This is a genomic window from Ruegeria sp. AG6, assembly GCF_056541565.1.
Genome location: NZ_JBQFYQ010000008.1, coordinates 1 through 176,555, shown reverse-complemented (window position 1 = coordinate 176,555; position 176,555 = coordinate 1). Strand labels below are relative to the sequence as shown.

The following is a 176,555-nucleotide window of genomic DNA, read 5'->3' as shown; positions in this document are numbered from 1 at the left end:
CGGGCCGTATTCCTTCGGCGCATCGCGCCAGCGCAAACCATTGCGATTAATGAAGACTATCCCGCTCAACACCCGCCGGTCATCGACGCGGGGTTTGCCATGAGACTTTGGCAAGAAGGGCCCAAGACGCGCCATCTGGGCGTCGGTCAGCCAAAACAGATCAGACATGTTCACCGCCCGTTTTTCGAACCGTGAAACACGCAACCCCGCTGAAATCAATGGGTCCTGACCCTAGCTCGAGATCTCGACCCGACATTCGAGACCACCGAGGGTACTGGAAGCGCCCAAAATCAGATGGGTGTCATAAGCTTTCAGCAAATCGACTGCTATCGTCAGTCCTAGCCCGCTGCCGGTGACCGATGTGTCCAAACGACCGCCGGACCGAAGTGCATCGCGGCGGGCGTCTTCCGGAATCCCGGGGCCGTCGTCTTCGATGCTGATTTCGATGCAACCGGGGTTGCGCTTGGCCGTCAAGCGTACACTTTTCCGGCACCACTTGACTGCGTTGTCCAGCAAGTTGCCCAACACCTCTTCAATATCTTGTGCATCCATGCGTACCCAGAGACCGGGGTCACGCACGATCTGCAGAGATTTGCCTTCGCGATCCGCTATTGTTGCAAACAGCCGTTCCAGCCTGTCGATAGCGTTTGTCAAATCCGTTCTCGAATGGGTTAAGTCCGCGGTATGCAAGGCTCTCAATCTGGCGAGAGATCGGCTCAATTGAGCATCGATCCGGTCCAACGCCTCCCGCGCGGTGCCCGTTGCAACTCCTGCACCGGAAAGCGTTTCCAGTTCGTTCCGCAAAATTGTGGCAGGAGTTTTCAAAGCGTGGGCCAAGTCGGCTGCCTGACGGCGAGATCCTGACACGATCTCACGATTCCGACGCAGAAGTTTGTTCAGGTCTTCAACCAGTGGAGCGACCTCTTCCGGATAATCAGCTGGTCTGAGATCTTCATCCTGATCCCAGCGATGCGCGACATCGGAACGCAATCTTCTTAAAGGCCCAAGTATGATAGTCATCAATAGAAGAGATCCGGCCACCCCTATCAGACCGACAAGGGCAAATACGGGCAATAGGCTTTGTTGTGCGGCACGGCGTTCGGCGGCAAGTTGAACCCGACTTTCGGCGACACTTACGCCCCAGACAGAGCCGTCTTCGTACGTGATTTTTTGAAAGGCACTGCGCAGGACCTCACCTTCGGGGCCATTCGTAGTCCACAGTGTTGGCGTATCTGGGTTGCCGGAAGGCTCGGCGATAACTTCGTCAAACAGTGACGCAGACGTAAAGATTTCTCCTTCGTCGTTGCTAACTTGCCAGTATCTACCAGAGTATGGAGAACTGTAAGCCGGATCGAACATCAGATCCCGGAGTGAATCGGGGCTTTGGGTGGTGACGCTCAATCCCACTACAAGCTGTGTGTGGCGGTCCAACAAAGCAGTGTCGAAGCGATCTGATACGCGGTTGTTGATGTAAGAAAAGACGGCAAGTGTACCTAATCCAACAGACACGGCTCCGGATGCAAAGCCTCCTAACAATGCCCGTTGACGCAGTGACAACATCAGGCAGAGTCAATCATGTATCCGCGGCCCCGTACCGTTGTAATCAAGTCGGAGCCAAGTTTTTTGCGCAGACGGGTTATGAAGACTGCAATGGTATTGGAATCCCTGTCGCCGTCGTATTCATAGATATGTTCAGAAAGCTCGGTTCTTGAAATCATGCGCCCGGCATTGAGGGCCAGATAGGTAAACACAGCGATTTCCTGAGCCGTTAGATCGATCGGAACGCCATCAACCGTCACTCGCCCGTTGCGCGTATCCAGAACGACGTTACCCATCTCGATCACCGGGTTCAACTGGCCACTTTGCCGCCGCAAAATGGCGCGGACCCGGGCCGCCAGTTCCGGCATGTGGAACGGTTTGGTCATGTAGTCGTCCGCACCGGCATCAAGCCCATCGACACGCTCACTCCAGCCATCGCGGGCGGTAAGTATCAGAACCGGGGTTTGCACGCCCGAACCACGCCACTCGCGCAGCACCGAGATACCGTCCCGTTCCGGCAGGCCGATATCCAGAATGATCACGTCGTACGGTTCGGTCGCGCCCAGATGTAACGCGTCGAGACCGTTGTTTACCACATCCACTACGCGACCTTCGGCATTCAACAGCTTTTTGATCTGATCGCAGAGGTGCGGTTCATCTTCTGCAAGCAAAACTCTCATGCACCAGCACTATATGCGCGTGTCTCGAAGTTTAAACATCATCTTTTTCCACCGCTGTTTCCCCCGCCATTACCGCCGGAGTTTCCACCACCGTTGCCGCCGCTGTTTCCCCCGCCATTGCCGCCGGAGTTTCCACCACCGTTGCCGCCGCTGTTTCCCCCGCCATTGCCGCCGGAGTTTCCACCACCGTTGCCCCCGCCATTACCGCCGGAGTTTCCGCCACCGTTGCCGCCGCTGTTTCCCCCGCCGTTACCGCCGGAGTTTCCGCCACCGTTACCACCGCTGTTACCGTTGCCGCCACGGTTTCCATTGATGCCATTGTTCGCCGACTTCCCTTGCGATGCAGCAGCAGGATTGCCTGGCGCTGTCTTGGCAGCTTCAGTTACCTGCCGCCCAACACTTGACCGATTGGGTACAACAACACCAGTTTTTGCATTGACGATAACGCTGATTATCTTTCCATTCGGCTTTTTGACCAGAATTCGATAATAGACTTCATCTGTCTGAAAGGCACGCGCATTAACTGGGGTGCCGCCAAAAACTCGCTCTACACCCTTGATAACCTTTTTAAGCCGAATGGCTTGTCCCGAACTTGTCGCCTTGCGTAACTCCGCCTGCTTCAGTTCGCGGGCAGCCGCATCGCTTTCTCCGGGCTGGAGAACCGCGAAAAGGCAGGCAAGGATCAAAAGCTTTTTCATCTTCGGTACTTTTTACGGCGCTGACGCCCGATCAACCTAACGAAGGTTACATGAACCGTTGATGAACGACCAGTTTCCCGTGGGTTCAACATCAATGGGGTTAGATGACAAAAACTAGGACAAGAACCCGGCAAGGACATACGGCCTGTCGGAATCAAGTTTGTAATAGCGCTGACGACAGAAACTCAAAATTGAACAACGAGAAACGCCATGAAAAACACAATGACCGGATTGTTGAAAACCTCAGCTGTTGCCATCGCCCTGATGAGTTCCGCCGCGCTCGTTGGGGCGGTCGCCTTTCCTGATTCTGCCTACGCGAAAGGCGGCAACGGAAAAGGCGGCGGCAACGGCGGAGGAAACAGCGGCGGCAACGGTGGCGGCAACGGAGGTGGTAACGGAGGCGGTAACGGTGGCGGTCACGGCGGAGGGAACTCTGGCGGCAATGGCGGTGGGAACGGAAATGGCCATGGTAGCGGAAATGACGGAGCCGGAAACAGTAGTGGCAAAGGTTTAGGAAAGGGCGCATCCAAAAATGCAGGAAAGTCTGCAACTGGCAAGACAAGTAACAAAGCAACTGGAATCTCAGGATCGCGATCCCAATCTTCAAAAGGGAAAAAATTCTCTTTGAAAGAGATATTTGGTGGCAGGAAGTCCAAGGCCAATAAACCCAAATCCAAAGCAACGAAAACCGCGCGAACAATCACGTCATCGCCTACGGTCACCAGTTCAGTGCGCCCGGAAAAGCGTCCGACAGGACACAAAATGGCTTCGTTACTTGGGGCTCATCCGTCAGAGTTGGGCGCGTTGAACGCAGCAAATGCGAGTGAGACGGCCCTACTGAACGCCGCACCCAACTCACGAGTCGGCCGAATTGCTACTTATCGTGAAACGGTATTGGCTGGCGATGATCTGCGGGCGGCGCTGGAGGAGCAGCAGGAACTTCTGGACGGGATGACGCCGCCAGATCGTTCTGTTTCTGAAATCGAACAGGATCTTGAAGCGGCACAAACTGATGTTCAGGAAAAGCAGGATCGTGTGACCGAACTTGAAGAGGCGCTGGAAGACGCTGGTGGCACCGACCCAGACATCGAGGCAGCGCTTGAGGAAGCAAACAACGATCTACAGGACGCCATCGACACGGCTGAAAGTTTGGAAACCGAGAAACAGGATGCTGTCGAATATGAAGAAGCGGTTGCTGAGGTCGAGGACTTGACTGAGGCTGTTGAAGATCAAGGGCTGACTGAACGCGAAGCACTGGAAAACGCGGCAAACAAGCCCGTTACAGACGAGGTTGAGGCGGCAGTAAAATCACTGCTTGGGTTAGATGGCTAACAGTATTGGCTTGTTATTCTGCAAGCCGATGGTGGCCGGGTCGACCATGTCTTTACCACGAGCATGGCCGGCCCGGCGTCGTGTCGACACCATCTGACTAGATGGATGGAGATACGCTTTTAGCGTCGTGAACGCATTGAGGTTTCTCAATAATAGACCCGCTCCGATACGGAGCGGGCTTTGCAGTATCCTGATTTGGTCGCCGCAACCTGGAAGCGTGATGGCTTGTAATCGTCGTTTCAGGCGTCCTTGTTTGTCTCATCCAGTCGCTTGTTGTTAATGATGTCAGTTAGTGCATTCTCGATAGGAGGGAAGCGATTGGTGCTCGAATTTTCGGCGTTGGAACGCGCGCCGTGAACGGCGACATTTGAGGACTGCATAGTTGCAGGAACACAAGGCTCAACCCCAATGGCAGACTTGATCATTCTTTTCCCCTTCGACAAAGACGGGCTTTTTAAGATAGCCCTGCGGGGAGTAGTATGAGCTAAACACTTTGAACACTCAGAGAATACATTGTTCACGTTCGGTTAATGTTGTCGCCCCGGTGTGAACAAAAGGTTGGGGGTAATCTTGCTGCTTGGAATAACCCGCCAATCAGGCGAACCCATCCAGCAGTGGCATTATTTGAGCAGGACGGTTCAAAGAATGCTGTTGTTTTTAATCGGTATTGCGCTTCTTAGCTGGTACCGTTGTTCTGGATTCATGGAAACCGCCTTGCCAGCGGTGACATGTTTATTCGAGATGCTGCGGTATTTTATGTGGTACTCTTAGATTCAGATTATTAAAAATCTAATAAAAACATAAAATTATGATATTAGTTCGAAGACTCCTCGGTCCGCCACTGGTTTCCTCTCGCCCAACGATTGGCGGCAACTTGCTGCGCCCAAATTCACAAGGCGCTGTTCTGCCTGTTCCTAAGCAAGTCCGGTGGCCAATCTTTGCAGGGCCGTCTCATTTTGATCTTTGTCAAGGTTGAACGCGGGCCGCCGAGATACAGTCACCAATGTATCAGGAGGTCTTGCATGGAAAGACTGGTCGAAATTGGGCGGACATTTGTTCAGGCGATGCGTGATCGCAACGGCTTGGCAAGTGTTGACGAGATGTATGCGGAAAACGCTCAGTCTATAGAAGCGGTTGTGCCTCCGGTGCGGCAATTTCGGATTACAAAGGGTCGCGACGCCATCAAGGCAAAGCGGGAAGATTGGCTGAAAACGCATGAAATCCAAACGCTTACGGCAGATGGCCCTTTTGTTCATCCGCCCAATCGCTTTGGCGTGCGTTTCAATGCCGAGGTCGTGCAGAAAGACACCGGACAACGAATGAACCTTAGCGAGATTGCCATTTATTCCGTTGAAGATGGCAAGATTGTACTGGAAGAGTTCTTTATGTTGCCAAAATAGCGAACGGTGCCTGGCAACACGGGTTCCCAAGCGCTTGCGGCCATTTCAGGAAGCCTCGCCAGGTCCGGCGCTGCAATCAAGTACGTCCAATCAAAATGGGCGGTTGACTGGTCGGTCCGGGGCCTGGTGGGCAGATGGAATTAGGTTTGCAGCATACTAGCACTCTGCCCGGATCGGAGAACCTAGATGACCGAACTCTCACCTGACAAGCTGTCTGCTGAGGTCGGGGTTTGTGCGGCAAATACCGACGAGAATGCCCCGCCACACCCCTATGAGAAACTTGACCGCGCAACGCGCGCGGCCCTTGCCCGTGCCACCGCCGGTGTTTCTCCGCATTCGATAATGGCCACCTGGATGAATTGGGCCCTGCACCTGGGTCGTTCCCCCGGACGCCAGCTTGAACTGACAGAACGCGCGGCACGTGATGCGGCCAAACTCTGGTTCTATGCCAGCGAGATGGCGACCGGCGCGAAGGCCACTCCGCCTTTTCAGCCATGTAAGCAGGATCACCGTTTCAATGCGCCCGGCTGGCAGAAGGCGCCATTTTCCCTATGGCAGCAGGCTTTTCTGAGCGCACAGGATTGGTGGCAGGCCGCAACGGACGAAATGCCCGGCATCGCCCCCCGCGACGCCGAACGCGGGCAATTTCAGGTTCGTCAGGCACTTGATCTTGTCTCTCCTTCGAACTTCCCGTGGTCAAACCCGGAAATCATCAATCGCACCTTTCAGACCGGCGGTCGCAATTTGATAGAGGGCGCCGCTCACTTTCTTGAGGATGTTGCCCATACCATAACGCAACAGCACGAACCTGCCCCTAAGGGTTATGAAATCGGTAAAGACATTGCCGCGACCCCCGGAAGGGTTGTTTATCGCAACGCGCTGTTCGAGCTGATTCAATACACACCAAGCACCAAGCGCGTGCAGGCGGAACCGATCCTTTTCGTGCCTGCATGGATCATGAAATATTATGTGCTCGATCTGTCCCCGGAAAACTCCATGGTGCGGCATCTGGTCGAGCAGGGCTTTACCGTGTTCATGATTTCCTGGGTCAACCCCACGGCTGATCAGGCTGATCTCAGCCTCGAGGATTATCGCCTGAACGGTGTCATGGCCGCGATCGAGGCCGTCGAGAAAATCGTTCCGGGCCAAAAGATCCACGCCAATGGGTATTGCCTTGGCGGCACACTTCTGGCGGTTGCTGCCGCGGTGATGCAACGCGATGGCGATGACAGGCTTGCAAGCGTTACGCTGATGGCGGCGCAGGTTGATTTTGCCGAAGCCGGTGAGCTTTTGCTGTTTATCGATGACAGCCAGGTCGCTTTTGTAGAAGACCTGATGTGGTTGCAGGGCTATCTTGACCGCCCTCAGATGACGCGAACTTTTACGACAATCCGCGCCGAGGATCTGATTTATGCCCGGGCTGTCCGTCGCTATTTTCTGGGTGAAGACGACCTGCCTACGGATCTGACCGTCTGGAACAATGACACGACCCGGATGCCGGCGCGAATGCATTCCGAATATTTGCGCGGTCTGTTCCTGGAAAACCGGCTGAGCGCTGGGCGCTTTTCTGTCGAAGGTCGGGTCGTTGCGCTCAAGGATATACGCGTACCCATGTTTGTGGTCGGAACGGAATCCGACCATATTGCCCCGTGGCGATCAGTGTACAAAATTCGGCTGTTTACCGACGGAGACCTCACCTTCGTGCTGACCAACGGTGGTCACAATGGCGGCATCCTGAGCGAGCCGGGGCACAAGTACCGCCACTATCGGTTGGGCCACAGGCCGGCGGACGCGCTGTATACCTCGCCGGATGAGTGGTTCGAGTCGGCCGAAGAAAAGCAAGGTTCCTGGTGGCCTGCGATGGTGAATTGGATCAAAGAACGTTCATCGGGCGAAACCGCGCCGCCGCCGATGGGCGGAAAGCGAAGGGGGGCTGAAAACCTGCCCAAAGCGCCGGGCAGCTACATTCTTCAGGCCTGAAACCGGCGGCGAAGGTCAGACCCGTCAGTGCCCTGTCGATCTCCTTTGGACATCCTGCGCAAGCCCTTCAGGTGAAGTTGAGATTTTGGTCGCTCGGTTGGATCTGGGACTTTGCGATGGATCAAGCCTTGCTGCGGCGCAGGTGTGTTATCGTGCAGGTCGTCGAAACCCTGTGCCACATTTGCGGGTTAGTCGAAGGCCAAGCCCGCAATATGCAACGAAAAGAGGCAATACACAGATGATTTCGGGCGGATGTATCTGGAGAGTTGGACCATGACACGCGCAATGGTTTTGAACGAGGCCGGCCGCGCGCTGAGACTGGAAGACATGGAACTTCCGACGCCGGGCCCTCATGATATCGAGATCCAGATCGAGGCTTGTGGTGTTTGCCGAACGGATCTTCACATCGTCGATGGTGACCTCGAACATCCTGAACTTCCACTGGTTCCGGGCCACGAAATCGTTGGGCGGATCGTGCGAAAGGGGGATGCCGTTACAGGGCTGGATGCCGGTCAGCGCGTGGGTGTGCCATGGCTTGGATCCACATGTGGGAAATGTCCGTATTGCCATCGCGCACAGGAAAACCTGTGTGACGCGCCGGTGTTCACGGGATACACGCGAAACGGAGGATTTGCCGAAGCCTGCCTTGCGGATGCACGGTATGTCTTTGCCCTGCCAGAGGTTGCCGATCCGGTTGCACTGGCGCCGTTGTTATGTGCCGGGCTTATCGGGTTTCGCTGTCTGCGAATGGCCCAGGATGCCAAGAATATCGGCTTTTATGGCTTCGGAGCTGCCGCGCATATCCTTGCAAAACTGGCCGTCTGGCAGGGCCGGAATGTATATGCGCTGACCCGGTCCGGCGATATCGAGGCACAGGAGTTTGCGCGTGATCTTGGTGCGGTTTGGTCTGGTGGGTCTGACGAGCGACCACCGGTGGAACTGGATGCTGCAATCATATTCGCACCTGTCGGGGCCCTTGTGCCCAAAGCGCTGCAAGCTGTCCGCAAGGGCGGCCGCGTGGTTTGCGGCGGAATTCACATGAGCGACATTCCGTCCTTTCCCTACAGCGATCTTTGGGGGGAACGCCAAATCCTGTCTGTCGCAAACCTGACGCGCCAGGATGGTGAGGCGTTTTTTGCAATGGCCCAAGCCGCTGGCATCCAGACACGGACCCAAAGATATTCACTGAAGGACGCCAACACAGCCCTCGCGGATCTGAGCGCCGGACGATTGCAAGGGGCAGCGGTTTTGGTTCCCTGACCAATGGTCTGTCGTGCCCCGCACCGGCTTGACAAGTCACAGCGGACGTCAGCATCCGAAATTAGGGTGGTGCCTTAGGCAAACGGATCCTGATCGTGGAATGGACGAAACACCGGAACACGAAAGACGGCTCAGCGTACTGGGATGTCGCCCACGCGTGCAGGATATGATCATACCGGCGGACTCGTGGACGATCATGCGCCAACAATCAAACTGGACCGTCAGATGAGCGAAGAGCTTGTTTCCATTCAGCGTGTTGAAAATGCTGGCTTTGTATTGCAAATCGGCTTTTGGTGCCGCAGAGAACGAATATTGGTGTCATGCCTGACAACCGTGTCATTGATATTTACATTTAAATATATGAAAAATATGTATTTAAATTAAATCAAACAAAAAAGTTTTTCAAATGATCTTGGTTTTCGTCAAGACGTTTACAAAATTTTGTTTCAAATCCAGTAATTTGTTGTGAAATTTTCCACCGCCTTTCCATTATTGAAATGCACATAAGTGCGCTTTCGTCTGCTGGAAGAGGAGCCAGACGACGAGAGAAAGGGAAATGGGAGGAATTAATGACCAATAAATCTGTCACACGCCGCGGCGTGTTGAAGTCTGGTGCCGTTGCAGGCACCGGTCTGGCCCTGCCTACGATCTTCACGGCTTCGTCGGCGGCCGCTTACACCAACGAACCAACCGGAGGGTCCGTGACCCTGGGCTTCAATGTTCCCCAGACCGGGCCGTATGCGGAAGAGGGCAATGACGAGCTGCTGGCGCAACAGCTGGCGGTGGAACACCTGAACGGAGAGGGTGACGGCGGTTGCCTGAACACCTTCACGTCGAAGGCGCTGAAGGGCAATGGCATCCTCGGCAAGAAGGTCGAGTTCGTCACAGGTGACACCCAGACCAAGTCAGACGCCGCACGTGCGTCCGCAAAGTCGATGATCGAAAAAGACGGTGCGATCATGATCAACGGCGGGTCGTCCTCGGGCGTGGCCGTTGCGGTTCAGGGCCTGTGTCAAGAAGCGGGTGTGATCTTTATGGCGGGTCTGACCCACGCCAACGACACGACCGGCAAGGACAAGAAGGCCAATGGTTTCCGCCATTTCTTCAACGCCTACATGTCGGGCGCTGCGCTTGCGCCGGTGCTGGCGGCCGAGATGGGCAACGACCGCCGCGCCTATCACCTGACGGCGGACTACAACTGGGGCTGGACCCAAGAAGAGTCGATCGTCGCCTCGACCGAAGCCCTGGGATGGGAAACGGTCAACACCGTCAAAACGCCGCTCGCGTCAACAGACTTCTCGTCCTACATCACTCCGGTTCTGAACTCGGGCGCGGATGTTCTGGTTCTGAACCACTATGGCGGCAATATGGTGAATTCGCTGACCAACGCGATTCAGTTCGGCCTGCTCGACAAAGTTGCCAACGGCAAGGACTTCAAGATCGTCGTGCCGCTGTATTCGGAGCTGATGGCCGCCGGTGCGGGCGAGAACATCAAGGGCGTGCTGGGTTCAATGAACTGGAACTGGCAGTTGCAAGATGAAGGCACAAAAGCCTTCGTGAAATCCTTCGGCGAGAAATACGGCAAGCCGCCGTCCAACTCGGCCCAGACCTGCTATGCCCAGGTTCTGCTGTACGCGGATGCGTGCGAGCGCGCCGGCACCTTCAACCCATGCGGCGTCGTCGAGGCCCTGGAAGGCTTCGAGTTCGACGGGCTGGGCAACGGTCCGACCCTGTACCGCGCCGATGACCACCAGTGCTTCAAAGACGTGCTGGTCGTGCGTGGCAACATGAACCCGACCAACGCCTATGACACGCTGGAGATCGTCGAGATCACCCCACGCGCGCAGGTCGAATACGATCCGGAGCATCCGATGTTTGCCGGTGGCGCACTGGGTGAGTGTAACCCGGGCGCATAAGACCGCGTATCAAAGTCTGGCTGCCAAAATGGTGGCCAGACATCTACAGCAGGGTTGATCCTGTTGTGCCACTCAATTCACACTGACCAACCCTGAGGTGGGCCAATGGACGCCATCCTATTGCAAATTCTGAACGGTCTGGACAAAGGGTCGGCTTATGCGCTGATTGCGCTGGGGCTGACGCTTATTTTTGGGACGCTCGGCGTTGTGAACTTTGCCCATGGGGCCCTGTTCATGATCGGTGCGTTCTGTGCCGTCACTTTGCAAAAGCTCATGAACCTGAGCTTTGTAACCATCGACGAGAGCCAAACCGACTTTCTTGGCAACCCGCTGAAAGTGGAAACCCCTTATGTCGAGGCATGGTTCGGCCCGGAGTTTGGTGCGACGATTATCGACTGGTCCGTTCCATTGGCAATCCTGTTTGCGATCCCGATCATGCTGGCGGTTGGTTATGTGATGGAACGCGGGCTTATCAAGCATTTCTACAAGCGCCCTCACGCGGACCAGATCCTTGTCACGTTCGGCCTGGCGATCGTGTTGCAGGAAATCGTAAAGTACTTCTTCGGTGCCAACCCCATTCAGACGCCGCCGCCCGACGCGCTGAGTGGCTCTATCGACCTTGGCACGATGATCGGGTTTGATCCCAACGCGATCATCTACCCGATCTGGCGCCTGGTCTATTTTGGCTTTGCGGTTGCCATTATCGGTGCCGTCTTCTCATTCCTGCAATTCACCACCTTCGGCATGGTTGTGCGCGCCGGCATGGCGGATCGCGAAACTGTGGGTTTGCTGGGGATCAATATCGACCGGCGTTTTACGATCATGTTCGGTATCGCTGCCGCGGTGGCCGGTTTGGCGGGCGTCATGTACGGGCCGCTCAACCCACCAAACTATCACATGGGGATGGATTTTCTGGTCCTCAGCTTCGTTGTGGTTGTCGTTGGTGGCATGGGGTCTCTTCCCGGCGCGGTGCTGGCTGGCTTTCTGCTGGGCATTCTCGAAAGCTTCGCCTCTACGACCTGGGCCACAACGACGATCCCGGGCATCAACCAAATCATCATCTACCTTGTTGCCATTATTGTGCTGCTCACACGCCCGCGCGGTTTGATGGGACGCAAAGGCGTGATGGAGGAATAATCGATGTTGGGACTGAACAAAAAAGACACCAGCCTGCTGATCATCGTCGGCATCCTGACGATGCTGGCACCCTTCATCCTGAATCCGTTCCCGGAAGGCAGCGCCATGGCGCAGTTCAACGCGGGCTATCCGGATCTGATGCAGCGTTTTGTGATTTTCGGCATCTTTGCCATCGGCTTCAACATCCTGTTCGGCCTTACCGGATACCTGTCATTCGGACACGCGGCCTTTCTGGGCGTTGGATCCTATTCCGCCGTATGGATGTTTAAGCTGCTGAGTTACAACATCATCCCGGCCATCGCACTCAGCGTTGTGGTCGCCGGGGTATTCTCATTGCTGATCGGATTTGTCAGCCTGCGCCGGTCGGGCATCTATTTTTCGATCCTCACGCTGGCCTTCGCCCAGATGAGCTTTGCGTTGGCTTACTCGGTGTTGTCCAACCCCAAGTTCAACTTGACGAACGGGGAAACGGGATTGCAGGTTTACGCGGATGATCCACAGATTCTGCAAGGGGCGAACTCGCCGGACCTGCCGCATCTGTTCGGGTTGCCGATGCGCGCAACCTACACGCTGGACGTGGGCGCATGGAGTTTTGATTTCAACGCGGGATACTATCTGTGTGCGGTGATCATGATGGTGGTATTCTATCTGTCCATCCGAATTTTTCGTTCACCTTTCGGGATGATGCTGCGGGCCGTCAAATCAAACCAGCAGCGGATGAACTACACTGGCCTGAACTCGAAACCGTACACGCTGGCAGCTTTTGTCATCTCGGGCATGTATGCCGGCCTGGCTGGTGGGCTGATGGCCGCAATGGACCCGCTGGCAGGTGCCGAACGCATGCAGTGGACCGCATCGGGCGAGGTCGTTCTGATGACGATCCTGGGCGGCACCGGCACACTGATCGGGCCGGTGCTGGGTGCAGGCTTCATCAAGTACTTCGAAAATATTTTCTCGAAGATCAACGACAACGTGTTGCACAGCTGGTTTGCATTCCTGCCTGACGGGCTGGAGGACGCTGTGGTTTTCTTGATCCATCCGTTCATCGGCAAGGGATGGCATCTGACGCTGGGCATTCTTTTCATGCTTGTCGTTATCTACTTGCCGGGTGGTCTTGTCGAAGGTGGTCAGCGTTTGCTGAACCGGCTCAAGCGCAAGAAATCAAAATCCGACGACGCGACGTCGGGCAAAACGGAACCGGCGGAATAAGGGGCGAGCCATGGCAATTCTAAGAGTCAAAGACGTCAGCAAGCGCTTCGGCGGCCTCAAGGCGCTCACGGATGTGAATCTCAGTGTCGAGGAGAATTCGGTTCACGCAATCATCGGGCCCAATGGTGCGGGCAAGTCGACCTTGCTGAATTGTCTGGTCGGCAAGCTCATGCCAGATACCGGGTCCGTATTGTTCGACAACGCATCGGTCTTGGGGCTTGAACCCTTCCAGATCAACCAGATGGGCATAAGCCGCGTGTTTCAAACACCAGAGATTTTTGGTGAATTGACGGTGATGGAGAACATGTTGATTCCGATCTTCGCCATGCGGGATGGCGCGTTCCGGATGCATGCATACGAGACCATCGCCAACGAAAAAGCTGTTGTTGAACAGGCCGAAGCCATGCTGGAAGAGATGAACATGGCCGACAAGCGTGAGATGCATGCGGCCTCGCTGTCGCGCGGCGACAAGCGCCGGCTCGAGATTGGCATGTGCCTCAGCCAGAATCCGAGGCTGTTGCTGCTGGACGAACCGACGGCGGGGATGGCGAGGGCGGATACCAACAACACGATCGACCTGCTGAAACAGATCAAGGAAGAACGCGACATCACCATCGCGATCATCGAGCATGACATGCATGTTGTCTTCAGCCTTGCCGAACGCATCACTGTTCTGGCCCAGGGGACACCCCTGGTTGAAGATACTCCTGAAAACATCCGCGGAAACCCAAAGGTTCGCGAAGCCTATCTGGGCGAGGCTGCGTAAGGAAACGCTATGAACGAGAAACCTGACTTTTCGAAAAACGCCAATCTGGCCAGCACCGCCCCTGCGTTTCTTTCCGTTTGGGATATGCACTCCTATTACGGAGAAAGCTATATCGTGCAGGGTGTCAGCTTCAATGTGCATGAAGGCGAGATTCTTGCTCTTCTTGGGCGAAACGGTGCGGGCAAAACCTCGACACTGCGCTCGATTGCAAGGGTCGCAGAACCCGAAGTAAGACATGGCGAAATCTGGTTGGACCACAAACCGCTGCACAACATGACAAGCTATGAAGCAGCAGCGGCTGGCCTTGGCCTTGTACCGGAAGACAGGCGCATTATTCCCGGCTTGACAGTCGAAGAAAATCTGCAACTTGCACAGATTGCTCCTCCGATCGGATGGTCCCTTGAACGGCTTTACGAGCTGTTTCCGCGTCTCGGTGAGCGCAGGAAGCAGGAAGGGATTACATTGTCGGGTGGCGAACAGCAGATGCTGTCAATCGCCAGAGCGCTTGCCAGGGACATCAAGGTACTGCTTTTGGATGAGCCGTATGAAGGTTTGGCGCCTGTTATCGTCGACGAAATCGAAAAAACCCTCATACATGTCAAGCAGCAGGGTATGACCACGATCATCGTTGAACAGAACGCCGTGCGCGCTTTGGAGTTGGCGGACCGCGCGATCATTCTTGACACCGGTACCATCGTGTTCGACGGAACGGCAAAAGAAGTGCTTGAGGACACCAGTCTTCGTGAGGAGTATCTGGCGATCTGAGCGTTGTTCTGATTGGCAAACAGACCCGATGGGTATGACCAGTTCGTGGCTCACCATGACCCGCGTTCAGGGCAGATACTGCCCATTCGCGCGATCAAAGGTGTTTCACCCCAAAAAATGATGATCGTCGGCTCAAACCCGAATGCGGGTTTGCGGCATTAGGTTCTGTCGGGCCTGCGCTGAATGCGCGCCTCATGCAACGCGCCCCAAAGGACGAGGGGCAAGTTTGCAATGCTTCGCGACATCCGCCACTGCGCCGACCAGACGATTGCGCCGCGCTGTTTCAGGTTGTTGCGCAATGGATAAGAAAGTCAGGCTCTGCCCTTGGGCTGCCAGTGCCTTCGCCGCAGAGGCTGCAAGGTAAACATTCCCCTAGCCATTCCGGGCAACCGTCGTGATCGTGTGCCCATGGTTTCAATCGGCCTGAAAACGCGCCGACGAAACCTGTGCCCGGAATAGGCCAGTGTGTCCCGCTTTACTTCCGGCTTGTACTATCCGGCTGGCCCATTTCGGCTTCCGGTTCCCAGCACCTTCACTTCCAGCCAGTGGAACATCAGGGCAATAATACCGGCAACGAGAATGTAGAATACGGCCAGCAGGATGAGCGGCTCGTAGATGATGAACGTGTCGGACCGCACCCGCGATGACACGGCATAGATATCAACCACCGTAATCGTGGCGACCAAGGGCGTCGCCTTTAACTGGAGGATGGTTTCACCGCCCAGGGTTGGCAGAACGTTGCGGATTGCCTGCGGTAGCCAGATGCGGCGGAACATTGTCAGCCTGGGCATGCCAAACGCCCTTGCCGCCTCCAGCTGACCTTTGGCGACGCCTTTGAAGGCTCCGCGCATTACCTCACCTTCGTAGCCGGCATAAGAAAGCGTTAGTGCCAGCACCGCATAAGGCCAGGCCTGACGCAGATACGGCCAAAGCTCGGACGATCGTATCCAGGGGAATTGAGGGAACAATGAGCCTAGGCCATAATACAGCAACCAAAGCTGCAAAAGCAGGGGTGTGCCCCGAATGATGGTGCAAAACGCCTTGGCGGGGGCCGCAAGGTACCAGGGTCCAACGGCTTGGGCCAACCCGAGTGGTACGGCCAGCAGAAATCCGAGAACGACGGTGACAACAAGCAGCCAGAGCGTGGTCCAGATTCCCTGCAAGGCAAGCGGGGCGTATTTTGGCAACCAGTCCCATCGCAAAGACATGGCACACCAGATTACGATCCCGGCAAAGATCAGCATCATCACGATGCGATGGGGTTGCATCAAAGACCTGAGATCGATCATCTGCCACCTCCTTTCAGAGAAGGTTGACCGCGACGCGCCCATTTTTCGATCCGCGCGAAGATGGCGCCCGAAAACAGGGTGACCATGAGATAGAGAAAACCCGCCGCCAGAAAGAAGGTGAAATAGGCGCGTGTGCTGCTGGCGGCCTGCCGGGTTTCCAGTGTCAGTTCGTTGAATCCCACGACCGCGAGCAGGGCGGTGTCCTTGGTGGCGATCAGCCACAAGTTGGCCAGGCCGGGTACGGCAAAGCTCATCATGGCGGGGATCGTCACGCGGCGCATGGTCATGAAGGCGGGCATCCCGTAGGATTTGGCGGCCTCGATCTGTCCGGGTGGAACCGCCTGTATGGCTCCGCGCAGGATCTCGGTTGCATATGCGCCCTGTACAACGCCCAGAACCCAAATGCCCGCAGCGACGCCATTGACCTCGACCCGACCTCCACCCATTGCAGCGGAGATTTTGTTGATGATGTCAGATCCCACGTAATACAGGATCAGGATCAGGACCAGTTCCGGCACGGCCCGGATCACGGTCGTGTAGATGGCAAGAAGATCGCGCGTGACCTTCCCGCCATAAAGCTTGCCATAGGCTCCGAACAATCCGATCACGAGGCCGAGCGCATATGCACCAAAAGCGATCTGCAATGAGTGGGACAATCCGCGCAGCAGATTGCCCCCCCAACCCGGTGGCGACAGCGACAGAAGCTCTGCGCTCTGCGCCAATCCAAGCGATTCCAACAGTCCGGTCACGGCAGCCGCTTAGTAGATGCTGGCCGAGAAATAGTTCGAAGTGATCTTCTCGTGCGTTCCATCGGCAAGAATTGCCGCGATGCCCTTGTTCAGCGCTGCAAGCAGGTCATCGTCGCCCTTGCGAACACCCGCACCAACACCCCGGCCCAGGATGGCCGGATCATCTGCGACGGCGCCTTTGATTTCACAGCATACCCCGGCATCCGAGTTCACGAAGTCCGCCATGGCAATACTGTCGGCCTGAGTGGCGTCAATACGACCTGCGAACAGGTCCTGGTTGGCCTCATCCTGAGTTTGATAAACCTTCAGTTCGGAATCCTTGAAATATTCCTGCGCATAAGCCTGGTGGATGGTCGACGCCTGAACGCCGACAACCTTACCGGCCAGCGACTCGGGGGTCGCTTCGATATCCATCGATTTGTCCGCGACGATGACGGCAGGTGTGTTGTAGTAAGGATCGCTGAAATCAATGGTTTTCAGCCGCTCTTCGGTGATCGACATAGATGCCATGATGGCGTCGATCTGCTGTCCGGTCAGCGACGGGATGATACCATCCCAGGCGACCGGCGTGATGACACAGTCAAGTTCCGCAGCGGCGCAGACCGCATTGATGACATCGATTTCCCAGCCGACCCAATTGCCTGAACTGTCCAGCGACGCGAATGGCGGGTAAGGTTCGGCTGCGATGCCGATCTTGACCTCTTCTGCACTGGCGATACCAGCCGAAAGGACAGCGGCGGCAAGGCCGGACGCGAGCAGTTTCTTGACGTTCATTTTGATACTCCCTTTTGGTTCATTTTGTTTTTTAGGTTCAGGCGACCGAGCTGAGGAACTGCTTAAGGCGCTCTGATTTTGGGTTTCCGAAGACTTCGGCAGGTGGGCCCTGCTCTTCGATGCGGCCCTCGAAGAGATAGACAACGTGGTCTGCGACTTCGCGTGCGAATTTCATTTCATGGGTGACAAGCAGCATTGTGCGCCCTTCGGCGGCAAGATCGCGGATCACGGTCAGAACTTCGCCAACAAGCTCGGGATCAAGCGCCGACGTCGGTTCATCGAAAAGCATCACCGAAGGATCGACCGCAAGCGCCCGGGCAATGGCGGCGCGCTGTTGCTGACCACCCGAAAGATAGGCCGGATAGGTGTCAGCCTTGTCGCCAAGGCCCACCCGCGTCAGCAATTCATGCGCCCGTGCGATCGCCTGGGCCTTTGGCACCCTGAGCACATGCACTGGCACTTCGATCACGTTTTCCAGAAGCGTGCGGTGTGTCCACAGATTGAACTGCTGGAAAACCATGGCCAGACGCGTGCGGATACGTTCGATCTGGCGGCGGTTGGAGGGGCTGCCATCGGTGTGCATTTCAACGGGTTCCCCGCCGATGGTTATCTTTCCGGAACTCGGCGTTTCCAGAAAGTTGATGCAGCGCAGCATGGTGGATTTTCCAGAGCCTGACCCCCCGATAATGGCAACAACATCCCCCTTGTTTGCGGTCAGGGATACGCCTTTCAAAACCTCCAGCGTGCCAAAGGATTTGTGCAGATCCTCAACCTTGATCGCTTCGTCGGGCGTGGTTGTTTCGGGTGCGGGTGAAACTGCTTTGGCTGTGTCCATATCCAAGAATCTTCTGATTTCAGCTTGCAGTAAGCCCCGAATCTCGCAATTATGCAAGTGTATAATAACTCCGTGCCATGGATGACACTGACGTGCAGGACGAAAGCCGCAAATTCAAACGTGAGTCTGCCGAGGTTCGCCGCGAGGCGCTGATTCTGGCGACTTTGGACCTGATCGCCGAGATGGGCGTTCGGGGTGCCACGGTGCGCGAGATCGCAGCCCGTGCGAATGTGACCCAAGGTTTGATCCGGCACTATTTCTCATCCAAGGACGAACTGGTTCAGGCGGCATATGAGCACCACATGAATACGCTGACGGACCAGACAGCGGCGTCATCAGGAACCGGAAGCGCGGTTTCTCAGTTGACCAACTTCGTCGACGCGTCACTGCGACAGCCGATCGTCGATCCAAGCGCCGTGGCGTTGTGGGCGGGTTTCCTGAACAAGGTGCAGCATGACCCGAAAATGCAGCGCATTCACCAGCGAACCTATGACTATTTCCGGGATCACCTCGAGAAGCTGATCGTCGCGGCATTGCAGGAAGCCGGGCGTTCGGTTGACGCGTCAGAGGCAATGCAACTGGCCATCGCCTGCAACGCGGTGATCGACGGCCTGTGGCTGGAAGGGGGCGCGCTTCCGGATGCGTTTTCCGAAGGCCAGCTGGCGCGGATCGGTTTGGATTCCGTCAGCGCCATCGTCGGGATTCCATTGACCAAAGGGGTGGAGCAGTCATGAAGACCACATCGGTGACAGAACGGTTGGCGGGCTTGGGTGGCGCCAAATGGGGCGTACATCTGAAAGCCCGCGACCTTATCAAGGCCGGAGCGGACATCGTCGAAATGACGATAGGAGAACCGGACGTTCCGGTGCCGGACGTGCTGGTCGAAGCCACCGTTGCATCATTGCGGGCGCAGCGGACAGGGTACTCCAACGGGCGCGGTGAAGCAGGGCTGCTTGACGCTCTGGCTGCGCGCTATTCTGCCTCTCGCGGGCGGGCTTTCGAGCCCGGGAATTTTCTGTGCTTTCCCGGCACGCAAACCGCCCTTTTCGCAGCCATGGCCGGGGTCGCCGAGGCGGGCGACGAAGTTCTGGTCGGCGATCCGATGTACGCGACCTATGAAGGTGTCATTCGTGCATCCGGGGCCGAGATGGTACCCGTACCGCTGCGGCCCGAGAAAGGGTTTCGCATGCAGGCCGCAGATATCGCGGCCCGCATCACTCCGCGCAGCCGCGCCATTCTTCTGACAACACCGCATAACCCGACTGGCGCGATCCTGACCGCCGCGGACATTGCCGAGATCGGGCAGCTGGCGATTGCGCGTGATTTGTGGATCATCTCGGACGAGGTCTATGAAGAACTGATCTTTGACGGTGCACGATTTGTTTCACCATTGGCAGATCCGGAACTGGCGGATCGTGTCATTGGCGTATCATCCATCTCGAAGTCTCATGCCGCTCCGGGGTTCCGCAGTGGCTGGTGTGTCGGGCCCGCCGCGTTCTGCGAAGCGCTGCTGCCCTATTCCGAGACCATGCTTTTTGGCAATCAGCCGTTCATCGCGGACATGACCGAAAAAGCGATCCGTGACGGGTCCGAGGTTGCCCCCGGGATGGCCGCCCGCTTTTCTGGCCGCGCCACCCTGTTGGCCGATCGTCTTGAAGCTGAAACGGATCTGATTGTTCACCGGCCCGAAGCGGGAATGTTCGCACTCATCAATGTCTCTGCCACCGGGCTGGATGGCGAAGCCTATGCCTGGGATCTGCTACAGGCCGGGGTGGCCGTCATGCCGGGATCCGCCTTTGGTGACAGCCTGAAGGACTGGGTGCGGGTCGCTTTGACTATCAATGACACGGATTTTGGTACTGCGGTTTCCCGTATCATCGATCACGCCAACAGCAAATCACGCGAGGTCGCATGAGCAGTATGACAGTTGGCGAAGCTCTGGTTGCCGGGCTGCGCCAGCGGGATGTGACCTGCGTCTTCGGAATTCCGGGCGTTCACACGGTGGAACTGTACCGAGGGCTTGCGGCTTCGGGCATACGACATGTGACGCCCAGACACGAACAGGGGGCGGGTTTCATGGCCGATGGCTATGCCCGTGTGTCGGGCAAACCGGGTGTTGCCTTTGTGATCACCGGCCCCGGATTGACCAATACGCTGACGCCGATGGCGCAGGCGCGGGCCGATTCAATACCGATGCTGGTGGTGTCCGGCGTCAACAAAACCGGATCGCTTGGCAAGGGCTTGGGGCATCTGCACGAATTGCCGGACCAAATCGGGCTGGCGAAAACGGTTGCGTTGGTGTCCGAACAGGTCACCGGCCCCAGCGCTCTGGCCCCGGTTTTGGACCGCGTTTTTCACGGCCTCAGCAATGGTCGCCGCGGGCCGACGCATATCGAGGTTCCGTTGGATGTCGCAGCGGCGGACTATCAGGAAACAGCAGTCGAGACGCCTGACCCTGATCCTCCGGTCAGCCCGGAATTGATCAGACAGGCTGCAGGGCAATTGGCTGAGGCAAAGAAAGTCGTCATTCTGGCGGGCGGCGGCGCGAAACGTGCCGAGGCGGGATTGCAAGCACTGGCCGAAGCTCTGGGTGCCCCTGTTGTGCAAACCGTCAACGCGCGCGGCCTGATGCACGGACATGCCCTGACCGTTCCGGCCAGCCCCAGCCTGAACGCGGTGCGCGCATTGTTGGAAAGCGCCGATTGCGTTCTGGCCTTGGGAACCGAGCTGGGGCCGACCGATTATGACATGTATGCCACCGGCCAGTTTGCGAAACTGCCAAACCTGATACGGGTTGATCGGTGCAGCGATCAGCTTTCGCGGCACGAGGCAGCGATTGCCATTCAAGGTGACGTAGGCTTGGTTGTGCCAGCGCTGTGTAAGGCCTTGCCGCAGAGGGCACGGCAAAGCGACGGTGCGGACCGTGCCAGAAAAACGCGCGATGCGGCCTGGCAGGAGATTGGTCCGGATTATCGCCAACAGGTGGAGATACTGAATGCGATGCGCTCGGCGTCTCCGGATGCTCTGATGGTCGGGGATTCCACCCAGCCAATTTATGCCGGCAATCTTTACTATGACCACGACCGGGCTGGCGGCTGGTTCAATGCGGCAACGGGCTATGGTGCGCTTGGTTATGGCATACCAGCAGCCATCGGTGCGTCGATTGCCGATCCAACGGCGCGGGTAATATGCATCGTCGGCGATGGCGGGGCGCAGTTTTCTATGCCGGAAGCAATGGCCGCAGTAGACGAAAACCTGCCGGTCACGTTCGTGATCTGGAACAATCGCGGGTACCGGGAAATCGCCACATCGATGCAGGATGCAGGCGTGACGGTCATAGGATGTGACCCCACACCCCCCGATTTTGCAGCAACGGCCAGATCCTTTGGCATTCCACACACCAGGGTTCCCGATAAGCCGCAGTCCATCGCGCAAGCGTTACGCGAAACGGCGTCCATGGGCGGGCCCGCGATGATCGAAGTCACCGCCCGAAAATTCGAACCTCAGAGAGATTAAAGCATGTCAGACCCAACTTTTGAGTTTTCCCGCGCCATCACCCGGCGCCCGGCACCGACCATCGCTGACGGATTGCGCGCAGAAGATATCGGAAACCCGGATTTCGATGGGATGACGGCCGCGCATGGGGCATACGTGGCAGCACTGAAAAGCACCGGGGCCGAGGTGATCGAGCTTGATCCCCTGGATGCGTTCCCTGACGCACAGTTTGTGGAAGATACGGCCCTGTGCCTGCCGCAGGGTGCTGTACTGATGCGGCCGGGCGCGCCTTCGCGAATGGGGGAAGTGGCCGAGATCGCCCCGGCACTGCGGACCTGCTATGAAACGGTCACACAGATCAATGGTCCCGGCCATATCGAGGGTGGAGACATCCTTGTAACCGGCCGCGAAATTCTTGTGGGCCGGTCAGACCGCACTGACGCGGAAGGTGTTGAGGAACTGGCGAAAATCACCTCGGAATGGGGTCACAAACTGCGGGAAGTGTTCACACCCGAGGGCGTTTTGCACTTCAAAACGGATTGTTCGCTGATGGATGCCGAGACGATCCTTGCGACCCGGCGATTGGACGCTTCGGGCTGTTTTGAAGGCTACCGGGTGCTGCATGTAGCTGACGGCGAGGAGGCGGCGGCAAACGCGATTAGGTTCAACAATCTGGTGCTGATGGCCGCTGGGTTTCCGCGCACCGCAGAGATGCTGGACCGCGAAGGCTATGAGGTCGTTGAAATTGACAATACCGATTGTGCAAAGCTTGATGGTGGCATGTCCTGTCTTTCATTAAGGTTCTGAGGGGCAGCTGCAGGGTTCAGACCCCAGTGAGTTCGGCAGGTCGCGTGTTGATGGTTCGAAAGACAGGCGGTGAGCAAGCTTGATTTCTTACGGTTGACCGGCGGGCAGGTGGCACTGTTTGAACCCTGTTTGCCAAAGCCCAATGGCTAGGCCCCGCGGCAAGGGTCGGCGGGCCCTGAGTGGGATTGTCTTCCTTGTTCGCATCGGATCGTGCACCGCCGCTGCCGTTGCTACACACTGCGCGCGCACCGGTGTCTGGCTCACTCTAATGGCCCGAATTCGGAAGCGCCAGAACACTCGTGAGTGTTGCCGTTGTTGCCAGCACCACCAACACCATCAATGCCTCAACCTGGATGGAGCGGGCGAGGCGTTGCGCTGCCTTGACCTCTCCACCTTGCATGGCCGGAACAAATCGGAGCTTGTTTGCGGTGGCAAGAAACAACAGCAGCGCCACAAAAAACACTTTGAGCAACAACGCCTGCCCGTAGCCAGTGAACAGCAGCTCTTGGAGATTGCCGACAAGCAACCAGGCCATCCAAAGGCCCGCCACGATCAACGCCGGCACAAGCCAAGTGGCAGCTTGCCCAAAGACATGACCGAGTTCAGCAGCATCCTTCAGGTGTTCAGGAGCAAGGGCCAGATTCCGCAGCGGGCTGAAGATGCCCACCCAGAAAGCTACACACAACAGGTGCAGCAGGAGCAGGAGCTGGATACCAAAGCTCTCCAGTTCCGGCACGTGCCCGATCTGCGCAAACGACCACAGAGCGATCGTGCCACCCAACAGCGCGATCCACTGACCAAAGCGAGGAACGGACAGCCCCACAAGGATCAACGATGCGCCAGAAAGGCGATAAACAAGTGCGTCGCCCACGGATGTCTGCCACAGCAGGCCAAGCATCTTCGGATCGACCAAGCCGTCAACCCCGCCTGTCAAGGCGGCCCCACGAAGCAAGAAGCCAACTGCTGTCGCGACAAGAGCAAGCCATGCCAAGGCCCTGGCATGGCGCGTCATCGCAAGGTTCACCGGCGCGACAAGGCCGGAATAGAGGCATCCAACAATCACAAGCCCGGCGGAGCCCGCAAAGCCGATGTAGAGCACTAGCTTTGCGAGGATCGCGCCAATCGCCCAGATGTCTGGCATGCTCAATCCACGGTAAAGGAAAACGCGCCCTGCATCGCATGGCCGTCTTCACCCAAACCGCGCCATTCGATGACATAGGTGCCCGTTCCATTGCTCGGCAGTGGGATCGTGAATGCCTGACCAAAATTTGTCTGGTCACCCAAATCCAAGCTTACTGCCGAGTGTTCTTCATGGGCCATCTCTATCCGTGTCAGCCGGATGTTTTTTGAGAAGTTGAGGCCAATTTCAGCAGGCACATCCGTTATCCTGGAGCCGTTGGCAGGGGTTGTTTCTTCGACCTTGGAATGCGCCAGTGCGCCGTTGGCAAGCGCAACCATAAGCGCAAATGTCATGATCTTCTTCATTGGGTTACCCTCAGTTTATTCCGTTGGCACGCTGGATTTCGCGAATGTAGGCGATCACCATGGCAACGTCACCTCGTGTCAGCCCCTCCACGGGCGGCATGTCGCCAAATTGCCAATGGTGGCTTCTTACACCTTGTGAAACCGCCCTCTGAAAGGCTTCATCCGCATGGTGACTGGGTTCGTATATTTTGTGGATCAGGGGCGGCCCCGCACCCTCTACACCGACCGCGTTGGCGCCGTGGCATGACGCGCAGGAGACCTCAAAAACACGCTGGCCGATTGCGGTATTGCCTTCGATGGTCGGCATCCGAATTGCGACCATGGCGTCGCCTATGCGTGTTTCATGCGGTGTGGCTTCTTCGATTCCGCCGGGGCGAAGAGTTATGAAAGCGGCGACCGCAGCGACAGTGCATGCGCCGATTAGAAAGTGACTTTTATTCATGGATTGGTCCTGACATTTTGGAAGCTGGTAACGCTGCGGCACATCGCGAACAGCCGCACGTGCTGGTCGCGTACATCCGCAGGGATTCGTGCTGCTTCAAAGGTCAGGGGGCCTGTAGATTGCGCCCGGTTCACTCAGCTTGACTTGGGTTCCAGCATGGAGCTCCGGGTCAGTATCACGCCGACCCTTGGCATCTTCACTGACTTGGAACGGCAATGCAACGGCTTGGCAGATAAAGGGATTGCACTCTCCGGTTTCGGAACTCTCCGGATCATGATGATGACCTGAAGCCGAGACGTCTTCGCTCGTTGCCAATGCAGAGTGTTCGGAAGGTTGCGTATGGTGCTCACAGTGAAGGCCCACGCAGCCCTTCGACAGCGCGTGCGCAACACCGCCAATGCCGGTCAGGATGACCAGAACGCCAACCAATAGAACAAGTGAATATCGCCGGATGACCATGGTGCAGGACGCTAATGCACGGGAGCGCCCGTGACAACGCCATACAGTTCATCCCCCGGAACAAGATCGCTTACTGGTGGTCTGAGATGCAAAAAAGCAAACCGTGTCTGCGGTGCGGTTTTTTGCGCTGCATTCTCACCTTAGTCTTCATGGCCCAATTCGCAGTATCGAATGGTATCAATCATGCGCTCCCTCTGAGACTCATTGAAAAGGCTGAATTTATCCCACGCGCCTTTGTCCTTGCCAAAGCACTCTTGAGACCCCGGGCATCATTGTGCGTGGTTCATGCCCGACTGTTATTTGTGCTTTTTGTCTGACGTCAGCGCCAATGGGACAGTTTAGGTCGATTTGATAAGAGAGGGTTTCTGGCACATCGTAACCACCAAGGAGTGGAGATGAGACAGAAACCCGGAACCAAGCAAAGCCACGGTGAGAAGGTCGTCAAAGACATCCGTCGCGCCACACGCAAACAGTATTCAGCGGAGGAGAAGATCAGGATCGTGCTGGACGGCCTGAAGGGCGAGGATAGCATTGCTGAGCTGTGCCGCCGCGAAGGCATTGCCCAGAGCCTGTATTACAGTTGGTCCAAGGAATTCCTTGAGGCTGGAAAGAAGCGTCTGGCTGGCGACACGGCCCGTGCAGCTACTTCGACTGCTCGAAAAAGAGCATGATTGCGCCCTCTCGGCAGCATGCTTTGCATGCGCCTGTCAGGTGACAGATGGGGGCGACGACGAATGAGGTACCCCGCATCTGAGAAACTGGAGATCATCCGCCTCGTCGAAGGCTCGCACCTGCCGACAGGGCGCACGTTGGACAAGCTCGGTATTCCTAGAACGACCTTCTATCGCTGGTACGACCGGTATCTGGCCGGTGGCCCCGAAGCGCTTGAGGATCGCGGTCCCAAGCCATCGCGGGTCTGGAACCGCATTCCCGAGCCGGTTCGTGAGAAGGTCAAGGACCTGGCCCTGAAGGAAAGCGATCTGTCGCCACGTGAGCTGGCCGTGCGCTTCACCGACGTGGAAAAGTATTTTGTGTCAGAGGCTTCGGTCTATCGCATCCTCAAGTCCTACGACCTGATCACCAGCCCATCCTATGTGGTTCTGTCCGCCGCTGACAAGTTCCACGACAAGACCACAAGGCCGAACCAGCTCTGGCAAACCGACTTCACCTACCTGAAAGTGATCGGCTGGGGCTGGTTCTACCTATCGACGATCCTCGACGACTACAGCCGTTACATCATCGCGTGGAAGCTCTGCACGACGATGAAGGCCTGCGACGTAACCGACACGTTGGACCTGGCGCTGCAAGCCTCAGGGGGCGATCAGGCGACGGTCCTGCACAAACCAAGGCTGCTCAGTGACAACGGGTCCAGTTACATCTCCAGCGAGTTGGCCGATTGGCTGGAAGATCGGCAGATGGATCATGTTCGAGGTGCCCCGTATCACCCGCAAACTCAGGGGTAGATCGAGCGATGGCATCAGACTTTGAAAAACCGCATCCTGCTGGAAAACTACTACTTGCCCGGTGATCTCCGGCAAAAGATCGATGCCTTCGTCGATCACTATAAAGTGACCGTTGTGAAAGGCAGCTTTGACGGGCCGCATTGCAGCATTACCCAAGCGAATCCAAAGTATGCTATGGGCCGGCCACAGAACTTTGCGGAGCCCGTTAGACGCCCGGCGGATCGGCGTCGCGAGAGTGAGGTAACGATAAACAGTGATCCCCTGACCACATGTGAAGCCATCCAGATGGCAACCTGTGTCGAATTCAGAATTTCACTGTCGCAATTCACCGGCGCCGGTCGGACAAGGGATGTGACTGTTCAACGCCTTCTCCCGGCCCGGATGATCAGGGAGCGAACAAACACGAGCCTACCAGAGATTCCAATGGCGTCTGGCTTCACCTCTCTCGGGTGGAGGTGGGTGGCGAAATCGGTCAGATCGGCATTGCCACGGTGCCCGAGTAGTTGGCTATCGAGAAGGAATTGATTTAACTGATTTCGATCTGCGTCATTCGCTTGCACAATTTGACCGATCGGCGTTGAATTTCACACATTGAGGTGAGTGGATTAAAAGCCTTGTCCTGGTGACTCTTTCGACTCGGGACTGGTCGCATCCGCAGAATACGGCCTCAGTGTTGTCTGGTTCGACGGGAACAGGCCCGATGGATTGTGGGCCGGCGTTTAGTGTGTAGCGATTTGCCACATCGTTAGAGTTCACTAAGCAATCAGGAAACCTTTTCATGAAAACGTCAAGAAGCTGCTCTGGTTCAACTCCGTCGGTTTTGAAATCCGAACAAAACAACAATGCAGTAGGTTTCCCAGACTCCCAGTCGACCGCTACTCCCTCGGAACGCATCAATGCCAACATATCGTTCGCATACGCATAACCGGGCCCGCCTTCTGAAACATCTCGGAATCGTGGATCGTATTGGGGCGGTTCCGATGGAAGAAGCAGTGCAAGTAATCCAGCTACTGAAGACCCCCCATAGAGAAAGAACTTTATAACTTCTTTGACGGCGTCATCTCTAATGTCCTGAAATATTTTGACTATGTACCAAATAAGGCGCTTGAACGGATTGCTCCAACTTGGGGGGGGATCGGGTGCGTGGTCTCCATCCCCGCCACCGTTACCATTGTCGCCACCCCCACCGTCGCCGCCGTGGCTAACTTCGTCTCGATCTCCTGTATCGCCGCTACCGCCTGTTTCACGGTCGGCTAATTTGGGGTTTTGTTCGATCGCATTGGGTTTCGACTTTTTTTCGTCTTCATCAGTCATCGGGAATTCTCTACCGGCAGGAAAAGGATTTCGACTGAACTTCCGCGCTCATTCACAAATACCAGTTGAGGTAGGAATAACTCTTCAACGGTCACATTGCCTTTCAAAAAACTGTTTAAGCTCTCCAAAGCATCCGGGGGAGACGCCACCCACGCACATCGTGCACCGAAAAAAGACAAGTCCGCATCATGGGCGTCTCCAAAGAAGATGGCTTGACCTTCCTTTAACGCAGTCATGCGAATGCAGGCTTCTATACCTTCTTGGGCTTCGCTCGTTAGTAGCTCGTCGTCAGGCGTATCCTCTGGTGATGCGGCAGCCAGCAACAGCGCGATGCTTTTTGCAATGTCTTCGGAGTTCGTTGAACTCCCACTCGAAATAGCGTTTCTAGCTAAATCGAGAGCATTGAATACCTCCGATTGGGGAGGGCTCCCTGCCGTCACACCTTCTACCGAGAAGCGACATATCTTACTGCTGGTATCGACGGCTATAGTCATGGAAAGACTGTCCGGCCATCCGATCCTTGCTTCACTGTCCACAGCATTGCACACGTCTCGGGCGGCATAAGCCTGGTCAAAGAAGATCGTAGAAAAAATAATTGTTAAGAGTCCAAAACAATATCGATACATTTAATCACCCAAAAAACAAAAAATTCTTAATTGCCTGAAATTACCACAAAACTCGGTAATTTGACACTTTCATCAGAGGACACCGTTCGTGACTGGCATCGTTTAAGGTAAACCTTGATAAAAGGAGTCCTGCCGATTCATAACTTGGCACAATAGAGAGGTGCACCCTACAAGATGTAGTGGCGCATTTTACGTTTCAGGGAGGCAGTTATGCACCCGCGCCGGGGAAAGCCCGACAATCCGAAATTCTCAGATTTCCATGGGGACGCGCCTCGGACAGTCCGTGGTCACAGATTCTCCGGGCGCGCAGGTAGAGTGGGCGACGGCCCTAGGTGCCAGAGGGGACGTGAAACAGGTCAGTAGGCACAGGTTGCTGGTTCAAGTCCTGCTCGCCATGGCGGTAGCTTAAGGGGATAGAGCGGTGCTGAATACCTGCCCATGAATTCCACCCCAACTAACTTGTTTGGGGTAGCCCGTCAGCCCTGGTTGGCGGGTTTTACTATTCAAAGCCAACCCTCCGGATTCTTCCCCTAGGTCACTGAGAACTGGCTTTGACTAACACAGTTGCGGGTCGCATGCAGCGCCCGAAAGGTCGCGTTGGCCAGAAAATGGAAGAAACACGCGAGTTAATGGAAGAACTATGGAGAGTTTTTCAAGTGCGGGATGGTGGAGCCTAGGGGAGTCGAACCCCTGACCTCTTGCATGCCATGCAAGCGCTCTCCCAACTGAGCTAAGGCCCCATCTAGGTACCGCTGATGCGGTGGACGGACGTTTAGGAGACAGTGACGACGAGTGCAAGTCCAAAAATGGAATCGAACGCGAATTTCCGCACTAAGCTGTCCGTGGAACGAAAAAGGCGACCCTGTGGTCGCCTTTGACTTGATCAGTTTTCGTCTTCCGAAGACATGTCGGTGATATCATCCAGCGACACGTCATCACTGGTGTCATCATCGTCATCCAGCAGATCGTCATCCAGTTCGACGTCGACAGAGTCGTCGTCATCCAGAACCAGGTCCTCTTCCGACGCGTTTTCACGCGCTTTGACCGAGGCGGCATCTTCTGCATCCGCCGCGATCATGCGGCTTTTGGATGTTTCAAGCTCCACGATCTCGCCAGTGTAGGGGCTGATGATCGGGTCCTTGTTCAGGTCGTAGAATCGCTTACCGGTGGTCGGGCAAACGCGCTTTACGCCCCATTCTTCCTTGGGCATGTCAAATCCCCTTGATATCAGGTGAGTCGTCTAAATCATTCAGCTCACCTGCCACAGGCAGAGAGCACTGTCAAAGTCTTTGCGCAAGAGAGGTCGCGATATGGGAGAGCATGCACTGCCAGGGACACCACCGGTGCCGCTGAGGCTGCGCAAATCCGCCCGGGCGCGGCGCATCAGTTTGCGAATTTCTCAACTGGATGGCAGGGTTACGCTGACCTATCCGGTCGGTGTGCCTGAATCCGAGGCGCTGAGTTTCGCACGTACCAAGGAAGAGTGGATTCGCCAGCATTTGCAGGACAGGCCGGAAACGGCCGTGGTGCAGTTCGGACAGAAGATACCGATTGAAGGCGTTGTCCGGCGAATCGTGCCCGCCAAGGGTCGGCGTGTTCAGTTGATGGCGGATGAGGTCGCAGTGCCCGAAGGGGCCGAGGCACGCAGATTGGCCCGGTTTCTGAAGGAATTGGCGCGGGACCGATTGATTGGCGCGTGTGATGATTACGCGGCAATGCTGGGGCGGTCGTACAGCACGCTCGGCCTGCGCGACACGCGGTCACGTTGGGGATCATGCAGTTCACAGGGTGGATTGATGTTCTCGTGGCGGCTCATTCTCGCGCCGTCCGAGGTGCTGCACTATGTGGCCGCGCATGAAGTGGCGCATCTTGTCGAGATGAACCACTCGCCCGCGTTCTGGGAACAGGTGGAAAGCATTTTCGGCCCCTGCCAGCAACCCCGCCGCTGGTTGCGTGACAATGGGGCAGAGCTGCATCGTTACAGGTTTGACGCAAAGCCGAGTTGACCTTGCACTGTTTTGTGATCACATAAGCGGATGTTGAGCACACGCCCGTCTGACACCCAAACTGCCACTCATGACCGGGTGTACCGAGCCCTGAGGTCTCGAATCATGCATGGTGAGATGGCGCCGGGACAGGCGCTGACCTTGCGTGGCATCGGCAAGGAATTCGGCGTCTCGATGACCCCGGCGCGAGAGGCCGTGCGCCGTCTGGCCGCCGAGGGGGCTTTGTTCCTGTCCAATTCCGGCCGGGTCTCGACACCTGAGTTGACCAACGACCGGATAGAAGAATTGGCGGCGTTGCGCGCGTTGCTGGAAGTCGAGCTGGCCAGCCGGGCTTTGCCCCGGGCGCATATTGCGCTGATCGACCGCTTGCAGACCATCAACATGACCGTTGCCGAGATGGTGACCAAGCGGGACGCGGTTGGGTACATCCGTTCAAATCTGGAATTTCACCGCACCCTTTACCTGCGCGCTCAGGCGCCCGCGATGTTGGCCATTGCCGAAACGGTCTGGCTGCAACTCGGGCCGACGATGAGGGCGCTTTACGGGCGTCTCAGGCGCACTGAGCCACCGCATTATCACAAGCTGATCATTGCGGCCCTCAAGGCCGGTGACGAACCGGGCTTGCGCCTGGCGGTCCGTTCGGACGTGACGCAGGGATTGCGCTTGCTGGTGAGCTGAGCGGCATCCCGCCGACATTCCCGCGCCTACTGCTCAAGGTTTCACCGTTCTGGCCTGTTCAGTCCGACTGGGTTACTCTTGAGGCAAATCACAAACAAGAGCAGACCACAGCCATGATCACTCGACGGACTTTTTCCATTTGCCTTGGATCAACATTGTTGGCCGCCTGCACGGGTGGCGGTGCGCCATCCAGCGCGCCTGCATCGCGTATGCGGGCTGTTCCCAATGCGGGTTGGGATGCCTGGGTTGCCGGGTTCAAGGGCAGGGCGGCATCGCAAGGTATTTCACAATCCACGATTGACCGCGCCTTTCAGGGGGCAGGGTATCTGCCCGATGTGATCGAGCGCGACCGCAATCAGGTAGAGTTCAAACGCTCGCTCGAAGACTACCTGGCCATTGCCGCCTCGGACGAGCGGATCAGCACCGGCCAGAAGATGCTGCGGCAATACAACGGGACGCTGTCGCAGATCGAGGCGCAGTACGGGGTGGACAAGGAAATCGTCGTTGCAGTGTGGGGGCTGGAAAGCCGCTATGGCGCGCGTCGCGGCGATGTGCCCGTTGTGTCAGCCCTGTCGACGCTGGCCTATGACGGGCGGCGTGGTCAGTTCTTTGAAAGCCAGTTGATCGCGGCGCTCAAGATCCTTCAGAATGGTGACACCACGCCAGACAGGATGACCGGCAGCTGGGCCGGTGCGATGGGGCACACGCAGTTCATTCCAACCTCTTACCTGGCCTATGCCGTGGATTTCACCGGCGACGGGCGGCGCGATATCTGGTCGGACGATCCGACGGATTCGCTGGCTTCGACCGCTGCTTACCTGTCGCGCGCAGGCTGGGTGCGGGGGCAGCCTTGGGGGGGCGAGGTCGGAACCGTTTCCGGCACGCCGGTCGCCGTGCTGCAACCGCAGAAACCCGGGCCGCGCATTGCCGTCTTCCGCAATTTTCAGGTCATCAAGCGCTATAACAATTCGGACAGTTACGCGATCGGGGTCGGTCATCTGGCGGACAGAATCGCCGGTGGCGCGCCGTTTCAGGCCTCGTTCGGGCCAGATGCAAACGGTCTGACATTGGACGACCGCAAGGAATTGCAACGGCGGCTGACATCCCAAGGGTATGATACGAAAGGCGCGGATGGGGTGATCGGCAAAAACACGACGTCTGCTATCAGCGCGTATCAAAGCGCCAATGGCCTGGCGGTCACCGGAGAACCCTCGGTTGCGTTGTTGCGCAGGTTGGGCGGCTGACGGTTACGCCGCCAACCCTTTCGAGCCGATATCGAGGAATTTTTGACGGCGGTCCTGTATCAGGGTCGCCGCGTCTTTGCCGTCCAGTTCCGCCAGCATATCGGTGAGAGCCGCGCGTACAGCCTCGACAGCGGCCGGACGATCGCGATGCGCGCCGCCCTTGGGTTCAGGGATGATCCGGTCGCAAACGCCAAGCTTGTGAAGATCCTGAGCGGTCAGACGCAGCGCCTCGGCCGCTTCACGCATCTTTTCTGCATCTTTCCAAAGAATCGATGCGCAACCTTCCGGCGAGATCACCGAATAGACCGAGTGTTCCAGCATTGCCACGCGGTTGGCGGAGGCAAAGGCCACGGCCCCGCCCGAGCCGCCTTCGCCGATGATGACCGACACCAGGGGCACGCCGATCTTCAGACACATCTGGGTCGAGCGGGCAATCGCTTCGGACTGACCGCGTTCCTCGGCGCCTTTGCCGGGATAGGCGCCCGCGGTGTCGATCAGGGTGATCACTGGCAGGCCGAACCGCCCGGCCATCTCCATCAGGCGCACGGCCTTGCGATAGCCTTCGGGACGGGCCATGCCGAAATTTCGTTCGATCCGCGATTTGGTGTCGCTGCCTTTTTCATGGCCGATCACCATGACGGGTTGATCGTTGAAACGTGCAAGCCCGCCGATCACCGCCAGATCATCGGCAAAATTGCGATCTCCGGCCAGAGGGGTGAATTCGGTGAACAGGGCATTGACGTAATCGTTGCAATGCGGGCGTTCCGGGTGTCGGGCGACCTGGCATTTCCGCCATGGGGTCAGGTCGGCATAAAGCTCATCCAGAAGCTTGGCGGCTTTGGCGTCCAGCGCGGCGGCTTCTTCGGTTACGTCCATCTCTTCGTTGGTGCGGGCCAACGCACGCAGTTCTTCAGCCTTGCCTTCAATTTCAGCCAGCGGTTTTTCGAAATCCAGATACTGGGTCATGACGCCTCTCAACGCGAAAGTTCCCTGCTATATGGCCTGACGGTGCTCCGGATGCAACTCGGCAAGATCCGAGTGGTGAAGATGTTCGATTTCAGATGGGTGAATGGAAAACCGGATACTGATGGCCACCGCCAAGAAAGACCCCGCGCTGCGCGCTCTGGCCTGCACCCACGACAAACTTACGCGGCGTCTGACCCTGTACCCACCCGACACCGCGCCCGAGGATGTGCTGGCCGAAACCTGTCTGGGTCAACTGGGCCAGAGAACGGGATAGAGCGAGGCCACAAGCAGCACCGCCATTGTCCAGTTGAACGCAACCAGCCTGCGCGGGTTCGTCAGCACCCGCGACATCTGCTGCCCGAGAAAGGTCCATGTGCTCACCGATGGCAGGTTGACCGCCCCGAAAACCAACGCCACAAGCGCAATCGCATGCAGGGTCTGATTGGGCGTGTAAGCGGTTGTGGCGGTCAGGGCCATGGCCCAGGCTTTGGGGTTCACCCACTGAAAGGCGGCGGCTTGCAAAAACGTCATGGGTGTCCCCGCTGCCAAATCGCCTGCGGCTGGCGCGGCATGCGCGATCTTCCATGCCAGATAAAGCAGATAGATCACCGATACGACCTTCAGCACTGAATAGCTGACCGGGTACTGGTCAAAGACCTGAACCAGCCCTGCACCGACCAGCAGCACCATGAGCGTGAAGCCAAGGCCAATGCCCAGCATATGCGGGATCGAACGCCGAAAGCCGAAATTCGCACCCGATGCCATCAGCATCAGATTGTTCGGCCCGGGCGTAATGGATGTCACGAAGGCAAAAGCGATGAGCGCCAGAAGGATGTCGTAAGTCATGCTGCGAAGTATCGTCTGACCGGCAGCAAATGAAATTGCTTTTTCGTGCGCATTTCCGCTATTTCTGCAACTTATGATGAAGAATGATCGGATAAATCGCCAGATATTGCACGAACTGACCCGTGATGGGCGCATCAGCAATCTGGAGTTGGCCGAACGGGTCGGGCTGTCTCCGTCCGCCTGCCTGCGTCGCGTTCAAGAGCTTGAGAAGGCCGGCGTAATCACAGGCTATCGTGCGGTTCTGAAACCGGCCGCGATGGGTGTCGGCTTTGTCGCCTATATCGGGGTCGGTCTTGGTGAACACACGAAAGCGGCGCAAGAGGGGTTCGAGTGGGCCCTGCAACAAGCCCCCGAAGTGGTCGAATGCCACAACATAACCGGTACAATCGAATACCTGCTGCGTGTCGAATGCGCCGATCTGCCGTCCTACAAGACCTTCCATACCGAGGTGCTGGGAACGCTGCCTCATGTCACGTCGATCACATCCTATGTGGTCATGGGGTCACCCAAGGATCTGCGTGCTTAACCACTGGAAATGTGAAGCCACACTCTCTTGCAGCGCAAATTTTCAGGGCCTAGTGTCATTGTAATGACGTTGCCAGGGGAAACGCCCAGCCAAAACGGTACGCAAACAGGGAGATTACGATGAAACTCGTTCGAACAGTGGCGACCGCAGTTGCCATCTCGGTCATTGCCGGGGCTGCTTTGTCTGCCCCGTTGAAACTGCAACCTGCCAATCCACAGCCATCTCCGAAGGCGGGGTTGAATGTCAAATACTCTGGTACAGGCAATCAACACAAGAAGATCCGGGATCTGAGTCAGGCAAAAAGCATGCTGTCTAAGGCGAAGCCCGGAAAGCCGTTGCGCGGGTTGGACTACAGGGACACCAGCAAGGGTGAGGATGTCTTGACCTTCGACCAAGCCTACAACGTTGCCGCCGAGGTCACAGGCTATATGCGCTTTGACTCACCTGGCGTTTACGAGCTGGAAACCTGGTCGAATGACGGGATAGAGGCTTGGGTTGGCGGTCAGCAGATTGGCCGGGTAAATGGCATTCAGGGCTGTGAAGCCAATCAACGCACCGAAGTGGAAGTGCCCAAGGCGGGCTGGTATCCATTGAAGATCGTCTATTTCCAGAAACTGGGAACCTCTTGCCTGATGATGAAGTCAGGAAAGAAGGGGGAACGCTTCACATGGACGCCCAATGACGTTTTTGGCCGTTGAAGAATTTGAAAGGGGCGCTCGATGGAGCGCCCTTTTTATGGCTTAGCAGCCCGCCGCAATCAGTTCGGCCTGCGCCACGATGACTTCGGCCTGCTTGATTGAGGCGATGTCGACAAGGCGGCCTTTATAGACGGTTGCACCCTCACCGTTGGCTTTGGCCTGTTCCATTGCGGCCAGGATTTCGCGCGCCTCGGAAACGGCCTCATCCGACGGGGTAAAGACCTGATTGGCCAGTGCAATCTGCTTGGGGTGGATCGCCCATTTGCCGACCATGCCCAGCGTGGCCGAGCGTTTCGCCTGAGCGATGTATCCCTCATCATCGCTGAAATCCCCGAATGGCCCATCCACTGGCAGCACCCCATGGGTGCGGCAGGCGGCAACGATGGCGGCTTGGGCCCAGTGCCACGGATCGGACCAGTGTTTTTCACCCTCGCGCAGCATGTAATAGTTTTCCTGTGTGCCGCCGATGCCCGTGGTCTGCATTCCCATCGAGGCCGCAAAATCTGCGGCTCCAAGGCTCATGGCCTGCAAGCGGGGAGAGGAGGCTGCGATCTCTTCCACATGCGCGATACCGGCTGCGGATTCGATAATGACCTCGAAGCTGATCGGTTTGGTCCGGCCCCTGGCGCGTTCAATGGCGGTGACAAGGGCATCCACGGCATAGACATCCGATGCGCAGCCGACTTTGGGAATCATGATCTGGTCCAGACGGTCGCCTGCCTGCTCCAACACGTCGACAACGTCACGATACCAATAGGGGGTATCCAATCCGTTGATGCGAACGGACATGTATTTGTTGCCCCAATCAACAGTGTTCAGGGCTTCGATGACATTGGCGCGGGCTATGTCCTTGTCCGAAGGAGCAACCGAATCCTCAAGGTCAAGGTTGATCACATCCGCAGCAGAAGCTGCCATTTTCGGGAACAGTTTGGTATTCGATCCCGGACCAAACAGTTGGCAGCGATTGGGTCGTGCAGGCGCGGCGGGTTGGATGCGAAAGCTCATCTGGACCTCGTGTGGGTAATGAAATTGCGATATTCTCGCCCAATGAGGTATTAAATTGCGCAACCTGGCGCAAGGGAGATTGTGCATCTGCGGCAATGCGGGTGCAGAATGCTGCGTGTCAGCAGCTGGGAAGTGGTGATTAAAGTTTAATCATTTTAAAAACTTCGAAGAATTTTGCGTCTTTTGTGCCCGTGGCGCAAGAATGTCGCGTACCTGCCGTGTTTGGCGGACCAAAACGCGAAACGCTCGTTTAAACGCTTCTCTAGCTTAGGCCGGAATCAAAGGAGTGACCGCAATGATCGAGACACCGTACCTGCTGTTTTTGGGCGATGCGCCCGACCAATTGGCGGCCAAAGTGGCTGTGGGCATCAAGGATTGGCGCCCGGAAAACGCCGTCGGCCAATATCGTATGGACGGCTGCAAGGCTGATCTGGGTCTGAAGGATATGACCCTGACCGAGGCCAAAGCGGCCGGCGCTAAAACGCTGGTTATCGGTGTCGCCAACCGTGGCGGTGTGATCAGCAACGCCTGGAAAGAAGTTTTGATTGAAGCGCTGGAAATGGGCTTTGATCTGGCTTCGGGCTTGCACAACCTGCTGCGCGATGAAGGTGATCTTGTTGCCGCGGCACAAACGCATGGTTGCACCTTGCATGACGTGCGTGTGCCGACTGTCGGATACCCGATCGCAAATGGCCGAAAGCGCACTGGCAAGCGTTGCCTCGCAGTCGGAACCGATTGCTCGGCCGGCAAGATGTACACGGCGATGTCGATGGATGCCGAGATGCGCAAGCGCGGCATGAAATCCACATTCCGTGCCACAGGCCAGACAGGCATCCTGATCACCGGGCAAGGTGTTCCGCTGGACGCGGTCATTGCAGACTTCATGGCTGGCTCGGTCGAATATCTGACACCGGACAATGACGAGGATCACTGGGACCACATTGAAGGGCAGGGGTCGCTGTTCCATGTCTCTTATTCGGGTGTGACCATGGCGCTGATCCATGGCGGGCAGCCCGACGCACTGATCCTGTGCCACGAACCGACCCGGACCCATATGCGTGGTCTGCCCGAGTATTCCCTGCCGACACTGGCGCAATTGCGTGACACGGCCCTGCCGCTGGCGCGGATTGCAAATCCGGCCTGTCAGGTTGCGGGTGTGTCGGTCAACACGCAGAACCTGAGCGAAGACGACGCCAAGGCTTATCTGGCCAAGGTCGAGGAAGAGCTGGGTCTGCCCGCAACCGACCCGTTCCGCTTCGGTGCCGGTAAGCTGGTGGACGCGCTGGCCGCAATGTGATCTGAACAATGCGCCGGTGGCGGGGGTGTTTCGCCTCCGGCGTGAGTATTCCGGAAAAGATGAAGGAGCGGGTGCGTGCAGATAGAGGTCTCTCGCGATGTGTTTCAGTTGGCGCAGGTGTTTACCATCTCGCGCGGGTCACGGACCGAAGCAAAGGTGCTGACGGTGCAGGTGTCGGACGGAACGCATCAGGGCTGGGGCGAATGCGTCCCTTATGCGCGTTATGACGAAACGCTCGAGTCGGTCGAGGCCGAGATCGCCGGTCTGCCTGCTGAGTTTAGCCGTCGGTCGCTGATGGACCTGCTGCCTGCCGGTGCCGCCCGGAACGCCGTGGATTGTGCTTTGTGGGATCTGGAAAGCAAGCGCGCAGGAAAACGCGCCTGGGATTTGGCGGGCCTGCCGGTGCCCGGACCCGAGATCACGGCCTATACTCTGTCGTTGGATACTCCGGAGGCAATGCAGTCTCAGGCGGCCGAGAACGCGCACCGCCCGCTTCTGAAGATCAAGCTGGGCACGCCAGATGACATGCCCCGGCTCGAGGCCGTGCGCGCAGGTGCTCCGAACGCCAAGATCATCGTGGATGCGAACGAAGGCTGGTCGGCCGAGGTTTACGCCGACCTCGCCCCGCATCTTGTGCGTTTGGGCGTGGCACTGGTCGAGCAGCCATTGCCGGCCGGTGACGACGACGCTTTGATCGGAATGGACCGCCCGGTGCCCGTCTGCGCCGACGAGTCCTGCCATGATCGCGCCAGCCTGCCCGGGCTTAAGGGGAAATACGATGTCATCAACATCAAACTCGACAAGACCGGTGGCCTGACCGAGGCGCTTGAACTGCGCAAAGCCGCAATCGCGGAAGGGTATGACATCATGGTCGGCTGCATGGTTGGCAGTTCGCTTGCCATGGCACCCGCGACACTGTTGGCGCAGGGTGCGGTGGTGACGGACCTTGACGGCCCGCTTCTGTTGGCCGAAGACCGCGACACCCCGCTGATTTTTGACGACGCCGGAGTTCACCCGCCCGAAGCGGCGCTCTGGGGCTGAGGAGACAAACATGACCCGAACCGTTTATGTAAATGGCGAATACCTGCCCGAGACCGAGGCCAAGGTATCCATCTTTGACCGTGGCTTCCTGTTTGCAGACGCGGTTTACGAAGTGACCAGTGTGCTGGATGGCAAGCTGATCGATTTTGAGGGTCACGCGGTGCGCCTGAAGCGGTCTCTGGACGAGCTGGAGATGGCCGAGCCCTGCACCAAGGAAGAGCTGCTGGAAATCCACCGCAAGCTGGTTGATCTGAATGGCATCGAAGAGGGCCTGGTTTACCTTCAGGTTTCGCGCGGCAGTGACGGCGACCGGGATTTTGTCTTCCCTTCGGCCGATACCAAGCCAAGCCTCGTTCTGTTCACCCAGAACAAGCCCGGGCTGGCTGACAGCCCGGCGGCACGGAAAGGTGCCAAGATCATCTCTATCGAGGACATCCGTTGGGGCCGCCGCGACATCAAAACCGTGCAACTGCTTTACCCTTCGATGGGCAAGATGATGGCCAAGAAAGCGGGGTGCGACGATGCATGGCTGGTCGAGGACGGCTTTGTAACCGAGGGCACCAGCAACAACGCCTATTTCATCAAGAACGGCAAGATCGTGACTCGCCCGCTGTCCAACGACATCCTGCACGGGATCACTCGCAAGGCCGTGCTGCGCATGGCAGCCGAAGCACAGATGGAAGTTGAAGAGCGGCTGTTTACCATCGACGAAGCCAAAGAGGCTGATGAGGCCTTCACGACCTCGGCCAGTGCTTTCGTGATGCCGGTGGTTGAAATTGACGGAGTCACGCTGGGTGATGGTACACCCGGTCCGATTGCCAAACGCCTTCGTGAAATTTACCTGGATGAAAGCCGAAAGGCCGCGATCTGAAGAAATACCACGTTGGACGGCGTTGCGGTAAATTGCTGCGGCGCCGTGTCGACATCAGTCGGGTCCAAGGGGCCGTGAATTTCGCTGTAAATCCCGCCAAGCATGAGCAGTTCACATACGGCTTTCGGCCGAAAGGCAGGTCACTTACAAGGTTGAGCCGGAACACTGGTATTATCGTCGGACCAGTTCCTGCTGTGTCACAGGAATATGGTTGAAGGCGGGGTTACCCGACCTTGAAAGGGCTCAGGCTTTCCTGAAACTGTTCGATGAATTCCAGTGTTACCAATGACGGTTGCTTCAAAATTGGACGCACCAACGAGAGGGTATGCGTCAAGGACGGCTTGAACGGCCGATAACTCAATCCCCACGACGTGTATTGGACAGCATCCAGTTCGCTAACGACCGAGACACCAACACCTTCCAGCGCCAATTCACATGCTGCCGTGAACTGCCTGACCTCGATATGCGAGTTCAATTCGACATTGGCATGTTGAAACACTTTTGAAAGCCGCCCGAAAAAGTCGCTGTCGCGTCGGGTGTGGATGATTTTGCTGTGTGCAAGATCCGCCGGAGTAATTTCGGACAGGCCTTCCAACTCGTGCCCAGTGGGGAACACGCACACCGTGCGAACGTCGATGTTCCTGCTTTCTACGGCCGGATGACCGTGAAAGCTGTCAGTGATTCCGAAATCATACTGCTCGCCGATCATCCATTCCAGAATGCGTTCAGGTCTGTCAGGTTCGATCGTCAGGGTGACACCGGGCCGATCCTTCAGGAAACCGGCGACGACTTTGGGCAAATGGCTGGTGGCAAATCCCGGCAGGCACGCGACACGGATGTGCCCTGCTTTGCGTTGCGTGATATCCTGGCTGACATCCGAAATCTGTCTCATCAATTCGAGAACGCGCTCGACACTTGGCAAGAGATAGCGAACCTCCTGCGTTGGCACCAATCGGCCTTCCCGGCGGTCAAAAAGCTGAAACCCAAGCGATTTTTCAAGATCGGACAGCAATCTGCTGACAGCTGGCTGGGTCACGCCCAGATCAGCCGCTGCGGCCGTGACAGACCCGTTGGTGGTCACGGCCATCAGGGCCTCCAACTGCCGAACTCTCAGAATTTGACTCATTGCTGATCCCGATCTGCTGCGCCATTTCATAACACTATGTTATTTTTTCACCAAGTAGATAGGCCTTGAATTATATTTTTGTAACGTTAACGTCGTGAAATCGTCATGTGGGCCGTTTACGCGTTGCGGTCGGTATTCAACGAAGCATCAACCCTGATGCATGGGAGGAATCATGAAAAAGAATCTGCTTGGCGCTCTTGCCATCACCACGGCCTTGTCCCCCTTGGCGGCAATGGCGCAAACCGAAGTCCAGTTCTGGCATGCCTTCACCGGTCGCCTTGGGGAACTTGTCAAAGGACAGGTTGAAGAATTCAACGCCAGTCAGGATGAGTTCGTCGTGGTCGAAAGCCACAAGGGCAACTACTCGGAAACCCTGAATGCCGGGATTGCTGCATTCCGGGCCGGTGAACAACCACATATTCTGATGGTGTTCGAAGTCGGCACAGCGACAATGATGTCAGCCAAAGGGGCGATCAAGCCGGTCTATGAAGTGATGGCCGAAAGCGGCGCGTCTTTTGATCCCGACGCGTATATTGGCGCCGTCAAAGGCTACTACACAACCACTGACGGAGAGATGCTGTCGCTTCCCTTCAACTCCTCGACGCCGGTCCTGTGGGTTAACCGCGATGCCATGCAAGCAGCAGGCGTTGATCCGGACACGGATCTGTCCACTTGGGAAAAAGTCGGCGAAGTGCTCGAGCAGCTGAAGGCAGGTGGCGCGGATTGCCCGCTGGTGACAGCATGGCAAAGCTGGATTCACCTTGAAAACCTTTCAGCCTATCACGATGTTCCCTTTGCCTCACGTGACAACGGATTTGCCGGTCTGGATACCGAGCTGATGCTGAACGGTCCGGTGCAGGTCGCACATCTGACCGCGATGGGTGACTGGGCCAAGGACGGCAAGTTCATCTATACCGGCCGCAGAAACGAAGGTGGTGCGAACTTCCGGTCAGGCGAGTGCGCATTGTTCACCGAAAGTTCGGCCGGATACGCCGGCATCAAGGCAGAGGCCGAGTTCGATTTCGACGTGCGTCCGCTGCCCTATTGGGAATCCGTAACCAGTGAGCCGCAAAACACCATCATCGGTGGCGCGTCTCTTTGGGTAATGGAGGGTCATGAGCCGGAAGAGTACAAGGGCGTCGGAGAGTTCCTGAGCTTCCTGTCATCACCTGATGTACAAGCGGCCTGGCACCAGAACACCGGTTACCTTCCAATCACCACAGAAGCGGGTGAGGTTACGCGTGCCGCTGGTTTTTATAACGAAAACCCGGGCACCGACGTCGCAGTGATTCAGATGACCACGAAAGAGCCGACCGCAAATTCGAAAGGCTTGCGCTTGGGATCGTTCGACCAGATCCGGGGCATCATCGACGAAGAGCTTGAGGCGATCTGGTCCGGTGAGAAGACCGCTCAGGAAGCGATGGACAGCGCGAAGGAGCGCGGCGATGCGTTGCTGCGCCGGTTCGAATCCGCCAATCAATAAGTCGTAACGTCATGCGGGCCCTTTCGGGGCCCGCATTTTCTTTCTTCGGTGGGTTTTCAGGATGGAAAAACGCGTCACCTTTCGCGGCTGGCTGTTGCCATTGGCGTTGATCGCCCCTCAGGTCATCATTTCCGCTGTTTTCTTTTTCTATCCCGCCGGTCAGGCCATCTGGCAGTCGCTGTTCATACCTGACCCGTTCGGGCTGTCGTCCCAGTTCGTGGGGCTCGGCAACTTTGAATTCCTGCTGAGTGACAAGTTTTATCGCGCCTCCTTCGTGACGACGGCGGTGTTTTCCACGCTGGTCACGTTGTGCTCGATGATCCCTGCCTTGTTTCTTGCGGTCATTGCGGACCGATTGATCAAAGGGTCCGGGGTCTATCGGACGTTGCTGATCTGGCCTTACGCTGTTGCCCCTGCGGTTGCGGGCGTTCTGTGGCTGTTCATGTTCAACACGCGCGTCGGCGTCGTGTCATGGTATCTTGGCCAGCTTGGATATGACTGGAACCACGTTCTGAACGGCACCGAAGCCATGGGGCTGGTGGTCGTTGCCTCTGCCTGGGGGCGCATAAGCTATAACTTCCTGTTCTTTTTCGCTGCCCTGCAATCCGTTCCAAGATCCGTGATCGAGGCGGCGGCGATTGACGGCGCGCATTTCTGGCGCCGATTCTTCACGATCGTGCTGCCGCTGCTGTCGCCGACGGCGTTCTTCTTGCTGGTGGTGAACGTCGTTTATGCCTTCTTCGAGACCTTTGGCGTGATCCACACGATCACCGGCGGCGGGCCGCAACAGTCGACGACAATCCTTGTCTACAAGGTATTCTCGGACGGGTTTGTGGGGCAGGACCTCGGCTCGTCTTCGGCGCAATCGGTCATCTTGCTGATCGTCGTCGGCCTGTTGACGGTCATCCAGTTCAAATACGTGGAAAAGAGGGTGCATTACTAATGGCGGCCCAACAGCACGGAATGGTCGAAAAACGCGGCGCGGGCATCTGGTTGTCCCATGCCCTCATGATCCTCGGTGTCCTGATCATATTTTTCCCGATATGGCTTGCCTTCGTGGCTTCGACCGTGACCCAGGCCGAGATCGTCTCGCCACCGATGCCTGTCGTGCCCGGCGATCAGTTCTGGGTGAACTACAAGGCGGCGCTGTTTTCGGGGGTAAATGTGCCCGTTGCCACGATGCTGTTCAACAGTCTGGTGATGGCAATCGGAATTGCAGTCGGCAAAATCATCATCTCACTGCTGTCCGCTTTCGCGATTGTCTATTTCCGCTTTCCCGGACGAACGACGTTCTTCTGGCTGATCTTCCTGACCCTGATGCTGCCGGTCGAAGTCCGCATCGTTCCGACGTTCGAAGTTGTCGCCGGGTTCGGCATGCTCAACAGCTATTACGGGCTGATCTTTCCCCTGATTGCCTCGGCCACGGCAACCTTCCTGTTCCGTCAGTTCTTTCTGACCATCCCCGATGAGCTTGCCGAGGCAGCCCGGGTCGACGGCGCGCGACCGATGCGGTTTTTCATCGATATCGTCGTCCCCATGAGCCGGACCAACATCGCCGCACTGTTCGTGATCCTGTTCATCTATGGGTGGAACCAATATCTTTGGCCGCTGCTGATCACGACCGATCCCGAAATGAATACCATCGTGATGGGTATCAAGCAGATGTTCCCGTCCGGTGACGACTTTGCGCATTGGCCGACGATCATGGCGACGTCCATTCTGGCGATGATCCCACCGGTCATCGTGGTGGTGTCGATGCAAAAGCTCTTTGTCCGTGGCCTTGTCGATAGCGAGAAGTAAGAAATGGCAACAGTTACCCTAGAGAATGTCAAAAAGAGCTTTGGCCCGACGGATGTGATCCACGGCGTTGATGTCGATATCGCCGATGGAGAGTTCATCGTGATCGTCGGCCCGTCAGGCTGCGGCAAGTCCACATTGTTGCGGATGGTGGCGGGGCTGGAAACGGTCACGTCCGGGGAAATCCGGATCGGCGGTGAACGCGCCAATGACAAAGAGCCCATGGATCGCGACATCGCCATGGTGTTCCAGAACTACGCGCTCTATCCACATATGTCCGTGCGTCAGAACATGGGGTATGGCCTGAAGATCGCGGGGCTGCCCAAGGCTCAGATCGATCAAAAGGTGACCCAGGCGGCTAAGCTGTTGCAGCTTGAACCTTTGCTGGATCGCAAGCCCAGGCAATTGTCCGGCGGTCAGCGCCAGAGGGTCGCGATGGGCCGGGCCATTGTCCGCGAGCCCGCTGTTTTCCTGTTTGACGAGCCGCTCTCGAACCTGGATGCCAAGCTTCGTGTTCAGATGCGTCTGGAAATACGCGAACTTCAGGAAAAACTTGGGATCACGTCACTTTACGTCACGCATGACCAGGTCGAAGCAATGACGATGGCGGACAGGATGATCGTGATGAACGGCGGCATCGCCGAACAGATCGGCACGCCGCTCGAGGTCTATGAAACTCCACAAACGCTGTTTGCCGCGCAATTCATCGGCAGCCCGGCAATGAACATATTCGAAGCACGGCGCCAAAACGGGGCGGTCAAGATCGGAGAAATCGAAGTCGGCCCCTCTGGGGGTCCGGACTGCGCCGTGAAGCTTGGCATAAGACCGGAGCACCTGTTGTCGGATGACAACGGCCCGCTTGAAGCCGCGATTCAGATGGCTGAACCGCTTGGGGCCAACACGTTGCTGCACGGTCACCTGTCGGGCTCTGAAAGCGCGATCACGGCAAGCCTTCCCGGTGTCCACCCGATCGAAGGACGCCATCCGATTATGCGGTTCTCGGTGGCACCTGAGAACATGCATTTGTTTGACCACGCGACAGGCAAAAGGCTGGAAGGCTGATGGAGTCTCAACAGGTTGAGGCCTTTCGCGGCGGGGAGAACCTGATCCGGGTCGTGGGGCATCGAGGGGCACGGGGCGTGTTGCCTGAAAACAGCATGATCGGCTTCGACTTTTCACTTTCCATCGGCGTCCCGCTTCTTGAATTTGACGTTGTCCTGACAGCCGATGATGTGCCGGTCATTACGCACAATCATCGTCTGCATTCGGCCAGTTTCCGTGATTGCAATGGCCTGTTTCTGACCGGGGAAGAGCCAAAAGTTTCCTCGCTGACTTACGAACAGATCCGACAATTCGATATTGGGCGTCTGGACGGCCATTCCGCCTATGGCCAACGCTTCCCGGATCAGGCGCAAATAGACGATGTTCGTGTTCCAAGGCTGTTGGATCTGCTCGATTTGGTCAATGACCCGAATTACAGTGATGCCCATTTGATGCTCGAGCTGAAGTCGGACCCCGACGTGGCCCATGATGCGCTTTACCGGGAAAACTTTGTCCGCAGAGTACTTCGGGATGTTCGCGGCAAGGGTTTATCTTCGCGCGCGGTGCTTCACAGTTTTGATTGGAACCTGTTGGCGGAGTGTCAGAGGCAAGCTCCGGAAATACCTTCATCCTACCTAACGCAACTTCCGGATAATGCCGACGATGTTGGCGAGGATTCCTCAAAATCCGTTTGCCCGGACTTTCGTGGCCGTCGCGACGAAATTCCAAACTTGGTAAAGCAGGCTGGCGGTTCGCTTTGGTGCCCGTACTTTGCGGATGTAACACCCGAAAACGTCAAGCGCGCAAAAGAGCTGGGCCTGTGCGTCGTCGTGTGGACAGTCAATGAACACGAAGATATCGGCAGGATGATCGATCTGGGAGTGGACGCAATCGTATCCGACTATCCCGGGCGGGTTCAAAGACAACTGTCGGAGTCAGGCTTCCGTTGGCAGTAGCGTACCGGTGATCCCGGCACCCCGAGGGTGACGTGGATGAATTTCTTGCGCCGATTGAAAATTGCCTCAAACAAAGGCCCTTCAGCCCGTTATCGCTCAGGATCAGTATGTTTTTTCAACATGATTTGATGAGAGCCTTTGCTCAGGACACCGTTCTTGGGCCCGCGGCTGACGGAAATCCGGAACGCTGCCCCCATTTCTCTGAGCGTCACGCTTGCGGTTGTCGGGATAGTGTTCCGTACCTTTGGGCGATGAAGAAAAATTGATACCTGCACATCAGTTCGTTCAATGCCATCAGGTTTTTTTGGTATTGGTTTCGCCCATCGCTGGTCACAACCGTCATCAACGGGCCGGCGCCCCTGACGAACAGCGCCAAAAATTGAGTCACATTAACAACAATCTTGGGTTTGCTACAGTTCTGTCTCTTTTCCGCCGGAATTTGTGCTGATAAGGAAAAAATTGAGTGTTGGGGTGTTGGTAAGTGCGAGTGGGCAGATGAGAGCCGGAACAAACGGTCAAATAGCTATTACTTGGTGTCAGACGGAAATTGATGGGCTAGAAGACGCGCCCCTTTCCTGTATGACGGTCGGAGCAGCATGGTCATGGCGTGGACAAGCAATCGTCATGAGTGAGACTGCCGAGCAAAGCATCGGAAAAATCGGAAATGTCGGGGGCGTTTCCAGCCCGGTGACCAGCCACTTTCCTATTGTCCGTGAGATTTCGGGCGATGTGACCGGAACCCTTACCCTTACCAACGGTGCGCAGAAGTTCTCTGCCAAGCTTGTTGCCGATGGCAACGATACGTCGCGGGCTCTTGTGTTCGAAGGCGCTTGCCCGCCACGGGACGAAGAGTTCTGGATTGTCGATGTGACCGAGCTTGCGATGATCCCAAACCCCGCCGCGAAAAGTGGCGCGACGGTAGTTTCTTTTCCGGCCTCAAACTAGGATTTCTAGGCGCCGCCTGGCGGTTTGGGTGCGGAGTCCGGTCCGCTGGTTGTCTGCCCTGATCGTTTTTCTGAACTTTGCGGGATGTTGTGTTGACTCCGCCAGCATTGCGGATATAAGCGCGGCTTCATTGGTGTTGGTGGCCCCCGCAAGGGGATGCCTGTCATGGGGGAGACCTCAAGAGGACAACGCCCTTCATAGTGGCCCGTCAGGGCTTCGACCTAACGAAGGAGATCAGCCGTGACCAAACGCACGTCTGCCAAGTACAAAATCGACCGCCGGATGGGCGAAAACATCTGGGGTCGTCCGAAATCCCCGGTCAACCGTCGCGAATACGGCCCCGGCCAGCATGGCCAGCGCCGCAAGGGCAAACTGTCTGACTTCGGTCTGCAACTGCGCGCCAAGCAGAAGCTGAAAGGCTACTACGGCGACCTGACTGAGAAGCAGTTCCGCCGCATCTACGCTGAAGCCGAGCGTGTAAAGGGCGACACTGGTGAGAACCTGATCGGCCTGCTGGAACGCCGCCTGGACGCTGTGGTCTACCGCGCCAAGTTTGTCGCAACTGTTTTTGCCGCGCGCCAGTTCGTGAACCACGGCCACGTCAAAGTGAACGGCAAGCGTGTCAACATCCCGTCCTACCGCGTCAAAGAAGGTGACGTGATCGAGGTGCGTGACAAATCCAAACAACTGGCTGTTGTCCTGGAAGCCGTCGCACTGGCCGAGCGTGACGTTCCTGACTACATCGACGCCGATCACTCGAAAATGACCGCGACGTTCGTGCGCGCGCCGGGCCTCAGCGATGTGCCTTACCCGGTCGTCATGGAACCGAACCTGGTCGTCGAATTCTACGCGAAGAACTGATCTTCGCCGAAATCGAATTCCGAAAGGCCGCGCTTTTGCGCGGTCTTTTTTTTGGTTTGCCCATGGCGCAGCCGTCATCGCGACATTGCCTGCGACTCCTTAGGGTGTTTTTGGGCAAATGTAGTGCGTGTCAGATCGGCAGGGGCCTGCCTTCGGCGATCGCTTCCATCGCGAAATACGAGGTCACGCTGTCCAGCTCGACCTTTTCGATCAATCGTTGATAGACCTTGTCATATGACGACATGTCCTGCGTTACGACTTTCAGCTGATAGTCGTAATCCCCTCCGATCCGATGAAAATCCACGACTTCCGGGATTGTCAGAACATGGCTCCGAAACGCCTGAAGCCACTGGGCAGAGTGGTGTCGGGTGCGGAGCATGACGAAGACCACAAGGCTCAACCCCAGTTCTTCTCGTGCGATGCGGGCCGTGGATCCGATCAGCACACCGTTTTCGTTCAGGGCCTTCAAGCGCCGCCAGCAGGCATTCTGGGACAGGCCAACCCGATCCGCCAATTCCCGCTGTGACAGGGTGGCGTCCTTTTGCAGCTCTTTCAGTATGCGTGTATCAATTTGATCTATTTTTGATGCCATAACTGATCATATGACACAAAAATTCAAAAATCCACGCAAAGATATGTGAAGTTTCCTCGGGCCAGAAATATCACATTGGTATGGCAGTAAGGAGCCAATGCCATGACCCTGTCCAAATTCCGTGCGGAACTCTGTTCCACCGCTCACAATTCAAATCTGCGCGATGGGCTGATCGGCGAGAACGTTCTGATCCCGGGTCTGCTTGGAGACGTGCCGCTTGTCTATGCGGATTACGTCGCTTCGGGCCGCGCGTTGCGGCAGGTCGAGGATTTTGTGGCGCAGGACGTTTTGCCGTTTTACGCAAACAGTCACACCGAGGCCTCCTACTGTGGGTCCTACATGACACGTCTGCGCCGCGAAGCGCGGGCGGAAATAGCCCGCATTGTTGGTGCTCGGGAAGAGGACGCGGTGATCTTTACCGGGTCCGGCGCCACTGCGGGGCTCAATCGGTTGGTCAGCCTGCTAGGGGTGGCAGAGGCTGACCAGCCGATTGTCTTGATCGGACCGTATGAACATCACTCAAACATTCTGCCGTGGCGCGAAAGCAAGGCATGTGTCATCGAAATCCCCGAGGCCGAGGGCGGTGGCGTGGACCTGCATGCGCTGAAAGCCGCGCTGGAGGCCCATGTGGATGCCGATTTGGTGGTCGGATCGTTTTCTGCCGCGTCCAACGTAACGGGCATTGTCACCGATCCTGATCCGGTCACGCGGATGCTCAAGGCGTATGGTGCCTTGGCCGTTTGGGACTATGCCGGTGGTGGGCCTTATCTGCCGATGGACATGGGGTCCGAAGGGGCCCGCAAGGATGCGATCGTGGTTTCGCCGCACAAGTTTCCCGGTGGCCCGGGCGCGTCAGGCGTTTTGGTTGTGAACCAATCGGCCGTTAAACGGACCTGCCCCAGCTGGCCCGGCGGTGGAACCGTAAGTTTCGTTTCACCGTGGCGGCATGACTACAGCACCGATCTGTCCACCCGGGAAGAGGCCGGGACGCCCAACGTGATCGGAGACATTCGTGCGGCGTTGGCCTTTATCGTCAAGGATGTCGTCGGAACGGACGAAATCGCCCGGCGTGAGGCGCAGTACAATCAAATGGCGCTGGACGGCTGGAAGAACAACCCGAACCTGACCCTGCTTGGGGTCGAAAAAGCGCACCGTCTGCCGATCTTTTCCTTCCTGGTGCGCGACAATGCGGGCCAGCCCGTGCACCAGCAGCTGTTTACGCGGATGCTCAGCGATATCTACGGCATTCAGGCGCGGGGCGGCTGTGCCTGTGCCGGACCCTACGCCCACCGCTTGCTGGGGATCGATCAGGCAACGTCAGAGGCGCTGCACGCTGCCTTGTCCGCTGGGGAAGAAATGAAAAAACCCGGCTGGGTGCGCCTGAATTTCTCATATCTGATGAGCGAAGAGACGGTTCAGTTCATCATCGACAGCGTCAATGACCTGTCGCACCGGACCGAAGAATTCACGCCTTACTACAACGCTGACCCGGCAACAGCGCGCTTCAAGGCCGCATGAGGGAATTGCCGCTTTTCTCAACCCTTTGAGACAGGTATGAGAGGCCCATTCAACGGAGCCTCTCATGACCAAGATCACCCCACAACCCGGCATTATGGACATCGCGCTGTATCAGGGCGGTCAGTCGCATGTGGCGGGAGTGGAGCATGTGATCAAGCTGAGCTCGAACGAGAACCCGTTTGGACCCAGCCCCAAGGCCATAGAGGCGGTGCGCGACAGCGCGGCCACTCTGCATCGTTATCCCAGCACCGACCACGCGAGCCTGCGCGCGGCCATCGGCGCACGCCATGGGCTGGACCCGGCGCGGATCATCTGCGGTGTCGGCAGCGACGAGGTATTGCAATTCGTCGCCCAGGCCTACGCGGGGCCGGGGGACGAGGTGATCTATACCGAGCACGGGTTTTCCATGTACCCGATCATCGCCCGCATGGCCGGCGCGACGCCGGTCATGGTGGCCGAACGTGACCGCAAGGTGGATGTGGATGCCATTCTCGCCGCGGTGACGGGGCAGACGCGGATCGTGTTTGTCACCAACCCCGGAAATCCAACTTCGACCATGATCCCGAACGACGAACTGGAACGTCTGGCGCTGGGTCTGCCCGACACCTGCCTGATGGTTCTTGATGGCGCTTATGCGGAGTTTGTCGATGGGTTCGATGGCGGGGCGTCGCTGGTTGACGCCCATGAGAATGTAATCATGACGCGCACCTTCTCAAAAGTGTACGGGCTGGGCGGTATGCGTGTCGGATGGGGCTATGCGCACCGCCCGATCATCGACGTGCTGAACCGGGTGCGCCAGCCCTTCAACCTGTCAATGACCGCATTGGCGGCGGCTGAAGCTGCGGTAAACGATGTGGAATTCCTGACCTTCTGTCAGGCCGAAAACGCGCGCCTTCGTGTGTGGCTGGCCGATCAATTGGCCAAGACAGGCGTGCCGTCGGACCCGTCCTGCACCAACTTCATCCTAGCGCGTTTCGCCGATCAGGCCGAGGCCGAGGCCTGCGATGACTACCTGAAAACGCAGGGTTTGATTGTCCGCCGGGTTGCAGGCTACAACCTGCCGAACGCCTTGCGGATCACCGTGGGCGACGAAGAAGTCTGCCGCCGTGTGGTTGCGGCGATCACTGCATTCAAAGAGGGCGCAGCATGAGCCAGATTTACGACCGCGTTGCGCTGATCGGGCTGGGCCTGATTGCTTCGTCCATGTTCTGGGCGATGAAACGTGCAGGGCTGGCCGGGGAAGTGACGGGTTATGCCCGGTCTGAAAAGTCCCGTGAAACCGCGCGCAGGATCGGATTGTGTGACCGTGTTTGCGACACGGCACGCGAGGCGGTTGAAGGCGCCGATCTTGTCGTGCTCTGCGTGCCTGTGGGGGCTATGGGCGCAGTTGCAGAAGAAATTGCACCCGTGCTGAAACCCGGTGCCACCGTTACGGATGTGGGTTCGGTCAAGCGGGGCGTCATTCGGGCGGTACAGCCTCATATCCCCGACGGAGTGCATTTCGTTCCCGCGCATCCCTTGGCAGGGACCGAGCATTCCGGCCCTGAATCCGGGTTTGCCGAACTGTTTGACAATCGCTGGTGCCTGTTGGTCCCGGTCGAGGGTTCGGACCCGGATGCCATTGCCCGTCTGCGCGCGCTCTGGGAGGGCATGGGGTCGAATGTCGATGAGATGGATGCGGATCACCACGATCTGGTCCTCGCCGTAACGTCCCATGCGCCGCACCTGATTGCCTACACGATGGTTGGCGTGGCCGACGATCTGCGACGGGTAACCGACAGCGAAGTCATCAAATATTCGGCCGCCGGCTTCCGCGACTTCACCCGGATTGCCGCGTCCGACCCGATCATGTGGCGGGATGTGTTCCTGTCCAACAAGGATGCGACGCTGGAAATCCTGGGCCGGTTCACCGAAGAGCTTTTTGCCCTGCAACGCGCCATACGCACTGGCGACGGCGATCATTTGTTTGACTACTTCACCCGCACCCGTGCTATTCGTCGCGGCATCATCGATGCCGGGCAGGATACGGATGCGCCGGACTTTGGGCGGGGAAAGGCAAGTTCATGAGACTGCGCTGGGGGCATATTCTGATTGGGGTCGTTGCTTTGAGCGCCGCGCCGGTTCATGCCGCGCCCCTTGACCAGTCTTTGGTGCCCCTCATGCGCCCTTTGACTGTTCAGCAGGCTGTCAGCGCGCCTGCCCCTTCTGACATTGCCAACCTGCGTCCGGTTTCGCGTCCGGTTTCGCCGCAAGTCACGGCTGCGGCGGCGCGCCCGTCGGAGCTGCCACTTCTGGGGCCGGACACATCCTTGATGCCTTATTTGCGACCCGAGTCTGTCGAGCAGCAGGTGTTGTTCAAAAGGCGCAAGCTGCGCAAAGGGTCTGTTTGCGGGGATATTGCCATTCAAGGCAAACCTGTTGGCCGTGTGGGCAGCAAGAATTCAGCCTGTGGTGTCAAGGATGCGGTGCAGATCACCTCGGTTTCGGGTGTGATGCTCAGCCGCCCCTCGACGATGGATTGCGGCACCGCCATTGCGTTGAACAAGTGGGTCGACAAGACCGTCAAACCCACCTTCAAACGCCGCGGGCCCGTGGTCGAGCTGCAAATCGCCGCCCATTATGCCTGCCGAACCCGCAACAACCGCAAAGGTGCGCGGATATCCGAACATGGCAAGGGTCGTGCGATCGATATCTCAGGTTTCAAAATGGCTGACGGTGAGGTGGTGACCGTCCTGAACGGGTGGCGCAAGAACCCGTCTCAGAAACAGCTCAAGAAGATCTGGCGCGGGGCGTGCGGCCCGTTTGGTACCGTGCTGGGGCCGAATTCCGATCGCTATCACAAGGATCATTTCCACCTTGATACGGCCCGCTATCGCAGCGGACCTTACTGCCGTTAACGCAGGATCAGACGCGGGGCAGGGCCCAAAGGCAATGGCCCGAGCGCCACGAAACCATCGCGGAAATTCAGTTGCAGATCCAGCGCGTTGGGGTTTCCGCCCAGCCCTGCCAGAAAGTTCAGCCCTCGGGTGACGGGATCAACGGCCTGATCGGGCAGGGCACCCGCCGCGTTTGCCATTGCGATCATATCCCGCCAGTTTTCGGCTTTGACGGCAATCTCTCCGGTCGGGATACCTTGGGCGTCCACATCCAGATCGCCGGTCGCGAACAGGCGCAGCTCACCCCATTTGATCTCGGCCAGACGCAGATCGATGGCCACGGGCTGCGGACGGCTGTCTTCGAGGGCGGACCGGCTCCAAACCTTGTCGAAAGTGGTGACCATATCCAGTTCCAGCGTCTCAAAGCTCTGCGGTAACGAACTTGCGGAATGCATCAGGGCCCGCAGTTTTTCCCCCGGTGTAAACCCATCCGCGCGGGCCGTGATGGAATAGGTTTCTGAAATTGGCGTTTGTTCCATGATCAGGCTCAGCGTGTCGCCCGAGGCCAGCGTGGTGGAGTTTTCCGTCACCGACCAGGCCTCGGCCGTCAAAGCCATTTTCTCCAGCATGAGCGAGACGCCGGGCTGCAATTGCAGCTCGGCCAGCAATTCGTCGGCCACAATTGTTGATGTCTGGTCGAAATATGACAGGCGTTGCGGTGTGTCCGCAAACCGCAATATCTGACGACCGGGCCAGATGGCTGGGCTTTTGAACTCGATCCAATCCGCGCTCCATGCCGTGCCGTTCACCGGATCCGCCAGTGCCGGATTGTTCAGACGGGTCATGTGGTGGGTCGGATAGCCCGCTGTCGCGACATTCGAGAAATCCGCTTGCCAGCCGCGCGCCTCCTGCTGTTCGAACCAGCCAGTGATCGCAGAGCGCAGGCCATACCCGGCCACGAACCAATAGGCGCTCCATGCCAGGGAAACAAAAATCAACACTCGTATCATACGCATTCGAAAGGCCCTTTTTCCCGCCTTGGAATTGATGTTTATAGGCCGAAACAGGCAAGGACCAGTGCAATGACGATGTGGGTATTCGGATATGGATCGCTGCTGTGGAATCCGGGCTTTCCGGTGGCACGCAGCGAACGCGCGACACTTCATGGTTATTCCCGCTCCTTCTGCATGAGCTCGATCCACCATCGCGGGACCGAAGAAAAACCCGGCCTGGTGCTGGCACTGGACGAACAGGAGAACGCAAGTTGCACCGGTTTGGCCCTTGCGGTCGAGGCGGGTCACGAAGACCGTACGCTGCACGAGCTGCGCGAGCGCGAGCTGATTTCCTCGGCCTATGTTGAACGTATGCTGGATGTGCACCTGGAAAACGGCGAAATCGTCAATGCCGTTACCTATGTGATCGATGCCGACCACGTCCAGTATTGCGGCGGGATGCCGTTGGAGGAACAGGCCCGGATCATCGCTCATGCGGTTGGCGGGCGCGGTCCGAATGACGAATACCTTTACAACACCGTAGAACATCTGGCCGAGATCGGGCTGCGTGACCATGATCTTGAGTGGTTGGCGCAACGGGTGCGCGACATCACCGCATAAACTCTTGGCGTCACGCGCGGAATCCCGCTAGATTCGACGCAAAGCAGGCAAATACCGGGAACCACGCGCATGGCGCAGGCACATCAGGGCGCGAGACCCCATTTCTCGCATCCCATTCGACAAATTCTGTTGATGTTGATGGCGATCGGCTTGTCCGGGCTGGGCGTGTTTCTGGCACTGCCTTACGTATTGCCGGTTTTCTATGCCAATCCGTATCTGAATGGTTTCATTCTGATCGTATTTCTTATCGGCGTCCTCGCTTGTTTTTATCAGGTTACGCAACTGATCGGGTCCGTGCGCTGGATCGAGGCCTTTGTCGGGGGCGTCGTTCGCGAAGATGCGCGCACACCGCAATTGCTGGCGCCTTTGGCTTCGCTGCTGCGGGAGAGAGGCGCGCGCTCACAGATCAGTTCCACCTCAACCCGGTCCATTCTGGACTCCGTGGCCGAGCGTGTCGAAGAAGAACGGGAAATCACGCGTTATATAACCAATGTTCTGATCTATTTGGGTCTGCTGGGTACATTCTTTGGCCTGGCGACAACCGTTCCAGCCATTGTCGACACCATCCGCAGCCTGAACCCGCAGGAAGGCGAAGAGGGGCTGGCCGTCTTCAATCGCCTGATGACCGGACTCGAGGCGCAGTTGCAGGGGATGGGCGTTGCGTTCGGGTCCTCTCTGCTGGGCTTGGCGGGATCGCTGATTGTTGGTCTGCTCGAAGTGTTTGCCGGGCACGGGCAGAACCGTTTCTATCGCGAGCTCGAAGAATGGCTGTCCTCGATCACCCGCGTCGGATTTGCCGGTGGTGAAGAGGGCGGGGCAGAGATCGCCGTACTGACACCTGTGCTGGATGCCATGTCCGAACAGATGGATGCGTTGCAGGATCTGTTTGCCGCTCAGGAAAGCGAGCGGGCTGAGGTTTCGGCCAAGCTGGGGCAACTGGTCGATGTGATTGCCGAGATGAACTATCGCCAGGCCAATACCGAAAGCGTCACTTCGGCTGTGGAGCGTGTTGCGCTGGGGCAGGATGCGTTGCTTGACCACATGCGCGAACACGGTTCAGGCGATGGCATCGATGCCGAAAGCCGGATGCGCCTGCGCTCGATGGACGTGCAGTTGCTGCGCATTCTCGAAGAGATTTCGGCGGGTCGTCAGGAAAGCATGAACGAATTCCGCAAGGATATCGAACTGCTGGTCAAGGCCCTGACCCTGCCGCGGGGCGCGGTGCGCACCACGCCGGAAGGAGAGTAACCCATGGCGCTGTCCCGCCGCACCGGTCAACGCTTCCAGGGCTCGGTCTGGCCCGGATTCGTGGACGCGATGACCGGGCTGCTGATGGTGCTGACATTCGTTTTGACCATCTTCATGGTGATTCAGTTCGTTCTGCGCGAAACCATTTCGGGTCAGGAAGACGAACTGACGACGCTGGCAGACGAGGTTGCTGCGCTTGCGGGCGCGCTGGGTTTGGAAGAGCGTGAAAACAGCCGCTTGCAGGCAAGGCTGGGTGCGTTGAACACGACGCTGTCGCAGGCCGAAGACGATCTGGCGCAAGCGCAGTCGCTGATCGCCTCACTGACCACCGAACGCGACCGTCAGGCCGCCGCGTTGGATCAGGCGCAGACCCGTATCACGAATTTCGAAGCACAGGTTGCGGCGCTGCTTGCCGAGCAGGAACAGGCTTTGGGCGACATCGCAGCGCTTGAGACTGTGCGCGAGCAATTGCTGACGGAACAAGAGGCGCTGAACCTTGCCCTTGCACAAAGTCGCGAGGAAATCGATGCGCAGACGGAAGCTGCCCGATTGGCAGCCGCCCGCCGCGAGGCACTGGAAGCATTGGTTGCGGATCTGGAGCAAAGCGGCGATGAACGCGCGGCGGAAATCGCCACCCTTGAACAGCAACTGAGCGATGAAGAAGCCGCCCGCCTGGCCGAAGCCGCTGCTGCCGAGGCATTGCGAAACCGCCTTCAGGATGCGGATGCCGAGCTGACGGCCATGACGCTCGCGTTGGAGGCACAACGCAAAGAGGCCGAAGATACGCTGACCCTTCTGGCCGCCGCGCAAGCCGCGCGGGCCGAGCTTGAGCGACAATTCGGCGACGTGAATCCTGATGAATTGCGCGCCCAGCTCGAAGCCGCCCTGGAGGCGCAAACGCAAGCGCAGGCGGATGCTGATGAACAACGCACCCTGGCCGAACAAAGGCAGGCTTTGCTGGCTCTGGCAGAATCGACATTGTCGGAAGAGAAAGAAATCTCAGCCGAGGCCCAGCGTGAGGCGGCTCTTCTCAACCAGCAGATTGCCGCGCTGCGCGGGCAGTTGGGGTCCTTGCAGGCCCTGCTGGACGATTTCGAAGAGCGCAACGAGGCCGCCGAGATCCAAATCCAGACTTTGGGTCAGGACCTGAATGCCGCGCTGGCCCGTGCCGCTTCGGAAGAACGCCGGCGCCGCCTGCTGGAAGAAGCCGAGCGCCTGCGTCTCGAGGCCGAGGCCGAAGCACTGGCCGGTCAGAATGAGGAACTGGCAGCGCAGGCGGAAGATCTGCAACGCTATCGTTCGGAATTTTTCGGACGTCTCCGGGATGTCCTTGGCGATCAGGAAGGTGTGCGGATTGAAGGTGACCGCTTTGTCTTTTCATCCGAGGTTTTGTTTCCGACAGGATCAGCCGTGCTGTCCGCGGAAGGGCAGCAGGAGGTTGCGAAAGTTGCCAACATCCTGCGCAGTGTCGCCGCTGAAATTCCGCCCGGTCTGAACTGGGTGATCCGGGTCGACGGCCATACCGACAACGTTCCGCTGGCCGGTTCGGGCCGATACCGGGACAACTGGGAACTCAGCCAGGGTCGCGCGTTGTCTGTTGTGCGCTATATGGTCGACGCGCTGGGCATCCCACCCAATCGTCTGGCGGCAAACGGGTTTGGTGAATTCCAGCCGGTCAATCCGGCTGACACGCCCGAGGCGCGGGCACAGAACCGCCGGATCGAGCTGAAACTCACGGAAAGATAGCAAACCCTTGCCTCTTGCCTGGGTAATCTGCGTGATGGGATCAAACCGATTACCGTCTGCCAAAGCGAAAGCTTTGATCCGGAGTGCCCATGAAGCAGCGGGGTACCACGGGGTAATCCTCGGTCAGAAAATACGCATAGGTTCCTGAAGGGTATTCTGCTGAAACGGTGAAGACGCCGTTGCATTGGTCCAAATTGCCGTGACCCTGAACAAAAACGTAGTCCTCGTTGAAGGTGCCGTCATGCCGCCCGCCCGGCGCAGCGCCACCCGGCCGGTTGCCGGGTTTCAGACGATAGGACGACGTCATTTCGGTCACTTTGCCCCCTACGACGCCAGTGACGGCATATATCGGGAAACCATCTGCGGCATAGCCGATCAAGGGTGAATGCTCGGACGGTGACCATCCCAGCAGCTTGACCAACCCCGTCGGTACACCGTGATAGTGATACTTTCCGTTCGGCTGTACATGCGCATAATTGGCGTCCAATCCCAAGGAAACAGCGCCACCCAGAGCATTGTAGGACCACCCGGACCTGGGGTCGCCATGCCAAAACTCGGCCGCCAGCGGGTCGAACACAACCCCGTTGAGTGACACGCCAAAGTTCCACCCCATTTGCAGCGGCGTGATTGCACCTTTGGTCGTTGGATTTGCAGGCAATTTCAACTTGACCTTCTGCTGTTCGATCTGGTGCGGATTGCCTTGGTTTGGAAACCGGCCAACCAGATGATCAGGAATGCCGTTGCCCGTCACTTTGATTTTTCCGCCTTTTTCTTTCACCGAGGCGCTGCTTTTCCCGGGGTTTTCGGTTGCTGGTACCAACCTCAGCGTTTCTGCGGTCGTTTCGTCGTGATAGCGAAACCTGTGCTGTGCAGTTGCCACAGCGGCAACGGTGGATAGGGCAAAGGCGGCGCCCCAGAGAATTGAAATTTTGCTCACGTGTCGATCCCTGTCTTGCGTTCATCATTGAAGATGACACGCGGCAGAAGTCTTTTTCCGTCGCACTTTATGCTGTCAGCAGAGAAAAAGCCCGGCGATGGGGATCGCCGGGCTTTGAAGGAGTTGTCTGTATTTTGGTCAGTCTGCCGTCAACAGAGGTGGTTTGTCTCCTGAAATGCGCCGTTGGTCCGGGCCAAGAATTTCAAGATCCAGTTCGCCCTTCTTGACCGAGACACGAACCACGCCGCCCTTGGCCAGCTTGCCGAACAACAGCTCTTCGGCCAGCGGCTTCTTAATGTGCTCCTGAATCACGCGACCCAGCGGGCGTGCACCCATCTTGTCGTCATATCCCTTGTCGGCCAGCCACTCGGCAGCTTTTGGGGTCAGGTCGATGGTCACGCCACGATCCAGCAGTTGTGCCTCAAGCTGTAGGACGAATTTCTCGACCACCTGCAAAATGACCTCTTTCGGCAGCGGTGCGAAGGAGATCACGGCATCCAGACGGTTGCGGAATTCCGGTGTGAACATACGCTCGATCGCGGCCGTGTCTTCGCCTTCGCGCCGATCGCGACCGAAGCCGATGGCGGCTTTGGCCTGTTCCTGCGCGCCCGCGTTCGAGGTCATGATCAGCACCACGTTGCGGAAATTCACCGTGCGGCCGTTGTGATCGGTCAACTCGCCATGGTCCATCACCTGCAGCAGGATGTTGAACACGTCCGGGTGGGCCTTTTCGATCTCATCCAGCAGCAACACGCAGTGCGGATGCTGGTCAACACCGTCGGTCAGCAAACCACCCTGATCAAACCCGACATAGCCCGGAGGGGCACCGATCAGGCGGCTGACGGCATGTTTCTCCATGTATTCCGACATGTCGAAACGCAGCAGTTCCACACCCAGGGTATCTGCAAGCTGTTTCGCCACCTCGGTCTTGCCAACCCCCGTCGGACCGGCAAACAGATAGTTGCCGATGGGTTTTTCAGGTTCGCGCAGACCGGCGCGGGCCAGTTTGATCGCGCTGGACAGCGCCTCGATTGCCAGATCCTGACCAAACACCACCCGTTTCAGCGATGCTTCGAGGTCTTTCAGCACCAACGCATCATCCTTGGTGACGTTCTTGGGCGGAATGCGCGCGATCTTGGCGACAACCGCCTCGATCTCTTTGACGCCAATGGTCTTGCGCCGCTTGCTTTCCGCGACCAGATGCTGCGCCGCGCCGGCCTCGTCGATCACATCGATGGCCTTGTCGGGCAGCTTGCGGTCGTTGATGTAACGCGCCGACAGTTCGACCGCCGTCTTGATCGCATCGGCGGTGTATTTGATGTCATGATGCTCTTCGAAATAAGGCTTCAGCCCGCGCAAGATCTTTACGCTGTCTTCTACCGAAGGCTCGTTCACGTCGATCTTCTGGAACCGGCGGCTCAGCGCACGGTCCTTCTCGAAGTGCTGACGGAACTCTTTGTAGGTGGTCGAGCCCATGGTGCGCAGTTTGCCGCCCTGAAGCGCAGGCTTCAGCAGGTTCGAGGCATCCATAGCCCCACCCGAGGTCGCCCCGGCACCGATCACGGTATGGATTTCGTCGATGAACAACACCGCGTCCGGGTGATCCTCCAGTTCGGTCACAACCGCTTTCAGACGTTCTTCGAAATCACCGCGATAGCGGGTTCCGGCCAGCAGCGCGCCCATGTCCAAGGAATAGATCGTGGTATTGGCCAGCACATCGGGGGCCTCGCCACCGACGATCTTGTGCGCAAGGCCTTCTGCGATGGCGGTCTTGCCCACACCTGGATCCCCCACCAGCAGCGGGTTGTTCTTGCGGCGGCGGCACAGCACCTGGATGCAGCGTTCCACCTCATCCGAGCGTCCGATCAGCGGATCGACATCGCCAGCTCGAGCCTTGGCGTTCAGATCCACGCAGTATTTTCCCAGCGCGCTTTCTTTCTGTTCGGCTTCGCCGGATGTGGTCTGGGCGTCTTCTTCCACCTGATCCGCACCGGATACCGAGCGGCTTTCGCCATAGGCAGGATCCTTGGCGACGCCATGCGCGATGAAATTGACCGCGTCGTAACGGGTCATGTCCTGCTCTTGCAGGAAATAGGCGGCATTGCTTTCGCGTTCGGCGAATATGGCAACCAGAACGTTGGCGCCGGTCACTTCGGTCCGGCCCGAGCTTTGAACGTGGATCGCGGCGCGCTGAATGACGCGCTGGAACGCTGCGGTGGGTACGGCTTCGGATCCGTCGATATCCGTGACCAGATTCGAAAGATCCTCGTCGATGAACTCCACCAAAGTGCTGCGCAGCTCGTCCAGATCGACACTGCACGCTTTCATGACGCGCACGGCATCGGGTTCTTCCAGAAGGGCCAGCAGCAAATGCTCCAGCGTTGCGAATTCATGGCGCCGTTCATTCGCAGCCGCCAGGGCCGCGTGTATGGCTTGTTCCAGTGTGCTCGAGAATGAAGGCACGCGGGTGCTCCTCTGTCTTGGGTCAGAAGGGGGCGGTTTCTTGGCCGGAACCCCATCCCAACCATGTCCTCATACTATTAGAGTTTGGTTGATCGTGGCCCGGCTTCAAGGGTTTTCTTTCACTTGACAGTCACATTTGTTGTGACCGTGGCCCTGAAGAGGAGCAAATAGGCATCAGAACCGGTCTTTTCTAGCCCGAATTTCGGCAAAAACGGCCTCGGGGTCAGCGCCCACCATACCCAATTTCGCCTGAATCGCCGGATCGGCGGCCCTCAGGAACGGATTTGTGGCCTTTTCAAGGGCCAGAGTCGAAGGAACAGTGGCTTTCCCGGCCGCACGCGCGCGGTCGATATCCGCAATGCGATCTTTCAAGGCTTGGTTTTCGGGATCGACTGTAATCGCGAATTTGGCGTTGGATTGTGTGTATTCGTGCCCTGAACAGACCAAAGTGTCGTCCGGCAGGGCGGCCAGCTTGTTCAAAGAGGCCCACATTTGCGCGGGTGTGCCCTCGAACAGGCGCCCACAACCCAGCGCCATCAGGCTGTCGGCGGTGAACACCGCGGAACTCTTCGGCATGTAGAATGCGATATGGCCATCCGTGTGCCCGGAAACGTCCAGAACCTGAACCGGTTCGCCGCCGATCTCGAAACTGTCGCCCTCTTTGACCTGCTGATCCAGCGGCGGCAGGCGATTTGCGTCAGCGGCGGCCCCGATGACCTTTGCCGGCTGTTTGGCCAATATTCCCACCAGCCCGTCCACGTGATCCCAGTGATGATGGGTCAACAGCACATATGACAGCGTCCACCCCCGGTCATCCAACGCCTTCAGGACCGGTGCGGTCTCGGGCGCGTCGATCAGGGCGGTCTGGCCAGTGACGGCGTCATGCGCCAGAAAGGCGTAATTGTCGCTCAGGCACGGGATTGTAACGATTTCAAGAGGCATGGCCTTTTGCCCTTTCATTGCTAGACTGCGCCCAGCTAAGCCGATTGACCGGATGTCCGCAATGCATCTTGATGTACAGGATCTGAGGAACTTCTATTACCGCAGCACGTTGGGGCGTGCGGCGCAGGCGGCTATTCGCGGGCGTCTGATCGAGCTTTGGCCCGAAGCAAAAGGCCAGACAGTGGCGGGATTCGGTTTCGCGGTGCCTTTGCTGCGCCCTTACCTGTCGGATGCGCGCCGGGTCATCGGGTTGATGCCGGGACCACAGGGCGTGATGCCATGGCCGGCAGGCATGCCCAACGTTTCGGTCCTGACCGAAGAAACCCTCTGGCCGATAGAGACCGGCCACGTGGACAAGCTTGTGGTGATGCATGGGCTGGAAACGTCGGAACGGCCAAACCAGTTGCTTGACGAATGTTGGCGCGTGCTGGGCCCCGGTGGCCGGGCCGTCTTCATCGTTCCAAACCGGGCGGGTCTGTGGTCACGGTCGGACAAGACCCCGTTCGGGTTCGGGCGCCCGTACTCTGCAACTCAGCTGGAAAACCAGCTTAAGGCGCATCACTTCCTGCCCGAGGTGCATTGCTCGGCCTTGTATATGCCTCCGTCGTTCCGGCGATTCTGGTTGAAATCCGGCAACCTGATCGAAAAGACCGGCCAGCGGATTCCGACGGTGATGGCGGGTGGGGTGCTGATGGTGGAAGTCAGCAAACATATCCGCCCGCCAAGCGGCAGCGTGACCAAAGACGCGGTCAAAAGACCGATCAAAGCGCTGGACGGCTTGCTGAAGCCCGCCTGAGACCCCGGGCAATTCCACGCGAAAAATTGAGGAAAAAAAGTCACAGGAATCGCAAAAACCTGCATATTCGTAACATTTTTCAACTGGGCCAATGTGTTCAAACCGTCGCACTTGCCGTAAGTTAATGAAAAATAACAATTTGTGGATAAATCCGTTACCGCTATAGCGTATTGCTTGGTTGGTTCGGCTCTGCTACATCCCCGGTGATTTTGATCCCCGACCGTTTGGCCGGGGTTTCTTCACGCCCCCGGGGTAGCTGCCGCACGCGAATTCGGGGCCCAAAATATCGGAAGGGTGGACGTGTCCGAACCAGCTTCGATTTCCACTGGCATCGCCGAGCGCTATGCCACCGCGGTCTTCGAGATCGCAAAAGAGAACAACGACCTTGCAGGTCTGGAATCCGGCATCAATGATCTGGCAGCCGCGCTGGACGACAGTGCAGAGCTGCGCGACCTGATCGCATCGCCGCTGGTTTCCCGCGCTGAACAGGAAGGCGCGATCACTGCGATCGCAGACAAGATGGGTCTGAACGCCATCCTGCGCAACACGCTGGGTCTGATGGCGCAGAAGCGTCGCCTGTTCGTCGTGCCGCAACTGCTGAAGGTTCTGCGCGACATGCTGGCTGATGAGCGTGGCGAAGTGACCGCGGATGTCGCCTCGGCCAAGGCGCTGACCAAGACGCAAATGGAAAAACTGTCCAAGACGCTGTCCGAGCGTGTGGGCAAGACCGTAACTATCAATGCGACCGTGGATGAAAGCCTCATCGGCGGTCTTGTCGTTAAAGTGGGCTCGAAAATGATCGACAGTTCGATCCGTTCGAAGCTGAACTCCCTACAGAATGCAATGAAAGAGGTCGGATAAATGGGAATCCAAGCTGCAGAGATTTCTGCAATCCTGAAGGACCAGATCAAGAATTTTGGTCAGGAAGCCGAAGTGGCCGAGATCGGTCGCGTGCTGAGCGTCGGTGACGGGATTGCCCGTGTATACGGTCTGGACAATGTGCAAGCCGGTGAGATGGTCGAATTCCCCGGCGGCATCATGGGCATGGCGCTGAACCTGGAAAGCGACAATGTCGGTGTCGTTATCTTCGGTTCCGACCGTGACATCAAAGAAGGTGACACCGTCAAGCGTACCAACTCGATCGTGGACGTTCCGATCGGTGACGAGCTGCTGGGCCGCGTTGTGGACGGTCTGGGCAACCCGCTGGACGGCAAAGGCCCGATCAACGCAACCAAGCGTGGCGTTGCAGACGTAAAAGCGCCCGGCATCATCCCGCGTAAATCGGTTCACGAGCCGATGGCAACCGGCCTGAAATCGGTTGACGCGATGATCCCGATCGGCCGTGGCCAGCGTGAGCTGATCATTGGTGACCGTCAGACCGGCAAAACCGCCGTTGCTCTGGACGCCATCCTGAACCAGAAAACCTACAACGACGCAGCAGGCGACGACGAGTCGAAGAAACTGTACTGCGTTTACGTAGCGATCGGTCAAAAGCGTTCGACCGTTGCGCAGCTGGTGAAGAAACTGGAAGAGTCCGGTGCGATTGAATACTCGATCGTTGTGGCCGCAACCGCTTCGGACCCGGCACCGATGCAGTTCCTGGCACCCTACGCCGCAACTGCGATGGCTGAATACTTCCGCGACAACGGCCGCCATGCGCTGATCATCTATGATGACCTGTCGAAACAGGCTGTGTCTTATCGTCAGATGTCGCTGCTGCTGCGTCGTCCGCCCGGACGTGAAGCCTATCCTGGCGACGTTTTCTACCTCCACTCCCGTCTGCTGGAACGTTCGGCGAAGCTGAACGAAGACTTCGGCGCGGGTTCGCTGACCGCTCTGCCGGTTATCGAAACTCAGGGTGGTGACGTTTCGGCGTTTATTCCGACCAACGTGATCTCGATCACCGACGGCCAGATCTTCCTGGAAACCGAACTGTTCTACCAGGGCATCCGTCCTGCCGTGAACACCGGTCTGTCGGTTTCACGTGTGGGCTCTTCGGCTCAGACCAACTCGATGAAGTCGGTTGCCGGTCCGGTTAAGCTGGAACTGGCTCAGTACCGCGAAATGGCGGCCTTTGCGCAGTTCGGTTCCGACCTCGACGCCGCAACCCAGCAGCTGCTGAACCGTGGTGCGCGTCTGACCGAACTGATGAAACAGCCGCAGTACTCGCCGCTGACCAACGCTGAAATCGTCTGCGTCATCTTCGCAGGGACCAACGGTTACCTCGACAAGATCGATGTGTCCGACGTTGGCCGTTACGAAGCTGGCCTGCTGGCACACCTGCGTGGCAAGCACGCGGATCTGCTTCAGTGGATCACGGACGAAGACCCCAAGATCAAGGGTGACGCTTCCGACAAGATCAAGGCTGCGCTGGACGAATACGCCGCAACCTTCGCTTAAGGGAGAGGCGGGCATATGCCAAATCTTAAGGACCTTAAAAACAGGATCGAGTCGGTCAAATCGACCCGCAAGATCACCAAGGCCATGCAGATGGTCGCGGCTGCAAAACTGCGCCGCGCCCAGGAATCTGCCGAAGCCTCGCGTCCATATGCCGAACGGTTCAACGCCGTGATGGCAGGGCTGGCGGCTTCGGTCGGGGGCAGCGACAGCGCCCCCAAGCTGCTCCGTGGTACGGGCAGCGATGATGTCCATCTGCTGGTTGTCATGACAGCTGAACGCGGCCTCTGCGGCGGCTTCAACTCGAACATCGCCAAGCTGGCCCGTGTCAAAGCGGAAGAGCTGCGCCTGAAAGGCAAGACAGTCAAGGTTTTGACTGTCGGCAAGAAGGGCCGCGACGCGCTGAAGCGTGATTTTGGCGATCTGTTCGTTGGACATATCGACCTGAGCGAGGTCAAGCGTCTTGGCTATGCCAACGCGCAGGACATCGCGAAGGACATCCTGTCTCGTTTCGACGGGGGAGAGTTCGACGTGGCCACGATCTTCTACTCGAAGTTCGTCAACGTCGTGACCCAGATCCCGACGGCACAGCAAATCATCCCTGCCTCGTTCGAGGACGAAGCGGCGGGTGACGACAGCGGTGCCATCTTCGACTACGAGCCCAGCGAAGAAGCCATTCTGGCCGACCTGCTGCCCAAGGGGGTTGCGACCGCGATCTTCTCGGCTCTGCTCGAAAACGGAGCGTCTGAACAGGGTGCACGGATGTCCGCGATGGACAACGCGACACGCAACGCGGGTGAGATGATCGACAAACTGACGATCCAGTTCAACCGCTCGCGTCAGGCCGTGATCACCAACGAGCTGATTGAAATTATTTCCGGCGCCGAAGCGCTGTAAGAAAACCGGAGACGAAACATGGCGAATGCAAAAGGCAAAGTCACACAGATCATCGGGGCCGTCGTCGACGTGCACTTCGAAGATCAGCTGCCTGAAATTCTGAACGCGCTGGAAACCACCAACAACGGCAAGCGCCTGGTGTTGGAAGTTGCTCAGCACCTGGGTGAAAACACTGTCCGCACCATCGCGATGGACGCGACCGAAGGTCTGGTCCGCGGTGAGGCCGTGACCGACACCGGCGCACCGATCTCGGTTCCGGTCGGCAACGCCACCCTGGGCCGCATCCTGAACGTGGTTGGCGAACCGATCGACGAAAAGGGCCCGGTCGAAGCCACCGAAACCCGCGCCATCCACCAGCCCGCGCCCGAGTTCGACGAACAGTCGACCGAGTCGGAAATTCTGGTGACCGGCATCAAGGTCGTTGACCTGCTGGCCCCTTACGCCAAAGGCGGCAAGATCGGCCTGTTCGGCGGTGCCGGCGTTGGTAAAACCGTTCTGATCATGGAACTGATCAACAACATCGCAAAAGTGCACTCGGGCTTCTCGGTGTTCGCGGGTGTTGGTGAACGGACCCGTGAAGGCAACGACCTGTACCACGAGATGATCGAATCGAACGTCATCAAACCCGACAACCTGTCGGAAAGCCAAGTGGCCCTGGTTTATGGTCAGATGAACGAGCCTCCGGGTGCGCGTGCACGTGTCGCTCTGACCGGTCTGACCCTGGCGGAACAGTTCCGCGACCAGTCCGGTACCGACGTTCTGTTCTTCGTCGACAACATCTTCCGCTTCACGCAGGCGGGTTCCGAGGTGTCGGCTCTGCTGGGTCGTATTCCTTCGGCGGTGGGCTACCAGCCGACGCTGGCCACCGACATGGGCGCCTTGCAGGAACGCATCACCTCGACCAAGTCGGGATCGATCACCTCGGTTCAGGCGATCTACGTGCCCGCGGACGACCTTACCGACCCTGCGCCGGCAACCTCGTTCGCTCACTTGGACGCGACCACCGTTCTCAACCGTGCGATCTCGGAAAAGGGTATCTACCCTGCGGTTGACCCGCTCGACTCGACCTCGCGTCTGCTCGACCCGGCCATCGTTGGTGAAGAGCACTACAAGGTTGCGACCGACGTTCAGCAGATCCTCCAGCGCTACAAGTCGCTGCAGGACATCATCGCCATCCTCGGCATGGACGAACTGTCGGAAGAGGACAAACTGACCGTGGCACGTGCCCGTAAGATCGAGCGCTTCCTGTCGCAGCCGTTCGACGTGGCCGAAGTCTTTACCGGTTCGCCGGGCGTTCAGGTTCCTCTGGATGTGACCATCGCGTCGTTCAAGGCCGTTGTGGCCGGCGAATACGATCACCTGCCCGAAGCGGCCTTCCTGATGGTTGGCGGCATCGACGAAGTGATCGCCAAAGCGGAGAAGATGGCCGCAGAAGCCGCCTAAGGAGTATCCCTGATGGCAAACACGATGCAATTCGACCTCGTCAGCCCCGAGCGGAGCCTTGCTTCGCTTCAGGCGAGCGCGGTTCAGATTCCCGGCGCGGACGGGGACATGACGGCGATGCCCGATCATGCCCCCACCATCACCACGCTGCGCCCCGGTCTGCTCAAGGTCGAGGCACCCGAAGGGTCCAGCGAATACCTGGTCACCGGCGGGTTTGCCCAGATCAACGGCGACAGCCTGTCAGTTCTGGCCGAAAAGGCCATCCCGGTGGCGGAAGTAACCCGCGCGCATCTGGACGAGCTGATCGCCGAGGCACGCGCCTCGCACGAGGTGGCGAAGGAAAACGGCGAACAGACCATTGTCGACGATGCAGCCAAGCTGCTGGCCGACATGGAAGCGCTTGGAACGCATATGAGCCTGTAACGGGCCCACTAGTGAAAAATTTGAGCGGCCTCGCAATTGCGGGGCCGTTTTTTTGTCGTGCTTTTGCCGAAATGCCGGGGTAAGTTGCGGGAATTCAAGAATAATGATGATAAGATGAAAAAGTTTCTAACCCATCCCATTGGAATTGAGCAGGGTGAAAATGTCCTGTTCTCGGAGTTTGCCGAAGGCGGCGATATGTGGACCGGGCAGGGGCCGCGTGAACGCCGCGCAAACATTCGGTTCAAAGAAGCATTTCGGACCCCGCCTATGGTGCAGATCGGGATCTCGCTGTGGGATGTCGACACGTCCTCGGCGCTGCGCGCAGAGGTTCAGGCCGAACATATCACTGCCGAGGGTTTTGACGCAGTATTCCGGACCTGGTCCGACACTCGGATTGCCCGCATCCGGGCAAGCTGGACCGCGATAGGAGAGGTGGCACACCCGGACGACTGGAATATTTCCTGATCCGGGTTCGCCATGTTTTCAGGCGTTTGAACGACTGATTGGGTTCAGTCGTCCTGCGCTTCGATCATGTCCACGCGTGTGGCGTGGCGGCCGCCTTCGAATTCGGCATTCAGAAACGCGTCAACGATGTCCAGCGCCAGACCCTCACCGACAACCCGCGCGCCAATCGACAGCATGTTGGCGTTGTTGTGCTGGCGGATCATGCGGGCCGAGAATGCGTCGGAACAAACGCCACAGCGAATGCCGGGCACTTTGTTCGCAGCCATCATGATACCCTGCCCAGTGCCGCAGAGGACGATACCCAAGCTGCAATCGCCCGAGGCAACGGCCTGCGCTGCGGCCTTGCCGTGCTTGGGGTAATGGGTGCTTTCCGGGGTTGTCGGGCCGATATCAACCACGTCCCAACCTTGCTGTGCGATGTGGTTGGCCACGGACTGGCGCAGCTCGATCGCCGCGTGATCGCTGGAAAGAACAATACGTTTGTTGGCAGTCATGGAGGTGATTCCACTTGTGTCGCCGATCGCGCCCCATGGTCAGATATCCGCGCAATCGGTATTTCAGATATCAGGGGGCGACATGTTCAGTCGCCCCTGTTGCTCAATCCATCTGATACATGGATTCGTAGATCGGGGTCAGCGTCTTGTCTTCGAACAGCGAAGACACACTGGTTCCGTTCCAGATATTCAGGATCGCCTGGGTGAAGATCGGCGCAGTCGGAACGATGCGGATGTTCTTTGCCTTCAAAATCTCTTTGGTCGGCTGGATCGTGTCGGTCAGCACCAGCGACTTCATGACCGAGTTCGTCACCCGCTCGACCGCGGGGCCGCTCATGACACCATGCGTGATGTAGGAGTGAACTTCCTTGGCACCATTGTCCAACAGGACCTGCGCGGCCTTGCAAAGTGTTCCGGCGGTGTCACACATATCGTCGACGATCAGGCAGATCTTGTCCTTCACATCTCCGATAACGGTCATTTCAGCGACTTCGCCTGCTTTCTCACGCCGCTTGTCAACGATCGACAAAGGGGCATTGATGCGCTTGGCCAGTTCACGCGCGCGCGCCACGCCGCCCACGTCGGGTGAAACCACCATGATCTCATCCAGATTGTCCTTGAACTGGTTTTTGACATCCAGCGCAAAGATCGGCGAGGCGTACAGATTGTCGACGGGCATATCGAAAAACCCCTGAATCTGCGCGGCATGAAGATCCATCGTCAGAATCCGCTCGATCCCTGCGCCGGTCAGCATATTGGCCACCAGCTTGGCGCTGATGGGCGTGCGGGCCTTGGTGCGGCGATCCTGGCGGGCATAGCCGAAATAGGGGATCACGGCCGTGATCCGTTGCGCCGACGAGCGGCGCAGTGCGTCGGCGATGATCAGCAGCTCCATCAGGTTGTCGTTGGCCGGGTTCGAGGTCGGCTGGATAATGAACATATCCTCGCCGCGTACGTTCTCGAACACTTCGACGAAGATCTCGCCATCGTTGAACCGTTCGACGCGTGCATCGACCAATCCCTGGTCGACACCGCGATACAGGCTCATGCGACGGGCGATGGTTTTGGCAAGTGGAAGGTTGGCGTTCCCAGCGATAAGCTTGGGTTCGTGAAGTGTCGGCATCGGCTGAGGTCCCCGGGCAGCAATGGCAATGTGACAGATTCGTGATGTTGACACCGCTTAGCATGGCCTTACCGTCCCGCAAAGGTAACGCAGCGGAGAAAGTGAACATGACCCGGATTGACTACTTTTTTGCGACAATTTCGCCCTACAGCTATCTTGCGGGGAACCGGCTGGAAGAGATTGCGGCGAAACACGACGCAACGATTAACTACAAGCCGCTGGACATCATGGCCCTGTTCGCACGTACCGGGGGCACGCCGCCGAAAGACCGTCATGTATCGCGCATCGAATACCGCGCTCAAGAGTTGCTGCGCCAATCGAAGAATCTGGGGATGGAGTTCAACCTGCAACCGGCGCACTGGCCGACCAACATGGCGCCGTCCTCCTATGCGATCATCGCCGCGATCAAGGATGGTTCGGGCGACGTGGGCAAGTTGTGCCAGTTGATACTGCGCGCCTGCTGGGCCGAAGAAAAGGACGTCGCTCAGGATGATGTGATCCGGGACTGCCTGGCAAATGCCGGGTTTGACCCGGAACTGGCCAACAGCGGTCTGCTGGTCGGGGCCGAAACCTATGCCGCCAATCTGGAAGAAGCCGTGGATCGCGGCGTGTTCGGCGCGCCGTTCTACATCACGCCGGATGGTCAACGCTTCTGGGGGCAGGATCGCCTGGATGATCTGGATCGGCATCTGTCCGAGATCGATGGATGACAGCCCCGACGGCGATGCAATCCGGTTTCGTGAGACGATTGGGTGACGGAGGGCGCAATTTGCTTGCCCTTCATTGCACCATTGCACATTCCGGCGCGTGGTCCGGCCTGGCCAAGGCATTGGATGGCAGCGTGTGTCTTGTTGCACCGGACATGCTGTCTCATGGGCGCAGTCCGGATTGGGACGGTCAAAGCGATTTCTTTGACGCTGTGACAGAGCTGGCGGCGGTCGAATTGACCGAGCCCACGGATCTGGTCGGCCATTCCTTTGGGGCGATCGTTGCGCTCAGACTGGCCATCGAGCACCCGGACCGTATTCGAAGTTTGACCCTGATTGAGCCTGTGTTCTTTGCGGTGGCAAAACAGGACGCGCCCGGTTTCTACGATCAGCACCTGCGAGAGTCCCAGCCGATTGAAGCAGCGTTCCAAGCAGGCGACGAAGCGCTGGCCGCGCGGTTGTTCAACCGGATGTGGAGCTCTGGCATCAGCCCCAAATGGCATGACCTGCCAGAGCGGACGCGCGCCAGCATGGTACGTGGGATTCATGTTGTTCCCGCGTCTTATCCCGTTCTGTACGATGACCGGGAAGGGTTGCTTGACCCCGACAGATGCAAGCGCGTATCGATGCCAACCCTGTTGCTGAGCGGATCAAAGACCCACCCGACGATCCCCGCAATCTGTAAAGGATTGCAGCGTCGTCTGCCGAACGCACGCCATGAAGTCGTTCAAGGTGCGGGGCATATGCTGCCCATTTCGCACCCCCTTGAAACCGCCGTGCTGCTTCAGGAGTTCTGGAAAGCTGGCCACGGGGCGGGTGTTACAACAGGCTGAGAAACTGATCGATCTCGGCTGTTCCGATCGACCAGTCGCAGACCAGTCTGCACGCAAGGCTTTCATCGTCATCGTCACCTTCCAGCTCGGCCCCCCAAAGGTGGTAGATTGCCCCGGCCTCATGCAGCTGTTTGTGCTTCGCGCGTGAAAAAGCGGCAAAGACCATATTGGCCTGCGGTTCGTGCAGGAACTCGGCCCCTTTTGCACGCAAGCCATCGGCCAGCCGGGCACAGTTTGCATTGGCCTGACGCGCCAGCTTCAGCCACAGATCATCATCAAGATAGGCCGCCATCTGAGCGGACAGGTAGCGATGCTTGGAAAACAGATGCGCCCCGCGTTTGCGCCGCAGCTCGAATTCCCAGGCCTTGCTCTCGTCAAAGAACACCACGGCCTCGACGCCCATCAGGCCGTTTTTGGTACCACCGAAGCTGACTGCATCCACCCCGGCTTTCCATGTCATGTCAGCCGGAGAGCAATTCAGGGCCACCAGGGCATTGCTGAACCGGGCCCCATCCAGATGGACGGGCAAGCCATATTCCTTTGCGACCCCGCACAGCGCCTGCAACTCCTCCAGCGAATAGACCGATCCGCGCTCGGTGACCTGGGTGATCGACACCGGCCCGCGCTGCGGCCCGTGAACACCACGGGTTTCTTCGCCCAAGATGGACCCGCGCAGCGCGTCCGGCGCCATCTTGTCACCGCCGGGAACAAGGGTCAGCTTGGCCCCGGTGTAAAACTCGGGCGCGTTGCACTCGTCTTCGTGAATATGGGCAACCGGAGAGCAGAAGATCGTTTCCCAAGGGTTGGACAATGTGGCAAGAGCCAGAGAATTTGCCGCTGTCCCCGTCGCCACCAGATAGACGGCCGCCCCCGGAGCTTCAAAGATGCTGCGAATGCGGTCACGCACCTCGTTCATCATCGTGTCGGCGCCATAGGCCATCTGATAGCCCTGATTGGCCTCGGCCAGTTTGGCCATGACCTGCGGGTGAACCGGCCCGGAATTGTCAGATGCGAAATACATCAGCTAGGCTCCTCGATAATGTAGTCTTCCCACTCTTCCATGGGGGTTTCGAACTCGGACACCGTGCGCCCTCGGACCGACACGCCTGCGGCGTGCACGGTTTCCGGCGTACCAGACAACAATGGGTGCCAGTCGTAAAGCGGTTTGCCCTCCCACAGCAGCCGATAGGCGCAGGTTTGCGGCAACCAATAGGCGTGTTCGTCGATATTGTCGGGCGTCATGACGATGCATTCAGGGACGAATTGATGCCGGATGTCGTATTGCGTGCAGCGGCAGCTTTCATCGTCCAGCAGGCGGCAGGCGACGCAGGTCAGGGCAACTTCGCCCGAGTCTTCATCTTCCAGCTTGTTGAGGCAGCACTTGCCGCAGCCGTCACACAGGGCCTCCCACTCGCGCTGGTTCATCTTGCGCAGCGGTTTGCGTTCCCAGAACCGGGCGGGCAGGCCGGTGCGTTCAATCGGATCGGCGCTCATAGGGCGGCCAGAATGCCCCGGGCCTGTTCACAATCGGCATTCATCTGCGCGATCAGACCATCCAGCCCGTCAAATGTCATTTCAGGGCGCAGGAATTCGATCAGCCCCACCGACAAGGTCGCCCCGTACAGGTCGCCGGAAAAGTCGAACAGGAAGGTTTCGATATTTGGCACTTCGCCATGGAACATCGGGCGGACCCCAACCGAGGCCGCGCCGTTATAACTGCCCTGATGCGGGCCATCCAGCACGTCGACCAATACGGCGTAGACACCGAACTTGGGCGGGTGGAGCCCTTCGATGGACATGTTCGCGGTTGGGAAACCCAGCTCCCTCCCGCGCTGCTCGCCCCCGATCACCTCGCCTTCGATCCTGTGCCAATGGCCCAGCATCGCGGCGGCATCCTTTGGGCGACCCTCGCTCAACGCGGTTCGGATGGCGGTTGACGAGACCACGTTTTCCGACCGCTGCATCAAAGGGGCGATCGTCACGCCAAATCCCATCTCTTGCCCGAACCGAACCAGATCGTCAGCCGTCCCGCTGCGGCCCTTGCCAAAACAGAAATCGGCCCCGACCACGACATGGGACAGGCCCAGCCCGTCACAAATCACGTTGCGCGCGAATTCATCGGGGGAAAGCCCGGCCAGCGCCGCGTTGAACGGCAGTTCATACAGTTTCTTCACACCCAGTTTCTCAAGCCGATGCGCCCGCGCATTGCCGCGCATCAGGCGGAACGGAGGAGAGTCCGGCGCAAAGTATTCACGCGGATGCGGCTCGAAGGTCATGACCCCCAGTGGCGCATCCGGGGCCGCGTCGCGGGCCAGTTCGATCACCGACTGGTGCCCCACATGAACGCCATCAAAATTCCCGATCGCAACGCTGGCGCCGCGATCTTCTGGCTCGACAAACTGGAAATCCCGGATGATGTGCATAGGCGATTGCGTAGCGTTGCGTTGCGATTTGTTCAAGCGGCAGTTTGAATTCAAGGCACCGGTCCTGGCGAAACACACCAAAACCATTTGCCGGACATGATTGCACACGGGGCATCCCTGGAATGCTGTACAACATTTGGTCAACTGCTTGATCCAAAAAAAATACTGGGTGTAGACTGGGTTTCCGGCCCTCGGACCACGCTGGGCGGCGGACGATGGCCCGGCCAGGTTCAAATGAACCCAGCACAGGAGGCAGACCCATGTATCGATTGCGACTGTTCGCGATTCGCAACGCCCGTGCGTTCGAGTGGATTTACAAATGTGTCGAACGGGGCATGGTCGCGATGGATCCGGTCTTTGCAAAGATCGGCTACAACCGCGTTGAACGCCCCATTGCGCTGGTCGAAAAAGGCGTCAAAAGTCTTTTGTTTGATTGCAAGATGTGCGGACAATGCGTTTTGTCTTCGACGGGTATGTCTTGCCCGATGAACTGCCCCAAGCAACTGCGCAACGGCCCGTGCGGCGGTGTACGTCCCGGTGAGTTCTGCGAGGTGAAGCCCGATATGAAATGCGTCTGGGCTTTGGCCTGGGACGGCGCCAGCCGCATGCAACACGGGGGCAACAAGATAAAAGAGGTTCTTCCGCCCGTGGAACACACGTTGAAGGGATCATCATCCTGGCTGCGGGTCAGCCGCGAGATCGCCGCACGGGAACGCGAGGCCCGGGACGCTGCCCGCGAAACGCTTGCGCAGGCGTTCCCGGAGGCGCGTGAAAACGAACCCTCTGCGGCACCTCTGGCTGCAGAACCCCCCAACGCGGTGAACCGGGAGCTGAAGAAATGAATGATGCCCATCGCAGCGAGGTCGAGCCGATCGGCTATGTGCCTGTTCCCGAAGGCTATGTCTCGCACAGTCGATTGGAAAGAGTTCTGCGTTCGGGTCGCTTTGCGGTGACTGCTGAACTTAACCCGCCAGACAGTGCTGACCCCGAGGATGTGTTTCAGGCGGCACAGCCGCTGGGCGAAGTGGCGGATGCGATCAATGCAACTGATGCGTCTGGTGCCAACTGCCACATGTCTTCGATAGGGATCTGTGCGTTGTTGACCCGCGCAGGGTATTCTCCGGTCTATCAGATTTCCTGCCGAGACCGGAACCGGATCGCCATTCAGGGGGATGTTCTGGGGGCTGCTGCGCTGGGCGTCAGCAACGTGCTGTGCCTGACGGGCGACGGTGTCGGGGTTGGGGATCAACCGGGCGCAAAACCTGTGTTTGACTTTGATTCCCTGACCTTGCTGCGGACGATCCGAACGATGCGCGATCAGGGAAAGTTTCTTTCCGGCCGCAAGATCACGCGCCCCCCTCAACTGTTTTTGGGTGCAGCGGAAAACCCCTGTATACCGCCCTATGACTGGCGCCCGGAACGTCTTGCAAAGAAGGTCGAGGCGGGGGCCGAGTTTATTCAGACCAACTATATCTACGACATTCCGCTCTTTGAAAGGTTCATGGACCGGGTTCGGGATGCCGGTCTGGACGAAAAAGTATTCATCATCGCGGGTGTCGGCCCAATCGCTTCGGCACGCGCGGCACGCTGGATGCGCAGCAATGTGCCCGGAATTCACATCCCGGATCATGTCATCGAGCGGATGGAAAAGGCCGAAAAGCCCGCGGAAGAGGGCAAGAAGATCTGTATCGAACTGATCCAGCAGATCCGGGACATCGCCGGTGTTTCCGGGGTTCACGTGATGGCCTACAGGCGTGAACACGTGGTGTCGGAAATCATTCTGGAATCAGGTGCGCTGAAAGGGCGAAAACGAACCCGTTCTTCCTGACGACCTTGTGTGCATTTGAGTGCCCAAACAATAAAGGCGCCGGTCCGGCGCCTTTTGCGAGACTGTGTTTGCCAGTCAGTCGAACTTGCGCGACGGGGCAAGCACCATCGCTTCGCCGATCAGGACCTTCTTGCCCTCGACCGAACAATGGCAGTCCAGCTTGACGCGGCGCTTGGCAAAATCGATGTCGATCACTTTCACCTCGGCATAGACCATGTCACCCGGACGCACAGGTGCCAGGAACTTCAGTGACTGACCCATGTAAACGGTGCCATGACCCGGCAGTTGTTCACCAATCACGGCCGAGATCAGACCCGCCGTCAGCATTCCGTGGGCAATACGGCCTTCGAAGATCGTATCGCGGGCATAGTCGTCGTCCAGATGCACCGGATTCCGGTCGGTCGAGACCTGCGCGAACATTTCGATATCTTCATCCGTCACCACTTTGCGCAGGTGGCGGGACATGCCCATTTCGATGTCTTCGATACAGATCGTTCCGCGCGGAAGATTGTCCAACATGTTGCCCTCACTCGAAATCGGCCGTGAAAGAAAAAACCATCATTTGGCCAAGGTTGGCAACTTTATTACTTCGCAGTTGCAGAAAATCAAGTCTTTTCTTATTACCTCAAGCGCCCGATCGTGTAGGTTGGATTGATCTTTTCCATTTCAATATAGGCGGTTAGAGATTCGTGGTGCGGATGATGCGACGTTTTTGTTTCTGCCGCGGCCAATCCGCCCGAGATGAACAGAGAATCAATGCCCTCTCCCATGCCGCCCAGAATGTCCGTGTGGGGGCCGTCGCCGATCACCAGAATGTCGCTGTCGGGGATGTCGTGCCCCAGTTCCTGCAACCTGCGGCGGGCCAGATCATAGATCGGGGGATGCGGTTTGCCGAAATACAGGCTCTCGCCGCCCATTTCGGTGTACAGCCTGGCCAAAGCACCGGCGCACCATTCGCGCACCTCGCCGCGGTCCACGACAATATCAGGGTTCGCACAAAGCAGTTTCATCCCCATCTGCTTGGCGTACAGGAAATCCGGCCGGTTCACATCCGGGTCGGCCATCGGGTCGAACGGACCGCAGCAGACAATACCCTCGGCTTCCTTCAGCGGCACACGCTCGATATGGATGGGGTGATCCAACAGTTTCAGCGGTTCGAAAAAGCCCGCATCGCGCTGCCACTCGCCCATGAAGTAAACCTTGTGCCCCACAGCACCCCGGAACATCGCAGATCGCGCGGAATCCCCGCTGGTGGCGATGGTGTCATACGCGTCGGCAGGGACGTTGAATTGCACGAGCTGCTCTGCCACCCCGGCGCGAGGTTTGGGAGAGTTCGTGACCAAGACCACCAGTCCACCCTTGGCGCGATAGGCCTTCAGCGCTTCGACCGCCTCGGGGTAGGCCGTGATGCCGTTGTGAACACAGCCCCAAAGGTCGACGAACAATGCCTTGTAACGGTCCGAGATCTCGGAAAGCGAGGAAACGATCTGGGTCATGGGTGCCTCTGGGTCTGATATCGCGCTGGCGACAGCTATGGCAAAGCTTGGGCCCGAACACCATCCCGCATTCCCGTTTGCGCCAAGGAATGGGTGAATCTGCTACTCGTCTTCGGTAATTTTCGTGACATCCGGGGCCTGCTGAACGTTTTCCGTTCCCAGGATGATCTGGGCCCCGATACGCGGCTGATACCGGATAATGGCCAAGTATCCGGGTCCTAGTTCCTCCTCCAACACCCCGACCAGAGGGGTCTCACGCAGCTTGGGTGGCAGCAAACCGGCAATGGAAGAAACCTTGAACTGCGCTTCGGCCGGCAGATCGACGATCAGCCAAACCTCGGCCCGCTTGCGCTGAGCGTTGACGTCGATGCGGATGATTTCCACGGAAACCGGATCGGCCCATGCACGAATGGACTCGGCCAGTTGCGCCTCGGTCCGCGTTTCCAGATAACGGTTGTAGGTGGACTTCCCAAGCTGCAGGACGACGACGACCAGAAACGCGATCGCGACAAAGACGCTGGCGGTAAAGTTCAGTTTGCGCTTTCCCTTGCTGAAAACCACGGAGCGCGCGGCATAGACAAGATAAACCGCGCAGGCTGACAGAATGATCGCGCCAAGGTTCGTTGCGAAAAGCAGCCCTGCCTCATAGGCCTCGGCGGGTTCGTCAAAATATAAAAGAATGCCCGAGGCCGACAGCGGGGGAACAAGCGAAACACCGATGGCCGCGCCGGGTAGAAGGCTCAATTCGGACTTGTTGATCTGAACATAGGCCCCGGCCACACCGGCAGCGAGCGCGACGATCAGGTCTTCGGTGCCGGGATCGGTGCGCGCCAGGACCTGGTCGGGGATCAAAATGCCACGGGGAACATCTGCGACATAGACCAGAAACCATGCCATCATCACGCAGACAATGGCAGCCAGGAAAACCGTAAGCGCCAGCGTCACCGCGCGTTTCAACCATCCCATGACCATCGCGGCGGCCACCCCGAGGATCGGGGTCATCAGCGGCGCCACAAGCATGGCCGCGATCACGACAGCGCCTGAGTTGCGCAGCAAACCCATGGTGGCAATCACGACCGACAGCGTCAGCAACATTGCAAAACGTCGCCAATACGCCGCCTTGTCGGTACCTTCAAAAAGAAGGATGCTGCGGGTGGTGCTCAGTTTTCGTACGACCATTGCATTTACCTGACCTGGGATAGGCTTTTGACCCCCGGTCAGACTAACAACCGGCAACGCCTCCGCAAATGGCTGTCAGCAAAGAAAAAAGGCGCCCGAATTGGACGCCTTCATATTTGGGTCGCTTGAGGATCAGACCTTCAGGTTCGGAATGATCTGCTTTTTACGGCTCATGATACCGGGCAGAACTACGGCGTCGCCGTCCACGGTTGCGCCAAAGCTTTTCTCGGCCACGGTTTTGACCAGATCATTGGGGACCAGCAGCGTGGCCTCTTCGTTCAGGATATCAACCACGAACAGCAGCACCTGCTCGACGCCGTCTTCCTTGGCAACGGCCACCATCGAGTCCGCCAGGCTGGCCTTGCGGTCCAGAACGACACCGGGGGCGGTGGTTTCCAGAACCGAGACCCGGAATTTGGTGCCGTCGACCTCGTATTCTTTACTGTCCATGCGGATCAACTCGGCGTCCGAAAAGGACGAGACATCCGATTTCGCCGCGAACATGTCTGCCGCATATGCCGAAATGTCCAGCTCGAGCTCGGCCGCCAGACGTTCTGCAACCTCGCGGTCATGCGCCGTGGTGGTGGGTGAGCGGAATTCCAGAGTATCCGACAGAATGCAGGTAAGCGCGGCGCCCTTGATGGCGTCGGGCATCTTGGCCGCATCTTCGCCCATCAGATCAACCATGATGGTGGCGGTGCAGGCCAGGGGGCGCACTGTGATGTCGATCGGGCCTTTGGTTTCCAGGCCACCGACCAGCTTGTGATGGTCGATGATGGCGCGGATGTCCGCGTCGTTGATGTTGGCCGGCAGTTCGGCGGGGTTGTTGGTGTCGACGATAACCACCGGCGTTTCCGCGGGCAGGTCCTCAAGGATCCGCGGCTTGGGCAGGTCCCAGTTTTCCAGCATGAATGTTGCTTCGGTGTTGGGTTCACCCAGCAGTACGGGTTCGGTCTGCTCACCCTTGACCTCGTTCAGGTACCACGACCACAGGATCGGCGAGCCTGTGGAATCTGTGTCGGGGGATTTGTGGCCAAATACTAGCGTCGTCATGTCAGTGTCCTGCGGAATGGAAATTTGCGCGCCTTATAGGGCGGCTAAAGGCCGTTGTCACGCCGCTGAGCACTGTCTGCGACGCTTGGTCTGAAAACCACTGGGTCCGTTCAGAACTCGGCGCGTGTCAGAACGTATCCAGCTTCTTCCAGCTGATTCAGCAGGCCGTAATCATCGCTCAGGTGTCCCGCGCCGACCGCAATCACAACCGTCTGATCCCTGATGTCCAGAATCTGCGCCATCCAGTTGGCATTTCGCTGCACCAGCAATTGCTGCTCGAAATCCTCCCATTCCGCATCGAAGGCTTCGGGGCTCAGGCCCGACTGCTCAAGCCCCTGTAGGCGGGCAAGCTGTATGATCTCGGCGTGCTTTTCTTCCAGATACGCGTTGGCCATGGTGGCCAACTGGTCTGCATTGCCCAGCATCGCCCCGGACAGGCGCACAAGCGACTCGACCTGTTTCTCAAGCGGATAACTGTCGAACATGGCCATAAGGTCTTCGATTCGTTCCAGCGAGTGCTGCGGGATACCTTTTTCAACGGCCAGATCGTTCAGGCGGGCGTCCATTCCATAAGTTGAATTCGGGTCCTCGATCATGCAGGGCGGAATGCTCAGCATCATGGTCAGGAACCACGGACGCATCTTCGCAGCCATCCAGCCGGGGATGCCGCGCTGGGCCAGGGCTGCGGACAGCGCATCCCAGTCGTCTTCCTCCATCAGATCGATCAACGTAGGGCCCGAGGTAATCATTACCGCACTCAGGTCGTTGGCCATCGTCTTTTCGAAGGCGTCCATGTCGTGCTGAGTGACTTCGAAATAAAAGGCGTCCGCTTTGCTGAGTTCGGGCGACAGGCGGTCAATCACGTCTTCCATGCGCGGATCGTAACTGTGCAACGTGCCGATGATGTGCAAAACCGTGTCGCCCTTGCGTGCAATCCAGTGATTGCCTTCGGGATAAGCGATCTGGCCCACTGCACTTTGCAATTTTGTCCGGGTTTCCTCGGGCAGTTGTGGCCGCAGGTCCACCCCCTCGCACGCGGCCTGAGCCGAGATCGGAAACAGAAGGAACGCAAGAAACGTGAGCAAACGCATGGGGCCAGCCTGAATGGTGTCAAGAAGTTGAACCCAGACTTAGCCACGCCACCTGCCGATGTTCAAGCCGCCCGTCTGGTATTCCCTGGCAATCTGCGTAGCATGGCCACATGAACCGCGAGCAGGATCTCTATCCCCCGGTCAAGGCGCTGCTGGAGCGTCAGGGATACACCGTCAAGGGTGAAGTCGGCGCAGCCGACATCGTGGCAGTGCGCGATGGGGATGCGCCGGTGATCGTCGAACTGAAACTGCGGTTCACGCTGTCCCTGTTTCATCAGGCGATCACCCGGCTGAAACTCACCGATCTGGTCTATGTTGCCGTCTGCAAACCCACCGGCCGAACGGCCCGGCGGGCGCTGAAAGATAATCTGGCACTGTGTCGTAGGCTCGGCTTGGGCCTGATCACCGTGCGGGCTGATGGTACGGTCGAGGTTCAGTGCGATCCCGGCCCCTACGCGCCCCGAAAGAACAAAGCCAGGGCCGCACGGTTGCTGCGCGAATTCGACCGGCTGCAAGGCGACCCGAACGCTGGGGGCGCGACGCGCCATGGTATCGTGACGGCGTATCGGCAGGATGCGCTGAAATGTGCGGCCTATCTGGCCGAGAATGGCCCGTCCAAGGGGGCGGACGTCGCCAGATCGGTCGCGGTCCCGGTCGCGACCCGGCTGATGCGGGAAAACCACTACGGGTGGTTCGAGAAGGTTGAAAAGGGCATCTATGGGCTTACGTCAGAGGGCGCAGAAGGGTTGAAGCATTGGGCCTATAGCTGGGAACAGGCTGACTGATCCAAGTTGCAAAAAAATCTCTCACAAATTGTTGACTCGGACTTTTAGACTCCCTAGCTATGCGTCGTTATCACTCACACACCCCGAGTGCTAACGCCTCGTCGAAAGGCGGGGGGAGGATAGATAAACTTTGAGCCCAAGGAGCTACAAAGATGGCATTGAAACCGCTTCATGACCGTGTGCTGGTTCGCCGCGTAGAGAGCGAAGAGAAAACCGCAGGCGGCCTGATCATTCCTGACAGCGCAAAAGAAAAGCCAAGCGAAGGCGAAGTCGTCGCAACCGGCGAAGGTGCGCGCAAGGACAGCGGCGAACTGATCGCAATGGCTGTCAAGGCTGGCGACAAGATCCTGTTCGGCAAATGGTCGGGCACCGAGGTTCAGGTCAACGGCGAAGAGCTGCTGATGATGAAAGAAAGCGACATCATGGGGATCATCGAGTAAGCGCGCGCTTTCTCTGATCTTCATTTCAAATCAATTTCTCAAGGAGAAACGACATGGCTGCAAAGGACGTCAAATTCGACACCGATGCCCGCAACCGTATGCTGAAGGGTGTGAACATCCTGGCCGACGCGGTTAAAGTGACCCTGGGCCCCAAAGGCCGCAACGTGGTTCTGGACAAATCCTTCGGCGCGCCGCGCATCACCAAAGACGGTGTTTCGGTTGCCAAGGAAATCGAACTGGAAGACAAGTTCGAAAACATGGGCGCGCAGATGGTGAAAGAAGTCGCCAGCCGCACCAATGACGAAGCCGGCGACGGCACCACCACCGCAACCGTTCTGGCACAGGCGATCGTAAAAGAAGGCCTGAAGCAGGTTGCAGCTGGCCTGAACCCGATGGACCTGAAGCGCGGCATCGACCTGGCAACTGCCAAGGTTGTTGAAGGCATTAAAGCTGCTTCGCGCGAAGTAAAAGACTCGGCAGAAGTCGCTCAGGTTGGCACAATCTCGGCCAACGGCGAAGCGGAAATCGGCCAGCAAATCGCAGACGCGATGCAGAAGGTTGGCAACGAAGGCGTTATCACCGTCGAAGAAAACAAAGGTCTGGAAACCGAGACCGACGTTGTCGAAGGTATGCAGTTCGACCGCGGCTACCTGTCGCCTTACTTCGTCACCAACGCAGACAAGATGATCGCAGAACTCGACGACTGCATGATCCTGCTGCACGAAAAGAAACTGTCCTCGCTGCAGCCGATGGTTCCGCTGCTGGAGCAAGTGATCCAGTCGCAGAAACCGCTGCTGATCATTGCCGAGGATGTTGAAGGCGAAGCGCTGGCAACTCTGGTTGTCAACAAACTGCGCGGCGGCCTGAAAATTGCTGCTGTCAAAGCACCTGGCTTCGGCGATCGCCGTAAGGCCATGTTGCAGGATATCGCAATCCTGACCGGCGGTCAGGTTATCAGCGAAGATCTGGGCATGAAGCTCGAGTCCGTGACCATGGACATGCTGGGCACCGCCAAGAAAATCGAAATCACCAAAGACGAAACCACCATCGTCGACGGTGCTGGCGAGAAAGCCGAGATCGAAGCACGTGTTGCTCAGATCCGCACCCAGATCGAAGAAACCACCAGCGACTACGACCGCGAGAAACTGCAAGAGCGCGTTGCCAAACTGGCAGGCGGTGTTGCTGTTATCCGCGTCGGCGGCATGACCGAAGTTGAAGTGAAAGAGCGTAAAGACCGTGTGGACGATGCTCTGAACGCAACACGCGCTGCCGTTCAGGAAGGCGTTGTTGTGGGCGGTGGTGTTGCTCTGGTCCAGGCCGGTAAAGCACTGGAAGCTCTGAAAGGTGCAAACGCCGATCAGGACGCAGGTATCAACATCGTTCGCAAGGCAATCGAAGCGCCGCTGCGTCAGATCGCCGAGAACGCAGGTGTCGACGGCGCGGTTGTAGCCGGCAAGGTCCGCGAATCGTCGGACGCAGCATTCGGCTTCAACGCGCAGACCGAAGAATATGGCGACATGTTCTCGTTCGGTGTGATTGACCCGGCCAAAGTGGTTCGGACTGCTCTGGAAGACGCTGCATCGGTTGCTGGCCTGCTGGTCACCACCGAAGCAATGGTTGCCGACAAGCCGGCCAAGGAAGGCGCGGCGCCTGCCGGCGGCATGCCCGACATGGGCGGTATGGGCGGCATGATGTAAGCACGTCGAATTCGCCCCGGCGAATTCTGACGACCCGACAGGCGCTTGGCGATATCGCCAAGCTGCCGATAGGGAAGCCGTATAGCTTAAGAACGGGGTCGCCTTCGGGCGGCCCCGTTTTGTGTTGACAGTTCTGTTTTCAAGGCGTGTTTAGACGCTGCTTTGTCCGGCGCCGGATGTCTGTTCCCACAACCTTCGCGAAAGTGAGTGTGCAAATCCCGCCCAAACGGCTATGCGGATGGCATGAGATTGTTTTTGCTCACCGCCCTGACCATGTGTGCCTTTGCGGCGAACTCCATTCTGAACCGGTTGGCCATCGACAGCGGAGCCAGCGATCCGACCGGATTTGCCATCGTTCGGGTTTTGGCGGGGGCCGTGGTCCTGGCCGCTCTTGTGCTGGCACGCGGAGGGCGCCTTCCGCTGCGCAATCGAAGGCGGATCATTGGCGCGGGGTCGTTGACGCTCTACATGATCGGATTTTCAATCGCCTACCTGACGCTGGATGCAGGCTTGGGCGCATTGATTCTGTTCGGCGTGGTGCAAATTACGATGTTTTCTGTCGGCGCATTGACGGGTGCTACTCCGACCGCACGGCAGGTGGCAGGGGCAGGGGTCGCGCTTGCTGGTCTTGCCTATGTGCTGTGGCCGACTGGAGCCGTTCAGGTCGACTTGGCTGGCGCGGCTTTGATGGCCGCCGCCGGTATTGGTTGGGCCCTTTACTCTATAGCGGGTCGATCAGAAACAAACCCGCTGGAGGGAACGGCCGCCAATTTCATCGTCGCATTGCCGTTGACTGCCCTGGCGATGCTTGCCGGCGGCAGCGTCTGGCAGATGAGCGGGGCGGGATATCTGCTGGCCGTCCTGTCCGGCGCGGTAACATCCGGGCTTGGCTATGCTTTGTGGTATCGTGTTTTGCCTCAATTGGCCCCGTCCGTGGCGGCTGTCGTTCAACTCAGCGTGCCGGTGATCGCAATTCTCGGCGGTGTCGCCTTTCTGGGCGAGATTGCCGGAGTGCGGCTGATCATCGGCGCCACGCTTGTTTTGGGCGGTATCGCGCTGGCCGTGCTGCGACGTCACCGGGGCTAGGGCTTTTATCAAAGGCTGATAGGCTTTATCTGGCGGTTATGAAACTTTTGATTGCCTTGCTCTTCTGCCTCGTTCCTGCCGCAGCCAGTGCGAAATGCGTGATCCTTCTGCACGGCCTTGCGCGCACCGAGGCCTCGTTCACCGTGATGGAGCAGCTGTTCAAGGCGCATGACTATACCGTTGTGCGCCACGGGTATCCATCGACCGAAATCGGTATTCCGGAACTGGCAAGGCAAACCATACCGGACGCGCTTGCGGCATGTGGCGATGACAAAGCCAATGTCGTTGCGCATTCCATGGGCGGTATCCTGTTGCGCTATTGGCTCAAGGACCATCGGCCCGAAAACCTGGGTCGTGTCGTCATGCTCGGCCCGCCCAATCAGGGCAGCCAGTTGGTCGATGAGCTGAGCGCATGGGAAGTGTTCGGGTATCTGAACGGCCCGGCGGGCCTGCAATTGGGCACAGGTCCCGAAGGCATTCCGCGCCGCCTGCCGCCGGTGGATTTTGAACTGGGGGTGATCGCGGGTGAGAATTCGCTCAACCCGCTGTTTTCCTCGCTGATCGACGGGCCGGATGACGGCAAGGTTTCGGTTGAAACCACCAAGGTCGAAGGGATGAAGGATCATCTTGTTCTTCCGGTGACCCACACGTTCATGATGAACAACCCACGCGTTATGGCACAGGCGCTGCATTTCATCGAATTCGGCCAATTCGATCGGCAGATCACCTGGCTGGACGGCGTGATGGAGATAATCGACGAGATCTGCATCGGGCAGGATTGCTCGGAACCTGACTCGGAGCCCACACAATGACTTTTCTGGATCTGACGTTGACCGGCGCAGAGGTTCTGTTGCCGGAGGATGGGCTGTTGCGCTGCGATCTCTCGATGGCGGAGGGCGTTATTCAGCAAGATCGGACCGGGCGCAGGGTTGACCTGACCGGTTATCTTGTCCTGCCCGGTATCGTCGATCTGCACGGGGACGGGTTCGAACGCCACATCGCCCCGCGCCGGGGCGCAATGAAGCAAATGAACGAAGGTATTCTGGCAGCCGAAGCCGAACTGGCCGCCAATGGCATCACCACCGCGGTGCTGGCGCAGTTCTACAGCTGGGAAGGTGGCGTGCGCGGCCCCGAGTTTGCCGCGCAGGTATTTCGGGCCATCGCTGCGGTCAAGAACAGCACCGTCACGGATCTGATCCCGCAATTGCGGTTCGAGACCAACATGCTGGAGGACTACGAAGGTCTGGCCCATCGTATCGCCGAATGGCAGGTGCCCTATGTGGTGTTCAATGATCACCTGCCGCATGATCGTTTGGCGCAGGGCAAAAAGCCGCCGCGCCTGACCGGGCAGGCGTTGAAGGCCGGACGCAATCCGGATGCGCATTTTGAGATGCTGCTCAATATGCATGCCCGCAGGAACGAGGTTCCCGCTGCCGTCGAAGCACTCAGCGCCGAACTTGTCTCAATGAGGGTGCGTTTGGGCAGCCATGATGACGCGACCGCCGAGACTAGGGCATGGTGGCGCGACCGGGGCGTGCGCATTGCCGAATTCCCCGAAACGCTTGAAGCCGCCGAAGCCGCGCGTTCTGCCGGGGATCACGTTATCCTCGGTTCTCCCAACGTCGTGCGGGGCGGATCACACAAGGGGAACGCAAGCGCCGTCGAACTGATCGCCATGGGGCTCTGTGATGCGTTGGCCTCGGATTATCACTATCCCAGCCCGCGCCGCGCGGCGCTGATGCTGGCCAAAACCGGTCTGCTGGATCTGGCCAGTGCCTGGGCGCTGGTCTCGTCCGGCCCCGCGCGGGTGCTGGACATGCAGGACAGGGGCACGCTCGTGCCGGGAAAACGCGCGGATCTGGTCATCCTGGATGCGGACACCCATCGCGTTGCAGCCACCCTGGCCGGTGGGCGCGTCAGTTACATGTCAGGCGACATCGCCGCCCGGTTTCTGGATTAGGCACCGCAAAACCTTCATCTTTTCCCAAATACTCTCGCCGAAGGCGTCGCGCGCAGGCGCGATAGCCTCAACGTTTGATGCGGTTGAAGTGCCCCATCTTGCGCCCGGCCTTTACCTCGGCCTTGCCATAGAGATGCAGCGCCACATCCCGCTCGCGCGCCAGCTCAGGCACGCGGTCCATGTCGTCGCCGATCAGGTTCTCCATCACCACGTCCGAATGGCGCTGCCCGTCCCCCAAAGGCCAGCCCGCCACCGCGCGGATGTGCTGTTCGAACTGATCGACAGCACAGCCGTTCTGCGTCCAGTGGCCCGAGTTATGCACGCGCGGAGCGATCTCGTTCACGATCAGTCCGCCGGGTGTCACGAACAGCTCAACGCCCATCACGCCGACATATTCGAGAGCGTTCAGAATATTGGCCGCCAGCAGGATGGCATCGGTGCGCTGGGCGGGGGACAGGCGGGCAGGGATGGTGGTGGTGTGCAGGATACCGTCGCGATGCACATTCTCACCCGGGTCAAAACAGGCCACCTGACCGTCCAGCCCCCGCGCTGCAATGATCGAAACCTCGTGTGAGAAATCAACGAACCCCTCCAGAAGGGCAGGCGCACCAGCCATATCGGCCAGCGCGGCCTCGGCATCCCGGGGGGTGCGCAATCTGGCTTGTCCTTTGCCGTCATAGCCAAAGCGGCGGGTCTTCAGGATGGCGGGCGTACCGATTTCTTCGATGGCCGCATTCAGGCTGTCCAGATCGGTGATATCCGCAAACGGAGCCGTTTTCAGGCCAAGCCCTTGCAGGAACGTCTTCTCGGTCAGGCGGTCCTGACTGACCCTCAATGCCTCACGCCCGGGGCGGATCGGGCGGTGCGCTTCCAGAATGTCCAGCGCTTCGGTCGGGATGTTCTCGAACTCGTAAGTGATGACATCGACCGCATCGGCAAAGGCTTTCAGCGCGTCTGCATCGTCATAGGCCGCAGTGGTGACGCGATCCGCAACCTGCCCCGCAGGTGGGTTCGCACCCGGCTCATAGATATGGCTGACAAAACCCAGCCTGGCGGCTGCCACGGACAGCATCCGGCCCAGCTGACCACCCCCCAGAATCCCGATCACTGCACCTTGGGCGAGCATTTCCGCCATCTTCAACTCTCCAAACGTTTGCCAATTGCCCCAAGCGCGGAACGCAGCGCCTTGTGCGCGCCCCCGTCTTTCAGGGCGTCCGTCATTTGCAGGCTCAGCGTGCCCTCCGTCGCCAGCGCGTCACGCTCCTGCGCCAACCGCCCGGAAGTGCCTTTTTCCATCGAGGCCAGAAAACCCGCCATCAACTGCGTTGTATAGAACTCGGCCCCGTCCGCATCACCGGTTGCGTCACCCAGCCATTCGGCACCCGTTGCCATCAGGTCCAGAATGCCGGGAACCATGGCACAAATGGCGAAATGCGCGTTCAGCGCGGCTTCATCCGCAACCTTGATCACCGGGTTCTCGGGCTCGAACAGTTCCGCTAGCAGGCGATCATTGCCAAAGGCGGCCATCGGGCAGCCGCCGGTTTCCAGAAAACCCAGCGGGATGGTCTGCACGAAATCCGACGCCGGGGCGCAAAGCGCGGCCAGATGCTCGGCCGAAACCGCCGCCATGACCGACACGATCTGCTGATCGGCGCGGAATGTCAGCGGGTCCAGAGCCTCGGCCGCGATATGCGGGCGCAGGCACAGGAACACGATGTCCGAGGTGTCAATCACGGCCTGAGGCGCAGCGACGGTCACGCCCAGTTCGGCCTTCAAGGCGGCTGAAACCTTGGCGTTGCGCTCGGTCACGCTGATCTGGTGCCCCTTGGCGGCCATCAGCCGCGCAATCGGCGCGGCGATATGGCCGGTGCCGATAAAGCCGATCCGGCTCATCCCTGCGGTTCCTGGGGGATCGAGGCTGACAACGCGTCACGCCATCTGTCCAGCCGTTCGGCCAAAGCATCATCCTGCAATGCAAGAATGCCCGCCGCCATCAGGCCGGCATTGGCCCCGCCGGCGGACCCGATCGCCATGGTCGCCACCGGAAATCCCTTGGGCATCTGCACGATGGAATACAGCGAATCCACGCCCGACAAGGCACGGGTCTGCACCGGGACGCCAATCACAGGCACCCGCGTTTTCGACGCCATCATGCCCGGAAGATGCGCAGCCCCACCTGCACCTGCAATGATCACCTGCAACCCACGCGAAACAGCGGTTTTGCCATAGTCCCACAGCCGGTCCGGCGTGCGGTGAGCCGATACGATGCGTGCTTCGTAGGCGACGCCCAGTTCGTCCAGAATATCCGCGGCCTCCTTCATCGTGGGCCAGTCCGACTGGCTGCCCATGATGATCCCTACTTTCACATCGCTCATCCGCATACGTCCCCGCGCTCAGAAAGAGCGCGCACTATAGCCAAATCCGGTTGGCTGGCAATGCGGTACAGGGCGTTCAGGCGATGATATCGGGCGTCAGGCGGTCTTCGATCAGGCGGATGATGTCTTTCAGGCGCAGTTTCTCTTTTTTCAGGCGCCGCAAGGTCAGTTGGTCGGCCGTTCCCTTGTCATGCAATGCCTGAATCGCCTCGTCCAGATCGCGGTGCTGTCGGCGGAAGACCTCAAGCTCAACACGCAATACTTCATCTGTTTTCATCGAAAGATCGGTAGGCGCGTTCATTGGCGACTCGAGTTGGTTGTGGTGCTTGGCCAACAAGATAGTGTGTCAGACGTTATCGCGCCAGACCTTGTGGACATCCTGGTTTCTTCCCATATTCTATTGCAGGCGGTTGCCAGAACGGGGCCGCACACCACGTCGCTTTTACAAAGAAGGACGAAAATACGTGTCGAAACTTACTCTTGGCTCATACCCGCATCTTTTGGGGTTCGAGCAGTTGGAACGCCTTCTGGAACGGTCTGCAAAGGCCGGAAATGAAGGATACCCGCCCTATAACATCGAACAGACCTCGGATTTTTCCTATCGCATCACTCTTGCGGTGGCCGGGTTTGCCGAGGAGGATCTGTCAATCACGATCGAGGATCGCCAGTTGGTGATCCGGGGCCGTCAGCGCGACGACAGCGAGGGGCGCATCTTCCTGCATCGCGGCATTGCGGCGCGTCAGTTCCAGCGCATGTTCGTGCTGGCCGATGGCGTCGAAGTGGGCGAGGCGATCATGGAAAACGGTCTGCTGCATGTGGATCTGACCCGCGCCGTGCCGGAAACAGTGGTTCAGACGATCAACATACGGAAGGGGTAAGAGCAATGAATACACCGATTGAAATCAACGCCCAGGGCAACCGTATTGTCTATGTCAAAACGGTTGAAGTATCTGAATTGCCTCGGGAAGTTCGTGAACAGGCCGGCGATCTGGATCAGCTTTACGCCGTCCACGATTCCGACGGGCAGCAACTGGCGCTGGTCGCTGACCGCAAGCTGGCCTTCGTGCTGGCGCGCGAACATGACCTGTCTCCGGTGGCGGTTCACTAGGCGGCCTGAAACACTGCTGAAAAAACGTGACATTTTCCGCCTATGCAGTGATCGTGCCACAAATGCTAAAGCAGGAGTGGCTTCATGGGCTGGTTTGACTTTGACTGGGTGGACGCCTTCAGTGATCGCGCCTTCGGTGGCAACGGATGTGCCGTCGTCCATGAAGGTGCGCGCCTGACACAAGAGGTCTGCATGGCCTATGTGCGCGAAACCTCTCTGGTCGAATGCACCTTTACCGGGCCGTCCGACGTGGCCGACATCCGCGTCCGCTACTTTCTGGCTAGCCGCGAAATTCCCTTTGCGGGGCATCCGACTATCGCCACCGTCGCGGCGATGCGATCCCGCGGCATGATCTCGGGCGATGGTCTGACGCTGGAAACCGGTGCCGGCCTGGTGTCGATCCGGTTGCAGGGGGATCAGATCGAAATGACTCAGGTCGCACCGCAATTCGGTACACGCGTTCCCGCGGAACTGGTGGCGGCAGCGGTCAGTCTGCCAACGGGAGCCATCATTTCTCCGCCTCAAATGGTTTCGACCGGCTTGCCGTTCTGCATCACTGTTCTGCGGGATCATGCGGCCTTGCGGGCCGCTCAACTGGTTGAAGGCCCGTTGCGCAAAGTGGCTGAAACTGCTGGGTATTCCGGCTCGGACATGGCCGAGCCGTTTCTTGTCACGCTGCAAGGGGCAACCGATGAGGGGGATACGTTTTCGCGCCTTCTCATGGCACCGCCCAGCCCGCCCGAAGATCCGTTTACGGGGTCTGCCACCGGTGCGATGGCCGCCTATTTGTGGAAACAAGGCTTGATGCAAAAGGAAAGCTTCATCGCCCAGCAGGGTCACGATATGGGCCGCCCCGGGAAGGCCATCGTCACGCGTGTCGGCCCGCCTGATGCGATGACGGGCATCAGGGTTTCTGGTCAGGGGCATATCCTGATGCGCGGGCAGGTCGACCTGCCGGAAACGCCGACACACTAGGCGGGCGTTTACCAAGGGCTGACCCGCGAAACCCTGGCCGGATGCGACGGGCTACATCCAGGCCAATCGCAGAATCGGGGCCGTACTTGGTTCGATCCCATGTCGTTTGCACAACCTGTCCAGATATGACCCTGAAACCGGCAGCCCGCCCATCCGGTTGGCCATCAGTTTCTTCTGATGGCCGTAGATGTGTACCGAATGCACGGTTTCGGTTTCGATTTCATTCGTCCTGATGCGCGGATCGTGTAGCTTCCACAATTCCTCCTGCGCCAGCGGATAAAAGGTTTCAGCAGTCATGGCATGGCGGTCCTCTGCCGTCTGGCGCAGGAAATGGCCAAAGGCTTTGGGCCCCGAACTGGCCCAGGGCAGGGCTTCGATGCCCCAGCGTTCCCCTCTTGCGGTTCGTTCCCGATTGTGGCGCTGCAATCTGCGTCCACGCCAGGGTTGGGACGGGTTAGACGACATGACAAATTTCAGCATCTGTTCCAGGGTCGCCGATCTTGTGGGCAGGCGCAGCACACCCGTCGGGAAGTCGCCCCGCCTGGAGCGACCGAACACGAAATCCGTCGAAAAGTCGAACGCCCGTACGCAATAGGCATCCAGATCGACCCAGATCACCTCGCTTTGCCGCATCAAGTGCAGCCGGAAAATATCCGAGAAGACGGCAACGCCCTGCCTATCTTCGGCATCGACCACAAAAGGTGGCGGCCAGAAAACGTCGCTGGCAAGGCGGGTTTCGACACCTGCCGGAATGCCTTTTACCTCGTGCGCGACATAAAGGACGAAGCGGTGGCCATGATCCAGAAAGGACTGAAGGCAGAGTTGCTCCAACCAACTCAGATCGGATCCAAACCAGAAACTGGCAATGGTCGGAGACTTGTTCGTCATCTCAGTTTCACACCCGCCTTGAGGTCCTGAAAAGCATCAGGACCAGCGGCAATTGTCAATTGGCGACCAAAAAAGGAACGGCCCCCGGAATGACCGGGGACCGCCAAACAAGGTCAGATGAGACCGTTATCCGTTTGCTGCGATCAGGCCCATGCTTTCCAGTTTCAGCAGCACCTGATGGGCGCAGTTGTCGACCTCGACATTTTCGGTCTCGACCCGCAGCTCGGGGTTCTCCGGAACATCGTATGGGTCCGAGATGCCGGTGAACTCCTTGATCTTGCCCTCGCGCGCCAGCTTGTACAGACCCTTGCGGTCGCGGCGTTCGCATTCCTCGATGCTGGTGGCCACATGAACCTCGCAGAAGGCACCGAACTGTTCGATCTCTTCCCGCACGGCACGGCGCGTGGTGGCATAGGGCGCGATCGGGGCGCAGATGGCGATGCCGCCGTTCTTGGTGATCTCGGACGCCACATATCCGATGCGGCGGATGTTCAGGTCGCGGTGTTCTTTCGAGAAGCCCAGTTCCGAGCTGAGATTCTTGCGCACGATGTCGCCATCCAGCAGCGTCACCGGGCGGTCGCCCATCTCCATCAGCTTGACCATCAGCGCGTTTGCGATGGTCGACTTGCCCGAGCCCGAAAAGCCGGTGAAGAACACGGTGAAACCCTGCTTGGAGCGCGGCGGGAAGCGGCGGCGCAGTTCCTCGACCACTTCGGGGAACGAGAACCACTCGGGGATTTCCAGCCCTTCACGCAGGCGGCGGCGCAGTTCGGTGCCCGAGATGTTCAGGATCGTGACGTTGTCCTTGTCGAGAATCTCGTCATTCGGTTCGTACTGGGCGCGTTCCTGCACATAGACCATGTGCTTGAAGTCTACCATTTCAACGCCGATTTCGTCCTGGAACTGTCGGAACAGATCCTGCGCGTCATAGGGGCCGTAGAAATCCTCACCTTTGCTGTTCTTGCCGGGGCCCGCGTGGTCGCGGCCGACGATGAAGTGGGTGCAGCCGTGGTTGGCGCGGATCAGCCCGTGCCAGACGGCTTCGCGCGGGCCAGCCATGCGCATGGCCAGGTTCAACAAGCTCATAGAGGTGGTCGAAGCGGGGTACTTGTCCAGCACCGCCTCGTAACAGCGCACGCGGGTGAAATGATCGACGTCGCCCGGTTTGGTCATGCCCACGACCGGGTGAATCAGCAGGTTGGCCTGTGCCTCTTTGGCGGCGCGGAAGGTCAGCTCCTGATGTGCGCGGTGCAGCGGGTTGCGGGTCTGGAAGGCCACGATGCGGCGCCAGCCCAGCTTGCGAAAATAGGCGCGCAATTCGTTCGGGGTGTCGCGGCGCCCACGAAAATCGTAGTGCACGGGTTGTTGGATTCCGACCACCGGTCCGCCCAGATAGACCTCGCCGGCCACGTTGTGCAGATAGTTCACTGCCGGGTGGGCATCGTCATCGGCGCCAAAGACCTTCTCGGCCTCGCGGGACTTGTCCGGAGTCCAGCGGTCGGTCACGGTCATGGTGCCCAAGATCACGCCTTCCTGATCACGCAGAGCGATATCCTGCCCAAGTTCGATCAGATCCGCGAAGTCTTCGCTGACATCCAATGTGATGGGCATTGGCCAAAGCGTTCCATCGGCCAGGCGCATATTCTCGACCACATTGTCGTAATCCGCTTCGCTCAGAAATCCCTTGAGCGGGTTGAACCCGCCATTCATCAGCAGTTCCAGGTCGCAGATCTGACGCGGGCTCAGATCCCAGCTGGTCAGGTCGGCCGCTTCCACCTTCAGCTTCTGCGCCGAATCGTATGACACATACAGTTCGGGGATCGGGGCCAGATTGCTTAACATCGTCATTGGAATTCTCTTGTCGCAGTGTTGATTTGCCAGTGGATATCAGGCGGTTTCGAGGCGTTTGCACCGACTGACAGGCGAAGTCCACAGGCGGGAATGTAACAAAGGAGGATATGCGCCGAATATTTTTGAATTGGAAGGAATTTCTAATTCACAAGTCAAATCGATGATCTGATCCTAACGATCAGAGGTTATTGCTTCATGCAGAGAATTCCTGTTCCTGTTTTGTGGCGTTCTGCTCAAGTGTGGATGCACGGGTGACGGGCAGGGCGGGAATCGGTTCAGACACGCCGCGCAGCTGGAACAATCTGATATCGTCCTGGGGCACGACTACACCGGCGGCCTCCAGCAACTCTTGCGAGACCAGCAGTTCGACCTTCAGCGCCTTGGTTTCGCTTTCCAGACGACTGGCGACATTGACGGCGTCGCCGATTATGGTTTTTGACGCATGGCCCGCGGCGCCGATCTCACCCACCACCAGATCCCCAAGATGCAGACCCATCCCGATGCGAATGCCGGGGCTGCCTTCGGCCTCGAGCTGTGCGTTGAATTCATCAAGGGCGTGACTGATGTCGATGGCGGCTTGCAACCCGGCACGGGCGGACGCCGCCGCATTCGGCTTTTCAAAAACGGCAAGCAGCCCGTCTCCCATATATTTGTCCACGACACCGCCTTCCTTGGTGATGGCAGGCACGACCGCATCGAAAAACCGGTTCAGCAGGAACACGATGTCATAAGGCAATTGGCCGGTCGTACGCGCAGTAAAGCTGCGCATGTCCAGAAACAAAACAGCCAACTGACGTTCCTGACCCTGGCTGGCATGCCCGCGTATGCGCCCGCCATCTGGCCTGAAAACCCGAAAAACGGTGGTGGGTTCCGTAGGGCGTATCTGGCAGGCCAGTCGCGTCTGCGGCGAGGCGCCCACAGCAGCAAGGCTGCGTGCTTCGACGTCGCCGGGCGGGGGCAGGGCGTCGTTGCCATCCTCTACGATGACTCGGCATGTGGTGCAGCGCCCCTTTCCACCGCACAGGGCGGCGTGCGGCACGCCGTTCACCTGCGAAATCTCAAGCAAAGTCATGCCTTTTTCCGCGACCACCTCGGGGCCTTTGGCGTAATTCACGCGCACCGAATGCCTGCGCCGCCACAGTTTGCGCCCGATGTAAACCAGACCCGTCGCCCCCAGAGCCAGCCAGAAGATCAAAAGGCCATAGTCTTTTACACTGAACAGGGTCTGGAAGGTCTCGGGCGATGGCCAATTGTAGTGCTCGATATATTGCTCGCGCAGGAATTCATCAGCAAAGTCGGCCCATATGCGTCGACCTTCGGTCAGCAATCCGGCCAACGCGAATAATGGCACGAAAACCGCAACGCCGATCAGATAGGGCACGACCCGCGGCCACCACCGGGTCAGCCGCAACCACATATGCAAACCGATGCAGCCGTGTATCCAAACGATCAGCAACAAGGCGCTTTGCATCCATACGGCGATACTGGGCCACATCAGGATGATGATATATCCCATCTCGTCATTGACGTCATAGACTTCGTGCGCGACCCGCGTCTGCACGATGTGCGAGATCAGTTGCAGCGGAATCAGCAAGCCCAGAACGACCTGCAACGCCGTGCTGAATGGCATGCGCAGGGTTCTGCGTTGCGCGATCGATGTCAGGGCCAGACCTGCATGCGTGAACAGGGCAGCATAGAAAAGCACGCTCATGACATCGTGGCGTGTGACGGCCTTTCGACCGTCCTGCATCCCGTGCAGGTAATCCGTGTGAAACAGGCCCAAGCCAATATTTATGAAATGAAAGAATGCGAACACAAACAACACAAGACCACTGACGATCCTGAGTCGGGTTGACCACCCGCCGCGCCAAAGAGCGTTGTTCAAATGTTCACCTGTTTTTCGCTTTTCCCTCAGCAATCCTGATACGCCGCTGGCTGGGGGTCAAGGGATTGGCAGGTGGCATCGGCTGCCGATCAGTGATTGCAGCGCAGCGTATGCTTTGCAGTGCCCCCTTAAACCCCGGGGGCACTGTACTGAAAAGGCTGACGGCCTTCGGATCTGAATTCACCGGGGCAGCCCTGCAAAATTCAGAATTCGCGTTATTCGGTTTCCGCCAGGAACCGTTCGGCATCCAGTGCCGCCATGCAGCCCATACCGGCGCTTGTGACCGCCTGACGATAGACGTGATCGGTCAGATCGCCCGCTGCGAACACGCCCGGAACCGAGGTTTCCGTGCTGCCCGGTTTGGTGACGACATAGCCACCCATATGCGTTTCAAGCGTGTCCTTGACCAGCTCGTTCGCGGGTGCGTGGCCGATGGCAACAAACACGCCTTTACAGGGGATTTCAGTGATCTCTCCGGTTTTGACATGCTTGACGCGAACGCCCTCGACGCCCAGCGGCGCGTCGGTGCCGATCACTTCTTCCAACTCGTGGAACCACAGTGGCTCGATTTTGTCGTTCTTCATCAGCCGGTCTTGCAGGATCTTTTCCGCGCGCAGCTCATCGCGGCGATGGATCAGAGTCACCTTGCTGGCGAAATTGGTCAGGAACAGGGCCTCTTCCACGGCCGTATTGCCGCCGCCGATCACCACGATTTCCTGTCCACGATAGAAGAACCCGTCGCAGGTGGCGCAGGCTGAAACGCCAAAGCCCTTGAACTTCTCTTCCGACGGCAGGCCCAGCCACTTGGCGCGCGCGCCGGTCGCCAGAATGACGGCGTCCGCCGTATAGGTGGTGCCGCTGTCGCCCTTGGCGGTGAAGGGGCGCTGGCTGAGGTCCAGATCGTTGATGATGTCTCCGATCACTTCGCAACCCATGGCCTTGGCATGATCCTGCATCCGGACCATCAGGTCGGGGCCCTGTACCTCGGTGTCGCCGGGCCAGTTCTCGACCTCGGTCGTTGTCGTCAGCTGGCCGCCGGGCTCGATACCCTGCACCAGGATGGGTTCCAGCATGGCGCGGCTTGCGTAAACGCCCGCAGTGTATCCTGCTGGCCCCGATCCGATGATCAGAACCTTGGTGTGTCGTGTGTCGGCCATGGTAACTCCGCTCGAATTGCCTGAATTGGGCTTTTGGCCCGTCGCCCCGATATAGCGACCGACAGACCCGGCTTAAAGCCCCTTACTGTTCAAGCCCATTCAAGCCACCTTGCGCAGGGTGAGGGCGAAATGAGAGATTTGAAAACAAAGAAAATTGCGCATGTACGAAACATTATTGCGCGCACGTGGGGGGCTGATATAAGAACCGCAAAAATCAGGAGCATTTGATGGTCACGACTCGGCTGGATGATATCGACCGCAAGATTCTGGCGGAATTACAGGCAGACGGTCGGATGACCAATGTGGAACTTGCCAAACGGGTCGGAATTTCGGCGCCGCCCTGTCTGCGCCGGGTGCGCACCCTGGAAGAATCCGGTTATATCACCGGTTACCACGCCGAGGTGAATTCCCGCGAGCTGGGATTTGAAGTGCAGGTGTTCGCCATGGTCGGTCTTGACAGTCAGGCCGAGACCGAGCTGCGCGCGTTCGAAGAACGCTGCCGCGAATGGCCTCTGGTCCGTGAATGCCACATGCTGAACGGCGAGGTGGACTTCATCCTGAAATGCGTCGCACCCGATCTCAGCAGTTTTCAGCAGTTCTTGACCGGTGAACTGCTGACCACGCCAAATGTGGCCAGCGTCAAGACATCGCTTGTTATCCGCGGCGCAAAAGACGAGCCAGGCGTGCCGTTCGACGTTCTGGAAGAACGAATGAACCGGACGGCGTAACCCCCAGACGTTTTGCAGGTGCGGTGTTCGGTGGCAGCATGGCAGCCACCGCCAAGGATAGAATCCAACTTAGTAACAGCTGCATGATGCCCCCCATAATGCAGTAATCGCTATCGTACTCAGGCTGTCATCGCGTCGATTTCTCCGTCCCCGGCGCGCGGCATCAGCAGCGGACCAAAATCGTTGAGCGACTCGATATGCGCAAACAGGTTCAGATAAACCGACCGCAAAGAGTGGCTGATCATCCGGACCGCGTTCACACCTGGGTGATACGTTTCGAACTGTAAACCATCTACCCGAATAACGGAATGCCGTTTCAGACAAATGTGAAACAGTTCAACTGGCGTCGGCGGCATTGTTTCAATCACACCCGTTCCATCCTGAAATTCGGACACAGGTGTCAGAATCGGGTCATTTCCATACAAATGCCGTAAATGCGTCGGTGTGCCCACGATCCGTGCCGCAGGCCCGGCGATTACACCCGACATCGGCTTTTGGATCCCGAATGTATCTGCCGTGACGCGCGTAAGCGGCCGCGTGCGGCCCCGCGAATCCGGACGTCCCGGGATCAGAGTGACAGATCCCTTCCACAGCACGGTTTCCGACGCGCCATCCTGAGTAAGGACAGTATCCCCCGGCATCAGGTCTTCGATGGCCATGGGCCCATGTTCCGTTTCAACCAGCGATCCGCGCGTGAAGGCACAAAAGGCGTCTTCGAACATTGGCAGGGCAGGCGCTATGTGTCTGGTCTGAACCACGTTTCCGTTTTTCAACAGGGTGCTGACTTCATACCGGCGCAGCTGGGCCTTTGGTTTCGCAACCGGTCGCGGTGCGTCCCGCAGCATGGCTGTCGTTTCGATCGCATTTCTGGCCGCACGGGCCAGTGAACTAGGAATAGTCATAAATATTCCTTCCCCTCAAATTGTCCGGTCAGGCGCGGCGTAACCCCGTACAGGCCAACCTGGCGAACTGGTTCTTTGTCTTGAAACAAATGGGTGACCCTTGGGCGGCGGTCGGTCGGACCCCGCATTGCGACAAAATCTCGCTTTCCAATGGTCAACACATTGACCCCCCAGACAAACTCGTACTTCACGGGCGAAAATTGCCCGCACACACACAACTCCTGAATCCGTCTCGACCCCCTCAGATCGCGACGCATCACACATCGGGCAGGAGCAAGCCCGAAGCGCGTTCACCCAATCGAGACCGGCAGCTTGGCCTCGGGGTGTTTCTGTCTCAGCGTCGTGCCGCGATGCGGCTGGCGACCCTGACAGAATGGCTTGATACCCGCTTCCACGGCATTTCCAGCTTCTGGCTCCGCGTGGCGGCAACCATGGCTTTGAGAAAGCGAGATTTGGTTTTCATTTTCTGGTCCTGCTCCGAACGGGTTTGTTTCCCGCATCCGTTATGAACCTTTTGTGACGCACGTTTGCGGCATGGATAAGGCTTATCCGGGATGTTTTGCAGACAAGAAATTTATACTCGGTCCATCCTTCCACTCAACACGCCAGCGTCCGAAACAAGGACGTCAGAAGACCATCTGATAGCTGGCAAAACTCGTTACGATTCTGAGTCCGGTAAACACAACAAATGTGGCGGAAAAGTGGCGCGACGCCTAAATCTGGGCCAAAATCACAATCTTATGACCGAGATCAACCGCCCGTAATCGGCCTCGTTTGCATGTGTTGTGCGGCGATATGAATAGAACCGGTCCGGGTCGGAATATGTGCAGTGCCGGGTCCATTCCGCCTGCCCGACACCGGCCTGCCGCAATCGGTGCAAACCAAAGGCGGGCAGGTCGAATTGCAGCCGGTCATCCTGTCCGTTCGCGAAGAACCGGGTGTTGTCTGGAGAATCGGCGATAAATGCGTCCAGAAACTCGGGGCCCACTTCGTAGGCGCGTTGTGAAATGCTGGGGCCGATGACGGCGTTGATATTCCGGCGTGCTGCGCCAAGCGCTTCCATGGCGTCCAGAGTCGCCTCAAGCACACCGTCGAGTGCGCCGCGCCAGCCCGCATGCGCTGCTCCGATCACATTGGCTGCGGGATCGGCAAACAGAACTGGCTGGCAATCTGCCGTCAAAATTGTCAGCGCCAGACCAGGTGTCGCCGTCACGACCGCGTCCGCGCGTGGTTTTTCACCTTCCAAGGGCTGTTCAACCGTCAGAACTGTTGGGGAATGAACTTGATGCAGGCCGATCATCGCCTCGGGCGCGACGCCCATCGCATCGGCAACCCGCCGACGGTTCAGTGCGACAATTTCGGTTTGATCAGACGATCCATAACCGCAATTCAACCCGTTGAAGATACCAGAGGACGCCCCGCCGCGACGGGTCAAGAACCCGTGACGAAATGGGGAAAGCAAGTCCGAAGTCAGAATTTCCAGTGTCATGGCTCTAATCCCGGCGGTGGTGCAGCATAGGCCGGATAGAGGCCCATCACCTTGAACAGATTTCCCATTTCGGCCGGATGCGTCAACCGGCGATGCGCGGCAGCCAGCGCGTCCAGCTCGGAACCGCTCAGCGACCGGGACAAAGCCTGCGCCCTGGCGGTTATGCCAAGCCGTTCCAGAAACACGCCCTGCGGTGTCAGGCGTGTGTGCCTGGCTCCACAGGCGCGGGTCGCAATGGCCAGAGGCTCAAAATCCACATGTGCCGTCAGGTCGGCCTGACCGGGTGACGCCAGCGGATCGGCGGGCTTGTGGTTTTGCAGGGCTTGCAGTGTATCGCCCAAAGAATGCCAGTCGCCATAATCGACGATCAGCGCGGCACCTCCGTGGCTGGCGATCCGACCGGCAATCACGGTCAGAATGGGGATCGCAGCCGCGCACAGCTCGACCAGATCACCATCCTTGGTGTCCGAAAGCCTGTCCGCCAGCGCCACTTGTGGCCCATTGGGCCCTCGCCCAAACAGCAATTTGCCGTCGCGCTCGCCGACCAGGCGTTCACTCCAGCCGTCACCGTCGCGCAGGAACTGCCGGACAGGCAGCGCGTCGAAGAACTCGTTCGCCACCAGCAGCAGTGGTTGGTCCGGCAACTCTGCGACCCTGTCAGCCCAGTTCGGTGTGTAACCCTTCAGGGTGTCCGCCTGCACCTGCTTCAGGGCAGGCGAGGCCTCGATCAGCACAATCCGGGCAGCATCGTGAAATCCCTGCACGGTTCGGGTGGCACGCAATATGTCACTCATCAGAGTGCCGCGCCCGGGCCCCAATTCGCACAGGGTGAATGGCGCGGGACGGCCCTGATCCATCCAGCATTGCGCAAGGCACAGCCCGATCAGTTCGCCAAACATCTGGCTGATTTCCGGTGCCGTGGTGAAATCCCCGTCAGCCCCCAACGGATCACGCGTCGTGTAATAGCCCAGTGTGGGATGCAGAAGGCATTCGGCCATGTAGTCGGCCACGCTCATCGGGCCATCCTGTCGGATGCGGGCGATCAGGTGATCGGTCAGGCTCATTTTGCCCGCCCTGCGCGCAAGACAAACCACAGGCCAAGCGCGATCATGGGCAATGACAGGATCTGGCCCATGGTCAGGCCATATCCGCCCACATGCCAGGCCAATCCCAGCGGATTGCCGGGCGACACGAACTGCGCATCCGGCTGGCGGAAGAATTCAACAATAAAGCGCGATGCGCCGTAACCGGCCAGAAACGTGCCCATGATCAGGCCGGGTTGCTGAAAGGCTCCCCGGCGATAGACCAGCCACAGCAACAACGCGCCCAGCAACACGCCTTCCAACGCCGCTTCGTACAGCTGCGAGGGGTGCCGGGCACACATTCCCGCAACCACGCCGGGGCAGTCCTGCGCGGCAAAACCGGGAAAGATGACGGCCCAGGGCAGCTCGCTCGGGCGGCCCCACAGCTCGGCATTGACGAAATTGGCAAGCCGCCCCAACAGCAGGCCGGGTGGCACCGTGTAGGCAACCAGGTCGCCCAGCGACAGGGCCGGAATCCGATGGTGCCGGGCAAACAGATACGAGGCCAGAATCACGCCCAGCAGCCCCCCATGAAACGCCATACCGCCCTGCCAGACCTTCACGATCTCAAGCGGATGCGACAGGTAATAGCCGGGTTGGTAAAACAGCACGAAACCAAGCCGCCCGCCCAGGATCACGCCCAGAATGATCCAGGTGACCAGATCCTCCAGTTGGCCCGGTTTCATCGGCGGGCCGTCCGCAGGCCACAGGGCAGGGCGGCGCAACGCCACGACTGCCAGCCGCCAAGCAATCAGGATACCCGCGATATAGGCCAGCGCATACCACCTCAACGCGAATTCCATCCCGAACAGCGAGATCGAGAACAATTCGGGCGACAGATCGGGGAAATTCAGAACAGCCTGCATGTGCGTCTCATTGCCCGGGGTTTGCAGGGCAAGTCAACCTTGAGCCTGCGGCAATCTTTCCCCATATAGAGATCAACCGCGATACCGGAGAAAAGATATGCAAACCCGCAACAAGATACTGGACGACATGTCCCAGCTGATGACCAACGCCATGGGTGTCGCGCAGGGCGCGCGGGAAGAGGCCGAGAACGCGATGAAGTCGATGATCGACCGCTGGCTGGCCGACCGTGATTTCGTCACCCGCGAAGAATTCGATGCCGTCCGCGCCATGGCCCAGAAAGCGCGCGAAGAAAACGCCGCACTCGAAGCCCGCATTGCCGCACTCGAGGCGAAACTGGACAAGTAACGCCGCGGGCGTTCCCTGATTTCACAGTTTTGGACAAACTCTGCCGCCGCGCAATCCGACCGGGATTGTGCGGTGTCGTGCATTCTGACGTATTGCGGGATTTAATCAAGACAAAGCTGACCCGACAGCCAATATTTTGATCCACGTTGCCTTCTGTCCACAACTTATTGCTGTTATCCCCAACAAATAGGGTTGCCAGAACCCACGCCACATCGCACCATATTTAGTACAGGCCTATGGGGGAAGCCCGGTTTGTAGAGCAGGCAACTAGCGCTGGGGCGCTGCCAGCCCCAAGATGCTAGAGATTAGTGAGGTGGCATTATGGCCCTTTCCGAGCAGTATCTCGAAGAAGACATTCATCCGATCGACATTGTTGAACATCTGGCCGAACACCACGACTGGGATTTTGACCGCATTGGGGACGATCAGATCGCCATGGCTGTCGAGGGCCAGTGGCGGACGTATTCGATCACCCTCGCCTGGTCCAACTATGACGAAACGCTGCGGATGGTGTGTTCGTTCGAAATGGAACCACCGGCCGAGCGGGAAATGCAGCTCTATGAGCTGCTCAACAAGATGAATGATCAGTGCTGGGCAGGTGCCTTTACCTATTGGGCGAACCAGAAGTTGATGGTGTACCGGTACGGGTTGGTCCTTGCCGGGGGGCAGACAGCCAGCGCCGAACAGATCGACACGATGATCACCGCTGCCGTCATGAGCGCGGAACGGTACTATCCGGCGATTCAACTGGTCACCTGGGGCAATCGAGAGCCAGAAGAAGCCATGCAAGTGGCCATTGCAGAGGCCTACGGCCGGGCGTAAAGCTTTGCCCCGAACCGACATGTAACGCGGGAGGGGCAAATGGACATGACGCGTGTGGCCGAACAGGGGCTTGTGCTTCTGGGGTGCGGAAAGATGGGGTCCGCAATGCTGGCGGGATGGCTGGAACACGGCCTCCCGCCAGCGTCCGTTTGGGTGATCGATCCGCACCCGTCCGACTGGCTGAAGGCGCAGGGCGTCAACATCAACACACCCTTGCCCGAAGCCCCTGCCGTGGTTTTGGTCGCGGTCAAGCCGCAGATGATGGGCGAGGCCTTGCCCGCCATTCAGGCGCTGGGCGGTGGCAGCACGCTGTTTGTTTCGGTCGCGGCGGGCACCTCGATTGCCACGTTCGAATCCGTTCTGGGCAGCGATACGCCGATCATTCGCGCCATGCCCAACACCCCCGCCGCCATCCGTCAGGGCATCACCGCGTTGATCGGCAACAGCCACGCCTCTGCCGAGGATCTGGCTCTGGCCGAAAACCTGCTGTCGGCGGTGGGTGAGACGGTTCGTCTTGAAGATGAGACGCAGATGGATGCGGTCACCGGCCTCAGCGGATCCGGTCCTGCCTACGTGTTCCATCTGATTGAAACACTTGCCAAAGCCGGCGAGGCGCAGGGCCTGCCGCATGACCTTGCGATGAAACTGGCCAAATCGACGGTGGCCGGGGCCGGCGCACTGGCGATGGCCGCTGACGAGGATCCGTCTCAACTGCGGATCAATGTAACGTCGCCGAACGGCACGACCCAGGCCGCGCTTGAGGTGCTGATGCATGAAGAACGGGGCTTCCCCGACCTGCTGCACCGTGCCGTCAAGGCCGCAACCGACCGATCCAAGGAGCTGTCACGTGAGTGAGATTTCTTTCGACGATTTTCTCAAGGTTGATATCCGCGTGGGCGAGGTGATCCGCGCCGAACCCTATCCCGAAGCCCGCAAACCCGCGATCAAGATGTGGATAGACTTTGGTGATGAGATTGGCGAACGCAAGACCTCGGCCCAGATCACCGCGCATTATGATCCGTCGACCTTGGTGGGCAAACAGGTCATGGCAGTGGTCAATTTCCCCCCTCGCCAGATCGGCAAGTTCATGTCCGAGGTTCTGGTGCTTGGCCTGCCCGATGATAGCGGCGAGATCGTTTTGATCGGCCCTGACGGTAAGGTTCCTACAGGCGGGCGGATGCACTGATGAGACTGCTGATCACGCGCCCGATGACTCCGGCAGTCGAATCGCGCGCCCGCGCCGATTTCGATGTGACCATCCGGGAAAACACCCTGCCCATGGCGCGGCAGGAGATGCTGGCCGCTCTGGCCGATTACGACGTGGTTGTCCCGACGCTGGGCGATCAGTTCTCGGCTCAGATCTTTGCCGAGGCCGGTCAGCCGCGCTGCAAGCTGCTGGCCAATTTCGGTGTTGGCTTCAACCATATCGACGTGGATGCTGCACGCAAGGCCGGGATTGATGTAACCAACACCCCTGGCGCTGTCACCGACGCCACGGCCGATATCGCCATGACCCTGCTGCTGATCACAGCCCGGCGCGCCGGTGAGGGTGAGCGGCTGGTGCGGTCGGGTCAGTGGCAGGGCTGGCACCCGACGCAGATGTTGGGCCAACATGTGACCGGCAAGCGCGTGGGCATCGTCGGCATGGGCCGCATCGGGCAGGCCATCGCGCGCCGCTGTCATTTCGGGTTTGCCATGCAGGTGGCCTATCAGTCCCGCAATGCAAAAGATCTGGATTTCCCGGCAGAATTTACACCTGACCTTGAAGCCCTTGCCGCCTCGGTCGATTTCCTTGTGCTTGCGGTTCCCGGCGGTGCGGAAACCCGCCACCTGATCAATGCGCAGATTCTTCAGGCGATGAATCCTTCGGCCATTCTGGTCAATATCGCGCGGGGTGAGGTCGTGGACGAAGCGGCCCTGATCGCGGCGCTGCAATCGGGTCAGATTGCCGGGGCCGGGCTGGATGTCTATGAGTTCGAGCCCAAAGTGCCCCGGGCCCTTTGTGAAATGGAAAACGTCACCCTGCTGCCCCATCTGGGCACGGCCACCGAAGAGGTGCGCAGCAGCATGGGGCAAATGGCACTGGATAACGTGGCGGCATTTGTGGCGGGCGAGGCGTTGCCCAACCCGGTCTAGTCGCCCACCGCCTCGCGCCAGTGTTTGCGGCACAGCGAAACATAGGTCTCGTTGCCGCCGATCTGAACCTGGGCACCTTCGGTGATGGCGTTGCCGTTTTCGTCCTGACGTATCACCATCGTGGCCTTGCGTCCGCATTTGCAGATGGTGCGGACCTCGCGCATCTCATCAGCCAGAGCCAGCAGCGCGGCTGATCCGGGAAACAGCTTGCCCTGAAAATCCACCCGCAGCCCGTAGGCCAGCACCGGTACGTCCAGATCGTCGACGGCCCGGGCCAGCTGCCAGACCTGCGCTTCGGACAGGAACTGTGCCTCATCGATGAACACGCAGGTTACCGGACCGTCGTCCAGTCTGTTTCGGATCATCGCGAAGACGTCGTCGCCGGGCGTGAAGGTATCGGCCTCCTCCGAGATGCCGATGCGTGATGCGATCCGTCCGGCACCCGCCCTTCCGTCAATGGCCGCGGTCATCAGGTATGTCTGCATCCCACGCTCGCGGTAGTTGTGCGAGGCTTGCAGCAATACGGTCGATTTCCCCGCGTTCATGGTTGAATAGTTGAAATACAGCTTTGCCATGACGCGGGTCTAAAACGCTTGGGGAAAAGGAACAAGATACCAATCTTTTTGATGGAGCGACGTCGCCGTTGCGTTCGCAGAGGCCGAGCTACGCTCTAGGGGATGGAACCCCCACATCTGCAACAGCGACGCCGTCGGCCAACATGTGGCCAAAACGCAGCAAGGCTTAACAATATCACCCCGCAATCACTCATTACCGGCTTGAACTGCCGCCACTCACTCACAAAATCCCCCGCATATCTGAGGGATAGCCAATGTATGACATTTCAATTATGACTTGGTTATGGGAAATTTACCCACGCTTTCCCCCGTTTGGACATCGGGCAGGCGTTTGCAGGTAACAAAGGTAAAACAATGGCAGATATCGGGGCCTATCTGAAAAAACACACAGAAGCGCTGGTCAAGGATGTTGGAATCGAAGCCGCGTGTGAAATTACGGGGAAATCCAAAGCCACTTTGGGACGATACTATTCCGACAATGCTGAGCACGAGGACAGGTTCATGCCTGTGGACGCGGTGGCCCGCCTTGAAAACGCGGCGACTTACCCGCACGTGACGTCGGCTTTGGCGGATCTGAAGAACATCACCTTGTCCTATAGCGACCGCAACACCTCTACCCCCCGCACCGGTGGCGTCAATTCGGATGTCATTGCGCTGAGCCAGCGGTTTGCGATGTTGATGACCGAGTATCAGGCCGCAATCGAAGACGGAATCATCACCGTCAACGAAGCCAAACGGTTGCTGAAAGAAACCAGTTTGCTGCAACAGGTTCTGATCGAGATGAAGCTGCATCTGGAAGAAGAAAGCGTCAGCTAGCCGGGGTCAGGAACCGTTGCGCTCATGACCGGCCAGTTTTCGCCTGTGCGGCTTACCTGTTTTCATGCTCGAAAAGTCAGAAACGCTGACTGTGCCTGTTGCCTCAATTCAGTCACGTCTGTCTTGTAAGGTCCGTCGCGGGCAAGATCGTCAAGGGCAGAGAACCATGCAGAAATCGCAGGGAACATACAGGATTTTCGCAGACCGGGTGGTTCTGCGATTTTTTGTATGCGCCTATGTGGCACTTCTGGTTCTGATGACCCTGAGTGGTCATCAGGATGGCTCTGACGACGTGATGCGCTGGGTGGTCGTGCAGGATCTGTTGCAGGGGCAGGGCTGGTTCGACAACCATCAGTATCGGCTGGGTCCCGAGGGCGGTACTTTGATGCATTGGTCCCGATTGATCGACGCGCCGATCGCCTTGCTCTACGGAACATTCGGTTTGGTTTTGCCGCCCGATACGGCCCTTCAGGTGACGGCATTCGCCTGGCCCTCACTTTTGGCCGGCCTGGCCTTGTGGGCCTTTGCGGTGACGGGAAGCGTTTTGGGCGCGCGGGAAGGCGCTGTTTCGGCACTGGTTGTGGGTGTGCTGGCGCTCGAACACTCCAGGAAGTTCGACTATTTTTCGTTTGATCACCACAATGCTCAGATTCTTCTGTTCGCCACGGCCCTGATGCTGTTTGCGTTGCGCAGGGACAAACCATATGCCGGATGGCTGCTGGGTGCCTGCTTGGCGCTTTCGGTGTCGATAGGCACCGAATCGATATTGCAGATCGCACTTGTCGCCGTGTTTTTTGCCATTGACTGGATCGTCAACGGTGAACCGACCCGTCGCCGGACCATGGCATTCGGTATCGGGCTGGTCGTGACGCTTGTACTGACCAGCCTTGCAACAACGGGACACGAGGCCTTTCTGTTTCCAAGCTGTGACGCCCTGACTCTCAGCGTGGCGTTGCCGGCGAGCGTTGCCGCGGCGGGGCTTTGCATTGTGGCCTGGATCGGGTCTGGCTGGTCACTTTGGGGCCGGGTCGGCGCATGTGTTGCAATTGGCGTGGTGACATTGGCCTGCGCTTACGATTTCGCCCCGCATTGTCTCAGCAATCCGATCGAAGCCCTGCCTCAGGACATGCGCGACTATTGGCTGAGCCAGGTGGCGGAAGCCCAGAAAATCAACGTCACTCTGCAACGGCACCGGGGCGAAGCGCTGGCCCTGATCGCGATGTCGATCCTGTGCGTGGCAGCCGCCCTGATCTTTGCAGTCAGATCGCCCTTCAGACTGGAATACGCCCTGTTTCTGGCCCTGATCGTGACCGGCCTGGTGGTGTTCCTCTATCAGTCCAGAATGATGACATTCCTGGGCGTTTCGCTGGTGGCTGTCCAGGCGCAGATCCTGCGTGTCCTATACACCTCTTATGCAAGCAGTCGCCGCGCGATGTCAGGGCTTGCGATGGTTGCTTTCATCCTCTGCATCTCGCCGAAAACCGGCGCCAGCATCGATGAGCAGTTGGGGCGCTTTGCCGAGCCGTCCTTTGCCGCATCCGCGATGCCGGCCCGACAGTCACAGCAAAATTCGGGGGCATCCTGCAAAACGCCCGAAGCCTATGCAGCCCTGCATGGCCTGCCAGCCGGCAGAGTTCTTGTTGATTTCGACTTTGCCGCGAACGTGCTGCGCCATACCGACCATTCCGTATTGGCGGGCAATTATCACCGGAATCAGGCTGGAATTCTGGCGCAGATCGAACTGTTCCGATCGGACGCCGACCAGATCGGATCACGCCTGACCGAGCTGGACGTGGATTACGTCATGCTCTGCACGTCCGCACCGCGCGCCGAATTCTGGTCCTGGGCGTCACAGGGCCGTGGTTTGCAACCGCGATTGATTGCGGGTGAAATCCCGGCCTATCTCAGACGGATACAAGCTGCGGAAGGTACAGCCTTTCAGGTCTTTCAGGTGAGTGGGGCAGGCTAGGTCACACAAGATCAACCGTCAGGCGTGGCGCTTCACGATCACCGAACCGACGGAATACCCGGCGCCGAAGGAACAGATCAGGCCCAGATCACCTTCCTGCAAGTCGTCGGAATACTTAGAAAACGCGATGATCGACCCCGCAGAAGACGTGTTGGCATAATCCTGAAGGATGTTGGGTTGCTCGCCCGGCTCGGGTTCGCGGCCCAGAACTTTCTTGCCGATGAAGTCGTTCATCGTCTTGTTGGCCTGATGCAGCCACAGGCGTTTCAGATCAGAGTTTCTGACCCCTTCGGCATCCATGTGGTCGCTGATATGCTTGCTGACCATCGGCAGTACTTCCTTGAATACTTTCCGACCGTTCTGCATGAACTGCATGTCGCGCCGATCGGTCAGCCCGTCAGGGCGCGAGCGGCGCAGAAAGCCGTTGTTGTTGCGAATATTGTTGGAAAACGCAGTAGCACAGCGGGTCGACAGGATTTCGAAATGCGGGCCTTTGGCGTCTTCGATCCGCTCGATCAGCGTTGCCGTCGCCACATCGCCAAAGATGAAATGACAATCCCGGTCGCGCCATTCCAGATGGCCCGAGCAGATCTCGGGGTTGACCACCAGCGCCGCTCGCACCGATCCAGACCTCACCATATCCGCCGCGGCCTGAATGCCGAACGTGGCCGAAGAACAGGCGACGTTCATGTCAAAGCCGAACCCGTTGATCCCCAGTTCCTGCTGAATTTCGATCGCAATCGCCGGATAGGCGCGCTCGTGGTTCGAGGCCGCGCAGATTACCAGATCGACATCCGCCGCTGTGCGCCCCGCCTGCGCCAGCGCCTTCCTGCAGGCATCCACTGCCATCTCGGTCATGATCCCGGGCTCGTCATCGCTGCGCTGGCGCAGCGTCGGGTGCATCACGTCCGGGTTCAGCACCCCGGCCTTGTCCATCACGTAGCGGTTTTCGATCCCCGACGCCTTGACGATGAACTCTTCCGAGGAATGCTGCATCGCCTCCATCTGCCCGGCGGCGATGGCTTCGGCATTCTTCGCGTTCTGTTTGTCGGCATAAGCGTTGAATGCTTCGACAAGCTCGGCATTGGTGATGACGTTTTCCGGCGTGAAGACACCGGTACCGGTGATGGCGGGGGTATACATGGCGAGCCCTGAGTGTTTCGGATTTGCCCAAAATGCAGTCACGGTGTGATTTGATCAAGGTATGTTGACCTAAGGGAATGTGCATAAAGCTGTAGCTTCATATCTTGAATAGTTCAGAAACTGAAGTATATGACCGCTCCAAACGCGCGGAGATCCCCGATGCCCGACGATATCAGCACCAGGCTTGGCCGCCTCAGCCCCGAGATTCAGGCGATCATGGGCGTCTATGCCCTGTACTGGAAACTGGAAGAGACCTTCGACTGTATCGAAACAGACCTGAGCCACCCCGAATGCCATATGCTGATCAAGCTGGATCAGCCGAAACGCATGGGGGTTCTGGCTGCGGATATGCTGAGTGTACCGTCCACAATCACCGCCACCGCGGATTCGCTGGAAAAAGCCGGCTATCTCATGCGCGAGCGTGACCCCGAAGACCGCCGCGCCTGGTTGCTGGTGCTGACCGAGCGTGGCGAAGAAGCCCGCAACATGCTGGTGGCCGAGGCCGGAGACCTTTTTCACAGGGCCTCGGGCCTGAACGACGAAGAAACAGCCGAATTCGCGCGACTGGCGCGCAAAATCCGTGACAACGTTTTGAAAACGGGAATTCCCGAGGGACTGAAGAAATGAAACTCCTGACCTCTCTGGGCCTTGCACTGGCCGTTCTGGCAACTCCGATTACCGCTCAAGATACTCCGAAACCGGTCAAGCTGATGCAGGTGCACGAAACAACGCCCGGCTTCACCCGCCAGTTCTTCGGTCGTGTTGCCGCGCGGCAGACGGTCGATCTTGCCTTTCAGGTTGCCGGTCAGATCGTCGAAATGCCGGTCAACGAAGGGTTTGTCATCCCCAAAGGCGGCCTGATTGCGCGACTGGATCAGGAGCCGTTCGAACTGCGGCTTGAGCGGGCGCAGCTGCAAAAGGAACAGGCCGACCGAACCGTCGCCCGCCTGTCGCGTTTGCGGGGCACCACGGCCAGCCAGGTGGCGGTCGATGACGCGGAGACCGAAGCGCAACTGGCCGCGATCGCACTGCGCGATGCCGAATACGAACTGGAACACGCGACTCTGACCGCACCATTTGACGCGCTGGTCTCCAGCCGCGCGGTCGAGGCTTTCACCACCGTATCGGCGGGCACGCCGATCGTCCGCATCCACGACATGTCCGAACTGCGCATCGAGGTGGACGTGCCCGAGATCCTGTTTCAACGCTCGGGCCAGAACGACGATATCACCATCACCGCCAAATTCCCCGTAAGTGATGAAGTCTTCCCGCTGGAAATCCGTGAATTCGACGCTGAAACCTCAAGTGTCGGGCAGACCTTCCGCATTCAGTTCGGCCTGACCCCGCCCGAGGGGCTGCAAATTCTTCCCGGCTCGTCCGTCACCGTCAACGTAAAGGTCCGGGATGAGCGCACAGGCATCGTCGTGCCGGCGACAACCGTCATCGCGGATGCAACAGGTGAGCTGGGCGTCATGGTGTTCTCGCCGGCCGGTGCGGATGAAGGCACGGTCCGCCGCGTTCCGGTGACAATCGAACCCACGCAGTCGGGCGATGTTCGGGTGTTGAAAGGCTTGTCCGACGGTGACGAAGTTGTTGTGGCTGGCGGTGCTGTGCTGACAGACGGTCAGTCCGTGCGCCGGTTCACCGGCTTCGCGAACTGAGGGGCAGACAGATGAACATCGCGCGCGCCTCGATTGATCGACCGCTTTACACATGGCTGATCATCCTCATTGCCCTCTTTGGTGGCATCTGGGGATTCACGTCGCTTGGTCGCTTGGAAGACCCGGCTTTCACCATCAAGAACGCGGTCATCGCCACGCAATATCCCGGTGCCACGGCGGAACAGGTGGCGCTTGAAGTGTCCGAACCCCTTGAATCCGCGATCCAGCAGATGGGCGAGGTGGATGTCATAACCTCTGTCAACCAACCTGGACAATCGCTGATCGAAGTAGAGATCAAGTCGACCTACGACGGCACCGAACTGCCCGATATCTGGACCCGCCTGCGGGCCAAGGTGCGCGATGCTGCCCGCGGGCTTCCGTCGGGTGTCAGCCAACCCTATGTGAATGACGGGTTCGGTGATGTGTTCGGCCTGTTCTATGCGGTGACTGCCGAAGGGTTTTCGGACGCCGAAAAGCATGAACTGGCAACGTTTCTGCGTCGCGAACTGCTGACCGTGGACGGCGTCGCCGATGTCGAGGTTCAGGGCCTGCCGGACGAGGCGATTTTTGTAGAGCCCGATCTGGCGATCTCGGTGAACCAGAACGTCCCGCTGCAAGCGATCAACGAAGCCATAGCCAACGCGGATTCGGTGAATTCCTCGGGGTCTTTGCGGTCTGAAGATGCCCGCACCACCATTCTGACGGCCGAGGGTTCGGACAGTGTCTCGGCCATTGCGGGCCTGTCTGTCGGTTCGCAAGGGCAGGTGATCAACCTGTTCGACATGTCCGATGTCTATCGCGCCCGTCAGAACGATCCGGACATCATGATCCGCTATAACGGGACCGAAGCCTTTACCCTCGGTATCGCCGGTCTGGCGACGGAAAACATCGTCGAGGTCGGCAAGCGAGCTGACGCCAAATTCGCCGAGCTGGATGCGAATATCCCCTTCGGTGTCGATATTCTGCCGATCTATCAGCAACATGTGGTGGTCGAACAGGCCTCGAACGACTTTCTCGTGAACCTTGCCATGTCGGTGGCCATCGTGGTCGCCGTTCTGGGCATCTTCATGGGCTGGCGCGCGGCCATCGTTGTCGGTTCGACCCTGTTGCTGACCGTGGTCGGCACGCTTCTGTTCATGTCACTGTTCTCGATCGAGATGGAACGGATTTCCCTGGGTGCGCTGATCATTGCCATGGGTATGCTTGTGGACAATGCCATCGTGGTGGCCGAAGGAATGCAGATCGCGATGTTGCGTGGCCAATCCTCGCGCGATGCGGCTGAGGATGTGGCGTCCAAAACCCAGATCCCCCTGCTTGGGGCCACCGTGATCGGCATCATGGCCTTTGCCGGGATCGGGCTCAGCCCGGATGCGACGGGCGAGTTTCTGTTTTCTCTGTTTGCGGTGATCGGCATTTCGCTGCTGCTCAGCTGGATACTTGCCATCACGGTCACGCCTTTGCTGGGGCACTATTTCTTCAAGCAGGGCAAGGAGGGTGAGATCGACGCCTACGGGGGCATCCTGTTCCGCACATATGGCGCGATCCTGCGGTTTGCGCTCCGCTTCCGGTGGCTGGTTGTTGCGGGTCTCATCGGCGTAACCGTTGCGTGCTATGCCGGGTTCGGGTTGATGAAACAACAATTCTTCCCCAACTCGAACACGCCTTTGTTCTTTGTGCATTACAAGCTGCCTCAGGGCACGCCGATTGCCCGCACGGCTCAGGACATGGCGGTGTTCGAAGATTGGCTGACCCAACGCGATGACGTGGTTTCGGTCACGACATTCGTCGGTCAGGGGGCAACCCGGTTCATGCTGACCTATTCGGCGGAAAAACCGAACCCGAGCTATGGTCACATGATCATCCGCACGGAAAGTCTGGATAACATCCCGGCCTTGCAGGCGGATCTGGAAGCGTTCGGGTCGGTCCAGTTCCCCGAAGGCGAGTTCGGAACCAAGCGCCTGGTGTTTGGCCCCGGTGGCGGTGATCCGATCCAGGCCCGGTTCTCGGGCAGCGATCCGGTGGTCCTGCGTCAACTTGCGGATGAGGCCGTGCAGCGCATGGCGGCGGCGTCGCCCAACGCGCTGCTCGTTCATCATGACTGGCGCGAACAGGAACTGGCGGTGCAGCCGATCTATGCCACAGAACGGGCCCAGACCGCGGGTGTTACGCGCGAAGACATTGCGGCCACGCTGCAATTTTCGACCGATGGCATCACGGGCGGTGTGCTGCGGGAACGTGACCGCCTGATCCCCATCATCTTGCGTCGTCCGGCGGACGGAGATTATTCCATCGTCGATCAGGTGGTGTATTCGGACCAATCCGGGAAATTTGTACCAATCGAACAGATGGTCGATGGATTCGAGTACAAATCCCTCAATACGCTGGTTCATCGCCGCGATCGTGTTCTGACCATCACCGTCGGCGCGGACATCCCGCCCAACCTGACGGCGGCTCAGGTACACGCCGAAGTTCGGGACGCCATCGAGGCAATCGAATTACCCCCCGGATACAAGATGGAGTGGGGCGGTGAGTTCGAAAACTCGCGTGACGCGCAGGAAAGCCTGGGCAAACAGTTGCCGTTGAGCCTGCTGATCATGGTGCTGATCTCGGTTCTGCTGTTCAACGCGATCCGACAGCCGATCATCATCTGGCTGCTGGTTCCGATGTCGGTCAACGGCGTGGTCATCGGCCTGTTGGGCACAGGGCTGCCCTTTACCTTCACGGCCCTTCTGGGCCTGCTCAGCCTGTCGGGCATGCTGATCAAGAACGGCATCGTTCTGGTGGAAGAGATCGACCTGGTTCGCGCCACGGGCAAACCCTTGCGCGCATCCATCGTCGAAGCCTCGGTCTCGCGTTTGCGTCCTGTGATGCTGGCTGCGATCACCACTATTCTGGGCATGGCGCCGCTGCTGACCGATGCGTTCTTCGTCTCGATGGCGGTGACGATCATGGGCGGGCTGGCTTTTGCGACCGTCCTAACAATGGTCGCCGCGCCGGTGTTCTACCTGCTTTTCTTCGCGGGCGATGAAAAACGCGAACTTGCAACGGTGTGATCCCTTTTCAAGATTGCAATGGAATCCCAGCTAAAACACACCGATCCTTGTGTGCCAGTTTAATCGTACCGAACCATTCAAAGTGACTCAGATCAGAAGGCGTCGGGAGGGTCGTAGAATGGTCGCCTGAGGGGCGGCCTTCATGGAACTCGTTGTTTGACGATGGTCGCCGCTCATCGAGAAACGCAAGGCTTGCCAGGCTCTTCTTCGTTTGCTTCAGTGTGTTAGGAATTTGCACGAGGAATTCAATGGATAACAAAATTGGCGTGGCGGGCGTCGCTGGGGGGTTGGTCGGTATAGGGACCTTGTTATACACATACATTGATGGGGAACGAGCCAACGCGCGTGAGCAGGATTTGGGATTTAGCCAGTTTGCTGCAAAAATTTCTCGTCTCGAGGCAGATCTTGAACAAATAGACGAAGAACTCACTTTAAAGGATCAAGAGATTTCTTCGTTGCGCGACGCATTGAGTGCCATCAGCGAACGAGCACCGGTTGATCTTACGTTGCTGGAAAAACGCCTTAGCGATCTTGAGGAACAGCCTGTCGGGCAAGGACAAGCCGCTTCTGTAGAGGCTGTGGCAGCTTTTTTAGTACAGAACCACTTGGATGAGCTGCGCGGACCACAGGGACTGGCAGGTCCGCAAGGCCCGGTGGGTCCAAAGGGGGAAGCCGGGGCTGCTGGTAGCTCGGCGGCACTGAATCCGCGCGCTCCTATCGAAGTCACTGGCGACTTTTCGACAGATTTTGAACCGCAGTATTTCGGGTCGACCAAAGCGAACCTCGTGGGATGTGCAGGAAAGGGCGTGCGGGTTTCCTGCACCATGCTTTTGGAACCAGAAGATGCCGCGTCATATCACTTTCAGGCCAGAGGAGACAAAATTCGCCTGGCATTGCCGACGGCGGAATGGGTCCAGGCGAAAGAATTCAAAGTTGGTTCACAAAAAAACTGGGTTGTCGGGGGCAATTTGTCCGCGGGTATCCCCCAGCGTGTAGATATTGCTTTCGACCTGCCGAGCGGTGGGCACAAAGGATTTCTGGCATTGGAAGTTTTTGAAGGTCAAAGCAGATCAACCGCCGTTTGGAAAGACATCCCTTTGGCAGAATGATGAGGAAGCTCTGGAGCATATCCAGAGCTTCTAAACGCTGATAGCCACGGCGCTTATCCCTGTAGCGACTTCACCTCGACATCCCCTTCGGCCTGCGCCTTGATCGCCAGAGCGGCAGCATGGCTTGCAGCGGCAGTGGTGTAATACGGGATCTTGTCATAAAGCGCGATGGACCGGATGGCCTTGCTGTCCTCGACCGCCTGCGCGCCTTCGGTGGTGTTCATCAGCAGTTGAACCTGACCGTCTTTCAGCATGTCGACCACGTCCGGGCGGCCCTCATAGACCTTGTTGACCACGTCGCATGGCACACCCTGTTCCGCCAGCCAGCTTTGCGTGCCGCGGGTGGCGACCAGCGTGAAGCCTTGTTCGACCAGAACCTGGGCGGCCTCGAGCATCGCCGCGCCCTTGTCGGCATCCTTGATCGAAATAAAGGCCCGGCCTGATGTCGGCAGGACCATGCCCGCGCCCATCTGCGCCTTGAGGAAGGCGCGCGGGAAATCGCGGTCCCAGCCCATGACCTCGCCGGTCGAGCGCATTTCCGGGCCAAGGATGGTATCGACGCCCGGGAAACGGGCGAAGGGCAGGACCGCCTCTTTCACCGAGAACCATGGCATGTCCGGGTCGGCCAGCGTCATCTGATCCGCGATCTTTGTGTCGTCCACGGTCTTGTAGGGCGGACGCTGCGGGAAGCTCGCCAGCTTTTCGCCTGCCATGACGCGCGCGGCGATGGACGCAATCGCGCTGTCGGTGGCCTTTGCCACGAACGGCACGGTGCGCGAGGCGCGCGGGTTGACCTCGATCAGGTAGATCTCGTCATCCTTGATCGCGAACTGAACATTCATCAGGCCGACAACGTTCAGCGCCTTGGCCAGCTTGAACGCCTGATCCTTGATCTGCGCGATGATCTCTTTCGACAGCGAATAGGGCGGCAGCGAACAGGCGCTATCGCCCGAGTGCACGCCGGCCTCTTCGATATGCTGCATGATGCCTGCCACATGCACATCGGTGCCGTCGCACAGCGCGTCCACGTCCAGCTCGACCGCGCCAGCCAGATAGCTGTCCAGCAGAACGGGGCTGTCGCCCGAGACCACCACGGCCTCGTTGATGTAGCGTCGCAGCTGGTCCATGTCGCGAACGATCTCCATCGCGCGGCCGCCCAGAACGTAGGACGGGCGGATCACCAGCGGAAAACCGATTTCCTCGGCGATTTCCAGCGCCTGCGCGTCGGTCGAGGCGATGCCGTTCTTGGGCTGTTTCAGCCCCAGTTCATTGACCAGCGCCTGAAAACGCTCGCGGTCTTCGGCCAGGTCAATCGCGTCAGGCGTGGTGCCCAGGATCGGGATGCCCTCGGCCTCGAGCGCGTTGGCCAGTTTCAGCGGTGTCTGTCCACCGAACTGAACAATGACGCCGTGCAGCGTGCCGTTTTCCTGTTCCTTCGTCAGGATTTCCATGACGTGTTCAAAGGTCAGCGGCTCGAAATACAAGCGATCCGAAGTGTCATAATCGGTCGAAACCGTCTCGGGGTTGCAGTTGATCATGATGGTTTCATACCCCGCTTCGGTCAGCGCGAAGCAGGCGTGGCAGCAGCAATAGTCGAACTCGATGCCCTGACCAATGCGGTTTGGGCCGCCGCCAAGAATGACGACCTTTTTGCGGTCGCTCGGGCGCGCCTCGCATTCGACCTCGCCCATCATGGGCGCTTCGTAGGTTGAGTACATGTAAGGTGTCTGCGCCTCGAACTCGGCGGCGCAGGTGTCGATGCGTTTGAACACCGCTGAAACGCCCAGATTGCGGCGCGCGCGGCGGACGTTGTCTTCGTCACGGCCCGTCAGCTTGCCCAGACGCGCATCGGTGAATCCCAGCATTTTCAGCTTGCGGATACCATCCTCGGTGACGGGCAGACCGTCCTTGCGGAGCTGACGCTCGGCCTCGACGATCTCGCGGATGCGAGCCAGGAACCAGGGGTCGAACTTGGTGACGCCGAAAATCTCGTCATCGCTCAGGCCATGGCGCATCGCTTGTGCAATGGTGCGCAGGCGGTCGGGTGTCTGCTGGCTGATCGCCTTGATCACGGCGGCCTTGTCGTCGGCCTCGTCCCAGAGGCCTACGTTCAGGCCGGGGATTTCGACCTCATCAAAGCCGGTCAGGCCCGATTCCATCGAGGCCAGTGCCTTCTGCATCGATTCGTGGATCGTACGGCCAATCGACATCGCCTCGCCCACCGACTTCATCGCGGTGGTCAGATAGGGTTCGGAACCGGGGAATTTCTCAAACGCGAATTTCGGAATTTTTGTCACGACATAGTCGATGGTCGGCTCGAACGAGGCCGGGGTGACTTTGGTGATGTCGTTGTCCAGCTCATCCAGCGTGTAACCCACGGCCAGTTTCGCAGCGATCTTCGCGATCGGGAAACCGGTGGCCTTGGATGCCAGCGCCGACGAGCGCGACACGCGCGGGTTCATCTCGATCACGACCATGCGACCATCGACCGGGTTGATCGCCCATTGCACGTTTGAACCGCCGGTTTCGACACCGATTTCACGCAGCACGGCAATCGAGTGATTGCGCATGATCTGGTATTCTTTGTCAGTGAGCGTCAGGGCAGGGGCCACGGTGATCGAGTCACCCGTATGCACGCCCATCGGATCGACGTTTTCGATGGAACACACGATGATGGCGTTGTCGGCAGTGTCGCGCACCACCTCCATTTCGTATTCTTTCCAGCCCAGAAGGCTTTCGTCGATCAGGATTTGACCCACGGGCGAGGCATCCATACCCGAGCGGCAAATATGGATGTAATCCTCACGGTTATACGCCACGCCGCCTCCGGTGCCGCCCAGTGTAAAGGCCGGGCGGATGATGGCAGGAAGCCCCACGGTTTCAAGGGTTTCAAGCGCCAGCGCCACGCCAGCGTCCAGGTCTTTCTTGCCGCTCTCGTCCTTGGGGGCGGTCACAATCTCGGCCTTGGGGTTTTCGATGCCCAGCCGGTCCATCGCCTCGCGGAACAGGGCGCGGTCTTCGGCCATTTCGATGGCATCGCGCTTGGCGCCGATCATCTCGACGCCGAACTTGTCCAGCACGCCCATTTCTTCCAGTGCCAGCGAGGTGTTCAGGCCGGTCTGTCCGCCCATGGTGGGCAACAGGGCGTCAGGGCGTTCTTTCTCGATGATCTTGGCGACCACTTCGGGTGTAATCGGCTCGATATAGGTGGCGTCGGCCAGACCGGGGTCGGTCATGATCGTCGCCGGGTTCGAGTTCACCAGAATGACCCGGTATCCTTCCTCGCGCAGGGCCTTGCAGGCCTGAGCACCGGAATAGTCGAATTCACAGGCCTGACCGATAACAATGGGGCCCGCCCCAATGATCATGATCGACTGGATGTCGGTTCTTCTCGGCATGGCCTTGTTCCTTCGATTGTCCGCGAGTCAGGGCACCGCCCCAGCGCCCAAATTGTCCTGCGTTATAGGGACCGCGCAAAAAGGTGCAAGAGGTATCGGAAACAGGGACGAAATTGCCGCTTTCCCCTCTTTCACTTGGCAGAGTATTCTCTATATGGCCCCTCACGGCAAATGAGGATGCAAGTGCGTATTCGTTTCGATCAGGGACCGGCCGGGCGAGGAACCCGGTTTCAGCGTCCGTCTCAGGTGATCCGCGCGGATGTAGCGGAGGACGTGCCCCAGGCTCTGGCGGCGCTGGACGAGGCGCGCGCAGGCGGTGCCTGGCTGGCAGGGTATGCCAGTTACGAGCTGGGCTATGCGCTTGAACCCCGGCTCAATGGTCTATTGCCGGAAGAACGACGCCTGCCTTTGTTGTGCTTTGGGGTCTATGATGCACCGGATCGTGTCGCCCTTCCGTCGCCTGCGGGTGAAGTGGGCGCATTCCGGCCGCGCTGGGATGAAGCGCGCTACGGCAAGGCCTTCAGGGCCGTGCATGACGCCATCGGTGCCGGCGACATCTATCAGGCCAATCTGACATTTCCGATTGATCTGTCCGTCTCGGGCAACAGCGAAACGCTCTATGCCGCGCTGGCGGTGGGGCAGCCAGTGGGCCACGGAGCACTGGTGCAGCAGGATGGGCTGCCCGATCTGCTCAGCCGCTCGCCGGAGTTGTTTTTCCGCACCGATGAGGGTGGGCGGATCGAAACCCGGCCGATGAAGGGCACGCAACCGCGCAGTGAAGACCCGGATGAGGATGCGCGCCGCCGAGCTTTTCTGAGCGCGGACGAAAAGAATCGGGCCGAGAACCTGATGATTGTTGATTTGCTGCGCAACGATCTCAGCCGCGTCGCGCTACCCGGATCCGTTCATGTGCCTGACCTGTTCCGGGTGGAAACCTATGCCACCGTACATCAGATGGTCTCGCTGGTGCGGGCGCAGCTGCACAAATGCGTGGGGTTGGGTGAAATTCTGACGGCACTGTTTCCCTGCGGGTCGATCACCGGAGCCCCCAAGATCCGCGCGATGGAAATTCTGGCGGAACTGGAGCCATGGGCGCGCGACATCTATTGCGGGGCGATTGGCTGGGCCGCGCCTGATGGTCGGTCCGAGTTCAACGTGGCCATCCGCACCTTGATGCTTGAGGATGATCAGGCCACTCTGAACGTAGGCGGCGGTGTCGTTTGGGACAGCACCGCCCCGTCAGAGTATGAGGAGGCGTTATGGAAAGCCCGCTTCGCCCGCCAGCTGAACCTGATTTCAGCCTGATTGAAACACTGGCCTTCCGCCCGGATCAGGGCTTTGTCAGGCTGGACCGCCATCTTGCACGAATGGCCCGTACTGCGCGGGTGTTCGAGATTCCTTTCAACCCCGATGAAGCGACCGCCCGACTGAATGGCGCTGCTTGTGACAACCCGCTGCGTTGCCGCCTTACGCTGGATGTGTCGGGATCGTTCGATCTGTCGACCGGCGAACTGGTGTACAATCCCAGAATCTGGCGCGTCGCTCTGTCGGATCAGCGTCTGGCTTCGAATGACCTGTGGTTGCGTCACAAGACCACGCGCCGTGCGCTCTATGATGCCGCGCGCGCAGCGCTGCCCGAGGGGGTGGACGAACTGTTGTTTCTGAATGAACTGGATGAGCTTTGTGAAGGCACCATTACGAACCTGTTTCTGGAAATGCCTGATGGCCGGGTTCTGACGCCCGCTCTGTCCTGTGGGCTCTTGCCGGGGATACTGCGCGAAGAACTGTTGGAAAATAAAGCGGTCACCGAAGCTGTGCTGACCTTGACCGACCTGAAAAATGCGCAAACTGTGCGGATCGGAAATTCACTGCGCGGACTGATCGAGGTGGAGCTGATAGACGGGTGACAAAAAACAGCATGATGATCGGACCGCCGGTTGCATTGCGACAGCTGAGGCTGGAATTTGGCCTGTTCTATATTGGCTTGCCGCTGCTGATCGCTGTTCTTTTCCCTCCGAACTGGATGTTTCCGGCGCTTTTTGCGCTGACCGGGCTTGGTATCGTGCTATTGCACCGGACGCCCGGGTTTCAATGGGCCGAACTTCGTTATGACTGGGCCAACTGGACCCTGCGCGAGGTGGCTTTGTTCTCTGCCATCGTGGCTGCCTTTTGTGTTGGGTTGATTCAGATCACGCGCCCGGATGCCGCGTTCTTCCTGCTTGTGCAGCGCCCCGAAATGCTGGCCTTCATCTGGGTCGGCTACCCACTTTTGTCAGCGCTGCCGCAAGAGCTGCTGTTCCGTCCTCTGTTTTTTCGCCGCTATCACGCGATCCTTCCGGATGGGCGTGCGGCCTATCTGCTGAACGCGGCCATATTCTCGTTCGCGCACCTGATGTACTGGAGCTGGATCGTCGCGCTGATGACATTCGCCGGCGGCCTGCTGTTCACATGGGCCTACCGGCAGCGTGGGTCATTCTTCTATGCGGTGTTGCTGCACGCGATTGCGGGCAATATCATTTTTGCGGTGGGGCTGGGCGTATATTTCTACTCGGGCAATGTGCAAAGGCCGTTTTGAAGGGGCAACCCGCCTTGACTTTCCGGGGCTGACAGGGTGTATCGGCGCGACGAATTCTGCGCCCGAAGGGATATTCCATGCACGCCTATCGCAGCCACACCTGCGCCGCCTTGACCGCCGCCAATGTCGGAGAAACCGTTCGCCTGTCCGGTTGGGTGCATCGGGTTCGAGATCATGGGGGCGTGCTGTTCATCGATCTTCGCGACCATTTCGGTGTAACCCAGATCTTGTGCGACGGCGACAGCGCCGCCTTTGCCGAGCTTGAAAAGGTGCGGTCCGAATGGTGCATCCGTATCGACGGCACCGTCAAAGCCCGTGACCCGGACTTGGTGAACCCGAAACTGCCCACCGGCGAGATCGAGGTTTACGTGCGCGAACTGGAAGTTCTGGGGGCCGCCGACGAATTGCCGCTGATGGTCTTCGGCGATCAGGAATACCCCGAGGAAACGCGTCTGCGCTATCGCTATCTGGACCTGCGCCGCGAGGCGATGCAGCGGAACATGACCCTGCGCTCGGACGTGGTAGCCTCCATGCGCAAGCGTATGTGGGATCAGGGCTTCCGCGAGTATCAGACGCCGATCATCACCGCCTCGTCGCCCGAAGGCGCGCGTGACTTCCTGGTGCCGTCGCGTCTGCACCCGGGCAAATTCTACGCGCTGCCACAGGCACCTCAGCAGTTCAAACAGCTGATCATGGTGTCGGGCTTCGACAAATACTTCCAGATCGCACCATGCTTCCGTGACGAAGACCCGCGCGCCGACCGCTCGCCCACCGATTTCTATCAGCTCGACCTCGAGATGTCCTTTGTTGAACAGCAGGACGTGTTCGACACGATCCAGCCCGTTCTGACCGGCGTGTTCGAAGAGTTTGGCGGTGGCCGCAAGGTTGATCAGGACTGGCCGCAAATTTCCTACAAGGACGCGGCGCTGTGGTACGGCACAGACAAGCCGGACCTGCGGAACCCCATCAAGATGCAGGTGGTCTCCGAGCATTTCCGCGGTTCCGGTTTCGCGATCTTCGCCAAGCTGCTTGAACAGGAAGGCACCGAGATCCGCGCGATCCCCGCGCCGACCGGTGGCAGCCGGAAGTTCTGTGACCGCATGAACGCCTTTGCCCAGAAGGAAGGTCTGCCCGGCATGGGCTATATCTTCTGGCGCGATCAGGGTGAGGGGATGGAGGCTGCGGGACCGCTGGCCAAGAACATCGGCCCCGAACGCACCGAGGCAATCCGTCAGCAACTGGGTCTGGGCGTTGGCGATGCGGCGTTTTTCCTGGGCGGCAAGCCAAAAGCCTTTGAAAAGGTTGCCGGCAAGGCGCGTGACGTGATCGGTGAGGAATTGAACCTGACCGAAAAAGACCGTTTTGCCTTTGCCTGGATCGTCGATTTCCCGATCTATGAGCAAGACGAGGAAACCGGCGCGATCGATTTCGAACACAACCCGTTCTCGATGCCGCAGGGCGGTATGGAGGCGTTGCAGGGCAACCCGCTGGATGTGCGCGGCTACCAGTATGATCTGGCGTGCAACGGGTACGAGCTGGTTTCAGGCGCGATCCGGAACCACAAGCCGGAAATCATGCTGAAGGCCTTTGAACTGGCGGGCTATGGCGAGGATGAAGTGAAATCCCGCTTTGGTGCCCTGTTCAATGCCTTCCACTACGGCGCCCCGCCACACGGTGGATGCGCGGCTGGTATCGACCGGATCGTGATGCTGTTGGCAGATGAGGCCAATATCCGCGAAGTCATGATGTTCCCGATGAACCAGCGAGCCGAAGATCTGATGATGGACGCACCTTCGGACCCGACCTCGGATCAGTTGATGGAGCTGGGTCTTCGCATTATCCCTCAGGACCAGTAAAAAAAAACCGCCCGCTTGTCGCGGGCGGTTTTTTTTGCACGCAGGCAGTCTGTGTCAGTCCAGCGGGTCTTTCAGATTGGTTCGGTTGACGCGGATGGAACGCGCGGCCTGCCGTGTTTGGCGGTACAGCCAGATGCACAAAAGGGTTGCAGTGATGAAATACGCTGTCACCATTTCAAATCGCCTCTCGCTGTTCCAGTCGGTTCTGCACCATCCCGGCAACCTGCGCCGCCTGCGCCATGATCGGCGTCCCATTCGCGCGTGACAATGCCAGCTTTCGCGCTGCTTCCGCCAAGGGCCTGTCATTTGCTTCGCGCGCGACGCCGTGCAGGAACTGTGCGGCGTAGTCCAATGTACGGTGATCGTTGGGACCTGCGAGCACATCGGCGATATGGGCCATGTCGTCCTGATAGGCCAGAGGGTCCGGGCGGATGATTTCATCGCGCACGGCATGAAGCCCGCTGGGGCGCCGGTCCTCTGGCAGGCGTTCCAGAATGGATTTCTGAAAATGGGACATTGATTTTAGCGGCTTGGACAAAAAACCATCCGCGCCGGCCGCAAGAGCCATGTCTTCGCTGCCGTCATCGCCCGAAAGGCCCATGATGACACTGATACGGGGCGTGGCCTCGGCCAATTCGGCGATCAGGTCGGCGCCGGAACCGTCCGGCAGGCCCATATCGACCAGGATAACCGAAGGCCGATAGATCTGTAGGTGCCTTCGGGCCGATTTCAGGCAATCCGCACGGCGAATGCGCGCGCCGCTGTGCAGGCACATCAGGCGGATGGCATCGCAAGCGTACCGGCTGTCTTCGACAACCAATATGGTCTGACCCAGCAAGGGTCGAGTCGCGGTAGGCGCGGCGGCGGTGGTGGCAAGTAGGCCCGAATCGTCCATGGCAGCTCTCCTATGCAGCAGATGCTTCACGCTAGGAACTTCTGGCTAACACGACGTTAACGCGCGATTTGGCGCACTTGTCCTTTGGCGGATCAGCCCCCATAACCCATGCAACGCAGGACAGCAGGAGTGAGACATGATTGGACGTCTGAACCACGTCGCCATCGCCGTACCGGATCTTGAGGCGGCGTCTGAGCAATACCGCAACGCGCTGGGCGCCAAAGTCGGCGCGCCGCAGGACGAGCCGGATCATGGTGTCACGGTCGTGTTCATCGAACTGCCCAACACCAAGATCGAACTTCTGTATCCACTGGGTGACGACAGCCCGATCAACGGGTTCTTGGAAAAGAACCCGGCCGGCGGCATCCACCATGTATGTTACGAGGTCGAGGATATCATCGCGGCCCGTGATCATCTGAAAGCGACCGGAGCCCGGGTTCTGGGATCAGGTGAGCCCAAGATCGGTGCGCATGGCAAACCGGTTCTGTTTCTGCACCCCAAGGATTTCAACGGCTGCCTGGTCGAGCTGGAGCAGGTATAACCCCCCAGCCCCGGAGGGCCTGAAATGACCATTACTGCCGCGCTGGTGTTGTTCGCCGTCATCTGGTTCATGACGTTATTGGTGGTGCTGCCCATTCGCATCAAAACCCAGGGCGATCTGGGCGACATCGTTCCCGGCACGCATGCGGGCGCGCCGGAAGTGCATCACATGAAAAGAAAGATGTGGATCACCACCGGTATCTCTGTGGTTCTGTGGGCGATCATCGCCGGGATCATCCTGTCGGGCGTGATCTCGGTGCGGGATTTCGATTGGCTGAACCAGTTGGAGCCAAGGTAATCCCCGTCAGGCCTTTTGGCCTGACAAGGCATGATAGATATGGGTGAACGTGGCGGCTCCGATGATCGGGATCACGAGGTTCACCAGCGGCACTGAAAGCGGAATGGCCATCAGTGTGCCCGCCACCCAGATCGTCGTTGAATGTTTGGCCCGCAGTTTGCGCGCGCCGTCGCGCCCGATCCTTCGCATCGCGGCAAGGGTAAAATATTCACGCCCCAGCAAAAATCCGTTCATCGCCCAGAAGATGAAAGGCGCAAGCGGGGTGAAAATCGCATAGAGGATCAGCGCCAGCAGGTTTGCCACAATCAGAAGGCCAAGGAAGCTGAGACCGTCCATAAGCGCCTCTGACACCGGGATGCGCCGTGCGGGCGGCAATGTCGGAAAATGTTTGTCCTCAACCGCCTGGGCCACCTCGTCCAGAAAGATCGAGGTGATGGCCGACGCGACCGGCACCATCAGGAAAACGGGCAGGATCAGAACGAGCACGATACCGGAATAGTTCAGAACGTCGTTCAGCCACGGCACAGCTCCCACAAACGGCAGTGAGATTTCGCTGCCGGACAGCCAGTTGATCAACCAAATCGCACCTGCACAGGCCAGAACCAGCAGCAGAATGGTCAGGCCCACGCCGCGCAGCAATACGGCGCGAAACCTGGGGTCTCCGGTCTGGCCAAGTGCGCTGAAAAAGGCGTTCAGGATGATCATTCCGAAACCCACTCTGTCAACGCGGCCACGTTGGGCCGCGGGCGTTCCGGCGGGGTCGCTCCCTCGGTGGCGATATGAATCAAACCGGCCACGCGTTCGTTTTCGGCAAGCCCGAAAGCATCGACACAGAATTCGCGATCATGTGTTTGCCAACCCGACAGCCAATTGGCGCCCCAGCCCGCAGCCAGCGCGGCATTCAGCAGCGCCAGACAGACCGCGCCAGCAGAGTAGGATTGTTCGATGGCCGGAATCTTTTCGGATTGTTTGCGAACCTCGATGACCGCGACGGCCAGATGCCCCATATCGAACTGGCTGCGCGCTTTGGCGATATCTTCCGGGCTCTTGTTCAGCCTTTGTCCGCAGGCCTCGGTCAGGGTCGCCAGGCGTGACATGGCGCCCTTTTCCAGAACGATAAATCGCCAGGGCTCCAGTTTGCCGTGATCGGGGCTGCGGGCTGCGGCCGTCAGCAACGGCAGCAACTCTTCCCGGGTTGGGGCCGGAGCAACCAGTGTCTTGGCCGGCCGGGACCGGCGCGACTGCAAAAACTCCAGAGCGGCGGGGTTTTTCAGGGACATATGTTAACTTCCTTTACATCGGGACTCTGTATCTTGGTCGGTATTCTGCCCGTTTCAAGGGCACGCCAATGGATTGCGTGGATCAATTTCATTACGACGTGCTTCGTGCAAGACTTTGAGAAAAAAGAGGAGACAATGGCGAAAACCAAACTGCGCGATCTGCCGGATCTCAGCGCAATGGCGCAGGCCGGGGCCGTGTTCAAACTGAAGGTGACGCCCAAGGCGGCCCGCGATCGGGTAAGCGTCGAAGACGGGCAGATCAGGGTATCCGTTACGGCCCCGCCGGAAAACGGCAAGGCCAACAGGGCCGTGCAGTTGCTGCTTGCAGAATGTCTTGGCGTCGCGCCCTCGACCTTGACGCTGAAGCAGGGGCCAGCCGCACGGATCAAGCTGTTTTCCTATGACCCCTGAGGTCCGGTTTCGCGAATTTGATAAACACCTTCGGGCAGATCCAGCGCGGCCGCCAGATCCCGCACCTGCTCGGGTGACAACGTGATCTTCTGTATTTGATCGGTTCGGGGATCAAGTTGTTCCAGCGTGACGCATTCCGCGAAATTGTTGATCACCACATCTTCCTGCAAAGGTTGTTCACCTTCGTCCACAAGCGTAATGACCGTCGAGTCGAATTCATGCTCAATCGTAAACATGAGGCCAGAGTGCAAGCCGCTGGGGCGCAATGCAAGCCGTTCGTTTAACCGGTGGTGTGGTTTCGCCGGCACGGGCGTACTATGTTGAAATCACGGCCATTCGGTCTCAAAGGATATGACATGCACAGATGGTTTGTTTTATTGCTGTCCCTGCTGCTTGCGGCATGTGGAGGGGGGGCCTTGCGCGTCCAACCCGCCGAGGAATGGCTGGGGGACGAGCCAGAGGCCGAACCGATGGTGCAAACCTTCCGAGAGGTCAGTCGCGCTGTTGGAGCGGAAGCCCGCAGCCAGTGTCTGAAACAGACGACCGGGCAGAATTGCGACTTTCGGATTCTTGTCGACCTGAACCCTCGGGCTTCGGTCAATGCATTCCAGACGCTGGATGAAAACAAGCAGCCGGTGATCATATTCACCCGCTCGATGATCGAATCCACCCAGAACGCGGATGAACTGGCGTTTGTCATGGGGCATGAAGCAGCCCACCACGTGTTAGGGCATATCGGCAGGCAGAGTGAAATCGCCAGCGCCAGCGCGGCTGAGTTCGGGCGGGTGGCAGAGTTGCGCGGCGGGGATGCCGCCGCCATTGAAGAGGCACAAAAGCTGGGCGCGCAGGTTGGCGTTCAGGCTTATGTGAAAGACTTTGAGCTGGAGGCAGACCAGTTGGGAACCATCATCACGTATAATGCGGGATACAATCCGTTGGTCGGGGCAAGATTCTTTGATCGCATCCCGGATCCTGGTGACAGGTTTTTGGGAACCCACCCACCAAATGCACAACGTGTGCAGATCGTGCGGGAAACAGCAGAGCAATTGGGTTTGTCCCAATGACCGAACTTACATGCTTGGGTGTTGTCATGACGGATCGCGGCTCGAAATACGCGGTGTCCGGGGCGCAGGTCACGACGCGGGCTGAAATCGATGCCGTTCTGAACGATTTGAAATCCGACAAGAGCTATGCCAAGGCCACCCACAACACCTGGGCTGCGGCTTTGCCGACCGGCGCGTTGAAAGCTGATGATGGGGAAAGCGGCGCGGGCATGGTGATCCTTCGGATGATCGAACGCGCCGGGCTGAAAAATCACGTAATAATCGTGACGCGCTGGTATGGCGGCAAGAAACTGGGCGGGGACCGCTTTCGCCGTGTTCAGGATGCCACGCGAGCCTATCTGGATCACATCGGCGTCCAATCTTGACCTGAGTCAATGTTTGCCTTCGCAGATGCGCTACCCTTTGGACACAGCGTGAAAGCGAAAGGAAACAGCATGCCCTCCCACGAGACCCTGCGGCTGCATGCCGGATTGGTGGACGATATGGCCAGAATGCTGGACATTGATCTTGAGGAAGCCGCCATTGACGGGTCCGTTTCCGTGGACCAGATTTCTGATGCTGTTTTGCGCTGTACCGACTGCCCGAACCCGGATCACTGCAAGAGTTTGCTGAACAATCCCGGATCTGCCCGGCGGACGCCCGAATACTGCCGAAATCAGGAATTGCTTCACAATCTCCTGCCTTGACACAAAGGTCTGCCATGACACATCTGGGCGAAATCATGACCCATCTGCGCTTGGTATTGCGTATGGGGCAAACAACCGGAACCGATTTGGCTGCGGCCTATCGGAAAGGTCATCTGAAACAGCAAGAATGGGCTGAAATCGTGCAGCAGTGTCGCGGCTGTTCCTGGGCCAGGGACTGCCCGGAATGGTTGGAACGGCGCGAGCAGGTTGAACAGGCACCGACGACATGCCCGAATCGCAAGTACTTTACTGCCCTCAAAACCAAGCAGGTGGAGAACGCTTGATGTCTCAGGTCACGTTGGGGGAAATCGAAAAGCACTTTTGGCTTACGCGCTCGGTGTCACGCTGTATGGGCATTTCAATGACCGAAGCGATGGCCGAAGGACGTCTTTCACCTGAAAAATACGCCGAGCTTGTCACGCGGTGCCGTGCTGCCGGATGTGACGTACAATGCGAGTTTTGGCTTGCCCGGCAACAGGGCACAGCGACCACTGCCCCGGATTTTTGCCCCAATGCCGAGATACTGAATGGGCTGAAAACCTGATCAAAGCCCGTTGTGCGTTCCGTCGCACAAAGGCGGTTTCGAGCTTTGCTTGCACCCACAAAAGAAGACCTTTTTGCTGTTTTCCGCAGTATATTTCACAGGCTCTAACCCGGTGCCTTTGTGCGATCCGTCGCAAAACGGCTGGCGGCTGGATTTGCCGCAGGCGCACCAGAAATAGGTTTTCCCTTCGACGACCTCGACCGGAAAAGGCGATTTTCGGGCAATGATGGGTGCGTTTGACATATGGCTTCTCCGTCTTTGGATGAATTCGCTGCAACAGTTTAGGGCGCCGGAGTCAGAAGGATAGGTTTTACGCCTCAAAGAACGTCATTGCGCCATTGGATTGGCATGGATTCGCTGTGACTCACGAAGACGTGATCGATTCAGTTGCCAGATTGTCGTTCAGCCCGTATTCTTAACCTGGCCCCGAAAAGCTGGGCAATATCAGAAAAGTAATAAAGGATTGACGGACATGAAACTGAAACTCGCTGCCGTTGGCGCATTTGCACTGATCCTGACTGCCTGTGCGCAGCAGGAAGAACCGACACCTGTTTACGTTCAGCCCAGCTATGACAAAGCCGGCACACCCAGCTGTCCAGGTGGTTATCAATTGGCCACAACCGAGGCTGGCCAAACGGTCTGTGACCCAATCACTCAGTAAGCCATTCGCAGGCGGCCCGGACCCGGACCGCCTGTACGCTTTCGGGAAAAACCGCCACCAGTTGTGGCGGTTTTTTCTTGCCTGCGATTTCTCGGCTATCGGACAGGTTGCGTTCTTCGCGTTGCGTGAACCCTGTTTAGTGCCTTTTGAAGCCGTAGGTATGCTTGAACTTGAATGACTTGAATTTCTGTCGCTTGACCGACCCGTAGGGGATATGCCCGATGACACGCCGTTTGGGGGCGGTGTATCGATAAACCGGGGCCGGCTTTTTGATATGCGCCTTGGGCCGCTTGGCATGTGACCTGGCCTTCGGGGCCACGTAATACCAGTTTATCTTGTGATGGCCGTTTTTCTGAAAGCTCAGGTGTTTGCCGCCAACCGTAATGAATCCGGCAGAGCCGACCTGTGTAGGCTGGGCGTAACCGGGAGTGGCCACGAAATGCGCGGCCATCAGGAAAACCACGCAATTCAGGCCAAGCTTGAAGATACGAGACATGAAAACCTCCATGATTGGCTTTCAGTCCAAGATCGGGTCTGACCGCGTGTTCGGCCAATAAACTCGGTTCACGCTTTGCCCATATGCCGTGTGCTCGACGCGGTGTCAGACCTTAGACGGGTTTGCCCCACAAATCGTATTCTCCGGCCTCGTCCACTTCGACCGTGACGATGTCACCGGGCCTGAGGTTTTCGAACCCCTCATCGATGAACAGGTTACCGTCGATCTCGGGCGCGTCTGCTTTGGTGCGGCAGGTGGCGGCCTCGTCGTCGACCTCGTCCACGATCACCTCAAGCGTCTGTCCGACCTTCGCCCGCAACTTGGCCTCCGAGATCGCCTGTGCCTTTTCCATGAAGCGATCCCAGCGTTCTTGCTTGATTTCGGCCGGAACGTGATCGGGCAGGTCATTTGACCGCGCGCCATCGACGTTTTCATACTGAAAACACCCGACCCGATCCAGTTGAGCCTCGTCCATCCAGTCCAGCAGGGTCTGGAATTCCGACTCCGTCTCACCCGGATAGCCGACGATAAAGGTCGACCGCAGGGTGATATCCGGGCAGATCGCGCGCCAGGCCTTGATTTCATCCAACGTTCTGGCCGACGCGGCCGGGCGGGCCATGCGTTTCAGCACATCCGGGTGGGCGTGTTGAAACGGGATATCCAGATAAGGCAGCACGTTGCACCCGGCATCCGCCATCAGTGGGATCAGGTCCCGCACATGCGGATAAGGGTACACATAGTGCAGCCGCACCCAAGCATCGAGCTGCCCCAGCTCGCGCGCCAGATCGGTGATATGGCTGCGCACTTCACCGTCTTTCCACGGGTTGATGTCGTATTTCCGGTCCAGCCCATAGGCCGAAGTGTCCTGGCTGATGACCAGCAATTCGCGCACGCCGTTTTGCACCAGTTTTTCCGCCTCGCGCAGAACCGCATGCGCCGGGCGGCTGGCCAGTTTTCCGCGCATGTCGGGGATGATGCAGAACTTGCACTTGTGGTTGCAGCCCTCGGAAATTTTCAGATAGCTGTAGTGGCGCGGCGTCAACTGCACACTGCTGGCGGGCAACAGGTCCACGAACGGATCAGGATCGGGGGGCACGGCGGCGTGCACCGCATCCAGCACCTGCTCGTATTGGTGTGGGCCGGTGACAGCCATGATGCGAGGGTGATGCTCGCGAATGTAATCCGGCTCGGCCCCCAGACAGCCGGTCACGATGACCTTGCCGTTTTCCACCAGCGCCTCTCCAATCGCGTCCAGCGATTCCGCTTTGGCGCTGTCGAGGAACCCGCAGGTGTTCACAATGACGGCATCGGCCCCGGCATAATCTGGCGAAATGCCGTATCCTTCGGCACGTAGTCGGGTCAGAATGCGTTCACTGTCGACCAACGCCTTCGGGCAGCCCAAAGACACCATGCCGATGGTTGGCTGGTTCGATTGGGGTGTCTCGGTGATCCGGGCAGAAGGCGCCAGGTCGGGGCGGAGGTTCGGAGGGTTTGTCGTCATGCGCGGCATATAGTCGGGAAAGCTTCCCCTTGCAAATGTGATGCGTGATTTGAATGATCACGGCAATGACAAGCCAAAAGGCGGAGAGCAGAAAATGAAATGGCTGATGCGCATCCTGTTTATCGTTGTCGCCGTGATCGCGTTGATCATCGGCGCGCTGTTGCTGATGCCGGGGGAAAAGCTTGCCGCGATTCTGGCCGAGCAGGTCAAAGCCCAGACCGGCCGTGATCTGACGCTGACCGGTGATGTGCGCATTTCCTTCTGGCCGGTGGTCGGGATGGAAACCGGGCCGGTGCGTTTCGGCAACGCAAGCTGGGCTGGACCGGAGCCGATGCTCAGCGCGGATAGCCTGGCCGTCGGGGTAGACGCTGCCGGGCTGTTGAATGGGGATCTGCGGATCAAACGTGTTTTTGCAGACAATCCCGTGTTGCGGCTGGAACGATCCGATGGTCGCGGCAATTGGGAATTGAGCGCCCAGACAACCGCGACAACTGCGGTCGCGACCGGGGGCACGACGCCCGCTGAGCATTCGGGGCAGGTCACGCTGGATCAGCTGGAACTGACGAATGCACGGCTGATTTACGTGGAAAACGGTTCGACGCAGATGGATTTCTCGGGCGTGACACTATCTGCGAGCTGGCCCGAGGTGGCGGCCCCGTTGGTGATGGAGGCCGCCATGCCAGTGCCCGGAGGTGCGGTTCAGGTTGACCTGAAAATCCCGGACTTGCCGGCATTTGCCGCCGGGTCAGTGACTGATCTGGAATTGGCTTTGACGGCGCCGGGCGGAGAGATCGGATTTGACGGGCGCGTCAATCTTGCGGGTGAAATGGATGGAACCACCAAGGTCGTAACGCGTGACACTGAAGGGATGCTTGCCGCCTTCGGTCAGGCTGGCACATCCGTACCGCCCGGATTGGGCGAGACTGCCGACATTTCAGCGCATATGACGTATACGCAGGATGGGCGGGTTTCCATGCGGAACATGGTTGCGCAATTGGATGACAACCGGTTCGTGGGTGAGGCGGATATCACCATTTCGGACCCGCCGCGTATCGTGGCCCGTCTGGAAGCCGGTGATCTGGATCTGTCGCGGATTTCCGAAACTGCTTCTGCCTCAGGCGGCACGTCTCAGGCAAACGCTCCTGCACCTGAGGGGTGGTCGACGGCCCCTATTGACGCATCCGCTCTGGCGCTAGCGAATGGTAAGATCCGCCTGACGGCGAACTCGATCGCCGTGCCCGGGATGACGTTCGGCAAAAGCGATCTGACCCTGTCGCTGGATCAGTCGCGGGCCGTTCTGGAAATGCACCCGGCCACGCTGTTTGCGGGTCAGTTGCACGGTCAGGTGGTGGCCAACAACCGCAACGGTCTGTCTGTGGGCGGCAACGTGACCGCCACCGGGATCGATCTGAAACAGGCACTGACCACGATGGCCGGGGTCAAACGCCTGTCGGGAACCGCTGCGGGAGCGTTTGAGTTTCTGGGTGTCGGCCAGTCCGAGGATCAGATCATGCGGTCCCTCAGCGGCAAGGGAAACCTGGATGTCGGTCCCGGAGTGATTTCCGGGCTCGATCTGGACCGATTGATGGGGCAGGGTACCGGATCAGGCGGAACCACCGTGTTCAACAGCCTGACGGCCAGTTTCACCATCGACCAGGGCGTGTTGACGAACAGCGATCTGCTCATGTCACTGAAGAATTTCCGCGCAGATGGCACCGGCACCGTGGATCTGGGGGCTCGCAACATCGACTATCTGTTCACGCCCGTGGCGCTGCGGGCCAATTCCGGGCAGGGGATATCGGTTCCCGTTCGCATCAAAGGCCCCTGGAGCGACCCGTCGATCAAGCCGGACCTGACCAAGGTGATCGAGGCGGCGGCGGATGTGAAGGTCAAAGAACTGGAAGACGACGCCAAACAGAAGGTTTTTGAAAAGGTCGGAAACGAATTGGATACGACGATCACCGACAGTGACCAGATCGAAGACGCCATCAAGAACAAGCTTGAAGAAGAGGCAAAAAAAGGTCTGCTCAAATTATTCGGCGGCGACTGAGCAACCATCGTGCTTGGGGCATCGGGATATGCCCCAAGCAGTTGTTTTCAGATGGTTTGGTCGTAATCGCCGACACCGGGCTCGGTTCGGATGACGGCGTCAATGTCCGCGAAGATGGCGCGCATCTCAGCCTCGCTTTCGCTGCTTTCACAGACGACGACCAGATTGGGGGTATTGGACGAAGCCCGCACCAGACCCCAGCTGCCGTTGTCCAGAATCACACGTGCGCCGTTCACCGTAACCACTTCTTTGATTGCGCGGCCTGCGAGTGTTTCGCCGGCATCTCCCTTGGCGACCAGCTTGTCGACCAGCCGCTGAAGGATATCATATTTCTGGGTATCGGCGGCGTGGGGTGACATCGTGGGCGTGGACCAGGTCTTGGGCAGGGCCTTGCGCAGGTCCGACATGCTCTTGCCCGGGTTGCGGTCCATCAGTTTGCAGATTTCGACCGCGACACGCATCCCGCAGTCGTATCCACGCCCGATCGGTTCGGCCAAAAAGTAGTGGCCTGATTTTTCGAACCCTGCCAGTGCCCCGATTTCCTTGACGCGGCGCTTCATGTGGCTGTGGCCGGTCTTCCAGTAATCGGCTTTGACGCCCAGGGCCTGCAACTCGGGGTCGCTGGCGAACAGACCGGTGGATTTCACATCCGCAACAAAGGTCGATCCGGGGTGAAGCTTGGCCAGGTCGCGGGCCATGATGACGCCAACCTTGTCGGCAAAAATCTCCTCACCCTCATCATCGACGACGCCGCAGCGGTCTCCGTCACCGTCAAACCCCAGCGCCAGATCGGCACCGGTGGATTTCACCGTGGCGGCCATGTCGTGCAGCATCTCCATGGCTTCCGGGTTCGGGTTGTAGTTGGGGAAGGTATAGTCCAGCCGGTTATGGCTGGGCACGACCTCAACCCCGATCCGTTCGAAAATCTCGGGCGCAAAGGCCGAAGCCGTACCATTCCCGGTCGCGCAGACCACTTTCAGTGGACGGGACATTTTGAAATCCCCGACCAGTTCGTCGATATAGGCCTCTTTGACGCCATCGACGAACTCGTACGAGCCGCCTTCGCGCGCGACGCCCTCGCCGTTCAGAACGATGTCACGCAGTTCCGACATCTCATCCGGGCCATGGGTCAGCGGGCGGTCAAAACCCATTTTGACCCCGGTCCAGCCGTTCGGGTTGTGGCTGGCGGTGACCATGGCCACCGCAGGCACATCCAGATGGAACTGCGCAAAATAGGCCATGGGGCTGAGCGCAGGGCCGATGTCTTTGACGCGGATACCAGCCTGCATCAGGCCCAGCATCAGGGCATTTTTGATCGCCAGTGAATAATCGCGATAGTCGTTTCCGACCGCGATCACAGGCTCTATCCCGCGCCTGTGCATCTGTGTGCCAAGTCCCAGCCCAAGCGCGGTCATGCCGGGCAGGTTGATCTCTTCAGGATATTTCCAACGGGCATCGTATTCACGGAACCCGGTGGGCGTGATCATCGCGTCGCGCAGAAAGGTCCAGCTGTTGGGTGTTACCTCGGTGAGGGGTTTGATCATAAGAAATCTCAATCGTTAAATCTGAATCGGATTCTCTTTAGCAAGCGCATCAAATTGCATCAATGTGTCAACAAGTTGGGGCATCTGATCGAGCGGGATCATATTTGGCCCGTCCGATGGGGCCGAGTCCGGATCCTGATGGGTTTCAATGAACACGGCCCCGACACCCAGAGAAACCGCGGCGCGCGCCATCACCGGTGCAAATTCGCGTTGTCCGCCCGAAGACCCGCCCTTGCCTCCGGGTTGCTGCACGGAATGGGTGGCGTCCATCACCACCGGATACCCGGTCTTCGCCATTTGGGGCAGCGCTCGCATATCGGCAACCAGCGTGTTGTAGCCAAATGAGGTGCCACGTTCGGTCAGCAGGATATTCTGATTCCCGGTGCTTTCGATTTTGTCGACGATGTTGGTCATTTCCCATGGTGCAAGGAATTGCCCCTTTTTCACATTGACCGCTTTTCCGGTGTTACCGGCCGCCAGCAGCATGTCGGTCTGACGGCACAGGAATGCCGGAATTTGCAGAACGTCTACCGCCTCGGCGGCGATGGCGCATTGCGCTTCGGTATGAACATCGGTCAGAACCGGGATGCCCATCGTTTTACGGATGTCATCCAGTACCTTCAGCCCCGCATCGATGCCCATGCCACGCTTACCCGACAGGGATGTCCGGTTCGCCTTGTCATAAGACGCCTTGAAGACGTATTGCGCCCCGGCTGCGTCGCAGGCTTCTTTCATTTTGCCCGCAATCATCTGCGCATGGTCTGCCGTTTCAAGCTGACATGGCCCAGCTATGATGGTCAGCGGAAGGTCGTTGCCGACTGTCAGGTCGGAGATTTTAACATGTTTCATGAGTTTTATGAGGATACCTGTTCACGAAGGACCGACGCGGTAAGCGAGATCATCAGGTAGATACCAGCAAACAACAGGAATGCCAAAATCGTATTTTCGAACTTGCGCGGATAGCTGGGCTCCTGACTGGGAACGGGGTTGACCGAGACGGTCAGATAGCGCACCTGCCGGTTGGCTTCGGACCGGGTCGCTTCCATTTGCTGCATTGCCGTTTGCAGCATCATGTCACGCGCCGCCAGGTCCGCCTGCGCGATCTGGATACGCACGCTCAGCCGCGCCAGCGAGTTTTCGCCGTCCGAGGCATCCTGCATCTCGGCATTCAGTTCTCTCAGAACTTTTTCCAGGCGGGCGATATCTGCCTTGACGCCATCAACCTTTGCCTTGTTCGGGCGCAGGTTGTCCTGAAGCGCGGCGAGCTCAAGCTCTTTGTCCTGAACCAGTATTTCAATTTCGTTGATGCGGGCACGCAGGCTGGCAATGACGTTTTCGGGGTCAAGAACAGCGCCCTGAAGCTGAAGCTCGATCAACTCTTCCTGAGCCTGCCTGCGCGCTTCCTGCGCCGCTTCGAAACTTTGCAGCGCGTCGCGCATCTGGTCTTCGCGTTTTTTTCCGGACAAGGCGTTCACCCGGTCTTCGGCATAAGAAATCAGGCGCTCGGAAAATTCGGTCGATGTCTGCGCGTCGGGGGCGGCAACCTCCATCCGAATGACCCCTTCGGTCGGGTCATAGCCGATTGTAATCATGCGTTTGAACAGCTTATAGGCGTCTTCAAGCGAGGCGTCTGGCGCCAGTCTTTGAATCGGGTCGATCCATTCCTGCTTGAAAACATCAGAAAACCCGGCATCGCGGTCCAGCAACAGCAAAGCTTCTTTCGATTCCAGAAAGGACTGAACCGAGATCGAATCCTGTGTGGTGGCGAATTGCGTGCCGGCAAGCAGACCGCCGATATTGCCCGGTCCGCCATCCGCTTGCAGAATCAGGAATTCGGAATCGCTGGCATACATCGGCGTGGCGATGCGATAGAAATAGAAGCCGACAATGAAGGTCGGCAGGAACACAAAGGCCGCCAGACGCGCAAACAGTCCAAACAATTTACGCTTGCGACGACGGGCGATGTCTTTTTGGATTTGGCCAATTTCAAAATTGCGCCGCTCAGCCGGGCTGAGCTCGGGCCCGGGCAGATTTGTTTTCTCGGCACCCATGGCCTGCGGCAGTTGAACGTTGATCCTGTCCTTGGGGTTGTCACCCTCGTCCGATGGCCTTGCGGCGGCAAGGTCCAGAAGATTGGTGCGCTGGAAGGGGTCGATGCCCTTTTTGCGCAGCAATCGCACCGCGTCATAGTCCGACGTCGCGGCCAGACCATGTTTCTGCGCCAGACGTCGTGCGATACGCAATTGACGGCCCGTCAGGCCTTCGCGCTTGATGTCGTCCAGCTGCGTCCCGGGCTGTGCTTCGTCGGCGGCCGCAGGGCCTTGCGTCGCGTTGCGAATACGCGAGATGGCGTCCGATCGCGCCTCGGCCGAGTTTTCCGTCTGGCGTCTGCGGCGCCAGTTGTATTTTCTAACCTTGGGTTTCGTAGTCATACAGCTGCTTTGCCTCTTCCAAGGAGTCAAACATATACAATTGCCCGTCCAGAAGTACGGCCGCTTTCTGGGCGAATTTCTCCAACACGGACGGGCTGTGCGATACGATTACCAAAGTCGTCGTGCGCAACCTTTCCTTCAGGATCGCCCCTGCCTTTTCGTTGAATTCGACATCTGTTGTCGCCGGCATCCCTTCGTCGATGAGATACATGTCAAAGTCCAGCGCCAGCATCAAAGAAAAGGTGAAACGCGCCCTCATCCCAGAGGAGTAAGTGGCAAGGGGCTGGTCGAAATATTCGCCCAGACCGCAGAGCCATTTGCAATAGGCCTCGATATAGTCGGGGTCCATACCGTAGATCTTGGCGATGTAGCGCGCGTTCTCAAGCGCTGACAGTTTTCCCGACACGCCACCGGTGAACCCCATGGGAAAGGACACCCGGCATTCGCGGCGGACCACGCCTTCGTCGGGTTTCTCCAGGCCGGCCATCATGTTGATCAACGTGGTTTTTCCGGTTCCGTTCGGGGCCAGAACGCCCAGTGAGGTGCCCAGTTCGACCCGAAACGAGACCCGATCCAGAATCACCTTGCGGCGCGTTCCGGTCCAGAAGGATTTGCTGACGTTGTCGAATTCTAGCATTCGCGGTCTGCTGCTCGTTTCGTTTGTGTTGTCGCACTTGCGGGCGGCCAGAAAGGGTATTTTTTACCGGCCCATGTTGGCTACATTATGTCGAATTATGAAACAAATGATCAATGCGGTCCGGCTGCGCGCATGAATGTCTGATTGGGTGCAGCAAAGGTTATCGGTCACTTGGTGCGGCGTCAGGTCGTTATTATCTGTTTTGGCAGCCGACAACAGACGGGATGGGCAGGGGCCTTCACGATCATATGAACGCTATACGTCAGGAAATCCGCGCCTGCCGCTTGTGTGCCGACAGGTTCGCGCAAACAAAAACCGCACACGAGCCGCGCCCGGTGGTCTGGTTCCGCCCCGGAACACCGATCCTTGTCGCGGGGCAGGCACCGGGCGCCCGTGTGCACGAGTCGGGGCGGCCCTTCACCGACCCGTCCGGCGACAGGCTGCGGCACTGGCTGGGGATTGATGAGACGGTTTTTTACGATCGCGACCGTGTTTCGATTGTACCGATGGCGTTCTGCTTTCCGGGGTACGATGCGCGCAATGCTGATCTTCCGCCACCTGCGATTTGCCGCAAGACCTGGCATGACCGGGTGATGCAGGACCTGGGGCGTGTGCCGCTGACCGTGTTGGTCGGAGGTCATGCACACAAGTTTCATCTTGGCGCGCGCGGGTCGGTTACGGACACCGTCCGCAACTGGCGGGACCATGCGCCGCGGGTCTTTGCCTTGCCTCACCCGTCCTGGCGCAATACGGCATGGTTGAAGAAAAACCCGTGGTTCGAGGCTGAACTGCTGCCTGTTTTGCGTGCACGGGTCCAAGAGGTGCTGAATGATTGAATCCACGGCGTTGGACACTGCGCATGCCGCGATGCAGGCGGACCCGACAAGTGATGCCGCTCGTCTGCGTTTCTTCGAACGGCTTGCGGATAGCGAGCTGTTTCTGATGCTGACCGAAGAAGCGCGGGACGAGAATATCTCGCCCGAATTGTTCGATGTGGCTGACGGGCGCTTTGTTCTGGCCTTTGATCGTGAGGACCGGCTGGCGCAGTTTGCCGGGCGGCCCGCGCCTTATGTGGCGCTGTCGGGGCGGGTGCTTTCGGGGATGCTTTCGGGGCAGGGCATCGGGCTTGGTCTGAACCTGGAGACTGCGCCATCTTCGATGCTGGTCCCGGCGGAAGCCCTGGAATGGTTGGCTGAAACGTTGCAGCACCGCCCGCAAAAGGTCGAGGAAGAGCTTGCCGAGTTTTTGCCCCCTGCCGGCCTGCCGCAGGCCCTGCTGACCGCGTTGGATGCGAAACTGGCGACGGCAGCTGGACTTGCCAGTGCGGCCTATCTGGTTGCCACCAAGTCCAAATCGGGCGCGCAGGGCCATCTTTTGGGATTTGTCGATGCCATCGAGGGGGCCGAGCCCGCTTTGGCCAAGGCCGCGTCCGAGGCGCTGACCTTTTCCGGGATTGAGGCAGGCGCGATGGATGTCGGGTTTTTCACCGCAAGCGAGGCCGCCGCCGCGCTTCTGGCCAAGGTGGGCCTTCGGTTTGATCTGCCCCAGCCGCAAATTGCCGAAGCGGTCCGCGAAGCCCCCGGCAGCAATCCGGACAACCCACCCATTCTGAAATAACCATCCAAACACAAACACGCAGCGCAAGCTGCACCGCGTGTCGTTGCGCCTAGGATATGTTTATTCCGCCGCCGCTTCCAGCTTATCCTGCGTGCGGGTTTCGAAATCGCTGGCGTCGTGGCGTTCGTGAAGCTGCGTGTGCGGCTCGCCAAAGGCGCGGTTGACCATGCGGCCGCGCTGAACCGCCGGGCGCGCGTCGATTGCCTTGGCCCATCGCATGACGTTCTTGTAGGATTTCACGTCCAGGAACTCTGCCGCGCTGTAAAGGCGGCCCAGAACCAACTGGCCATACCAGGGCCAAATCGCCATGTCGGCGATCGAATAGTCTTCGCCCGCGATGAAGGTTTTCTCCGCCAGTTCACGATCCAGAACATCCAGTTGGCGCTTGGTCTCCATGGCGAAACGGTTGATCGGGTATTCCCATTTCTCGGGTGCATAGGCGTAGAAATGCCCGAACCCACCGCCCAGGTAAGGCGCGCTGCCCATCTGCCAGAACACCCAGTTCATCACCTCGGTCCGCTCGGGGCCGGATGCGGGCAGAAACGCGCCGAACTTTTCAGCCAGATGGAACAGGATCGAGGCGCTTTCAAAAACACGAACAGGTTTGTCACCTGACCGATCCCAAAGCGCGGGGATTTTCGAGTTCGGGTTGGCCTCGACAAAGCCCGAGCTGAATTGATCGCCTTCTCCGATGTTGATCAGCCAGGCGTTGTATTCAGCGCCTTCATGACCAAGTGCCAACAGCTCTTCCAGCATCACCGTGACTTTTACGCCATTGGGTGTCGCGAGCGAGTAAAGCTGAAGAGGATGCTGTCCGACCGGCAGGTCCTTGTCATGGGTCGCTCCGGCGATCGGTCGGTTGATGTTGGCGAATTGTCCGCCACTTTTACTGTCCCAGGTCCAGACCGCTGGAGGGGTATACGAGGATTGGTCGCTCATCTCTTGCCTTTCTTGCCTATGTCAGGGCTGCCATACAGCTAATATTGCAAACCGCCGAGTCCAACCCCACTCAACTGGCGTATTCTGTAACAATCCGCCGCCAAACTCTCACGTTTTCTCGTGTCGGGTCACAGCGGCGTTAGGGGGACTACGCACCGCTTGGGAATCGCATATTGTCCTGTCAGACCTGCCGCAAGGCATCACGGATTTAGTTGACCCGAAAAGGATGAACGACATGAAACGCTTTGCATTGACACTCGCTGCGGCCATAGCTCTGGCGGTTCCGGCTTTTGCCGGCCCTCAATATATCGACGGCACAGGTTTTGCTGTTTCGGGTTATGATGTCGTTGCCTATCGCAGCCTGGATCAGATGCCTGTGGGCCAGTCGCAGCCCGAAGGTGTGCGCGGAAATGCCAACATCACCGCCGAGTACAACGGTGCGACCTGGGCATTTGCGACCGAGGAAAACCGCGACAAATTCCTTGAAAACCCAGCATACTACGCGCCGCAATATGATGGGCACTGCGCTTACGGCGTGTCGCGTGGTGGCAAGGTTCCTGCAAATCCAAACCTGTGGCGGATCGTGGATGACAAGCTGTATCTCAACATCACCGACGTGGTTGTCGGATTTTTCGAGGAAGACATTCCAGGTAATATCAATCTTGCCGAAGGAAACTGGCCCGGTATCGAACCAAGCGACGCTTCGACCAATGTGATCCCGAAATTCACGTCGGAAGGCCCGGTTTCAAACTGATCCGGCCTCAAAAGACCCAAGCCCGGCTGGTCCAGCCGGGCAGAGGCCGTTACCCCGCAAGCCAGAATTGATCCCGAATATCCTGATCGGCATCAAACCTGATCCGCACGCTCTTGGCGCCCGGAAACTTCCGTTCGCGGATCGTATCGGGGATGATGACTTCTCCGGCGCCGGTATCTTTTGACTGAAAGCTCAAAATTTCAGCCTCGGTGTGGCGCGCGTTGGTCAGGACGGTCGTCGGCAAGGCCACGCGATTTGCCCCATGATGCACGGGCGTGGTGACAAAATAGGTCAGATGCCGCCCGTAACACCCGACCGCGTCGGGAATGTGATCCGAGACACATGCATCAGATCTGTCCTGAACATCCGCTTCATCGTGCATTTGCGGCAACCTCTGGTCGGGATTCAGCATCGCCTTGCAGGCGGCGATATCCTCCAGCGGAAGTTCGATGATGCGCTTCTTCAAACGGGGTCGGCGCGGTTGCGGAGGGCCGGAACTGGCACCACCTTTCATAACCAAACCTTCTTTGCGCAGAAAATCATAAGCCGCCTTGGCGCGCGAAAAACCGGAACTGTCCCCATCCTTGTGATCGGGGTGTGAATGGAATGCGATCTGCCTCCATGCGTCCCTGATCTCTTGGGAACCGGCGCAGGGGCTCAACCCCAGATCCGCCAACGCATCCGCGCGTGCCCGCACTTTATCGACAGGTTCCATACTCAAAACACTCTTTACAAACTACACAGTACCAGTGTGGTCACAGTCATAGTTTTGTCAATTTTCAAGGATGATTTGCGGGGCTGGTGACAACAATCGCGATGTTGAGATTCAATTGTCCCTCAAAGGCGCCGTTTTATAGGCGTGGTTGTGAAACAGTACACATCTTCCGAAACGACAAACGCCCGGGCGTAAACGTAACCCGGGCGAACCATTGGATTTTTTGAAAGTCAGGCAACGTTTTCCAGTTCAACGCGCGGTGTAATGCCCAGTGCGAAGCAGACATCGCGCGTCAATTCGGGACGGTTCAGGGTATAGAAATGCAGCTTGTCCACGCCGCCTTCGATCAGGTCTGAACACAGCTCTGTGCAGATTGCCGTGGCCAACAGATCCTCACGCCCATCGCGCACCGCTTTTTCAAACGCCTGTTCGACCCACTGGGGAATATGCGTGCCACAGCGCTTGGCGAAGTTGCGGGCGCCTGCCCAGTTCTCGATCGGCAGGATGCCCGGCACGATCGGTTTGTCGATGCCGGCCTTGGCGCAAGCATCGCGGAACCGGAAAAAGGTTTCGGCTTCGAAGAAGAACTGCGTCAGCGCTTCGTCTGCACCTGCGTCCAGCTTGGCCTTCAGCCAGTCCACATCCGCAGCCATGTTTGCAGCCTCGGGGTGGGTGTCGGGATAGGCCCCGACACGAATGCTGAACATTTCGGTTTCGGCCAGTGCCTCGATCAGTTCAACAGAACTGGAAAACCCGTCGGGGTGCGGCACAAACTTGTCCTGACCCTTTGGCGGGTCGCCGCGCAGGGCGACGATGTCCTGCACGCCGGCGCGGGCAAAGGTGTCTGCAATCTCCAGCGTTTCCTGCCGCGAAGCATCGACACAGGTCAGATGAGCGGCCACGTTCAGGCCCGATGACTTGTGCAGGGTCGAAACCGCGTCGCGCGTCAGTTCACGCGTCGTGCCACCAGCGCCGTAGGTGACGGAAACAAAACGGGGATCCAAAGGGGCCAATGTCTGGACCGTGTCCCAAAGGCGGAAAGAGGCTTCCAGAGTTTTGGGCGGAAAGAACTCGAAGGAAATTTCAGGTTTGGACATCGTGGCCTCACTGGATCAACTGAGCCTCTTGTGCCATGGCATGCATTGTGAAACAAACTCATATTACTCAACAACAACATGAATGCTGTTTGAAATGCATATTGAATTCCGGCACCTGCGCACCATCAAGGCGATCCATGAATGCGGCGGGCTGGCCCGCGCTGCGGATCAGTTGAACATCACCCAGTCCGCATTGAGCCATCAAATCAAAGGGTTGGAGGATCAGGCCGGGGTCGAGCTGTTTCTGCGCCGCTCCAAACCCATGAAATTGTCGGCTGCCGGTTTGCGGCTTTTGCGCCTGGCCGAGCAGATACTGCCGCAGGTCGAAGCCGCCCAGAATGAATTTTCTTCGCTGCGGGACGGGCGCACGGGGCGGATGCATATAGCCATCGAATGCCACGCTTGTTTCGAATGGCTGTTCCCGGTGCTCGAATCCTTCAGGAAATCCTGGGGCGACGTGGATGTCGATATCCGCCCTGGTCTTGCCTTCGACGCGCTTCCGGCCTTGCAGAAGGAAGAGGTCGATCTGGTGGTCTCGTCCGATCCCGAAGACCTGCCGGGTGTCGAGTTTGTCGAACTTTTTGATTATAACGCGGTGTTTGTGGCCGCTTCGACCCATCCCCTGGCCAAGAAAGACTATGTCGAGGCCGAGGATTTTCGCGGCCAGACCCTGATCACCTATCCGGTGGAACGCACCCGCCTAGATGTGTTCAGCCAGCTGTTGATCCCAGCGCGGGTTGAGCCTGCAACGATCCGGCAGGTGGAACTGACCGCCGTCATTCTGCTGCTGGTCGCATCGAACCGGGGCATTTCAGTGCTGCCGGATTGGGTCGTGCGCGAGGTCAAATACAACTCGGACTACGTCACCAGACCCTTGACGAAAGAGGGCATTACACGGCGTCTCTATGCCGCGGTCCGTTCGGAAGATCTGGAGAAACCCTTTGTGCAGGAACTGGTGAAACTGGCCCGGGAAGAAGCGCGTAAGCTGCAATCCCAGTAACGGCGTTTCCTGCGGGTCTGTTATGCGCATCATTCCTCTTGGCAAGGGCGCATTGCGGCAGTATACGCGCGGTTTGACCGGACAGGAGCCTTTTGACAATGGTTGGCAGCGCAAATCTCAACATCATGATCAAGGCCGCGCGCAAGGCGGGGCGTTCTTTGGTCAAGGATTTCCGTGAAGTCGAGAATCTGCAGGTGTCGATGAAAGGCGCCGGTGATTTCGTCTCGAAGGCCGACATCGCCGCCGAAGCCATCCTGAAAGAAGAGCTGCTGGGCGCACGACCGACCTATGGCTGGCTGGCCGAAGAGGGCGGCTCCATCGATGGTGAGGATCCGACCCGCCGCTGGATCGTCGATCCGCTGGACGGCACCACCAATTTCCTGCACGGCCTGCCGCATTGGGCGATTTCCATAGCACTGGAACACAAGGGCAAGATCGTTGCCGGCGTGATCTATGACGCCGCCAAGGACGAGATGTTCTTTGCTGAAAAAGGTGAGGGCGCTTGGATGAACGACACCCGTATTCGCGTGTCGGGTCGTCATCGCATGATTGAATCGGTCTTCGCGACCGGTCTGCCCTTTGGTGGCCGCTCGGATCTGCCTGCGACTTTGCAGGATCTGGCGCGTCTGATGCCCGCCTGCGCCGGTGTGCGTCGTTGGGGCGCCGCCGCGCTGGATATGGCATATGTGGCCGCAGGCCGGTACGAAGGCTTTTGGGAACGCCGCCTGAATGCGTGGGATCTGGCTGCCGGTGTGATCATCGTCAAAGAGGCTGGCGGCTTCGTGCAGGCGCTTAACCCTGAAGGCAACGTGCTGGAAGATGGTGAAGTGATCTGTTCGAACGAACCGATCTTCGATCAGTTCGCCAAGGTGATCCGGGGCTAGGCGCCCTTTGAACCGGCTTTAGCGGCGCGGAACGCGCGGAATGCGGGATTGTGACAGCTTGTACTTCGCTTCCGGGTGGGGCGGATGTCCGTGGGTGCGATCCCAGAACTGAATTCCGCCGCGTCTCAGCCACAGCGGGATGCACAGGATCAGGCCAACGGCAAATCCCCCGGTATGGGCCCAATAGGCGATGCCGCCTTCGTCTGGATTGCTGGTGACGCTGCCAAAGAACTGTATCGCCAGCCAGACGCCCAGCATGATGAAGGCGGGGATGGTAAAGACCCTGAAATAGACGATCAGGATCAGCAGGATATCCACCCGTGCTTTCGGGAACAGCAGCAGATACCCGCCCATCACGCCCGCAATCGCGCCCGAGGCCCCAACAGTGGGAACTTGGGACTCGGGCCCGGTGATGACGTGAATCAGGCCCGCGCCGATTCCTGCCGCCATGTAAAACAGCAGGAAGGGCAGATGGCCCATCTCGTCTTCCAGATTGTCACCGAAGATCCACAGAAACAGCATGTTGCCGGCCAGGTGCATCCACCCCCCGTGCAGGAACATGGATGTCACGAGGGTTTCCAGCCCGAACCCGTCGCTGACCCGCGCCGGAATAATGGCGTAGTCGAAAAACAGCCTGCCGATCCGTGGCCCATCATTCATGATCCCCACATAGCTGAGGAAGATCAGGATATTGGCCGCCAGCAAGGCATAGACAACATAAGGTGTGCGCCCCGAAGGGTTATGGTCGCGGATCGGAAACATGCCGTGACGCTGGGCTTTTGTGCGCCCAGCGTCAAGGCAAGCTTATGCCGCACCTCCCAACAACACCGCGTTTCCACCCGCCGCGGTCGTGTCCACGCAGACATGGCGTTCACCCAGAACACGCGCGCGGTCGGGCTTGCCGGGAATAAGCGGCAGAATCGGGCCGTCGCGGCGCGCCAGATGGTGTTCGATCTGCCCCGCTGTTTCCTCGTCTCCCCACCACAACACGCCCGAAATGCCGGTCAGGTTTTCCAACCGGTGCAGGTCAAGCATCCCGGTCGCCTGAATGGTGGTGCCACCCAGCGCAGATACAGCATCGGCCTGCGCACGCGCTGCGGCCTCTCCGGGTCCCAAGCAAAGAAGAGGCGGACGGGGATACACGCTCAGGCGGTTCGATTCACCGGTCGGGCCGGGCAGGGACCGGGTTTTGACCGGCGCAGGTTGACCTTGTGCAGCAGGCAGATCAGCCACGGCGCCCCAGGTATCCGCCGTGCTTTGACGGTCGGGTGCGCAGAACCGGATCATGTAGTTCGGCCCACCCGCCTTGGGGCCGGTGCCTGACAATCCTTCGCCACCAAAGGGCTGAGACCCGACGATGGCGCCGATCTGGTTGCGGTTTACATAGATGTTGCCCGCATGGATCGCCTCGGTCACATGCTGCACGCGGTCGTCTATGCGGGTGTGCAGGCCGAAGGTCAGGCCGTATCCGGTGGCGTTGATATCGGCGATGATCTTGTCGATCTCTTGCGATTTGAACCGGGCGACGTGCAGCACCGGGCCGAACACCTCGCGTTCCAGCGCGGCGATGCCGGGGATCTCGATCAGCGTCGGAGAAACAAAGATGCCTTCGGGCGGCAACGGAAGCTCCTTCAACACCCGCCCTTCGTTGCGCGCCTTGGTCACATGTTCGGCGATGCCCTGACGGGCCTGTTCGTCGATCACCGGTCCGCAATCCGTCGACAAAAGCCAGGGGTCGTCGACCGACAGCGCATCCATCGCCCCTTTGAGCATGGTCAGAATGTCATCGGCGATGTCTTCCTGCAAATACAGGCAGCGCAGGGCGGAACAGCGCTGGCCCGCCGACTGAAAGGCGCTTTCGATGATCGATTGCACGGCTTGTTCGGGAAGGGCGGTGCTGTCGACGATCATCGCATTCAGACCGCCGGTTTCCGCGATCAGCGGCGTACCGGGGCGCATGGATCCGGCCATCGCCGCACGGATTTTCAGCGCGGTGTCTGTTGACCCAGTGAAGGCCACGCCCGAGATGCGCGGATCCGACGTCAGCGCCGCACCCACGGCAGGCCCCCCCGGCAACAGTTGCAGCACATCGCGTGGTACCCCCGCCTCGTGCATAAGCTGAATGGCACGATGTGCGATCAGGGGCGTCTGGGGCGCAGGCTTGGCCAGAACCGCGTTTCCGGTTGCCAGCGCAGCAGAGATCTGCCCAGAGAAAATCGCCAGCGGGAAGTTCCACGGGCTGATGCAGGTGAAAATCCCCGCGGGTTCGGCATCGGGGATGTTGGCTGCATAGTAACGCAGGAAATCCACCGCCTCGCGCAGTTCGGCCACCGCATCGGGCAGCGACTTCCCGGCCTCACGCGCCAGCAGGGCAAACAACTCACCATAATGCACTTCGTAAAGATCGGCTGCGGCATTGAGGATGCGGGCGCGTTCGGCAGCGGGGGCATCCCAGGGGTTGGCCGAGGCCAATGCCATTTCCACATCCGCCGCGCTGGCTGGGGCCACCGCGCCGGGCTTGTCCTGAGGCCGTGCCGGATTGATCACCGGCTCATCCGCATCGGGTTTAGCCGCATCGGCCAGCAAGGGTTGCGCATACCAATGATGGGCGCGGAACTGATCCCGTGCCGCATCAATCTGATCCAGGGTTGGTGTGTGATGCAGGTCAAAACCCTTGGAATTCGGTCTTTCAGGCTGGAACAATTCCGGCCCGGTCGGCAGTGCGGGCGGAGGGGTCCGGACCGCAACAAACGGATCGGCGGCGACCACTTCCGGTGGCACATCTTCGTCCACAATCTGGTTGACGAAGGATGAATTCGCGCCGTTCTCCAACAAGCGCCGAACCAGATAAGCCAGCAAGTCGCGATGCGCCCCCACCGGTGCATAGATGCGGCACCGGGTGTTCTGCTTGTCCATCACGATCTGATGCAAGGTCTCGCCCATGCCGTGCAGGCGCTGGAACTCGAACGGTTGATCCTTGGCCATGTGAAGGATGGCGCTGACCGTGTGCGCGTTGTGCGTGGCAAATTGCGGATAGATCCGATCGGTCATGCCCAGCAATTTGCGTGCATTGGCGATATAGGAGATGTCGGTTGCCGCCTTGTGCGTGAAGACGGGAAAGCCATCCACACCTTCGACCTGCGCGCGTTTGATCTCGGTATCCCAATAGGCACCTTTGACCAATCGCACCATAATCTGGCGATCGTGACGTTCGGCCATGCCATACAGCGTATCCAGTACCAGCCCTGCGCGCGGGCCATAGGCCTGAACCACGATGCCAAACCCGTGCCAGCCGGCAAGGGCCGGGTCGGACATCACCGCCTCTATCACCTGCAACGACAGCGACAGGCGATCCGCCTCTTCTGCATCGACGTTCAGGCCCATTCCGGCCGCCTTGGCCAGCAGGGCCAGTGCCCGCAGCCGCGGCACCAGCTCGTCCATCACACGCTGTTCCTGTGCCAGCTCATAACGGGGGTGCAGGGCGGACAGTTTTACCGAAATGCCCGGGTTGGCGCGGATATCGTCATGGGTGCAGGCCTCGGCAATGGCCGAGATGGCGCGGGAATAGGACAGGTGATAGCGCGCCGCGTCCGCTTCGGTTCGGGCCGCTTCGCCCAGCATGTCGTAGGAATAGGTATAGCCCTTCTCCTCCATCCCGCGTGCGCGATCCATGGCGGACTGAATGGTTTCCCCCAGAACGAACTGCCGGCCCATCTCTTTCATCGCGCGTGCCACGGCAGTGCGGATCACCGGCTCGCCCAACCGCTTGATCGCACCGCGCAGCGCCCCGACCGGAGACGCCTTGCCCTCGTCCAGCACCTTTCCGGTCAACATCAGTGCCCATGTCGAGGCGTTCACCAACGAGGACGAGGATTGCCCCAGATGCTTGCCCCAATCGGAGGGCGCGATCTTGTCTTCGATCAGCGCATCGATTGTGTCGGCATCCGGCACGCGCAACAGCGCCTCGGCCAGACACATCAGGGCGATACCTTCGTCGGTGGACAGGCCATATTCGGCCAGAAACACCTCCATCAACCCCGGAGAGGTGCTGGACCGGATGTCGCGCACAAGCTGCGCAGCGGCGGTGCCGATGGCGCTGCGATCCGTGTCTGTCAGGTTCGCCTGAGAGATCAGTGTATCCAGAACTGCCGACTGATCGGCATAGGTGGAAGTATCGATGAGGGTGCGCAGGCTGTGTGACATATGTCCTCCGGTCTTTGCGATAATATAATGCGGAAAAATCAGGACAACGGACTGAGTTTGCTATATTTGAAGGAGGATGATCTGAATTTTTAGCAGCGGACAGTTCAAATGAGTTTTCCTGATCTTGATCGGTTTGACCGCTCGATTCTAAGGATTCTGGCCGAGGACGGCCGTATCTCGGTGGCCGATCTTGCGCGCGAGATCGGGCTGTCGAAATCTCCGACGCAAGCGCGGCTCAAACGGCTTGAGGCGAGCGGAGTGATCCAGGGCTATCGGGCGATGCTGGATCCGATCCGGCTGGGTCTGGATCACGTCGCGTTTGTCGAGGTGCGTTTGACCGATACCCGCGAAAAGGCGCTGGCCGAGTTCAACGCAGCCGTCCGCAAAACCGCCGAGGTCGAGCAGGCCCATATGATCGCGTCCAACTTTGACTATCTTCTGAAAGTGCGCACCGCCACCATGTCGGAATACCGCCGTGTATTGGCCGAGAAGATCTCGTCTCTGCCGCATGTCGCCAATACCTCAACTTTTGTTGCGATGGAGGCCGTGAAGGAAACCGGTATGCTGGGCGGTTTTGAACATCAGTCTTGACCCGGCAGAATTTTGGCCCACCCTTGTTGCGTGATGCGAACCTGTGCTGCAACGTTTTTCCTGATCGCGTTTTCATGCTCGGCCATGGCCGAGACATGCCCCGCGGCTCCGGATCATATCGAAGGTGTGGATGCGCTGATCAAGCAGGTCCAAAAGGCGCAATCGCAAAGCGACGCCCGGGTCATCTCGAATAAAATGTGGGAACTTTGGACAGACGCGCCGGATGCCCGATCGCAGACCCTGCTGGATCGTGGAATGGCGCGACGAGAGGCGTGGGATTTGTCGGGCGCATTGGACGATTTCAACCAACTTGTCGAATATTGCCCGGATTACGCCGAAGGCTACAATCAGCGAGCTTTTGTAAACTACCTGAGGCAGGATTTTGACGCGGCATTGCGCGACCTGAATGTCACGATCGAAATGTCGCCAAACCATATCGGTGCGCTAAGTGGGCGGGCTTTGTCCCTGATGGGGTTGAGACGTTTGGAAGACGCGCGTGCAGCACTGTCCGAGGCGCTTGAGCTCAACCCGTGGCTGTCCGAGCGGGCCTTGTTGGAGCCAGGCGGCCTTCTGGAACCGCCCGGAGAAGATATATGACAGCCGGATCGGGCAAGTTTGGAAACCGGTCGCAAATCGCCAAACAGGTGCTTTTCGCGGCCACCTCGTGGACTTTGGCCCCGCAATCAGAAAGGAAAATGGGTGACAAAGCCGTCAGCGTGACAGTATCCGGCGCTTTTCGGCCATGGCTTCGCGTCGCCTCTGCTCGATCCCGAGTTTGAAAGATTCTTCAACAAAGTCGATGTGATCCTTTGCCGCTTTTTCGGCCCGCTTCTCATCCCCTTCGATCACCGCGCGACCAAGCTCGAGATGTTGTTGCAGCAGCTTTTCGCCGGTCCCGTCAATCGTGCGCAGGAAGTCACGATTGTAGAAAACGCCCTTGCGGGTGAGTTCGTAGATCGACGCCATCATGTGGATCAGGGTCGCGTTCTGGCTGGCATCCACAATCGCGGAATGCAGCGCAAAGTCCGCCTCTTGCGAAGCCTTGGCGTCCTGCTCTTGCCAGGCACGCTCGTTTTCATCAAGGATCTCGGAAATCCGTTCCTTGTCTGCCTTGGTGGCGCGACGTGCGGCAAGCCGGGCCGCGAAACCTTCCTGCTCACGACGATACTCAAGATAGTCGAAGAAAGCCGGCTCGTGGCGTTCGTACAAAGCAAGAAGCGCGGGCATCATGGCTTGTCCGGTCAGGGCTGCGACGAATGTTCCCTCACCGTGTTGCGTTGTGACCAGACCGCGTTCTTCCAGCACCTGAAGGGCTTCGCGCAGCTTCGGGCGCGACACGCGCAACATCTCGGCCAGATCACGCTCGGAAGGCAGTTTCCGGCCCTGCTTCAGGATGCCCGAAGCGATCAGGTCCTCGACCTGTGAAACCACCGCATCAGCCAGCGATTCGTGTCCAACCGGTTCAAAAATCGCCGTGGTGTTCATGAGATGCTGCCCCGTGTGACGCTATAATAACCAGAATAACTGGTAAACAAAGATAACCATATCTGTTCAAATTTCAAGCGCGAGGCTGTTCTTCCCGGACGTGAATTACGTGTCTGTTTATGAATGATTTTTGGAGAATCTGTTGGCTTTTTGAAGCAGTCGCATCGGGATTTTGCAGGGCTTGTCGAAGGCGAACTTCCAGTTTCGGTTAGCGCCAGTGGTAAACAAAGTTATTGACTGGTTTGAGCTGGTAAAGTTAGTTTACCACCGGAGCGGCGCTGGAAGAGCCTGCGCCACTGATCGGAGAAAACCCGACCAAACCTGGAGGAGATTTCATGAAGAAGACCCTGACAAGCCTGGCCGTGGCCGCCAGCCTGCTGGCGGCACCCGCAGTTGCGGCGGACAAGCTGCTGCTGAAAACACCGATTGCCTTTTCGACCGAACTGCCGGGCCTGGGTTCACCTATTCCACGTGTGGCTGATCAGCTGGAACTGATGTCCGGCGGCACGATGAAGATGAAGGTGTACGAGCCGGGAAAACTGGTGCCGCCCTTCGAAATTCTGGACGCCGTGTCCACCGGCAAGATCAACTCGGGCTACACCACGGCTGGTTACTGGGCCGGTAAAATCCCGGCTGCGCCGCTGTTCTCGGCCGTGCCGTTCGGCCCCGAGGCGGGCGAATACATGGCTTGGCTGTATTATGGCAACGGCATGACCCTGTATCAGGAGATGTATGATCAGGCCGGTTACAACGTAAAAGTACTGCCCTGCGCCATCATCGCGCCGGAAACCTCGGGCTGGTTCGCGTCCGAGATCAATTCGCCCGAAGACCTGAACGGGCTGAAGATGCGTTTCTTTGGTCTGGGCGGCAAGGTGATGCAGAAACTGGGTGTAGCGACCTCGCTACTGCCAGGTGGTGAGATCTTCCCCGCATTGGAAAAAGGCGCGATTGACGCGACCGAGTTTTCGATGCCTGCCATCGACGCGCGTCTGGGCTTCCACAAGCTGGTCAAGTTCAACTATTTCCCCGGCTGGCATCAGCAGGCGACCGTGTTTGAACTGCTGATCAACAAGGACGTCTGGAACGAAACCAGCGATCAGCACAAGGCAATCATCGAAAGCGCCTGCAAGGCTTCGATGGCGGACAGCTTTGCCGAAGGCGAAGCCATCCAGCACGCGGCCCTGATCGACAACGTTGAAAACAACGGCGTCACCATCAAGCAGTGGTCGCCCGAGATGTTGGATACCTTCCGCGCGACCTGGGAAGAGGTTGCCGCAGAAGAGGCCGCCAATGATGCCTTCTTTGCCAAGGTTCTGGCCGACATGAACGAATTCCGTGACGGCTATAACCTCTGGAAGACGAACGCCTTCCTCCCACGTCAGTAAACTCTCCCTCACTGACGTTGCCGGGGCGGCCCGATCCGCCGCTCCGGCCTCTGCTTTTCGATCTTCGGACTTTCTAACTTTTCACTGCCCGTATTCCGGGTTGCTGAGCGAGGAATGACCATGACCACCCAAAAGAACCTCAACGATCCAGTCGAAGCCTATGAAGGCATCCTGGAACACCCCGAGTCCGACCGCCAGAAAATCGCCGTCACAATCGACGCCGGGGTCAAGGCTGTGGGTCATGTCGTCATGTGGGCCAATGTCCTGCTGATGGGCGCGATCTTCGCACAGGTCTCGTTGCGCTACCTGTTCAGCCAGAACTACCCGAAACTGGATGAGATCCAGTGGCATTTCTATGGAATCGTCACGATGATCGGCATCTCGTATGCCTTGATCACCGACAGCCATGTGCGTGTGGACGTCCTGCATATGCAGCTTTCGCGCCGCGCGCAGCGGATCATCGAGGTGATCGGCATCCTGACCCTGCTGACCCCGTTCATCTATCTGATGGTCGATCAGGGCTATGATTATTTCTACGAAAGCTTCCGCGTCAACGAACGCTCGGACAGCCCAACCGGCCTGCCTGCGCGTTGGGCTTTCAAGGCGGTCATTCCGATCAGCTTTGTACTGTTGGCGCTGGCCGCGTTGGCACGGTTGATCCATGACGGGCACGCGCTGATCTACGGGCCGGCCTCGGAACGTGAAGGCGCGCCGCTGCGCCGTGTTCTTCTGGTGCTGGCGGTATTCGCAGCCGTCTGTGTTGGCCTGACCTTCCTGGTCGAAACAACCGAGGAAAAGCTGGTCATCGCGATGTTCCTGACCTTTATCGCGCTTTTGTTCACCGGTTACCCGGTGGCGTGGGTGCTGGCCGGTGTCGGCGTCGCCTATTGCGGTCTGGCCTATCTGTTCGACAACGATCTGATGCTGTGGACCGGGTTGGAAAGCACCTTTACCGGGCTTGATTATCTGACGCTTGGCGCGGTGGTGAACCGGGTCTACGCGACCATGTCCAACGCGGTTCTGGTTGCCCTGCCGATGTTCATCTTCATGGGGCTGATGCTGGACGAATCCGGAGTGGCCGAGCGTCTGATGTCCTCGATGCAGCGCCTGTTCGGGACGGTGCGCGGAGGACTGGCCATCACCGTGACCCTGATCGGGATCATTCTGGCGGCTTCGACCGGCATCATTGGTGCCTCGGTTGTACTGCTAGGCGTGCTGTCGCTGCCGTCGATGATGCAGCAGAAATACCAGCCGACGCTGGCTGCGGGCGTGGTTTCGGCCTCGGGGACATTGGGCATTCTGATCCCACCCTCAATCATGTTGGTGATCATGGCCGACCAGATGGCGCTGTCCGTCGGAGACCTGTTCATGGCCGCGGTTTTCCCGGGCGTGATCATCGGCGCCTTGTACCTGACCTACATCTTCATTCTGGCTCTGGTGAAACGCGACGCGGCTCCCGTGCCCGAAGGTGCGAAAGCCCCCGACTGGGCAGCCGTGAAGGACGTTCTCATCGCCGTCATCCCTACGCTGATGCTGATCCTTGCCGTGCTGGGGTCGATCTTTGCCGGTCTGACCACACCAACCGAAGCGTCCGGCATCGGTGCCTTGGGTGCGACCTTGCTGGCGCTGGGCTATCGCAAGCTGACCTTTGCCAAGCTGTGGAACGTGCTGGTGTCGACCTTCAACACCACCGCCTATATCTTTGCGATCTTCCTCGGTGCGACTGTGTTTTCCTATGTGCTGCGCGAACTGGGCGGGGATGAACTGATCGAACATGTGGTGCAATCCACCGGCTTTGGTGCCAACGGAACAATTCTGTTCATCCTGTTCATCGTCTTCCTGCTGGGCTTCGTACTGGACTGGATCGAGATCACGCTGATCGTGCTGCCCCTGATGCGCCCCATCGTGAACGGTCTGGGCATCGACATCCCCGGCTTTGGCGTACTGGATGAACCGGCGCTGGTCTGGTTCGTGATCCTTGTCGCTGTGACGCTGCAAACCAGCTTCCTGACGCCGCCCGTTGGCTTTGCCTTGTTCTATCTCAAAGGTGTTTGCCCGCCCGAGATCAAGCTGACGCATATCTATAAGGGCATCATCCCATTTGTCCTGCTGCAATTGACCGGTTTGGCGCTAGTGTTCCTGTGGCCGACCCTTGCCACCTGGTTGCCGTCGGTCGCCTATTAAGGAGCTTATCGGATGCGTCTGAGCCAATGTCATAACTTCCACGACTTCCGGCGGCTGGCCAAACAGCGGCTGCCGGGGCCGATCTTCAACTATATCGACGGTGGCGCGGATGATGAGGTGACGTATCGGGAAAACACCAAGGCGTTCGACCGCTGCGATCTGTTGCCTTCGGTCCTGCGCGGGGTTTCGGACGTGGACATGTCCGTCACGGTGATGGGGCAGAAACTGGACATGCCGGTCTATTGCTCACCCACCGCGTTGCAGCGCCTGTTCCACCATCAGGGTGAGCGCGCGGTCGCGGCGGCGGCCGAGAAATACGGCACCATGTTCGGAGTTTCCTCTCTGGGAACCGTCTCGCTGGAGGAGCTGCGCCAAAAACACAAAAACCCGCAGGTCTATCAATTCTACTTTCACAAGGATCGCGGGTTGAACGCCGCCATGATGCAGCGCGCCAAAGAGGCGGGTGTTGAGGTCATGATGCTGACCGTCGACAGCATCACCGGCGGCAACCGCGAGCGTGATTTGCGCACGGGGTTCTCGATCCCGTTCCGCTTGACGCTGGGCGGCATGATCCAGTTCGCGATCAAGCCGATGTGGGGGATCAACTATGTCACTCATGAAAAGTTCCGGCTGCCTCAGCTTGAGGAACATGTGGATATGGGCGGTGGGGCCAGCTCGATCGGCGGGTATTTCACCGACATGCTCGACCCGTCGATGAACTGGGATGACGTGGCGCAGATGGTGCGCGACTGGGATGGTCAGTTCTGCCTGAAGGGGATCATGACCGTCGAAGATGCCAAACGCGCGGCTGAGATCGGTTGTACCGGCATCATCCTGTCGAACCACGGTGGCCGACAATTGGACGGATCGCGCACGCCGTTCGATCAACTGGCCGAGATTGTCGATGCAGTCGGCGACAAACTGGACGTGATGATGGACAGCGGCATTCAGCGTGGCACCCATGTGCTCAAGGCGCTGTCGATCGGGGCCAAAGCGGTGGGTATCGGGCGGCACTACCTGTATCCTCTGGCTGCCGCGGGGCAGGCTGGGGTTGAACGGGCCCTTGGGCTGATGCGTGCCGAGATCGAGCGCGACATGAAGCTGATGGGTGTCACCAGTGTTGGCCAGCTCAGCCGCGAGAATATTCGTTTCCGCAATCCCTAACCCGAAACGGGGGCCGATATGACCAATGACGCGTTGATCAAACATTTCCGCTCTATCGTCGGTACGCGTCACGTGCTGATCGGAGCGCGCGCGACAGAGCGCTTTCGGCGCGGTTTCCGCTCGGGCGAGGGTGAGGCGCTGTGCGTCGTTCAGCCGGGGACCCTGCTGGAGCAATGGAAGATCCTGCAAGCCTGCGTTGCAGCCGACAAGATCGTCATCATGCAGGCGGCCAATACTGGTCTGACCGAAGGGTCTACGCCGTCCGGCACCTATGACCGTGACGTGGTTCTGATCAACACGCGCCGGATGGATACTCTGGTGCCCTTGAACGACGCAGAGCAGATCGTCAGCTTTCCGGGCGCCACGCTTTTTGCGCTGGAAAAACTGCTGGCCCCGTTCGGACGCGAGCCGCATTCGGTGATCGGTTCGTCCTGCATCGGCGCGTCGATCGTGGGTGGGGTATGCAACAATTCCGGCGGTTCTCTGGTAGAGCGCGGTCCGGTTTACACGGAACTTTCCGTCTATGCGCAAATCACCGAACAGGGTGAATTGGAACTGGTCAACCATCTGGGCATCGATCTGGGCAGCACGCCGGAAGAGATCCTTGCAAACCTCGATGCAGGCAGGTTCGAACGCAATCCCGGAGCAACCAACAAACGCGCATCGGCCAGCGACTACGCACAGATCGTGCGGGACGTGAATGCGCAAACGCCTGCGCGGTTCAATGCGGACAAGGCCAGGCTTTTCGAATCTTCGGGCTCGGCCGGGAAGCTGGCCGTTTTTGCGGTGCGCCTTGACACCTTTCCCAAGAACGAGGTTGAGAAGGTGTTCTATGTGGGCACCAACAATCCCGACGATCTGGCGGACCTGCGGCGCCACATATTGTCAGGGTTTAAATCGCTGCCGGTTTCGGCCGAATACATGCATCGCGAAGCGTTCGATATTGCAGCACGCTATGGCAAGGACACGGTCGTGATGATCGACAAGCTTGGCACGGACCGTCTGCCGATGTTCTTTGCGATGAAAGGCGCCGTGGATGCACGCCTGCGGCGCATTCCGTTTTTGCGAAATTTCACTGATCGTTTCATGCAGGCAGCTATAGCTTTGTGGCCACGTGTCCTGCCCAAACGTATGACGGATTTTCGCGACAAATACGAACATCACCTTATCCTGAAAATGAAGGATGAAGGTGTATCCGAGGCCGCTGAGTGGTTGCCGCGATTTCTGAGTGGCCGGGATGGCGGATTTTTCGAATGTGATGCGCGCGAGGCCAGAATCGCAGGCCTTCATCGGTTTGCGGCGGCGGGCGCGGCGGTGCGTTACATGGCGATCCATTCGGACGACGTCGAAGATATCATCGCACTGGACGTCGCACTGCGCCGCAACGACCAGGACTGGCTGGAGAAGCTGCCGCCTGAGATCGAAGACCAGTTGGTTCACAAACTCTATTACGGGCACTTCATGTGCCACGTGATGCATCAGGACTACATAGTCAAAAAAGGAGCTGAACCAAAAGCTCTGAAGGCCGCAATGTTGAAACTGTTTGACGAACGCGGCGCGGAATACCCTGCTGAACATAACGTGGGGCACCTTTACAAGGCCAAGCCCGACCTGGCGGCACATTACAAATGCTGCGACCCGACCAACTCGTTCAATCCCGGTATCGGCAAAATGTCCAAGGCGAAGAATTACCAATAACCGGTTTTCCGGCGCGGCAGGGTGCTGTGAAAACGGCCCGCAGATACACCGGGTTCTGATGAAAAGGGTGTTGGTGCCCGACTGTCTGATATCCTGAGCGCAACCCCGCAAGCATCTGCCGCGCAGAAGGCTGCCAAAACCGAATGAGCGTCGCGTGTCAGGTATAGGGGAGATTCGGAAGGCGCAGTCGGGGTCGTCGGAATCGGCAGAGAATGTCGCGTTGAGACGCGGAATTCAGTAGCGTTTGACGCAAATCGTTTGGTTTTGAGTATCACAAACACGCATTTGACAGGCTGTCCGGGATCTGAACCGGCGGGTTCATGCGGTCAATTGACAGAGCACCTTTCTGTTCAGGTAATTTCAGGGTCGCGTGATTTCTGGCAGGTTTTCCTAGGGTTACCCTTGGCTTGCAATCGGCTGCAGATCACCCCTGTGAAGCTGCGGGCCGGAAGCCTGTCTTGCATGCGAAAATTTGCAGATGACCGGGGCCGGGAAAGCGCCACTTATCCCTTATTATTCGCGTTTCTTGGGGAACTACGGGAAACCCCCAATTTCGCGCCGCGACAAACAGGGGTAAACATATTTTACCGTACTTACCACACAAACACACACGGTACTAACTTTCCCCGATGAGGGGCTGGTCACACCCCCTCGGCCGGCCCCTCTTAACTTTTGGGGTCCATGGCAGTTGGGGTCAGTGGTCATGCGGATCGTTGCCGGTGTCAGCTTTTGATCAATTTGGCGACGAAGGCGGGCAAATCTTGTGATGCGCCATAGGCCACGGTGTGTGGAATTTCGGCGACCGGCGTCTTCCGGTATCCTTCAGTAAACAGCAAAAACGGGATCTTCGCACGCGCAGCCGTTTCCGCGTCAACTTCGCTGTCGCCGACGAACAGACGCGGGCCGGACGCCTGAAGCGCATCGAAGCTTGCGAACAGATGGTTGGGATCCGGTTTTCGCGTCGAAAGGCTGTCGCCACCCAGAACCGCGTCGAAAAACCGGGACAGGTTCAGTGCCTCCAGCACATGCCGCGCCGGTGTTTCGGGTTTGTTGGTGCAGACGCCTAGAACGCATCCCATTTGCTGCAATTTGGCCAGTGCCTCCGGGATGCCGGGGTAGGGAACGGTCGTTTCGCTTGCAGCGGAATTGTAGTGTTTGAGGGTCAGTTGGGTCAGTTCCGCATGGCGATCCAGCGGCAGCCCGCAATGCCGGATCATGCGTTCGACCAGCTTGGGTAAACCGTTGCCGACGAATCCTTTGATGATATCCGTCGCCAATGGATCATGCCCAACGTCGTTCAGCGTGCGGTTGGCCGCCGCCGCCAGATCGCCCAGGCTGTCCACCAGCGTTCCGTCCAGATCGAATACAACTGCTGCGGTCATGTTTGCTTGCCCTTCATCACCCGACCCAAGACCTAACCCGCCCTGTACCGAGGGGCAATCGCCTGTTTCAAAACCATGCTTGACAATCCTTACTAAAATAATCAGATTAAGCGGCAGGAACAGAAAGCCAACCCTTTCGGGGTCAGCCAAATCAAGTGAAACGCGATAGATATGGCACCATGCCGAAACGCTCTGGAGATGTCCCGATGAACGTACAGAACCCGACCCCAACCCAAGGTTACGCTGTCTCGATGCTTCCCGCGCACAAGGCCGAGGATCTGACCAAGGGCGGCAACCTGGCCCATATAGAACTTGGCGATCAACTCTATACCCTGCGCATCACCCGTGCAGGCAAACTGATCCTGACGAAATGAGCGCGCCTTTCAAGCGCGGCGGTGCAGCGGTTGGCCGCCTTGCCGATCTCGATCCCATCGAAGCGGGCGCCGTTATGTATCTGCGGATGTGGAGCGAAGGCGAGGGCGGTCGTGCCGACGCTGCCAGCGATTTCCAAGTCGCGCTGGGCGCGGATTGCGGGCGTGCGGCGATGCTGACTTTGGATCGTTTATGCTCTCTATGCGCCACCCATGGCCGCCGCCCCCTGATCCGGCATGGTCTTGGATGTGCATGCCTTGGCGCGGACGAGAATTGCTTTGCACAGATGATCGCGGCAGCGTCCGAAGGGGCGCGTGAAGATGCGATGATGCTGGCGTCTTTGATCGTACGTCCGGATTTTGCCCCCGCGCTGGCATCCCTGTCGGAAGAACTGGGGCTGACTCTCAGACGTATGACCGCAGGTTTCAAAATGCCGACCACCGGCCACCAGACCCCCTCGGCCGTGCTCCACTGACCCTGAGTGTGGAACGGTTGAACCCCGGCGCTGCGCCGGGGTTTTTTCGTTCAGCAGCACCCGCATCCGGCATGGTGATGGTCATGATCGCAAACAGGGGCAGGGGTAAAGTCGCCCACCTCGGACAACACATTCCGCAGCGCCCAGAGGATCATGTCAACATCCTCGGCCTCGATGGTCAGGGGCGGACGGATTTTCAGGATGTTGTCTTTGGGCCCTTCGCTGCCGATCAGGATGCGATGATCGCGCATCCGGTTTTTGACATAGCTGCAAATCTCGGTGCCTTCGCTTCCATCGGGGTTGATCAGCTCCACGCCGAGAAACAACCCCATACCCCGCACGTCGCCAACGCAACCAAAGTCGGCTTCGATCTGGCGCAGTCCCGCCATCAGACGATCCCCCATCCGGCGGGCATTGTCCTGCAACCCCTCGTCATCGACGATATCCAGCACCTCTTTGCCGATCCGGCAGGACAGGGTCGAGCCGCCAAAGGTCGAAAAGAACTCGATCCCGTTGTTGAAGCTGTCCGCGATCTCGCGGGTTGTCACCAGCACGCCCAGTGGGTGCCCGTTTCCGATTGGCTTGCCCATCACTACGATATCCGGAACCGCGCCCTGGTGTTCGAAGCCAAAGTAATACTCACCCAACCGTCCCAGACCTGTCTGCACCTCATCGGCGATGCAAACACCCCCCGCAGCACGTATTTTTTCGTAAACCGCAGGCAGATAGCCCTTGGGCGGAATGATCTGGCCGCCGACCGACGGGAAGGTTTCCGCGATGAATCCGGCCACGCCCTGTCCCCCGTTGCGAAGGGCGGCAATCGCCGGATCGACAAGATCAGCAAATTTCTGTGCCCGGTCCGCATCGTCCCGCCTGAATGACCCGCGATAGTCATCGGCAACCTCGACCAGTTCAACCCAGTCGGCTTTCCCGATGCCGCCCGGTTTGTTGAATTTGTAGGCCGAGATCGCCACCGCAGCGTTCGTGTTCCCGTGATAGCCGTGATCCGGCGTCACGATCCCCTTTGCGCCGGTATGGGCGCGGGCCAGCCGCAGGGCAAGTTCGTTTGCCTCGGTGCCCGAGTTGACGAAAAAGCAGACCTGTAGGTGATCCGGCATCTTCGACAGAATCTTGTCGGCAAATTCCACCTGTGCCGGATGCAGATAACGGGTGTTCGAATTCATCCGCTTCAGCTGATCCGCCGCCACGGCCTGAATGCGTGGATGCGCGTGCCCCACATGCGGCACGTTGTTGTAGGCGTCCAGATAGGGGCGTCCCCATTCGTCGAACAGGTGATGCTTCCAGCCGCGCACCAGCATGACCGGATCGTCATAGGTCAGGGATAGGTTGCCCCCGAAATGCGCCCGCCGTTTGTGCAGGATTTCCGCTTTGTCAGTTGGGTGATAGAACACCTTGTCATCCGGCAGGTTCAGCAACGCCGCCGGGTTCGGGCAGACCGCGTGCCACAGCTCCAGTTCGTCCGGGTCTCCGACACCGGGCCAGTCCGCTTCCATGCCATCGGTGGTCAGGGCCAGCTGGAAATGCACATGCGGGGCCCATCCGCCATTCTGGTCGGCATCGCCCAACCGCGCAAACGCGGCGCCCTGTGCCACCGGGTCGCCGGGTTTCAGCCGGTCACAGCATTCCGGATCCAGATGGCCATAGAGCGTATAGAACGGGTCGCCTTCGGGCGTTTCGTGATGCAGGATGATCACCCCGCCGTAGTCAAGGTGCTGGTCGCGGTTTTCGACCACTTCGATCCGCCCGCTCATCGGTGCATGCAGAACCGTCCCGGCAGGCGCAAACACATCCACGGCCAGATGAACCGTCCGCCTGTCCGAGGCTTTCCACGGGCCCTTGCGGAACCCCGGCTCGGCATAGATCAGGCGGGGCTCGTTATAGTAACCCAGCCACAGGTCCTGCCCGTATTCCTCGCCAACGCGCGCGGCCTCGGCCAAAGGCATGTGGAACGGGTTCCGGGGCCAGACGCAGTTTTCGACCGAAAGCGAGCCCATGGGCACATCGCCCAGGTCCTGGCCGAACATGTCGGTAAAATGCCCCCGGTGTTCCTGAAGATAGGCGTGGATGCGTTCAGCCCCATCAACCACGGGCAAGCCGCAAGCCGCCCGCAACCGCGCCGACATCAGCCCGCCATTGACTGACGTGTTCTCAAGGAACCGCCAAGCAGGCGCCTGAGAGATCGTCACATAGGGATCATCCGGATTCTCGGCCGCCATCAGGGTCGAATTGACGACCGATACGGCAAGCCGCATCCTCAGCAACGGCCAGATCAGGTCAACCTCATCCGCCCGCAGCCGGTTGGCCGCGTGATAGCCCTTTACCAACGCAGCCAGTGCCCGTTCCGGCTTGGGGTGATCCAGCACGACATACGCGCCGGCAATCGCCAGATCGCAGATGCGCGGCGCGGCGCACATGTCGCCCAGATCAATCAGGCCCGAGATCCGCCGCCGCTCGCCCAGTTCCCCTTCGACCAGAATGTTGTAGTCATTGGCGTCATTGTGGATGGCCTGTTTCGGCAGGTCCGCAAGGACATCCGCGATTGCAGTGAACCCCTCGCAGATTTCCGTCAGCAGTGCCTGCCGCGCGGGGTCAGAGATCGCGTTTAACTTGGCAGCAATCCAGCCCGCCTGCATCAGGTCCCATTTGAAACCGACCCGGTGCAACTCTTCATGCTCAAACCCTTCCAGTGCCCGGTCGGTTGCCCCCAATACGCGGCCCAGTTTCAGGATCAGCTCTTCGGATTTTGGGGCGGCCTTCGCGTAACATTGGCCCGGCAGGCACTCCAACAGCCAAATCAGCCTGCGCTGTCCTTCAGAATCGGCAATCTCGGGCAGCATTGCTCCGGTCAAATCAGGGAACACCTTGGGAAACGGCAACCCCGGTGCCTCAGAAGCGATATGCGCCAGCGCCTTGATTTGCAAATCAACCAGATCCGCATCGCATCCGGCCCGCATGGCCTTAAGCACATAATCCTGACCATTGGTGGCGTGCACCAGAAAGTTCAGATCATATTCACCATCCAACCGCGTCAAGCGGGCGTCCAGCCCCCAGAGCTGCCGCAGCGCGGCCGTCCAAAAAGCACTTAAATCGTCCATTCCCGTCTCCGCTCCGATCGCGCCGGAGCCCTCTTCATCTGGCCAAAAATATCCTCGGGGGGAATCGCGCCTTGGCGCGATGGGGGGCAGACAGCCCCCCCGCGTTACCCCAGGGCCCGCAGGCGCTTGATCAACGACGAGGTGTCCCAGCGGCCACCGCCCAGTTTCTGAACATCCTTGTAAAACTGATCGACCAGAGCGGTAACAGGCAGGGACGCACCGGTTTCATTGGCGGTATCCAGACAGATACCCAAATCTTTGCGCATCCAGTCGACGGCAAAGCCATGTTCGAACTGATCATCCAGCATGGTCTCATACCGGTTTGCCATCTGCCAGCTGCCAGCGGCGCCCTGGCTGATCACCTCGACCACGGCCCTTCCGTCCAGCCCGGCCTTCTCGGCGAAGTGCAACGCTTCGCTCAGGCCCTGAACCAACCCTGCGATGGCGATCTGGTTGCACATCTTGGTCATCTGGCCCGCGCCGCTGTCCCCGATGCGGCGGCAGATCTTCGCATAGACCTGCATCACCGGTTCAGCCGCATCATAAGCCGCCTGATCTCCGCCGCACATGATTGACAGAACACCGTTTTCGGCGCCTGCCTGGCCGCCCGAGATCGGCGCGTCCACAAAGGCGATACCCTGTGATTGGCCGGCAGCGTACAATTCCCGCGTGACCTTTGCAGAAACCGTGGTGTGGTCGACGAAAACAGCCCCGCTGGACATGCCGTGAAATGCGCCGTCCTCGCCCGTGCAAACCATGCGCAGATCGTCGTCATTGCCGACGCAGGCCATCACAAACTCGGCGCCTTCAGCCGCGTCTTTCGGGGTGGCTGCCATCGATCCGCCATGCTGCTTTACCCAGGCTTCGGCCTTGGCAGCCGTGCGGTTGTAGACAGTGACGTCATGGCCTGCGGCCTGAAGATGCCCAGCCATGGGATAGCCCATGACGCCCAGGCCAAGGAACGCGACTTTTGCCATTTTGTGATCCTCTCCGCTGTTCGGTCGGCTTCAGCGGTGCGTGCCTGGCCGAAATGTTTGGCGAAGACAAAGCAAAGCTGCGCCCAAAGGGCAACCCCAAGTCAGCCCTTCCCGCCCAGATCCTGCAGGATCGGGCAATCCGGCCTGTCATCCCCTGCGCAGGCGTCGATCAGGTGGCTCAGCGTTTCGCGCATCGCGTTCAGGTCGGCGATCTTGGCTTCGATCTGCGCCAGATGGTCCCGCGCGACCTGTTTCACATCTGCGCTGGCGCGGGTTTCATCCTCGTAAAGCGCCAGCAATGTCCGGCAATCCCCGATGGTGAATCCCAAAGCCCGGGCACGGCCCAGAAAGTTCAGCTTGTGCACATCCTGATCGCGAAATCGGCGATAGCCGTTGTCGTCGCGCAGCGGTTTGATCAGGTCGATGTCTTCATAGTACCGGATCGTCTTTGCAGGCAGGCCGGTGCGGGTGGACACATCTCCGATATTCATGCGTGCACCTCCTTGGCGGGCGGTATCGGGGTTTCCGGCACGCTGGCTTGAACGCGACGCAGACGCAGCGCGTTCGAGACAACAAAGACACTCGAAAGCGCCATCGCGCCCGCGGCCAGCGCCGGAGACAACAGATGGCCTCCGAACGGGTACAGCGCACCAGCGGCGACCGGGATCAGCAGGACATTGTAACCGAATGCCCATCCCAGGTTCTGGCGAATGTTTCGCATCGTTCTACGGCTGATCTCGGTTGCATTTGCAACCCCGCGCAGATCGCCGGACATCAGAACGACATCAGCCGTTTCGATGGCCACATCGGTGCCCGTCCCGATGGCGATGCCGATGTCAGCCGTTGCCAGCGCCGGGGCGTCGTTTATGCCGTCGCCGACGAAAGCCAGCGTTCCGAACTGGTCCCGCAAGGCGGTGATCGCATCCACCTTGCCGTCGGGCAGCACTTCGGCGGTGACGTGATCGATCCCCAGCCGATCAGCCAAGGCCTGCGCGGTGCGCGCGTTGTCTCCGGTGACCATGGCCACGGTCAGACCCATTTGGTGGAGCCGCTCCAGCGCCTCTTCGGTGCCGGGTTTGACCGGGTCGGACACAGACAACGTGGCTGCGGCCTGCCCATCCAATGCGACGAACAATGGTGTTGCCCCTTCGGCGGCGCGGGCCTCTGCCTCGCTTGCCAGGGGACCAAGGTCGATCCCGCGTTGTTGCATAAGACGGTGCGACCCGATCAACACGTTCCGGCCTTCAACCAGCCCCTGCATGCCAAGCCCGGTAAGCGACAGGACGTCCGTCGCCTGTGGCAGCGTCGCAGGCCCGGCCCGGGTGATCGCCGAAGCTATCGGGTGTTCCGACCGCGCCTCGAGGGCGGCGGCCAGCCGCACAACCTCATCCCTGTCAAACCCGTTCGCCGTCAGAACATTGTCCAGTTCCGGGCGGCCCAGTGTCAGGGTCCCGGTCTTGTCCAGCGCGATGACGCGTGCCTGCTGAAGCTGCTGCAAGGCATCGCCCTTGCGGAACAACACCCCCAGTTCGGCCGCGCGCCCGGTGCCGACCATGATCGAGGTCGGAGTGGCCAGACCCATGGCGCAGGGGCAGGCTATGATCAGCACGGAAACCCCGGCGACAAGCGCCAGCGGCAGGGCGGGGCTTGGGCCGAAGATCAGCCAGGCTGCGACGGTGATCACGGCGACCAGGATGACCGCCGGGACAAAGCGATATGTAATCCGATCGACCAGACCCTGGATCGGCAGTTTGGCCCCCTGCGCCTGCTGCACCATGCGAATGACCTGGGCCAGCACCGTGTCGCCCCCCACGCGCGTCGCCCGAACCCGCAAGGCGCCGGTGCCATTCACGGTGCCGCCGACAACAGCCGCGCCGGCTGATTTTCCAACGGGTATCGGCTCGCCCGTGATCATGCTTTCATCGACGTAAGAGGTGCCCTCGAGCACTTCGGCATCCACCGGCACGCGTTCGCCCGGGCGGATGTGCAGGATGTCGCCCACAGCAATCTCGGCGATAGGGCGGTCTTCAATCCGACCATCAACTTCGACCCGCGCGCTTTTGGGCTGAAGGCCCGCCAGTTTACGGATCGCAGCCCCGGTTTTGCCCTTGGCGCGCGCCTCCATCAGACGGCCCAGAAGGATCAGAACGACAATCACAGCCGCCGCCTCGTAATAGACGTTGGCAGTTCCCATCGGTAACGCGCCGGGGGCGAATGTGGCCACCACCGAATACAGATAGGCCGCCCCGGTTCCCAGTGCGACCAGCGCGTTCATATCCGGCGTGCCCCTCAGCAACGACGGGATGCCCTTGCGATAAAACACGCGACCGGGCCCCAGCAGCAGGGCCGTTGTCAGGGCGAACTGAATCAACTGGCTGGTCTGCGTGCCGATGGTGGCGTGTACCCAATGGTGGAAGGCGGGGATCATGTGCCCGCCCATCTCAAGAATGAACACGGGCAGGGCAAGAGCGGCCGCCAGCAGAGTGGCCCGGGTCAGCCCTGCTGTTTCAGTGTCTGCGCGATCTTCGGGTGTCGAAACGGCTTGAGGCCGCGCCGGGTAACCGGTGTCGGTGACCACCTGTGCCAGCGCCTGTGGCGATGTTGCCCCCGCGGCGTAGGTCACCGCGGCAGTTTGTGTCGCCAGATTGACCTGCGCTTCGATCACACCGGGGCTGGCCGTCAGCGCGCGCTCGATCTTGGCCACGCACGAGGCGCAGTTCATACTTTCAATGCTCAGATCCGCCCGGCTGGTCTCGGCCGGATACCCTGCCGCGTCCAACGCTTTGGTCAGCGCCAAAACCGGCCCGTCAAAAGCCACCTGTGCGGACTTGGTTGCAAAGTTGACCGAGGCCGTTTCAACCCCGGGCACATCACGCAGCGCCTCTTCAACGCGTCCCACGCAGGATGCGCATCCCATGCCCGTGATTTTCAGCTCTGTCAGTGATTTTTGCGCCATGCGACTCGCCCATGAAGTTTCCTTACCCACCAGATGGGGGTTCCAGTGACGGGAAGGTCAAGGGCCTGGGGCAGCTTTTTTTAGTGCCCCGAGCCGCGCATGTTTCGTTCCATCATGCGCTGATAGAGGCGCGGTGACAGACGGTTGAGCCACCAGGACAGGCGCGCCACGCGGCCAACCGGGATCATGGGCTGCGATTTGTCCAGCCCGCGCAGGATCGTCTCAGCGGCGGCCTCGGGGCTCATTTCGTCCATCCCGTCCTTCGCCGATCCGGGGCGCGCTGTGCCATCCGCCTGCTCTTGTGCGTTGCCGGGGTTGGTGGCCACAAAGGAGGGCGCAGCGATCAGAACGTCAACGCCATGAGGGGCTTCTTCCGAGCGCAGCGATTTGAAGAACCCCTCCAGCGCGTGTTTCGAGGCAGCATAGGCCGTCCGATGGTAAAGCGGTGCAAACCCGGCCACCGATGAGATGGCCAGATGTGTCCCCTTTGACGCCCGAACCGGGTGCAAGAAGGCGCGGGCCATTTCAACGGCCGCAAAATAGTTGATGTCAAACAGAGTTCGGTGGCTGGCCGCGTCGGACTTTTCAAAGCCCCTGATTTGCGTGACGCCGGCGTTGTAGATGACCAGATCGATACTGTCACTGGTCGCGATCACCTTTTGAGTTGCCCTGGCAAGCTGGTCGGGATCCGTTAGATCGCAGCCAACAGGCAACTGGTTCGGCCCGGTGTCCAGACCTGAAACATCGCGATCCAGCAGCACCACCCGCCACCCGCGACTTTGCAGAGCATGGCTGAGGGCCCGCCCCAAACCGCCCGCCCCGCCGGATATGACAGCCGTCTTCATAGCCCCGCTTGCTTTTGCCAGAGCGAGAATACCTGGGCGCTGGTTTTTTTCGGAGTGTAACCGAAGTCGGATTTCAGGGCGGTGTTGTCCAATACCGGTCGATATTGCAGAAATCGCACCTGTTCCGGCCCATAGCGGGACAGACCCAGCGGACGTGCAGCGGCCAAAGCCGATTTCAGCGCCCAAGCGGGCAGGCGCAGAACCGGTTTCCCCATCGCACGCGCCAGATCGGTCACGCCCATCGCGCCGTCCCCGGCGACGTTGTAAACGCCAACCGGCCCGTCGGTTGCCGCGCGCTTCAGGATGCGTGCCAGATCATGCGTCCAAATGAACACAAACGGGCTTTCGCTGCCGACGACGGCCAGCAGGCGGGGTTTGCGAAACAGGGCGGTGATCTGGTTTTCGGACCCGGCCCCCAGAACCGTGCCCACGCGCAGCACGACCTGTTCCAGATCGGGGGCGGCACTGCGAACCTCGGCCAGCATCTCTTCGACCTGCCTTTTGTGATCGGAATACGGAAACTCGGGGTTGCCGCGCAACGGATCATCCTCGCGCAGGGGCACGGGGTTGTCCGGGTGATAGCCGTAGGCTGCACCCGAGGATGTGACCACCAATCTTCGCACTCCGTTGGCAAGGGCCGCGTTCACCACCTTGCGGGTGCCCTCGACATCAACCGCATATGCCGCCGCCCGTTCCATTTTTGGCGGAGGCGTCACGATGGAGGCCAGATGCACTATGACATCAGGCTTCACGTTGGAGATCACGCGCGCGGGCGCGTCGGTCGTCACATCCAAGGGCAGATAGTGGACGTTTTCCGGCATGCTGTCGGGGCGTTTGATATCCGTTGCAAAAACATCGTGCCCCTTGAGTTCGGGCAACAGTGCCTGCCCGACCATACCGGCGGCGCCCGTGATCAGGATACGGCTCATCGCGCGGCCTCGGTTCGGGCCATGAACGACGCCAGGGCAATCCCCGAGATCGCGTGCCAGATGCCCCAGAACGCGGCCACCACGGCCATGCCGCCCAGCCCGTGAAAAAAGGCAAAGATCAGCACCAGCCCAAGGCCGGAATTCTGAATGCCGGTTTCGATGGTGATGGCGCGGCGATCGAAAGGGGACAGCCGGGTCAGAGTGGCCACAACCCAACCGCCCCCCAGCGCCAGGGCGTTGTGAAGGATCACAAGCCCGGCAACAGCCCCGGCAAAGCTGAGGAAGAACCCCCAGTTCGCGCCCAGGGCAAGTAAGATGAAAGCCGAAAAAATACCCATCGACAGGTATTGCAGCGGCGCACGCAACCGTGCGGTCAGGGCCGGGCGGCGCTGGTTCAGAGCGATGCCCAGGACCAGAGGCAGGATCAACATCAACCCGACAAGGATTGCGATTTGCACCGGGTCAATCTGGGTCTGTTGCAGGATCGCGCGTGTTGGCGGATACAACCCGCCCCAAAGCGCAATGTTGAAGGGCGTCATGAAAATCGCGCCGATGGTGGCAAAGGCGGTCATCGACACCGACAGCGCCGCATTGCCACCGGCGCGGTGCGTAATGAAGTTCGAGATATTGCCCCCCGGACAGGCTGCGACAAGGATCAGCCCAAGCGCAATAGACGGTCGAGGAGCCGTCACCCACACAAGTGCAAAAGTCAGCGCCGGCAGGACCAGGAATTGGGATACCAGCCCGACGATCACTGGCTTCGGCGCGCGCCTGAGGCGATCAAAATCCCTTGGTGTCAGATCGATCGCAATCGAGAACATCACGATCGCCAGTATCGCATTCAACAGCGTCAGAGAGGCCGGGCTGAAATTCAGCGTAATTTCGTCGATACCACTCATACGGCGGCTTTCCGCAGCCGTTCGATCCACCCGGTGACAGCCTTTCTGTAGGTGGTCTTGTCCACGTAGTAAGCCATTCGCGGCAGATCGATATAGCTCATGCCTCCGGTGGCGCGCGTATAGTCTTTTTGTTTTTTGGATTTCAGATCGGCCGCCACCGGGCAGCCCTTTTGAAGACCTTTGATATAGCGCGCCACCATTTCGGCCTGCTCGTGCCTGCCTTGCCAGCCCAGACCCGTGGCCTCGACCATGCCCAGCACAAAAAGATCGTCCCGTTCGGGGTGCATCGCGTTCAGGTACAGATGTGGAGCATCGCCCTGCCAGTTCAGCAGGCCCTGGTCGATGAACGGATAGTGCAGCTTGTATCCGGTCGCGGCGAGAATCATGTCATAGTCTGCGCGCGTGCCGTCCTTGAAATGCACGGTTTTGCCTTCCAGGCGGTTGATATCGGGGCGAATGCGCAGGTCGCCATGGCCCGCGTGATACAGGACAAGCGAATTCACCACCGGGTGGCTTTCGTAAAGCTGATAATCGGGCTTGGGAAAGCCGTATTTCTGCGGATCACCGACAAACCAACTGAGGATGAGGCTGTCCACCTTGCGCTTCAGCCACATCGGCAGGCGGAACTTGCCGCCCATCGTGTCGGCCGGTTTGCCGAAAACGTATTTCGGCACGAAGTAATAGCCGCGCCGCATCGACAGATCGCAGCGTTCTGCGTGATGGATTGCGTCAACCGCAATGTCACAGCCGGAATTGCCCGCGCCCACGACCAACACACGCTTGCCGTCGAACTGACTCGGGTACCGATATTGCGAGGCATGGATCAACTCGCCGTCAAACGTGCCGGGAAAGCTGGGCATATTCGGTTCCGACAAGGTGCCGTTTGCAATCAGAACCCCTGCGAATTCGGCCTGATGTTCACCTTGGGCGTCCCGCCAGCCAACACGCCAACCATCACCGGATTTGCCCAGCGGAGTGATCCGGGTGACTTCTGCATTGAACCTGTAGGTTTCACGCAGGCCGAAACGATCGGCAAAGGACCGGAAATAGTCGCGCATCGCTTGGTGCGAGGGGTACTCGGCCACCGCCTCATCCATCGGGAAATCCTCGAATTCGGTCATGCGCTTTGAGGAGATCAGATGCGCCGATTCATACATGGTTGATCTGGGGGCATCGATATCCCACAGACCGCCCACATCCGAATGCAATTCGAACCCCTGAAAGGCGATGCCCTGTTCCTTCAGCACCTTGGCTGCGGCCAAACCCATCGGCCCCGCCCCGATCAGGGCGAATGCGTTGCGCGTCTGTGTCATGAACCCTCCCGAAGTTCGTGACGCTTAACTTGAACGAACGACCAAAATAAGGCAAGATGAAATTCATGAGTCCAAAAAACATCGAAAAACCAAGGCAAAGAGCCCCGTCCAGGCGATCGCTTGAAACCAAGGCGCGGATCATGGATGCGGCTGAAACCGTCTTTGCCGAACGGGGATTCGAGGGTGCGTCGATCCGGGATATCGCGGCCTTGGCAGGGGTTCAGATTGGTCTTGTGCACCATCATGGTGGTGGCAAGGAGGAATTGTTTTACAAAACCGTGGCGCGGCGCGCGGACGCGCTGGCGCAACTTCGGATCGACGCGTTGAACAGGGCCAAGGCCGTCGCTCCGCTGACGCTTCACAGCATTCTGGACAGCTTTATCCGACCCTATGTGGACCTGGCAGAAACGGGTGGGCCCGGATGGATGGCATATGGGCGGTTGGTGGCCCACGTATCGGTTGACCCCAGGTGGCGCGATATCGCAGCGGAATGTTTCGACCCTACCGCCCAGCTGTTCATTACCGAGATCGCCACGCTTTACCCGGATGTCGATCCTGCGGTTTTGGCAAGTGGCCAGGTTTATTCGGTCTCGGCGATGCTGGCCCATCTCAACAGCGGATGGCGGGTCAAAGCCCTGTCGCAGGGCGGTGACGTATCAGGCATGGAGCGTCTGGTGGACTTTTGCGCCGCCGGTATCGAAGCAATGGTACGATCCGACCATTGATGAACCATCACGCGGTGCCCGGTTGCGTGTTCAATCGTTCAGTTGGCGCCTTGTATACGAAGTATCTGTTTCCAATAGTTGGACAATTGGTGCATACCAGATGATCGTGTCCTTTTCGACGCTCTTTGGGGCGTCATTCGCCTTGATTGAGGTGAAAACGTGGCGTCAATGTGGCGTTTGAGCTAGGAACATGATCCTGTTGTGCTACTCTTTCCCAGAGTGGTTTGTAACGAGTATTCATACGTAAGGTGGGCACATGACATTGATACGAAACATAGCTGCGATCGCTGTTGCAGGTGTGATGGCTGCAAGCGGTGCGTCGGCGCTGACCATTTCCAGCATCTCGCCCTCTTGGCAAAACGTAAATCCAAGTTCCGGCGTTACTGAAAGCACCTCTGGTTCTACGATTTCTCTTCGGTGGGGAAGTGGCAGCAGCTCAAGTGGTTACGATTTCACGCCAACTGGCACGCCAATTTCAGGTCTGTTGCCTGGAACGGCATTTGCTCTGGGTCAGTTCTCGCATCTGAATTTCCCGATCACTGGAACAACACTTAGCTCGGTTGACCTTCTTGTCGATATATTGATAAGCGGTGGCCCTCTGGTGTCCTCTTCGTTTGCCCTGACGCATAACGAGACATTGAATCGCCCAGCGAACTGTCCGGCGGATTCCACCCCTTGTGATGACATCGTGACCATTGCCAACAATTTGGGCTCTCAAAGCTTTAATTTCCGTGGACAAAATTATGTGTTCTCGGTCCTCGGTTTCTCTCAGGACGGCGGCAGCACCATTTCTAACGGCTTCAGCACAACGGAAAACATGCAAAACGTCGCAACGCTGTATGGGGAATACACGATTGCCCCCGTGCCGCTGCCCGCTGCTGGCTGGCTGCTTCTTGGCGGCATCAGCGGTTTGTTTGTGATGGGGCGTCGGAAAAAGCGCAGCACGGCCTGATTTGGCTTTACATGCTCTCACCATTATTGGTGGTGAGAGCAGACCCGGAACTGTGCCGACCTTTTTCGACCAGGATTTTCAGCCTGACAGCGCATGCGCCCCCTGGGTTCGACTTGATAGCTTTGGTTGGAATCGACAAGCGCGCTTGTTGGACACCTGTCGCGGTGACGCGCGGTCATCATTCTTGCTGCAAGTGTTCAAATAAAATCTTGCTGAATACCGATGGCGGCGATGTTCGTACCGCACTGGGTGAAGCGAAAAAACCGAACATGATGATCAGAATGATCAGAGCAGTACCGGCAAGGCAAGCCGCCGAGAGGTGAAAGACCGAGCGAACCATTGCGACACTCCCTTCTCTTGATATCCGTAAATTTTGTGAGGGCTGAAACGTCAACCTGACTTTGCCAATTGCTGTTTCAGCCTTTGGTTTTCCGCCTGCAACTCTGCCAACTGCTGCCCCAGCCTGTTCAGATGAGGGCGCAACTCTGCTTCGGTGAAGCGCGGCGTGATGTGGCTTGGGCAGTTCCAGTCCAACGCCTCGACGCGGATGACCACGGCCCGTTCGGCCGGTGCCTCAGCCTCTTCCGGGTAAAGGGTGGCGGCCGCTGTTTCGCCTTCCGTGAACACGACACGCCCAAGGATCTTGAGACGGCGTCGGTTGGCGTAATCCATCAGGATCATTGCAATACGATCATTGCCGTCCAGATTCCCGCGCGAGATATACTGTTTATTGCCGGAAAAATCCGCATATCCGATGGTCTGAGGGCCAAGCACCTTCAGAAACCCTGTCGGCCCGCCCCGATACTGCACATAGGGCCAGCCGGTCTCGGACACGGTGGATTGATAGAACCCGTCCCGCGCCTGAATGAACTCTTTCTCGGGGTCTCCGATCAGATGGCCTTGCCGCGGGCCACCTGCAATGAACTTGGCATAGGTTCTGGCCGATCCCATCCTTTCTTGATGGGCGCGGACTGCGGGTGTGAAGGTCAGTTCGGAAAAAGCGCGGGGCATTGGAAAATCCTTTCAAAGACCCAGTTCGGACAACCCGGGGTGGTCATGAGGGCGTTCGCCCAAGGGCCAATGGAACAGCCTGTCATCTTCGGCTATCGGAAGATCGTTGAGCGAGGCATGGCGATGTGACATGCGCCCGTCATCGGCGAACTCCCAGTTTTCATTGCCATAGGATCTGAACCACTGACCGCTGTCGTCGCGCCATTCATAGGCATAGCGTACGGCAATGCGATTTCCGGCAAAGACCCACAGTTCTTTGATCAGGCGATAATCCAGTTCCTTCCGCCATTTGCGGGTCAGAAAGGCGTGGATGTCGGCATGGCCGGACAGGAATTCAGCCCGATTCCGCCATTGACTGTCATCCGTATAGGCGGGCGTCACGCGGTCGGGATCGCGGCTGTTCCAGGCATTTTCCGCCGTGCGCACTTTTTGAGTGGCAGTTTCCAACGTGAAGGGAGGCAAGGGAGTTCTGGACATTTCGCAAAGGCTTTCAGGTGAGGGAGGCGGCAAGAAGAGCCATGGTCAGAAGGAAGGGGACGTACTGAGGTGGAAAAATGCTGGCGCGACGTTTCATCGGTCAAATCCTCGGGTGTACAGATCGGTTAATTTACAGGCAAAGTGTACCGATCTGTAAACCTTTGCAAGTGGAAATTTCATGGTGAGACAAGGCGCCTGGTAAAACTATTTCAAAACAACGCTTTGGCCTGGGGTCATTGTACTTCACGCTCCATGGTAATATGTACAGAACGGTACACCATGGAGCCGAATCATGCGCCCAAACAAACGGGATGAGTTGGTCAGCAAGGCCCTGAAGGTCTTTTACCGCGACGGGTTTCACGCAACCGGCATGGACAAGCTGGTCGTGGAAACAGGCGTGTCCAAGACGTCGATGTACAAGCATTTCCGCACCAAGGAAGACCTGATCGTTGCCGCGCTGCGCTTGCGGGATGAGAACTTTCGCGACTGGTTCTTTCAGCGCATCGACGAGATGGCGGAAACACCGGCCGAGCAGATCATCGTCAGTTTCGATGCCCTGAAAGAGTGGTTCGAAGAGGACGGGTTCCGGGGCTGCATGTTCGTCAAGGCCGGGGCCGAGTATCAGGACAAGGATCACCCGATCCATGTACAGGCCGCCGAACACAAACAGCTTTTGCTGGAACACTTCACGGCCATAGCCCAGCAGGCCGGCGCGCATGATCCTCGGAAGCTCGCGAGTCAGATCGTGTTGTTGCAAGAAGGAGCCATCGTTTCCGCCGTTCTGCTCAAGAACTGCGATCCGGCGGAAGACGCCAAGGATGCGGCCAAGCACCTTTTGGCCAAAGCACTGACTTAACCCCGCCAGCCAATAGGTATTCTCTGACATCGTAGGCCAGGGAACGTTGCGTTGTTCCGCAAAGGGACGCGGCGTCACAAGGATTGGCGTGAACCGAACACGGCGCTAGCCTTTTCCGGAAAGACCGATTGGAGGGCGTTCAATGTCACTTTTCACTTCGACTGCGGCATGGGTCACTGATGAACACCGCATGTTCGCGGATATGGCGGGTCGGTTCATGGATGACGAACTGTCGCCTAATATCGAAACCTGGGTTGAAAACGGCGTTGTGGATCGCGATTTCTGGCGCAAGGCCGGCGAAACCGGGCTGATGGCAGGTGCGGTCCCCGAAGAATATGGCGGCGTCGGCGGCGGCATGGGCTTTGACGCCATCACGGCCTACGAACAGGGCGCGCGGGGTGATGCGGGTTGGGGCTACGGCATCCAGTCGATCGTGACCCACTATCTCACCGCGTATGGCAGCGAAGATCAGAAGAAGAAGTGGTTGCCCAAACTGGCGTCGGGTGAATTGGTCGGCGCGCTGGCAATGACCGAACCCAGTACCGGTTCGGACGTGCAGGCGGTGCGGACGACTGCCGAGAAGGACGGCAACTCCTACCGGTTGAACGGGTCCAAAATCTTCATCACGAACGGACAGACTGCGGATCTGATCATCGTGGCCGCCAAGACCGACAAAACCGCTGGCGCACGCGGCGTTTCGTTGATCGTGGTGGAAACTGACGGGTGTGAAGGTTTTCGCCGGGGGCGGAACCTCAAGAAACTGGGCATGAAGGGCAATGACACTGCCGAACTGTTTTTCGAAGATGTCAAAGTGCCGATGACAAACCTGCTGGGCCCCGAGGAAGGGCAGGGATTCTATCAGCTTATGAAACAGCTGCCGTGGGAACGGCTGAATATCGCGATCATGGCGCTGGGCGCGATCGATTTCGCCATCGGCGAAACCGTGAAATACGTGCAGGAACGCAAAGCCTTCGGGCAGCGGGTGATGGATTTTCAGAATACCCGGTTCAAACTGGCGGAATGCAAGACCAAGGCCGAGGTTCTGCGCAGTTTCATCAATGATTGTATCGGGAAACTGGAAGCAGGCGAGTTGGACGCGGCAACTGCTTCGATGGCCAAATACTGGGGGTCCGAGGTGCAGAACGAGATCATGCATGAATGCCTGCAACTGTTCGGCGGCTACGGGTTCATGATGGAATACCCGATTGCGCGTCTTTACGCGGATGCCAGAGTGCAGATGATCTATGGCGGCACCAATGAGGTCATGAAAGAGCTGATCGCGCGATCGCTCGACGTCTGAGCCCACCACGCGGGCCCTCCCGCCCGTCGTCTTCATTCCTGACGGAATGACTCCTCCGGTTGGGCCCGGCAGGCCCGGGCAAAGCCCGGGCC

The 176,555-nt window shown here is 58.6% G+C and carries 178 protein-coding genes, 1 tRNA gene and 1 pseudogene; 100 read left to right on the top strand and 80 right to left on the bottom strand.

Annotated features, from left to right (window positions below; all coding sequences use genetic code 11):
- The 4 genes from ACR0I0_RS16150 to ACR0I0_RS16135 form a co-directional block, all read right to left on the bottom strand.
- Positions 1 to 168: transposase (locus ACR0I0_RS16150; protein WP_480492203.1), on the bottom strand; the 168-nt coding region annotated here is incomplete at its 3' end.
- Positions 169 to 231: 63 nt separating this feature from the next.
- The gene (locus tag ACR0I0_RS16145; protein WP_171634614.1) at positions 232 to 1,560 is read right to left on the bottom strand and encodes a sensor histidine kinase; all 1,329 of its coding nucleotides are present in this window, start codon (positions 1,558 to 1,560) and stop codon (positions 232 to 234) included.
- Positions 1,560 to 2,219 (bottom strand): response regulator transcription factor, encoded by a 660-nt coding sequence (locus ACR0I0_RS16140; RefSeq protein WP_171634612.1) that lies wholly within the window; start codon positions 2,217 to 2,219, stop codon positions 1,560 to 1,562. Before ACR0I0_RS16140 ends, ACR0I0_RS16145 begins: the two co-directional genes overlap by 1 nt.
- Positions 2,220 to 2,257: 38 nt before the next feature.
- The gene (locus ACR0I0_RS16135) at positions 2,258 to 2,917 is read right to left on the bottom strand and encodes a hypothetical protein (protein ID WP_209832230.1); all 660 of its coding nucleotides are present in this window, start codon (positions 2,915 to 2,917) and stop codon (positions 2,258 to 2,260) included.
- Positions 2,918 to 3,127: 210 nt separating this feature from the next.
- Between ACR0I0_RS16135 and ACR0I0_RS16130 the strand changes: the two genes are divergently transcribed.
- On the top strand, positions 3,128 to 4,249 hold the full coding sequence (locus ACR0I0_RS16130; protein ID WP_480492200.1) for a hypothetical protein: 1,122 nt from the start codon (positions 3,128 to 3,130) through the stop codon (positions 4,247 to 4,249).
- Between the two features lie 239 nt (positions 4,250 to 4,488).
- Here ACR0I0_RS16130 and ACR0I0_RS16125 read toward each other — a convergent pair whose 3' ends face one another.
- A complete protein-coding gene (locus ACR0I0_RS16125) occupies positions 4,489 to 4,674 on the bottom strand; it encodes a hypothetical protein (protein WP_171634610.1) in 186 nt (61 codons plus the stop codon).
- Between the two features lie 597 nt (positions 4,675 to 5,271).
- Between ACR0I0_RS16125 and ACR0I0_RS16120 the strand changes: the two genes are divergently transcribed.
- The 8 genes from ACR0I0_RS16120 (at position 5,272) to ACR0I0_RS16085 (ending at position 14,682) form a co-directional block, all read left to right on the top strand.
- Positions 5,272 to 5,649 carry a nuclear transport factor 2 family protein gene (locus tag ACR0I0_RS16120; RefSeq protein WP_171118898.1) on the top strand — a complete coding sequence of 126 codons (378 nt, stop codon included), beginning with the start codon at positions 5,272 to 5,274 and terminating at the stop codon, positions 5,647 to 5,649.
- 186 nt (positions 5,650 to 5,835) lie between these two features.
- Entirely contained in the window at positions 5,836 to 7,629 is a 1,794-nt protein-coding gene (locus ACR0I0_RS16115; protein WP_480492198.1) for a PHA/PHB synthase family protein, read from the top strand.
- A 273-nt stretch (positions 7,630 to 7,902) separates the two neighbouring features.
- Complete coding sequence (locus tag ACR0I0_RS16110; RefSeq protein WP_480492196.1) at positions 7,903 to 8,889, top strand: zinc-dependent alcohol dehydrogenase family protein; 987 nt, start codon at positions 7,903 to 7,905, stop codon at positions 8,887 to 8,889.
- A 569-nt stretch (positions 8,890 to 9,458) separates the two neighbouring features.
- Positions 9,459 to 10,805, top strand: coding sequence for a substrate-binding protein (locus ACR0I0_RS16105; protein WP_171634601.1), 1,347 nt, complete (start codon positions 9,459 to 9,461; stop codon positions 10,803 to 10,805).
- 105 nt (positions 10,806 to 10,910) lie between these two features.
- Positions 10,911 to 11,942 (top strand): branched-chain amino acid ABC transporter permease, encoded by a 1,032-nt coding sequence (locus ACR0I0_RS16100; protein ID WP_171118891.1) that lies wholly within the window; start codon positions 10,911 to 10,913, stop codon positions 11,940 to 11,942.
- 3 nt (positions 11,943 to 11,945) lie between these two features.
- A complete protein-coding gene (locus ACR0I0_RS16095) occupies positions 11,946 to 13,151 on the top strand; it encodes a branched-chain amino acid ABC transporter permease (protein ID WP_171118889.1) in 1,206 nt (401 codons plus the stop codon).
- A 10-nt stretch (positions 13,152 to 13,161) separates the two neighbouring features.
- On the top strand, positions 13,162 to 13,917 hold the full coding sequence (locus ACR0I0_RS16090) for an ABC transporter ATP-binding protein (protein ID WP_152459074.1): 756 nt from the start codon (positions 13,162 to 13,164) through the stop codon (positions 13,915 to 13,917).
- A 9-nt stretch (positions 13,918 to 13,926) separates the two neighbouring features.
- Positions 13,927 to 14,682 (top strand): ABC transporter ATP-binding protein, encoded by a 756-nt coding sequence (locus ACR0I0_RS16085; protein WP_171634599.1) that lies wholly within the window; start codon positions 13,927 to 13,929, stop codon positions 14,680 to 14,682.
- A gap of 491 nt (positions 14,683 to 15,173) precedes the next feature.
- Here ACR0I0_RS16085 and ACR0I0_RS16080 read toward each other — a convergent pair whose 3' ends face one another.
- From ACR0I0_RS16080 to ACR0I0_RS16065, 4 genes are read right to left on the bottom strand one after another with little or no spacing between them, the layout of a single operon-like run.
- Positions 15,174 to 15,971, bottom strand: a complete 798-nt coding sequence (locus ACR0I0_RS16080) for an ABC transporter permease (RefSeq protein WP_171634597.1) — start codon at positions 15,969 to 15,971, stop codon at positions 15,174 to 15,176.
- Positions 15,968 to 16,720, bottom strand: coding sequence for an ABC transporter permease (locus tag ACR0I0_RS16075; RefSeq protein ID WP_152459071.1), 753 nt, complete (start codon positions 16,718 to 16,720; stop codon positions 15,968 to 15,970). Before ACR0I0_RS16075 ends, ACR0I0_RS16080 begins: the two co-directional genes overlap by 4 nt.
- 9 nt (positions 16,721 to 16,729) lie before the next feature.
- Positions 16,730 to 17,494 carry a transporter substrate-binding domain-containing protein gene (locus ACR0I0_RS16070; protein WP_171722710.1) on the bottom strand — a complete coding sequence of 255 codons (765 nt, stop codon included), beginning with the start codon at positions 17,492 to 17,494 and terminating at the stop codon, positions 16,730 to 16,732.
- A 37-nt stretch (positions 17,495 to 17,531) separates the two neighbouring features.
- Positions 17,532 to 18,329, bottom strand: coding sequence for an ABC transporter ATP-binding protein (locus tag ACR0I0_RS16065; RefSeq protein WP_171634592.1), 798 nt, complete (start codon positions 18,327 to 18,329; stop codon positions 17,532 to 17,534).
- A gap of 77 nt (positions 18,330 to 18,406) precedes the next feature.
- Here ACR0I0_RS16065 and ACR0I0_RS16060 point away from each other — a divergent pair, with 77 nt between their 5' ends.
- The 4 genes from ACR0I0_RS16060 to ACR0I0_RS16045 are packed head-to-tail and all read left to right on the top strand — an operon-like array spanning position 18,407 to position 22,631.
- Complete coding sequence (locus ACR0I0_RS16060) at positions 18,407 to 19,063, top strand: TetR/AcrR family transcriptional regulator (protein ID WP_216598219.1); 657 nt, start codon at positions 18,407 to 18,409, stop codon at positions 19,061 to 19,063.
- On the top strand, positions 19,060 to 20,244 hold the full coding sequence (locus ACR0I0_RS16055; RefSeq protein WP_480492191.1) for a pyridoxal phosphate-dependent aminotransferase: 1,185 nt from the start codon (positions 19,060 to 19,062) through the stop codon (positions 20,242 to 20,244). Before ACR0I0_RS16060 ends, ACR0I0_RS16055 begins: the two co-directional genes overlap by 4 nt.
- Positions 20,241 to 21,845, top strand: coding sequence for a 5-guanidino-2-oxopentanoate decarboxylase (locus tag ACR0I0_RS16050; RefSeq protein ID WP_480492189.1), 1,605 nt, complete (start codon positions 20,241 to 20,243; stop codon positions 21,843 to 21,845). The genes ACR0I0_RS16055 and ACR0I0_RS16050 overlap by 4 nt, the downstream gene beginning before the upstream one ends.
- 3 nt (positions 21,846 to 21,848) lie before the next feature.
- Positions 21,849 to 22,631, top strand: a complete 783-nt coding sequence (locus ACR0I0_RS16045) for a dimethylarginine dimethylaminohydrolase family protein (RefSeq protein WP_171722713.1) — start codon at positions 21,849 to 21,851, stop codon at positions 22,629 to 22,631.
- Between the two features lie 265 nt (positions 22,632 to 22,896).
- Here ACR0I0_RS16045 and ACR0I0_RS16040 read toward each other — a convergent pair whose 3' ends face one another.
- The 3 genes from ACR0I0_RS16040 to ACR0I0_RS16030 are packed head-to-tail and all read right to left on the bottom strand — an operon-like array spanning position 22,897 to position 24,558.
- Positions 22,897 to 23,772, bottom strand: coding sequence for a copper resistance D family protein (locus ACR0I0_RS16040; protein WP_480492187.1), 876 nt, complete (start codon positions 23,770 to 23,772; stop codon positions 22,897 to 22,899).
- 2 nt (positions 23,773 to 23,774) lie between these two features.
- A complete protein-coding gene (locus ACR0I0_RS16035) occupies positions 23,775 to 24,116 on the bottom strand; it encodes a copper resistance CopC family protein (protein WP_171634580.1) in 342 nt (113 codons plus the stop codon).
- Between the two features lie 10 nt (positions 24,117 to 24,126).
- Positions 24,127 to 24,558 carry a c-type cytochrome gene (locus ACR0I0_RS16030; RefSeq protein WP_480492185.1) on the bottom strand — a complete coding sequence of 144 codons (432 nt, stop codon included), beginning with the start codon at positions 24,556 to 24,558 and terminating at the stop codon, positions 24,127 to 24,129.
- A gap of 854 nt (positions 24,559 to 25,412) precedes the next feature.
- Here ACR0I0_RS16030 and ACR0I0_RS16025 point away from each other — a divergent pair.
- Positions 25,413 to 26,582, top strand: a pseudogene (locus tag ACR0I0_RS16025) (IS3 family transposase); the annotation flags it as partial.
- Between the two features lie 444 nt (positions 26,583 to 27,026).
- On the opposite strand, the gene ACR0I0_RS16020 reads toward ACR0I0_RS16025, so the two are convergent.
- The 4 genes from ACR0I0_RS16020 to ACR0I0_RS16005 all read right to left on the bottom strand — a co-directional run bounded on the left by ACR0I0_RS16020 (position 27,027) and on the right by ACR0I0_RS16005 (position 29,630).
- A complete protein-coding gene (locus tag ACR0I0_RS16020; protein ID WP_480492183.1) occupies positions 27,027 to 27,794 on the bottom strand; it encodes a hypothetical protein in 768 nt (255 codons plus the stop codon).
- Positions 27,791 to 28,420 (bottom strand): hypothetical protein, encoded by a 630-nt coding sequence (locus ACR0I0_RS16015; protein ID WP_171722717.1) that lies wholly within the window; start codon positions 28,418 to 28,420, stop codon positions 27,791 to 27,793. The genes ACR0I0_RS16020 and ACR0I0_RS16015 overlap by 4 nt, the downstream gene beginning before the upstream one ends.
- Positions 28,421 to 29,084: 664 nt before the next feature.
- A tRNA-Ala gene (locus ACR0I0_RS16010) sits at positions 29,085 to 29,160 on the bottom strand.
- Positions 29,161 to 29,303: 143 nt separating this feature from the next.
- Positions 29,304 to 29,630, bottom strand: a complete 327-nt coding sequence (locus ACR0I0_RS16005) for a TIGR02300 family protein (RefSeq protein ID WP_171634574.1) — start codon at positions 29,628 to 29,630, stop codon at positions 29,304 to 29,306.
- Between the two features lie 100 nt (positions 29,631 to 29,730).
- On the opposite strand from ACR0I0_RS16005, the gene ACR0I0_RS16000 reads away from it, so the two are divergent.
- The 3 genes from ACR0I0_RS16000 (at position 29,731) to ACR0I0_RS15990 (ending at position 32,348) form a co-directional block, all read left to right on the top strand.
- On the top strand, positions 29,731 to 30,426 hold the full coding sequence (locus ACR0I0_RS16000) for a M48 family metallopeptidase (protein ID WP_245217951.1): 696 nt from the start codon (positions 29,731 to 29,733) through the stop codon (positions 30,424 to 30,426).
- A 30-nt stretch (positions 30,427 to 30,456) separates the two neighbouring features.
- Positions 30,457 to 31,104 (top strand): GntR family transcriptional regulator, encoded by a 648-nt coding sequence (locus tag ACR0I0_RS15995; RefSeq protein WP_170346010.1) that lies wholly within the window; start codon positions 30,457 to 30,459, stop codon positions 31,102 to 31,104.
- A 113-nt stretch (positions 31,105 to 31,217) separates the two neighbouring features.
- Positions 31,218 to 32,348 (top strand): lytic murein transglycosylase, encoded by a 1,131-nt coding sequence (locus ACR0I0_RS15990; protein ID WP_171634569.1) that lies wholly within the window; start codon positions 31,218 to 31,220, stop codon positions 32,346 to 32,348.
- Positions 32,349 to 32,351: 3 nt separating this feature from the next.
- Here ACR0I0_RS15990 and ACR0I0_RS15985 read toward each other — a convergent pair whose 3' ends face one another.
- On the bottom strand, positions 32,352 to 33,314 hold the full coding sequence (locus tag ACR0I0_RS15985; protein ID WP_210092762.1) for an acetyl-CoA carboxylase carboxyltransferase subunit alpha: 963 nt from the start codon (positions 33,312 to 33,314) through the stop codon (positions 32,352 to 32,354).
- A gap of 103 nt (positions 33,315 to 33,417) precedes the next feature.
- Here ACR0I0_RS15985 and ACR0I0_RS15980 point away from each other — a divergent pair, with 103 nt between their 5' ends.
- Entirely contained in the window at positions 33,418 to 33,588 is a 171-nt protein-coding gene (locus tag ACR0I0_RS15980; RefSeq protein WP_480492181.1) for a hypothetical protein, read from the top strand.
- Here ACR0I0_RS15980 and ACR0I0_RS15975 read toward each other — a convergent pair.
- Positions 33,564 to 34,160 (bottom strand): LysE family translocator, encoded by a 597-nt coding sequence (locus tag ACR0I0_RS15975; RefSeq protein WP_209832242.1) that lies wholly within the window; start codon positions 34,158 to 34,160, stop codon positions 33,564 to 33,566. The genes ACR0I0_RS15980 and ACR0I0_RS15975 overlap by 25 nt on opposite strands.
- A gap of 73 nt (positions 34,161 to 34,233) precedes the next feature.
- Here ACR0I0_RS15975 and ACR0I0_RS15970 point away from each other — a divergent pair, with 73 nt between their 5' ends.
- Positions 34,234 to 34,686, top strand: coding sequence for an Lrp/AsnC family transcriptional regulator (locus tag ACR0I0_RS15970; RefSeq protein ID WP_480492180.1), 453 nt, complete (start codon positions 34,234 to 34,236; stop codon positions 34,684 to 34,686).
- A gap of 119 nt (positions 34,687 to 34,805) precedes the next feature.
- On the top strand, positions 34,806 to 35,384 hold the full coding sequence (locus tag ACR0I0_RS15965) for a PA14 domain-containing protein (protein WP_171722721.1): 579 nt from the start codon (positions 34,806 to 34,808) through the stop codon (positions 35,382 to 35,384).
- 42 nt (positions 35,385 to 35,426) lie between these two features.
- On the opposite strand, the gene ACR0I0_RS15960 is transcribed toward ACR0I0_RS15965, so the two are convergent.
- Positions 35,427 to 36,389 carry an L-malyl-CoA/beta-methylmalyl-CoA lyase gene (locus ACR0I0_RS15960; RefSeq protein WP_171722722.1) on the bottom strand — a complete coding sequence of 321 codons (963 nt, stop codon included), beginning with the start codon at positions 36,387 to 36,389 and terminating at the stop codon, positions 35,427 to 35,429.
- A gap of 295 nt (positions 36,390 to 36,684) precedes the next feature.
- On the opposite strand from ACR0I0_RS15960, the gene dgcN reads away from it, so the two are divergent.
- From dgcN to ACR0I0_RS15945, 3 genes are all read left to right on the top strand, one after another.
- The gene (gene dgcN / locus ACR0I0_RS15955) at positions 36,685 to 37,686 is read left to right on the top strand and encodes an N-acetyltransferase DgcN (RefSeq protein WP_210092758.1); all 1,002 of its coding nucleotides are present in this window, start codon (positions 36,685 to 36,687) and stop codon (positions 37,684 to 37,686) included.
- Positions 37,687 to 37,761: 75 nt separating this feature from the next.
- Entirely contained in the window at positions 37,762 to 38,727 is a 966-nt protein-coding gene (gene dgcA / locus ACR0I0_RS15950) for an N-acetyl-D-Glu racemase DgcA (RefSeq protein ID WP_480492177.1), read from the top strand.
- A 10-nt stretch (positions 38,728 to 38,737) separates the two neighbouring features.
- The gene (locus tag ACR0I0_RS15945; protein ID WP_480492175.1) at positions 38,738 to 39,598 is read left to right on the top strand and encodes a D-amino-acid transaminase; all 861 of its coding nucleotides are present in this window, start codon (positions 38,738 to 38,740) and stop codon (positions 39,596 to 39,598) included.
- A gap of 223 nt (positions 39,599 to 39,821) precedes the next feature.
- Here the strand turns inward: ACR0I0_RS15945 and ACR0I0_RS15940 are convergent, their stop codons facing one another.
- Entirely contained in the window at positions 39,822 to 40,724 is a 903-nt protein-coding gene (locus ACR0I0_RS15940) for a LysR substrate-binding domain-containing protein (protein ID WP_210092756.1), read from the bottom strand.
- A 172-nt stretch (positions 40,725 to 40,896) separates the two neighbouring features.
- On the opposite strand from ACR0I0_RS15940, the gene ugpB reads away from it, so the two are divergent.
- The 7 genes from ugpB to rpsD all read left to right on the top strand — a co-directional run bounded on the left by ugpB (position 40,897) and on the right by rpsD (position 47,807).
- Entirely contained in the window at positions 40,897 to 42,207 is a 1,311-nt protein-coding gene (ugpB, locus tag ACR0I0_RS15935; RefSeq protein ID WP_480492174.1) for a sn-glycerol-3-phosphate ABC transporter substrate-binding protein UgpB, read from the top strand.
- Positions 42,208 to 42,268: 61 nt separating this feature from the next.
- Positions 42,269 to 43,150 (top strand): sn-glycerol-3-phosphate ABC transporter permease UgpA, encoded by an 882-nt coding sequence (gene ugpA, locus ACR0I0_RS15930; protein ID WP_152459032.1) that lies wholly within the window; start codon positions 42,269 to 42,271, stop codon positions 43,148 to 43,150.
- A gap of 20 nt (positions 43,151 to 43,170) precedes the next feature.
- Positions 43,171 to 44,007 carry a sn-glycerol-3-phosphate ABC transporter permease UgpE gene (gene ugpE, locus ACR0I0_RS15925; RefSeq protein ID WP_152459916.1) on the top strand — a complete coding sequence of 279 codons (837 nt, stop codon included), beginning with the start codon at positions 43,171 to 43,173 and terminating at the stop codon, positions 44,005 to 44,007.
- A gap of 3 nt (positions 44,008 to 44,010) precedes the next feature.
- A complete protein-coding gene (locus tag ACR0I0_RS15920; protein ID WP_171722727.1) occupies positions 44,011 to 45,066 on the top strand; it encodes a sn-glycerol-3-phosphate import ATP-binding protein UgpC in 1,056 nt (351 codons plus the stop codon).
- Entirely contained in the window at positions 45,066 to 46,001 is a 936-nt protein-coding gene (locus ACR0I0_RS15915; protein ID WP_480485614.1) for a glycerophosphodiester phosphodiesterase family protein, read from the top strand. The genes ACR0I0_RS15920 and ACR0I0_RS15915 overlap by 1 nt, the downstream gene beginning before the upstream one ends.
- A 624-nt stretch (positions 46,002 to 46,625) precedes the next feature.
- On the top strand, positions 46,626 to 46,946 hold the full coding sequence (locus ACR0I0_RS15910; RefSeq protein WP_171634541.1) for a hypothetical protein: 321 nt from the start codon (positions 46,626 to 46,628) through the stop codon (positions 46,944 to 46,946).
- Positions 46,947 to 47,186: 240 nt separating this feature from the next.
- Positions 47,187 to 47,807 (top strand): 30S ribosomal protein S4, encoded by a 621-nt coding sequence (gene rpsD / locus ACR0I0_RS15905; RefSeq protein ID WP_152459028.1) that lies wholly within the window; start codon positions 47,187 to 47,189, stop codon positions 47,805 to 47,807.
- Between the two features lie 130 nt (positions 47,808 to 47,937).
- On the opposite strand, the gene ACR0I0_RS15900 is transcribed toward rpsD, so the two are convergent.
- Positions 47,938 to 48,399, bottom strand: coding sequence for an Lrp/AsnC family transcriptional regulator (locus ACR0I0_RS15900; protein WP_171634539.1), 462 nt, complete (start codon positions 48,397 to 48,399; stop codon positions 47,938 to 47,940).
- A 102-nt stretch (positions 48,400 to 48,501) separates the two neighbouring features.
- On the opposite strand from ACR0I0_RS15900, the gene ACR0I0_RS15895 reads away from it, so the two are divergent.
- The 4 genes from ACR0I0_RS15895 (at position 48,502) to ACR0I0_RS15880 (ending at position 52,814) form a co-directional block, all read left to right on the top strand.
- Positions 48,502 to 49,917 (top strand): aminotransferase class V-fold PLP-dependent enzyme, encoded by a 1,416-nt coding sequence (locus ACR0I0_RS15895; RefSeq protein WP_480492173.1) that lies wholly within the window; start codon positions 48,502 to 48,504, stop codon positions 49,915 to 49,917.
- Between the two features lie 64 nt (positions 49,918 to 49,981).
- On the top strand, positions 49,982 to 51,067 hold the full coding sequence (gene hisC, locus ACR0I0_RS15890) for a histidinol-phosphate transaminase (RefSeq protein ID WP_480492171.1): 1,086 nt from the start codon (positions 49,982 to 49,984) through the stop codon (positions 51,065 to 51,067).
- Entirely contained in the window at positions 51,064 to 51,984 is a 921-nt protein-coding gene (locus ACR0I0_RS15885; protein WP_171634530.1) for a prephenate/arogenate dehydrogenase family protein, read from the top strand. The genes hisC and ACR0I0_RS15885 overlap by 4 nt, the downstream gene beginning before the upstream one ends.
- Positions 51,981 to 52,814, top strand: a complete 834-nt coding sequence (locus ACR0I0_RS15880; protein WP_171634528.1) for an extensin-like domain-containing protein — start codon at positions 51,981 to 51,983, stop codon at positions 52,812 to 52,814. The genes ACR0I0_RS15885 and ACR0I0_RS15880 overlap by 4 nt, the downstream gene beginning before the upstream one ends.
- Here ACR0I0_RS15880 and ACR0I0_RS15875 read toward each other — a convergent pair.
- Positions 52,811 to 53,809, bottom strand: coding sequence for a DUF2125 domain-containing protein (locus ACR0I0_RS15875; RefSeq protein ID WP_480492168.1), 999 nt, complete (start codon positions 53,807 to 53,809; stop codon positions 52,811 to 52,813). The genes ACR0I0_RS15880 and ACR0I0_RS15875 overlap by 4 nt on opposite strands.
- Before the next feature lie 66 nt (positions 53,810 to 53,875).
- Between ACR0I0_RS15875 and ACR0I0_RS15870 the strand changes: the two genes are divergently transcribed.
- The 3 genes from ACR0I0_RS15870 (at position 53,876) to ACR0I0_RS15860 (ending at position 57,400) form a co-directional block, all read left to right on the top strand.
- Positions 53,876 to 54,406, top strand: coding sequence for a gamma-glutamylcyclotransferase (locus ACR0I0_RS15870; protein WP_152459021.1), 531 nt, complete (start codon positions 53,876 to 53,878; stop codon positions 54,404 to 54,406).
- Between the two features lie 69 nt (positions 54,407 to 54,475).
- Complete coding sequence (locus ACR0I0_RS15865) at positions 54,476 to 55,654, top strand: biopolymer transporter ExbB (RefSeq protein WP_480492166.1); 1,179 nt, start codon at positions 54,476 to 54,478, stop codon at positions 55,652 to 55,654.
- Positions 55,655 to 55,657: 3 nt separating this feature from the next.
- Entirely contained in the window at positions 55,658 to 57,400 is a 1,743-nt protein-coding gene (locus ACR0I0_RS15860) for a peptidoglycan -binding protein (RefSeq protein WP_480492164.1), read from the top strand.
- A gap of 49 nt (positions 57,401 to 57,449) precedes the next feature.
- Here ACR0I0_RS15860 and ACR0I0_RS15855 read toward each other — a convergent pair whose 3' ends face one another.
- The 3 genes from ACR0I0_RS15855 to gloB form a co-directional block, all read right to left on the bottom strand.
- Positions 57,450 to 58,337, bottom strand: a complete 888-nt coding sequence (locus ACR0I0_RS15855; protein ID WP_480492162.1) for a YHYH protein — start codon at positions 58,335 to 58,337, stop codon at positions 57,450 to 57,452.
- 138 nt (positions 58,338 to 58,475) lie between these two features.
- Positions 58,476 to 60,800: an ATP-dependent Clp protease ATP-binding subunit ClpA gene (clpA, locus tag ACR0I0_RS15850; protein ID WP_171168952.1), complete on the bottom strand. Its 2,325-nt coding sequence runs from the start codon at positions 60,798 to 60,800 to the stop codon at positions 58,476 to 58,478.
- Positions 60,801 to 60,974: 174 nt separating this feature from the next.
- Complete coding sequence (gene gloB, locus ACR0I0_RS15845) at positions 60,975 to 61,742, bottom strand: hydroxyacylglutathione hydrolase (protein WP_210092749.1); 768 nt, start codon at positions 61,740 to 61,742, stop codon at positions 60,975 to 60,977.
- Between the two features lie 61 nt (positions 61,743 to 61,803).
- On the opposite strand from gloB, the gene ACR0I0_RS15840 reads away from it, so the two are divergent.
- The 7 genes from ACR0I0_RS15840 (at position 61,804) to ACR0I0_RS15810 (ending at position 68,163) form a co-directional block, all read left to right on the top strand.
- Positions 61,804 to 62,538, top strand: a complete 735-nt coding sequence (locus ACR0I0_RS15840) for a class I SAM-dependent methyltransferase (RefSeq protein ID WP_171634510.1) — start codon at positions 61,804 to 61,806, stop codon at positions 62,536 to 62,538.
- Between the two features lie 300 nt (positions 62,539 to 62,838).
- Positions 62,839 to 63,399, top strand: coding sequence for a F0F1 ATP synthase subunit delta (locus tag ACR0I0_RS15835; protein WP_171722736.1), 561 nt, complete (start codon positions 62,839 to 62,841; stop codon positions 63,397 to 63,399).
- Positions 63,400 to 64,938, top strand: coding sequence for a F0F1 ATP synthase subunit alpha (gene atpA, locus ACR0I0_RS15830; RefSeq protein ID WP_152459013.1), 1,539 nt, complete (start codon positions 63,400 to 63,402; stop codon positions 64,936 to 64,938).
- A gap of 15 nt (positions 64,939 to 64,953) precedes the next feature.
- Positions 64,954 to 65,832 carry a F0F1 ATP synthase subunit gamma gene (locus tag ACR0I0_RS15825; protein WP_152459012.1) on the top strand — a complete coding sequence of 293 codons (879 nt, stop codon included), beginning with the start codon at positions 64,954 to 64,956 and terminating at the stop codon, positions 65,830 to 65,832.
- An 18-nt stretch (positions 65,833 to 65,850) separates the two neighbouring features.
- Complete coding sequence (atpD, locus tag ACR0I0_RS15820; protein ID WP_152459011.1) at positions 65,851 to 67,275, top strand: F0F1 ATP synthase subunit beta; 1,425 nt, start codon at positions 65,851 to 65,853, stop codon at positions 67,273 to 67,275.
- A 12-nt stretch (positions 67,276 to 67,287) separates the two neighbouring features.
- A complete protein-coding gene (locus ACR0I0_RS15815) occupies positions 67,288 to 67,698 on the top strand; it encodes a F0F1 ATP synthase subunit epsilon (protein WP_171168948.1) in 411 nt (136 codons plus the stop codon).
- A 114-nt stretch (positions 67,699 to 67,812) separates the two neighbouring features.
- A complete protein-coding gene (locus ACR0I0_RS15810; protein WP_171634501.1) occupies positions 67,813 to 68,163 on the top strand; it encodes an H-type lectin domain-containing protein in 351 nt (116 codons plus the stop codon).
- Positions 68,164 to 68,207: 44 nt separating this feature from the next.
- On the opposite strand, the gene rpiB is transcribed toward ACR0I0_RS15810, so the two are convergent.
- Complete coding sequence (gene rpiB / locus ACR0I0_RS15805) at positions 68,208 to 68,657, bottom strand: ribose 5-phosphate isomerase B (protein ID WP_171634498.1); 450 nt, start codon at positions 68,655 to 68,657, stop codon at positions 68,208 to 68,210.
- A gap of 103 nt (positions 68,658 to 68,760) precedes the next feature.
- Positions 68,761 to 69,780 (bottom strand): ribose-phosphate pyrophosphokinase, encoded by a 1,020-nt coding sequence (locus tag ACR0I0_RS15800; RefSeq protein WP_117872500.1) that lies wholly within the window; start codon positions 69,778 to 69,780, stop codon positions 68,761 to 68,763.
- 107 nt (positions 69,781 to 69,887) lie between these two features.
- Here ACR0I0_RS15800 and ACR0I0_RS15795 point away from each other — a divergent pair, with 107 nt between their 5' ends.
- Entirely contained in the window at positions 69,888 to 70,490 is a 603-nt protein-coding gene (locus ACR0I0_RS15795) for a 2-hydroxychromene-2-carboxylate isomerase (RefSeq protein ID WP_171722737.1), read from the top strand.
- The gene (locus tag ACR0I0_RS15790) at positions 70,487 to 71,320 is read left to right on the top strand and encodes an alpha/beta fold hydrolase (protein ID WP_480492160.1); all 834 of its coding nucleotides are present in this window, start codon (positions 70,487 to 70,489) and stop codon (positions 71,318 to 71,320) included. The genes ACR0I0_RS15795 and ACR0I0_RS15790 overlap by 4 nt, the downstream gene beginning before the upstream one ends.
- On the opposite strand, the gene ACR0I0_RS15785 is transcribed toward ACR0I0_RS15790, so the two are convergent.
- The 3 genes from ACR0I0_RS15785 to ACR0I0_RS15775 are packed head-to-tail and all read right to left on the bottom strand — an operon-like array spanning position 71,307 to position 73,743.
- Positions 71,307 to 72,341, bottom strand: a complete 1,035-nt coding sequence (locus ACR0I0_RS15785; protein ID WP_171722739.1) for a threonine aldolase family protein — start codon at positions 72,339 to 72,341, stop codon at positions 71,307 to 71,309. The two genes, ACR0I0_RS15790 and ACR0I0_RS15785, sit on opposite strands and share 14 nt — an antisense overlap.
- Positions 72,341 to 72,814: a YcgN family cysteine cluster protein gene (locus ACR0I0_RS15780; protein ID WP_171206268.1), complete on the bottom strand. Its 474-nt coding sequence runs from the start codon at positions 72,812 to 72,814 to the stop codon at positions 72,341 to 72,343. The genes ACR0I0_RS15785 and ACR0I0_RS15780 overlap by 1 nt, the downstream gene beginning before the upstream one ends.
- On the bottom strand, positions 72,811 to 73,743 hold the full coding sequence (locus ACR0I0_RS15775) for a bifunctional riboflavin kinase/FAD synthetase (protein WP_209832259.1): 933 nt from the start codon (positions 73,741 to 73,743) through the stop codon (positions 72,811 to 72,813). The genes ACR0I0_RS15780 and ACR0I0_RS15775 overlap by 4 nt, the downstream gene beginning before the upstream one ends.
- A gap of 260 nt (positions 73,744 to 74,003) precedes the next feature.
- Here ACR0I0_RS15775 and ACR0I0_RS15770 point away from each other — a divergent pair, with 260 nt between their 5' ends.
- Both ACR0I0_RS15770 and ACR0I0_RS15765 read left to right on the top strand, forming a co-directional pair.
- Entirely contained in the window at positions 74,004 to 74,585 is a 582-nt protein-coding gene (locus ACR0I0_RS15770) for a methylenetetrahydrofolate reductase C-terminal domain-containing protein (RefSeq protein WP_171634484.1), read from the top strand.
- Positions 74,582 to 75,571 carry a methylenetetrahydrofolate reductase gene (locus ACR0I0_RS15765; protein WP_152459000.1) on the top strand — a complete coding sequence of 330 codons (990 nt, stop codon included), beginning with the start codon at positions 74,582 to 74,584 and terminating at the stop codon, positions 75,569 to 75,571. The genes ACR0I0_RS15770 and ACR0I0_RS15765 overlap by 4 nt, the downstream gene beginning before the upstream one ends.
- A 75-nt stretch (positions 75,572 to 75,646) precedes the next feature.
- On the opposite strand, the gene ACR0I0_RS15760 is transcribed toward ACR0I0_RS15765, so the two are convergent.
- The 5 genes from ACR0I0_RS15760 to ACR0I0_RS15740 all read right to left on the bottom strand — a co-directional run bounded on the left by ACR0I0_RS15760 (position 75,647) and on the right by ACR0I0_RS15740 (position 80,390).
- Positions 75,647 to 76,090, bottom strand: a complete 444-nt coding sequence (locus tag ACR0I0_RS15760) for a MaoC family dehydratase (protein WP_117872517.1) — start codon at positions 76,088 to 76,090, stop codon at positions 75,647 to 75,649.
- A 101-nt stretch (positions 76,091 to 76,191) separates the two neighbouring features.
- Entirely contained in the window at positions 76,192 to 77,067 is an 876-nt protein-coding gene (locus tag ACR0I0_RS15755; RefSeq protein ID WP_480492157.1) for a TIGR01459 family HAD-type hydrolase, read from the bottom strand.
- Between the two features lie 102 nt (positions 77,068 to 77,169).
- Complete coding sequence (locus tag ACR0I0_RS15750) at positions 77,170 to 78,246, bottom strand: DUF389 domain-containing protein (RefSeq protein WP_480492155.1); 1,077 nt, start codon at positions 78,244 to 78,246, stop codon at positions 77,170 to 77,172.
- Positions 78,247 to 78,378: 132 nt separating this feature from the next.
- Positions 78,379 to 79,299, bottom strand: a complete 921-nt coding sequence (locus ACR0I0_RS15745; RefSeq protein ID WP_171634476.1) for a manganese-dependent inorganic pyrophosphatase — start codon at positions 79,297 to 79,299, stop codon at positions 78,379 to 78,381.
- A 110-nt stretch (positions 79,300 to 79,409) separates the two neighbouring features.
- Positions 79,410 to 80,390 (bottom strand): TraB/GumN family protein, encoded by a 981-nt coding sequence (locus ACR0I0_RS15740; RefSeq protein ID WP_480485586.1) that lies wholly within the window; start codon positions 80,388 to 80,390, stop codon positions 79,410 to 79,412.
- 110 nt (positions 80,391 to 80,500) lie between these two features.
- On the opposite strand from ACR0I0_RS15740, the gene ACR0I0_RS15735 reads away from it, so the two are divergent.
- From ACR0I0_RS15735 to ACR0I0_RS15710, 6 genes are all read left to right on the top strand, one after another.
- On the top strand, positions 80,501 to 81,175 hold the full coding sequence (locus tag ACR0I0_RS15735) for a DUF2161 domain-containing phosphodiesterase (RefSeq protein ID WP_171118784.1): 675 nt from the start codon (positions 80,501 to 80,503) through the stop codon (positions 81,173 to 81,175).
- 152 nt (positions 81,176 to 81,327) lie between these two features.
- Complete coding sequence (gene groES / locus ACR0I0_RS15730; RefSeq protein WP_010441779.1) at positions 81,328 to 81,615, top strand: co-chaperone GroES; 288 nt, start codon at positions 81,328 to 81,330, stop codon at positions 81,613 to 81,615.
- 53 nt (positions 81,616 to 81,668) lie between these two features.
- The gene (groL, locus tag ACR0I0_RS15725) at positions 81,669 to 83,312 is read left to right on the top strand and encodes a chaperonin GroEL (protein ID WP_171634470.1); all 1,644 of its coding nucleotides are present in this window, start codon (positions 81,669 to 81,671) and stop codon (positions 83,310 to 83,312) included.
- A gap of 243 nt (positions 83,313 to 83,555) precedes the next feature.
- Entirely contained in the window at positions 83,556 to 84,398 is an 843-nt protein-coding gene (locus tag ACR0I0_RS15720) for a DMT family transporter (RefSeq protein ID WP_480492153.1), read from the top strand.
- A gap of 38 nt (positions 84,399 to 84,436) precedes the next feature.
- Positions 84,437 to 85,210: an alpha/beta fold hydrolase gene (locus tag ACR0I0_RS15715; protein ID WP_171722746.1), complete on the top strand. Its 774-nt coding sequence runs from the start codon at positions 84,437 to 84,439 to the stop codon at positions 85,208 to 85,210.
- Complete coding sequence (locus ACR0I0_RS15710) at positions 85,207 to 86,358, top strand: alpha-D-ribose 1-methylphosphonate 5-triphosphate diphosphatase (protein WP_480492151.1); 1,152 nt, start codon at positions 85,207 to 85,209, stop codon at positions 86,356 to 86,358. Before ACR0I0_RS15715 ends, ACR0I0_RS15710 begins: the two co-directional genes overlap by 4 nt.
- Positions 86,359 to 86,425: 67 nt before the next feature.
- Here ACR0I0_RS15710 and ACR0I0_RS15705 read toward each other — a convergent pair whose 3' ends face one another.
- The 4 genes from ACR0I0_RS15705 to ACR0I0_RS15690 all read right to left on the bottom strand — a co-directional run bounded on the left by ACR0I0_RS15705 (position 86,426) and on the right by ACR0I0_RS15690 (position 89,034).
- Complete coding sequence (locus ACR0I0_RS15705; RefSeq protein ID WP_171634459.1) at positions 86,426 to 87,493, bottom strand: 5-(carboxyamino)imidazole ribonucleotide synthase; 1,068 nt, start codon at positions 87,491 to 87,493, stop codon at positions 86,426 to 86,428.
- 2 nt (positions 87,494 to 87,495) lie between these two features.
- Positions 87,496 to 88,251: an NAD(P)-binding domain-containing protein gene (locus ACR0I0_RS15700; RefSeq protein WP_171634456.1), complete on the bottom strand. Its 756-nt coding sequence runs from the start codon at positions 88,249 to 88,251 to the stop codon at positions 87,496 to 87,498.
- The gene (purE, locus tag ACR0I0_RS15695; protein ID WP_171634452.1) at positions 88,248 to 88,733 is read right to left on the bottom strand and encodes a 5-(carboxyamino)imidazole ribonucleotide mutase; all 486 of its coding nucleotides are present in this window, start codon (positions 88,731 to 88,733) and stop codon (positions 88,248 to 88,250) included. The genes ACR0I0_RS15700 and purE overlap by 4 nt, the downstream gene beginning before the upstream one ends.
- Before the next feature lie 76 nt (positions 88,734 to 88,809).
- On the bottom strand, positions 88,810 to 89,034 hold the full coding sequence (locus ACR0I0_RS15690) for a YdcH family protein (RefSeq protein WP_152458986.1): 225 nt from the start codon (positions 89,032 to 89,034) through the stop codon (positions 88,810 to 88,812).
- A gap of 163 nt (positions 89,035 to 89,197) precedes the next feature.
- On the opposite strand from ACR0I0_RS15690, the gene ACR0I0_RS15685 reads away from it, so the two are divergent.
- The 3 genes from ACR0I0_RS15685 to ACR0I0_RS15675 all read left to right on the top strand — a co-directional run bounded on the left by ACR0I0_RS15685 (position 89,198) and on the right by ACR0I0_RS15675 (position 90,816).
- The gene (locus tag ACR0I0_RS15685; protein WP_058275530.1) at positions 89,198 to 89,611 is read left to right on the top strand and encodes an Hsp20 family protein; all 414 of its coding nucleotides are present in this window, start codon (positions 89,198 to 89,200) and stop codon (positions 89,609 to 89,611) included.
- Positions 89,612 to 89,616: 5 nt separating this feature from the next.
- A complete protein-coding gene (locus ACR0I0_RS15680) occupies positions 89,617 to 89,841 on the top strand; it encodes a DUF1150 family protein (protein WP_171168916.1) in 225 nt (74 codons plus the stop codon).
- An 84-nt stretch (positions 89,842 to 89,925) separates the two neighbouring features.
- On the top strand, positions 89,926 to 90,816 hold the full coding sequence (locus tag ACR0I0_RS15675; protein WP_480492150.1) for a PhzF family phenazine biosynthesis protein: 891 nt from the start codon (positions 89,926 to 89,928) through the stop codon (positions 90,814 to 90,816).
- Between the two features lie 51 nt (positions 90,817 to 90,867).
- On the opposite strand, the gene ACR0I0_RS15670 is transcribed toward ACR0I0_RS15675, so the two are convergent.
- The 4 genes from ACR0I0_RS15670 to trxB form a co-directional block, all read right to left on the bottom strand.
- Entirely contained in the window at positions 90,868 to 91,704 is an 837-nt protein-coding gene (locus ACR0I0_RS15670) for a hypothetical protein (RefSeq protein WP_480492148.1), read from the bottom strand.
- Positions 91,705 to 91,830: 126 nt separating this feature from the next.
- A complete protein-coding gene (locus tag ACR0I0_RS15665) occupies positions 91,831 to 93,552 on the bottom strand; it encodes a bifunctional sulfate adenylyltransferase/adenylylsulfate kinase (RefSeq protein WP_480492147.1) in 1,722 nt (573 codons plus the stop codon).
- Between the two features lie 196 nt (positions 93,553 to 93,748).
- On the bottom strand, positions 93,749 to 95,440 hold the full coding sequence (locus tag ACR0I0_RS15660; protein WP_480492145.1) for an adenylate/guanylate cyclase domain-containing protein: 1,692 nt from the start codon (positions 95,438 to 95,440) through the stop codon (positions 93,749 to 93,751).
- A gap of 215 nt (positions 95,441 to 95,655) precedes the next feature.
- Entirely contained in the window at positions 95,656 to 96,597 is a 942-nt protein-coding gene (gene trxB, locus ACR0I0_RS15655; protein WP_171634439.1) for a thioredoxin-disulfide reductase, read from the bottom strand.
- A gap of 227 nt (positions 96,598 to 96,824) precedes the next feature.
- Between trxB and ACR0I0_RS15650 the strand changes: the two genes are divergently transcribed.
- Complete coding sequence (locus ACR0I0_RS15650; RefSeq protein ID WP_152458979.1) at positions 96,825 to 97,325, top strand: Lrp/AsnC family transcriptional regulator; 501 nt, start codon at positions 96,825 to 96,827, stop codon at positions 97,323 to 97,325.
- A gap of 119 nt (positions 97,326 to 97,444) precedes the next feature.
- On the opposite strand, the gene ACR0I0_RS15645 is transcribed toward ACR0I0_RS15650, so the two are convergent.
- The 5 genes from ACR0I0_RS15645 to lgt form a co-directional block, all read right to left on the bottom strand.
- Positions 97,445 to 98,227, bottom strand: a complete 783-nt coding sequence (locus ACR0I0_RS15645) for a Hint domain-containing protein (protein ID WP_171722752.1) — start codon at positions 98,225 to 98,227, stop codon at positions 97,445 to 97,447.
- A 334-nt stretch (positions 98,228 to 98,561) separates the two neighbouring features.
- A complete protein-coding gene (locus ACR0I0_RS15640) occupies positions 98,562 to 98,690 on the bottom strand; it encodes a hypothetical protein (RefSeq protein ID WP_256367481.1) in 129 nt (42 codons plus the stop codon).
- A gap of 267 nt (positions 98,691 to 98,957) precedes the next feature.
- On the bottom strand, positions 98,958 to 99,716 hold the full coding sequence (gene pgeF, locus ACR0I0_RS15635; RefSeq protein ID WP_480492144.1) for a peptidoglycan editing factor PgeF: 759 nt from the start codon (positions 99,714 to 99,716) through the stop codon (positions 98,958 to 98,960).
- Positions 99,713 to 100,780 (bottom strand): class I SAM-dependent methyltransferase, encoded by a 1,068-nt coding sequence (locus tag ACR0I0_RS15630; protein WP_480492142.1) that lies wholly within the window; start codon positions 100,778 to 100,780, stop codon positions 99,713 to 99,715. The genes pgeF and ACR0I0_RS15630 overlap by 4 nt, the downstream gene beginning before the upstream one ends.
- Positions 100,777 to 101,664 carry a prolipoprotein diacylglyceryl transferase gene (gene lgt, locus ACR0I0_RS15625; protein ID WP_210092733.1) on the bottom strand — a complete coding sequence of 296 codons (888 nt, stop codon included), beginning with the start codon at positions 101,662 to 101,664 and terminating at the stop codon, positions 100,777 to 100,779. Before lgt ends, ACR0I0_RS15630 begins: the two co-directional genes overlap by 4 nt.
- Before the next feature lie 97 nt (positions 101,665 to 101,761).
- Between lgt and ACR0I0_RS15620 the strand changes: the two genes are divergently transcribed.
- The 5 genes from ACR0I0_RS15620 to ACR0I0_RS15600 all read left to right on the top strand — a co-directional run bounded on the left by ACR0I0_RS15620 (position 101,762) and on the right by ACR0I0_RS15600 (position 104,968).
- Positions 101,762 to 102,010 (top strand): accessory factor UbiK family protein, encoded by a 249-nt coding sequence (locus ACR0I0_RS15620; protein WP_152458974.1) that lies wholly within the window; start codon positions 101,762 to 101,764, stop codon positions 102,008 to 102,010.
- A gap of 321 nt (positions 102,011 to 102,331) precedes the next feature.
- The gene (locus tag ACR0I0_RS15615) at positions 102,332 to 102,832 is read left to right on the top strand and encodes a type III secretion system chaperone family protein (protein WP_152458973.1); all 501 of its coding nucleotides are present in this window, start codon (positions 102,332 to 102,334) and stop codon (positions 102,830 to 102,832) included.
- A gap of 39 nt (positions 102,833 to 102,871) precedes the next feature.
- Entirely contained in the window at positions 102,872 to 103,687 is an 816-nt protein-coding gene (gene proC, locus ACR0I0_RS15610; RefSeq protein ID WP_171634418.1) for a pyrroline-5-carboxylate reductase, read from the top strand.
- Positions 103,680 to 104,018, top strand: coding sequence for a tRNA-binding protein (locus ACR0I0_RS15605; RefSeq protein WP_171634415.1), 339 nt, complete (start codon positions 103,680 to 103,682; stop codon positions 104,016 to 104,018). The genes proC and ACR0I0_RS15605 overlap by 8 nt, the downstream gene beginning before the upstream one ends.
- Positions 104,018 to 104,968: a 2-hydroxyacid dehydrogenase gene (locus tag ACR0I0_RS15600; protein ID WP_480492139.1), complete on the top strand. Its 951-nt coding sequence runs from the start codon at positions 104,018 to 104,020 to the stop codon at positions 104,966 to 104,968. The genes ACR0I0_RS15605 and ACR0I0_RS15600 overlap by 1 nt, the downstream gene beginning before the upstream one ends.
- Here ACR0I0_RS15600 and ACR0I0_RS15595 read toward each other — a convergent pair.
- Complete coding sequence (locus tag ACR0I0_RS15595; protein WP_152458970.1) at positions 104,965 to 105,543, bottom strand: thymidine kinase; 579 nt, start codon at positions 105,541 to 105,543, stop codon at positions 104,965 to 104,967. The genes ACR0I0_RS15600 and ACR0I0_RS15595 overlap by 4 nt on opposite strands.
- Positions 105,544 to 105,897: 354 nt before the next feature.
- Between ACR0I0_RS15595 and ACR0I0_RS15590 the strand changes: the two genes are divergently transcribed.
- Together ACR0I0_RS15590 and ACR0I0_RS15585 are read left to right on the top strand one after the other, a co-directional pair.
- Positions 105,898 to 106,359 carry a hypothetical protein gene (locus tag ACR0I0_RS15590; protein WP_152458969.1) on the top strand — a complete coding sequence of 154 codons (462 nt, stop codon included), beginning with the start codon at positions 105,898 to 105,900 and terminating at the stop codon, positions 106,357 to 106,359.
- Between the two features lie 166 nt (positions 106,360 to 106,525).
- On the top strand, positions 106,526 to 108,328 hold the full coding sequence (locus tag ACR0I0_RS15585; RefSeq protein WP_480492137.1) for a hypothetical protein: 1,803 nt from the start codon (positions 106,526 to 106,528) through the stop codon (positions 108,326 to 108,328).
- 18 nt (positions 108,329 to 108,346) lie between these two features.
- Here ACR0I0_RS15585 and ACR0I0_RS15580 read toward each other — a convergent pair whose 3' ends face one another.
- Positions 108,347 to 109,471, bottom strand: a complete 1,125-nt coding sequence (locus tag ACR0I0_RS15580; RefSeq protein WP_171722760.1) for a beta-ketoacyl-ACP synthase III — start codon at positions 109,469 to 109,471, stop codon at positions 108,347 to 108,349.
- A gap of 159 nt (positions 109,472 to 109,630) precedes the next feature.
- Between ACR0I0_RS15580 and ACR0I0_RS15575 the strand changes: the two genes are divergently transcribed.
- The 4 genes from ACR0I0_RS15575 (at position 109,631) to ACR0I0_RS15560 (ending at position 115,294) form a co-directional block, all read left to right on the top strand.
- Entirely contained in the window at positions 109,631 to 110,098 is a 468-nt protein-coding gene (locus ACR0I0_RS15575; protein WP_171634400.1) for a MarR family winged helix-turn-helix transcriptional regulator, read from the top strand.
- A complete protein-coding gene (locus ACR0I0_RS15570; protein ID WP_171722761.1) occupies positions 110,095 to 111,132 on the top strand; it encodes an efflux RND transporter periplasmic adaptor subunit in 1,038 nt (345 codons plus the stop codon). Before ACR0I0_RS15575 ends, ACR0I0_RS15570 begins: the two co-directional genes overlap by 4 nt.
- An 11-nt stretch (positions 111,133 to 111,143) precedes the next feature.
- Positions 111,144 to 114,185: an efflux RND transporter permease subunit gene (locus ACR0I0_RS15565; protein WP_480492135.1), complete on the top strand. Its 3,042-nt coding sequence runs from the start codon at positions 111,144 to 111,146 to the stop codon at positions 114,183 to 114,185.
- Between the two features lie 248 nt (positions 114,186 to 114,433).
- Positions 114,434 to 115,294, top strand: coding sequence for a hypothetical protein (locus ACR0I0_RS15560; protein ID WP_480492134.1), 861 nt, complete (start codon positions 114,434 to 114,436; stop codon positions 115,292 to 115,294).
- A gap of 53 nt (positions 115,295 to 115,347) precedes the next feature.
- Here ACR0I0_RS15560 and carB read toward each other — a convergent pair whose 3' ends face one another.
- The gene (carB, locus tag ACR0I0_RS15555; RefSeq protein ID WP_171634390.1) at positions 115,348 to 118,692 is read right to left on the bottom strand and encodes a carbamoyl-phosphate synthase large subunit; all 3,345 of its coding nucleotides are present in this window, start codon (positions 118,690 to 118,692) and stop codon (positions 115,348 to 115,350) included.
- A gap of 177 nt (positions 118,693 to 118,869) precedes the next feature.
- Between carB and ACR0I0_RS15550 the strand changes: the two genes are divergently transcribed.
- The 4 genes from ACR0I0_RS15550 (at position 118,870) to aspS (ending at position 123,123) form a co-directional block, all read left to right on the top strand.
- On the top strand, positions 118,870 to 119,997 hold the full coding sequence (locus tag ACR0I0_RS15550; protein ID WP_480492132.1) for an aminodeoxychorismate synthase component I: 1,128 nt from the start codon (positions 118,870 to 118,872) through the stop codon (positions 119,995 to 119,997).
- A complete protein-coding gene (locus ACR0I0_RS15545) occupies positions 119,952 to 120,599 on the top strand; it encodes an aminotransferase class IV family protein (RefSeq protein ID WP_480492130.1) in 648 nt (215 codons plus the stop codon). The genes ACR0I0_RS15550 and ACR0I0_RS15545 overlap by 46 nt, the downstream gene beginning before the upstream one ends.
- Complete coding sequence (locus ACR0I0_RS15540; protein ID WP_348539720.1) at positions 120,596 to 121,267, top strand: CPBP family intramembrane glutamic endopeptidase; 672 nt, start codon at positions 120,596 to 120,598, stop codon at positions 121,265 to 121,267. Before ACR0I0_RS15545 ends, ACR0I0_RS15540 begins: the two co-directional genes overlap by 4 nt.
- Before the next feature lie 77 nt (positions 121,268 to 121,344).
- On the top strand, positions 121,345 to 123,123 hold the full coding sequence (gene aspS / locus ACR0I0_RS15535; RefSeq protein WP_209832290.1) for an aspartate--tRNA ligase: 1,779 nt from the start codon (positions 121,345 to 121,347) through the stop codon (positions 123,121 to 123,123).
- Between the two features lie 175 nt (positions 123,124 to 123,298).
- Here the strand turns inward: aspS and ACR0I0_RS15530 are convergent, their stop codons facing one another.
- Positions 123,299 to 124,018, bottom strand: coding sequence for a response regulator (locus tag ACR0I0_RS15530; protein ID WP_171634374.1), 720 nt, complete (start codon positions 124,016 to 124,018; stop codon positions 123,299 to 123,301).
- Positions 124,019 to 124,154: 136 nt separating this feature from the next.
- Here ACR0I0_RS15530 and mce point away from each other — a divergent pair, with 136 nt between their 5' ends.
- Both mce and ACR0I0_RS15520 read left to right on the top strand, forming a co-directional pair.
- Positions 124,155 to 124,559, top strand: a complete 405-nt coding sequence (gene mce / locus ACR0I0_RS15525; protein WP_170346086.1) for a methylmalonyl-CoA epimerase — start codon at positions 124,155 to 124,157, stop codon at positions 124,557 to 124,559.
- 24 nt (positions 124,560 to 124,583) lie between these two features.
- Positions 124,584 to 124,856, top strand: a complete 273-nt coding sequence (locus ACR0I0_RS15520; protein ID WP_117867937.1) for a DUF1467 family protein — start codon at positions 124,584 to 124,586, stop codon at positions 124,854 to 124,856.
- Between the two features lie 6 nt (positions 124,857 to 124,862).
- Here the strand turns inward: ACR0I0_RS15520 and ACR0I0_RS15515 are convergent, their stop codons facing one another.
- Positions 124,863 to 125,561: an EI24 domain-containing protein gene (locus tag ACR0I0_RS15515; RefSeq protein ID WP_171634371.1), complete on the bottom strand. Its 699-nt coding sequence runs from the start codon at positions 125,559 to 125,561 to the stop codon at positions 124,863 to 124,865.
- On the bottom strand, positions 125,558 to 126,136 hold the full coding sequence (locus ACR0I0_RS15510) for a nitroreductase family protein (protein ID WP_171722766.1): 579 nt from the start codon (positions 126,134 to 126,136) through the stop codon (positions 125,558 to 125,560). Before ACR0I0_RS15510 ends, ACR0I0_RS15515 begins: the two co-directional genes overlap by 4 nt.
- A gap of 135 nt (positions 126,137 to 126,271) precedes the next feature.
- On the opposite strand from ACR0I0_RS15510, the gene ACR0I0_RS15505 reads away from it, so the two are divergent.
- Positions 126,272 to 126,547, top strand: coding sequence for a DUF167 domain-containing protein (locus tag ACR0I0_RS15505; protein WP_480492128.1), 276 nt, complete (start codon positions 126,272 to 126,274; stop codon positions 126,545 to 126,547).
- Here the strand turns inward: ACR0I0_RS15505 and ACR0I0_RS15500 are convergent.
- Complete coding sequence (locus tag ACR0I0_RS15500) at positions 126,535 to 126,783, bottom strand: hypothetical protein (protein ID WP_170346090.1); 249 nt, start codon at positions 126,781 to 126,783, stop codon at positions 126,535 to 126,537. The two genes, ACR0I0_RS15505 and ACR0I0_RS15500, sit on opposite strands and share 13 nt — an antisense overlap.
- Positions 126,784 to 126,903: 120 nt before the next feature.
- On the opposite strand from ACR0I0_RS15500, the gene ACR0I0_RS15495 reads away from it, so the two are divergent.
- The 5 genes from ACR0I0_RS15495 to ACR0I0_RS15475 all read left to right on the top strand — a co-directional run bounded on the left by ACR0I0_RS15495 (position 126,904) and on the right by ACR0I0_RS15475 (position 128,841).
- The gene (locus tag ACR0I0_RS15495; RefSeq protein WP_210092726.1) at positions 126,904 to 127,611 is read left to right on the top strand and encodes a M48 family metallopeptidase; all 708 of its coding nucleotides are present in this window, start codon (positions 126,904 to 126,906) and stop codon (positions 127,609 to 127,611) included.
- Positions 127,608 to 127,976, top strand: a complete 369-nt coding sequence (locus tag ACR0I0_RS15490) for a YigZ family protein (protein ID WP_171206242.1) — start codon at positions 127,608 to 127,610, stop codon at positions 127,974 to 127,976. Before ACR0I0_RS15495 ends, ACR0I0_RS15490 begins: the two co-directional genes overlap by 4 nt.
- A 69-nt stretch (positions 127,977 to 128,045) precedes the next feature.
- The gene (locus ACR0I0_RS15485; protein ID WP_171634356.1) at positions 128,046 to 128,297 is read left to right on the top strand and encodes a DUF6455 family protein; all 252 of its coding nucleotides are present in this window, start codon (positions 128,046 to 128,048) and stop codon (positions 128,295 to 128,297) included.
- 14 nt (positions 128,298 to 128,311) lie between these two features.
- Complete coding sequence (locus ACR0I0_RS15480; RefSeq protein WP_171634354.1) at positions 128,312 to 128,581, top strand: DUF6455 family protein; 270 nt, start codon at positions 128,312 to 128,314, stop codon at positions 128,579 to 128,581.
- Positions 128,581 to 128,841, top strand: a complete 261-nt coding sequence (locus tag ACR0I0_RS15475; RefSeq protein WP_171634351.1) for a DUF6455 family protein — start codon at positions 128,581 to 128,583, stop codon at positions 128,839 to 128,841. The genes ACR0I0_RS15480 and ACR0I0_RS15475 overlap by 1 nt, the downstream gene beginning before the upstream one ends.
- On the opposite strand, the gene ACR0I0_RS15470 is transcribed toward ACR0I0_RS15475, so the two are convergent.
- Positions 128,842 to 129,084, bottom strand: a complete 243-nt coding sequence (locus ACR0I0_RS15470) for a CDGSH iron-sulfur domain-containing protein (RefSeq protein ID WP_171634349.1) — start codon at positions 129,082 to 129,084, stop codon at positions 128,842 to 128,844.
- Positions 129,085 to 129,313: 229 nt separating this feature from the next.
- Here ACR0I0_RS15470 and ACR0I0_RS15465 point away from each other — a divergent pair, with 229 nt between their 5' ends.
- Positions 129,314 to 129,502: a hypothetical protein gene (locus ACR0I0_RS15465; protein WP_050604769.1), complete on the top strand. Its 189-nt coding sequence runs from the start codon at positions 129,314 to 129,316 to the stop codon at positions 129,500 to 129,502.
- 136 nt (positions 129,503 to 129,638) lie between these two features.
- Here the strand turns inward: ACR0I0_RS15465 and ACR0I0_RS15460 are convergent, their stop codons facing one another.
- Together ACR0I0_RS15460 and rimO are read right to left on the bottom strand one after the other, a co-directional pair.
- Entirely contained in the window at positions 129,639 to 129,998 is a 360-nt protein-coding gene (locus ACR0I0_RS15460; protein ID WP_480492126.1) for a hypothetical protein, read from the bottom strand.
- Positions 129,999 to 130,110: 112 nt separating this feature from the next.
- On the bottom strand, positions 130,111 to 131,499 hold the full coding sequence (rimO, locus tag ACR0I0_RS15455) for a 30S ribosomal protein S12 methylthiotransferase RimO (RefSeq protein ID WP_171634341.1): 1,389 nt from the start codon (positions 131,497 to 131,499) through the stop codon (positions 130,111 to 130,113).
- Between the two features lie 40 nt (positions 131,500 to 131,539).
- Between rimO and ACR0I0_RS15450 the strand changes: the two genes are divergently transcribed.
- Positions 131,540 to 133,549, top strand: a complete 2,010-nt coding sequence (locus ACR0I0_RS15450; protein ID WP_480492124.1) for an AsmA family protein — start codon at positions 131,540 to 131,542, stop codon at positions 133,547 to 133,549.
- Positions 133,550 to 133,596: 47 nt separating this feature from the next.
- Here the strand turns inward: ACR0I0_RS15450 and ACR0I0_RS15445 are convergent, their stop codons facing one another.
- From ACR0I0_RS15445 to ACR0I0_RS15430, 4 genes are read right to left on the bottom strand one after another with little or no spacing between them, the layout of a single operon-like run.
- Positions 133,597 to 135,093 carry a phosphomannomutase/phosphoglucomutase gene (locus ACR0I0_RS15445; RefSeq protein WP_480492122.1) on the bottom strand — a complete coding sequence of 499 codons (1,497 nt, stop codon included), beginning with the start codon at positions 135,091 to 135,093 and terminating at the stop codon, positions 133,597 to 133,599.
- Between the two features lie 15 nt (positions 135,094 to 135,108).
- The gene (gene kdsA, locus ACR0I0_RS15440; protein WP_480485534.1) at positions 135,109 to 135,942 is read right to left on the bottom strand and encodes a 3-deoxy-8-phosphooctulonate synthase; all 834 of its coding nucleotides are present in this window, start codon (positions 135,940 to 135,942) and stop codon (positions 135,109 to 135,111) included.
- 5 nt (positions 135,943 to 135,947) lie between these two features.
- Positions 135,948 to 137,525 carry a KpsE/RkpR family capsule polysaccharide export protein gene (locus ACR0I0_RS15435; RefSeq protein ID WP_480492121.1) on the bottom strand — a complete coding sequence of 526 codons (1,578 nt, stop codon included), beginning with the start codon at positions 137,523 to 137,525 and terminating at the stop codon, positions 135,948 to 135,950.
- Positions 137,503 to 138,162 carry an ABC transporter ATP-binding protein gene (locus ACR0I0_RS15430; protein ID WP_152458943.1) on the bottom strand — a complete coding sequence of 220 codons (660 nt, stop codon included), beginning with the start codon at positions 138,160 to 138,162 and terminating at the stop codon, positions 137,503 to 137,505. Before ACR0I0_RS15430 ends, ACR0I0_RS15435 begins: the two co-directional genes overlap by 23 nt.
- Before the next feature lie 248 nt (positions 138,163 to 138,410).
- Here ACR0I0_RS15430 and ACR0I0_RS15425 point away from each other — a divergent pair, with 248 nt between their 5' ends.
- On the top strand, positions 138,411 to 138,998 hold the full coding sequence (locus ACR0I0_RS15425) for a uracil-DNA glycosylase family protein (protein ID WP_480485530.1): 588 nt from the start codon (positions 138,411 to 138,413) through the stop codon (positions 138,996 to 138,998).
- Positions 138,991 to 139,779 (top strand): SseB family protein, encoded by a 789-nt coding sequence (locus ACR0I0_RS15420; RefSeq protein ID WP_480492119.1) that lies wholly within the window; start codon positions 138,991 to 138,993, stop codon positions 139,777 to 139,779. Before ACR0I0_RS15425 ends, ACR0I0_RS15420 begins: the two co-directional genes overlap by 8 nt.
- A 60-nt stretch (positions 139,780 to 139,839) precedes the next feature.
- On the opposite strand, the gene yghU is transcribed toward ACR0I0_RS15420, so the two are convergent.
- Positions 139,840 to 140,718: a glutathione-dependent disulfide-bond oxidoreductase gene (yghU, locus tag ACR0I0_RS15415; protein WP_480492117.1), complete on the bottom strand. Its 879-nt coding sequence runs from the start codon at positions 140,716 to 140,718 to the stop codon at positions 139,840 to 139,842.
- A gap of 235 nt (positions 140,719 to 140,953) precedes the next feature.
- Here yghU and ACR0I0_RS15410 point away from each other — a divergent pair, with 235 nt between their 5' ends.
- The gene (locus ACR0I0_RS15410; RefSeq protein ID WP_171634317.1) at positions 140,954 to 141,472 is read left to right on the top strand and encodes a YHS domain-containing (seleno)protein; all 519 of its coding nucleotides are present in this window, start codon (positions 140,954 to 140,956) and stop codon (positions 141,470 to 141,472) included.
- A 49-nt stretch (positions 141,473 to 141,521) separates the two neighbouring features.
- On the opposite strand, the gene ACR0I0_RS15405 is transcribed toward ACR0I0_RS15410, so the two are convergent.
- Entirely contained in the window at positions 141,522 to 142,187 is a 666-nt protein-coding gene (locus tag ACR0I0_RS15405; protein ID WP_171634313.1) for a J domain-containing protein, read from the bottom strand.
- 230 nt (positions 142,188 to 142,417) lie between these two features.
- The gene (gene metF / locus ACR0I0_RS15400) at positions 142,418 to 143,284 is read right to left on the bottom strand and encodes a methylenetetrahydrofolate reductase [NAD(P)H] (protein ID WP_171634310.1); all 867 of its coding nucleotides are present in this window, start codon (positions 143,282 to 143,284) and stop codon (positions 142,418 to 142,420) included.
- A gap of 94 nt (positions 143,285 to 143,378) precedes the next feature.
- Between metF and ACR0I0_RS15395 the strand changes: the two genes are divergently transcribed.
- Together ACR0I0_RS15395 and ACR0I0_RS15390 are read left to right on the top strand one after the other, a co-directional pair.
- Positions 143,379 to 144,284 carry a LysR family transcriptional regulator gene (locus ACR0I0_RS15395; RefSeq protein ID WP_171723621.1) on the top strand — a complete coding sequence of 302 codons (906 nt, stop codon included), beginning with the start codon at positions 143,379 to 143,381 and terminating at the stop codon, positions 144,282 to 144,284.
- Between the two features lie 98 nt (positions 144,285 to 144,382).
- Positions 144,383 to 145,168 carry an inositol monophosphatase family protein gene (locus ACR0I0_RS15390; RefSeq protein ID WP_171118687.1) on the top strand — a complete coding sequence of 262 codons (786 nt, stop codon included), beginning with the start codon at positions 144,383 to 144,385 and terminating at the stop codon, positions 145,166 to 145,168.
- Between the two features lie 18 nt (positions 145,169 to 145,186).
- On the opposite strand, the gene ACR0I0_RS15385 is transcribed toward ACR0I0_RS15390, so the two are convergent.
- Together ACR0I0_RS15385 and putA are read right to left on the bottom strand one after the other, a co-directional pair.
- Complete coding sequence (locus ACR0I0_RS15385) at positions 145,187 to 145,930, bottom strand: rhomboid family intramembrane serine protease (RefSeq protein ID WP_171722778.1); 744 nt, start codon at positions 145,928 to 145,930, stop codon at positions 145,187 to 145,189.
- Positions 145,931 to 145,972: 42 nt separating this feature from the next.
- Complete coding sequence (putA, locus tag ACR0I0_RS15380; protein WP_480492114.1) at positions 145,973 to 149,371, bottom strand: bifunctional proline dehydrogenase/L-glutamate gamma-semialdehyde dehydrogenase PutA; 3,399 nt, start codon at positions 149,369 to 149,371, stop codon at positions 145,973 to 145,975.
- Positions 149,372 to 149,479: 108 nt separating this feature from the next.
- Between putA and ACR0I0_RS15375 the strand changes: the two genes are divergently transcribed.
- Together ACR0I0_RS15375 and ACR0I0_RS15370 are read left to right on the top strand one after the other, a co-directional pair.
- Positions 149,480 to 149,962, top strand: coding sequence for an Lrp/AsnC family transcriptional regulator (locus ACR0I0_RS15375; RefSeq protein WP_480492113.1), 483 nt, complete (start codon positions 149,480 to 149,482; stop codon positions 149,960 to 149,962).
- 33 nt (positions 149,963 to 149,995) lie between these two features.
- The gene (locus ACR0I0_RS15370; RefSeq protein ID WP_480492111.1) at positions 149,996 to 150,559 is read left to right on the top strand and encodes a tetratricopeptide repeat protein; all 564 of its coding nucleotides are present in this window, start codon (positions 149,996 to 149,998) and stop codon (positions 150,557 to 150,559) included.
- 114 nt (positions 150,560 to 150,673) lie between these two features.
- Here the strand turns inward: ACR0I0_RS15370 and ACR0I0_RS15365 are convergent, their stop codons facing one another.
- Positions 150,674 to 151,447 carry a FadR/GntR family transcriptional regulator gene (locus ACR0I0_RS15365; protein ID WP_152458933.1) on the bottom strand — a complete coding sequence of 258 codons (774 nt, stop codon included), beginning with the start codon at positions 151,445 to 151,447 and terminating at the stop codon, positions 150,674 to 150,676.
- 335 nt (positions 151,448 to 151,782) lie between these two features.
- Here ACR0I0_RS15365 and ACR0I0_RS15360 point away from each other — a divergent pair, with 335 nt between their 5' ends.
- The 4 genes from ACR0I0_RS15360 to dld all read left to right on the top strand — a co-directional run bounded on the left by ACR0I0_RS15360 (position 151,783) and on the right by dld (position 157,878).
- Positions 151,783 to 152,832, top strand: coding sequence for a TRAP transporter substrate-binding protein (locus tag ACR0I0_RS15360; protein WP_171634294.1), 1,050 nt, complete (start codon positions 151,783 to 151,785; stop codon positions 152,830 to 152,832).
- Positions 152,833 to 152,952: 120 nt separating this feature from the next.
- Positions 152,953 to 155,016 carry a TRAP transporter large permease subunit gene (locus tag ACR0I0_RS15355; RefSeq protein ID WP_480492109.1) on the top strand — a complete coding sequence of 688 codons (2,064 nt, stop codon included), beginning with the start codon at positions 152,953 to 152,955 and terminating at the stop codon, positions 155,014 to 155,016.
- Between the two features lie 12 nt (positions 155,017 to 155,028).
- On the top strand, positions 155,029 to 156,180 hold the full coding sequence (locus tag ACR0I0_RS15350; RefSeq protein ID WP_171118676.1) for an alpha-hydroxy acid oxidase: 1,152 nt from the start codon (positions 155,029 to 155,031) through the stop codon (positions 156,178 to 156,180).
- Between the two features lie 18 nt (positions 156,181 to 156,198).
- Entirely contained in the window at positions 156,199 to 157,878 is a 1,680-nt protein-coding gene (dld, locus tag ACR0I0_RS15345) for a D-lactate dehydrogenase (protein ID WP_480492107.1), read from the top strand.
- A gap of 722 nt (positions 157,879 to 158,600) precedes the next feature.
- On the opposite strand, the gene gph is transcribed toward dld, so the two are convergent.
- Positions 158,601 to 159,260 carry a phosphoglycolate phosphatase gene (gene gph / locus ACR0I0_RS15340; RefSeq protein ID WP_480492105.1) on the bottom strand — a complete coding sequence of 220 codons (660 nt, stop codon included), beginning with the start codon at positions 159,258 to 159,260 and terminating at the stop codon, positions 158,601 to 158,603.
- Positions 159,261 to 159,466: 206 nt separating this feature from the next.
- On the opposite strand from gph, the gene hemP reads away from it, so the two are divergent.
- On the top strand, positions 159,467 to 159,634 hold the full coding sequence (gene hemP, locus ACR0I0_RS15335; protein WP_083445319.1) for a hemin uptake protein HemP: 168 nt from the start codon (positions 159,467 to 159,469) through the stop codon (positions 159,632 to 159,634).
- Entirely contained in the window at positions 159,631 to 160,107 is a 477-nt protein-coding gene (locus ACR0I0_RS15330; RefSeq protein WP_171228953.1) for a hypothetical protein, read from the top strand. Before hemP ends, ACR0I0_RS15330 begins: the two co-directional genes overlap by 4 nt.
- 50 nt (positions 160,108 to 160,157) lie before the next feature.
- Here ACR0I0_RS15330 and ACR0I0_RS15325 read toward each other — a convergent pair whose 3' ends face one another.
- From ACR0I0_RS15325 to ACR0I0_RS15290, 8 genes are all read right to left on the bottom strand, one after another.
- Positions 160,158 to 163,223, bottom strand: a complete 3,066-nt coding sequence (locus tag ACR0I0_RS15325; protein ID WP_480492103.1) for an aminotransferase class III-fold pyridoxal phosphate-dependent enzyme — start codon at positions 163,221 to 163,223, stop codon at positions 160,158 to 160,160.
- Between the two features lie 104 nt (positions 163,224 to 163,327).
- Positions 163,328 to 164,200 (bottom strand): NAD(P)-dependent oxidoreductase, encoded by an 873-nt coding sequence (locus ACR0I0_RS15320; RefSeq protein WP_171634271.1) that lies wholly within the window; start codon positions 164,198 to 164,200, stop codon positions 163,328 to 163,330.
- Between the two features lie 101 nt (positions 164,201 to 164,301).
- Complete coding sequence (gene cueR, locus ACR0I0_RS15315) at positions 164,302 to 164,691, bottom strand: Cu(I)-responsive transcriptional regulator (protein ID WP_171634268.1); 390 nt, start codon at positions 164,689 to 164,691, stop codon at positions 164,302 to 164,304.
- On the bottom strand, positions 164,688 to 167,156 hold the full coding sequence (locus tag ACR0I0_RS15310) for a heavy metal translocating P-type ATPase (protein WP_480492101.1): 2,469 nt from the start codon (positions 167,154 to 167,156) through the stop codon (positions 164,688 to 164,690). The genes cueR and ACR0I0_RS15310 overlap by 4 nt, the downstream gene beginning before the upstream one ends.
- Positions 167,157 to 167,236: 80 nt before the next feature.
- A complete protein-coding gene (locus ACR0I0_RS15305; RefSeq protein WP_171634261.1) occupies positions 167,237 to 168,001 on the bottom strand; it encodes an SDR family NAD(P)-dependent oxidoreductase in 765 nt (254 codons plus the stop codon).
- On the bottom strand, positions 167,998 to 168,930 hold the full coding sequence (locus ACR0I0_RS15300) for an SDR family oxidoreductase (protein WP_171634257.1): 933 nt from the start codon (positions 168,928 to 168,930) through the stop codon (positions 167,998 to 168,000). The genes ACR0I0_RS15305 and ACR0I0_RS15300 overlap by 4 nt, the downstream gene beginning before the upstream one ends.
- Positions 168,927 to 169,829, bottom strand: a complete 903-nt coding sequence (locus tag ACR0I0_RS15295; protein WP_171722787.1) for a bile acid:sodium symporter family protein — start codon at positions 169,827 to 169,829, stop codon at positions 168,927 to 168,929. Before ACR0I0_RS15295 ends, ACR0I0_RS15300 begins: the two co-directional genes overlap by 4 nt.
- On the bottom strand, positions 169,826 to 171,142 hold the full coding sequence (locus ACR0I0_RS15290) for a flavin-containing monooxygenase (RefSeq protein WP_480492099.1): 1,317 nt from the start codon (positions 171,140 to 171,142) through the stop codon (positions 169,826 to 169,828). Before ACR0I0_RS15290 ends, ACR0I0_RS15295 begins: the two co-directional genes overlap by 4 nt.
- Before the next feature lie 65 nt (positions 171,143 to 171,207).
- Between ACR0I0_RS15290 and ACR0I0_RS15285 the strand changes: the two genes are divergently transcribed.
- Positions 171,208 to 171,867 (top strand): TetR/AcrR family transcriptional regulator, encoded by a 660-nt coding sequence (locus tag ACR0I0_RS15285; protein WP_171722789.1) that lies wholly within the window; start codon positions 171,208 to 171,210, stop codon positions 171,865 to 171,867.
- A gap of 256 nt (positions 171,868 to 172,123) precedes the next feature.
- Positions 172,124 to 172,819, top strand: coding sequence for a THxN family PEP-CTERM protein (locus ACR0I0_RS15280; protein WP_209832326.1), 696 nt, complete (start codon positions 172,124 to 172,126; stop codon positions 172,817 to 172,819).
- A gap of 178 nt (positions 172,820 to 172,997) precedes the next feature.
- Here the strand turns inward: ACR0I0_RS15280 and ACR0I0_RS15275 are convergent, their stop codons facing one another.
- From ACR0I0_RS15275 to ACR0I0_RS15265, 3 genes are read right to left on the bottom strand one after another with little or no spacing between them, the layout of a single operon-like run.
- The gene (locus ACR0I0_RS15275; protein WP_171228943.1) at positions 172,998 to 173,159 is read right to left on the bottom strand and encodes a hypothetical protein; all 162 of its coding nucleotides are present in this window, start codon (positions 173,157 to 173,159) and stop codon (positions 172,998 to 173,000) included.
- 50 nt (positions 173,160 to 173,209) lie between these two features.
- Positions 173,210 to 173,830, bottom strand: coding sequence for a pyridoxamine 5'-phosphate oxidase family protein (locus tag ACR0I0_RS15270; RefSeq protein ID WP_171634247.1), 621 nt, complete (start codon positions 173,828 to 173,830; stop codon positions 173,210 to 173,212).
- Positions 173,831 to 173,842: 12 nt separating this feature from the next.
- A complete protein-coding gene (locus tag ACR0I0_RS15265) occupies positions 173,843 to 174,307 on the bottom strand; it encodes a nuclear transport factor 2 family protein (RefSeq protein WP_171634244.1) in 465 nt (154 codons plus the stop codon).
- A gap of 292 nt (positions 174,308 to 174,599) precedes the next feature.
- On the opposite strand from ACR0I0_RS15265, the gene ACR0I0_RS15260 reads away from it, so the two are divergent.
- A complete protein-coding gene (locus ACR0I0_RS15260; RefSeq protein WP_480492096.1) occupies positions 174,600 to 175,163 on the top strand; it encodes a TetR/AcrR family transcriptional regulator in 564 nt (187 codons plus the stop codon).
- A gap of 142 nt (positions 175,164 to 175,305) precedes the next feature.
- On the top strand, positions 175,306 to 176,463 hold the full coding sequence (locus ACR0I0_RS15255) for an acyl-CoA dehydrogenase family protein (RefSeq protein WP_210092708.1): 1,158 nt from the start codon (positions 175,306 to 175,308) through the stop codon (positions 176,461 to 176,463).
- Positions 176,464 to 176,555 lie beyond the last annotated feature (92 nt).

What these genes read in the sequence shown, in the direction of transcription:
- ACR0I0_RS15475 (WP_171634351.1), top strand. Translation starts at nt 128,581, where the DNA reads ATGTCTCAGGTCACGTTGGGGGAAATCGAAAAGCACTTTTGGCTTACG.
- groL (WP_171634470.1), top strand. Translation starts at nt 81,669, where the DNA reads ATGGCTGCAAAGGACGTCAAATTCGACACCGATGCCCGCAACCGTATG.
- ACR0I0_RS15880 (WP_171634528.1), top strand. Translation starts at nt 51,981, where the DNA reads ATGAGACTGCGCTGGGGGCATATTCTGATTGGGGTCGTTGCTTTGAGC.
- ACR0I0_RS15585 (WP_480492137.1), top strand. Translation starts at nt 106,526, where the DNA reads ATGCAGAAATCGCAGGGAACATACAGGATTTTCGCAGACCGGGTGGTT.
- putA (WP_480492114.1), bottom strand. Translation starts at nt 149,371, where the DNA reads ATGTCACACAGCCTGCGCACCCTCATCGATACTTCCACCTATGCCGAT.
- ACR0I0_RS15710 (WP_480492151.1), top strand. Translation starts at nt 85,207, where the DNA reads ATGACTTTTCTGGATCTGACGTTGACCGGCGCAGAGGTTCTGTTGCCG.
- ACR0I0_RS15410 (WP_171634317.1), top strand. Translation starts at nt 140,954, where the DNA reads ATGAAACGCTTTGCATTGACACTCGCTGCGGCCATAGCTCTGGCGGTT.
- ACR0I0_RS16040 (WP_480492187.1), bottom strand. Translation starts at nt 23,772, where the DNA reads ATGCCAGACATCTGGGCGATTGGCGCGATCCTCGCAAAGCTAGTGCTC.
- ACR0I0_RS15690 (WP_152458986.1), bottom strand. Translation starts at nt 89,034, where the DNA reads ATGAACGCGCCTACCGATCTTTCGATGAAAACAGATGAAGTATTGCGT.
- ACR0I0_RS16105 (WP_171634601.1), top strand. Translation starts at nt 9,459, where the DNA reads ATGACCAATAAATCTGTCACACGCCGCGGCGTGTTGAAGTCTGGTGCC.
- ACR0I0_RS15970 (WP_480492180.1), top strand. Translation starts at nt 34,234, where the DNA reads ATGATGAAGAATGATCGGATAAATCGCCAGATATTGCACGAACTGACC.
- ACR0I0_RS15350 (WP_171118676.1), top strand. Translation starts at nt 155,029, where the DNA reads ATGCGTCTGAGCCAATGTCATAACTTCCACGACTTCCGGCGGCTGGCC.
- ugpB (WP_480492174.1), top strand. Translation starts at nt 40,897, where the DNA reads ATGAAAAAGAATCTGCTTGGCGCTCTTGCCATCACCACGGCCTTGTCC.
- ACR0I0_RS15530 (WP_171634374.1), bottom strand. Translation starts at nt 124,018, where the DNA reads ATGGACGATTCGGGCCTACTTGCCACCACCGCCGCCGCGCCTACCGCG.
- atpD (WP_152459011.1), top strand. Translation starts at nt 65,851, where the DNA reads ATGGCGAATGCAAAAGGCAAAGTCACACAGATCATCGGGGCCGTCGTC.
- ACR0I0_RS15260 (WP_480492096.1), top strand. Translation starts at nt 174,600, where the DNA reads ATGCGCCCAAACAAACGGGATGAGTTGGTCAGCAAGGCCCTGAAGGTC.
- ACR0I0_RS15960 (WP_171722722.1), bottom strand. Translation starts at nt 36,389, where the DNA reads ATGAGCTTTCGCATCCAACCCGCCGCGCCTGCACGACCCAATCGCTGC.
- hisC (WP_480492171.1), top strand. Translation starts at nt 49,982, where the DNA reads ATGACCAAGATCACCCCACAACCCGGCATTATGGACATCGCGCTGTAT.
- ACR0I0_RS15630 (WP_480492142.1), bottom strand. Translation starts at nt 100,780, where the DNA reads ATGAGCCTGACCGATCACCTGATCGCCCGCATCCGACAGGATGGCCCG.
- ACR0I0_RS15980 (WP_480492181.1), top strand. Translation starts at nt 33,418, where the DNA reads ATGGAAAACCGGATACTGATGGCCACCGCCAAGAAAGACCCCGCGCTG.
- ACR0I0_RS15985 (WP_210092762.1), bottom strand. Translation starts at nt 33,314, where the DNA reads ATGACCCAGTATCTGGATTTCGAAAAACCGCTGGCTGAAATTGAAGGC.
- carB (WP_171634390.1), bottom strand. Translation starts at nt 118,692, where the DNA reads ATGCCGAGAAGAACCGACATCCAGTCGATCATGATCATTGGGGCGGGC.
- ACR0I0_RS15550 (WP_480492132.1), top strand. Translation starts at nt 118,870, where the DNA reads ATGCAAGTGCGTATTCGTTTCGATCAGGGACCGGCCGGGCGAGGAACC.
- ACR0I0_RS15515 (WP_171634371.1), bottom strand. Translation starts at nt 125,561, where the DNA reads ATGATCATCCTGAACGCCTTTTTCAGCGCACTTGGCCAGACCGGAGAC.
- ACR0I0_RS16115 (WP_480492198.1), top strand. Translation starts at nt 5,836, where the DNA reads ATGACCGAACTCTCACCTGACAAGCTGTCTGCTGAGGTCGGGGTTTGT.
- ACR0I0_RS15360 (WP_171634294.1), top strand. Translation starts at nt 151,783, where the DNA reads ATGAAGAAGACCCTGACAAGCCTGGCCGTGGCCGCCAGCCTGCTGGCG.
- ACR0I0_RS15650 (WP_152458979.1), top strand. Translation starts at nt 96,825, where the DNA reads ATGGTCACGACTCGGCTGGATGATATCGACCGCAAGATTCTGGCGGAA.
- ACR0I0_RS15270 (WP_171634247.1), bottom strand. Translation starts at nt 173,830, where the DNA reads ATGCCCCGCGCTTTTTCCGAACTGACCTTCACACCCGCAGTCCGCGCC.
- ACR0I0_RS15645 (WP_171722752.1), bottom strand. Translation starts at nt 98,227, where the DNA reads ATGACTATTCCTAGTTCACTGGCCCGTGCGGCCAGAAATGCGATCGAA.
- ACR0I0_RS15990 (WP_171634569.1), top strand. Translation starts at nt 31,218, where the DNA reads ATGATCACTCGACGGACTTTTTCCATTTGCCTTGGATCAACATTGTTG.
- ACR0I0_RS15575 (WP_171634400.1), top strand. Translation starts at nt 109,631, where the DNA reads ATGCCCGACGATATCAGCACCAGGCTTGGCCGCCTCAGCCCCGAGATT.
- ACR0I0_RS15505 (WP_480492128.1), top strand. Translation starts at nt 126,272, where the DNA reads ATGGCGAAAACCAAACTGCGCGATCTGCCGGATCTCAGCGCAATGGCG.
- cueR (WP_171634268.1), bottom strand. Translation starts at nt 164,691, where the DNA reads ATGAATATCGGAGATGTGTCCACCCGCACCGGCCTGCCTGCAAAGACG.
- ugpE (WP_152459916.1), top strand. Translation starts at nt 43,171, where the DNA reads ATGGTCGAAAAACGCGGCGCGGGCATCTGGTTGTCCCATGCCCTCATG.
- ACR0I0_RS15465 (WP_050604769.1), top strand. Translation starts at nt 129,314, where the DNA reads ATGAAACTGAAACTCGCTGCCGTTGGCGCATTTGCACTGATCCTGACT.
- ACR0I0_RS15900 (WP_171634539.1), bottom strand. Translation starts at nt 48,399, where the DNA reads ATGGCATCAAAAATAGATCAAATTGATACACGCATACTGAAAGAGCTG.
- ACR0I0_RS15620 (WP_152458974.1), top strand. Translation starts at nt 101,762, where the DNA reads ATGCAAACCCGCAACAAGATACTGGACGACATGTCCCAGCTGATGACC.
- ACR0I0_RS15385 (WP_171722778.1), bottom strand. Translation starts at nt 145,930, where the DNA reads ATGTTTCCGATCCGCGACCATAACCCTTCGGGGCGCACACCTTATGTT.
- dld (WP_480492107.1), top strand. Translation starts at nt 156,199, where the DNA reads ATGACCAATGACGCGTTGATCAAACATTTCCGCTCTATCGTCGGTACG.
- lgt (WP_210092733.1), bottom strand. Translation starts at nt 101,664, where the DNA reads ATGCAGGCTGTTCTGAATTTCCCCGATCTGTCGCCCGAATTGTTCTCG.
- ACR0I0_RS15405 (WP_171634313.1), bottom strand. Translation starts at nt 142,187, where the DNA reads ATGGAACCTGTCGATAAAGTGCGGGCACGCGCGGATGCGTTGGCGGAT.
- ACR0I0_RS15615 (WP_152458973.1), top strand. Translation starts at nt 102,332, where the DNA reads ATGGCCCTTTCCGAGCAGTATCTCGAAGAAGACATTCATCCGATCGAC.
- ACR0I0_RS15310 (WP_480492101.1), bottom strand. Translation starts at nt 167,156, where the DNA reads ATGGCGCAAAAATCACTGACAGAGCTGAAAATCACGGGCATGGGATGC.
- ACR0I0_RS15370 (WP_480492111.1), top strand. Translation starts at nt 149,996, where the DNA reads ATGCGAACCTGTGCTGCAACGTTTTTCCTGATCGCGTTTTCATGCTCG.
- ACR0I0_RS15720 (WP_480492153.1), top strand. Translation starts at nt 83,556, where the DNA reads ATGAGATTGTTTTTGCTCACCGCCCTGACCATGTGTGCCTTTGCGGCG.
- ACR0I0_RS15280 (WP_209832326.1), top strand. Translation starts at nt 172,124, where the DNA reads ATGACATTGATACGAAACATAGCTGCGATCGCTGTTGCAGGTGTGATG.
- ACR0I0_RS15445 (WP_480492122.1), bottom strand. Translation starts at nt 135,093, where the DNA reads ATGATCAAACCCCTCACCGAGGTAACACCCAACAGCTGGACCTTTCTG.
- ACR0I0_RS15670 (WP_480492148.1), bottom strand. Translation starts at nt 91,704, where the DNA reads ATGACGAACAAGTCTCCGACCATTGCCAGTTTCTGGTTTGGATCCGAT.
- ACR0I0_RS16065 (WP_171634592.1), bottom strand. Translation starts at nt 18,329, where the DNA reads ATGGACACAGCCAAAGCAGTTTCACCCGCACCCGAAACAACCACGCCC.
- ACR0I0_RS15810 (WP_171634501.1), top strand. Translation starts at nt 67,813, where the DNA reads ATGAAAAAGTTTCTAACCCATCCCATTGGAATTGAGCAGGGTGAAAAT.
- ACR0I0_RS15265 (WP_171634244.1), bottom strand. Translation starts at nt 174,307, where the DNA reads ATGTCCAGAACTCCCTTGCCTCCCTTCACGTTGGAAACTGCCACTCAA.
- gloB (WP_210092749.1), bottom strand. Translation starts at nt 61,742, where the DNA reads ATGCCTCTTGAAATCGTTACAATCCCGTGCCTGAGCGACAATTACGCC.
- ACR0I0_RS15795 (WP_171722737.1), top strand. Translation starts at nt 69,888, where the DNA reads ATGACCCGGATTGACTACTTTTTTGCGACAATTTCGCCCTACAGCTAT.
- ACR0I0_RS15885 (WP_171634530.1), top strand. Translation starts at nt 51,064, where the DNA reads ATGAGCCAGATTTACGACCGCGTTGCGCTGATCGGGCTGGGCCTGATT.
- rpiB (WP_171634498.1), bottom strand. Translation starts at nt 68,657, where the DNA reads ATGACTGCCAACAAACGTATTGTTCTTTCCAGCGATCACGCGGCGATC.
- ACR0I0_RS15815 (WP_171168948.1), top strand. Translation starts at nt 67,288, where the DNA reads ATGGCAAACACGATGCAATTCGACCTCGTCAGCCCCGAGCGGAGCCTT.
- ACR0I0_RS15790 (WP_480492160.1), top strand. Translation starts at nt 70,487, where the DNA reads ATGACAGCCCCGACGGCGATGCAATCCGGTTTCGTGAGACGATTGGGT.
- ACR0I0_RS15940 (WP_210092756.1), bottom strand. Translation starts at nt 40,724, where the DNA reads ATGAGTCAAATTCTGAGAGTTCGGCAGTTGGAGGCCCTGATGGCCGTG.
- ACR0I0_RS15300 (WP_171634257.1), bottom strand. Translation starts at nt 168,930, where the DNA reads ATGAGCCGTATCCTGATCACGGGCGCCGCCGGTATGGTCGGGCAGGCA.
- ACR0I0_RS16050 (WP_480492189.1), top strand. Translation starts at nt 20,241, where the DNA reads ATGAGCAGTATGACAGTTGGCGAAGCTCTGGTTGCCGGGCTGCGCCAG.
- ACR0I0_RS16005 (WP_171634574.1), bottom strand. Translation starts at nt 29,630, where the DNA reads ATGCCCAAGGAAGAATGGGGCGTAAAGCGCGTTTGCCCGACCACCGGT.
- ACR0I0_RS15775 (WP_209832259.1), bottom strand. Translation starts at nt 73,743, where the DNA reads ATGCACATCATCCGGGATTTCCAGTTTGTCGAGCCAGAAGATCGCGGC.
- ACR0I0_RS16045 (WP_171722713.1), top strand. Translation starts at nt 21,849, where the DNA reads ATGTCAGACCCAACTTTTGAGTTTTCCCGCGCCATCACCCGGCGCCCG.
- kdsA (WP_480485534.1), bottom strand. Translation starts at nt 135,942, where the DNA reads ATGAAACATGTTAAAATCTCCGACCTGACAGTCGGCAACGACCTTCCG.
- ACR0I0_RS15520 (WP_117867937.1), top strand. Translation starts at nt 124,584, where the DNA reads ATGACCATTACTGCCGCGCTGGTGTTGTTCGCCGTCATCTGGTTCATG.
- ACR0I0_RS15470 (WP_171634349.1), bottom strand. Translation starts at nt 129,084, where the DNA reads ATGTCAAACGCACCCATCATTGCCCGAAAATCGCCTTTTCCGGTCGAG.
- gph (WP_480492105.1), bottom strand. Translation starts at nt 159,260, where the DNA reads ATGACCGCAGCAGTTGTATTCGATCTGGACGGAACGCTGGTGGACAGC.
- ACR0I0_RS16120 (WP_171118898.1), top strand. Translation starts at nt 5,272, where the DNA reads ATGGAAAGACTGGTCGAAATTGGGCGGACATTTGTTCAGGCGATGCGT.
- ACR0I0_RS15485 (WP_171634356.1), top strand. Translation starts at nt 128,046, where the DNA reads ATGCCCTCCCACGAGACCCTGCGGCTGCATGCCGGATTGGTGGACGAT.
- ACR0I0_RS15435 (WP_480492121.1), bottom strand. Translation starts at nt 137,525, where the DNA reads ATGACTACGAAACCCAAGGTTAGAAAATACAACTGGCGCCGCAGACGC.
- ACR0I0_RS15895 (WP_480492173.1), top strand. Translation starts at nt 48,502, where the DNA reads ATGACCCTGTCCAAATTCCGTGCGGAACTCTGTTCCACCGCTCACAAT.
- groES (WP_010441779.1), top strand. Translation starts at nt 81,328, where the DNA reads ATGGCATTGAAACCGCTTCATGACCGTGTGCTGGTTCGCCGCGTAGAG.
- ACR0I0_RS16135 (WP_209832230.1), bottom strand. Translation starts at nt 2,917, where the DNA reads ATGAAAAAGCTTTTGATCCTTGCCTGCCTTTTCGCGGTTCTCCAGCCC.
- ACR0I0_RS16125 (WP_171634610.1), bottom strand. Translation starts at nt 4,674, where the DNA reads ATGATCAAGTCTGCCATTGGGGTTGAGCCTTGTGTTCCTGCAACTATG.
- ACR0I0_RS15870 (WP_152459021.1), top strand. Translation starts at nt 53,876, where the DNA reads ATGACGATGTGGGTATTCGGATATGGATCGCTGCTGTGGAATCCGGGC.
- ACR0I0_RS15780 (WP_171206268.1), bottom strand. Translation starts at nt 72,814, where the DNA reads ATGAGCGCCGATCCGATTGAACGCACCGGCCTGCCCGCCCGGTTCTGG.
- ACR0I0_RS15785 (WP_171722739.1), bottom strand. Translation starts at nt 72,341, where the DNA reads ATGTATTTCGCATCTGACAATTCCGGGCCGGTTCACCCGCAGGTCATG.
- ACR0I0_RS15390 (WP_171118687.1), top strand. Translation starts at nt 144,383, where the DNA reads ATGGTTGGCAGCGCAAATCTCAACATCATGATCAAGGCCGCGCGCAAG.
- ACR0I0_RS15965 (WP_171722721.1), top strand. Translation starts at nt 34,806, where the DNA reads ATGAAACTCGTTCGAACAGTGGCGACCGCAGTTGCCATCTCGGTCATT.
- ACR0I0_RS15675 (WP_480492150.1), top strand. Translation starts at nt 89,926, where the DNA reads ATGGGCTGGTTTGACTTTGACTGGGTGGACGCCTTCAGTGATCGCGCC.
- ACR0I0_RS15320 (WP_171634271.1), bottom strand. Translation starts at nt 164,200, where the DNA reads ATGGCAAAAGTCGCGTTCCTTGGCCTGGGCGTCATGGGCTATCCCATG.
- ACR0I0_RS15825 (WP_152459012.1), top strand. Translation starts at nt 64,954, where the DNA reads ATGCCAAATCTTAAGGACCTTAAAAACAGGATCGAGTCGGTCAAATCG.
- ACR0I0_RS15705 (WP_171634459.1), bottom strand. Translation starts at nt 87,493, where the DNA reads ATGGCGGAAATGCTCGCCCAAGGTGCAGTGATCGGGATTCTGGGGGGT.
- ACR0I0_RS15910 (WP_171634541.1), top strand. Translation starts at nt 46,626, where the DNA reads ATGAGTGAGACTGCCGAGCAAAGCATCGGAAAAATCGGAAATGTCGGG.
- ACR0I0_RS15285 (WP_171722789.1), top strand. Translation starts at nt 171,208, where the DNA reads ATGAGTCCAAAAAACATCGAAAAACCAAGGCAAAGAGCCCCGTCCAGG.
- ACR0I0_RS15595 (WP_152458970.1), bottom strand. Translation starts at nt 105,543, where the DNA reads ATGGCAAAGCTGTATTTCAACTATTCAACCATGAACGCGGGGAAATCG.
- ACR0I0_RS15920 (WP_171722727.1), top strand. Translation starts at nt 44,011, where the DNA reads ATGGCAACAGTTACCCTAGAGAATGTCAAAAAGAGCTTTGGCCCGACG.
- ACR0I0_RS16030 (WP_480492185.1), bottom strand. Translation starts at nt 24,558, where the DNA reads ATGAATAAAAGTCACTTTCTAATCGGCGCATGCACTGTCGCTGCGGTC.
- ACR0I0_RS16080 (WP_171634597.1), bottom strand. Translation starts at nt 15,971, where the DNA reads ATGATCGATCTCAGGTCTTTGATGCAACCCCATCGCATCGTGATGATG.
- ACR0I0_RS16055 (WP_480492191.1), top strand. Translation starts at nt 19,060, where the DNA reads ATGAAGACCACATCGGTGACAGAACGGTTGGCGGGCTTGGGTGGCGCC.
- ACR0I0_RS15545 (WP_480492130.1), top strand. Translation starts at nt 119,952, where the DNA reads ATGGAAAGCCCGCTTCGCCCGCCAGCTGAACCTGATTTCAGCCTGATT.
- ACR0I0_RS15860 (WP_480492164.1), top strand. Translation starts at nt 55,658, where the DNA reads ATGGCGCTGTCCCGCCGCACCGGTCAACGCTTCCAGGGCTCGGTCTGG.
- ACR0I0_RS16020 (WP_480492183.1), bottom strand. Translation starts at nt 27,794, where the DNA reads ATGACTGATGAAGACGAAAAAAAGTCGAAACCCAATGCGATCGAACAA.
- ACR0I0_RS15840 (WP_171634510.1), top strand. Translation starts at nt 61,804, where the DNA reads ATGCATCTTGATGTACAGGATCTGAGGAACTTCTATTACCGCAGCACG.
- ACR0I0_RS15490 (WP_171206242.1), top strand. Translation starts at nt 127,608, where the DNA reads ATGACCGAACTTACATGCTTGGGTGTTGTCATGACGGATCGCGGCTCG.
- ACR0I0_RS15580 (WP_171722760.1), bottom strand. Translation starts at nt 109,471, where the DNA reads ATGTATACCCCCGCCATCACCGGTACCGGTGTCTTCACGCCGGAAAAC.
- ACR0I0_RS15375 (WP_480492113.1), top strand. Translation starts at nt 149,480, where the DNA reads ATGAGTTTTCCTGATCTTGATCGGTTTGACCGCTCGATTCTAAGGATT.
- ACR0I0_RS15255 (WP_210092708.1), top strand. Translation starts at nt 175,306, where the DNA reads ATGTCACTTTTCACTTCGACTGCGGCATGGGTCACTGATGAACACCGC.
- ACR0I0_RS15640 (WP_256367481.1), bottom strand. Translation starts at nt 98,690, where the DNA reads ATGAAAACCAAATCTCGCTTTCTCAAAGCCATGGTTGCCGCCACGCGG.
- ACR0I0_RS15420 (WP_480492119.1), top strand. Translation starts at nt 138,991, where the DNA reads ATGATTGAATCCACGGCGTTGGACACTGCGCATGCCGCGATGCAGGCG.
- ACR0I0_RS15865 (WP_480492166.1), top strand. Translation starts at nt 54,476, where the DNA reads ATGGCGCAGGCACATCAGGGCGCGAGACCCCATTTCTCGCATCCCATT.
- ACR0I0_RS15665 (WP_480492147.1), bottom strand. Translation starts at nt 93,552, where the DNA reads ATGACGATGTTAAGCAATCTGGCCCCGATCCCCGAACTGTATGTGTCA.
- ACR0I0_RS15740 (WP_480485586.1), bottom strand. Translation starts at nt 80,390, where the DNA reads ATGCGTTTGCTCACGTTTCTTGCGTTCCTTCTGTTTCCGATCTCGGCT.
- ACR0I0_RS16145 (WP_171634614.1), bottom strand. Translation starts at nt 1,560, where the DNA reads ATGTTGTCACTGCGTCAACGGGCATTGTTAGGAGGCTTTGCATCCGGA.
- hemP (WP_083445319.1), top strand. Translation starts at nt 159,467, where the DNA reads ATGAACGTACAGAACCCGACCCCAACCCAAGGTTACGCTGTCTCGATG.
- ACR0I0_RS16130 (WP_480492200.1), top strand. Translation starts at nt 3,128, where the DNA reads ATGAAAAACACAATGACCGGATTGTTGAAAACCTCAGCTGTTGCCATC.
- ACR0I0_RS16060 (WP_216598219.1), top strand. Translation starts at nt 18,407, where the DNA reads ATGGATGACACTGACGTGCAGGACGAAAGCCGCAAATTCAAACGTGAG.
- ACR0I0_RS15700 (WP_171634456.1), bottom strand. Translation starts at nt 88,251, where the DNA reads ATGAGCCGGATCGGCTTTATCGGCACCGGCCATATCGCCGCGCCGATT.
- ACR0I0_RS15510 (WP_171722766.1), bottom strand. Translation starts at nt 126,136, where the DNA reads ATGTCCCTGAAAAACCCCGCCGCTCTGGAGTTTTTGCAGTCGCGCCGG.
- ACR0I0_RS15480 (WP_171634354.1), top strand. Translation starts at nt 128,312, where the DNA reads ATGACACATCTGGGCGAAATCATGACCCATCTGCGCTTGGTATTGCGT.
- ACR0I0_RS16015 (WP_171722717.1), bottom strand. Translation starts at nt 28,420, where the DNA reads ATGTATCGATATTGTTTTGGACTCTTAACAATTATTTTTTCTACGATC.
- ACR0I0_RS15565 (WP_480492135.1), top strand. Translation starts at nt 111,144, where the DNA reads ATGAACATCGCGCGCGCCTCGATTGATCGACCGCTTTACACATGGCTG.
- ACR0I0_RS15450 (WP_480492124.1), top strand. Translation starts at nt 131,540, where the DNA reads ATGCGTGATTTGAATGATCACGGCAATGACAAGCCAAAAGGCGGAGAG.
- ACR0I0_RS16100 (WP_171118891.1), top strand. Translation starts at nt 10,911, where the DNA reads ATGGACGCCATCCTATTGCAAATTCTGAACGGTCTGGACAAAGGGTCG.
- ACR0I0_RS15755 (WP_480492157.1), bottom strand. Translation starts at nt 77,067, where the DNA reads ATGACCCAGATCGTTTCCTCGCTTTCCGAGATCTCGGACCGTTACAAG.
- yghU (WP_480492117.1), bottom strand. Translation starts at nt 140,718, where the DNA reads ATGAGCGACCAATCCTCGTATACCCCTCCAGCGGTCTGGACCTGGGAC.
- ACR0I0_RS15325 (WP_480492103.1), bottom strand. Translation starts at nt 163,223, where the DNA reads ATGGACGATTTAAGTGCTTTTTGGACGGCCGCGCTGCGGCAGCTCTGG.
- ACR0I0_RS15275 (WP_171228943.1), bottom strand. Translation starts at nt 173,159, where the DNA reads ATGGTTCGCTCGGTCTTTCACCTCTCGGCGGCTTGCCTTGCCGGTACT.
- aspS (WP_209832290.1), top strand. Translation starts at nt 121,345, where the DNA reads ATGCACGCCTATCGCAGCCACACCTGCGCCGCCTTGACCGCCGCCAAT.
- ACR0I0_RS15460 (WP_480492126.1), bottom strand. Translation starts at nt 129,998, where the DNA reads ATGTCTCGTATCTTCAAGCTTGGCCTGAATTGCGTGGTTTTCCTGATG.
- ACR0I0_RS16085 (WP_171634599.1), top strand. Translation starts at nt 13,927, where the DNA reads ATGAACGAGAAACCTGACTTTTCGAAAAACGCCAATCTGGCCAGCACC.
- ACR0I0_RS15395 (WP_171723621.1), top strand. Translation starts at nt 143,379, where the DNA reads ATGCATATTGAATTCCGGCACCTGCGCACCATCAAGGCGATCCATGAA.
- ACR0I0_RS15600 (WP_480492139.1), top strand. Translation starts at nt 104,018, where the DNA reads ATGAGACTGCTGATCACGCGCCCGATGACTCCGGCAGTCGAATCGCGC.
- ACR0I0_RS16095 (WP_171118889.1), top strand. Translation starts at nt 11,946, where the DNA reads ATGTTGGGACTGAACAAAAAAGACACCAGCCTGCTGATCATCGTCGGC.
- ACR0I0_RS15750 (WP_480492155.1), bottom strand. Translation starts at nt 78,246, where the DNA reads ATGGTCGTACGAAAACTGAGCACCACCCGCAGCATCCTTCTTTTTGAA.
- ACR0I0_RS15500 (WP_170346090.1), bottom strand. Translation starts at nt 126,783, where the DNA reads ATGTTTACGATTGAGCATGAATTCGACTCGACGGTCATTACGCTTGTG.
- ACR0I0_RS15735 (WP_171118784.1), top strand. Translation starts at nt 80,501, where the DNA reads ATGAACCGCGAGCAGGATCTCTATCCCCCGGTCAAGGCGCTGCTGGAG.
- ACR0I0_RS15875 (WP_480492168.1), bottom strand. Translation starts at nt 53,809, where the DNA reads ATGCGTATGATACGAGTGTTGATTTTTGTTTCCCTGGCATGGAGCGCC.
- ACR0I0_RS16000 (WP_245217951.1), top strand. Translation starts at nt 29,731, where the DNA reads ATGGGAGAGCATGCACTGCCAGGGACACCACCGGTGCCGCTGAGGCTG.
- proC (WP_171634418.1), top strand. Translation starts at nt 102,872, where the DNA reads ATGGACATGACGCGTGTGGCCGAACAGGGGCTTGTGCTTCTGGGGTGC.
- ACR0I0_RS15425 (WP_480485530.1), top strand. Translation starts at nt 138,411, where the DNA reads ATGAACGCTATACGTCAGGAAATCCGCGCCTGCCGCTTGTGTGCCGAC.
- ACR0I0_RS16070 (WP_171722710.1), bottom strand. Translation starts at nt 17,494, where the DNA reads ATGAACGTCAAGAAACTGCTCGCGTCCGGCCTTGCCGCCGCTGTCCTT.
- ugpA (WP_152459032.1), top strand. Translation starts at nt 42,269, where the DNA reads ATGGAAAAACGCGTCACCTTTCGCGGCTGGCTGTTGCCATTGGCGTTG.
- ACR0I0_RS15570 (WP_171722761.1), top strand. Translation starts at nt 110,095, where the DNA reads ATGAAACTCCTGACCTCTCTGGGCCTTGCACTGGCCGTTCTGGCAACT.
- trxB (WP_171634439.1), bottom strand. Translation starts at nt 96,597, where the DNA reads ATGGCCGACACACGACACACCAAGGTTCTGATCATCGGATCGGGGCCA.
- purE (WP_171634452.1), bottom strand. Translation starts at nt 88,733, where the DNA reads ATGAGCGATGTGAAAGTAGGGATCATCATGGGCAGCCAGTCGGACTGG.
- ACR0I0_RS15995 (WP_170346010.1), top strand. Translation starts at nt 30,457, where the DNA reads ATGTTGAGCACACGCCCGTCTGACACCCAAACTGCCACTCATGACCGG.
- rimO (WP_171634341.1), bottom strand. Translation starts at nt 131,499, where the DNA reads ATGACGACAAACCCTCCGAACCTCCGCCCCGACCTGGCGCCTTCTGCC.
- ACR0I0_RS16035 (WP_171634580.1), bottom strand. Translation starts at nt 24,116, where the DNA reads ATGAAGAAGATCATGACATTTGCGCTTATGGTTGCGCTTGCCAACGGC.
- dgcN (WP_210092758.1), top strand. Translation starts at nt 36,685, where the DNA reads ATGATCGAGACACCGTACCTGCTGTTTTTGGGCGATGCGCCCGACCAA.
- ACR0I0_RS15765 (WP_152459000.1), top strand. Translation starts at nt 74,582, where the DNA reads ATGAATGATGCCCATCGCAGCGAGGTCGAGCCGATCGGCTATGTGCCT.
- atpA (WP_152459013.1), top strand. Translation starts at nt 63,400, where the DNA reads ATGGGAATCCAAGCTGCAGAGATTTCTGCAATCCTGAAGGACCAGATC.
- mce (WP_170346086.1), top strand. Translation starts at nt 124,155, where the DNA reads ATGATTGGACGTCTGAACCACGTCGCCATCGCCGTACCGGATCTTGAG.
- ACR0I0_RS15365 (WP_152458933.1), bottom strand. Translation starts at nt 151,447, where the DNA reads ATGAACACCACGGCGATTTTTGAACCGGTTGGACACGAATCGCTGGCT.
- ACR0I0_RS15800 (WP_117872500.1), bottom strand. Translation starts at nt 69,780, where the DNA reads ATGCCGACACTTCACGAACCCAAGCTTATCGCTGGGAACGCCAACCTT.
- ACR0I0_RS15680 (WP_171168916.1), top strand. Translation starts at nt 89,617, where the DNA reads ATGAATACACCGATTGAAATCAACGCCCAGGGCAACCGTATTGTCTAT.
- ACR0I0_RS16110 (WP_480492196.1), top strand. Translation starts at nt 7,903, where the DNA reads ATGACACGCGCAATGGTTTTGAACGAGGCCGGCCGCGCGCTGAGACTG.
- ACR0I0_RS15330 (WP_171228953.1), top strand. Translation starts at nt 159,631, where the DNA reads ATGAGCGCGCCTTTCAAGCGCGGCGGTGCAGCGGTTGGCCGCCTTGCC.
- ACR0I0_RS15915 (WP_480485614.1), top strand. Translation starts at nt 45,066, where the DNA reads ATGGAGTCTCAACAGGTTGAGGCCTTTCGCGGCGGGGAGAACCTGATC.
- ACR0I0_RS15355 (WP_480492109.1), top strand. Translation starts at nt 152,953, where the DNA reads ATGACCACCCAAAAGAACCTCAACGATCCAGTCGAAGCCTATGAAGGC.
- ACR0I0_RS15590 (WP_152458969.1), top strand. Translation starts at nt 105,898, where the DNA reads ATGGCAGATATCGGGGCCTATCTGAAAAAACACACAGAAGCGCTGGTC.
- ACR0I0_RS15715 (WP_171722746.1), top strand. Translation starts at nt 84,437, where the DNA reads ATGAAACTTTTGATTGCCTTGCTCTTCTGCCTCGTTCCTGCCGCAGCC.
- ACR0I0_RS15295 (WP_171722787.1), bottom strand. Translation starts at nt 169,829, where the DNA reads ATGAGTGGTATCGACGAAATTACGCTGAATTTCAGCCCGGCCTCTCTG.
- ACR0I0_RS15945 (WP_480492175.1), top strand. Translation starts at nt 38,738, where the DNA reads ATGACCCGAACCGTTTATGTAAATGGCGAATACCTGCCCGAGACCGAG.
- ACR0I0_RS15290 (WP_480492099.1), bottom strand. Translation starts at nt 171,142, where the DNA reads ATGACACAGACGCGCAACGCATTCGCCCTGATCGGGGCGGGGCCGATG.
- ACR0I0_RS15560 (WP_480492134.1), top strand. Translation starts at nt 114,434, where the DNA reads ATGGATAACAAAATTGGCGTGGCGGGCGTCGCTGGGGGGTTGGTCGGT.
- ACR0I0_RS15745 (WP_171634476.1), bottom strand. Translation starts at nt 79,299, where the DNA reads ATGACGACGCTAGTATTTGGCCACAAATCCCCCGACACAGATTCCACA.
- pgeF (WP_480492144.1), bottom strand. Translation starts at nt 99,716, where the DNA reads ATGACACTGGAAATTCTGACTTCGGACTTGCTTTCCCCATTTCGTCAC.
- ACR0I0_RS15760 (WP_117872517.1), bottom strand. Translation starts at nt 76,090, where the DNA reads ATGTTGGACAATCTTCCGCGCGGAACGATCTGTATCGAAGACATCGAA.
- ACR0I0_RS15770 (WP_171634484.1), top strand. Translation starts at nt 74,004, where the DNA reads ATGTATCGATTGCGACTGTTCGCGATTCGCAACGCCCGTGCGTTCGAG.
- ACR0I0_RS15305 (WP_171634261.1), bottom strand. Translation starts at nt 168,001, where the DNA reads ATGAAGACGGCTGTCATATCCGGCGGGGCGGGCGGTTTGGGGCGGGCC.
- ACR0I0_RS15430 (WP_152458943.1), bottom strand. Translation starts at nt 138,162, where the DNA reads ATGCTAGAATTCGACAACGTCAGCAAATCCTTCTGGACCGGAACGCGC.
- metF (WP_171634310.1), bottom strand. Translation starts at nt 143,284, where the DNA reads ATGTCCAAACCTGAAATTTCCTTCGAGTTCTTTCCGCCCAAAACTCTG.
- ACR0I0_RS16140 (WP_171634612.1), bottom strand. Translation starts at nt 2,219, where the DNA reads ATGAGAGTTTTGCTTGCAGAAGATGAACCGCACCTCTGCGATCAGATC.
- ACR0I0_RS15495 (WP_210092726.1), top strand. Translation starts at nt 126,904, where the DNA reads ATGCACAGATGGTTTGTTTTATTGCTGTCCCTGCTGCTTGCGGCATGT.
- ACR0I0_RS15975 (WP_209832242.1), bottom strand. Translation starts at nt 34,160, where the DNA reads ATGACTTACGACATCCTTCTGGCGCTCATCGCTTTTGCCTTCGTGACA.
- ACR0I0_RS16090 (WP_152459074.1), top strand. Translation starts at nt 13,162, where the DNA reads ATGGCAATTCTAAGAGTCAAAGACGTCAGCAAGCGCTTCGGCGGCCTC.